This is a genomic window from Paenibacillus sp. FSL R7-0272 (assembly GCF_037969905.1).
Lineage (GTDB): Bacteria > Bacillota > Bacilli > Paenibacillales > Paenibacillaceae > Paenibacillus > Paenibacillus polysaccharolyticus.
Window position 1 is genome coordinate 3,458,047 of record NZ_CP150221.1, and the last position, 230,686, is coordinate 3,688,732.

207 protein-coding genes, 4 pseudogenes and 2 riboswitches (2 of these 213 running past the window's edge) are annotated in these 230,686 nt (G+C 43.8%); of the genes and pseudogenes, 79 read left to right on the plus strand and 132 right to left on the minus strand.

The genetic code is table 11. The features are described from left to right. The 3 genes in view from MKY23_RS15210 to MKY23_RS15220 are tightly spaced (at most 60 nt apart) and all read right to left on the minus strand, a layout consistent with a single transcriptional unit that may run on beyond the window. Positions 1–188, minus strand: partial view of a DinB family protein gene (locus MKY23_RS15210; RefSeq protein ID WP_339830571.1) — the 5' portion only. It extends 286 nt beyond the left edge of the window; the window shows 188 of its 474 coding nt (coding positions 1–188); its start codon is at positions 186–188; its stop codon lies off the left edge, out of view. 60 nt (positions 189–248) lie between these two features. After that, positions 249–830, minus strand: a complete 582-nt coding sequence (locus MKY23_RS15215) for a TetR/AcrR family transcriptional regulator (protein ID WP_154959223.1) — start codon at positions 828–830, stop codon at positions 249–251. Further along, a complete protein-coding gene (locus tag MKY23_RS15220) occupies positions 827–1,288 on the minus strand; it encodes a nuclear transport factor 2 family protein (RefSeq protein ID WP_154959224.1) in 462 nt (153 codons plus the stop codon). Before MKY23_RS15220 ends, MKY23_RS15215 begins: the two co-directional genes overlap by 4 nt. 288 nt (positions 1,289–1,576) lie before the next feature. Between MKY23_RS15220 and MKY23_RS15225 the strand changes: the two genes are divergently transcribed. Both MKY23_RS15225 and MKY23_RS15230 read left to right on the plus strand, forming a co-directional pair. Then, positions 1,577–1,918, plus strand: coding sequence for a GNAT family N-acetyltransferase (locus MKY23_RS15225; RefSeq protein WP_339830574.1), 342 nt, complete (start codon positions 1,577–1,579; stop codon positions 1,916–1,918). A 22-nt stretch (positions 1,919–1,940) separates the two neighbouring features. Beyond that, on the plus strand, positions 1,941–2,396 hold the full coding sequence (locus tag MKY23_RS15230; RefSeq protein ID WP_253494459.1) for a GNAT family N-acetyltransferase: 456 nt from the start codon (positions 1,941–1,943) through the stop codon (positions 2,394–2,396). Positions 2,397–2,474: 78 nt separating this feature from the next. Here the strand turns inward: MKY23_RS15230 and MKY23_RS15235 are convergent, their stop codons facing one another. After that, positions 2,475–3,071: a TetR/AcrR family transcriptional regulator gene (locus MKY23_RS15235; protein WP_261769257.1), complete on the minus strand. Its 597-nt coding sequence runs from the start codon at positions 3,069–3,071 to the stop codon at positions 2,475–2,477. Positions 3,072–3,266: 195 nt separating this feature from the next. Between MKY23_RS15235 and MKY23_RS15240 the strand changes: the two genes are divergently transcribed. The 5 genes from MKY23_RS15240 to ilvD all read left to right on the plus strand — a co-directional run bounded on the left by MKY23_RS15240 (position 3,267) and on the right by ilvD (position 7,980). Then, the gene (locus tag MKY23_RS15240; protein WP_339830580.1) at positions 3,267–3,926 is read left to right on the plus strand and encodes an SDR family oxidoreductase; all 660 of its coding nucleotides are present in this window, start codon (positions 3,267–3,269) and stop codon (positions 3,924–3,926) included. A 39-nt stretch (positions 3,927–3,965) separates the two neighbouring features. Then, positions 3,966–4,610, plus strand: coding sequence for an NAD(P)H-binding protein (locus tag MKY23_RS15245; protein WP_339830582.1), 645 nt, complete (start codon positions 3,966–3,968; stop codon positions 4,608–4,610). 51 nt (positions 4,611–4,661) lie between these two features. Then, entirely contained in the window at positions 4,662–5,306 is a 645-nt protein-coding gene (locus tag MKY23_RS15250) for a DsbA family oxidoreductase (RefSeq protein ID WP_339830584.1), read from the plus strand. 301 nt (positions 5,307–5,607) lie between these two features. Then, positions 5,608–6,273 carry a GntR family transcriptional regulator gene (locus MKY23_RS15255; protein WP_154985648.1) on the plus strand — a complete coding sequence of 222 codons (666 nt, stop codon included), beginning with the start codon at positions 5,608–5,610 and terminating at the stop codon, positions 6,271–6,273. A gap of 15 nt (positions 6,274–6,288) precedes the next feature. Further along, positions 6,289–7,980 carry a dihydroxy-acid dehydratase gene (gene ilvD, locus MKY23_RS15260; protein ID WP_090916349.1) on the plus strand — a complete coding sequence of 564 codons (1,692 nt, stop codon included), beginning with the start codon at positions 6,289–6,291 and terminating at the stop codon, positions 7,978–7,980. Between the two features lie 1,506 nt (positions 7,981–9,486). Here ilvD and MKY23_RS15265 read toward each other — a convergent pair. After that, positions 9,487–9,654 (minus strand): hypothetical protein, encoded by a 168-nt coding sequence (locus tag MKY23_RS15265; protein ID WP_186809640.1) that lies wholly within the window; start codon positions 9,652–9,654, stop codon positions 9,487–9,489. 241 nt (positions 9,655–9,895) lie between these two features. On the opposite strand from MKY23_RS15265, the gene MKY23_RS15270 reads away from it, so the two are divergent. From MKY23_RS15270 to MKY23_RS15295, 6 genes are all read left to right on the plus strand, one after another. Then, complete coding sequence (locus tag MKY23_RS15270) at positions 9,896–10,111, plus strand: hypothetical protein (protein WP_145414273.1); 216 nt, start codon at positions 9,896–9,898, stop codon at positions 10,109–10,111. A 103-nt stretch (positions 10,112–10,214) separates the two neighbouring features. After that, the gene (locus MKY23_RS15275) at positions 10,215–11,156 is read left to right on the plus strand and encodes a WYL domain-containing protein (RefSeq protein ID WP_145414274.1); all 942 of its coding nucleotides are present in this window, start codon (positions 10,215–10,217) and stop codon (positions 11,154–11,156) included. Further along, positions 11,140–12,531: a hypothetical protein gene (locus MKY23_RS15280; RefSeq protein ID WP_221789582.1), complete on the plus strand. Its 1,392-nt coding sequence runs from the start codon at positions 11,140–11,142 to the stop codon at positions 12,529–12,531. Before MKY23_RS15275 ends, MKY23_RS15280 begins: the two co-directional genes overlap by 17 nt. A gap of 16 nt (positions 12,532–12,547) precedes the next feature. Beyond that, on the plus strand, positions 12,548–13,357 hold the full coding sequence (locus MKY23_RS15285; RefSeq protein ID WP_090916359.1) for a hypothetical protein: 810 nt from the start codon (positions 12,548–12,550) through the stop codon (positions 13,355–13,357). A 17-nt stretch (positions 13,358–13,374) separates the two neighbouring features. Next, positions 13,375–15,093 carry a ferredoxin gene (locus tag MKY23_RS15290; protein ID WP_090916361.1) on the plus strand — a complete coding sequence of 573 codons (1,719 nt, stop codon included), beginning with the start codon at positions 13,375–13,377 and terminating at the stop codon, positions 15,091–15,093. 77 nt (positions 15,094–15,170) lie between these two features. After that, a complete protein-coding gene (locus MKY23_RS15295; protein ID WP_090916363.1) occupies positions 15,171–15,818 on the plus strand; it encodes a hypothetical protein in 648 nt (215 codons plus the stop codon). 329 nt (positions 15,819–16,147) lie between these two features. Here the strand turns inward: MKY23_RS15295 and MKY23_RS15300 are convergent, their stop codons facing one another. Together MKY23_RS15300 and MKY23_RS15305 are read right to left on the minus strand one after the other, a co-directional pair. Then, the gene (locus MKY23_RS15300) at positions 16,148–16,807 is read right to left on the minus strand and encodes a YitT family protein (RefSeq protein ID WP_261769645.1); all 660 of its coding nucleotides are present in this window, start codon (positions 16,805–16,807) and stop codon (positions 16,148–16,150) included. Beyond that, complete coding sequence (locus MKY23_RS15305; protein ID WP_154891879.1) at positions 16,804–17,244, minus strand: GNAT family N-acetyltransferase; 441 nt, start codon at positions 17,242–17,244, stop codon at positions 16,804–16,806. The genes MKY23_RS15300 and MKY23_RS15305 overlap by 4 nt, the downstream gene beginning before the upstream one ends. A gap of 353 nt (positions 17,245–17,597) precedes the next feature. Here MKY23_RS15305 and MKY23_RS15310 point away from each other — a divergent pair, with 353 nt between their 5' ends. Further along, positions 17,598–17,744 (plus strand): paeninodin family lasso peptide, encoded by a 147-nt coding sequence (locus MKY23_RS15310; protein WP_154891878.1) that lies wholly within the window; start codon positions 17,598–17,600, stop codon positions 17,742–17,744. 425 nt (positions 17,745–18,169) lie between these two features. Then, complete coding sequence (locus MKY23_RS15315; protein ID WP_154891877.1) at positions 18,170–19,006, plus strand: class I SAM-dependent methyltransferase; 837 nt, start codon at positions 18,170–18,172, stop codon at positions 19,004–19,006. 346 nt (positions 19,007–19,352) lie between these two features. Here the strand turns inward: MKY23_RS15315 and MKY23_RS15320 are convergent, their stop codons facing one another. Beyond that, positions 19,353–19,982, minus strand: a complete 630-nt coding sequence (locus tag MKY23_RS15320; RefSeq protein WP_336120017.1) for a hypothetical protein — start codon at positions 19,980–19,982, stop codon at positions 19,353–19,355. Positions 19,983–20,241: 259 nt separating this feature from the next. Between MKY23_RS15320 and nirB the strand changes: the two genes are divergently transcribed. From nirB to MKY23_RS15365, 9 genes and pseudogenes are all read left to right on the plus strand, one after another. Further along, complete coding sequence (nirB, locus tag MKY23_RS15325) at positions 20,242–22,683, plus strand: nitrite reductase large subunit NirB (RefSeq protein WP_154959233.1); 2,442 nt, start codon at positions 20,242–20,244, stop codon at positions 22,681–22,683. Positions 22,684–22,700: 17 nt separating this feature from the next. Beyond that, positions 22,701–23,069, plus strand: a complete 369-nt coding sequence (locus tag MKY23_RS15330) for a nitrite reductase (NAD(P)H) small subunit (protein WP_154959234.1) — start codon at positions 22,701–22,703, stop codon at positions 23,067–23,069. A gap of 562 nt (positions 23,070–23,631) precedes the next feature. Beyond that, positions 23,632–24,969: an extracellular solute-binding protein gene (locus tag MKY23_RS15335; RefSeq protein WP_336120018.1), complete on the plus strand. Its 1,338-nt coding sequence runs from the start codon at positions 23,632–23,634 to the stop codon at positions 24,967–24,969. A gap of 84 nt (positions 24,970–25,053) precedes the next feature. Next, a complete protein-coding gene (locus MKY23_RS15340; protein WP_336120019.1) occupies positions 25,054–25,950 on the plus strand; it encodes a sugar ABC transporter permease in 897 nt (298 codons plus the stop codon). A 46-nt stretch (positions 25,951–25,996) separates the two neighbouring features. Then, positions 25,997–26,800: a carbohydrate ABC transporter permease gene (locus MKY23_RS15345; RefSeq protein WP_251504672.1), complete on the plus strand. Its 804-nt coding sequence runs from the start codon at positions 25,997–25,999 to the stop codon at positions 26,798–26,800. Between the two features lie 51 nt (positions 26,801–26,851). Then, positions 26,852–27,028, plus strand: a pseudogene (locus MKY23_RS15350) (alpha-N-arabinofuranosidase); the annotation flags it as partial. A gap of 518 nt (positions 27,029–27,546) precedes the next feature. Continuing rightward, positions 27,547–28,743: a sensor histidine kinase gene (locus tag MKY23_RS15355; protein ID WP_154959239.1), complete on the plus strand. Its 1,197-nt coding sequence runs from the start codon at positions 27,547–27,549 to the stop codon at positions 28,741–28,743. 24 nt (positions 28,744–28,767) lie between these two features. Then, the gene (locus MKY23_RS15360; RefSeq protein WP_339830607.1) at positions 28,768–29,412 is read left to right on the plus strand and encodes a response regulator transcription factor; all 645 of its coding nucleotides are present in this window, start codon (positions 28,768–28,770) and stop codon (positions 29,410–29,412) included. A gap of 185 nt (positions 29,413–29,597) precedes the next feature. Further along, positions 29,598–31,817 (plus strand): MMPL family transporter, encoded by a 2,220-nt coding sequence (locus tag MKY23_RS15365; RefSeq protein WP_154959241.1) that lies wholly within the window; start codon positions 29,598–29,600, stop codon positions 31,815–31,817. A 15-nt stretch (positions 31,818–31,832) separates the two neighbouring features. Here MKY23_RS15365 and MKY23_RS15370 read toward each other — a convergent pair whose 3' ends face one another. Beyond that, positions 31,833–32,444 (minus strand): TetR/AcrR family transcriptional regulator, encoded by a 612-nt coding sequence (locus MKY23_RS15370; RefSeq protein WP_339830609.1) that lies wholly within the window; start codon positions 32,442–32,444, stop codon positions 31,833–31,835. Between the two features lie 539 nt (positions 32,445–32,983). Beyond that, positions 32,984–34,183, minus strand: a complete 1,200-nt coding sequence (locus tag MKY23_RS15375) for an AraC family transcriptional regulator (protein WP_154959244.1) — start codon at positions 34,181–34,183, stop codon at positions 32,984–32,986. A 298-nt stretch (positions 34,184–34,481) separates the two neighbouring features. Between MKY23_RS15375 and MKY23_RS15380 the strand changes: the two genes are divergently transcribed. The 5 genes from MKY23_RS15380 to MKY23_RS15400 all read left to right on the plus strand — a co-directional run bounded on the left by MKY23_RS15380 (position 34,482) and on the right by MKY23_RS15400 (position 40,523). Beyond that, positions 34,482–36,017: an NAD(P)-dependent oxidoreductase gene (locus tag MKY23_RS15380; RefSeq protein WP_339830610.1), complete on the plus strand. Its 1,536-nt coding sequence runs from the start codon at positions 34,482–34,484 to the stop codon at positions 36,015–36,017. Between the two features lie 27 nt (positions 36,018–36,044). Next, a complete protein-coding gene (locus MKY23_RS15385) occupies positions 36,045–36,425 on the plus strand; it encodes a hypothetical protein (protein WP_339830611.1) in 381 nt (126 codons plus the stop codon). 151 nt (positions 36,426–36,576) lie between these two features. Next, entirely contained in the window at positions 36,577–37,809 is a 1,233-nt protein-coding gene (locus MKY23_RS15390) for a cytochrome P450 (RefSeq protein WP_339830612.1), read from the plus strand. Between the two features lie 26 nt (positions 37,810–37,835). Further along, entirely contained in the window at positions 37,836–37,964 is a 129-nt protein-coding gene (locus MKY23_RS15395; RefSeq protein WP_339830614.1) for a hypothetical protein, read from the plus strand. Positions 37,965–38,276: 312 nt separating this feature from the next. After that, on the plus strand, positions 38,277–40,523 hold the full coding sequence (locus tag MKY23_RS15400; RefSeq protein WP_339830615.1) for a glycoside hydrolase family 3 C-terminal domain-containing protein: 2,247 nt from the start codon (positions 38,277–38,279) through the stop codon (positions 40,521–40,523). Positions 40,524–40,562: 39 nt separating this feature from the next. On the opposite strand, the gene MKY23_RS15405 is transcribed toward MKY23_RS15400, so the two are convergent. Then, positions 40,563–41,786 (minus strand): helix-turn-helix domain-containing protein, encoded by a 1,224-nt coding sequence (locus tag MKY23_RS15405; RefSeq protein WP_339830616.1) that lies wholly within the window; start codon positions 41,784–41,786, stop codon positions 40,563–40,565. 145 nt (positions 41,787–41,931) lie between these two features. Here MKY23_RS15405 and MKY23_RS15410 point away from each other — a divergent pair, with 145 nt between their 5' ends. The 5 genes from MKY23_RS15410 to MKY23_RS15430 all read left to right on the plus strand — a co-directional run bounded on the left by MKY23_RS15410 (position 41,932) and on the right by MKY23_RS15430 (position 47,913). Then, complete coding sequence (locus MKY23_RS15410; RefSeq protein WP_339830617.1) at positions 41,932–44,667, plus strand: glycoside hydrolase family 78 protein; 2,736 nt, start codon at positions 41,932–41,934, stop codon at positions 44,665–44,667. A gap of 11 nt (positions 44,668–44,678) precedes the next feature. Continuing rightward, positions 44,679–44,834, plus strand: coding sequence for a hypothetical protein (locus tag MKY23_RS15415; protein ID WP_339830618.1), 156 nt, complete (start codon positions 44,679–44,681; stop codon positions 44,832–44,834). Between the two features lie 52 nt (positions 44,835–44,886). Continuing rightward, positions 44,887–46,314: a glycoside-pentoside-hexuronide (GPH):cation symporter gene (locus tag MKY23_RS15420; RefSeq protein ID WP_339830620.1), complete on the plus strand. Its 1,428-nt coding sequence runs from the start codon at positions 44,887–44,889 to the stop codon at positions 46,312–46,314. A 250-nt stretch (positions 46,315–46,564) separates the two neighbouring features. Next, complete coding sequence (locus MKY23_RS15425; protein WP_253494363.1) at positions 46,565–47,263, plus strand: DUF421 domain-containing protein; 699 nt, start codon at positions 46,565–46,567, stop codon at positions 47,261–47,263. Positions 47,264–47,286: 23 nt separating this feature from the next. Next, positions 47,287–47,913, plus strand: coding sequence for a histidine phosphatase family protein (locus tag MKY23_RS15430; RefSeq protein WP_339830622.1), 627 nt, complete (start codon positions 47,287–47,289; stop codon positions 47,911–47,913). Between the two features lie 218 nt (positions 47,914–48,131). Here the strand turns inward: MKY23_RS15430 and MKY23_RS15435 are convergent, their stop codons facing one another. Next, the gene (locus tag MKY23_RS15435) at positions 48,132–49,118 is read right to left on the minus strand and encodes an aldo/keto reductase (RefSeq protein ID WP_339830624.1); all 987 of its coding nucleotides are present in this window, start codon (positions 49,116–49,118) and stop codon (positions 48,132–48,134) included. Between the two features lie 171 nt (positions 49,119–49,289). Here MKY23_RS15435 and MKY23_RS15440 point away from each other — a divergent pair, with 171 nt between their 5' ends. From MKY23_RS15440 to MKY23_RS15470, 7 genes and pseudogenes are all read left to right on the plus strand, one after another. Further along, on the plus strand, positions 49,290–49,952 hold the full coding sequence (locus MKY23_RS15440) for a TetR/AcrR family transcriptional regulator (protein ID WP_339830626.1): 663 nt from the start codon (positions 49,290–49,292) through the stop codon (positions 49,950–49,952). A gap of 462 nt (positions 49,953–50,414) precedes the next feature. After that, positions 50,415–51,314 carry an oxidoreductase gene (locus MKY23_RS15445; protein ID WP_339830628.1) on the plus strand — a complete coding sequence of 300 codons (900 nt, stop codon included), beginning with the start codon at positions 50,415–50,417 and terminating at the stop codon, positions 51,312–51,314. A gap of 24 nt (positions 51,315–51,338) precedes the next feature. Then, the gene (locus MKY23_RS15450) at positions 51,339–52,244 is read left to right on the plus strand and encodes a helix-turn-helix domain-containing protein (protein ID WP_339830630.1); all 906 of its coding nucleotides are present in this window, start codon (positions 51,339–51,341) and stop codon (positions 52,242–52,244) included. Positions 52,245–52,661: 417 nt separating this feature from the next. Continuing rightward, complete coding sequence (locus MKY23_RS15455) at positions 52,662–53,018, plus strand: DoxX family protein (protein WP_339830632.1); 357 nt, start codon at positions 52,662–52,664, stop codon at positions 53,016–53,018. A gap of 29 nt (positions 53,019–53,047) precedes the next feature. Next, on the plus strand, positions 53,048–53,815 hold the full coding sequence (locus MKY23_RS15460; protein ID WP_339830634.1) for a pirin family protein: 768 nt from the start codon (positions 53,048–53,050) through the stop codon (positions 53,813–53,815). A gap of 38 nt (positions 53,816–53,853) precedes the next feature. Further along, positions 53,854–54,306, plus strand: a complete 453-nt coding sequence (locus MKY23_RS15465; protein WP_253494350.1) for a MarR family transcriptional regulator — start codon at positions 53,854–53,856, stop codon at positions 54,304–54,306. A gap of 65 nt (positions 54,307–54,371) precedes the next feature. Then, positions 54,372–55,224 (plus strand): annotated as a pseudogene (locus tag MKY23_RS15470) (LLM class flavin-dependent oxidoreductase). A 312-nt stretch (positions 55,225–55,536) separates the two neighbouring features. Here MKY23_RS15470 and MKY23_RS15475 read toward each other — a convergent pair. Next, positions 55,537–56,463, minus strand: a complete 927-nt coding sequence (locus tag MKY23_RS15475; protein ID WP_253494349.1) for an NADP-dependent oxidoreductase — start codon at positions 56,461–56,463, stop codon at positions 55,537–55,539. Between the two features lie 297 nt (positions 56,464–56,760). Between MKY23_RS15475 and MKY23_RS15480 the strand changes: the two genes are divergently transcribed. The 6 genes and pseudogenes from MKY23_RS15480 to MKY23_RS15505 all read left to right on the plus strand — a co-directional run bounded on the left by MKY23_RS15480 (position 56,761) and on the right by MKY23_RS15505 (position 61,625). Continuing rightward, a complete protein-coding gene (locus tag MKY23_RS15480) occupies positions 56,761–57,081 on the plus strand; it encodes a helix-turn-helix domain-containing protein (protein WP_253494348.1) in 321 nt (106 codons plus the stop codon). A gap of 871 nt (positions 57,082–57,952) precedes the next feature. Then, positions 57,953–58,255 (plus strand): annotated as a pseudogene (locus MKY23_RS15485) (hypothetical protein); the annotation flags it as partial. A gap of 6 nt (positions 58,256–58,261) precedes the next feature. Then, on the plus strand, positions 58,262–58,465 hold the full coding sequence (locus MKY23_RS15490; protein ID WP_339830638.1) for a hypothetical protein: 204 nt from the start codon (positions 58,262–58,264) through the stop codon (positions 58,463–58,465). Between the two features lie 788 nt (positions 58,466–59,253). Continuing rightward, a pseudogene (locus MKY23_RS15495) lies at positions 59,254–59,449 on the plus strand (family 1 glycosylhydrolase); the annotation flags it as partial. Positions 59,450–59,929: 480 nt separating this feature from the next. Beyond that, positions 59,930–60,505 (plus strand): TetR/AcrR family transcriptional regulator, encoded by a 576-nt coding sequence (locus MKY23_RS15500; RefSeq protein ID WP_339830640.1) that lies wholly within the window; start codon positions 59,930–59,932, stop codon positions 60,503–60,505. Between the two features lie 436 nt (positions 60,506–60,941). Beyond that, entirely contained in the window at positions 60,942–61,625 is a 684-nt protein-coding gene (locus MKY23_RS15505; protein WP_339830642.1) for an SDR family oxidoreductase, read from the plus strand. A gap of 270 nt (positions 61,626–61,895) precedes the next feature. Here MKY23_RS15505 and MKY23_RS15510 read toward each other — a convergent pair whose 3' ends face one another. The 11 genes from MKY23_RS15510 to MKY23_RS15560 form a co-directional block, all read right to left on the minus strand. Continuing rightward, positions 61,896–62,300 carry an RDD family protein gene (locus tag MKY23_RS15510; RefSeq protein WP_339839463.1) on the minus strand — a complete coding sequence of 135 codons (405 nt, stop codon included), beginning with the start codon at positions 62,298–62,300 and terminating at the stop codon, positions 61,896–61,898. Between the two features lie 264 nt (positions 62,301–62,564). Further along, entirely contained in the window at positions 62,565–65,075 is a 2,511-nt protein-coding gene (locus MKY23_RS15515; protein WP_339830644.1) for a WG repeat-containing protein, read from the minus strand. A 97-nt stretch (positions 65,076–65,172) separates the two neighbouring features. Then, complete coding sequence (locus tag MKY23_RS15520) at positions 65,173–66,561, minus strand: hypothetical protein (protein WP_339830646.1); 1,389 nt, start codon at positions 66,559–66,561, stop codon at positions 65,173–65,175. Positions 66,562–66,576: 15 nt separating this feature from the next. Next, positions 66,577–67,119, minus strand: a complete 543-nt coding sequence (locus MKY23_RS15525; protein ID WP_339830648.1) for a sigma-70 family RNA polymerase sigma factor — start codon at positions 67,117–67,119, stop codon at positions 66,577–66,579. A gap of 208 nt (positions 67,120–67,327) precedes the next feature. Beyond that, complete coding sequence (locus tag MKY23_RS15530) at positions 67,328–67,606, minus strand: hypothetical protein (protein ID WP_339830650.1); 279 nt, start codon at positions 67,604–67,606, stop codon at positions 67,328–67,330. Next, entirely contained in the window at positions 67,593–69,455 is a 1,863-nt protein-coding gene (locus tag MKY23_RS15535) for a hypothetical protein (protein WP_339830652.1), read from the minus strand. Before MKY23_RS15535 ends, MKY23_RS15530 begins: the two co-directional genes overlap by 14 nt. Before the next feature lie 10 nt (positions 69,456–69,465). Next, on the minus strand, positions 69,466–73,026 hold the full coding sequence (locus tag MKY23_RS15540; RefSeq protein ID WP_339830654.1) for a DUF4132 domain-containing protein: 3,561 nt from the start codon (positions 73,024–73,026) through the stop codon (positions 69,466–69,468). A gap of 25 nt (positions 73,027–73,051) precedes the next feature. Then, the gene (locus MKY23_RS15545; protein ID WP_261771668.1) at positions 73,052–74,212 is read right to left on the minus strand and encodes a VWA domain-containing protein; all 1,161 of its coding nucleotides are present in this window, start codon (positions 74,210–74,212) and stop codon (positions 73,052–73,054) included. Between the two features lie 26 nt (positions 74,213–74,238). Then, positions 74,239–76,680, minus strand: coding sequence for a DUF5682 family protein (locus MKY23_RS15550; protein WP_222592232.1), 2,442 nt, complete (start codon positions 76,678–76,680; stop codon positions 74,239–74,241). After that, positions 76,668–77,768 carry an AAA family ATPase gene (locus MKY23_RS15555; RefSeq protein WP_208606751.1) on the minus strand — a complete coding sequence of 367 codons (1,101 nt, stop codon included), beginning with the start codon at positions 77,766–77,768 and terminating at the stop codon, positions 76,668–76,670. The genes MKY23_RS15550 and MKY23_RS15555 overlap by 13 nt, the downstream gene beginning before the upstream one ends. 493 nt (positions 77,769–78,261) lie before the next feature. Continuing rightward, positions 78,262–79,239, minus strand: coding sequence for an aldo/keto reductase (locus MKY23_RS15560; RefSeq protein ID WP_221789538.1), 978 nt, complete (start codon positions 79,237–79,239; stop codon positions 78,262–78,264). A gap of 190 nt (positions 79,240–79,429) precedes the next feature. Between MKY23_RS15560 and MKY23_RS15565 the strand changes: the two genes are divergently transcribed. Both MKY23_RS15565 and MKY23_RS15570 read left to right on the plus strand, forming a co-directional pair. Further along, positions 79,430–80,647, plus strand: a complete 1,218-nt coding sequence (locus tag MKY23_RS15565; protein ID WP_221789535.1) for a cytochrome P450 — start codon at positions 79,430–79,432, stop codon at positions 80,645–80,647. Continuing rightward, complete coding sequence (locus MKY23_RS15570; protein ID WP_339830659.1) at positions 80,644–81,009, plus strand: ribosomal protein L7/L12; 366 nt, start codon at positions 80,644–80,646, stop codon at positions 81,007–81,009. Before MKY23_RS15565 ends, MKY23_RS15570 begins: the two co-directional genes overlap by 4 nt. Positions 81,010–81,205: 196 nt before the next feature. On the opposite strand, the gene MKY23_RS15575 is transcribed toward MKY23_RS15570, so the two are convergent. The 9 genes from MKY23_RS15575 to MKY23_RS15615 form a co-directional block, all read right to left on the minus strand. Next, a complete protein-coding gene (locus MKY23_RS15575; RefSeq protein ID WP_339830661.1) occupies positions 81,206–81,961 on the minus strand; it encodes a glucose 1-dehydrogenase in 756 nt (251 codons plus the stop codon). 235 nt (positions 81,962–82,196) lie between these two features. After that, positions 82,197–83,924 carry a ubiquinone-dependent pyruvate dehydrogenase gene (gene poxB, locus MKY23_RS15580; RefSeq protein WP_339830663.1) on the minus strand — a complete coding sequence of 576 codons (1,728 nt, stop codon included), beginning with the start codon at positions 83,922–83,924 and terminating at the stop codon, positions 82,197–82,199. Positions 83,925–84,156: 232 nt separating this feature from the next. Further along, positions 84,157–84,918: an SDR family oxidoreductase gene (locus tag MKY23_RS15585; protein ID WP_339830665.1), complete on the minus strand. Its 762-nt coding sequence runs from the start codon at positions 84,916–84,918 to the stop codon at positions 84,157–84,159. A 149-nt stretch (positions 84,919–85,067) separates the two neighbouring features. Then, positions 85,068–85,376 (minus strand): Dabb family protein, encoded by a 309-nt coding sequence (locus MKY23_RS15590; protein WP_339830667.1) that lies wholly within the window; start codon positions 85,374–85,376, stop codon positions 85,068–85,070. Positions 85,377–85,557: 181 nt separating this feature from the next. Further along, the gene (locus tag MKY23_RS15595; protein ID WP_090916418.1) at positions 85,558–85,809 is read right to left on the minus strand and encodes a type B 50S ribosomal protein L31; all 252 of its coding nucleotides are present in this window, start codon (positions 85,807–85,809) and stop codon (positions 85,558–85,560) included. A gap of 144 nt (positions 85,810–85,953) precedes the next feature. Further along, positions 85,954–86,220 carry an HPr family phosphocarrier protein gene (locus tag MKY23_RS15600; RefSeq protein ID WP_244159217.1) on the minus strand — a complete coding sequence of 89 codons (267 nt, stop codon included), beginning with the start codon at positions 86,218–86,220 and terminating at the stop codon, positions 85,954–85,956. A 203-nt stretch (positions 86,221–86,423) separates the two neighbouring features. Next, entirely contained in the window at positions 86,424–87,497 is a 1,074-nt protein-coding gene (locus MKY23_RS15605) for an NAD(P)-dependent alcohol dehydrogenase (protein WP_339830672.1), read from the minus strand. Between the two features lie 86 nt (positions 87,498–87,583). Beyond that, positions 87,584–89,737, minus strand: a complete 2,154-nt coding sequence (locus tag MKY23_RS15610; RefSeq protein WP_339830674.1) for an alpha-glucuronidase family glycosyl hydrolase — start codon at positions 89,735–89,737, stop codon at positions 87,584–87,586. Next, positions 89,734–91,914, minus strand: a complete 2,181-nt coding sequence (locus MKY23_RS15615) for a glycoside hydrolase family 52 protein (RefSeq protein WP_221789520.1) — start codon at positions 91,912–91,914, stop codon at positions 89,734–89,736. Before MKY23_RS15615 ends, MKY23_RS15610 begins: the two co-directional genes overlap by 4 nt. Before the next feature lie 222 nt (positions 91,915–92,136). Between MKY23_RS15615 and MKY23_RS15620 the strand changes: the two genes are divergently transcribed. Continuing rightward, positions 92,137–93,048, plus strand: coding sequence for an AraC family transcriptional regulator (locus MKY23_RS15620; protein WP_221789519.1), 912 nt, complete (start codon positions 92,137–92,139; stop codon positions 93,046–93,048). A 45-nt stretch (positions 93,049–93,093) separates the two neighbouring features. Here MKY23_RS15620 and MKY23_RS15625 read toward each other — a convergent pair whose 3' ends face one another. Beyond that, positions 93,094–94,494 carry an aldehyde dehydrogenase gene (locus tag MKY23_RS15625; protein WP_221789516.1) on the minus strand — a complete coding sequence of 467 codons (1,401 nt, stop codon included), beginning with the start codon at positions 94,492–94,494 and terminating at the stop codon, positions 93,094–93,096. 147 nt (positions 94,495–94,641) lie between these two features. Beyond that, on the minus strand, positions 94,642–94,944 hold the full coding sequence (locus MKY23_RS15630) for a metalloregulator ArsR/SmtB family transcription factor (RefSeq protein WP_090916431.1): 303 nt from the start codon (positions 94,942–94,944) through the stop codon (positions 94,642–94,644). Between the two features lie 483 nt (positions 94,945–95,427). Between MKY23_RS15630 and MKY23_RS15635 the strand changes: the two genes are divergently transcribed. The 5 genes from MKY23_RS15635 (at position 95,428) to MKY23_RS15655 (ending at position 99,442) form a co-directional block, all read left to right on the plus strand. Beyond that, positions 95,428–96,093 carry a GntR family transcriptional regulator gene (locus MKY23_RS15635; protein ID WP_244159225.1) on the plus strand — a complete coding sequence of 222 codons (666 nt, stop codon included), beginning with the start codon at positions 95,428–95,430 and terminating at the stop codon, positions 96,091–96,093. 69 nt (positions 96,094–96,162) lie between these two features. Further along, entirely contained in the window at positions 96,163–97,230 is a 1,068-nt protein-coding gene (gene uxuA / locus MKY23_RS15640) for a mannonate dehydratase (protein ID WP_090916435.1), read from the plus strand. After that, on the plus strand, positions 97,227–98,102 hold the full coding sequence (locus MKY23_RS15645; protein WP_090916437.1) for an SDR family oxidoreductase: 876 nt from the start codon (positions 97,227–97,229) through the stop codon (positions 98,100–98,102). The genes uxuA and MKY23_RS15645 overlap by 4 nt, the downstream gene beginning before the upstream one ends. A gap of 170 nt (positions 98,103–98,272) precedes the next feature. Continuing rightward, positions 98,273–99,001: a DUF421 domain-containing protein gene (locus MKY23_RS15650; protein ID WP_251504117.1), complete on the plus strand. Its 729-nt coding sequence runs from the start codon at positions 98,273–98,275 to the stop codon at positions 98,999–99,001. 69 nt (positions 99,002–99,070) lie between these two features. Beyond that, a complete protein-coding gene (locus MKY23_RS15655; RefSeq protein WP_251504114.1) occupies positions 99,071–99,442 on the plus strand; it encodes a DUF4363 family protein in 372 nt (123 codons plus the stop codon). A gap of 151 nt (positions 99,443–99,593) precedes the next feature. Here MKY23_RS15655 and MKY23_RS15660 read toward each other — a convergent pair whose 3' ends face one another. From MKY23_RS15660 to MKY23_RS15690, 7 genes are all read right to left on the minus strand, one after another. Further along, positions 99,594–100,301, minus strand: coding sequence for a M50 family metallopeptidase (locus tag MKY23_RS15660; RefSeq protein WP_154985598.1), 708 nt, complete (start codon positions 100,299–100,301; stop codon positions 99,594–99,596). 41 nt (positions 100,302–100,342) lie between these two features. After that, on the minus strand, positions 100,343–100,837 hold the full coding sequence (locus tag MKY23_RS15665) for a hypothetical protein (protein WP_312027632.1): 495 nt from the start codon (positions 100,835–100,837) through the stop codon (positions 100,343–100,345). Between the two features lie 153 nt (positions 100,838–100,990). After that, entirely contained in the window at positions 100,991–102,064 is a 1,074-nt protein-coding gene (locus MKY23_RS15670) for a metal ABC transporter substrate-binding protein (RefSeq protein ID WP_339830686.1), read from the minus strand. Between the two features lie 23 nt (positions 102,065–102,087). Further along, the gene (locus MKY23_RS15675) at positions 102,088–102,963 is read right to left on the minus strand and encodes a metal ABC transporter permease (protein WP_154985595.1); all 876 of its coding nucleotides are present in this window, start codon (positions 102,961–102,963) and stop codon (positions 102,088–102,090) included. Beyond that, positions 102,909–103,616: a metal ABC transporter ATP-binding protein gene (locus tag MKY23_RS15680; protein ID WP_154959282.1), complete on the minus strand. Its 708-nt coding sequence runs from the start codon at positions 103,614–103,616 to the stop codon at positions 102,909–102,911. Before MKY23_RS15680 ends, MKY23_RS15675 begins: the two co-directional genes overlap by 55 nt. Positions 103,617–103,672: 56 nt before the next feature. Then, a complete protein-coding gene (gene rpmG / locus MKY23_RS15685; RefSeq protein ID WP_036613813.1) occupies positions 103,673–103,822 on the minus strand; it encodes a 50S ribosomal protein L33 in 150 nt (49 codons plus the stop codon). 82 nt (positions 103,823–103,904) lie between these two features. Then, positions 103,905–105,116, minus strand: a complete 1,212-nt coding sequence (locus MKY23_RS15690; protein ID WP_339830689.1) for a GTP-binding protein — start codon at positions 105,114–105,116, stop codon at positions 103,905–103,907. Between the two features lie 308 nt (positions 105,117–105,424). Between MKY23_RS15690 and MKY23_RS15695 the strand changes: the two genes are divergently transcribed. Further along, positions 105,425–106,474 carry a permease gene (locus MKY23_RS15695; protein WP_154985594.1) on the plus strand — a complete coding sequence of 350 codons (1,050 nt, stop codon included), beginning with the start codon at positions 105,425–105,427 and terminating at the stop codon, positions 106,472–106,474. Between the two features lie 146 nt (positions 106,475–106,620). After that, positions 106,621–107,619 carry a TIGR03943 family protein gene (locus tag MKY23_RS15700; protein ID WP_339830691.1) on the plus strand — a complete coding sequence of 333 codons (999 nt, stop codon included), beginning with the start codon at positions 106,621–106,623 and terminating at the stop codon, positions 107,617–107,619. Positions 107,620–108,305: 686 nt separating this feature from the next. On the opposite strand, the gene MKY23_RS15705 is transcribed toward MKY23_RS15700, so the two are convergent. The 7 genes from MKY23_RS15705 to MKY23_RS15735 form a co-directional block, all read right to left on the minus strand. Then, a complete protein-coding gene (locus MKY23_RS15705) occupies positions 108,306–109,607 on the minus strand; it encodes a pyrimidine-nucleoside phosphorylase (RefSeq protein ID WP_308721710.1) in 1,302 nt (433 codons plus the stop codon). 212 nt (positions 109,608–109,819) lie between these two features. After that, positions 109,820–110,527: a purine-nucleoside phosphorylase gene (deoD, locus tag MKY23_RS15710; RefSeq protein WP_056691414.1), complete on the minus strand. Its 708-nt coding sequence runs from the start codon at positions 110,525–110,527 to the stop codon at positions 109,820–109,822. A 106-nt stretch (positions 110,528–110,633) separates the two neighbouring features. Beyond that, positions 110,634–111,812 (minus strand): phosphopentomutase, encoded by a 1,179-nt coding sequence (gene deoB / locus MKY23_RS15715; protein WP_154890359.1) that lies wholly within the window; start codon positions 111,810–111,812, stop codon positions 110,634–110,636. A gap of 36 nt (positions 111,813–111,848) precedes the next feature. Then, a complete protein-coding gene (locus MKY23_RS15720; protein WP_090924846.1) occupies positions 111,849–113,039 on the minus strand; it encodes a NupC/NupG family nucleoside CNT transporter in 1,191 nt (396 codons plus the stop codon). A 209-nt stretch (positions 113,040–113,248) separates the two neighbouring features. Next, on the minus strand, positions 113,249–113,896 hold the full coding sequence (gene deoC / locus MKY23_RS15725; protein ID WP_154958012.1) for a deoxyribose-phosphate aldolase: 648 nt from the start codon (positions 113,894–113,896) through the stop codon (positions 113,249–113,251). 319 nt (positions 113,897–114,215) lie between these two features. Further along, the gene (locus tag MKY23_RS15730) at positions 114,216–115,154 is read right to left on the minus strand and encodes a sugar-binding transcriptional regulator (RefSeq protein WP_090924853.1); all 939 of its coding nucleotides are present in this window, start codon (positions 115,152–115,154) and stop codon (positions 114,216–114,218) included. Continuing rightward, positions 115,123–115,329, minus strand: coding sequence for a hypothetical protein (locus tag MKY23_RS15735; RefSeq protein ID WP_339830701.1), 207 nt, complete (start codon positions 115,327–115,329; stop codon positions 115,123–115,125). Before MKY23_RS15735 ends, MKY23_RS15730 begins: the two co-directional genes overlap by 32 nt. A gap of 173 nt (positions 115,330–115,502) precedes the next feature. Here MKY23_RS15735 and MKY23_RS15740 point away from each other — a divergent pair, with 173 nt between their 5' ends. After that, on the plus strand, positions 115,503–116,129 hold the full coding sequence (locus tag MKY23_RS15740; protein WP_154890361.1) for an FMN-dependent NADH-azoreductase: 627 nt from the start codon (positions 115,503–115,505) through the stop codon (positions 116,127–116,129). Positions 116,130–116,290: 161 nt separating this feature from the next. On the opposite strand, the gene MKY23_RS15745 is transcribed toward MKY23_RS15740, so the two are convergent. The 4 genes from MKY23_RS15745 to MKY23_RS15760 all read right to left on the minus strand — a co-directional run bounded on the left by MKY23_RS15745 (position 116,291) and on the right by MKY23_RS15760 (position 120,847). Then, positions 116,291–116,647, minus strand: a complete 357-nt coding sequence (locus MKY23_RS15745) for a hypothetical protein (protein WP_090924844.1) — start codon at positions 116,645–116,647, stop codon at positions 116,291–116,293. Between the two features lie 185 nt (positions 116,648–116,832). Further along, positions 116,833–117,495, minus strand: a complete 663-nt coding sequence (locus tag MKY23_RS15750) for a class II aldolase/adducin family protein (RefSeq protein ID WP_090924843.1) — start codon at positions 117,493–117,495, stop codon at positions 116,833–116,835. A gap of 15 nt (positions 117,496–117,510) precedes the next feature. Next, positions 117,511–119,031: a rhamnulokinase family protein gene (locus tag MKY23_RS15755; RefSeq protein WP_339830705.1), complete on the minus strand. Its 1,521-nt coding sequence runs from the start codon at positions 119,029–119,031 to the stop codon at positions 117,511–117,513. A gap of 25 nt (positions 119,032–119,056) precedes the next feature. Continuing rightward, the gene (locus MKY23_RS15760; protein ID WP_154890363.1) at positions 119,057–120,847 is read right to left on the minus strand and encodes an L-fucose isomerase; all 1,791 of its coding nucleotides are present in this window, start codon (positions 120,845–120,847) and stop codon (positions 119,057–119,059) included. A gap of 465 nt (positions 120,848–121,312) precedes the next feature. On the opposite strand from MKY23_RS15760, the gene MKY23_RS15765 reads away from it, so the two are divergent. Continuing rightward, positions 121,313–122,326 (plus strand): LacI family DNA-binding transcriptional regulator, encoded by a 1,014-nt coding sequence (locus tag MKY23_RS15765; RefSeq protein ID WP_154890364.1) that lies wholly within the window; start codon positions 121,313–121,315, stop codon positions 122,324–122,326. A 245-nt stretch (positions 122,327–122,571) separates the two neighbouring features. Here MKY23_RS15765 and MKY23_RS15770 read toward each other — a convergent pair whose 3' ends face one another. The 3 genes from MKY23_RS15770 to MKY23_RS15780 are packed head-to-tail and all read right to left on the minus strand — an operon-like array spanning position 122,572 to position 125,312. After that, positions 122,572–123,465 carry an NAD-dependent epimerase/dehydratase family protein gene (locus MKY23_RS15770; protein WP_154890365.1) on the minus strand — a complete coding sequence of 298 codons (894 nt, stop codon included), beginning with the start codon at positions 123,463–123,465 and terminating at the stop codon, positions 122,572–122,574. Positions 123,466–123,491: 26 nt separating this feature from the next. Beyond that, on the minus strand, positions 123,492–124,298 hold the full coding sequence (locus MKY23_RS15775; RefSeq protein WP_339830711.1) for an SAM-dependent methyltransferase: 807 nt from the start codon (positions 124,296–124,298) through the stop codon (positions 123,492–123,494). Positions 124,299–124,331: 33 nt separating this feature from the next. Further along, positions 124,332–125,312, minus strand: coding sequence for a Gfo/Idh/MocA family oxidoreductase (locus MKY23_RS15780; RefSeq protein ID WP_154957287.1), 981 nt, complete (start codon positions 125,310–125,312; stop codon positions 124,332–124,334). A 508-nt stretch (positions 125,313–125,820) separates the two neighbouring features. On the opposite strand from MKY23_RS15780, the gene MKY23_RS15785 reads away from it, so the two are divergent. Then, the gene (locus MKY23_RS15785) at positions 125,821–126,405 is read left to right on the plus strand and encodes a bifunctional transcriptional activator/DNA repair enzyme AdaA (RefSeq protein WP_339839473.1); all 585 of its coding nucleotides are present in this window, start codon (positions 125,821–125,823) and stop codon (positions 126,403–126,405) included. Next, positions 126,402–127,220, plus strand: coding sequence for a radical SAM protein (locus MKY23_RS15790; RefSeq protein ID WP_339830715.1), 819 nt, complete (start codon positions 126,402–126,404; stop codon positions 127,218–127,220). The genes MKY23_RS15785 and MKY23_RS15790 overlap by 4 nt, the downstream gene beginning before the upstream one ends. 173 nt (positions 127,221–127,393) lie before the next feature. Here MKY23_RS15790 and MKY23_RS15795 read toward each other — a convergent pair whose 3' ends face one another. From MKY23_RS15795 to MKY23_RS15895, 21 genes are all read right to left on the minus strand, one after another. Further along, positions 127,394–128,500, minus strand: coding sequence for a Gfo/Idh/MocA family oxidoreductase (locus tag MKY23_RS15795; RefSeq protein WP_154983453.1), 1,107 nt, complete (start codon positions 128,498–128,500; stop codon positions 127,394–127,396). 113 nt (positions 128,501–128,613) lie between these two features. Next, the gene (locus MKY23_RS15800) at positions 128,614–129,342 is read right to left on the minus strand and encodes a ThuA domain-containing protein (protein ID WP_154983454.1); all 729 of its coding nucleotides are present in this window, start codon (positions 129,340–129,342) and stop codon (positions 128,614–128,616) included. Positions 129,343–129,427: 85 nt separating this feature from the next. Continuing rightward, positions 129,428–130,600, minus strand: a complete 1,173-nt coding sequence (locus tag MKY23_RS15805) for a Gfo/Idh/MocA family oxidoreductase (RefSeq protein WP_154890369.1) — start codon at positions 130,598–130,600, stop codon at positions 129,428–129,430. Positions 130,601–130,689: 89 nt separating this feature from the next. After that, positions 130,690–131,757, minus strand: coding sequence for a LacI family DNA-binding transcriptional regulator (locus tag MKY23_RS15810; protein ID WP_154890370.1), 1,068 nt, complete (start codon positions 131,755–131,757; stop codon positions 130,690–130,692). Positions 131,758–132,007: 250 nt separating this feature from the next. Continuing rightward, the gene (glpX, locus tag MKY23_RS15815) at positions 132,008–133,093 is read right to left on the minus strand and encodes a class II fructose-bisphosphatase (RefSeq protein WP_154890371.1); all 1,086 of its coding nucleotides are present in this window, start codon (positions 133,091–133,093) and stop codon (positions 132,008–132,010) included. Between the two features lie 756 nt (positions 133,094–133,849). Then, positions 133,850–136,198, minus strand: coding sequence for a glycosyl hydrolase (locus tag MKY23_RS15820; protein ID WP_339830724.1), 2,349 nt, complete (start codon positions 136,196–136,198; stop codon positions 133,850–133,852). Positions 136,199–136,470: 272 nt separating this feature from the next. Then, positions 136,471–136,866 carry a hypothetical protein gene (locus MKY23_RS15825; RefSeq protein WP_154890372.1) on the minus strand — a complete coding sequence of 132 codons (396 nt, stop codon included), beginning with the start codon at positions 136,864–136,866 and terminating at the stop codon, positions 136,471–136,473. A 131-nt stretch (positions 136,867–136,997) separates the two neighbouring features. Continuing rightward, complete coding sequence (locus MKY23_RS15830; protein WP_339830728.1) at positions 136,998–137,570, minus strand: (2Fe-2S)-binding protein; 573 nt, start codon at positions 137,568–137,570, stop codon at positions 136,998–137,000. Further along, complete coding sequence (gene pucD, locus MKY23_RS15835; protein WP_339830730.1) at positions 137,567–139,882, minus strand: xanthine dehydrogenase subunit D; 2,316 nt, start codon at positions 139,880–139,882, stop codon at positions 137,567–137,569. Before pucD ends, MKY23_RS15830 begins: the two co-directional genes overlap by 4 nt. 65 nt (positions 139,883–139,947) lie before the next feature. Beyond that, positions 139,948–140,898 carry an FAD binding domain-containing protein gene (locus tag MKY23_RS15840; RefSeq protein ID WP_154890375.1) on the minus strand — a complete coding sequence of 317 codons (951 nt, stop codon included), beginning with the start codon at positions 140,896–140,898 and terminating at the stop codon, positions 139,948–139,950. A 77-nt stretch (positions 140,899–140,975) separates the two neighbouring features. Beyond that, positions 140,976–141,626: a nucleotidyltransferase family protein gene (locus MKY23_RS15845; protein WP_090924825.1), complete on the minus strand. Its 651-nt coding sequence runs from the start codon at positions 141,624–141,626 to the stop codon at positions 140,976–140,978. Continuing rightward, positions 141,568–142,710, minus strand: coding sequence for an XdhC family protein (locus tag MKY23_RS15850; protein ID WP_339830733.1), 1,143 nt, complete (start codon positions 142,708–142,710; stop codon positions 141,568–141,570). The genes MKY23_RS15845 and MKY23_RS15850 overlap by 59 nt, the downstream gene beginning before the upstream one ends. Positions 142,711–142,751: 41 nt before the next feature. Further along, positions 142,752–144,077, minus strand: a complete 1,326-nt coding sequence (locus MKY23_RS15855; RefSeq protein WP_090924823.1) for a 5'-deoxyadenosine deaminase — start codon at positions 144,075–144,077, stop codon at positions 142,752–142,754. Between the two features lie 32 nt (positions 144,078–144,109). Beyond that, positions 144,110–144,487, minus strand: a complete 378-nt coding sequence (gene uraH, locus MKY23_RS15860) for a hydroxyisourate hydrolase (protein WP_339830736.1) — start codon at positions 144,485–144,487, stop codon at positions 144,110–144,112. 42 nt (positions 144,488–144,529) lie between these two features. Further along, positions 144,530–145,039: a 2-oxo-4-hydroxy-4-carboxy-5-ureidoimidazoline decarboxylase gene (uraD, locus tag MKY23_RS15865; RefSeq protein WP_339830738.1), complete on the minus strand. Its 510-nt coding sequence runs from the start codon at positions 145,037–145,039 to the stop codon at positions 144,530–144,532. Between the two features lie 332 nt (positions 145,040–145,371). Then, positions 145,372–146,988, minus strand: coding sequence for a PucR family transcriptional regulator ligand-binding domain-containing protein (locus tag MKY23_RS15870; RefSeq protein ID WP_339830740.1), 1,617 nt, complete (start codon positions 146,986–146,988; stop codon positions 145,372–145,374). Positions 146,989–147,262: 274 nt separating this feature from the next. Then, positions 147,263–150,031, minus strand: coding sequence for a CHASE3 domain-containing protein (locus tag MKY23_RS15875; protein ID WP_339830742.1), 2,769 nt, complete (start codon positions 150,029–150,031; stop codon positions 147,263–147,265). 197 nt (positions 150,032–150,228) lie between these two features. Then, positions 150,229–151,617 (minus strand): class II fumarate hydratase, encoded by a 1,389-nt coding sequence (gene fumC / locus MKY23_RS15880; RefSeq protein ID WP_090924818.1) that lies wholly within the window; start codon positions 151,615–151,617, stop codon positions 150,229–150,231. A gap of 157 nt (positions 151,618–151,774) precedes the next feature. Beyond that, on the minus strand, positions 151,775–152,785 hold the full coding sequence (locus tag MKY23_RS15885; protein WP_154983465.1) for an aldose 1-epimerase: 1,011 nt from the start codon (positions 152,783–152,785) through the stop codon (positions 151,775–151,777). 205 nt (positions 152,786–152,990) lie between these two features. Continuing rightward, entirely contained in the window at positions 152,991–153,800 is an 810-nt protein-coding gene (locus tag MKY23_RS15890; RefSeq protein ID WP_154983466.1) for an MBL fold metallo-hydrolase, read from the minus strand. Positions 153,801–153,984: 184 nt separating this feature from the next. Further along, the gene (locus MKY23_RS15895; RefSeq protein ID WP_339830746.1) at positions 153,985–154,251 is read right to left on the minus strand and encodes a hypothetical protein; all 267 of its coding nucleotides are present in this window, start codon (positions 154,249–154,251) and stop codon (positions 153,985–153,987) included. Positions 154,252–154,517: 266 nt separating this feature from the next. On the opposite strand from MKY23_RS15895, the gene MKY23_RS15900 reads away from it, so the two are divergent. From MKY23_RS15900 to MKY23_RS15915, 4 genes are all read left to right on the plus strand, one after another. Beyond that, positions 154,518–155,750: an aminopeptidase gene (locus tag MKY23_RS15900; RefSeq protein WP_221789463.1), complete on the plus strand. Its 1,233-nt coding sequence runs from the start codon at positions 154,518–154,520 to the stop codon at positions 155,748–155,750. 87 nt (positions 155,751–155,837) lie between these two features. Next, entirely contained in the window at positions 155,838–157,070 is a 1,233-nt protein-coding gene (locus MKY23_RS15905) for an aminopeptidase (protein ID WP_339830749.1), read from the plus strand. 216 nt (positions 157,071–157,286) lie between these two features. Beyond that, positions 157,287–157,877, plus strand: coding sequence for an RNA polymerase sigma factor (locus tag MKY23_RS15910; RefSeq protein ID WP_221789459.1), 591 nt, complete (start codon positions 157,287–157,289; stop codon positions 157,875–157,877). Further along, a complete protein-coding gene (locus MKY23_RS15915) occupies positions 157,855–158,796 on the plus strand; it encodes a hypothetical protein (RefSeq protein ID WP_221789457.1) in 942 nt (313 codons plus the stop codon). Before MKY23_RS15910 ends, MKY23_RS15915 begins: the two co-directional genes overlap by 23 nt. A gap of 1 nt (position 158,797) precedes the next feature. Here MKY23_RS15915 and MKY23_RS15920 read toward each other — a convergent pair whose 3' ends face one another. From MKY23_RS15920 to MKY23_RS16030, 23 genes are all read right to left on the minus strand, one after another. Next, on the minus strand, positions 158,798–159,325 hold the full coding sequence (locus MKY23_RS15920) for a hypothetical protein (protein WP_221789456.1): 528 nt from the start codon (positions 159,323–159,325) through the stop codon (positions 158,798–158,800). A gap of 238 nt (positions 159,326–159,563) precedes the next feature. Beyond that, positions 159,564–161,027, minus strand: coding sequence for an ABC-F type ribosomal protection protein (gene abc-f, locus MKY23_RS15925; protein WP_339839478.1), 1,464 nt, complete (start codon positions 161,025–161,027; stop codon positions 159,564–159,566). Between the two features lie 498 nt (positions 161,028–161,525). Further along, positions 161,526–161,732 carry a hypothetical protein gene (locus MKY23_RS15930; protein WP_154957315.1) on the minus strand — a complete coding sequence of 69 codons (207 nt, stop codon included), beginning with the start codon at positions 161,730–161,732 and terminating at the stop codon, positions 161,526–161,528. An 81-nt stretch (positions 161,733–161,813) separates the two neighbouring features. Further along, a complete protein-coding gene (locus MKY23_RS15935; protein ID WP_221789454.1) occupies positions 161,814–162,503 on the minus strand; it encodes a type II CAAX endopeptidase family protein in 690 nt (229 codons plus the stop codon). Positions 162,504–162,959: 456 nt separating this feature from the next. After that, complete coding sequence (locus MKY23_RS15940; RefSeq protein WP_221789452.1) at positions 162,960–164,252, minus strand: hemolysin family protein; 1,293 nt, start codon at positions 164,250–164,252, stop codon at positions 162,960–162,962. Between the two features lie 490 nt (positions 164,253–164,742). Then, entirely contained in the window at positions 164,743–166,311 is a 1,569-nt protein-coding gene (locus tag MKY23_RS15945) for a sigma-70 family RNA polymerase sigma factor (RefSeq protein ID WP_339830755.1), read from the minus strand. A gap of 206 nt (positions 166,312–166,517) precedes the next feature. Beyond that, positions 166,518–166,925 (minus strand): spore coat protein GerQ, encoded by a 408-nt coding sequence (gene gerQ, locus MKY23_RS15950; protein WP_251504651.1) that lies wholly within the window; start codon positions 166,923–166,925, stop codon positions 166,518–166,520. A gap of 183 nt (positions 166,926–167,108) precedes the next feature. Next, a complete protein-coding gene (locus MKY23_RS15955) occupies positions 167,109–167,531 on the minus strand; it encodes a cell wall hydrolase (protein ID WP_251503986.1) in 423 nt (140 codons plus the stop codon). Between the two features lie 178 nt (positions 167,532–167,709). Beyond that, positions 167,710–169,470 (minus strand): hypothetical protein, encoded by a 1,761-nt coding sequence (locus MKY23_RS15960; protein WP_339830760.1) that lies wholly within the window; start codon positions 169,468–169,470, stop codon positions 167,710–167,712. Positions 169,471–169,616: 146 nt separating this feature from the next. Further along, positions 169,617–170,366 (minus strand): glucose 1-dehydrogenase, encoded by a 750-nt coding sequence (locus MKY23_RS15965; protein WP_339830762.1) that lies wholly within the window; start codon positions 170,364–170,366, stop codon positions 169,617–169,619. 192 nt (positions 170,367–170,558) lie between these two features. Continuing rightward, a complete protein-coding gene (locus MKY23_RS15970; RefSeq protein WP_090916558.1) occupies positions 170,559–170,957 on the minus strand; it encodes a DUF2500 domain-containing protein in 399 nt (132 codons plus the stop codon). Positions 170,958–171,143: 186 nt separating this feature from the next. Then, positions 171,144–171,755: a C39 family peptidase gene (locus MKY23_RS15975; RefSeq protein WP_339830766.1), complete on the minus strand. Its 612-nt coding sequence runs from the start codon at positions 171,753–171,755 to the stop codon at positions 171,144–171,146. After that, complete coding sequence (locus tag MKY23_RS15980) at positions 171,752–172,306, minus strand: GNAT family protein (RefSeq protein WP_154983478.1); 555 nt, start codon at positions 172,304–172,306, stop codon at positions 171,752–171,754. Before MKY23_RS15980 ends, MKY23_RS15975 begins: the two co-directional genes overlap by 4 nt. 67 nt (positions 172,307–172,373) lie before the next feature. Next, positions 172,374–172,634: a hypothetical protein gene (locus MKY23_RS15985; RefSeq protein ID WP_154983479.1), complete on the minus strand. Its 261-nt coding sequence runs from the start codon at positions 172,632–172,634 to the stop codon at positions 172,374–172,376. A gap of 33 nt (positions 172,635–172,667) precedes the next feature. Next, on the minus strand, positions 172,668–173,234 hold the full coding sequence (locus MKY23_RS15990; RefSeq protein WP_154983480.1) for a GNAT family protein: 567 nt from the start codon (positions 173,232–173,234) through the stop codon (positions 172,668–172,670). 63 nt (positions 173,235–173,297) lie between these two features. Continuing rightward, positions 173,298–174,407, minus strand: coding sequence for a CHAP domain-containing protein (locus MKY23_RS15995; protein WP_339830769.1), 1,110 nt, complete (start codon positions 174,405–174,407; stop codon positions 173,298–173,300). Positions 174,408–174,473: 66 nt separating this feature from the next. Continuing rightward, a complete protein-coding gene (locus MKY23_RS16000) occupies positions 174,474–174,950 on the minus strand; it encodes a GNAT family N-acetyltransferase (protein ID WP_154890398.1) in 477 nt (158 codons plus the stop codon). A gap of 31 nt (positions 174,951–174,981) precedes the next feature. Then, entirely contained in the window at positions 174,982–175,761 is a 780-nt protein-coding gene (locus MKY23_RS16005; RefSeq protein WP_339830773.1) for an HAD family hydrolase, read from the minus strand. 32 nt (positions 175,762–175,793) lie between these two features. Beyond that, complete coding sequence (locus MKY23_RS16010; protein ID WP_339830775.1) at positions 175,794–176,573, minus strand: phosphotransferase; 780 nt, start codon at positions 176,571–176,573, stop codon at positions 175,794–175,796. Positions 176,574–176,590: 17 nt separating this feature from the next. Next, positions 176,591–177,163, minus strand: coding sequence for a histidine phosphatase family protein (locus tag MKY23_RS16015; RefSeq protein ID WP_154957333.1), 573 nt, complete (start codon positions 177,161–177,163; stop codon positions 176,591–176,593). A 311-nt stretch (positions 177,164–177,474) separates the two neighbouring features. Continuing rightward, entirely contained in the window at positions 177,475–177,819 is a 345-nt protein-coding gene (locus MKY23_RS16020; protein ID WP_339830777.1) for a hypothetical protein, read from the minus strand. Positions 177,820–178,121: 302 nt separating this feature from the next. Then, complete coding sequence (locus MKY23_RS16025) at positions 178,122–178,331, minus strand: hypothetical protein (protein WP_090916580.1); 210 nt, start codon at positions 178,329–178,331, stop codon at positions 178,122–178,124. 217 nt (positions 178,332–178,548) lie between these two features. Then, on the minus strand, positions 178,549–179,820 hold the full coding sequence (locus MKY23_RS16030; protein ID WP_339830780.1) for a hypothetical protein: 1,272 nt from the start codon (positions 179,818–179,820) through the stop codon (positions 178,549–178,551). 353 nt (positions 179,821–180,173) lie between these two features. On the opposite strand from MKY23_RS16030, the gene MKY23_RS16035 reads away from it, so the two are divergent. After that, the gene (locus MKY23_RS16035; RefSeq protein ID WP_154983488.1) at positions 180,174–181,103 is read left to right on the plus strand and encodes an L-lactate dehydrogenase; all 930 of its coding nucleotides are present in this window, start codon (positions 180,174–180,176) and stop codon (positions 181,101–181,103) included. Positions 181,104–181,311: 208 nt separating this feature from the next. Here the strand turns inward: MKY23_RS16035 and MKY23_RS16040 are convergent, their stop codons facing one another. From MKY23_RS16040 to MKY23_RS16080, 9 genes are all read right to left on the minus strand, one after another. After that, positions 181,312–182,535: a chromate transporter gene (locus MKY23_RS16040; RefSeq protein WP_339830783.1), complete on the minus strand. Its 1,224-nt coding sequence runs from the start codon at positions 182,533–182,535 to the stop codon at positions 181,312–181,314. Positions 182,536–182,617: 82 nt separating this feature from the next. Then, positions 182,618–183,493 (minus strand): tyrosine-type recombinase/integrase, encoded by an 876-nt coding sequence (locus MKY23_RS16045; protein WP_339839484.1) that lies wholly within the window; start codon positions 183,491–183,493, stop codon positions 182,618–182,620. Positions 183,494–183,669: 176 nt separating this feature from the next. Continuing rightward, a complete protein-coding gene (locus MKY23_RS16050; protein ID WP_339830785.1) occupies positions 183,670–184,758 on the minus strand; it encodes a hypothetical protein in 1,089 nt (362 codons plus the stop codon). A gap of 275 nt (positions 184,759–185,033) precedes the next feature. Beyond that, complete coding sequence (locus MKY23_RS16055; RefSeq protein WP_339830787.1) at positions 185,034–186,443, minus strand: amino acid permease; 1,410 nt, start codon at positions 186,441–186,443, stop codon at positions 185,034–185,036. Positions 186,444–186,971: 528 nt separating this feature from the next. After that, complete coding sequence (locus MKY23_RS16060; RefSeq protein ID WP_154983495.1) at positions 186,972–188,426, minus strand: family 1 glycosylhydrolase; 1,455 nt, start codon at positions 188,424–188,426, stop codon at positions 186,972–186,974. A 24-nt stretch (positions 188,427–188,450) separates the two neighbouring features. Continuing rightward, positions 188,451–190,316: a beta-glucoside-specific PTS transporter subunit IIABC gene (locus MKY23_RS16065; protein ID WP_221789432.1), complete on the minus strand. Its 1,866-nt coding sequence runs from the start codon at positions 190,314–190,316 to the stop codon at positions 188,451–188,453. Between the two features lie 146 nt (positions 190,317–190,462). Beyond that, the gene (locus MKY23_RS16070; RefSeq protein WP_090916598.1) at positions 190,463–191,302 is read right to left on the minus strand and encodes a PRD domain-containing protein; all 840 of its coding nucleotides are present in this window, start codon (positions 191,300–191,302) and stop codon (positions 190,463–190,465) included. A 324-nt stretch (positions 191,303–191,626) separates the two neighbouring features. Then, entirely contained in the window at positions 191,627–193,000 is a 1,374-nt protein-coding gene (locus MKY23_RS16075; RefSeq protein ID WP_221789430.1) for an amidohydrolase family protein, read from the minus strand. 205 nt (positions 193,001–193,205) lie between these two features. Next, positions 193,206–193,778, minus strand: a complete 573-nt coding sequence (locus MKY23_RS16080; protein ID WP_221789428.1) for a CGNR zinc finger domain-containing protein — start codon at positions 193,776–193,778, stop codon at positions 193,206–193,208. A 162-nt stretch (positions 193,779–193,940) separates the two neighbouring features. Here MKY23_RS16080 and MKY23_RS16085 point away from each other — a divergent pair, with 162 nt between their 5' ends. The 4 genes from MKY23_RS16085 to MKY23_RS16100 all read left to right on the plus strand — a co-directional run bounded on the left by MKY23_RS16085 (position 193,941) and on the right by MKY23_RS16100 (position 198,326). After that, entirely contained in the window at positions 193,941–194,444 is a 504-nt protein-coding gene (locus tag MKY23_RS16085) for a DinB family protein (protein WP_154983503.1), read from the plus strand. Positions 194,445–194,527: 83 nt separating this feature from the next. Then, positions 194,528–194,678: riboswitch (FMN riboswitch) on the plus strand. A gap of 146 nt (positions 194,679–194,824) precedes the next feature. Beyond that, positions 194,825–195,805 carry a DMT family transporter gene (locus MKY23_RS16090; protein WP_090916606.1) on the plus strand — a complete coding sequence of 327 codons (981 nt, stop codon included), beginning with the start codon at positions 194,825–194,827 and terminating at the stop codon, positions 195,803–195,805. A 194-nt stretch (positions 195,806–195,999) separates the two neighbouring features. Continuing rightward, positions 196,000–197,508: an amidase gene (locus MKY23_RS16095; RefSeq protein ID WP_154983756.1), complete on the plus strand. Its 1,509-nt coding sequence runs from the start codon at positions 196,000–196,002 to the stop codon at positions 197,506–197,508. A 305-nt stretch (positions 197,509–197,813) separates the two neighbouring features. Then, entirely contained in the window at positions 197,814–198,326 is a 513-nt protein-coding gene (locus MKY23_RS16100; RefSeq protein ID WP_154983504.1) for a DUF3231 family protein, read from the plus strand. A 124-nt stretch (positions 198,327–198,450) separates the two neighbouring features. On the opposite strand, the gene MKY23_RS16105 is transcribed toward MKY23_RS16100, so the two are convergent. Then, entirely contained in the window at positions 198,451–200,016 is a 1,566-nt protein-coding gene (locus tag MKY23_RS16105; RefSeq protein ID WP_221789426.1) for a glycoside hydrolase 43 family protein, read from the minus strand. Positions 200,017–200,229: 213 nt separating this feature from the next. After that, positions 200,230–201,672: an amino acid permease gene (locus MKY23_RS16110; protein WP_221789424.1), complete on the minus strand. Its 1,443-nt coding sequence runs from the start codon at positions 201,670–201,672 to the stop codon at positions 200,230–200,232. Positions 201,673–201,808: 136 nt separating this feature from the next. On the opposite strand from MKY23_RS16110, the gene MKY23_RS16115 reads away from it, so the two are divergent. The 3 genes from MKY23_RS16115 (at position 201,809) to MKY23_RS16125 (ending at position 203,965) form a co-directional block, all read left to right on the plus strand. Next, a complete protein-coding gene (locus MKY23_RS16115; RefSeq protein ID WP_154890415.1) occupies positions 201,809–202,165 on the plus strand; it encodes an AMP-dependent synthetase and ligase in 357 nt (118 codons plus the stop codon). 216 nt (positions 202,166–202,381) lie between these two features. Then, positions 202,382–203,134, plus strand: coding sequence for a YqcI/YcgG family protein (locus tag MKY23_RS16120; protein ID WP_339830795.1), 753 nt, complete (start codon positions 202,382–202,384; stop codon positions 203,132–203,134). 186 nt (positions 203,135–203,320) lie between these two features. After that, positions 203,321–203,965: a LysE family transporter gene (locus MKY23_RS16125; protein ID WP_154983513.1), complete on the plus strand. Its 645-nt coding sequence runs from the start codon at positions 203,321–203,323 to the stop codon at positions 203,963–203,965. Positions 203,966–204,211: 246 nt separating this feature from the next. On the opposite strand, the gene MKY23_RS16130 is transcribed toward MKY23_RS16125, so the two are convergent. From MKY23_RS16130 to MKY23_RS16150, 5 genes are all read right to left on the minus strand, one after another. Then, complete coding sequence (locus MKY23_RS16130; RefSeq protein WP_221789423.1) at positions 204,212–204,496, minus strand: barstar family protein; 285 nt, start codon at positions 204,494–204,496, stop codon at positions 204,212–204,214. Further along, positions 204,471–204,902, minus strand: a complete 432-nt coding sequence (gene psiE, locus MKY23_RS16135) for a phosphate-starvation-inducible protein PsiE (RefSeq protein ID WP_339830799.1) — start codon at positions 204,900–204,902, stop codon at positions 204,471–204,473. The genes MKY23_RS16130 and psiE overlap by 26 nt, the downstream gene beginning before the upstream one ends. A gap of 29 nt (positions 204,903–204,931) precedes the next feature. Beyond that, positions 204,932–205,519, minus strand: coding sequence for an RNA polymerase sigma factor (locus tag MKY23_RS16140; RefSeq protein WP_339830801.1), 588 nt, complete (start codon positions 205,517–205,519; stop codon positions 204,932–204,934). A 76-nt stretch (positions 205,520–205,595) separates the two neighbouring features. Further along, on the minus strand, positions 205,596–206,903 hold the full coding sequence (locus MKY23_RS16145) for a HAMP domain-containing sensor histidine kinase (RefSeq protein WP_221789420.1): 1,308 nt from the start codon (positions 206,901–206,903) through the stop codon (positions 205,596–205,598). Next, a complete protein-coding gene (locus MKY23_RS16150; RefSeq protein ID WP_090916627.1) occupies positions 206,890–207,585 on the minus strand; it encodes a response regulator transcription factor in 696 nt (231 codons plus the stop codon). Before MKY23_RS16150 ends, MKY23_RS16145 begins: the two co-directional genes overlap by 14 nt. 273 nt (positions 207,586–207,858) lie before the next feature. On the opposite strand from MKY23_RS16150, the gene MKY23_RS16155 reads away from it, so the two are divergent. Next, positions 207,859–209,088: a DUF418 domain-containing protein gene (locus MKY23_RS16155; RefSeq protein ID WP_221789419.1), complete on the plus strand. Its 1,230-nt coding sequence runs from the start codon at positions 207,859–207,861 to the stop codon at positions 209,086–209,088. A gap of 285 nt (positions 209,089–209,373) precedes the next feature. Here the strand turns inward: MKY23_RS16155 and MKY23_RS16160 are convergent, their stop codons facing one another. The 3 genes from MKY23_RS16160 to MKY23_RS16170 form a co-directional block, all read right to left on the minus strand. After that, a complete protein-coding gene (locus MKY23_RS16160; protein ID WP_090916631.1) occupies positions 209,374–210,264 on the minus strand; it encodes an aldo/keto reductase in 891 nt (296 codons plus the stop codon). A 101-nt stretch (positions 210,265–210,365) separates the two neighbouring features. Continuing rightward, positions 210,366–211,139: a glucose 1-dehydrogenase gene (locus MKY23_RS16165; protein ID WP_154890423.1), complete on the minus strand. Its 774-nt coding sequence runs from the start codon at positions 211,137–211,139 to the stop codon at positions 210,366–210,368. Positions 211,140–211,196: 57 nt separating this feature from the next. Then, a complete protein-coding gene (locus MKY23_RS16170) occupies positions 211,197–211,685 on the minus strand; it encodes a GNAT family N-acetyltransferase (protein ID WP_090916635.1) in 489 nt (162 codons plus the stop codon). A gap of 200 nt (positions 211,686–211,885) precedes the next feature. Here MKY23_RS16170 and xerS point away from each other — a divergent pair, with 200 nt between their 5' ends. After that, complete coding sequence (gene xerS, locus MKY23_RS16175; RefSeq protein WP_260510965.1) at positions 211,886–212,977, plus strand: tyrosine recombinase XerS; 1,092 nt, start codon at positions 211,886–211,888, stop codon at positions 212,975–212,977. A gap of 238 nt (positions 212,978–213,215) precedes the next feature. Here the strand turns inward: xerS and mobB are convergent, their stop codons facing one another. Further along, entirely contained in the window at positions 213,216–213,788 is a 573-nt protein-coding gene (gene mobB, locus MKY23_RS16180) for a molybdopterin-guanine dinucleotide biosynthesis protein B (protein WP_339830808.1), read from the minus strand. A gap of 5 nt (positions 213,789–213,793) precedes the next feature. Continuing rightward, positions 213,794–215,062 carry a gephyrin-like molybdotransferase Glp gene (gene glp, locus MKY23_RS16185; RefSeq protein WP_221789602.1) on the minus strand — a complete coding sequence of 423 codons (1,269 nt, stop codon included), beginning with the start codon at positions 215,060–215,062 and terminating at the stop codon, positions 213,794–213,796. A gap of 238 nt (positions 215,063–215,300) precedes the next feature. Here glp and MKY23_RS16190 point away from each other — a divergent pair, with 238 nt between their 5' ends. Further along, entirely contained in the window at positions 215,301–215,645 is a 345-nt protein-coding gene (locus MKY23_RS16190) for an HNH endonuclease (RefSeq protein WP_260510964.1), read from the plus strand. A gap of 133 nt (positions 215,646–215,778) precedes the next feature. On the opposite strand, the gene MKY23_RS16195 is transcribed toward MKY23_RS16190, so the two are convergent. The 5 genes from MKY23_RS16195 to MKY23_RS16215 all read right to left on the minus strand — a co-directional run bounded on the left by MKY23_RS16195 (position 215,779) and on the right by MKY23_RS16215 (position 218,773). Then, positions 215,779–216,528, minus strand: a complete 750-nt coding sequence (locus MKY23_RS16195; protein WP_090916641.1) for a DUF4247 domain-containing protein — start codon at positions 216,526–216,528, stop codon at positions 215,779–215,781. A gap of 11 nt (positions 216,529–216,539) precedes the next feature. Further along, positions 216,540–217,046, minus strand: coding sequence for a DUF4178 domain-containing protein (locus MKY23_RS16200; protein ID WP_154890427.1), 507 nt, complete (start codon positions 217,044–217,046; stop codon positions 216,540–216,542). 31 nt (positions 217,047–217,077) lie between these two features. Then, complete coding sequence (locus MKY23_RS16205; protein WP_090916645.1) at positions 217,078–217,479, minus strand: DUF350 domain-containing protein; 402 nt, start codon at positions 217,477–217,479, stop codon at positions 217,078–217,080. 95 nt (positions 217,480–217,574) lie between these two features. Next, complete coding sequence (locus tag MKY23_RS16210; RefSeq protein WP_221789417.1) at positions 217,575–218,246, minus strand: PspA/IM30 family protein; 672 nt, start codon at positions 218,244–218,246, stop codon at positions 217,575–217,577. 191 nt (positions 218,247–218,437) lie between these two features. After that, entirely contained in the window at positions 218,438–218,773 is a 336-nt protein-coding gene (locus MKY23_RS16215; protein ID WP_090916649.1) for a hypothetical protein, read from the minus strand. A 154-nt stretch (positions 218,774–218,927) separates the two neighbouring features. Between MKY23_RS16215 and MKY23_RS16220 the strand changes: the two genes are divergently transcribed. Next, positions 218,928–219,746: a polysaccharide deacetylase family protein gene (locus MKY23_RS16220; RefSeq protein ID WP_090916651.1), complete on the plus strand. Its 819-nt coding sequence runs from the start codon at positions 218,928–218,930 to the stop codon at positions 219,744–219,746. A 131-nt stretch (positions 219,747–219,877) separates the two neighbouring features. Here MKY23_RS16220 and MKY23_RS16225 read toward each other — a convergent pair whose 3' ends face one another. The 3 genes from MKY23_RS16225 to MKY23_RS16235 form a co-directional block, all read right to left on the minus strand. Then, a complete protein-coding gene (locus MKY23_RS16225; protein ID WP_221789416.1) occupies positions 219,878–220,549 on the minus strand; it encodes a 3D domain-containing protein in 672 nt (223 codons plus the stop codon). Positions 220,550–220,551: 2 nt separating this feature from the next. Continuing rightward, positions 220,552–220,748: riboswitch (cyclic di-AMP (ydaO/yuaA leader) on the minus strand. A gap of 185 nt (positions 220,749–220,933) precedes the next feature. Beyond that, positions 220,934–221,656, minus strand: a complete 723-nt coding sequence (locus MKY23_RS16230; protein ID WP_123065699.1) for an amino acid ABC transporter ATP-binding protein — start codon at positions 221,654–221,656, stop codon at positions 220,934–220,936. After that, entirely contained in the window at positions 221,643–223,109 is a 1,467-nt protein-coding gene (locus tag MKY23_RS16235) for an ABC transporter substrate-binding protein/permease (RefSeq protein ID WP_154890429.1), read from the minus strand. Before MKY23_RS16235 ends, MKY23_RS16230 begins: the two co-directional genes overlap by 14 nt. Positions 223,110–223,307: 198 nt before the next feature. Here MKY23_RS16235 and MKY23_RS16240 point away from each other — a divergent pair, with 198 nt between their 5' ends. Then, a complete protein-coding gene (locus MKY23_RS16240; protein WP_339830815.1) occupies positions 223,308–224,483 on the plus strand; it encodes a M20 family metallopeptidase in 1,176 nt (391 codons plus the stop codon). Between the two features lie 83 nt (positions 224,484–224,566). Here MKY23_RS16240 and glgA read toward each other — a convergent pair whose 3' ends face one another. Then, on the minus strand, positions 224,567–225,997 hold the full coding sequence (glgA, locus tag MKY23_RS16245; RefSeq protein WP_339830817.1) for a glycogen synthase GlgA: 1,431 nt from the start codon (positions 225,995–225,997) through the stop codon (positions 224,567–224,569). Continuing rightward, the gene (gene glgB, locus MKY23_RS16250) at positions 225,994–228,015 is read right to left on the minus strand and encodes a 1,4-alpha-glucan branching protein GlgB (protein ID WP_154957381.1); all 2,022 of its coding nucleotides are present in this window, start codon (positions 228,013–228,015) and stop codon (positions 225,994–225,996) included. The genes glgA and glgB overlap by 4 nt, the downstream gene beginning before the upstream one ends. Positions 228,016–228,211: 196 nt before the next feature. Here glgB and MKY23_RS16255 point away from each other — a divergent pair, with 196 nt between their 5' ends. Continuing rightward, positions 228,212–229,438 (plus strand): glucose-1-phosphate adenylyltransferase, encoded by a 1,227-nt coding sequence (locus MKY23_RS16255; protein WP_339830821.1) that lies wholly within the window; start codon positions 228,212–228,214, stop codon positions 229,436–229,438. 113 nt (positions 229,439–229,551) lie between these two features. On the opposite strand, the gene MKY23_RS16260 is transcribed toward MKY23_RS16255, so the two are convergent. Beyond that, positions 229,552–230,686, minus strand: the 3' portion of a protein-coding gene (locus MKY23_RS16260) for a HAMP domain-containing sensor histidine kinase (RefSeq protein WP_336120145.1). It continues 419 nt past the right edge of the window; only the last 1,135 of its 1,554 coding nucleotides appear in the window; its start codon lies beyond the right edge, outside the window — the gene reads right to left on this strand; its stop codon occupies positions 229,552–229,554.

Here is a 230,686-nt window from a genome sequence, read left to right on the forward strand (position 1 = left end):
TTGGTTTCTTCACCAGTAAGCTGGAAAGCGAACTTCTCATGTATAACATACATGTGGCCGAGATTCCATTTTATATTGTTTTTCAAACCTGTTGGAATGATTTCGGATGCAGAGTCAGTTATATTCCTTACATAATCAACTGCCTGACGGCGAACAAATTTCAATTGATCTGCGACAAAATTGCTCATGATATTGACCTCCCATAAAATAAAGTCGCTAATGAAAACGTTAAAGAGAACACGTTTGTGTCAGTGACCAGAGTTACTTTTAGAAACATAAGTTGAGACTCGTTGTGAAAGATTTGCCAACGTACGTTCAAAAAAGGATTCATCATTAAGCGCTCTACTTAGAACCAATGCTCCTTGAATACTAGCAATTGTTTCCTCTGAAATTTGGTCAGCAGTCTCTTTAGAGATACCTGTTTGAACTAGCGCCGCGCTTAAGGCTTCAATCCATCTTATAAAATATTGCTGTATTACAGTAGCGAATCGATCTCTTGTTCCGTCCAAAGCGAATGCACCAATAAGGCATATACGCTGTCCCGATTGAAAATAAGTATCGACCTCTTGCCACATATGATCAATGGCTGCTCGAGGTTCATTCTTTTCGAGCGGTTCAAAAATATTCTTTACAAACCATTGATCAATATGAGTAAGAATTTCAGCAACCATCTCATCTTTTCCACCTGGGAAGAAATAATATAAGCTTCCTTTAGATAGACGCGTACGGGCTGTAATTTTACTTAACGATGCACCTTCATAACCTAATTCACGGAATACCTCCGTAACGAGAGGGACGACATCAGATTTTTCAAAAACAGTACGAGTCATAGGTTTAACTCACTTAGGCTCGGGTGTTCAGCAGGGCGTGTGCCGAGAGGCCAATGAAATTTTCGTTCCGATTCCTTAATCGGCATGTCATTAATCGAAGCGAATCTTCGCTTCATCAAGCCGTCATCAGCAAATTCCCAATTCTCGTTTCCATACGATCTGAACCAGTTACCGCTATCATCATGCCATTCATATGCGAATCTCACTGCAATACGGTTATCCGTAAATGACCAAAGCTCCTTAATAAGGCGGTATTCCAGTTCTTTGGCCCATTTTCTAGTTAGTAAAGAAACAATTTCTTGGCGGCCTGTTATAAACTCGCTCCGATTTCTCCAATAACAATCTTCAGTATACACAAGTGAGACACGCTCAGGGTCTCGGCTATTCCAGCTGTCTTCTGCCATACGAGTTTTTTGAATTGCTGTCTCAAGTGTGAATGGGGGAGTTAAATTATTCATTATTTTTTCCTCACTTTCTAAACTGTTTGTATCAGTATAAACCGATCGGTTTATAAAAGCAAGTTCATATCAAAATACTTTAGCAGACAAACGTGAAGATCTTGTGGTGGACCAAATAGCAGAATTGGTATGTTGTAAAAGAATAAAAACTGGTACTTACTTGATCCCAAATTAAAATGCTAACATATTTCTTAGATTACGATGAGTTTGACTCTGATGAAAAATACAAAGGCAAGCACTCGACTTCATGGTGAGTCTAAGCGTAGAAGAATTAGGGGGATTGATCTGATGCTAATCAGAGAAGCGAATATAAAAGACTATCCACAGTTGAGACAAATTTATCTGGATTCCCGTCGTGAGAGTTTTCATTGGGTTAACACAGATGAAATGACGCTCGATGATTTTGACCGGGATACATTGGAAGAACAAATCCTTCTTGCAGAGGAGAACGCCCATATTCTCGGATTTGCTTCATTGTATGTACCTAACCGATTTATTCATAATTTGTTTGTACACCCCACTGCTGCTGGCAAAGGTGTTGGCGATCTGTTACTCAAACGGGCAGCTGTTGTTGAGGAAGGAGAGCCTGGAGCGAAATATTGGGTTCTGATTTATGAGGTTCATACTTAACATTAACGCAGGAGTGGTTACAATGGATATTCGCGTAGATGATTTGACCGGGGCACAAGTGATTGGGTTAATTGCAGAACATTTGCAAGGAATGGCGGATGACTCTCCACCAGAGAGCATTCATGCCCTTAATCTGGACGGTTTGAAGAAACCCGAAATTACATTCTGGTGCGCATGGGAGAATGAGGAGCTTCTTGGCTGTGGGGCTATTAAGGAATTAGACAAAGAGCATGCAGAACTCAAATCGATGCGAACTGCTAAAAATCATAAGCGTAAAGGTGTAGCTAGAAATATTCTTGCCCACATTATTGAAGAAGCTATCAAACGTGGATACAAAAGGATCAGTCTAGAGACTGGCTCCACAGATTCATTTATTCCAGCTCGCAAGTTGTATGAAAATTTTAGCTTCACGTATTGTGAGGCATTTGCAGATTATATCCCAGATGGGAATAGTACATTTATGACGAAGGAACTGTAGATCTTGTAAAGAAGAGGAGCCCTCATTCGAAGGGCTTCTCTTCTGTTATGTCTCCCCGTTACGTAAGCATGGATCACTTTAATCATTGATTGGAATCCCCGCAGCTGTTAAATGTCCGTGAGTTAAAATTTTTCCAAATTGAGAGGCAAGTTCACTCGGAGTATACGAAAAATCATTTTTAACCCACCATATTACAATGCCCATAAAAGTAGATGCGATATATTGAAGTAATAATTCCTTTGAAATCTTCAGAGGGGTATGATCCAAGCCATCTTCCACAGTATTTTTTATAATCTCCTCCATTTTTGATTGAAAACCATAAATTCTGTTCTCATCCAGTAAGAATGCTTTGTAAAAGGGGATATTGTCCTTAATTTTCTCCAGTATGGTTTGCATCAGTTGTTCAAGCATAGAGCCACTTATACTAGATTTGCTACTCGAACAAAGCTTGAGTGTACTCTTTAACTCATCTAATAATTCGTCCATAGATACATTTAACAAATCGGGTTTGTTCTGATAATGAAGGTAAAATGTATTTCGGTTAATCATCGCCTTATCGGCTATATCTTGGATCGTAATCCCCTCGTATCCCTTCTCATTGAGAAGTTCTATAAATGCTTTTTTTATCGAATGTTTGGAGCGAATGATACGCAAATCGGTTTTTTTCTTCATCATGACCCGTTCCCTTAACTTTTTTTTGTTAGATATACGACATTTGAGTTGAAACTGTATTTTATCTCTCAAAATCAAAATTATTAAACATTGAATGCTGATCTTTCATTAATCATAATAAACAAAAGATAAATATACAACACGTTGACCATTATTTATCTTACTGATCATTAACTCTATTCGAAGGGAAGATATGAAATGAAAACGATAGCGATTGTTGGAGCAGGAGCAGGTTTAGGAATGTCCATTGCGAAGAAATTCGGACAAAATGGCTTCCGCGTAGCTCTTATTGCGCGAAATGAAGACAAGTTGAACCAACTGGTTATTGAATTAGAACAATTAGGAATCGAAGCTGCTTCATTTCAAGCGGACATATTGAATAAAGAAGAAATTGAGAAGGCATTTGCTGCTGTTAAAGAGAAATACGGATTCATTGATGTTCTTGAATACAGTCCAACGCCGAGCTTTGACACAGTAGCGCCAACATTAGATGTAACTGAAGAAAATGCGTTATACCAATTTCAATATAATGTTTTAGGTGCTTTATCGAGCATTAAACAAGTACTTCCGGATATGCTGGATAAGCAAAGCGGTGCTCTGTTATTTACAACTGGAGGTGCTTCAGTCCACCCAGTACCGATGATGGGTAATGTAGGAATTGCAATCTCAGGACTTCGTAATTATATCTTTAATTTGAACAGCGAATTAGCGGACAAAGGAGTATATGCAGGTCATCTTTCGATCGGAATCTGGATGCAACCGAATTCAGGCGTTCAGGATAAAATCACTGATATTTGGTACGACATGTACACCAAAAGAGATAGAGTAGAAGAGTTTATAACTGAAGATAAAGTGTGACTTGAATAATATATTTTAAAGGAGATATAAGAAAAGGATATGAATATCACTGTTTTTGGTGCAAGTGGTGCAATTGGACAGCTTGTAACACAACTAGCTTTGGATCACGGGGATTTCGTTACGGCATATGTTAGAAACCCCCAAAAAATCAGCCTCAAACATCCAAATTTGAGCCTTGTACAAGGGGATCTTTCGAATACTTCAACCATCGAGAAGGCCGTTGCCGAATCAGATGTCGTAATCAGCACATTGGGGCCAGCATCCGATATGTCACGAAAGCTTAAAGGCACGCCGATTGCTGACGGGCACGAACGGATCATTAAGGCTATGAAGAAACTTAACAAAAAAAGGCTCATTACACTTGCGACGCCGGCTTTGCAATCCGATGACGATAAGAAAAACATGTCCACGATACTTCCAGGTGTCTTAGCGAAAGTTTTCCTACCAAACGGTTATGCAGAAATGAAGAAACTGGAAGGAATGATTAAGGAATCCAAACTGAATTGGACAGTAGTTCGAATTATTAATCCCAATGTCAAATACAAAGGGCAATCTCATGATTATTCATTCGGTGATAAACCAGCTAAATTAGGTGTTTCCAGAGAAAATGTTGCTAAATTCATGTACTCTGCCGCTCGTGACAACGCATTGATTAGGAAAATGCCTATTATTTATAACAAATAAATTTAAATGTAGTATTCACCGATTAAGGTGGTTAGTGAGGGAGGATTCAAAATGAAAATCGAGATATGGTCGGATTATGTTTGTCCATTTTGTTATATTGGTAAACGACGATTAGAATCTGCACTGGAGCAATTCGCTACTCCGAATGAAGTGTTTATTGAATATAAAAGCTTCGAACTTAATCCGCAAACATCCATGTACTCAGGCAAAAGTATGCATCAAATACTTTCGGAGAAACATGGTATGAGTCTCGAACAAGCGAAAAAGGCACATGCTGAACTAGAACAACAAGCAGCAATGATGGGTCTCGTGTATAATATCGACCAAATAAAGCCCACCAATACGTTTGATGCGCATCGTTTAACCCAGTATGCCAAATCTGTGGGTAAAGATCAGGAATTAGCTGAGAAGCTGTTCTATTCTTATTACACGGACGCCAAGTTAATTAGTGATCATGATACTTTAGCCAGTATTGCAGAATCAGTTGGAATGAATAGGGACGAGTCAATCGCAGTTCTCCATGATTCCTCCAAATATGCTAGCGAAGTGCGTTCAGATGAAGCCACAGCAAAACAATTAGGCATAACAGGAGCGCCTTTCTTTGACATTGATAGAAAATACGCGATATCCGGTGCACAACCAACAGAGGTATTTTTAAAAGCTCTTAAACAAGCATCTCAGGAACCCTTCGTATGATTTAAATGATTATAAGCAAGTTTTAGTGAACATTTTAACACAACATTTTGGTTTAACTAACTAACTAACTAACTAACTAACTAACAGATTCAATGATGAATGTAAATCTAACCGTGCTTAATAAATCAAGGAGGCAACTGATCTATGATTGGTTGCTTTTTTCATGCATTCGAACGGGCAAAAAAAACAGGTAGTTATCAGAATAAACTTAAATAAGCGAGTTAAAATGAAATAATAATTGCTTCTCAATCCTGTATGCGATATATTGCATATAAGAATAATTGTAATGAGGATGAAAACCATGCCAATTCCTAAAGATTTTGCCTTACCCGTCCGTATGTCTGCAAAAGAAAGAGCGTTTTCTCAGATTCAGCGATGGATTATTGATGGAACACTGCAACCAGGTGAAAAGCTTATTGATGCGGAAATGGCTGAATCTCTTGGAGTCAGCCGAACACCGATTCGAGAGGCATTCCAGTTACTCGAAGTTCAAGGTCTCGTATCGATGCATCCAGGAAAAGAAACAAAAGTAACGAATGTTGAGAAAAACGATATTTTCAAGATGTATTCAACCATGGCTGCTCTTCAGGCCTTGGCTGCTGAAATCACCGCTCAAATTATTATTCCAGAACAGATCGAGAAACTAAGATCTATTAATTTGGAATTTGCAAATTCCATTAAAAATGGTCAAGTGTATCAGGCCATGGAGGTGGATGAGCTATTTCATAATTATATTGTGGAGCTCTCAGATAATCCTTATGTGGCCACATTCAATGCCTCACTCCAGATTCACATTAGACGATTTAAATATGTGTTTTTAAAACAACCTATCACGGCTACATTAGCTTCAGTTGAAGAGCATGATTTGATTATTAAAGCTTTTGAAGGCAAAAATAGTGAGGATGCTCACAGACTAATGAAACAAAATTTTATCAGGCCGATGCAGGAACTGAACGAAATACTTTGAAATGAGGGAAGAAACATGGAGAATAAAAAAGATCTTCGTATTCGAAGTAAGGTAATCAGTGAAGGAGCTAACCGGGTACCAAACAGAGCAATGCTGCGTGCGGTTGGTTTTCAGGATGAAGATTTTAAAAAGCCAATGATCGGCATAGCGAGTACCTGGAGTGAGGTAACACCATGTAATATGCACATTAATGATTTAGCGGTACAAGCTAAGCAGGGCGCACGCGATAACGGCGGTGCTCCACTAATTTTTAATACGATTACCGTTTCGGATGGGATTTCGATGGGGCATGGCGGGATGTTGTTCTCACTACCAAGTCGGGAAGCTATTGCCGATTCGATTGAAATTGTGACTGGAGCTGAGCGTTTTGACGGCGTTGTTGCAATCGGTGGTTGTGACAAGAATACACCTGCATGTCTGATGGCTATTGGACGTATGAACATTCCTTCCGTTTATGTATATGGAGGAACCATTCAACCAGGTAATCTCGATGGCAAAAAAGTAGATATTGTCTCCGCTTTTGAAGCCGTTGGTCAATATCAGGATGGCAAAATAACAGATGAACAGCTTCATAAGGTCGAATGTAGTGTTTGTCCAGGTCCAGGGGCTTGCGGAGGCATGTATACCGCTAATACGATGGCCGCTGCTGCAGAAGCCATGGGTATGTGTTTGCCTGGCTCTTCTTCGACATCAGCGATTTCAGCGGATAAAGCATTAGAATGCGAAGCAGCCGGTAAACAGGTCATCTCACTGCTTGAACAGGAAATCTATCCAAGAGACATTATGACGAAGAAAGCATTTGAGAATGCGATCACCGTTGTTATGGCTCTGGGAGGATCAACTAACGCATTTCTCCATCTGCTAGCGATTGCGCACTCGGTAGAAGTCGATTTAACCTTAGATGATTTTGAACGCATTCGTTTGCGTGTTCCTCATTTGGCGGATCTGAAGCCAAGCGGCCAATATGTGATGCAAGATTTAAACGATATCGGTGGCGTTTCAGGGGTGATGAAGCTATTGCTTGCTGAGGGATTACTTCACGGGGATTGCCTCACGGTAACAGGTAAAACGTTGGCGGAGAATTTAGCGGAAGCTGATCCACTTCCGAATGATCAAGAGATTATACGACCACTCGATAATCCGCTGAAACCTGATGGACCATTGGTTGTACTTCGAGGAAACCTCGCTCCCGAAGGTGCTGTTGCCAAAATGTCAGGCATGAAGATCCAGCAGTTCTCCGGCCCGACCAAGGTGTACGATAGCGAAGATGAAGCAACAATAGCGATTACGAATGATGAAATTAAAGAAGGCGATGTCGTGGTCATACGTTACTGTGGTCCGAAGGGCGGCCCAGGTATGCCAGAGATGCTTTCCGTTACAGCACTTATCGTAGGCAAAGGACTCGGCGGGAAAGTGGCTCTCATCACGGATGGTCGATTCTCGGGTGGCTCACACGGATTTGTAGTCGGACATGTATCACCTGAAGCACAAGTAGGCGGACCGATCGCGTTGCTCAAAAATGGGGATATTATCACCATTAACAGTGATATTCAGGAAATGAAGGTTGAAGTATCAGAAGAAGAATTAGCCGCTCGAGCGAAAGCGTGGGTACAACCTCCGCTGAAAGTAAAATCCGGTGTACTCGCCAAATATGCTAAATTAGTTTCTTCTGCTTCAAAAGGTGCAGTAACCGATTTGATGGAATAGACAACTTTCTATTGTTATGCTTATAGTAGGGTAGGAAGAAACTGCTACGACGAATACTTGAAGCGCAATAAACTAAAAAAGCACCAGCTTTAAAAATCAAGAATTCACCAGAAATGATGAAGAATACGTTTTGTAATGATTAAATTGTTAATCTCCCGTTATTTTCATGAACTGAAAATTAACGGGTTTTTATTTTATCTGGACAGATTCTTTTCTTGCGTCAAAATGACTTGATTCTCATTATTGATAATCTCGTTTAATTCACGCTATTATGTGAGATAAGAACAACCATTTTGTCGAATTGTAAACATATGAATAATACATAGATATGTGTTTCATTGAAAGTAACTGGTTAATTCCCAATTGAGATTACAGGAGGTTGTGCAGATGATGGGAGGGCTGTAATCCTGTTGACTGATAAATAAATTGGTATATAATAGATATTTAAAACAAAATAAGGATAGTGCATTCTTGGTATAAAATGTTGGTTGAACTTGGTATTAGAATTGGTGAACTGAAATAATTAGGTATGAATAAGAATGAAGTAGACAGAGTTATTCAATATTATGTTAATGAATATGAGAAGGGTACTAACTATTTTAACTTCTTATACAATTTATTTTCACGAATATCGAGTTAAGCCTTTGCCTTCCCTCTGTTTCCACTAAGTATTACAAAGATTCAATTAAATTGGATAAATCAAAATCCTCCTGAGTGGAGGTTTTTTTGATTGTGAAATTCAGATATCTATACTTATGTAAGGTTGGTTTTATCAACATATAAGAAGTTCTAGCCACCTTTCATCCAATCCATTTACATTACTACCAATAAGGCAGGAGACATATGATATAAGACCATCTGAAAAGTACGTTACGAATGATTATGAAGAGGAGAGCTGTGCAGAATGGAATTCAAATTTGGGAACGTTGCTATTGTTCTACCCCCTTTACAAATCACAATTATTGGGATCATCATTATACTCTTGTTAGTACGGTGGAGCAAACAATTAGAGACAAGACGTTTTACCGTATTCTTATACTTTTGGATCAGTACACTAGTTATACCAATCTATTCCTATGGTTCATCAGAAGGTGACTTTCAGCTATCGCTTCCCATTGGATTTTTATTGATTATATTATATCTATCAAACCGAGAGAGGTACCACCCGTCAAAAATGAAGGCGAGTCTTCTAGGGCTTTCCATAGCAATATACCAGCTAATTCTTCAATATGTTGGATAGCTACAATTGACGGGGGAGGAGGGATTACGAGTAGTAATTCGATGACTAATATGAAATACCCTAATAAAAAACGACGTATGCCTAGCTCTATCAAGGAGCGAAGTCATACGTCATTAGTCGGTAGAATGTGCAAGCTTTCATAATTTATTTTAAAACGTATTTTGTGATTGTTTTATCCATGTGAATATAAAATGTGTTTGCATCGTGAAAACGAATATCAGCTTGGTGAAAAAGAGCATCATCGATTTCAAGTGTGTTTTTTACTTTTAAGGTACGTGAATCGAAAATGTAGTAGATCGCCTTCTTCGGCTCTGGTTTAGTTGGATCATACCAAGCTTGTGATCGATCAGTGGTCCGAAGACAATACTCTGATCATTGAGTTGCTGTAGCAATCCTTGTGCAGGTAAATCATCAAACGTCTTGGTCGCAATCAATTGATTGTTAGCATTGTACAGACTAAGCTTATTTTATCTTGAATCAGATAGTTATTTTCTAAGGATATATAGAAAGAATCGTACATGTTATGCGCGTATGTTGTGATGTTTATGTATTAACATTAGATCACTGCAAGGAAATCATTACAGAAAGATGGAAGCGGTTTAGTAAGCGTGCCTTGAATGGTTCAGACACTTACATTTTTGTTGTTGCTTTATGCAAAATTCGATAACAATAGGAATGATCAAATATGGTGATACGAACGAAGATGTTACTAGCTATATCAAAGAGCTGAAAAAAATTATAGAGGGACTAAATCCCTTATTTATTTATGTTGAACAGAATGATCTTGAGCATTCCTTCAGAAAAGCGAGATATAAATGTGGATTAGCTAAACATTCAGCAGAAACAACAGCACTGCAAACTGTATCTCATTTATTACTTGCTGGTTTATAGAATATAAACTTGGAGATTTCTCATAGTTATTTTGAAGCACCCCAATATGTGTCCATTTAACCTGTTATAATGAAAATGAATTAGGCCTTTAGGTGGTGTACAAATGAATTACAAGAGTAATAAAGGATTTCGCTTATTAAATATTTACGAGCGTCTAAACAAGGGAGAAATGATCGATAAAGCTAACCTTGCTACAGACTTTGGAGTGACACAAAAGACAATACAGCGAGATATTGACGATTTACGAGCGTATTTGGCTGAGATGCACTATTCTGAAAGTGATGTATCTATCAGATATGATAGACGTAAAAATGTCTATTATTTAGTTCGTTTTGAGAGAGAATGGCTTGCAAATAGTGAAGTCATGGCGTTGTGTAAAATCTTACTTGAGAGCCGTGCATTCGCACGGGAAGAGCTAGATGCATTAATTGGAAAACTACTTAAACAAGTTGTACCAAACGACCGTAAACAAATTCAACAAGTAATTAGCAATGAGCAACACCATTATGTTCCTCTGAAGCACAACAAACCTTTGATAAAAACCATATGGAAACTATCATTGTTAATCAGTAAACGAAAGATTATAAAGTTTAACTATACCCGTCAAGATGGCAGTTCGAAAACTAGATTTGTCAAACCTTTGGCCATTATGTTTTCAGAATATTACTTTTATTTAATTGCTTATATGGAAGATGGCAATAATGAGTTTCCAAAAACATTTCGTGTAGACCGAATTTCAGGTTTAGCGGAAACAAAACGTCATTTTAATCTTCCTTACAGAGATAAATTTAATGAGGGAGAGTTTCGTAAGCGAGTACAATTTATGTATTCAGGTGAATTAATGAAAATTGTATTTAATTTCTCAGGTCCTTCATTAGAGGCCGTACTTGATAGACTCCCTACAGCAGAAATCATCTCAGAAAACAATGGTATTTACACCATTCAAGCTGAAGTTTACGGTACAGGAATCGATATGTGGCTCCGAAGCCAAGGCCAGTATATCCAAGTTTTAGAAGAGCGAAAGGGAGATGGAAATGGAAGATAAAACAGTTCGATTAATGTACAGTCTAACAGCTAATCCAATTTTGCAAGAAATGAAAATTCATAATCAGAAGCAGTATGGAGTTACTCAGGAGTATAACAGTGTAAATCGAAATAAATTATGGGATTCAGCATCTGCAAAAGGTAAATTTAAGCAATCTACTTTTAAGGATCGGAAAATCTACGATGACCCAATAAGCGGACAGCAATTGCATTTCTCACAAAAAGCAGCTCAACGTAGGTTTCGCATGAAAAATGAAGCAGGAGAGAATATTTCATCAGCTTGGGCGAGACATTCTGCTGAGGTTGATCATGTCGTTTCCTTAAAAGAAATACATAATCGTGTCAAATATAACCCATTCTTTAGCGATAAAGATATGAAGGAAATCGCAAATCAAAAGAGTAATTTCAGGGTCACTTCCAAGTCATTGAATACATCTAAAGGTAGTAAAAGTGATTTTGAATTGGCATTCGCGCCTGACAGTAAGAGTTCAACCCCAGGGAGAGTCAAGCTAATACAAGGTAAGGTCGTTGCGGAGGCCAAAGTCAATACGGATATTTTGTCTAGATCTATGAAAAATGCTGGAGCAGACTTTACAGAAGGAGCACTATTTTCACTGCAATCCTCTGCTGTCCCATTAGTAGTTGAAGGTGTGGGTAACTTGTACAAAGTTGCCTTAGGAGAGAAAAAGTTTGAAGATGCTGCCAAAGATATGGGGAATCTAACTCTATCTGTTGCAACTACAGGGGGCACAATACGAGTTGTTTCTACAGGAGTGACACATTTACTTGAAAATAGTGGAAAAGAAGCAATTCGTAAACTAGCAAATTCAAATCAAGTGATGCAGGTAATTACTATCTCTCTAATGCTAAAAGATTCAATTTTCAAATATGTAAAGGGAGAAATAGATGGAAAACAATTTTTCGAGGAAGTCGGAGAGAAGGGAGTAGGAATGCTTGCAGGAACTATCGGAGCAATAGCAGGTCAAGCACTTATTCCAATTCCGGTTGTTGGTGCGGCTCTTGGATCATTGATCATTTCAACGGTATGCATGGATCTTTATCACTCATACCGTAATGTGGATGAATATAAACAGCTTGAGCAGGCATCAGCTAAGATTGCATCTGAAGCTTTGCAGGAGATGGACAGACAACAAGCCGTATTAAAACAGCTAATTCAAGAAGAATATGCCGAGTGGAATGCACATTTTATTAAAGGATATAACATGATATTTAATGGATCTGTATCAGATTCACCAGAACAAATCAACGAAGGTTTAAGTACAATTCTCTCTGTTTTCTCAAAGAATGTCTCTTTTGAAAATCAAAAGGCATTTGATGATATGTTCTTTGATAACAATTCAGTATTCAAAATGTAGGCTAGGGGGCGTTTTTATGTTGTTAGAAAGTATTTTGCTCGGCGGGGCAGTCAGCAGTACCGTAGCGAGGATGATAAAGGCAGATAAGTTAAATGAAAAGGCTGAAAGTGTTAATGTCCGTTCGTTTGAACGAGTAGTGGAGGCAGAAGAAAAGGTCAAAATACAAAGTTCAAAAACGCAAGCCAGCATTCAAAAGCTTATCAATCGAAAACGGGGTATATATAAAACTTCAATTGTAAACTTTTTAGAGCTGTACAGAAATCTACAGAAAATTGAAATGGAGGAGGGAGCGGGATTAAAGGAATTGCGTTCTTCTTTTCTATCTCCAATTGCTGTTGAATCAATGAATAAGATGGTTGGAGTATCTAAAAGTGAACTATCTGATTCTCAAGTTTTTTCTACTTACATATTTTCAGGAATTGCCGGAGTGATAAAAAAAGAAGCAGAGATGAACTTGTCTGCAGCTAATGCCCGTAGCTCGCAATCATTCATGATTGAAAAACAAGCAGAGACAATTTGCATTGCTCTGGATGCTATATTCCAGCGTTCAGAACATATCTGTGATGTTCTACGGAATTTAAATGCATTATTTATCAGATCATTGCAACAATGTAGATCAATTATCCAACGTAACGATAACGAAAAAAATCAATATTCGCAAAAAGACAGGGAAGCTTTCATGATTTGTTTCAACTTTGCCAAAGGAATCAAAGATATATTGGATGTTCCTCTACTTGATGAGACTGGTGAAATTAACTTGAAATCACTTGAATTGATAGAAACAGGAGAGGCTTTTCTTAACAAAATGAAGAAAATAAATATTTGATATAAGGAGAAAATTGAATGCAACAGTTAATGAAAAGAATTGCCGTATCAGATAAATGTGTAGCTTGTGGATCATGTGTTGTAAATTCTGAATTTCTAACAGAAACCCCTGAGGGTTTTGCCATACCTGTTGATCCAGGATTAATTACCGAAGTGCAGTATCTTGATTTTAAAGAAGTAGAGGTAAGCTGTCCCGTTCAGGCCATATCTGTAGAAGATGAATATATCACAGGACATAGTGGGTCTGAGGCACTTGTAAAGCTCAAAGCTTTGATCTCCGAAAAACTGGATAACTTTTCAATTCCTTATCCCTCCCAATCAGATTATGATTTTGTTGAGAACAACTATGAAGCTCCTCCACTATTAACTAAAGACATGTCTGCCAAAGTGTATAACTCATACGATAAGGCAGATAGAGAAGGCTTTAATGCCTTTAAAGATACGATGTACTCCCAGCAAAAAGCACTTATTCAGGCAGTTTGTATTAATTACAAGACTAAACAACTCAAGAAGTTTTCCTATTATAATAAAACTGAAGGAAATTACTTTTATGATATCAATCGAGAAATAGCTAAAACGCTAGGAGAAGTAGTTGTATTAGGGCAAGCGATCTCTAACAATCAGCTAAATCTCCCTGCCGATTTTAGTGAGTTTGACGTTGGTCCTGATTTTGGCTTTGAAGGAGAATCTTATTGTTATCGGTTGAGGCATTTGGAGCGATACGATTGGAATACCGGAATGAAAGAGGCTGAATTTTTCAAAACTTACATCAACGTTGAAGATTACGGAGATGGCTACAAATATTCACTAGTCGAGGCCGAAAAGACATTCCGTGAATACATTGTATTTGGGCTCTCTATGCAAATGTATAAAGAGTTAGATCCGAAAATTGAAACATTGTATAAGAAATATTCAGAAGTATTCCAGGAGACATTAAATAAAAAGTTAAGCCTTTTAAAATCCGAACTGAAAAAACACATTAATTTAGAAAGTTCACCAAATGTCAATCAAGATGCAATTATTCAACAAATTAAATCTCTCGTGAATGAAACTAAGTCAATCCCATTAAAAAAGGAATCTGTCTTTCGCTCAATTGATACAGATTATGACAGCTCTTTTCGTTTTTCATCTCACAGTAAAGCGAGTGAGGCAGCACAAAATCGTGTTTGGCGGCTGTATAAAGAATGCTCAAATTATTTAGAAATTGGAAATGCAGATAGAATTAGTTTTGACTTAGCAAATAAGTATCAGACTCAACTGGAAAGTACGGTCAATACATTTAAGAAGAAGCTACAAGCGATTTATGATAAACATGGTATGGCTTATCCTAATTTCACATTGGAGCTTGATTGCGGAGCGTATATCATACTTGTAGATCTGTCAGATTATAATCAAGTAACTTCTCACATAAATGGGGGTATTCGCGAATTCATAGATGAAAATGTAATAGGCTGGGGCAGAGGGATAGATAAGGAAAACTACTTCTCTTATAGTGATCTAAGCTATGATGTAATAGAATCTATTACATGGAAGCAAGGCTTATTTGGAGAGAAAGAAGTTCCTGTCTTCTGCTATCATTACTTCAGTGGAGAATTTCTAAGTGGTTTTTATAGAGCTATTGAAGCTTGTTGTGATTATGTATTTGAGAGTGGTTATATGAGAACCTTGGTATTCAAGGTCTACGAATCTTTGCAACAAGAAGTGAAACAAAAAATTATACCTACATTAAAAAAATGATAATTTCTTTAGTGATGATCTACAAAGTAGATAACTTGAATTTTTTAATGTACATAGTTTGATGTGGGAGGGGAAGTATGGAGAAAGATAATGAATTGCTTTTACGTAAAGCTTATGAAAAACTGAAGATTGAATTATCTCAACCTGAAAACCAATATATTGAGCGCTCTGCTGTGCAGTTATTGGATGAGTTAAGCCAAGAAGTTCTTAACTGGAATATTAATGATACAATCTCCATATTCGATAAGTATTGGACAGCCACAAGAGCCAATGATATTTCAAAAGAGGGCACAGCTAAAATTTTCCGTTCAGAATTCAATAATATATTTCTTAAAGATCAAGATGTGCAGAATAAGATTCAAAGTTTAATTTTACTTCGCTTGCAAGAACCGCTTGACTACCGTCTTATTAGTAAAATTGCAAATGTTAAATTAATTGAGCAACTAAATAGAATCCCGTTTGAAAATGGTAGACCACTTTTCTACGTACATCGTTTAGAGATTATGATTTTTCCGCAGCTGTTTACTACTATAGCTGATAGAAATAAATTGGATAAAACAGCAAAACTACTTGGTATTAAAAGTGATAAAGTCGCTTTTGAACGTGTACAGTATCAAATCCGTGAAAAGGTAAACGACTTTATTCACAATGAGAGACTAAGTCAAGAAAGCGAATTTATAAAAAGTGCAATTGCCTGGTGGTTACTTGAAGTAGGAAATAATTAATTAAGTAACATGTATAATGTACGTGTATTATAAAAGTTATAAACGATGAACAAGAACATCTTCCTATTGAAGTCGCTATTATAAGCGGCTTTTTTATTTCGTCGTTACAAGTTCTTATCCTACGCCAAGGACAAAAAGCGTATTTAGGTAAGGATTTTTTGGGAGAAATACGCATTATAGATTAACAAACTGTGTTTTTGAAGGTAAACAAAGGCTGCTAAGCATTACAAAATTGAAATTTAGTAATAAAACTAGCCGCTGAGGGACACGAACCTGTTTCAATTCCTGATTAGCGACAATACTAAAAGTCTTTATATACGCGATATATTCTAAACGGAATGGTTTCCATCGACCTTATTACTTCCTGATTCTGTTAAACTCCATTTTTCTATCATTTCTCCAATACATGGCATAAAAATATTTAAAATGGCCCCACTGAAGCAGACAGCCAGTGCAGTTCCTATACCTATGGGTCCATTAAAAATGAATGCCATGACCAGGATTACAACATTAATCAGAGTTCTCGCAAAAAATATATTCGTTCGAGTTATTTTTTGTAGTGAGAGTGTTAATCGATCGATCGGAATCGGTGCAAAATTGGTCTGTAGATACATGGCCGTTCCTATTCCTGCAACAACCAAACCAGAGCCGAAACACAAAAATTTCAAAAACAATAGATCAGGTGCCACCCAAGTCCGTAACAATAACAGCCAGAAATCAATACAAATGCCTGTTATAAGTGCAGTTACTAAACCCAAATATTCAGGTTTCTGTTTTTCTAGCAACGAATTGAAAAATATCATAACTAAAGCAATAATAATCTCCCAGCTGCCAATAGTTAAACCTACGTTTAGGGACAATCCGACTAGAAGAGCGTCGAATGGAGAGCTTCCAAGCTCTGATTGTATGGTCAACGTAATGCCAAGAGTTAGAATTAAGATACCTATTGCATAAATTAAATATTGATTTACACGTGATAACAGCATCATTTCGATAATAATTCTTTTACCATTAGATAATGCGGAATTCCATCTTCCATAAATACATCGGAGGTCGTCTTGTATCCTAACTTGTGATAAAACCCCTCTGCATGTGTCTGTCCGTGTAATTTAATTTTGGATATTCCTTTATTTTCTGCAATTTCTTCCAGTGATCTAACGATTAATTTCCCAAGACCATATTGGCGATAAGGTTTTAAGATACATATTCGATCGAGTTTACCTACGCCATCTCGAATAATAATTCTGCCTGTTCCGGCGGGTAGTTCATTAAAATAAACCAGGATGTGCTCACACTGTCCATCTAAATTATCATAATTATCAAACTCATCTTCAAGTGGTACATTTTGTTCTTTTACAAACACTTCTTCTCTTATTTGCAAAGAGATCTTGAGTTCTTCAATGGAATCTATTTTTTTTGATTTCATTTCTAATAATCCTTTCAGAAATTCATTTTGTAATTATAAACAAATTAAACGTTCTTTTAGTTAATTATAAATGATGATATTTTTGTTGTAAATACAACAAAAATGGGGTAAGGGACTAGAATTACGAAAAGATGGTTCCGATCAAGGTAACCAATAGATGAATTAGCACCGTCTTTATGTGGGGTGTCGCACTTCATATAGAAAGGGATGAAATAGTTATTTACTTCGATACGTATTGTGTCTTATAATTCTCACAAAGATACATATAGTATCCCAAAAGATTTGTAGTGCGCAAGTAATGTAAGAGTGCTCGCGTCTTGGTTCTAGTTTTTGTTGAAAGGAGGGGACAACTGATGGAAACGAAAAAAGCGCCTTGGCGGGAACCGAAATTAGAGGTTCTGGATGTGCGGCAGCAAACGATGGCTGGCCGTGGATACAAACAAATTGATTGGATCTCCGAACATGATGCAGACCTCTATAATCCAGCGTCCTCAAGTTGAAAATCGTATTCTTGCTCAAAAGGTCGCCTGTGGGCGGCTTTTTCGATGCTATGATGAGGGACAAGAATATGTTGCGTAATTCATTACGCGGCTCGACAAACATTGTCTAATTGATGCTTCCACAAAAAAATTATTTCTCCAAAAAAGGCTTATACAGACAGTTCATAATATATAGCGGAGCTTGTTCCTTCAAATCCAATGGTTGAAACACCTGTGATACACCAAGGTGGATGACAAACAAGTCACCTTTGGAAAACAAAAATACATTGGCCCCAATCTAATGAAGGCCTTCTTCTTCGTATACATAAGCGATTTCAACAAAATCATGGTGATGCATCATCGTAAACGGCTCTTTTTTGAATTATTTGTTATGCTAGAACAGCTTCTACACCATTTATAGTGTTGTGAGAGGGGATTGGGTCATTTTGAATACATCTAAACAAACGATGCCTCAGAATTCCAATGATCTTTTTAGTAAACTTGGAATTTATAGCGTCCAAAGTGTTTTTATTATTTTGTTCTTGCTGTTAACCCCTGTCTACTATTTGAACAAATGGGACTTCAAACGTCACAAAAAACGGAAACCTTTCTACACTAGTAAATTGGTTCGATTGCAAGAGCGTTATCCGATTTTCTACGAATTGGCCATGTACGTTCAAAATTTCCCTATTCCTCGTAATGTCTACAAAGTTCTACCCCCTTTAAAGGGCGATGTTCTACAAGTGGGCTGTGGTACAGGTTTATTGAACAAGTATCTTCGCAAGCAGAAGGATGTTCGTTTTCTCAACATGGATCCGAATTTAAATGCTCTAAAACTTGGAAAGAAGTGGGGAAGGTTTGATTCTTATATCCATGCTTTCATTGATAAGCCGACTTCTTTACCTGACCATAGCTGCGATATGATTTTGTTTGCAAGAAGCTTTCATCACATTCGCTATCACAAAAAAGCCTTCTTAGAGAGCTGCAGACTGTTACGTGAAGGTGGATCTATTATTATTGCAGACCCGGTCGTTCTCAAGTCTCTTTCAGGTTCTGTAACGGACGGTGGATATATGGCGAACTCTTCGATTGATGGTGTAATTTGGAGATTTACCAAAGAAACATTAATTACTCACATAGAGCGCTGTCTTCCTCCTGAATTAAAGATTGAATCCGTAACCGAAACGAGACAAGTGCATGTAACGAATTATAATTTATTTGTACCTCAGACAGATATCGTAGTGGTCCTTCGAAAAAGAGAGGCTGTATACAATGACAACTAAATCTATTTATGGTGTTTGAAATCTGTAGCATTATTCAATGTTTATCCTTTGCTCAGTTAGAAACATATCTTGCGGATAAATTAGCTAAAGGTACCTCTCCATAGAGGTGCCTTTTTTTGTTTATGATAACGTTCAGCCACTAAATAATGATTTTGAAAAATAGAAAAAGAATTTTTGATACCAAGAGTAAAGTCTGCCAGGGCATGAAAAAAGTTCAACAACACAAATCTATACTCAACAATGCAGAGCAGTGTGTAAATAGTTTGAAGATAATGAAGCAGTTTTTATTTAGAATTCATTTTAATGCTCTTAGGACGACTAACAATTCTATGATTAATATTGCTCGTTAATCACAAAGGCCGCTGATCCACCTGTTTCTAATCACTCCAGGCTCATTGTAGTGACTATTATCAAGTTTTGGTTTTAACTTCCAAAAACCTTTTTCCCACTGTGAACAATCGGGTTCAATATATTGAAGTCCGCTAATTACAGAATCAATATCCGAAGGGGAGAGATCGATGAGTTCTTTTTTATGGAATAGGGCTGTAAAGCCGTGTTCAATAGAAATTCTGCAGTTTTTGTTAAAATTAAGGGAAAAGTATGAATGCCCATCTTTAGCATGTTCATGTAGAATCTGAAGTATAGGAAGACCTACATATGAATGGAGATCCTCTATTTTTTTAGGATAAATCGATTGAAACGAGTGATTTTGTTCATCATATATCTCATAAGCAATACCGTATAATTGCCATTCCAACAGACTTTCTAAGAAGATTGTATATATCTCGTGAAAATGCTTTTTAACAAAATGAATTGTACTTAGATCTTCCGTGGTTAGTGCATATTTAGTATCAATAAACGTATTAAGCGAATATATCTCCGTATTAAATAAATCTACCGAAGCTTTAACCTCCAATGACCCTTCCCAACTTTCATATTTTTCGATGTATCGCAATTGATCTAATGTTCTGTTCATTGTTCACCTCATAATTAATCTTTATTGAACATACAGCTTTCTCATAAGAACTAATATCCTCCATGACAAGTAGGCAGAGAGAATCAGTGTTTTCTTGTCACTCTGTATTTTAACAAAAAAAGAGTTGCCCTATATAACCTTCTTTGATATAAATACAATAAATACTGCCAAAAATGGTTCGATTGTATGTTTGTTGTTTAGTAGGTTACAAGTTTTCTTTGTCATGGATAGGAATATATAGGTAGTAGGAGGTTTTTGCATGGTAAAAGTACAAGATCGTCGGCATTTAGTCTTGATTGGTAACGGGATGGCTGGGATCAACACGGTGGAACAGATCTTAAAACTGGCGCCCAGCACCTACAGGATTACCGTATTTGGGAGTGAACCTTATCCCAACTACAATCGTATTCAGTTATCGTATGTGCTAGAGAAGAGTAAAGCAGTAGAAGACATTATTTTGAATGACAGGAACTGGTATTTAGAGAATGGAATAGAGCTATATACCGGAACGACTGTAACACATATTGATACGGAACAAAAAATTGTGAAGGCAGACAATGGTATGGAGGTTCCATATGACAAGCTCATTGTTGCAACCGGTTCCAATCCGTTTATGCTTCCGGTACCAGGAGCAGATAAAGAGGGGATTGTAGGTTTCAGAGATATCGCGGATTGCCAAAACATGCTGCATGCAGCAGATCAGTACAAGAAAGCTGCTGTTATTGGTGGGGGCCTGCTCGGATTGGAGGCTGCCAAGGGGCTACTCAAACTGGGGATGGATGTGACAGTGGTCCATCTATTCGAGGAGATAATGGAACGTCAGCTCGATCATACCGCCTCACTAATGCTTCAGGCAGAGCTGGAAAGCCAAGGATTGAAATTTGCTACCGGCAAACAGACTGAGGAGTTTCTCGGAGATGATCGGGTCAGCGGGATTCGTTTTACCGACGGAACGACGCTGGATGCAGAATTCGTAGTCATGGCGGTGGGAATTCGACCAAACACTGCATTAGCCAAGAAAAGCGGGATTGTAGTTAATAGAGGGATACTTGTGGATGATTATATGCGTACTTCAGCACCCGATGTTTATGCAGTAGGGGAGTGTAACGAGCATCGGGGCATTACATATGGGCTGGTAGCTCCACTATTTGAACAGGGAGCTGTCCTTGCGAAGCATCTGTGCGGAGTGGATACGAAGCCATATGAAGGATCTGTAGTATCTACTCAACTAAAAATATCTGGTGTAGACGTGTTCTCCGCTGGTGAGTTTATGGATGCAGAAGGACTGTCTATAGTGCGGATGCATGATGAGTGGTTACGTATTTACAAAAAAGTGCTCCTGCGCGGCGGACGGATCGTCGGCGGTGTTCTGATTGGTGACGGAAAGGAATCTTCCAGACTGCAGCAGTGGATTCGAACAGGCACGGTAATGACAGAAGCCATTCATAATGCGATTATGGGACAAGCCTCGGTCGAAACCGGGAATACAGCCGCAGAACTGGCGGATGAGGAAATCGTATGTGGTTGTAATGGTGTAACGAAAAAACACATTGTGGATGCCATTAACGAAAAAGGATTAACCACGGTAGAAGAGATCAAGGTGGCCACAAGTGCATCGCGTTCTTGTGGAGGTTGCCGACCGGTTGTAGAGCAGATTCTTCAATATGTGCTCGGAGACAAGTATGATTCAGCGGCGGCGAAACAGGAAGCAATCTGTTCCTGTACCACACTGAGCAGAGATGAAGTCGTGACGGCGATTAAAGAAAAGGGGCTGATCACATCTAAAGAAGTAAGATATGCGCTGGAATGGGATAACCCGGAGGGCTGCTCTAAATGTCGTCCTGCGCTGAACTACTATCTGGGTATGATCTGGCCAACTGAGCATGTGGACGAGAAGGATTCACGTTTTGTGAATGAAAGGATGCATGCGAACATTCAAAAGGATGGAACATTTGGCGTTGTGCCGCGAATGTACGGCGGGGTAACCACTCCGGACGATCTCAGACTTATAGCTGATATTGCGGTGAAATACAACGTCAAGCTGGTTAAAGTAACCGGTGGTCAGCGGCTGGACCTGCTTGGGGTCAAAAAAGAGGACCTACCAAAGATCTGGAAGGACCTTGGCATGCCGTCCGGTTATGCGTATGCGAAGGCGCTTCGCACGGTCAAGACATGCGTGGGATCACAGTTCTGCCGTTTTGGTACGAAAGATTCGATGGGGATGGGAATACTGCTTGAGAAGAAGTTCGAGCGGTTAGATATGCCGGCCAAGTTCAAGCTTGCCGTTAACGGCTGTCCGCGCAACTGCGCGGAGTCAACAACCAAGGATATTGGGATCGTCGGTAATGAGGGAGCTTGGGAAATTTACGTTGGCGGTAATGGCGGAATTAAAGCCCGACTTGCTGAACTGCTGTGTAAGGTGCGAACAGATGAAGAACTTCTGGAGATTGTCGCCGCGTTCATGCAGCATTACCGGGAGACAGGCAAATATCTGGAGCGGACCTCGGAATGGATTGAGAGGATGGGATTGGAATCCGTCACGGAAGCTGTAGTCAATGATCTGGATAACCGCCGGGTTTTGGCTGAGCGAATGGAGGTCGCTCTGGCGCAGGTGAAGGAACCATGGAGTGAAATCCTGAATAATTCGAATTTAAGGGAAAGGATGTTTGAAGAGATTAGTGTCTCTACGAAACAGGACTAGAAACAGGAAGGAGCTGCATGATTGAACCGATGATGAATAAAAATGAATACACGTATTATCTTGTTGGCAATGTAGATGATTTCACAGAGAGACTGGGACGAGTAGTGCGCTTAGGTAATGAAGAGATTGCGATATTTAAGACAACGGACGGACGTATCTATGCTCTTGAGAATAAAAGCCCTGGTCCGCGCGGAGGCACGATTGCAGAAGGAATTATATCCGGGGACGTCCTGTTCGACCCAATCTGTGACTGGAAGATTTCGTTGACGGATGGTCAGGTGCTTGATCCTGATACGGGACAGGTTCGGACTTATCCGGTTCAGGTTCACGTAGAAGAGGTACGAGTTGGATTACTGAAGAATGTGGGAGAGACTTTCCATGAGTAAAGACCTTCAGAACAAGAACGAATGGGTGCTTTAATTGTGGAGATTGCGAATTATTATGAAAGTCAGCGAAGTGGAGTAAGACAGATTAAAAGCTTAGAACACAATATCTAGATTAAAAGGTTCGAATATGTGGGCTGTAAAACATCTCTCATATCATGTCGAGGGACAAGAACATGATCCATTAAAGTCGCTATTTTTAGCGGCTTTTTTTTATTTTATCAGTATTAACAAGTTCTTGGTAAGTCATGATTTGTCAGTGGACAAGAACATTGTTTCATTTTGGTTAGAGGGCCAGCTTTTTCAAAGAGTAGCGTCTCGCCATAAACTTTATGATTTTATAATCAATTGGTTATATAAAGCTTATTTCATATATATATTAATACGGCATATGAAGCGCTTCCAGTACGGAGTCTAAGAAATTGTTGCGAAGGGGTCTTTTCTTTGAAAGGTTAGAATTATGTGAAGGATGGTGGTGAAAGATGGATTGTAACCGCTTAAATCAACAGACTAACTAGTCAGCGACTTTTAAAATGCATAACAAAAAAGAGAGGATGACGAACAAATGAAAAAACGTAGTGCTTTAATCAGCATCGTTACACTCCTTATTATGTCACTTGTTTTTACTGCATGTGGTAATTCTTCTGGTTCAAAAACGGAAACAAAGCAATTAGGGGCTAATGCCGGTGAGAATGCAACAGAATTGTCATTTTGGACATTCGTAGATTTGCACGGCAAGCATTTGGATAAAATGCTGGGGTTATGGAACGAGCAGAACCCAGACAAACAGATTAAGTTGAATGTAACGGTTATGCCTTACGATGATATGCACAACAAGCTCTTATTGGCAGTTACAAGCGGAAAAGGTGCTCCTGATATCGCGGATATCGAGCTTGGTAAATTCCCTAAATTCTTGGAAGGTGACAACGTTCCCCTGGAATCTTTGAATGATGTATATGCACCATACAAAGACGCTGTTGTTCCTTCACGTGTCGAGATTTACTCCAAAGCCGATCAGGTTTATGGCTTTGATTATCACGTAGGTGCTACGCTTGCTTTCTATAACACTGAAATTCTCGAACAAGCAGGTGTTGACTACAAGACCATCAAAACATGGGAAGATTACAAACAAGCAGGCATCCAGGTTTACGAAAAGACTGGCAAGTACTTAGGTACTGCTGATACGTCAGCTTCGTTCCAAGCATCGCTGCTACTAGCTCAGCAAAATGCTGATTTTACAGATGAAAATGGTAATCCAAAAGTGAATTCGCCTGAAATGATTAAAGCGCTTGAAATGTTAGTCGATCTGCAGAAGAACAATGTTATTCATACGATCCCTGGCGGACAACCCGACACAGAAGAAGCAAAAGGCGAATATAACAAAGGCAACTACGCAAGTGCATTAATGCCTGAGTGGTACATGTCCCGCTTTGTAAACGAAATGAAAGATCTTAAAGGGAAGTATGCAATAGCTCCATTGCCTGTATTCGAAGAAGGTAACCCTCGTTCCGTTGGCTTAGGCGGTACTGGCACAGTTGTTACTAAAAATGGTAAAGACGTTCAGTTAGCAAAAGAATTTGTAGCCTTTGCTAAGCTTTCGAAAGAAGCTACTACGGAAATCTGGAATACGCTTGGATTTGACCCAATCAACATGGAAGTATGGAAAGATGATGCAGTTACGAAAAACCCTGAAAATGAATACGTCCAATACTTTAAAACAAATGCATTTGATACGTTGAATGAAATCAAGGACGAAATTAGAGCGATTAAGTCCGTTAAAGCTTCACCCACCATTGGCAATATATTCAATACGGTTACTTTGAACGCGATCTTTGAAGATGGCCAAGACGTGAAGGAAGCGTTGGATGAAGCACAAGCAGCAATTGAACAAGAATTGAAATAAATATAATAAGTAAATGATTCGATTAAACCTGTTGGCAGGTATAGTGGTCGGCAGGTTTAAACATAGTTAAGGGAGATTGAGAATATGATAAAGAAATTTGTATACTCTCAAAAAGTTGCGCCTTATGTTTTTGTATTGCCATTTATACTCATATTTTTGATCTTCTGGTTATATCCGCTTGTAAATTCATTCGTAATGAGTTTTCAAGATCGGATGTTGGGGCAGGATCCTAAATGGATTGGTGAAGCAAATTATTCGAAATTGCTTACAGATAAAGTGTTTTTGATATCTATTAAAAATAGCATTGTGTACATGTTAGGAACCTTAGTGCTGTTAATTCCCTTTCCCATGTTATTCGCCGTTATGATCAACAGTAAGTTAATGGTGGGAAGAGAGTTTTTTAAATCTTCTTTCTTTCTCCCTGCATTGACATCTGTCGCAGTTGCGGGGACCATTTTCCGCCTGACATTCGGTGAGATGGAAGGTTCATTAATGAACAGTTTCCTGGGTCTATTTGGTGTAGAGCCTATTAAATTTTTGAAAGACGGAAATTGGAGTATGGCAGCACTGTTAATCCTCGCATGTTGGAGATGGACAGGCGTTAATATGCTGTACTATCTATCGGGTTTGAAAAGCATTGACAATGAATATTATGAGGCTGCTTCAATTGACGGTGCATCTGCTTGGCAGAAGTTTAGAATGATCACAATGCCATTATTGAAGCCGACCACGGTATATGTTACCACAATTAGCGTTTATGCAGGTTTAGCCATGTTTACTGAGAGCCTGATGATGTTCAACGGTAACAAATCACCCCAAAATATTGGCTTAACCATTGTTGGATATCTGTATAGACAAGGGATTGAGCAGAATAAGCTGGGTTACGCAGCTGCAGTTGGTATCGTTCTGTTAGTCATTGCTATGGTTATCAATTTAACACAGTTGAAATTTAGTGGAATGTTCAAAAAGGAGGAGGATTAAAGTGGGCAGAAGTCAGACAAGGAGTGATTTCATCTCTAGAATAGTAATGATTTGTTTCTTTATTATACTATTCGTTATAATTATGATCCCATTCTACGCAGTGGCCCTATCTTCCTTTAAACCAGGTGAATCATTAGTTAGATATGGTCTTAACCTAAGTTTGGATTTTGAAATCATGAGTTTTGATAATTTTATCTTTCTGTTTACTGGAGAACATGATTATTTTGTGTGGTTTTGGAATAGTATGATTCTAACAATTGTTCAAGTGGTTTTAACACTTTTTGTAAGCGCATTTGTTGGATATGGTTTTGCAGCATATCATTTTAAAGGTAAGAACTTCCTCTTTATATGTGTTTTGCTCATTATGATGGTTCCTTTCGAAATACTGCTGGTTCCTTTGTACAGCCTAATTAATGATTTGGGAATGGTGAATAGCTATTCGGCAATCATTCTGCCTGGAATAGCGAATGCCGCAACCATATTTTTCTTCAGGCAATATCTACGAAGCATACCCAAAGAGATTATTCAATCTGGGCGGGTTGATGGCGCAAACGAGTATGCGATTTATTTCAGACTAATTATGCCGATTATGAAGCCATCCTTTGCGGCAATGGCTATTTTGAATGGGATGAATAGCTGGAATAATCTGTTGTGGCCATTCATGGTGCTCGGAGATCAGAGTAAATATACACTTCCAATCGGTTTGAAAACGTTGTTAACTCCTTATGGCAATAACTATGACCTATTGATCGTGGGCTCCTTCTTCTCCATCATTCCAATTTTCATACTGTTTATTGCCTTCCAGAAATATTTCATAGACGGTATGACTGCTGGCGCTGTTAAAGGATAATATATATATTATGATGAAACAGGTGATAAGTTACATCAACTACTGTAGTGATCGCACACGACGGAAACGAACGAAGGCTTGTTCGACCATCGGATGTACGTGCTAGAGAATGAAAATGACAATCCACTCGAAGGTAGTTGGATGTAAAGGGGACAGGTTCATACCAGATGGGAGAGCTTCGCCCTCGATGACACTACCTTTGAGCATAATGGCAGCCGTTATTACGTATAGGCACGAGAAAATCCCTTTTTTATGTTACTGAAAGTAGGTCTTACAAATGTATGCTAATGATTTCAAGGGAGAAATTGTAATAAATACAGAATCGCAGGTAGTTGAGTTTATTCGAAATCGTCCAGCATTTAATGCCCCTTTTACGAGAATGTTCATGGCGCAGAAGTAGTTTTAGCAAGTACAATGGTTATTACTGTTAAACAAATGACTGATGCGTGCACAGAATTTTTCAAGACGAAAACTCGTCCAACATGTATTACATGGATGGAATTGTAGTTCGGATCAAGTGCAGGAACACGAGAGATTATTAATGTGAGTAGATGCCGAAGGACAAGAACATGTTCCCATTGAGAGTCGCTATTTTAGCGGCTTTTTTATTTTATCCGTACAAGTTCTTGTCTCAAGCTATGGACAAGAACTTGTACCGATTGCCTATTCGTATGTCCGAAAGGGCATGTACTAAAGTACTATTATCCCTGGGGAAATGAGGTATACTGGATACCGAGGTGAATCGAATGTGGTTTAAGAAAAGACTGAATGCCGCTTCAGATACAGAAGAACATATTGACCCTTTATCCGCTTCGCGGCTTCCTGTGTTAATTTGGCTATGCCTTGTTACCACCGCAACTCTTATATTACAGATCATGTCAACACCCCTTATTATTCCGAGTGTTTTTTTTGTCATAGTGATGCTCGTCCATACTTACTTTTACTGGATAACAGGTTCAGTCGTTGCTTATTCCAAGCCGTTATATATTATTATTCAAGCAAGTTTAATATACGGTAGTGCTATTCTTATGCCGGATGGCATGCCGGCGATTCTGATTGGTCTTATACCTGTATTGATTGGGCAAACCGTTGCGATCTATTTCGAAACAGCAAAAGTGGTTTTCATTGCATTTGTGCTCTATGTCATGTTTTGTTCTCTAACTTTGTTTAATCGAACTGGCCCTGAGGCGGCACTGCTTGTTTTATTACTTTTACTCATGATGGTTGTAGTCATATCTTACGCGTCCTTGTTTTACAAACAAGTTAATGCACGTGTCAGAACCCAAAATTTCTTGCGGGAACTAGAGCTGGCTCACCAAAAAGTAGAGGAACTTACACTCACTGGTGAGAGACAGCGGATGGCTAGGGACTTACATGACACATTGGCCCAAGGTCTTGCCGGAATTATTATGCAGCTAGAAGCTGCAAGTATTTATCAAGAAAAGGGGAACCAGCTCAAAGCACAGGAAATTATACGTAATGCTATGGTACAGGCCAGACAATCATTAGCGGATGCACGACGAGCAATAGATGATTTACGCACAAAATCAAACCCTTCCATCACGCTGAGCGAGGCGTTTCAGGAACAACTGGAACGATTCCGGCAGGCGACTGGGATTACTACTGAATTTCAGGGAGAGCTTTCTTCACAGTTATCGAAAGTGCAGATGGAGCATATCTTGCATATTTTGAGCGAATCCCTTATGAATATCGCTCGTCACGCACAAGCGAGTCTTGTCACAGTAACTACCAGCCAAAGCAACAATAAGTTCAACTTGAACATCGTTGATAACGGCCAAGGATTTAACACGGGTCACATCGGAAAATTACATGGCCACTACGGTTTGATTGGTATACAGGAGCGCGCCAGACTCATTGGCGGAAGTATTGAGATTGAGAGTAATGAAGAAGGAACAACTGTACATTTAAGTGTTCCATTATAATCGGAGTAGGAGAGGGGTAACCGCATGAAGCACAAAGTCCTAATTGTGGATGACCATTGGGTTGTAAGAGAAGGTCTGAAGCTTATTCTTGAAACAGACGACAATTACTGCATTGTAGGAGAAGCAAACGAAGGTGTTGAGGCATTAAAACTGATGGAAAGTTCAGAACCGGATGTCATCCTGATGGACCTTAACATGCCAGGGGGGCTTGGGGGACTGGACACCATGAAACGGGTGCAAGAACAAGGCCTGCTTATTCCCGTTATCATTCTTACCACATATAACGAGGACGAACTCATGATTGAAGGTTTATCCTTGGGTGCCAAAGGATACCTTTTGAAAGATACCAGCCGTGAAAATCTGTTCCGTACATTGGATTCTGCACTCCGTGGAGAGACTTTGCTTCAGCCTGAGATTACTGCCAGAGTATTCGCTCACCAAACCCGATCGCTAGCGAAAAAAACGGAGTCCACCTTGCTTAGTGATAAAGAGACGATTGTTCTGCAAGCCATTGCAAGAGGGATGCGTAGTAAAGAGATTGCTTTCGACATGGGCATTGCCGAGCGAACGGTAAAAGCTCATCTTACGAATATTTACAACAAACTAGGGGTAGATTCACGGACCGAAGCGGTTGCTGTCGCTGTCGAAAAGGGACTCCTGCATCTGTAAGTTGAAATCTGTCTCGCAAACGTCTTGATTCAACTAACGTACATGCCCAATTTTGCCCGATCGTACATTTGGGGAATGCCCTTATGTACGATTTTTTTTCGTCTATTTTTCAATACAATACAGACATAGGGTGGTAATAACACACTTCTTAATTGAAGCAAGTTGAAAGGGGCATGACATTTATTATGGCAAAATGGTTATATCGTCTCGGAGCCTGGTCTTCGAGGAAAAGAAAAACAGTAATTGCAGCAACACTTACACTTCTCATTGTAATGGCATCGCTCGGCCTAGGCATGGGGACTGCGTTTACAGGTGAGATGACCATACCTGGAACAAAATCCGACCAGGCCGCCGAGGTTTTAAAATCCGAATTTCCTGCGCCGGATGGTGGTGGTCAGATTCGCCTGATTTTCAAAGCGGATCAGGGATTGCTTACATCAGAGACTAATCAATTGAAAATAAAAAAGGCGTTGAAGGATGTTAAGACGGATCTGTCCGTCGTCTCTGTTTCCAATCCATACGAAACGATGACACTAAGTGCAGATAAAAAAATCGGATATGCTGATATAACCTATAAACAGTCTGCAAGTGAAGTCGAAGAACATTCAAAAGATAACGTACTAAATATAGCAGAAATGTTAACCAAAAATGGAGTGCAGACAGAACTCGGAGGCAGTGTGGCTTTCTCTGAAATAGAAGTAGGAGGCGTCTCTGAAGTCATCGGAATTCTGATTGCGTTTATGATTCTGGCTTTTACCTTCACATCATTTCTTGCAGCCGGATTACCTATCCTGACAGCAGTAATCGGTTTGGGAATTGGCTTGATGACCGTAGTTGTTGGATCAAACTTTGTATCTATGTCTTCATTCTCAATTACGCTCGCTGTCATGCTTGCTTTAGCTGTAGGTATTGACTACGCCCTGTTCATTATATCCCGCTACCGTCAACAGCTAGCCGAAGGTTATGACCGTGATACAGCTATTGCGCAAGCAAACGCTACTGCCGGAGGATCGGTCGTTTTTGCGGGACTGACCGTTATTATCGCCCTTGTAGGGCTCTCCGTTGTTCAAATTCCGTTTATTACCATGATGGGCTTGGCCGCAGCAATCAGTGTATTCGTCGCAGTGCTTATTGCCATCATCTTTGTTCCTGCTCTTCTGGCTGTTGCTGGAGATCGGATCAGTCCGGCACGGGAAAATCGCTGGTTGCGCAAATGGTCAGGTCAAAAGAAAACTAAAACAAAAGATAACGCTTGGGGAGGAATAATCACCCGAAAACCGTGGTTAACCTCGATTGTATCCATAGTCATTCTTGCGGTATGTACATTGCCATTCCTGCACATGGAGTTAGGCTTGCCAGATAGCGGGCTTAAATCAACTGAAACCACGGAACGAAGAGGTTATGACTTATTAGCAGAGGGTTTTGGAGCCGGCTTTAATGGTCCGCTTGTCATTGTAGCCAAGACCAGTGACAGCAAAGATGGCCAGAAGAAGATTGCGGAGGCAGCCACTTACATCAAAGATATTCCAGGTGTTGCAAGTGTATCGCCTGCGATTCCTAGTCCTTCAGGACAAGCAGCAATCATTACCGTATTGCCTGAGACAGGACCACATGATATTCGCACGACTGAATTAGTACAAACGATTCGAGATCAATCGGAGAACGTGCTGAAAAAAGACAATGTAAAGATTATGGTAACCGGTGGAACGGCAGTCAACATTGATATTTCCGAAAAATTACAGGAGGCACTGCCTAAGTTTGCATTGCTTATTGTTGGACTCGCCTTTGTACTGCTAATGCTTGTCTTCCGTTCAATCCTGGTTCCTATTAAAGCAGTTGTTGGCTTCTTGTTCACGTTAGGTTCAACACTTGGCTTTATCGTATGGGTCATACAGGATGGATACCTGGGCAGCTTGTTCGGCATTCCAGAACCTGGCCCGGTATTAAGCTTCCTACCTATTTTGGTGACAGGAATTTTGTTTGGACTAGCAATGGATTACGAAGTATTTCTGGTCAGCAGAATGCGTGAGGATTATACCCACACGGGTGACGCCCACCGTTCAGTAAGAAGTGGATTAACTCACAGCGGGCCTGTGGTTACAGCCGCTGGCCTCATCATGATTGCGGTGTTTGCCAGCTTTATTTTTGCCGAGGATACGATCATCAAATCGATGGGACTTGCCCTTGCCTTTGGTATCCTGGTAGATGCCTTTATCGTACGAATGACTCTTGTACCTGCTGTCATGACAATACTGGGTAAACACGCTTGGTATCTTCCTAAGTGGTTGGATCGAATCCTACCTAATATTGACATTGAAGGCGAATCCATTATGCAAGAGAACAAGAAAGAGAACAAATTGACACCAAGTACCAAAGCCAAAGTTCAAACGAAAACCAACATTTAAATAACAAAAATGTGATTAAGCCTTAAGCGCTGAAAGAAAAGTTGTTTTAAGAATGTTAAATTGTTGATTCAAGTCTACCCGGGTATCGAATGCATCCGTATCATGTAGCATGGACATTTTTTTGGAGAAATTACCGAATACATTTATCATCGTAATTAGTGTATCTACTGTATTCATGTCGGTACGCACAGATCCATCCAGTTCGCCTAGATGGGCCAGCTCCGTAAACAGATGGATCAGCTGATCATATTTGTCCTGATAAATCTGTATATTCTCCAAAGGTGCTTTAGACAAGGCGACATAACATTCAAATGCTTCTATAAGTTTGGAATTCTGCTGATAATGAGCCTGATGATAGAAGACCAAAGCGTCAAAAACACGCTCCATTTTCTCATAACACGTACCTTCGGCATGTAATATGTCTTGAAGTATCTCAATTTCTGAGTGCACAATGTTAGCAGCAACTTCCACAATAAGATGTTCTTTCTTAGGAAAGTAACGGAAAATTGTCGCAACGCCGAGAACCGCTTCATTGGCAATTTCCTGCATCGTCGTCTGCTCAAAACCCTGTCGTGCAAATACAGCTGTAGCCGCTTCAATGATTGCAGTCCGGCGTTTCTGCCGCAAGCTTGTGCGCTCCTGTTCTAACCTTTGCTTGGGTTGAATGAGAATGACCTCCTTAAGTTCAATTAAATTATGCTATCAACTTAAGTATGGTTTGTCAACGAAAGGCGACCTTATATACCATCAACATATAAAGACCATGTTCTTATAAAAACAGCTTCAACAAATTGCATAATAACAAGAAGAACCTTCCACCCATAATCGTTAATGGTGTAGAAGGTTCTTTTTTGTTTTTCCAATATTCAATGATCTTATTTGGAAAAATTAACGGTTCCGATATTCCTGAGGGGTACAGCCATATTGTTTTTTGAAAATTTTTATAAAATGAGGGGGAGCCATAAGCTTTTTACTCACATCAGCAACTTTAAGTTCGGTGTGGATGCCCGTTACAAAGGCGGGGGAAGTTCACACATTAATACAACGAAAGTTGACATCCCTTATGAAAAAATCGAGGGGAAAGCTTCTTTTGTTATTGACCGTTTTCAATATATTCAATTAAAAGTTAAACTCTACTGGCTCAAGGCACTTGATGCAATATTTGGTCATTTATTCCGACGCACACCCCGGCTACTCTGTTGCCTGAAAAGAGAAGGTGTAATATTTAATGATTTTTTGAAGACGGTCTGAAAGTGACTTTGACTGGAAAAACAAAGATAATTGCTAATTTCGTTAATCGGTTTATTCGTATAGGTAAGCAAATTTTGAGCTTCTTTTAACTTGCATTCCATAATAAATTGTTGCAAGGTTTTGCCGATTTTTTTTTTGAAAGTAGTTGAGAGATAGGTACGACTGTAACCAAAATGTTTTGCCACGTGATCAACCGTCAAATTCCGATGCACATTATTAAAAATATATTGAATCAGGCTTCGCATACTTACGTCATCTGCTATATTGTATCTTGCGGCTTGGACCCTCCTGGCCAAATTAAACAATGCTTCTTTCATAAAATTTTGAATGGATTCAGGAGACGATAATTGTTCAATCTCTTGAAGATAGAGATCGGATAACTGAAAAGCAACTTCTGAATCTAATTGACCTCGAATGGCCGCTCGTGTAGCAAGTGCAATTGCGACAATTGATGTATTTTTCGTCTGACGAATGGTATTCCCTGCGGTCATACCCTCATGAACCATAAAAGGCTTTTCCAAAAACTGTTTAAGGCCAACCTCATTACCGTTCTCAATGTAATAACACATCTGATTTTCAATCTCGTAGGAATTGTTAAAATACATGTTTTCTTTATTCTCGTAAATTCGTTTTGTCTGTTCGTTGTTAATATCATTCATTAAATTCATTTGAAGCAAATCCAAATAACTCATCTCTTGTCCGTTCACAAAATAATGAATGGTTACAAGGTGATTTAGAAACTGCTGCAGTGGCATTGGCATGATCTGCTTTAGAAAATTTTCGAAGTTCGCTTCCTCTTGACCGGAAACGACAAAGGCTCTTTTAGCGATACGCAGTGTGTCCTTCAAATAAGGTGTTTGACTAACGGGCCCGACAAGAATGACATGGCCTGGAAGGGAACTAACTTTGATCGCACCATAATACGCAAAAAAGGAAGTAGACAAGTATGCGACCTCTTCCTGTGAAAGCAAAAGCTCAGAGAGATACTCAAATGGCGGATGAGTTAATTGGCTCTGAGCAGGATGACTAAATGTATGGTGTTGATGGTTATACAAATACGTTGGAATCAACGTAGATTGGTAGAGAAATTTCAATTTCTTTTGTAAGGTGTTCAACAAAATCTCCTCCAATATAAACGAATGGTTGGAGTACCAGCTTTCTAACTATTAATTTCAAAAATATCAAACTCGTTCTAGGTGGTCAATATAATTTAAAGACAAATCTGAAATTTAAAGTACATATATGAAAGATAGTGCTTCCATTATGGAATACAATAAGTCTTTACTAATACATCTTAATCGATCACACAGATCCAGAACATCAAACGTATGCTTCAGCAAGAACGACTAGCCCCTCTACCCAAGGATCAGAAATAGTTATCTTAAGGACGACGAACATACAGGAGGAATCGACATGAGTCAGAGCATAATCAGCAAAAAACGTGTGTTTATTACGGGTGCATCCGGTGGGATGGGACAGGAAAGCTTGAAAAGAATGATCAAAGACAGCCATCTGTATGACATTGTTACGTTGTGTCTGGATACGGAAAAGGATCGCAAGGCCCTGGAGCCTTACCAAGAGTTGAACGAAGTAACGATAAAGTATGGAGACATATTGGACTATGAAAAAGTGCTTGAATGCGTCAAAAACGTAGATTTGATTCTTCACATTGCCGCATTTGTGTCACCTGCTGCAGATTATTTCCCCAAGAAAGCGATGGAAATTAATTACGGTGCCGTCAAAAATCTGGTGAGTGCGATATACGAACATGGCCAAGAGGAACATACCAAGCTGGTGTTTATCGGAACCATCGCAGAAACCGGCGATCGTATGCCACCTATTCATTGGGGGCGCGTAGGTGATCCCCTTAAACCAAGTATGTTTGACTATTATGCCGTTTCTAAAATTGCAGCCGAGCGTCTTGTGATTGAATCTGGACTCAAATACTGGGTAAGCCTGCGTCAAACCGGAATTATGGGACCCGCCATGAGTAAAATTATGGATGCGATTATGTTTCACAACTGTCTGGACAACGTTCTGGAGTATGTATCCGACCGTGACTCTGGCAGAATGATGGAGAATTTGTGCAATTATGAGTTTACAGGCAAGCTACCAGAGGATTTCTGGTGTCATGTTTACAATATAGGAGGCGGAGAATCCTGCCGTGTCAGTACCTATGAGATGTACCAGAAGCTCTACGGAGCCATTGGTTTCAAAAATCTTGACCATGTGATTAATCCGAAGTGGTATGCCACCCGTAATTTTCACGGACAGTATTATCTCGATTCGGACAAGCTAAATGATTATTTGCATTTCCGTCAGGACGGGATGGATTATTTCTATCGTTGTTACCTTGAAAATCTGGGTTCACAGGCAACGGCAGCAAAAATTCTGTGTAAACTGCCGTTCGGCGAACGAATCATGGGAAATGTCATGAAAAAAATGTTTGAAAAACCGGCCAGAACGGAACATGGCACATTGCGGTTTATTGAAGAAAATGTGGAAGACCACATTGATGCATATTGGGGCAGCAAAGAGGCATGGAACAACATCCCTGATAAATTAAGCGAGTTCCAGCATTTCGAAGACTGGAACACTGTAGTTCATATTGATCATGGATACAATGACACTAAACCTGAGCAGGATCTCGAAATTGATGATGTGAAGTCGGCCGCTGCATTTCGGGGAGGACAATGTTTGTCTTCCGAGATGGAAAAAGGAAATTGGGGAACTAAATTGAGTTTTACGTGTGCATTTGGACATACGTTCCAAGCCAGTCCGAAGCTTGTGCTACATGCGGGTCATTGGTGCCCTGAATGTGAACGTGAGAGTTGGAATTACGCTGAACGCGCAAAAGTAGATCCATTTTTTGCACAAGTATGGACTCCGTTACATTCTCCGACTGAGACGAGAGTTTACAAAAAAATAGTTTCTGAGCTGGATGTATAATATTTTGACAAGGCAGGAGAGGCCTCAATGTCAATGCTATCTTCCATAAAGATCAACGGATTGGAATCCGGTTGCATTACAGATCAAGCCCTTATGTTTTTGTTTGCATTTTTCTTCGGATCGAGCTGGGGAAAAGGTGAGAAAGATTATTTTACTCCAGGGTTCACTTCATATGATCATCAGATGGCAGAATGGTATGCCGGTGAACATTTTAGTGCCATCATTGATTTAAAGTATATACAATGGAAAACTGTTGATATGGAAATGCCAGAATCCGTATCCGGTTTTGCTTTTAACTTTGGGGGCTTCTTTATAAATACCATTTTCAACTATCCTTCTTTCAATGTAGTTTATGAGACGGGTGTGAATAACGTAGATGTAATAAACATCGATGTCTATTGTGGATAGCATAAAAACTCTCTTTGCAGCTTTGGGTACTTTCTCTTTTAACTAATATCGTATTACTGAAATTAAAAGAACTAATTTGAAATTAAATTCTTAATTATGATAGTATTTATATTGTATTGATATTATAACTATCATTTTGGGAGGCGTTACGATGTTTACCAATACAAATCAAGATCGTTCCAAGTCCAAAGTTGATTTTATGGATCATTCATTCATTCAGCAGCCCTTCCCAGTCTACGAAAAGCTGCGTGCCGAAGAGCCTGTCCATCGACTTTTATTGCCGAGTGGGCATGCTGCCTGGATGGTTACCCGATATGAGGATGCCGTCAACATTTTGCAGGATGGCCGCTTTGTAACCGGAGTTCTCGATAACTATAACAATGAAAACGAGGAGACACTTCCTCCGCATCAGGCGATTATTTCACGAAATCTGATCAGTGTTGGTCCTGAAGATCATCGTCGACTGCGGCGTTTGATTCAGAAGGCATTTACTCCACGTATGATTGAAAGGCTACGAGGACGAATTGTGGAAATAAGCGATCAATTGTTAGATACGATTCAGGCAAGAAATACTCGAGAGTTTGATTTAATCGAGGATTATGCTTTCCCGCTGCCTATTATCGTTATTTGTGAAATGCTAGGCGTTCCACTAGAGGATCAAGATAAATTCAGAGCTTGGTCCAACACCATTATGGAGAGCGTCAGTAATCCGCAGATGAACCAGGAAAGCGATGAGGTAATGAAGGCTTTTGTCGAATACTTACAAGTACTGATCACGGAGCGGCGCAAACATATTCAACAGGACCTCATCAGCGATCTCATCAGCATAGAAGAAGAAGGTGACAAACTAACGGAGCAGGAGTTATATGCACTTGTGTTCGTACTCATCATTGCAGGGCATGAAACCACAGTGAATCTGATTGGGAATGGCATGTTGACATTGCTTGAACATCCACAGCAAAAGCAACTGCTTATGGATAATCCGGATCTGATTCAAGCAGCGATTGAGGAAGTACTACGATTCAATGGGCCAGCTGAAATAAGCAATGTACGGTGGGCTGCGGAGGATGTAGAGTTTCAGGAAATACAAATTCGCCAAGGAGACATGATGCTTGTTGCGTTATCCTCAGCGAATCGGGATTCTAGTCAATTCGTAGAACCCGATACGTTTGACATTACTCGCAAAGTAAATGACCACATTGCTTTTGGTAAAGGGATTCATTATTGTCTTGGCGCTCCGCTTGCGAGACTTGAAGGCGAGATTGCGATCAACGCTTTACTTCAACGGATGCCGGAAATTCGGTTAAATACAGATCTGAATCTACTGGAGTGGAGGCCAGGTATGATCATTCGAGGACTCAAAACGTTTCCGGTCGCATACTAAACAACATAAGGTGGAGGGATTGAATCATGGGAAAACTGAAGGATAAGGTGGCCATTGTATCGGGTGCAGGAGGAGGTCTGGGTAGTTACATCGCGCTACCTCTGGCAGAAGAGGGGGCATCACTAATACTTACTGATATCAATGGCTCCTATTAGAGGAAACCACTGCACATTGTGAACGTGCAGGGTTTTCGGTTCTTGCCAAGACTGCTGATTTGTCTTAGCTTAAGCAGGTCATTATCGTAAAGTCGCTTATAGCGGCTTTTTTTTAGTGATTTTATTTTTAGGGGGTATCAGGATCATTTTTTGAGGGTTGTGTGCTTGTATTCACCAATCAATAAGATAAGTTGGAGAAAAATACGATTCATATGATTAATTCTAAAAAAACAATTATATTACCATATTCGATAAACGGATTCATTTATTCTTATATAAGAAAGCGATATCATTAAGTTTGGAGGAATGCAAATGGAACGAAACTTACAAGAAATAATTAAACAAATGACATTGGAAGAAAAAGCAGCACTTTGCTCGGGTAAAGATTTCTGGAATACTGAGTCGATTGATCGTCTAGGGATTCCTTCTATTATGATGACAGATGGCCCTCACGGACTTAGAAAACAAGAGGGGAGCGCGGACCATTTAGGTATTAACAAAAGTATACCGGCTACCTGCTTCCCCTCCGGAAGTGGACTTGCCTCATCGTGGAATCGTGAACTTGCCCATACAATGGGAGAAGCCATCGGACAAGAAGCACAAGCCGCGGATATTTCGATTGTTTTGGGGCCTGGTGTGAATATCAAACGTTCCCCGCTGTGTGGCCGAAATTTTGAATATTTTTCTGAAGACCCTTATTTATCGGGAACTATAGGAGCTAGCTATATTGCAGGCGTACAAAGCCAAGGCGTGGGTACTTCCATTAAACATTTTGCTGTAAACAACCAGGAATATAAGCGAATGTCGGTCGATGCGGTGGTCGATGAACGGACTCTACGGGAAATTTATCTTGCGAGCTTTGAATATGCAGTGAAAGAGAGCGAGCCGTGGACCGTCATGGCAGCATACAACAAAGTAAATGGTGATTATTGTTCCGAAAACAGCCGGTTGCTGACTGAAATTCTTCGGGACGAATGGGGATATGCAGGGGTAGTGGTGTCAGACTGGGGAGCGGTCAATGAACGAGATGAAGGAATCGCTGCCGGCATGGATCTGGAGATGCCTTCCAGTAACGGTGTGGGATGCAAGAAAATTATTGAAGCTGTTCAATCGGGAAAACTGAGCGAAGATTTGCTGGATCAGTCTGTTGAGAGATTGTTGTCACTTGTATTCAAAGCTGTAGATAGCCAGCGGAAGTCAGCATCGGTTGATGTAGAAGCTCAACACCAGTTGGCCAGAAAAATTGCAAGTGAAAGCATGGTACTACTTAAGAATGAGGAGAGCATTCTACCTCTAAACACCGAAGATTCCATTGCGGTTATTGGAGCATTCGCGCAGCAACCACGCTACCAGGGCGGCGGGAGTTCACACATTATGCCGACAAAGCTGGATAACATCTATGAGGAAATCCTTAAAACAGCCACTAACAGCGCAAGCATCTCGTATTCGGCCGGTTATGCAGTAGACGAAGATGTTGTAAACGAAGAGCTGATTAATGAAGCAGTTGCTGCCGCAAAGAATGCACAAGTTGCAGTGATTTTTGCCGGACTACCTGAACGTTATGAGTCCGAAGGGTTCGACCGGAGACACCTTCAATTGCCGGAAAGTCACAGAACTTTAATTGAAGCAGTCGCTGAGGTTCAAGAGAATATTATTGTTGTATTGAGCAACGGAGGTCCCATTGAAATGCCTTGGCTGGGTAAAGTTAAAGCTGTATTGGAGGCATACCTTGGAGGACAGGCTTTGGGCGGTGCGATCGTTGATATTCTTTTTGGAAGTGTAAATCCAAGCGGGAAACTGGCTGAGACATTTCCTAAAAAACTGATCCACAATCCGTCGTACCTGAATTTCCCTGGAGACGGCGACACTGCCGAATATCGAGAAGGAATTTTCACGGGCTACCGTCATTACGATACAAGAGATGTCGAACCTTTGTTTCCATTTGGCTTCGGTCTGAGCTACACCCAATTTGAATATAGTGATCTTCAGGTCAGTCATAAACAGATCAAAGATACCGACGGTGTAACGGTTACTGCAAAAGTTAAAAACACGGGTAAAAGAGCGGGCAAAGAGGCTGTTCAGCTATATGTACGTGATGTAGAATCAACGATCCCACGTCCTCTTCAAGAACTGAAGGGGTACACCAAAGTTTCACTTCAGCCTGGTGAAGAGACCACCGTACATTTTGAACTGGATAAAAGAGCCTTCGCTTACTACGATGTTAAGCTGAAAGATTGGCATGTGGAGACGGGTAAATTCGACATAATGGTCGGAAAATCTTCAAGAGAGATTGAACTTTCTGAAACGATTGAGGTAGAATCGAGCGTAATTGTTACTAAACCAATTACCAGATATTCCACATTCGGTGAATTACTGCAACATCCCGTTGGTGCTGAAATTATGGCAGCGATGGGGCAATATGATGGAAATGATGCAGGACTGGGTGAGGGAATGCAGGAATTAATTATGGGTACTACATTGCACAATGCATCACTAATGAGCAACGGTCAGTTCACAGAAGAAACATTACAGAGCATCTTGTCCGCTGTTAACCAGTAAAAGAATGCATCGTTAACACAAGCCCGGCATAGCCCGGGCTTATTCCTCTATTATATGATACGTTTGTTGATACTGCTTAGGGGTTATACCTGAGTGTTTTTTGAAAATTTTGGTAAAATAACTCTGGTCCGTAAAACTCAAAAGAGACCCGATTTCAGAAAGTGGAGTGCTCATAAATTGAATCATATGTTTAGCTTCCTCAATTTTGATCTGTTGAATATATTCATTAACGGGAACCCCAACTTCTTTTTTGAATAATACAGACAGGTAGTTTGGGCTAATACCGGCGTGTTCAGCAATTTCTTCGTGTGTAATTTTGGAATACCGGTGGTTATAAATATAATTTTTACAAAGTGTTACAGTTTTAGAATGCTGCGATTCTTTAACCTGAGAGACTTTCTCGGTTAACGAAAAAAATGCTTCCAAGCAACATTGATCAATTTCTTTATCGGTTCGTAGCTCCTCAAGGCGCTGTATATAAAGATCACTTATTGAAAACGCAAGCTCCGAATAGAGCCCCCCGTCAATTGCTGCTCTGGTTGCAAGAGCTATACCGATGATGCCAAGATTCTTTTTAGAGCGGATATGACTGGATTTGGACAGCACTCCTGTATTTTCATGACCAAGTTGTGTAAAGTGTTTGAGCATATCCAATTTACCTTCCTTGACGAACGTTAACAATTGCTTTTCATTCAACGGGTTGTGATGAAGCATCTCATCATAGGCCACTGAAGTATTGATGGAACCTTGTATTTCTTTTTCCTCGATATGTATACCGCGCAGATAGTCCTGTATTACATCCTCAGCTTCGATCAATTCATGATTAAATATTTGATTAACCAGGATCGCGATGTCGATTAGCTTCTCATGGGGGATCACAGGAACAGATTGATAATAATGATATACTTGTTCCCGGTGAGCAAAGAGATGTGTGTCATTGATAAGTCCATTGATCTTATGTTCAATCAAGCTAAATGGAAGGGAAGGTCCTAAGATGATGGTTCCTTCCTCGTTCTGATCGTTACCAATACGAATTAAAATGTAGTTCTCAAAAAAACTTGTTCTTACAACAGATGGAGTTTCTTTAGACACGGATGGGTCAAACCCCAACACTGAAAAAAAGAAATGTTTATCATTTTTATAAAGCGGATTAAGCATCCGATTACCCAACAATTCAAATTCAACTTCTCCGGTGGAGCTTACGAAGAAGATGGACATATCAAAAAGGTCCGCAATAAGTTTACATTGGGGTTTTAGATTCATATTGTATTTGCCTCCTTTATTAATCATCATATCAAAATTATAAAATTAAAATTATCTTACCATATTGGATGAGCAAAATTCATTATACTATTCCAGTAAGCGTTAACATATTGGTGCAAGATCTAGGATGAAAGGCGGTTATCTCATGGAATTAAAAGATTTTCGTATTGAATACATGCAAAATCCGATGGGGCTGGACACAATAAATCCAAGATTCTCATGGAAATTAGGTTCTACTGAACAGGACGTTATGCAATCCGCTTACCGAATAATAGTTACACAAGATTTACAGAACATCTGGGATTCTGGAAAAAGGGACGAAGACAACTCCGTTTTAGTGGAATATGCTGGCCCTCGTTTAGAGTCCTCGACTATGTATCGAGTTCAAGTCGAAGTTTGGGATAACAAAGGTAATCACGCAGTAACGGAAGGTCATTTTGAGACCGGATTGCTAAAAGGCAGCAACTTTCAGGCAGAGTGGATCACACATCCATTCCCAAGCGAAGAAAGCGCTCCACCCGTGTTCTACAAAGAATTCTCCGTCGAAAAGGAAATTCAACAAGCGCGAATCTATACGAGTGCCCTCGGAGTTTATGAAATTGCGATTAATGGGACAAGAGTAGGAGAGGACTACTTTGCACCTGGATGGACGAATTACAACGAGCGATTGCAGTATCAAACGTACAGTTTGGACGGGATGCTGGAGAGTCAGAATAAAATAGAGATTACGGTGGGGAATGGCTGGTATAAAGGCATATTTGGTTTCACGTGCACGCCAAACCATTACGGGGATCGAGTAGCTGCACTTGCGGAAATTCATATTGTCTATAAAGATGGGTCAAAAGAAATCATTATTACCGACAAAAGTTGGCAGGTGACTACCGGCCCCATCCGTTCAAGCGAAATTTACATGGGCGAGACTTATGATTTTGATTTTTATGAAAGTCAATTCTTCCATGTGGAGACGACCTCTTTCGATAAAAATCGTCTTGTTGCTCAGGAAAGTGAGCCAGTAAAAATCACAAAAAGACTTCCTGCACTTCAATTGATTACTACTCCCAAAGGTGAATGCGTCATTGATTTCGGGCAAATCCTTACGGGGTTTGTAGAGCTTAGAACTAAAGGACAGAAAGGTCAAACGATAACCATACGGCATGCTGAAGTCCTTGATAAGGAAGGAAATTTCTATCCGGATACGTTAAGGCAGGCGGTATCTATTGATCGATTGATCTGCAACGGTAAAAATCAAATTTTCAGCCCTCACTTCACTTTCCATGGATTCCGCTATATCGCCATTGAAGGAATGGATGAGATTCAGCTTGATCAATTCACTGCTTGCGTGCTGCATTCGAGTTTGGAGGAAACAGGTTCTTTCGTAACCTCCAATGCGATGGTGAACCAGTTGCAAAGCAACATCCAGTGGAGCCAAAGAGGTAACTTTCTTGATATACCGACGGACTGCCCACAAAGAGATGAGCGTCTAGGCTGGACAGGAGATGCACAAGTATTTGCTTGGACAGCTGCGTTCAATATGAATGTTGCTTCCTTCTTCAAAAAATGGCTGCGTGACCTTGCCTCTGAACAGACGGAAGAATATGGGGTTCCACATGTCGTCCCTAATATTCTTGGGAATCAGGAAGGGGCTGCCGCCTGGAGTGATGCTGCTGTTATTGTTCCTTGGGTCATGTATCAAACCTATGGAGATCTTCGATTGCTGCGAGAACAATACAACAGCATGAAGGGTTGGATTGATTATATTACTGCACGTTGTGGAGCCAACGGACTATGGCAGACGGGTCAACAATATGGGGACTGGCTCGGTTTAGACAAAGAGGAGATAAGTAATGAAAGGACAGGAGCTACAGATATATATCTGGTAGCAAACGCTTATTATGCGTATTCGACCGAGCTAGTTGCAAAAACAGCTAAGCTTCTGGACAATACCGAAGATGCGGTCCGTTACGAAGCATTGCATAGCCAGATCAAACAGGCATTCAATGCAGAATATATCTCTTCTACCGGCAGACTCGTAAGTGAAACTCAAACGGCCTGCGTGTTAGCGCTACACTTCGATCTTGCCGAGGAAAAATACAAGGATCGAATCCGCAAGACGCTTGAAATCAATATAGCGAAACATAAAAACCATCTCACAACAGGATTTGTTGGTACTCCATATCTTTGTCATGCTTTATCCGACAATGACCTGCATGACCTTGCTGGTACCTTGTTTTTAAAAGAGGATTTCCCTTCTTGGTTGTACGCTGTAAAAAAAGGGGCTACCACGATATGGGAACGGTGGAATTCCATTCTTCCTAATGGTGATTTCGATACTTCAGGTATGAACTCCTTGAATCATTACGCCTACGGTTCCATTGGTGAATGGATGTATAGAAAACTCGCGGGAATTAATCCAATTGAAGCAGGTTATAAGAAGATTCTAATAAAACCTCAATTCATCCGAGGAATCAGTTCAGTAGATGCTGCTTTTGAATCGGTCTACGGAGAGATAAAAAGTTCTTGGTCATGCAAGGGGGGTAAAATAATTGTAAATGTAACGATACCAGCAAATACAACAGCAATTATCGTACTGCCTGAGAAACCAGTGCCACTGGAGGTTGGTTCCGGATCATACCGTTTCGAATATGAGACGGAAACTAGTCTCGAAAGAGAAAGGTTTACGATGGATTCCACACTCAAAGAGATTGTGGAAGAGCCCGTAGCAGTTCAAATGTTAAACGAACACGCTCCCGGTATGCTGGATCACCCGATGATCCAATATGCTTATGATTTTTCTGTAAGCGAAATGCTGGCCAATACTCCGCCGGAGACTGAACAGTTATTTAGAAGTGTCATTCAAATGCTCAATGCCTCCAAGGAGTGAAAGGGAAAGGGTTGAATTTAGAAGGCGCTGCAGAAAACAAGCAGCGCCTTTTGCATTACAGAATTCGTTTTGAAGAACGAAATGATAGCGAAAAAAATGTAGAGTCCCATCATGAAATCACAAAAAAAACAATGATGTTACCATATTTATACTTCGAAGAGAATTAAAATTATGTTTGAAAGCGATATCATGAGGCGAATGAAATAAGGGGGAACAGCCATGAAAACGGAGCGAGAAATCCTTAATCCACCAGTTGTAAAGGGAAGTAAAAAGTCCAAGGCATTAGGTCTTGATGCCCAAGGAATACAGAAAACCATGCGTCCTCACCATTACTTAGGCGACGGAGTAGCACAAGTTGCTTTAAACTCCATCAGCGGACTAATCGGGATGTTAACTTATTTTTATACAGACAAGGTAGGTATTGCAGCTGCCACGGTAGGTACGATTATGCTCATCACCAAACTTATTAATGCCGTAGCTGACTTGTTGATGGGTAGACTCGTTGATGCGACAAAATCCAAATATGGAAAAGCTAGACCTTGGATTCTATGGATGGCTCTACCCGCAATGGCATCGATCATCTTACTGTTTACAGTGCCCGCCGAGGCATCATCAACTGTAAAAACCTTCTATGCTTTGGCTACAGTTGCCTTTGCTTCAGCCATTGTGTATACGGGAATTGCGATCCCGTTCGGAAGCTTGATGGCGATTCGTACCAGAAGTGTAGAGGAACGCAGTAAAATGGGTCTTACCCGAACCATCTTTGGATATATTATCGGGATGATTGTCTCAATCGCATTAATTCCAATAACCAATATGCTTGGCGGGAATCAAAGAGCATGGATCATCGTTGCGGTTGTACTTGGTTTCGTGTCCTTTATTTCCTTAATTCTGACCTTCTTAGCTTCTGAAGAAAAGAATGCTGGCGTAAGTATTGTTGAAAGCGATAACATCCCTTTCTGGGAAAGCATCAAGCTCCTATTCCAGAACAAATATTGGGTTATCATGTTGTTTGCTCAGTTATTGATCAACATGATGTATACACTTAACGGCTCAACTGGAATTTATTATACCAAGTATATTCTTGGGAATGAGGACCTGATAGGAATCATGGGGGCAGTTGGGTTGATTCCGGTTTTTTTGGGATTTGTTATAGTGGGGCCCATGATCAAGAAATTCGGACTTTCCAGAACTGCACGGATAGGTGTGATTCTTGGCATCGTTTCATCACTTATTCGTTGCTTCATGCCATATAACTTTATTGCAGCTTTAGTACTTGGCGGTATCGCTACACTGGCAACCATTCCAATGATGGCTGTGGGCGGGGTGTTGGTGAACAACACCGTAGAATACGGTGAATGGAAGACAGGTAAACGGTTAGTTGGGATGGTCAATAGTGCAAACAGCTTTGGCATTAAAATTGGTACAGGTCTGGCCGCCGCGATGATCGGCTGGATTCTTGCCATGGGAAACTATGACGGAGCGTTAGTAAAGCAGGCGGATTCAGCTATTACCAGCATTCTGGTTCTGACGGTATATCTTCCTTTGGTGATATTCGTTCTTACGTATATCTGCTTGCGCAAGTACGATTTGGATGAGAAGTATCCTCAAATTGTGAAGGAACTGGAAGAACGCTCGAATTCTTAGGAAGAATAAATAGCAGTTGAAAGCGGTAGCATATTTTCGAAGCAGGATGTTACTTTAAAGAGACTGTCTCACATAGGTGAACATGGCTTCGAAAACCGCTTTCATCCGCTCGGAACGAAAGCGATTGATGAATGATAGGGCTAGGATAGCGTTTGGAAATCATTACAATGTATCAAAAAATGGTGTTGGAGAATCATTGTATTAATAGCGTTTTACGATTGAAGGAGTGCTTAGCTTGCTAGATCATTTCATGATTTTAATTAGAAGTATCTCTGCCTTTTTACTTCTATTGGTTATCGCACGGATATTGGGTAAACAAACCTTGTCAAACATGAATTTTCATGAATTTGTCACTGCAGTAATAATGGGCGCGATTGCAGCTAATTTAGCTTTTAATGAGAAAATGGAGGTCATGCATCTAATCATATCGTTAATTGTATTTACTTGTACCTCCTATCTGTTGTCTAAGATGAATCTAAAAAGCAGGAAATTACGTTTATTGGCTGAAGGTTCTCCAACGGTATTAATTGAAGGAGGAAAAATTATGGAGAATAATCTCGCAAAGAATAAACTAACATTAGATTCCTTAAACCAGATGTTAAGACAAAAAGATATATTTAATATCGAAGAAGTAGAATATGCATTGTTGGAAGTAAATGGACAAGTTTCGGTGATGAAAAAAGCCGGTTACAGAGTAGCCACAGTTCAGGATGTACATAAAAAATCTGAACAGAAACAGGAACGTATGCCTGTGGAGCTAGTTATGGATGGAGTGGTATTAGTGATGAACTTGAAGTTAAATGGTATTTCCGATGAAGAGTTACTCATGCAGCTTGAATCAAACAATAAGAACGTTAGTGATGTCTTCTACGCAGTAAAAGGAAGCGATGGTAGATTATATATTGATTATTATAAAGATCAATTAAAACATCCGGTTGATATAGAATAAAAAGAAAATGAGGTGGAGCAACAATGTACCGTTTGTTCATAGTAGTACTTTGTGTTTTTCTGATGCTTGGAACTACCAATACTGCCGGGGCATCAGAGCTCTCTGATAGTTCTCTAATACATGATCTTCAAAATGGTGGGTACATACTTTATATCCGACATGGAGATGCAACTGTAGGGGAAGATCAACCTGATCTTAGTTTGACAGATTGTACGACACAAAGAAATTTAAACGCTCTCGGAAAGGAACAGGCTAAGAAGTATGGCAGTGCTATTCGAAAACTAAATATTCCTGTTTATATGCCCGTGGAAAGTAGCCCCTTATGTAGAACCATACAAACCGCTCAAACTGCTTTTGGTATACAAAATGTAAAAGTTAATGATTTCTGGCTGAATATATATAAACTCAGTCAAAATCCGAGCACTGAAACCATGAACAGTACACTACAAGTTTTCAACAAAGAAGTTGAACAAACACCTCCAATTCATTTCAACAGGGTAATTGTAGCTCATTCTTTCCCTACAGGGTTAGGACTGGGAGAGCTCTCAAGTATGGAGACGGTTATTATACAACCTCTGGGAGATCAAAAAGGGTATAAGGTCATTGGGAAACTAAAATTAGAAGACGTTTTGCGGCTAGCAGGAATGTAACTATATTAAGAACCTGGTTCTTTTGCCGAAATCGCTCTCTATCTGATCCAGTAAATCAACAAACAGGTTAACAATAGATACGAGAATTAATCATGAGAAAAACCGTTGAGCTCCATTGCTCAACGGTTTTTTTGACGGCTCCGAAAGGCGATATATGTGGACTGCAAAGCAGAGCCCAGCACAACGTTTTTTTCAAGCTATACAAGATATATTACCTCTTAATCAGTTGTGAAAACACCTAGCATGCTCTCCGGATAGCGGCTACCGGCTGATCCATTCGGAATGATCTCTGCGATAGTTTGTAAATCAGATGTGGTCAGATCTACATCCGCAGCACCGGCATTTTCAGCAACACGCTTAGGACTGCGTGAGCCGGGTATCGGTACAATTTGCTCATCCTGCGCCAAGATCCAGGCCAAGGCAAGCTGGGCAACGGTTATATTTTTGCTTGCAGCAAGAATCTTTAATTGTTCTACTGCACGCTTGTTGTATATGAAATTCTCGCCCTTCCAGCGCTCATCAATGCGGCGATAATCGTCCTCGGCATACTCTTCCGCTGGTTTGACTTCATCTGTCAGGAAGCCTCTGCCTAGTGGAGAGTAAGGTACAAGACCGATCCCAAGCTCTTGAAGTGTAGTTGTAATTTTTCGTTCATCCAGTTCCCGCTCGAAAACGGAATATTCACTCTGCAATACGGATACAGGAGTGATAGCATGCGCACGACGAATAGTCGTAGAACCGACATTGCTGAGCCCAAAGTATTTAACTTTCCCTTCCTTAATCAGGTCACCCACGGCTCCTGCTACCTCTTCAATAGGAACATTGGGATCTGGAACATGCTGATAAAATACATCGATATAGTCCGTCTGGAGATATTTCAGGCTTTTTTCGGCTACTTTTTTGATGTTCTCGGGTCTACTGTTAAATCCAGAGCCGAAGGGCTCAGCCTCCATGTCTACTCCAAACTTTGTAGCCAGCACAACCTTATCACGGAAGCTCTTGACTGCCTTACCCAGAACCTGCTCATTGTGCCCTGCACCGTAGACCTCGGCTGAGTCGAAAAAGTTAATTCCTACATCAAAGGCTTTGTGGATAGTCTTAATGCCATCTTCATCCGTAGTAGGGCCGTAAGCCGTGGAAATCCCCATGCATCCAAAGCCAATTGCTACTTCCAAACCTTGTCCACCTAATTTGCGATACTTCATAAAAAGACTCCTCCTTTATTGTTTATGATTAGTGTTGCTGCGATGAGAATATCACGTAATGATTACAAAGTAAACAAAAAAGTTCTATTTTGTTTACTTTGTAATCATTCATGTGTATTTTTCATGTATTGTGCAGTATAATAGCGATGATGAGGGAGGTCCTGAACTGAAATGAGTGAAAAAGAGATAAGTGAACGTCGTAATGAGAATCGAAACAAAATTATTGAAAAGTTGCTATCCTATGTACGTAAGAATGGGTTTCTATCGTTGACGATGGATGAAATATCCAAAATTTCTGGTGTCAGTCGTGCCACTTTATATAAATATTTTTCTACGAAGGATGATATTATTGAGTTTTTGGTCCACGCATTTGTGCAAAATATTGAAGAAGTAATTGAAGAAGAAGGGGCGACAAGACTGGGTATCCGTTTTCAGGAGATCTTCGAAAAGTCGGTTATGTTAAGAGAGTTTTTGACCCGAATCTTCTTGCATGATCTGGAACAAGGCTATCCTGAGCAATATGAGCTGCTGAAGCAGACGATGAAACGTAGAGATGAACAGCAGCTTCGCTTTTATGAAGCAGGGCAGAGTCAAGGTATTTTCAATCCTGTTAATGGCAAGCTCATTGCACTGCAGGATGAAATATTGTTATATATGCTAGATGCTCAATTTCTGCTGGAAAATAATTTGACTGTTTATCAAGCGCTATACGATTATTATCAACTTCGAAAATTTCAGTTGTTCCGAACGGAAAAACTTCACCTTGTTGATGATCAAATATTCCTGCCCAAACTGGAGTACATGGCTCAAAAAATTACGAGAAACCTGTTCTGAGACTTTGGAGGGAGAAACAAGTTGCCTCGCAGTGCGAGGCAGTATCAGTTGATGCTGCTAGTGAAGGCAGGTATATCGTACGATGCGGATTAATCGTTGGGAACGATTGGATCAGGAAGACTAAACTTTGGTATTTTATCTCGTCCCATAAATGGGCCAGTCTGAGGTAAGTTTTGATAACGATTAATAGAACTCTATTTTTATAACATAGTGAAAGTTATCTCAAATTATTATTTAGTTGCAAAAGAAGGTGTCGACTGCATTCTGTCGGGACCTTCTTTTATTGTATTAACTCTTTAAGTAAATCTCTGAAATTAAGCAAAATAGTACAGTGATTTGGATAATTCCACAGTGGATGCGTATATGTACCAAGCTATAGCTCAGTAGTATCCTAATCTTAAGAAACAAATGAAGTCCATGTGAGTTGAAGTCATTGGATACAGAGAAGGGTAGGAGAATAATATGAGTAAACAGCATTGGGACGCAACCAAAATACCTGATCAACAAGGAAAAGTGATCATCGTAACCGGCTCAACAAGCGGTCTTGGTAAAGAAGCCGTAAAAACCATTGCAGGTAAGAACGCAAAGGTGATTATGGCGGTAAGGAATGTAGATAAAGGTAAAGAAGTTGTCAACGAACTCAAAAAGGAATTTAAACATGCGGATATTAACGTTCGGAAATTAGACTTATCCAATCTGAGTTCTATTCGAGCTTTTGCCAATGTAATGGTGGAAAACTATGATCGGTTGGATATACTGATTAATAATGCAGGAATTATGTTTCCTCCTTACTCTAAAACGGTTGATGGGTTCGAGAATCAGTTCGGAACCAATCATTTAGGTCACTTTGCGTTAACTGGCTTACTTATGCCCCTCTTGAAAAAGACAGAAGGATCAAGAATTGTCGTACTATCCAGTTTAGGCCATACGATGGGAAAACTCGATTTTGAAGATTTGAACTGGGAAGCGAGAAAATATGATACACAGAAAGCTTACGGTGATAGTAAATTAGCCAACCTTTACTTCACGTATGAGCTTGCAAGAAGGCTCAAAAGAGAAGGTGATCATCCCAGAATTACGGCTGCACATCCAGGCTGGACAGCAACAGACTTACAGAGAAACTCAGCTTTTATGAGCGGAATGAATAGGTTTTTTGCTCAGCGTGTGCATATGGGGGTTTTACCTACCCTTCGAGCTGCTTTTGATGAAGAGGCAAAAGCCGGAGATTTTTTTGGACCATCGAAATTAATGAATATGAGAGGATATCCCGTTGTCCACTCATCGAACAAGCTATCCTATGATGAAACCATTGCCAGAGAATTATGGCAACGTTCAGAGGAAATGACGGGAATTAAATTCTAAAGGTGATAACAAGAGGGTGATACGATGAACGAAATGATCCGGATTGATTCAATCTCTTCATTACATGAGCTTTTGGGGTATGATAAACCAAAACATCCTCTGATCACATGTATAGAGCTAGACAAATTTAATCCGAACATGGTATATCAGAACACACAGTTTATTAACGGATTTTATACGATCTCATTAAAGAACGGTGAGGATTTTGATATCAAATATGGACGTCGCTACTATGATTTTAGTGAAGGCAGTATGATCTTCGTGGCGCCGGAACAGCGATTAACGGTTGACTATGATCCGGGTGATCACGGTTCGGAAGGATGGATGCTGTGTTTTCATCCGGATTTAATTAGAACAAGTTCATTAGGAAACAAAATGGATGAGTATACTTTCTTTTCTTATGCAGCGAATGAGGCGCTTCATGTATCAGAGAAGGAGAAGGATATTGTAACCAAAATCGTGCATATCCTCATCGAGGAATTCAGCCAGAATATAGATATATACTCGACGGACTTAATTGTTTCCAATCTTGAAGTATTACTTAATTATGCACAGCGATTCTATGGAAGACAATTTATTACTCGAAAAACGATTCATCATGATGTGGTGGATCGATTCGAGCAATTATTAAAAGAAAGCTTTACCTTGCAGCAACTTGGGGAGAACGGTATACCCAGTGTGAAAGAGCTTGCCAAAGAAATGGGGTACTCCACCAATTATTTAAGCGATCTGTTGAAGAAAGAAACAGGAAAAAATACACAAGAACATATTCATTATCAGATCATCCATCATGCCAAAAACCTGCTGTCCGGTACTTCAGAACCGATCTCTAATATTGCTTACAAGCTTGGCTTCGAATATCCAGCCAATTTCTCGAAATTTTTTAAATTACAGACGGGAATGTCGCCCAATCAATTTAGAAAACATTAGATCTGACCAATTACCGGAATGGGGACAAAAGAACATATGACCAAGGACAAGAACTTGTTTTCTTTGCCGAAAAGGACAGAATAATGTGTCATTGCAGATTAAATTGTTCAGATAACATAATTTCAGAGCTAATGTGTTGAGATCAAAGAACATCGCTCTCTGAAGGCATAATCTCCATTCCACTGCTTTAAGATAGTGGGTCCGTCGCTTTAAGTTACACTTACAATTTATACGGAAACGTACCGGACATGAATTCTACCATTGATTTATCTTAATTAACCTAAAAGCCTTCTTTCCTTAGGAGAGAAGGTTTTTAGGTTCAATAGAATTTTGTTGACACACTTATAGCCTAATGTTAGGATACATTTATCCTAACATTAGGATGAATAGTAATAGGATAAAGAGGAGATTGAATTTATGAGTGTTCTATCCATTGTTTTGCAAGTGATTTTAGGGTTGGGTTTTCTTATGTTTGGGTTGATGAAGTTTGGGTCCAAGCAGATGGTGGAAGGATTTAAGGGCTATGGATATCCTGGAGCGTTCAGAGTATTTACAGGGTTGATCGAAGTCATTGCAGCAGGTTTAGTTATTGCAGGTTTATGGATTGATGGTTTGGCTGCATGGGGTGGTTTACTCATCGTGGTAACGATGATCGGTGCGATCTTGACCCACATTAAAATAAAGGATCAATTGAAACAAATGCTCATGCCGATCATTTTATTAATTCTGGGATTGGTCGTATTTCTAATCAATTACGGATCTTTGTTTGTGTGAATTGTCCGTTAAACGGAGGAGTGAGTATAGTGGGAATCCAAATTATTAAACCTAAAGATCAAGCGAGTGGTCAGTTTGATGGTGGTAAAATCAAAGAACAAAAACCAATCGGTTTTTCTGGAGAAGGCTCCATCATTACTCGACTAGGCCCTCTGTTTTACTGGGCTTGGGCTCATTCACAGGAACCGGCAGAAATCGGATTCCATCCACATCAAGGCTTCGAAATCATCACTTATGTGATCCATGGTAAGGGATATCATCGGGATACATTGGGTACAGAAAGTGTTGTACAAGAAGGAGGAGCCCAGCTCATGCAAACAGGCTCTGGTGTGCAACATGCTGAGGCGTTAAAGGAGCCGACTGAAGCCTTTCAAATTTGGTTTGAACCACATCTAAGCCAAGCCGTTAAACGTACGCCTATTTATTCGCAATTCGATTCTAATCAGTTTCCATTAGTGGATATAGATGACGTCAAAATTAAAACACTCTTAGGAAACAATTCTCCTATGCAAACCGTGACTGATGCTCAGATGTGGGATGTACTTATTCCTAAGGGAACAGTATACCATCATAGCCTTTCCTTGGGCCGTACATTGGCTAGTTTAACCATTAGAGGAGATGGCACTCTTTTTTCAGACACCATTAAAGTAACTCATTTCTCACAAAAGGATTTTATTATCGTTCAATCAGAGCAAGAAGAGAGAGTAGCCCTACAAGCTGTTGATCAAGACCTTAGAATGTTGATTATTGAAGTTCCGACTGAAGTTGATTATCCTTTATACAGAAAACCAAGATAACTGTTACGAATTGAAGGTATCAATAGGAGGTCCTGTACATGTTTCAAGGAGATGAACAAAGTCAGATCGATTTACGGCTTTTCCGTGTGTGGGCAAAGGCTAGTAAAACTGTTTTTGATGACGTTGTAAAAGATATAGAACGATATGGCATTAGCAATGAGAACTTTATGGTTCTGGAACTCCTCTACAATAAAGGACCACACACGGTCCAAAGTATAAGTGAGAAATTTTCGATCCCTAGCGGGAGTATCACATATGTAGTTGATAAGCTTGAAAAGAAAGAATTAGTAAAGCGAGAACCAAGTCCAACAGACCGTCGATCTTCAATTGTAGTCATTACGGATCAAGGACAGAATGTATTTAAAGAGATCTTTCCTCAACACGTTGAGGTGATATCCAAAAATCTGTCTTCGATTACCAATGAAGAAAAAATACAGTTAACCGAGCTTCTCAAGAAGCTCGGACTAGGTGCTAGTAAGATCAACGAATGAATTGAGATGAAACCAACTTTTGGTTTCTAAGCCTCCATCGAACTCATAAGGAAGGACAGACAAAGATGGAACAATATCGTATTCACCAAGAAAAAGGTATGGAGATCGGTCTCTATTCGCAGTAGGGGAGAGCCATCAGCCGTTATTTGCAACCCAGGCACATACCGTGATCCTTGGAGCAATTGCTTAGCAACCAAAACTATAAAAATCGCCAGTTCGGCAACAGTCCTGAGTACATCCAATCCGGTTCGGGTATATGAAGATTTTGCAACGTTGGATCTGATTTCAAATGGACGTGCGAAAATTGTAGCAGGACGTGGTTCACGTCTAGGTGCATATGAGTTATTAGGTTTTGATGTAAGTAACTATGAAGAACTGTTTGAAGAGAAATTGGCTTTACTGCTGAAGATTAACGAAGAAGAGCGTGTTACATGGCAAGGGGAATTCCGGGCACCACTACATCATGCTGAAATCATCCCCCAACCATTAGATGGGAAAATGCCAATATGGCGTGCAGTAGGAGGACCACCAGCAAGTGCGATTAAAGCAGGTTTAGCAGGGGTACCCATGATGCTAACGACACTTGGTGGACCGTCAACAGCATTTAAAATTGCTGTAGATCGTTACCGTGAAGCTGCACGAAGTGCAGGCTTTGATCCTGCAGGATTACCCATCTCCACAACTACGGTTCAATTAAGAGGCAGTGGTTATCCTGAGCAACAATTCTTGGCTGCTACCGATTATCGAGATGCACTCATGGTGGGCTCTCCTCAGCAAATTATTGAAAAAATGTTGTATCAATACGAGTTGTATGGTCAACAACGATTCTTAGCCGAGATCGATGCAGGTAGCGTCAGTATGGATCAGATTAAAAAGAACATTGAACTACTTGTTCTTTCACAAACACTTCTTCTCTAATTTGAAAAGCGATCTTGAGCTCCTCAATAGAGTCTATTTTTTTTGATTTCATTTCTTATAATCCTTTCAGAAATTCATTTTATAATGATAAACAAACTAAACATTTTTATAGATGATTATAAACGATAATATTTTTGTTGTGAATACAACAAAAATGAGAAACTGAAGGGTTACGAAAGACGATCCCAATCCATATAACCAATAGATGGACTGGGATCGTCTTTACGTGGGATGTAGCGGTACAAGAACACTGCACCATTGCCAAAATGGAATAGATTATTGTCACTACGGGCTTTCCTGCGCCACTATCGACTACTTACTGAAATCAAGTACGAGACGACCCCGAACGCCCTTGCTTTCAAAGCGAAGGTGTGCATTGTAAGCTTGCTCTGCTGGAAAGATGTCTGCCACTCGGGGAGTCAAAATTCCCTTTTCAACTTCTTCACTAATATAACGTAACGAATAGTAACTGGTTAAAGACACATATTCTCCAAAAATTCCTCGACCCGGTTGCCCTGGCCAAGGTCTTAGAAACGCAATCCGTCCATTATCCCGGACGGCTGGAACGACCGCTCCCATCTGTGCAGCGGAGTCTGCGAGACCATCTACACCATCAGGAACCAGTTTACGAATATTATAACCGATCTCTTCGCCGCGACGAACAACCTCATCGGCTCCAAGGTCACGAACAAGTTGTTCGTCTTCAGCGGAAGCATCAGCGATAACACGTAAACCCCGTTTTTTGGCAAGTTGAATGATATACCCACCCACGATTCCAGCCGCACCGGTCACTGCCAAAGTCTGTCCTGGTGCAAGATTAAGTTGATCCAATGTCGTATGAGCAGTAACACCATTCATTGGTAATGTGCTTGCCGCTGCAAAATCTAAACCTTCAGGTATGCGGGATATATGCTCAGCAGGAACCACAACCTCATCAGCATAGGCACCACCATAGGGGCTGAATGGAGATGCAATTGCCATCACACGATCACCAACCTGCCATTTGACTCCACTTCCCACTTCACTGATAACACCTGCTGCCTCTTTTCCAGGAATTAAAGGACGTGATCTTCCAGCGAATCCTCCCATTTGTCCAGATCGAAAAGCAATGTCTACAGGGTTAACAGACGCAGCATGTACTCGAATTCGTACTTCTCCGGGACCAGGATGTACCTCTTTTATATCAAAGACTTTTAATTTGTCAGGTCCTCCAAAATCATTCATTCCCACTACACGCATCGACTTACACTCCCTTTATATCGTTTTAAGTACAGAATCATTCTATTGTGGCATTTCAGTTTAGTAAAGTACGCAATTTTTTTAAACTAGGTTTACTTTTCTAAACCTATATACGATCAATTGGTTCTAATTTAAGGGTATCTACACATGTCTATTTCTATAAATTTTTGAACTAAAACTCTACATTGACAAGCTTTTAATAGAATGTTAGTTTAAATACTATACCTACAAACATTTTGTTACTAAATGTGGATTGTAAACTTATAAAACTATACTATCTTTGTGAGGTAAAACAAGATGAACCATAATCCAGATGATATCTGTCTTATATCTATAAAAACAATTACAGATATCTTTAGTAGCAAGTGGTCATTTGTGATCATGGGAGAGTTAAACTCAAAGCCTAAACGTTTTAATGAATTAAGAAGAAATACAGAGATAAGCACAAAATCTCTCACTGATGCCCTGAAAAGTTTAGAAGCAAACGGAATTGTGACACGCACTGTATTGACAGCCTCACCCGTTACAGTGGAGTACTCATTAACTGAAAAAGGTCGTGACTTTGAAGGTGTATTTGTCTCAATGAACAAATGGGGAGATAAGTGGCTGAAAGACTAACTATGATGATCTATTTGTATACATACAGCAAGGTTTTCTTTTTTTAATCTCTGATTCTCTGGTTCATCTAAGAATTGAATTCTAACTTTTGAAACTGATTGACTTTGAATAACGAATATGGTTCCTTAATTCCCGATTTTATAGATTTCGACTGAAAAAGGAGGGTGATAACATTCATGTTGATCATAACTTTTAAGCAGGGTATCAATCATAAGAGATCACTTAGAATATTTTGCAGACCAAAACGTTAATCGCCAAATGAGAAGGAAAAGGCGGGATTGATAAAAACGAATTATTCTCTTCATCAAGCTCAATTGATGTCAAAGGACAGGAACATATTCCCATTGAAGTCGCTATTTTAGCGGCTTCTTTATTTTATCGGTACAAGTTCTTGTCCCATGCTAAGGACAAGAACTTGTACCGATTGCCGGAATTGACAAGAACATAGTCCGATTCCCGATTAGGTGTATATCTAAATGTACTGACAGCAAAGGAAATAAATTAAGCCAAGTAAAAGAATAATTTTACATTAATAAAATCCAAATCCCTGAGTTAGCTGTCTATATAACATGAGGTGAACGACAATGATCGATGCACAGCAACAAATTAACGCCGCACAAAACGGAGATCACGATGCCTTCGTTTCTCTTATAAAGGATCGAACGGATAAGCTGCACCGAGTGGCTCGCCATTATGTACGGGAGTCCACCAATTTCAGTTAGTACAAGACGACAATATTGACTCGAACACCAAGTTGATGGTATGGAAGCAACAGAATGAAGAACGTCCAGCCAAGAATGACCGGTCTTGGAAGGCCTCCTGGGCTGATCAGATGAAGGGAGCGGTCAAGGCGTGAGTAGACAGCCAAACTGGACAACTGATTGACTTTGTTTCACATGGTAAGCCAGATCAACTAGCTCCATTAACCTGGGATCGAGACGCATGTACAGAAGTAGCTATGGACTATGTCCGAGGAATAGCAGCCGAAATGTTGCCGTATCTCAAGCTTCTAACTGAAGAGACCGATGACGAAGATCGTTTGGAAATCATTCGCTTTGGTGCATATGTTCAAGACGTATCTGTCAGGGATGAATGCTACCAACTAGCTGTTGACCGCTCTAATGGGAGGGTCAAAAGTTTGATGTCCCCCTCCATAAGGCCAGAACAGTTATAGAAAGTGGTGACCGTACCTTCATTTGATTCCCAGACAGCCATCCTCCGCTGGACGGCACAGACCAAGTTGCGTCTGCAATGGGAACGGATGCACAATGTTAGGGCGGAAGAGGCCTCGTACGAACTAGTGTATCGAATGATTGGTAGCGAGCACGAGCGGACGCCCGAAGTGCTTGATGCGCATACGGGGAAGTTATACGAAAATAAGTGATAGTGGTTGGAGGTGTTCCAGAGAGTAATCTATAACCTATACAGCAGTTTACCTCAATAAATTGCGTACCTGGAGGAACGAAATGTCCCCATTCAACAATTGGAAACGTAAATGGATATGTTACTAAAATAGTTAGGAAATTTAAATTGCTAAGAATACCACGAGTGTAATTTAAGACGGTTTCTCTGTAACGGAGAACAACTCATCTCTTCCGATAGGTCGAGGTCAGCAAACTCAGAATACGATTGATGAAAGAGGACTCATAAATTTAAAGTTTATTATAGATAGTCCTGAAACTGGAGTTCACAATTTTTATAGACTAAATCCTGAAGTTGCATTAGGAGCAGCGTATGATATTATTGGACCTGTAACAGTTGATACAATATCATATGGTATTCCTACTTGATATGATATAAGTTTGTCCAGTCGTTGCGTTGACTTAGATTTCGGCTGGATTTCTTTTTTCAAAACAAAAACGAATCAATCATCCCAAAGTCGGAATTGAGGTCGAGAATTGTAGACCTTGATTACTTATCAGAATTAGAGAACTGGCTACGTAGAGACCTAGGCTCTATAAGAGAAAGAGTTGACCAAGAGAATGAATTACTATCACTGCATGATGATGTTCCTTATGACAACAAAGAATTTCATGAGCTAAAAATCAGTGTATTACTGTATAGACTTCAAAGACATCAAACTGTTTGGAGCAACGTTCTTGCCGAATCTAAAAAACGTACAAGAACATCGTACATAAAGAGGGTAAAGTCTGTTAAGTTACTCATACGCCCGCCAATCAGGCGGAGAGGACTTACCAGCAAGATGGTAGAGACTGGTCTATTCAGGATGTAATGCCAAATGGAATCAAAGGCACGCCAAACGGATAAACCTACCGAAGATAACATGAAATTGATTGGAATCGAATTCTACCATCGTTATAAGGATGACATCAAGCTATTTGCCGAAATGGGGTTTAAAGTATTCCGTCCGCTGTCGCAGGACAAGGGCATTGTTCCATTCAAAATCGCAATTATAGCGGCTTTTTTTATTTTAAGGAACCAAATTCTTGTCCCAAGCTCTAGAAGCCAAAGAAACAGAAAACTGGATTTAGCTTAAATCAGTTGAAAGGTAAGATTACAAATGGTACGTGTATTTCGCTGCCGGAATATGACTGGGGTGTCAGTGGACAACGAAGAGACGCTATTTGTGTTTCACGCAAGAACGTACAAGAACATTATAGGAGATCCGCTGTACGATCCGAATCGCCATACATTGTGACAGAGCTTTTGTGGACGGCTGACAGCAGACCCGATTTCCGCATCTCTGTTGCAGCACTTGCACATTCTTTACAATGAACGAGTGTCCCAACAAGGTTGGTTGATGGATTTGAGTTCGTTTATCCAACTTGAAATGGATGTAAAACGATCAGTTATTGACTACACGGTCAATAACTGATATATTAATCCCATGAGCAGACCAAGAGAATTTGATGTCGATCGTGTATTACACCAGTCTATGGAAGTGTTCTGGAATCAAGGCTTCAAAGCAACTTCTTATGAGGACCTTACGCGTACTACAGGAGTCAAAAAGCAAAGTTTGTACTGTGTTTTTAAAGACAAGCGATCGTTGTTCCTGAAGGCGATGGCACTTTACCGTGAACAGGTTGTAGCGAAACTGAAGGATATTGAAGCCCTGGATTCGTCTCCCGGTGATAAACTGGATGCCTTACAACATTCCCTTTTAGACGATGATACTGGCTACAAAGGGTGTCTAATTGTGAATGCATCACTCGAATTCGGAACAGATGACGAGCAGGTCACACGCGAAGCTAAACTCATGGTAGAAGAGATTCAACTGGTATTAGAGAAGATCATAAGTAGTGGCCAGAAACAACAGTTAATATCCAACCGGTATAAGAGTAAAGAGCTTGCATCTTATCTAAATAACACCATCTTGGGTGTGAGAGTTATGCAAAAATCAGGTTTATCCCGTGAACAGATCGAGACGGTTCTGCGTACTTCATTTGGCATGATCATGTCTTGATCTTTTTTTGTGTAATTCTTGACTTCGAAGTCAAGAATAATTGAATTTTCGGTTTAATACACCACGAAACCTTGAAGGAGGTGGGGCTTTTCGTTAAAAAATCATGGATTGATTCATTTGGAAGTAACGTCTAGCTGTTAACCAGGCTGGTTGCTGTTTAACATCTCCTAGGTCAATTATATAAAACTAAATTCAGGTACACATGATTAACTGCAGCCAGAGAGTGCCACTGAACACCATATCGATTAGTGGCCGGGAACATGGACAAATGGATAAACTGCCCTTGTGTGATGAAATATATGTTTGCTTCGAAGAATTTTATAAACGATATTCAAAGGCACTGGAAAAAAGCTACAGCAATCAATTAATTCATTTACTTATTTGTAGCAAGTGAACAGATGGATAAATTAAAAAACAAAATCTAGGAGGAATATCAATGAAATTATTAACGAATCGAGTTGCCTTGGTGACTGGTGCAGGAACGGGTTTAGGCAGAGCGACAGCAATACAATTGGCAGCCGAAGGAGCAAAGCTTGTATTGGTAGGAAGACGCGAGAACAAATTAAAAGAAGTCGCTACTATAATATCTGAAAACAATGGTGCTTCATCTGTAATCATTAGTGCTGATGTTACAAATTTGGAAGATGTCAACAGAATCCGTGAACAAGTCATTGCAGAACTTGGGAAGCTAGATATTATTATTAACAATGCTGGAGGAACTGGCGAATTCAGTCCAATACATGATATGACTTACGATGCCTGGGATCATACAATTAAACTTAACTTGTATAGTCAATTTTTGATGACTAATGCTTTTCTTCCATTGATGAGAAATCAACAATATGGACGAATAGTATCGATATCTTCAGTAGCGGCTAATGCTGTACTTGAAGGATTAGGAGCATATTCTGCTGCAAAAGCAGGATTAGAAGGGTTAATGAGAACCGTTGCCTTGGAAGAAGAAAAACACAATATATTAGTTAACATGTATGATCCAGGCGTTCTAAAGACAGAACAACACCCTCTTGGAGAAACAGACCCCGCAACAGTAGTAGATAAAATTATCAAGTTGGCATCGTTGCCGGAAAATAGTGAAAGTGGAAAAGTCATTAGAGCTTGAATTATAAAATAGAATGTTTTAACAGCACCTTTTTTGAAGTTATAAAAAAAGGACATCTTACCATTTTGGAGCTGAATTTGTTGGATACCACACACAAAATTGCTGGAAAGGGGGATGTCCCAATTTTATATCTGCACTGCAGCAAGATTGCCGGTTGATTGGCCGGGAGATACATATGTACAAAATACGAGTTTTGTGAAATAGTACTTAAGAATTAAAAAGAACCGCTATGAATTTATATATTCCATTACGGTTCTGCTCATTTTTAACTTAATCCCATACAACTTCTGTTCCTGCAATAAAGTCATGTATTGCACGACGATCCTCTCGCATTCCAACCATAAACGCGCTCACAATAATTCCAATACCTAGCGTCAATACGTACACAAGTCCAGCAACTAAAACTCGCATCAACATTGTAGTAATTTTAGGTGGTTCTTGTGTGTCATATATTTGAATTCGAATCCCGCAAATTCGTTTACCAACCGTTCGGCCATACCAATAAACAGGTAAAAAAATCGCATATAAAGAACTTAATATCTGCGCAATTGGTTCATCTGAATCATAATTACCAGTGAGTAAACCTGCGATGATTACTGTTGGTATCCCAATAATAAGTCCATCCAAGAAGCTTGCTGCAAGCCTAATCCAAAAACCTGATTTGTACAAAATTATTTCCTCCAAACTATTTTGTATACCTTGATGCATGGTTATTTATATTATACAAGAAATATATACCATTTGGTTCATATTATTCATTTTTATCTCCCAAATATCTTTCTTCCCACTTTGTGAAATTATTAACTATTATATAGATGCGTTTAATACGTTTAGACTTCACCTTTTCGCGTAACCCCTCTCTTCTATAACTTCCAAAATAAAGAAAAAGCCATATTAGACATATGGCCTGGAAGTATATTTACCCTGCTCTCACAATTATCAATGAAATGCTTTCCAGAATGATCCTTCTGTATTAATGATGCTCATGATCTGACTAAACGGAATCTTAAATGTCGGGAATCCCGCAGCGTATGGCGCAATATCATAAGGGTTGAAGTACAGATGTAGTGCATCTGCTGTCACAAAAAAAGGCTGGTCCGCACTTATTCCGGTGTACGTATCTGGAAAAACATACGAATACTGCGGATCATTTTTGATCTGGTCCCCTACAATTTGGCTTAATACCTTCACATAATCACTGTCCGGCTTAAACAGATCCTTCAATTCATAGAGCTGACCGTCGGATAGATTAATAATGGCATATACCATCGTTGGCATCCCATGTGCGGCTCCTGCTGGATAGTTATAACCCGTCAACTGGAGTTGGAGCAATTGCTTCTGATAGAAAGTTATATCAAAATCACCGGTATAGGTATAGTCCAGTTGCTGATCTGCTGGAATCGGTTTTACTTGGGAAAGTTCTTTCAGCTTAGCATTAAGTTTACCCTGCTCTATCTGATTAGCTAATCCGTCAACCTGCGGATAATAAACGAGATAATCCCGGTTGGGTTTATACTTCTCTTCACGCACCTGATACGGCGGATGTAGCGGTACGATCGTATTCTGTTGCCAAATCATACGTCCAGCCCGGTCCACATAGGATAAACGTTGATCCACAAACACTTTAATCAGATCCGGCGCCACAACTTCCATCGATCCTGCCCCTGTTACACGAGGATATCCTGGAGCCGGTCTACCGCTCAAATCCAGAAGATACGTCTGATTTCCGTCTGATGCGGATGCAAGACCGTGTTTGTAATTTTCCACATTACGATAGATAAACTCCGTTAGTATTCTTCCATTCAATTCAGTGATTGCATACAACGAGCCGATGTAAGGTTGTTCTGAATCAATGGCTTTCCCGAGTGCGTACCTGTTCTCCCCAAGCTCCCGAATATCGTTATAGGCCGGTTGAATCACAAATGATCCCTGCATATTAATGACACCATAGTTCGATTTGTAATTCTCTGCCGAATTAACAATAGCCTGCCCATCGTTAAAAGCAAATGCAGATGTAAACTTAGGCTGAATACGAATGTTACCCCGTTCATCGATGTACCCATATTTGCCAGAGGATTCTTTTTGAAAAGCAAGCAATCCATCCCCTAGCGGCCCTACATAGGCATATGGGTAAGTCGCTAATCGATTTCCGTTCCGATCAATAAGGGCATATTCCTGATCCTTAATCTGTACAACGGCTTTACCCTGCTGAAAATCATTTGCTGAAGCAAATTGCGCTCGGATTACTTCATTTCCTGAAGCATCCAGGTATCCATACAAGCTAGGTGAGCCGTTCGTCTGATTTGGGTTTTCATCATAAAACATGGCTCTGCCTTCATGCATATCTGCGATAAACGGATAAGCTCGTTTGGTCAACACGGTACCTTGCTCATTGATCATTTTAAACCCTTGAGAATCAATGGCCATGGCCCGCTCTTCGGAAAAAGAATTAATCGAATCATACACAGGCTGAATTACATACTGCCCTTGAAGATTGATGACACCGGCACGACCGTTCTTTACGACGACTGCCAATCCGTTAGGCTGAAACGCCTGAGCTTCTTCTAGCACCGGCTCTAGACGGATATGTCCCTGTGCATCCATATACCCCCAGCGCGTCCCGCTTGTTGTTCGAACAGAGACGGGATATAACCATGTTGTCACTCTGGCATGTGTGCCTGCCGTTGCAGTCATCGCCTGCTTTATTTTATTCTCTAGTTCAAGCAAGTTCTCTCTTGAAGGATACGCTTCCGGAAAACGCAGCGCTTTCTGCACCGAAGTGAGTGCGGCGGGATAGGAGCCGGCATGAAACTGAGCATCCGCAAGATAATACCAATAGAATACATAATCGGGATACTGCTTCGTTAACTGCTCATAATATTTCACGACTTTAGGAAAATAGGCTCGGTATACATCTGTTGCTGGAACCCACTGATTCTGCTGCCACCGAATAATCTCCACTCGATAAGCTTCACCAGTGTCATGAATCCAGAGCGCTATTTCTACCTTTCCATCTCGCCCATGCACGCCAGGTATATCCACAATCTCAGCGTAGCTGTAATACAAATCGTCTGGGGCAATGTCCGTAAGACCGGATTCGGTCCACTCATATACAGCGAGTTTTGACCAAATGGCTCCAATTTGCCAGCCTACGATCAGATTATTTCTTGCCGTTGAAGTTACAGGCGCTGCTGTCAGCAACGTAACGCCATAACCTAGTCCTTTTGTCAAAGCCATTTTAATCCAATGCCCTTGAACGAATTTTAATATAAGCAGATACAATTCACTATTCAACTGGTACACTGTAGAAATCTCAGGCATTCCATCACCTGTAAGATCAGCCGCATACACTGCCGGATGTTGAATTGGCTTATCTATGGTAATGACCGTTGCCCCCGCCGGAATATGTTGATTTACAATTTGCAGTAATAGCGGTTCACTCATCGACATCTCCGCTTCCTCCCTTATGACCGCATTCGCCTAATGGTATGCAACATAACTCGGGATATGACATGAAAATGTATTGTGATACCTCTACTTCATCCTATTACTCTTCTAAATTCACCTTCTGTCCATTGATTAAAAGATTGCTTACATCTTCTACGCGAATGGTTTTAGAAGATATCCATTTGACTAGATCATTGTCCAATTGAATAAAACCGGTTAAAGCAGACATTCTTGTGCCGTCCTTCAGCTGTAATTCGATTTTTAAGTCCTCCATACGAATCATGCCTAAAGCCTCGCCTGTTAACGTAATACCGATTGGTGAAAGAGTTGCTTCCACTTGTGTGCCTGCATTCTTACCCAGGTTTACATGTCCACGTTTACTTCTGTTAAGCTGGTTCAGGTTAAAGCTCGTTTCCCACTTGCCTTGAATAACTTCAGCGATATTTGTAAAACTGCCCTGTATCCTAAGCTTATTTAGCGCTTTAAATGAAGAAAGATCGTATATATACTCAATATAATCTCCACCATAACCTACGCCATCTTTCATATAATAACCGTAGCTGATGGAGTTTTCGGGAATATCGAGCCTATGACCTTGTTCATCTATGAAATAGAAAAATCCATGATTATATCCACCCACCTCATTATCCGGGTTAATCTGCACATGCAGCTTTCCATTAACGAAGGCGATATTAGATATATACATCCAGTTCACACCCTGAACGGCAATGTTCGTTTGATCCTTTCGCAGTACTTGGAACGAATCTGTATCCATTCCATTCGCAATTTTACCACCAAGTCCGCTGATTTGATCTGAATTCAACATTTCGTAACTGTTTTTCTCTTTTTGTTGTAACAATAAATTCCAGTCCACAGGGACGGAATAGCCATCCTTCCTAGCCGCTCCCGACATCAAAGTATTTATGCGGACAGTCATCCGATTGGTACTAATTTCACCCTGGGTTACAAATCGAACAATTGCTGTTTTGGCGGCTCTATCATAATAAATAATTTGAGCATTACTTGCTTTTCCTCCAGTTAATCTGTAATCATACACATCGAGATTTTCGTCAATACGCTCACTTATCAGATCGGATACAGAAACATACACTTCGGTTGTATCCCCATCTCTAACTGCTCCAATAACCTCCACGCGTATTCCTTGATCTTCACTCTCCTGATGCACTGGCTGAAGAATAGCAATTCGATCTACACCCAAAAAATGAAGAACAGAGCTCAGGTCAAGAATCCCGATCGCGGCAGCTGCGCCAGTAAATATACATAGAGATAACGCTGCTGTCACAGGAATATAAATGAATTTACGATATCTTCTCCGATTGATTATGCTTTTTTGTGTTTGTTTAAGTCCGCTAAATGATGATTCGGATAGAACATTCGGCTCTAATTCAGTCTTCGTTATTTTCTCATAAAACCGCCTCTTAATATTGGATAGGTGTTGCTCGGTGAATTGATTGTTGGTTTTCCCCATAGGATCACCTCCTTTTTACTTCCTATTGTTCCACCATGTTTTCAAATGTTGTCTGGAGCGATACAGCTTGTTATGGACTTGCCTGACATGCAACGATAGGTCTTCTGAAATTTCATGTGGCTTTTGACCATTATAGAAACGACGTTTCATGATCTCGCGTTCAGGCTCCGGGAAAGAATGAATCATTTGTTCAAGCTCTATATCATTCTCTTTGCGAATAAGCTGTAGTAAAACATCCTCCGTTTCCATTGAATGAGTGCGTTCTTCATATGTAATCTCGGATCTTCGATTTATTTTTCGGTAACGATCAATCGCTTTGTGTTTTACAATTGTCGCAAGATAATTTTTTAGGCTACTTCGCTCTGGTTGAAACGCCTCTGGTTGCTGCCAGAATGCGAAGAAGGTATCTGCTACACATTCTTCGATCTCTTCATTGGAAACATGTTGGAGAATAGAATGTGCAATCGTCCACAGCAAACCTGCGTATTGGTTCATAACCCATTCCATAGCCTCAGGATTACGATTCACTATGGCCTTCCTGACCTGTTCATCCTTCACAATTACATCTGCCTCCTTTCCATGTTCATCCACTGTTACTACATCGTTACTTCGTTAGCATGAGCTTCCTACATATATTCGCTCATCAAATCACTTTTACTCACATGCAACAACAAAAAATCGCAGGGGCTCAGCCACCTGCAATTTTTTTGATTATTTCTATCTACTTAGGACTAAAACCAGCCCAAGAATTACTTCATACCATACCTTAGTTTTGTGATTGTACACTAAGTTGAACATATTGACTCAGACGACAATATTGATCCAAGAGCCGTTCATCTTGTGCTTCGCCTAGTGCCACTTTGCGCCCTGCCTCTAGAACACCACTGATCAATTCATGCAGGAAGTGCATCTGCAATCGCTGCGCGTTGGCATCCAGTTGCTCAAGCAGTTGCGTATCTCGAATCGAAAATTGAGATAACCCCCGAAGAAGTAGTTCTTCAGACCAATCGGATAACTGCTGTATCAATCCACTATCTTCTTCCAAAACGTCCCATCCTTCCACTACTGGAATCCAGCTTCAAGCTTAGCAACGTCTGGCCCTTTAGAAAACTGATTGGACTAATACGTCTCGTTTCTATTCGAACAAATGCATAAAAATGTTCAAGTTTTTGAGAACCAAATCCTGATTCGAGTCTGTTAATCATAGATTGCCAATCCGATGAGTATGGAAGTGTGAGAGGCAAGCGCGCCCCCTCAGTATTCTCGACCATAAGGATCAGATCCTGCGTTTGTTTGTTAAAGCTATGCTCTGTAATACGGGCAACCTCAATTAGTGCCAACCGTTCTTTTGGTTCAGTGAATAGATCAATAGAATCGGGCTCCCGTTGAAGTGCAGCAGATATGTCTATCAGGTACTCTCCAAAATCAACCTCTGTCACTCCGGTTCGTGGTAAAATAGTCAGTTTCGCTCCATCACCTGAAGAAATTCGTCGTTCTTCATTCACTTTAACCGACTGAAACTGAACTTCTTCTCCCGTAAATTGACTAAATGTCAAACTTGGCAACCAAGGGGTAAACGCTGCATAATGCTCGGCAAACGAGAATTGTTGATCCTCATAGTACACCGCACGTACATCACTGTACGTATAGATCTGCCCATCATCAAAGCAATAGAAATAATACGTAATGCCGCGAAATCCTGACCGTGTCTCCCAAGAGTCTGCTCCTAGCCCATAGAGATGCAGTGAAGGTACGGTAAAGTACTTACTTCGGAAACTGCCAACCAGCTGACTTTGTTGCCTAACAGGGATTTCGCCTTGTTCAAGCACTTCTAGCGCGAGATACAGCTTACTTATACGATCCAGCATCGTCTGCATGGAGAAACGTACATGACGCTTGAAAAAAAGCTGGAGTTCTCCCTGAATGCCGCGTAAACTACGTTCAATCTCTGGAAGGTTACCACTATGTGCAGCAATGGCCAGCGTCTCCAGCTGCGCATTATATGACTGAGGTAGTCTGGCAAGCCCTGTCCTAAGCATGCCTGCCAACATGCCCCGGCACTCCTGAATGGTTTGAAGCAAGAACTTGGGCTCATATGCGCGGACACTCAAAGCATCCGTATCATCCACCCCATGATACATACGATATCTCAGCAAAGCTTCAAGCTTGGCCATTTTTCCCGCGGTCTGCTTTAACTTGCATAAAGCTTTGGTCAGCTGAGGTTCTTCTGTGAAGGAAACCTCTATATTCTGAATTTTTAAAAGTACAGTGAGCAGTGTGTCTTCCATGATTTGAATGTCTTCGGGATAACGTAAACGAAAAACGACCTCTTCAACCATCGTCGAAGTATATGATTTCAGGATGGGAGTCAGATCGGCTTCGAGCATCCAGCGAAAACGGACATGTCCCTCCGGCGCATGAGACTGCAAACCGTAATCCAGCCTTTCTGACTCGTTAACCTGATGAAACTTATCCTGTGTCTGAAGCTCGTATTCTTTAATAGTGTCAGGATCTGCATAATCAGGGGAAGATGCATGAATGTCTGCTGAAGGCTTGGCAACTTGTGCAACTTCCACAATATCCTCGCCCATGTTTTCAGTTATCTGCTGACGCTGATCATATAGAATCGCAATCAATACATGCTTGCAGATATTCTCCGAGGGACAGGAGCACTGCCATTCATCCAGCGTAGCATAGAGGGTACACTTGATACCCTCACTTAGCTGACAGCTCACTGAAGCTGTATTCCAGGTGTATTGTACTTGTACCCCTTGATCCAGCTCTTTAAGCGCCCTTTTATATAGCCCCTTGTTCGCATAACGAATGAGATAATCCTCTGTGCACAATTTTGAAAAGTGCCTGAATTTCTGCTTGAATTCACTGAAATCGTTCATAACCACCAAATCAACGCCCCGTTGCTCTCAAAATATCATAGAGAGTCTCACTGAATACTCGGCCTGAAATTTGGCCCAAAGGAATGGATTTGTTATCTGCATAATAATAGTGCTGTCTCTTGCCATTCGGTTTGAAGAAATGTAACGATTCCAGCGTCACGTCGTCCATCCCTTCATAATACGTGATACTTGTACCGCTGAACCGAAGTTCAGCAACAATCTCTCCGTACTCTTTGTAAAACTCGTTGAACCAGCCGCCATCTTGCGCAGGACCTTTAATCCATCCGTATTTCTCCAATGCTTTCGGGAGAGCTGTTGGTGAAAATTCCTCTTCTGGGAGACCATCATATTCAGTCTTGGCCCGATCTTCATCCTCAATTAAATGGATTTGACGTTTCAATTGTTCGAACGGTTGCTTGACCTCATAATCCTCAAGCTGAGTAGTCCAGCCTTCTAGCGTATCCTGGTCCAGTTCAAGCGGATGTACAAGACCCACCTGAGCTCCTGATGGCAAATCCGTTTCATCCTCGTCCACCGTATTAAATGTACCGTCCTCCATATAACGGAATGTACGGATTAACTCACCCTGCTCATAAATGCCCCAGATTAATCCAACGGCAAATTTCTGCATGATGACATTGTCTACAAATAGGGAAGTCCATTCCTCAGCTGTCCATAAACGCTGTTTGGATAAAGACTCTTCCAAGCGTGCAGTCTGGATTGTAACCATCGTTTTCAGATCCTTCTTCAACTGGGTAAAACGTGCCTTGGATTCTGCCGCGAGCTCAGGATCATCCTTTTGTGCCGGAGCAGGCAAACTTTTAACGGCTTTACCTGTTTCTTCGTTTACGACCACAACCTGTAGATCGGCATTAACTTTGACCTGGAAGGACCGTTCACCGTAACTAAGTTGTAACGTGCCTTTTTCATCAAAACCAAGGGAAGTGACTAGACGGTCTTCAAGCTGTTCTGCAGTCAATCCCATATTCTCTGCTGCAAGCTGCAATGCTTCTTCGGCTGCGCCTTTTACCTGACGGTTCTTGACACTGCGTTTAACCTTGTCAATTGCCATCAGTGCGGCAGGTTCTTTTAGAAATGCGAGTACTTTCACTGCCTCGGCTGCTATAGCCCCGCGGCTATTCTCTGTCCATTCCTTAATCTGTGGGGTCAATATATGAACAATCTGAAGATCACCGAACAGTGCGGAAACATACATGATCCACTTTTCTTTCGCAGGTGCACCATCCTGAATCCATAGCTGTAACAATTCCTTTGAAAAACGAATAAGTGAAGCTTCGCTTACATATTCTCGCAATTCATTTAACCGCTCATTCGGGCCAGACCCATGATCAATCGATTGCAGTAATACATACTGTTTGATCCGATCATCTAATGGCAAACCATCTGTGGATCGAATCAAGGCAGGCAGTTCCTTTAGAGGTAACCAGCTGATCCGAGACATCTTTTTCGCATCGGCCAGGTCAGCTAACGCTGCATGTGAATATTCAGGGCTTAGGTCAGCCGTATCAAGCAGAATTTGAATCAGGTTTTTCCATTCGGTGGCTTTCTCATTTTGCAAGAGTTCAGTGTATAATTCCTTACTATTATCCAGACTACGGATCGCTGTTAGCGCCATTTCTTTAATCGAAGCCTTTTTCTCCGCACGGTAAATCATCATATACAGTTCTTGATCCGGAACCCGGTTGAACTCAGCCAAAGCAATACTGCTCGCCCGTTTAGAAGCATCCTGTAAACCTACCTGAATAGCTGCTACCAATTGTTGCTTAGGCAGGGTATCTCGCTGCTCAAATGCAACCTCAAGCGTTAAAAGACGTGTATCCGTTGGCAGTTTTTTATACTGTTTCAATGCATACTCCAGGTTTTGCTGTAAAATACGGCGATACTCATCCTGCGGCATCGATTGATACGTATAATCTGTCATACCATTCAGCGAGATCAGACTAGTCAGCAGTTGTTCTCGTTTCACCTGAGGGTCGTCACCATACGTATTTAAAATCTGCTCACCACTAAAAGCATAAGAATGATACATGTCCGAGACAATGTCCAGCGTCCATTCCGGATGAGTTAGCAAAATCGCAAAGCGGTGCATTGGCTCCGAATCAATTGGCAGGAAGCTGATACTAATGAGATTGTTAATCCGCTTCCGATCCCGGTTGACATGATTAAACAATCCACGGCTGTCCTTGTCTTCCCAATACTCTTCAAGCGTGTACTCGCCACTTAAATATCTCGCAATGGCAAGACCTTGTCTCCCACCTTCGAGCGGTTGACGCAACACTTGGAATACAGCATCTTCAATTGTGCTTTCCGGTTGAATTCCATTGATAGCTTGATCCAACATCATTTTATGAAGACACAACTTCAGGAATGGTGCTCTGACAATCTCATATGCTCGTTTGGCTTGCTCAGGTTGATTAGCAATTGCCGCTTTGATTATAATCCAAGACACGCGGTACGAATTCAATTCGAGTTGCATCATTTCAATCAATTGATAGGGCTCGTTCAGAGGGATTAGCCCGGACAGCAGATCATCTTCACTTCTTGAACGAGGGTTCATGCTAAGTAAATACTTACGAACCTCCATCGGATACAGTTCATGCAGGTGATGAATGACTTCGAGTAGTACCTTTCCAACGTCACTAACGTTATCCAGAAAGCGTTGCTTTCCTCCATTGATATTCGTCAGATACAAGACTGCACTGCTCAATAAAACCATCGTCTGATGGAATTCCGCATGTGAAACATGATGTTTCGCGGAGTAAGTGATTTCAGGATAATGCTTGGCAATCAATTCGCTACGTTTCTGTTTCAGGAATTCCTCTTCCAGCAACTGTGACGAACCGTTTTGTTTGCCTTGAACGTTGCCTGCAACCAAAGGTTCAATCAAGCGGTACAGCTCTTTATGAAGATTTGCCGCATCGTTCGCCATAACATGCTGAAACAACTCGGGCAGGACGGAACTCATATCCTCGATCTCTTGCTTATTCGCAAATTCCACATCCGGTTGCACACACAAATGAACAAGCATCATGGCATCAATCACATCTCTGAAATTACCCTGACTATCTGCTTTTTTGGAATCGAATAGCCATTGTGCTCGCTTCACGCGCCTCTTAAGCTCAGAGAGAATTTCTTCTTCACCCGCATATTGCTTCATTTTCTTCAAACGAGATAACAAGGTTCCCATCCGATCCGAAATCTTGCTTTTCCCATTTAATCCGTAAGCCTCCGAATCATCACCGAGACAAGCTGTGAATGCGTTAACCCCCCAAGGGCTTCTACGGAAATAATTCGATTCCAAATGCATGGCAATAGCTCCGGCACGAAAAAAGATATCTCCATCATCTTTTTTGCCAAGCTTGGACAGAGCTTCTACCGTTCGATAGACATAATGACTCGTTTTACCCATCATCTCAGGGAACTTTTCGGTTGCACCCATGACGTAATCGATAATTTCGGAGCTACGATCTGTTTTGAGCGAGTAGTCATCTGAACAAATGGAAGCGAACTTTTCTACCAAACTCTCTACTGCACGGTCTGCGGTAAGCATGATTATATTCCTCCTAAAAGTATGTTTAAGTGATCATTTCGCCGATCCATTCGGCAAGTTCATTAGGTGTAATCGCTGCTACATGTGCCCCCATATTGGCTAAAGTCTGTGCAGCATGTTTGTTGTACACCGAATCTCCGTTGAAATCGAGAGCGGTAAGCACAAGCAACTTGCATCCCGCATCGATAATATCCTTACAGGCTTGATACATTTGATTAATCGGGTAACCTTCCTCCAGATCACTCACCAAAATGTAGATCGTTTTTCCAGGATTCTCAATCAGCGTCTCCCCATAACGTAGCGCTTTGGCGATATGGGTTCCTCCACCGAGTTGCACATTCATCAATACATCTACGGGGTCCTCAAGACGGTCGCTCAGGTCCACAACTTTGGTATCAAAGATGAACAGCTTTGTGCGTAATGCGTTCAAACGATAAAAAATACTCGCCATGACCGAACTGTAAATCACCGAATCCATCATACTACCGCTTTCATCTACACCGATAATGATGTTCCACTTATTGTGTTGTTCTAAATTCCCGTCAAAATAAAGTCGATCGATCACAAACCTTCGTTTGTGTTTATCATAATTTTTAAGATTACGAGTAATCGTTCGTTTAAAGTTCAGGTTGCGCAGGGATCGCACCGAACTGGATGCGTACCGACTGCGTTTCCCCATAATACTGGCCCGAGTATGAGACTCCAGCTTCCTACGCAGATCCTCAACCACTGTGCGTACAATATCTTTTGCACTCCGCAGTACATCACCTTTCATTCGCCCTTTGAACTGCATGATGTTTTTGAGCAGGTTCATATTCGGTTCAAGGGACTCCAGCAGTTTTTTATCGGTTAAGAGCTCCGTCAGTCCATAACGATCAAGTGCCTGCTTCTCCAAAATTTCAACCGTTGATTTGGGAAAAAGATCTCTGACCTTGTGTAACCAATTGGGTACAGTAAGCTCGGATGAACCACGTCCACCCTCTTTTCGGTAACCTTGTTCTTCACCGTATTCACGGTTATAGAGGTACCCCAGGATCTCGTCCAATTCAACATACTGAAATTCACCCGTTTTATATTGATCCGATTCACAAAGACCTTCCTCTGCAGATTCCCCCAAAATCAGGCGCCAACGGTTCAAAGTTTCAACAGCACTTCGTTCTTCCGAGGAAGACAACTCTGGCAACATTTCGTCCTGGCCGCGACGGGCATCATTCAGATTAACTTCCATGCAGCAAACTCCTTTCGAAGCGCTTCGTCCTGTGTTCTGTAACGAATAAGCAGTTGCTCGTCCAGCGCAGGCATCAACACTTCATCCGACTTCACTTGGTGCAGATTGGCCACACGCTCTGCAATCAGATTTGTTTCCATTGGCGTAAAATAAGTGAAAGCCAGACGTAGTTCTGGAATCATAGCAATAAAATCATCATAGGATAACTGCTCAATTAACCCGTTTAGCTCTTGTAACAGCTGGTCCTCATATAGAAATGCATCTCGAGCCACGGTAAACACACCTTGTAAAAATAAAGCCGTTTGACGCGTCTGTTCCGGCGTTCCCCGGATATACCCGCGGGCACGCTCCACGATCTCTTCTCTAGATCGATCACCAAGTCCCGAAGCAATAGCGATACAGACCCCTTCGAGCTGAGCTGGAAGCTTCGAATCCGACAAGAGCTCGTGCAAATGGTTTCGAAATGCCGTATCCTGGAATTGCTCTTCGGCAGACTCGGCCAGCATTGCAAGTAGCTTTATTCCCTGAATAATACCTTCATGCTCGTCCGCATTCGTTCGCGAAAGCTGTTGCAGCTTGTCCACCGCGTTACGGTAAGCTTCAGATACTAACTCAGGAAGATGAGGGTCATCCGATAATCCTAGTAGCCGTCGATGCTGATGAATCCGATTCAAAATCGTTAAGCTGTTACATAGTGACAGAAAATGTCCATCTCTCCGCAGAGCATCACGAACCTTGGTGTACAGCTGCATTGCTGTCTCCTGAAGTCCCATTAACAGTGCCTGAAGCATTTTTTGAGCAAGTTCACCGCTGTGATGATCAGGTATATCTCGCATCTGCTCTTCCATCTTTCGAGTAGCTGCTGTGGCAAGTGTTCCGCCATATAAAGAATTTTCAATAAGCCGCGCTTCAATTCGTGAGGAATACATGTATTCCCACGTTTCACGAACCAGATTCATATCACGCTGCGCGATCCAATCCGGTCCCGCCTGTCGCTTCGCGAACTCGGGAACAAGATAAGAGATGCATTGAAACAACTGGCTAATCAAACGATGTTCCGGCTTGGCATACAGATCAAGTACCTTTTTGTGTTGACCCGTTGTTCGAATCTGAAGTTTGAATTCTGTGCATCGCGCTTTAAAATCCTCAATGATTGGAATATGAAAAGCATTAGGTGCAACGCTCCCGATGGCGTCTCCGGTCAACAGAAGTTGCAGTTCCTGAAGCGGCTTGTCGGTGGCAAGTGTAAGCTCTCCTTTGACAAATGAAGAGAGGGCCGCGTCCATCAGCTCGTACACTCCGCCTTCCTGCTTGCCTCGAAGCTCCGCCAGACCTTGAATCATACTATATGCCTCAATGGCATCACTCGTGGAAACATGTTCTTCCCGTTCTCGCAGCTTGCGCATCAATCTGGATAACACGTTCAGTGTAGTTACACGGTAAGGAGAACGTGAAGTATGGAGCAGTTGATCCCAGATTTGATCGTAAAAATACACATAAGGCATACCGCTGGCATAGCCATTCAATCGATCAGCTTCGGCAAATGTATACACCATCGGATACACCTGTTCTTGAACATTTCCTGAATCAGATGTATCGTGCTGAGTCGAATTGCCCTTGGTTTCCTTTTCCTGAAAAGTAGAATTCACTAACCCAAAAGTATGAAAACCTCCCGTAATTACAAGCACACGCTGATACTGCTCTTCAGCTTCCTTGATTCGTTTCGCCATATGGGCTTCTCTCACCAGGTCACCACTCGTCATCAGCCTCTCCGGGGTGTAACACATTCGGGATAATGTACAATACGTGAAAACATCCTGCACAAAGGCAGAGGTGGGTTTCTGTAGTCCCCCGATCTCAAACACCTTTTCCCATAGTTCATCAAAACTGCGGCAGTTTGTTTTCTCACATAAACGGTTAATAAAATCTGAACTGGCTAGCAGTGTTTCGTCCTGAACGGAGATTTCTTTCTGTTTTGTTTGCGAAGGACTCTCCGTGTTTCTGGATACATGCCGATAATCCAAATCTATAAATTGTGCCGAAATGCCAAGCCGGCGGGCTTCCTTCAACGCAACATATTCGGGTGAATACCGGAGCATCGGATAATAACAGGCTTCTCTTCCATATTCATCTTCGTAAGTATAATAGAGACTGACCGGAGGCAAGGTCGCTTCATCCGTTAGTACAGGTATCAGGGGATTACCGCTTTCTGGCCCTTCAATCAAAATGATATCGGGTTTGTAATCTCCGATGACATGCAACAGATGATGAGAACAAGCTGGACTATGATGTCGTATTGGAAAATAAACCGTTCGATTATTTAAGTTATATACACTCGTATTGAATAAGGATTGAAGCTGATTGAAATCCGTAACATCCGATAAACCAACAACGTCGGCGGGCTCTACTTGGTCTAACCGATCCATTTTCTTTCCTCATAATAATTTTTCCAAATCTCCTCTTCGGCAGAGCGAGCTTTGACAATTTTGGAAAAATAGTTTTTGAGAATGCCTAGGTCCTTGTCGCTTTCCTTTGCAATGGTTCCCAGCATGTTTTGTACCAACCGATCCAGCGCAATAGATTTCCCCTCATAATAGTACGATGTCATTGCGCTCTGCACATATACCGACACGGCTTCTGCAGTACTCATGGACGCTTGAGGTGTATCGAGCTTGTACCCTTCACGTGACATGCCTGTTCGCAGCTCCATAAATGTAGTTGCCAGCAACTCCACCACGTCGGTTTGAATTTCGGTATCAATTCCACTATGTAATAACAGGTTTCTCGCCTGAGATTCAATGATTTTGGCTTCCATCTTCACATTCTGGATCGGTCTGATCGTTTCAAAATTAAAACGTCGCTTGAGTGCGCCGCTCATCTCATTTACACCTTTATCCCGAATGTTCGCCGTAGCAATGACGTTGAATCCCGGTTTGGCAAAAAGCACACCCCCGTCAAGTTCTGGAATGCTCATGACTTTATCGCTCAAAATACTAATTAAGCTGTCCTGTGCTTCAGCCGGACAACGTGTAATTTCCTCAAAGCGCGTTAAAATTCCTTTTTTCATGCCGTTATATAACGGGGAAGGCACGAGAGCTGCTTCAGAAGGCCCTTTGTCCAAAAGCATCGCATAATTCCAGGAATACTTGATCATATCCTCCGTTGTTCCAGCTGTACCTTGTATGGTATTCAGACTGGTCCCCGAGATCGCTGCCGTAAGCAACTCACTGAGCATTGTTTTTGCTGTACCGGGCTCACCGACAAGCATCAACCCGCGATTTCCTGCAAGGGTAACAACTGCACGTTCAATCAACACATCATTCCCGTAAAATTTACGTGTAATGGTGATCTTCTCTCCATCCAGCATCGCTGGCTTATCTCGACCAATAATAAAATCCCGCACATTAGCTGGAGATAATAACCAGTTGGGCGGACGATGACCCTGATCCTCCTGTTGTAACGCCCTTAACTCAGCCTCGTATAATGTCTCCGCAGGCGGTTTAAGCATCTCTATCATCAAGATGTCTCCTCTCAAATAAACAGATCGTATGTTCCTATTCACATCATTTTATCACAGCCGTAAGTTATTAAGTCTGAAAACGGGCAAAAATGGTTGAAACGTCCTTCTTACCTGCACTTTTGACTAAGTCCAAGGACTTACATCACCGCACAAATGTGAATCCTCTCTCCCGGTCTATCTCTAGAATAGAGCAATTTCTCATTCTATCCTTTGGAATATCGCTTAGGCATATAGTTCTACCTATCAACACTAACGACCGGACTTCAGAGATAGGGCACTACAATCTTATAAACAATCTAACATCTCTTCTAATCACTGCATAAAAAGAAAAGAATGCAAAACACAGAACTGTGCTTCCTGTGTTTCATCCACCCGCATAATTGGCGGCATATTGTCGCTCACTTCACGCACTCAACTGGCTACAGCCATAAACAAAAAGCCGCTAGATTAGCGACTATATGAAAACATATATCCTGTTCTGTAGACACTACATTCTCCGTCCGCACGAAGACGAGTACAGCTCGTACCATTCATACCGTGTGAGTTCAACCTGAGCCGCATCACGACAAGCGAGAATCCGCTCTGGACGAATCGAACCAATCACCGGCTGAATTCCGGCTGGATGTTTCATTAACCAAGCTAGTACAATGGCTTCACTCGTGACACCACGCTCTTTAGCAATACGAGCCACCAGTTCTGCCGTTGCTTCAATCTCGGGTCGTTGTCCTTCAAACGCTCTGCCTGTAAATCTTCCCTGTGCGAGAGGACCCCAAGCTTGTAACTGAATGCGCTCTGCCTGGCAGTACTCCATCGTACCGTATGGGAAAACATTTTCTTTCGCCTGCGCACGGTTCACGGTTACGCCAGCCTCTACAAAACCGATTTTATCAAGGCTCATCTCCAGTTGATTCACGATGAATGGCATACGACTGTGCATCTGAAGCAAACGGATCTGTTCAGAGCCCATATTAGACACGCCAAAGTTTCTTACTTTTCCAGCCTGATGAAGTTTAGCCAGCGCTTCTCCGATCTCCTGCGGATGGGCAAGTGGGTCGGGACGATGCAGCAGCAAAATATCCAGATACTCCGTGCCGAGCCGGGATAAAATCCCGTCAACACTCTTTATAATATGTGCCCCTGATGTGTCATAACGCTGTGGTCCCTCATCATCCCCTACCAGCCGAATTCCGCATTTAGATTGAATAATGATCTGTTCCCGAAGTCCGTTCCTTTCAGATAAGATCCGCCCAAATACATGCTCCGCTTTCCCGCGTGTATAGATGTCCGCCAGGTCAAAATGATTAATGCCAATCTCCAGTGCGACTTCTACCGCTTGACGGCCTTCGACCACCAAATCCTCAGTAATGGGGGCTCCATCCCAATCTCCTCCAAAGCGCATACACCCCAGAACGATAGGACTCGCGGGAATCTGATGATCATGTAAAGGCAACTGTCTATATGACATTTCCGTACTCCCTCTCATTTTTTTATTTTTGAAAACGTATTATTGACTTCCTAATCTTGTCTTCTTGAGTCCAACACGATATTCCTGCATCGCTCGCATTTTTATCATGGCAAAACAAGGTTTCGAACCTTTACATATGGAATAATTACAAAGTGACATATCTTATTGCTAAGGAGAGGAGATTACACATTTGAATCCAAATGAATCTAATGAGACGAATGAGAGCAACGAGACCTCTAGCCCAGATTTTTTCACAGCATCATTTACTCAAAATCCTTATCCGGTATATGAAAAATTAAGAAAAGATGACCCCGTCTTCAAAGTTATGTTTCCGAGTGGAGAGTTTGGCTGGATCATTTCTCGATATGAAGACGCTGTTCAGATTTTAAAAGATTCCCGCTTCAGCAAAGACATAGTCAAACGATACGGGACAGAGGGCAAGAGTATTTTTTCAAAAAATATGCTGTTCTCCGATCCACCTGATCACCGTCGTTTGCGGGGGTTGGTACAAAAAGCTTTCACTCCCAAACTTGTCGCAGATATGAGAAGTCATATCCAGAGCATTGCCGATGATCTGCTTGACAAGTTGCCTTCGCAAGCAACGATGAATCTCATCGATGACTTTGCTTTTCCGCTGCCTATTATTGTGATTAGTGAAATTCTCGGCGTGCCGCTTGAGGATCGTGATCAATTCCGCATGTGGTCCAACACCGTTATTGAGGCTTCCACCGGCAAGAATGAAGAACTATTCCAACAACATGAACGGGAGTTCATCGAATATTTGACCGATTGGTTCGCCAAAGTACGTAAAGACCCCGGTCAGGATCTGATCAGCCAGCTAGTCATTGCCGAAGAATCCGGGGAGCAATTGACCGAAAAAGAATTGCTTGGTGTGGTCTCACTACTTATTATTGCTGGACATGAAACCACTGTAAATCTTATTGGAAACGGTATTCTGGCCCTGCTTGAGCATCCGGAACAACGAGATTTGTTAATTCGGGAGCCTGAACTGATCCATCAAGCCATTGAAGAGATGCTGAGATATAACGGACCAGTTGAGTTCAGCACCTCACGCTGGGCTTCAGAGGATATGGAGTTTCGTGGGCAGCAGATTACCAAAGGTGAACTTGTGGTTGTGGCGCTGGATTCAGCGAATCGTGATGAAGAGCAATTCAAAGATCCGGATGTATTCGATATCACACGTGAGAAAAGTGCGCATCTCGCTTTTGGCAAAGGTATTCATCTCTGTCTCGGTGCACCGCTGGCCCGACTTGAAGGTGAAATTGCCGTGAGTACGCTGATCAATCGCTTTCCTAACATGAAGTTACAAAAAGATGTGGATACACTGGAATGGAGACCGGGCATGGTCGTTCGCGGCGTCAAGGAAATTCCGGTTCTACTGAAATGAGCAGTTTCTTATTCGTGGTATTCCTGTTGATTATTCCGATTTTGTGGTCCAAACTCGGTGGTCTACAACGTCAGGTAGATGAACTGAAATCAGAGGTAGAGCGACTTCAAAACGGTTCGTCTGTCGATGCAAATCGTTTTGCTATCAACGCTTCTTCTGTCCAAAATGCTTCATCCTTTTCTTCATCTACAAGCACAGACTTTTTTCCTCAAAGCGGATTCGATATGAATACGGATTTGGATCAGGAATTGCTTGCGATGGTACGTCGCGGAAACAAAATTCAGGCCATTAAAAAACTGCGTGAAGCCCGAAGTCTTTCTTTAAAAGAAGCGAAAGATTATGTTGAAGCATTAGATCGATAGGGGCACATTTGACCAAAGCGATCTTTTATATGAGGGTAAGATTATACTAAACATCGTGAACTAAAAGGGCTGAATTGTATCACCTCAAAATGAAAGAGGAACTGAGCGGATTAACGCATACAGTTCCTCTTTTTCGTACTCTTTTTTATAAACTTGCGAATTCATAAACATGAGAAATAACAGTGCTCCTGAGTTCTTACTGAGCAGTTACCGCACCATCGATTGGATATACAGCTCCGTTGATGTACGGTGCATCGTTTCCGAGCAGGAAAGAAACCAGATTAGCGATTTCTTCCGGCTTGCCGAGACGTCCGGATGGAATGCTATCTACTGTAGCTTGGAAAACCTCCGGATTATCTTTACCGAATTGAACAACCATAGGTGTCTCAATCGTCCCTGGAGCAATCGCGTTCACGCGAATGTTCTCCTTGCCATATTCAATTGCTGCTGTGCGCGTCAAACCAACAACACCGTGTTTGGTCGCCGCATACGGAGCAACTGCCGGAACACCCACAATTCCAGCGGTAGAAGCTGTATTCACAATGGAACCTCCACCCGTTTTGAGCATTTCCGTAATAACATATTTTAGTCCGTAAAATACACTTCTTAAATTAATATCAATAATCTGGTCAAACTGCTCAATGGTATGTTCGATTAATTTGATCCCTGGGCCGGCAATACCCGCATTGTTGAAAAACATATCAATCCGGCCGAACTCTTCGATCGTCCTTTTCACATAATTCTCTACCTCAGCAGCTTTACTTACATCGGCCTGAACAAAAATTGCCTTGCTTCCCAGCTGTTCAATCTGCTTCACCGTTTCAAGACCTGTCTTTTCCACCAAATCTACGACAACGATGGAAGCTCCCTGCTCCGCTAGTTTCAGTGCTGCGGCTTGACCTAATCCACTTCCTGCTCCCGTAATGATGGCTACTTTTCCTGCGTGACTCATGATGATCTCCTCCGATTATGTGTCATTTGTGATCGTACCTATTCATTCCTCGGCCTTATATGGATGAGCTATGTAGGTCAGCAAGGACATGACTCCTTCCTGACTTTACCTATTTTAATCAACAATTGATTTAAAAACAAACTAAATCATAACTACCCATATTATTTCGAGAAAATTCAGCTGCGCTACAGTCTTCAAGTTTAACTCGCTCCTGCACATGCAATCTACCTATTGCTTACCGAAGCAAGTTCGTTTTCGCAAGCTCAATTAATTCATCGCCACGGCCATTCAGAACGGCTTTCATCATCCATAACGTGAATCCTTCCGCTTGTTTTATATTAATTTTCGGTGGCAGGGACAGCTCCTGGCGATTCACAACAGCGTCGATCAATACCGGGCCATTGTGTTGCAACGCGCGATCTATGGCTCCCTGAAGCTCGGCAGGATCTTCTACACGTATACCTTCAATGCCCATTGCTTGTGCCACCATCGCGAAGTTTGGATTCACAAGCTCTGTCCCCGATTCGAGGAAACCGGCAGCTTTCATCTCCAGCTCTACAAAGCTGAGTGCACCATTGTTAAACACAACCACTTTGACTGGAAGGTTATGCTGCTTCAGCGTGAGCAGATCTCCCATAAGCATCGCTAATCCCCCATCTCCGGACATTGAGATGACCTGCCTTCCAGGATCAGCGACCTGAGCACCAATGGCCTGAGGCAGTGCATTGGCCATCGTTCCGTGATTGAATGAACCGAGCAATCTGCGGTTACGGCTCATCTGAATATAACGTGCTGCCCACACCGTGGGTGTACCCACATCACAAGTGAAGATTGCATTTTCCGCAGCCGCATCACTGATCACTTTGGTCAAATATTGCGGATGAATAGGCTTTTTGCCTGGTTTGCCCACCGCAAGCTCGTCCAAATCCTCCCGTACTTTCGTATAATGCTTTACACTTTTACGCAGATGTTTGTCACTATGTTCAGCCGTGAGGTATGGAAGCAACGCTTCAATCGTCGCCTTGATATCACCGCACAATCCGTAATCCAGCTTGGTTCGCCGCCCCAAATGCGAGGTTTGAATATCCACTTGTAGCACCGTAGCATCTTCCGGGAAAAACTGACGGTACGGGAAATCCGTTCCAAGCATAAGGAGCACGTCACAGTCCATCATGGCATGGTATCCCGATGAATATCCGATTAAGCCTGTCAGCCCTACTGAATAAGGATTGTCGTATTCTAAGTACTCTTTCCCTCGAAGCGCAATAACCATAGGGGATTTCAATCGATCACAAAGCTCCAGCAGTGGTTCACGAGCCCCCGCACATCCTGCCCCGCATAGAAGTGTAATTTTTTTGTCCTGATTCAAGTACTCCGCCAGCTTGGCGAGTTCGGGTTCAGAAGGATGTACAACCGGATGCGGTGCGTGGTATACATGCTCGGGAACAGGCAAATCAGCCGCTTCAAGTCCGGCAACATCGCCTGGAAGCACAATGACAGACACACCGGAACGTGCTACTGCTGTCTGCATCGCCATTGTGAGCGAACGAGGCATCTGCTTGGCTGTCGTGATCACTTCACAATAATGACTGCATTCCTGGAACAAATACTCCGGATGAGTCGCCTGAAAATATTCACTGCCAATCTCGTCACTTGGAATGTGAGCAGCAATGGCCAGAACCGGTACACGGTTTCGATGGCAATCATAAAGTCCGTTAATCAGATGCATATTCCCCGGGCCGCTGCTACCTGCACATACGGCAATGCTCCCACTTACTTGGGCATCTGCACCCGCTGCAAAAGCCGCCACTTCTTCATGTCTTACATGAATCCATTCAATTTTGCCCGACTTGCGGATGGAGTCGAGGACCGCATTCAACGAGTCTCCAACAATGCCGTATATCCGGTGAATTCCCGCATTTAATAAGGCTTCGACAAGGACGTCTGCTATCGTTTTTTTCATGATGCTTGGTCACTCCTTTATAACAATACTTTAATTAGGTTTCCATCCCTTGAATATACCTATTCTTATACCCCAATATTTTGAAAAACGAATCAAAAGCATATGTCATTCCAAGTATATAAACACAATCTGCGTTAACATCTGGAGAAAACTCAAAAAATCCGTTTACCTTGAAAGGCAAACGGATCACTCTTGTTTTTCACACGATATCTACTCCTAAGAGCATAGTTAATCAAATGGCTGGCATAACATTTCCACCGCTTACAGGGATATACGCTCCAGTGATATATGAGGACAAATCGGATGCCAGGAAAGCAACGACGTTTGCAATCTCCTGATCTTCTCCTCTGCGTCTCAATGGTACAGATCGAGTATAAGCCTCGTCATGTCCTGGTTCGCTTGTTCGATCGCGTTCACTAATTGTCCACCCCGGAGCTACTTGGTTAACCGTAATCTGATATTCGCCAACTTCCTTCGCTAACACACGATATACACCGTCCATTCCGCGTTTTCCTGCGGTATAGGCCGATTGATGGGCAAAATTTTGCATCGCACATTCAGTGTTAATCCCAATGAAGCGACCGGACCTCATTTCCTGCATCTGCGGAATGAAAGCTTTGGCAAGATATACACTCTGCATGACACATGATTCGAACTGGCTCAAGTAATCCTCGGGTGCTTGCTCCAGAACGGAAGTCCATTCGTATTGAATGACTGCATTCGCAACGACAATATCTACATTACCCAGCTTTTTTTGGATCGCATCTCGCATCTGAAATGCGGTATCCTGTTTAGTCATGTCACCTTGTACGATAACGGCCTGACGACCCATTGCTTCGATCTCGTCCTGCAGTTCTTTGGCCTTCATTTCGTTGTTTATGTAATGCAATGCCAGATCCGCGCCGCAAGCTGCGAGTGTACGAGCAATCACTCTTCCCAATTGCCCCGTTGCACCCGTAACTAATGCCGTTTTCCCGGTTAAATCCAATTTCATGACCTGAGTCACCTCCTTATCCGTTCTACTCTAAAACGATTTCGAAAAGTGAATTTCGAATACTCGTGCCGCCTGCATTTTCGGATATCAAGACTTCCTTTGGGGATTTTCTTGACTCTCAGTCCATTTCCAACGTTACTTTTGGATCTCTACTCGCCATTGTGTTTCATAAAATCAATTTCCTGAAAACGGCTGACTTCCTTCTCCCAGCGCTCTGCAACATACTGTCGGTGTACGGGATTGTCATTATAGGCGTCATAAGAAGCCTGATCTGCAAACTCCATGGAAAAACCGTAATCAAACTCATTTTTTGCACTCACTTGGCGTAGGACTTGGAAATGTTCAACACCTGGAATTTCCGCAAGCGCTTCCTTACTTTCGTTCAAAAAAACTTCGGACTCCGCTGTATCTTTACCTGCATAAAGTGTAAATGTCACCATATGTGTAATTCTGCTCATCTCTGTTTCCTCCTCCACTATGTTCAGACTCTGTACTCTAGTTTACAACTGAATGCGCTGAAAGCGCAATATTTGGTTGAATTGAACCGATAAGCACTCATACAAGAAACTAAGAAAACACAACCAAAAACAAAAACCCCCGGAATAACATTCCAGGGGTTGCTCCTCATCTATAAGAGAACTAATTTTTGAGGTTGTATTTGCGGTTGAACTTGTCAACACGTCCACCGATATCCACGTTTCTTTGTTTACCAGTGAAGAACGGGTGGGATGCAGAGCTAGTATCTACACGGATAACAGGGTAAGTGTTACCGTCTTCCCATTCCATTGTTTCGTTCGAGAACTTCGTGGAAGAAGCCAGGAATTTGAAGTCAGCACTTGCATCGTAGAAAATAACGAGCTGTGTTTTAGGATGGATGTCAACTTTTGGCATAATCTATTTACACTCCTTTAATATGGGTACTTCCTAGAATCAAACTAAATTTTATTATACTCTTTTTTTGCACGAAGTACCAGCAAGAATTGACGAAAAGACAAAAAAATTATAATCCATGCGAGTGGGTATCTAAATCCATCATTACGCCGGGCCTTTTTCCAGTACATGCAATATGTACTCGAGCGCCTCGAGTTCATCCCTTCCTCTGGTCTGTAATCGAACCATACTGCCGTTTCGAAGCGGAAGTAATGCCATGCCTAGCAGGCTCTTTACATCTACACGATGTTCATGATCAGCCTCCGTATAAGACAATGATATGTCCGAAGCAAAACGTGACGCTTGAGAGGATACCGACAGTAACTCATCCCGATGGAAATCCGCGTGAATCATAAATTCATGTGTTCTCACAACTTTCAATTCCTTTCGCCAAAATATGAGTACCTGTAATCATGTGTTTTCATTTATATATTAAAATCAACATGAATTATACCATGTGCTGGCAGGTTGTCCATGCCTTTCATGCGGAAAAAACAAAAAAATTACGACTACTCCCGTTACAATTAAAAAAAGGTCCTGTACACATATGTGTACAGAACCCACACTCTTTCTTATTACATACCGTTCGGGTAAACCATCACTTTAAGACTACCGCTTTTGTTATGCAGCGCCCTCTCCATTGCCTGTTGCGTCTCTTCAAGGGGGTATCGATCCGTGATCAAAGACATCACATCATGCTGTCCCGAACTTAAAAAGGCGACCCCCGCAGGATACGTATTGGCATAACGGAATATGCCATAGATATCTACTTCATTATCGGCGATAAACGGGACATTGATTGCAATCTCATCCTGGGCGGGCAATCCAACAATGGCCAGCTTACCACCTCTGCGAAGAGAATATAGCGCCGACTGCAGTGCTTTGGGATTACCTGCCGTCTCCCAGGCTGTATCCACTCCGATGCCCTCGGTAATTTCCCGAATCACAGCAAGCGCATCCTCATGACGCACATTGATGGTGTGCGTTGCTCCCATCCGGCGCGCGGCCTCAAGCCGGACTTCTTCTAGATCCGTGACAATTATGCTCTCTACTCCGAAGGATTTCGCTGCCGCAACAGCCATCAGTCCAACGGGGCCCATGCCCATAATAGCCAGTGTCGTTCCTGGAGCCAGTTTACTCCTGCGAGCCGCATGAATACCAACGGAAAACGGTTCATTCATGGCTGCTTCCTCAAAGGTTAGGTGATCCGGGATAGGAAATACCATATCTTCTCGTATGACCATGTATTGCACAAATGCTCCATCGACCGGAGGGGTTGCCAGGAATTGAACTTCAGGACACAGATTGTAACGTCCTTCCTTACAAGCTGTACAGCGGCCGCAAGTCACTCCAGGTTCAATGGCAACTCGCTCCCCCACCTTCACTCGGGCAACGTCCGTACCAACCGCAACGATAATCCCGGCACATTCATGGCCAAGAATAATCGGTTTCTCCACAACAAATCTGCCAATGCGACCATGCTCAAAATAGTGTACATCAGATCCACAAACGCCTACGGCCATTACCTTAATAAGCACTTCATGAGCTGAAGGTCTGGGAACAGGTTGATCCTCAATGATAATATGTCCAGGCTTCGTCATGACTGCAGCCTTCATCGTTACGGGCAGTTCGTGTTCACTCATACGCATTCTCCTCCTTATGCATGTCAGTGCTGTCTCTCGTTTCAAAGAAAACATTGCGTACTTTCGTACATGTTTATTTCATGCATGATTAATTAGTAGATTTTTCGAGCTTGCTCATCCTGAATTCCGCTCTTGCGATAAAAATACGTGTTAATCATATCGCGCCATTCCTTCGCGTGATCTGCCTGTTCCTCCTGTAGCGCAGCTACCTTGTTAAAGATGACTGGATCCACTTTACCTTCCAGCTCTCTCCATGTTTCGAGTAAAGCTTCAGCCTGAGCAGCACCTTCGAAATGAGTATCGTAGATGTGTTGGATAACCGTTTTACCGGAATGTAACACATGCGTGTACGGGACGTGATGGAAAAAGAGAATTAACTCATCGGGACAAGTCTCCAGTGATTCATACCGAGCTTCATTTTCAGCATGATATTGGGAAGTATAACCTGTACCACTCTTCACCGTCCGATCGACCCCAATTCCATGACAGTCGGCAAAGTGATACGTTCCCCATTTGGAATACTCGTAACCATCCACATTAGGTCCATAATGATGATCTGGATTTACCATCCAGCCTACACCTAGAGGTGCAGTATAATTTTCATAGATGTCGAGTGAAGACAGCAACATGCCCGTAATCCGCTGCACCACTTGCTCATCATGTCCAAACGTTAATCTCACCCATTCATCTGCGATAGCTTCTGCCGAGAGCTCAGGGTTCCACCCCAGTCTGCCATATCCGTACAAATTCGCTTGAGCCAGCGGATGTCCTGTCCAACTTGCATCCGCACCGATGTTGGATACAGCCGCAAATCCACTGTACTGGCGCTGATAGAGCGAACCGTCTGCAATGCGCTTGATCTCTGAGCCTTTGCCCTTGGCATACGTGTCAAAATCCAGAATTTCCTTCCACTGTGGCACAAGATAAGCCAGATGACGCTGTTGTCCTGTATATTCTTGCGTAATCTGGAATTCGATCACTTGATTCGTATTCTCCATCGCCCCGAATAAAGGGGATACTGCTTCTCTAACCTGAAAATCCATAGGTCCATTTTTAATCTGCAAAATGACATTGTCTGCAAACCGTCCGTCTAGCGGTTTAAAGTGATCATAAGCCGCGCGAGCCCGATCTGTAGTACGATCGCGCCAGTCCTGCTTGCAGTCGTATACGAAGCACCGCCAGATGACAAGTCCGCCAAACGGACGAAGGGCTTCTGCAAGCATGTTTGCACCGTCTGCATGGTCACGATTGTATGTGAACGGCCCCGGACGATTTTCAGAATCGGCCTTGATCACATATCCGCCAAAATCCGGAATCGCAGCGTACACCTTCCCCGTTTGAATGTTCCACCACTCACGTACCTGTTCATCCAGTGGATCAGCCGTCCGCAAGCCACCAACTTCGATTGGACTGGCGTAATTGGCACAAAGAAACAAGCGAATACCATACGCTCTGAATTCAGCCGCTACCTTCGCAACATCACCAAGGTATCGCTCTGTCAGAAACAGACTCTCTTGCTTATGCACATTCACGTTATTAATCGATATCGCATTGATTCCGGTTGAAGCCAGTAATCGGGCGTAGTCTCGAATCCGCCCTAAATCCTGCGTGAACTCACCGTTTTCGTAAAAAATAGAACGCCCGGCATATCCCCGCTCAATACTGCCGTCCACATTATCCCACTGATTAATCATGCGGAGTTGATTCACGGGTTGCTCTGTAATAAATAAAGGCTTCTCCCCGTCAAGAGCCGAACCGGCCTCTTCTGACTTACCTTGCTTTAGTGTCAGCTCACGCAACAAATGAAAAACAGCGTATAAAACACCTTGCGGCGTCTCTGAACCAATAACCAGTTCCTGGAGAGACTCATCTTCACGAATGATAAAACCCTCACCCTGTACAGTAGCACGTTCCGCCTGCGTAAACGCACTTGTCACCTGATTGTTCCCTGCCCAGGTGCCCAATCGGATTGAAGGTTTACGTTGTCCGTCTGAATCCGTGCTTTGGGTCTGAGAATGGCGAATGACAGGCTGTTCACCGTATAACTTACCGAGCCCTTGCTTGAGCTCGGTAAGAGCGGTGTCGATGACCAGATGCTGTTCCTGTACATCAATATGCCGGCTCCAGAGAGGAGCTGCCGTTCTCGTTCTCGTAGACCCTTTCGCTTCTGGTAGTGCAACATGATAACCTAGCCATGCTTCATATTGCGGGCCGGACAGTCCAGATTGTACGGTAGTTTGACTCATTGTACAGCCTCCTTGCTTGCATAGATCTGTGCAAGACGATTATTTTTGCCTTCAAGCAACCACAGTATAGAAGTTACGCCACGTGGATAATATTTGCTGCCGACAGCAACACCGGATAAGATCTGGTCACTCCAGCACCAGTAGGATTCCTTCGGATGAAGCAACCATTTCACATGAGTTGCATCCGCTGCTTTCCCAGTCTCATCCCACTCCACACCCAGAATCTCACGTGTGATAAATTGGGACAAATAGATTTTGCTCAACCAGGAGTTGTTGCTTGTCGAAGATAGCTTCCAGCCACCATCTTCAAACAGGCATATTCCTGGAACTAGCACCGTTTTTAGATGCGTGTGTAGTGCCTTGATATAGGGTCCGAACCGGCCGTTAACATCGAGTGCCGCTTCACAACCTGTAAAATACGGGAATACCAGACCTTCAATCGCCGGAATGATACGCGAATCGTTATTTTCCGCAATAACCGCCGGGATGTAACCTCCATCAGTCAATTGAGCAGCGACGCTTGCCGCGCAGCGATCTGCTTGTTTTCCTGCCTGATGAGACAGCTCTGCGAGCTTCTCGGCTGCAAACAACTTTTCGAGTGCAACATAGACAGCCCAGCATTTACCCGCAAGATAGATATTGTTCCGCGATTGTCCAAGGGATACGTCCAAACTGTCGTACGTGGTAATCTCTGCCCCTCCTTGTGTACGGCTGCTATCCAGTCCCATTAAGCCATTACGTTGATCTTCTTCTGGATGGTCACGGTTAAGCATACTTTGGAAGCATTCCTGAATAACCGGCAACATCTCAGTCACAAACTCCCGATCTTGCGTCTGCTCAATATATACCGTTGCGCAGCAAAGCCAGTTGACAAGCTCTTCATGGCTCATCTGTGAGAAACAATCATCGATGCCAACGAGTTCATACGCCGAATGACCCGGACGGGAAAATACATTGGCGATTCCGATATCATGTGTAAACGTAATGCCGCCCGGATGAAGTGTCTCTTCTCCAGGGAAGCGAACCTGATCCGTATAACTATAACGCTTCACAAACCACTCCAGCTCATTACGAACAGTCCATGGATTAAGAGCAAGCTCGAAGTACAGCTGATCTGCGGTCAGATCCAGCGTATTCATCATCCGATATTCGCCTTCATTCACAATCCAGAGCGGCTCGCCATCTGCATCGAGCAGTTGGGTGCTCGCATAGTAGCTGTGGATGGAATGGGCAAGCATATAGGACTGATCTTCGCTAAGCGCTGCCGTTCCAAGTCGCCGATCTACTTCGGCACAGGATGCAGTCAATGCATCAAAACGATCGAGTGCATACTCACCTGCTTGCAGAATGTCAGCAAAGTAACGTGTGTACCAATATGTGGTGTCCATACCGGTAGTTACAATTCCTCCCCGATAGAAACATACCGCGAATTGGAACGTGCGTTTCTGGCCTGCCGGAACTTCCATCAGCAATACGGAGGTAGATCCTAAGCCAAATGCCAGATTGTCACGATGTTTTTCCTCTAAAATTTTCTCCAGCGTAAATCCGCGTGCAGGCCACAGACCTTCATTTTTCGACACAATAGCTGTCAGACGCCCTTGTCCAACCCCTGTCAATGGTCCTCCCTCTGGTCCACCAATTAAACGCATCGCAGAATACGGATCACTACCTTGATAACCGAAGTACCCTTTACGGGTTTTCTCGCCTTGGCTGTTGTCAATGGTCATCTCGACCAACACTGCGGGTACGAGTGCATCCATCAGCGCTTCACGATCTGCACTCTTCGGATGCGGAACGGGACGTACAGGCGAATAAATACGGAATTCAAGATCTCCTGCATTCCATGTATCTGTCCCCGAAGTGAACTCCCGAGTAATGTCTTCATCCCGAAACGCAGAGATCAACGGTTTTGCCCCCGCACCGTCAGACTGACTTCCACTGTCCAGCTTCTCCACATCATAACGGCTGCTCTCATCTTCACTCGCTTCATAAAAAGGCAATGCCTGATAATGCTCTCCATCACAAGCTTGTAATCCTATATATACGTTTTGGTCAGCCGGCTTCCCAAGTTCAAGCCCCAGCCCACCTTTAGCCCCTTTGTAACCTAGCGTGAAACTGGCAAATGCACCGATTGGTGCGTGATGAGCATTGTAAAAAATAGAATTGGATGTACTCATTCTTCATAACCTCTCTCGGAATAAGATATGCATGCGTTTTCATTAGCCCCATCCTATCACGCAGTGTCCGTCCAGACCATGAACAAATCAATCGGATATTTACCCAAATCAAGCTGAAATATGATAAAATATAAAGCGGTTACACTTTTAAAATTTTAATAAATTCGTTTTAAATATGTACATAACCTAGTGTAACATGACCCAACATAAGGAGGAATTCAAATGTCTTCCACGTATTTACCTCCCGATCTGGGAGAAAGTGTGCATGAAGTGTTTTTCCCAGATGTGCAAACCACCGTTAACTTGTTCGCCATTCATCTGCGCAGTGTCGGACCCGATTGGGACTATCCGGCGCACGAGCATCCTCAATATGAGCTCAATTATGTAACAGAGGGTGTGCAGTATATGACCATAAACGGTAATTTATATGTACAAAACGCTGGCGAGCTCCTGCTGATCCCTCCGGGAAGCATTCATTCCAGCCAGAGCCGAAGCGGACAAGGCTTCACCTACTTCTGTATGCATTTTGATATTGATGATCAGCTGTTTCTCTCTCTTCTGGCACGAATCAAGCAAGTATTATTCGGAGCAGACAGCCCGGTTACCCAGCAGATTGAACCTGTGCTGCACAAGCTCATGTCCTCTGCCCACGATCAATCCCCCAGTGCTATGGTACAGCGCATGCAACTGCAATCCGCGGTATTTGAGCTGTTTGGTCACCTCTGGGAGACTGTGTCTCAGGAAGCAGTCCAGACGTTTGCGGGTGGGTACGAACGGATTGAACTGGCGCATCAGATTCGTACTCGGCTCCAAGGACTAATGAGCCAGCAATTCAAACAAGGCGATGAATCCGACAGCCACTATGGGATCGATGATATCGCCGCAGAACTCGGCATCAGTACTTCGCATTGCAATCGTGTGTTCAAACAAATATTCGGGCAGTCCCCCCGTACCGTTCTATCCCAAATGGTGCTGCACGAGGCCAAAGTTTTACTAGGTAATCCGCAGCTCTCTGTACAAAATATCGCAGTGATGCTTGGATATAAGGATATCGCCCATTTTAGCCGTCAATTCAAACGGTGGTCGGGGAAGTCCCCTTCACAATATAGACAGGAACAGCCTGCTCTGGAGTAATGTCCAGCAGCAGGCTGTTTTATCTGATGGTTATGTTACATATCGTTATTTCAGCAAACGTTTGATCAGATTCAATTTGTTATTGTAAGGCGGGTACAGCATATGCGGATTAAGCTTGGTACTCTTTTTCAAAACACTTTTCATATGTGAAAAGGTCTCGAAGCTGTACCCTCCATGGTAGGAGCCAATACCAGAATGACCTACTCCTCCAAACGGTAGCCGTGGATTGGCCACATGTGTAATCGTATCGTTAATGCATCCTCCGCCAAAAGAAACCTCGTTTAACACTTTATCCTGAACAGCTGAATCGGATGTGAACAGGTACAAGGCTAACGGCTTTGGGCGTTTAACAATATTACTAATAGCTTCATCTAAATGACTATAACTGATAATTGGCAAAATCGGCCCAAAAATCTCGTCTTCCATCGTAGCTGCATTCCACGATTCCGCGTCAATTAAGGTCGGTTCAATAAAGCGATCCTCTTCATCGGAAGTCCCTCCATAGATAACTTGATCCCGATCTCGTTCAATCAGAGCAGTCAAACGTTTAAAGTGTGACTTGTTCACGATGCGCCCATAGTCCTTGTTGCGCTGAATGTCCGTTCCAAAGAAGTTTACAATCGCAGCTTTCATCGCATCAATTAAAGGCTGTTTTACACGCTCATGTACGAGCAGGTAATCCGGGGCGATACAGGTCTGTCCCGTGTTGAGCAATTTGCCCCAAATAATCCGCTCGGCTGCTACTTGAATGTCTGCCTTCTCATCCACGATAACAGGGCTTTTCCCGCCTAGTTCGAGCGTGACGGGAACAAGGTTTTTCGCTGCGGCCTCCATCACGATTTTACCAACGGGTACACTGCCTGTAAAAAAGATATAGTCGAACGACGCATGGATAAGCGCTGTTGTTGTGTCTTTGGCTCCTTCGACCACTTGCACATATTCCGGCTCAAATACTTCAGCGATCAATTCCTTAATAACAGCTGATACAGCCGGCGTGTTCTCAGAAGCTTTGAGCACCGCCGTGTTGCCCGCGGCAATCGCACCAACCAGAGGTTCGATAAGGAGCTGAAAAGGATAATTGAACGGCCCAATAATGAGCACCGCACCATACGGTTCAGGAAGGATAAAACTTTTGGAGCCAAGGAGAGCCACTTGTGTCCTAACCTTAACAGGCTTCACCCACTTTTTGATTTTACGCATCGTGTGTGTAATGCTGTCGAGCATAAATCCAATCTCTGTCGTATACGACTCAAATTCACTTTTCCCCAAGTCTTGATAGAGTGCCTCGGTCAATCCGGATTCATGTTTCTGAATGGCCTGTTTTAAACGTCTTAAACGCTCTATTCGAACTTCCGCTGGTCTCGTGGCACCGGAACGGAAAAATGTACGTTGTTTCTCCAGAATGACGTGTACATCTTCGTGTGTTAATTCTTGAAACGTAGTCATAACAGTCATCCTCCTTCGTTGAATGAATTTATTGATGAAAGGTTTAAACTGACGAACATATAGGTTACATGCCGTAGCATGTTAAGCCTTTTCTTGTTGTTGTGCAATCTAACTGTAGATTAATCGAGCGCTGAATCAGCTACTCATTTATAGGCATTCCTCTTCAAGCGCAGCTACAAGCTGTTTAAGCAGATCGACGGACGCATGCAGCGAAGCTGAATAATAACGCTGTGTTCCCTTCTGTTCCACGGAAATGAGCCCTTTCTCCAGCAGCAACTTCAAATGGTGGGATATCGCTGGACGGGACAGGCTGGAATGTTCCGTAATCTCATTCACTGTCATATGGCCTTTTTCACTCAGCATGAGCAAAATCGATTGGCGATGGTTGTCACTCAGAACTTGAAACAGCGGGATACATGTTTGGAAAATGGTTATGGCCTTCTGACCCATATTTACACCTCGATTATCTTTCTGCATTCTATCTATATAAGTTGAACTAAAGATTTTACACGGCCCACTCCGATGACAGAATAACCTTCCAATCGCTGTTATCCCCAGATTTTTTGGATTCCCTTCTCCAAAGGGGAAAATCCGGTGATAAAGGCGAACGCTCCGCTTTTTCAGTTTTTTTCTGTCCTCTCCGTTATTGTGTAAAAGAATAGTTCAACTTATCTATTAACTATCATTCTACGAACTTTATTACTTTCATTCGTTTAAACATTTAAACATTTAAACCTATAAATTGAATTGTACTTCCTTATATCTCAAATTTCAAGAAAAACAGCTCAGAACATCAAACTTTTATAAATAAAACGCTTCCATCCTGCCATACTTGTATGGTAGTATGGCAATGAAGGAGTTGAAGTTGTGGAATATACCCCCAGATTATCATCCAAAGCCGGTTTATCGCCCTTGTCAGGCCACCTCTCGGCGTTGAACAAGCAATCCTACTCGACGCGAGATTTGGTCTATGACACGCTGAAACAACAGATTTTGAGTCTGCAGTTGCCTCCGGGTACGGCCATTTCGGAGAAAGAAATCGCCCTGGACTTTCAGGTTAGCCGGACTCCTGTGCGAGAAAGTTTTGTCCGACTCGCTCAGGAAGGTCTGCTGGAAGTGTATCCCCAGCGTGGAACCTATGTCTCTCTGATTCAACTGGATCTCGTCGAAGAAGCCCGATTTATGCGCGAGCAGCTGGAGCGAGCTGTCATCCGTCTAGCTTGTGCACAATTTCCAGAAGAGCAGATGTTGGCCCTTGAACACAATCTTGCAGAGCAGCAGCAATGCCTGAGCGAACCGGATGATGAACGCATGTTTCAACTGGATGAGGAGTTCCATAGCACTCTTTTTGCTGGCTGTAACAAAAGCAACACCTGGACGGTGATTCAGCAGATGAATGTGCATTTGAATCGAAGCCGGATGCTCCGTCTGTCTTCCGATCATCATTGGGATCACTTAATCGAGCAGCACCGATCCATGGTTCAGGCGATTCAGCAGCATGATGCAGAGAAAGCAGAACGTCTGATGCAGGAACATTTGTATCTAACAGTGACGGATCTGGCTGTTCTGCGGAGTACATATCCTTCCTATTTCCAATAAGTACAGAATTCCTGCTTGCACATCGTAATACATGTTGTTTCTTCCACTAATGAGGATGAGGTGAATGAGATGAAGATGGTTTTTCGCTGGTTTGGCGAAGGCAATGATACGGTATCGCTGGATCAGATCCGGCAAATTCCGGGCGTCGAAGGCATTGTATGGGCACTGCATGATGTTCCTGCAGGCGAAGAATGGCCGATGGACAAAATACTTGCTGTCAAGACAGCTGCGGACCAAGCCGGACTACATCTGGATGTCGTAGAAAGTGTTAATATTCATGAAGATATCAAGCTTGGACTGCCTTCACGGGATAAATATATTAGCAACTACATTAAAACCATGGAGAAACTTGCCCAAGTGGGTGTCAAAGTGATCTGTTATAATTTTATGCCGATCTTCGATTGGTTGCGTACGGATCTGCACAAAGAAATGGAGGACGGATCAACAGCCCTCTTCTATGAAGCTAGCAAAATTGAAAACATTGAACCACTGGAACTGGTTCGCAAAATCAATGAAAACTCCACCCTCACGATGCCAGGATGGGAACCGGAAAGACTACAGTATCTGACTGGTTTGTTTGAAGCCTATAAAGATGTGACCGAGGACGATATGTGGGAGAACGCACGTTACTTCCTGCAAGAGATCATTCCTACCGCCGAGCGGCTTGGCATTCGAATGGCGATTCATCCCGATGACCCGCCATGGCCGATCTTTGGTCTGCCTAAAATTATAATCAATCAGGACAATGTTCGCAGATACCTGAATCTATATGATAGTCCGTCGAATAGTGTAACGCTGTGTAGCGGATCTCTCGGTGCCAATCCAGACAATGATATCATCGGTATGATTCATGAGTTCAGTGATCGGATTCCGTTTGCTCACATCCGGAATGTGAAGGTCTATGAGAATGGTGACTTTATCGAAACCTCTCACCGCAGTCAGGACGGAAGCGTAGATATCGCGGGTGTTGTAGAAGCCTATCACGATATTGGTTTTGAAGGATACGCCAGACCGGACCACGGTCGACATCTGTGGGGAGAAGAATGTAGACCAGGCTATGGACTATATGATCGTGCACTCGGAATTATGTATCTCTGGGGTGTCTGGGATTCACTACAAAGGAGGGCAAACGCATGAGCGAACACCATTCGAACCTGAATCTGGAGCGTACTTCTCGCCTTCAAGGTAAAACAGCCGTGATTACCGGAGGGGCAGGCGTATTATGCCGCTCCATGGCTGAAGAACTCGCAAGACACGGCGCCAAGGTGGCCATCCTGAACCGGACGGTATCCAAAGGTCAAGACGTTGCATCCGCAATTGAAAAAGCAGGTGGCCGTGCCATTGCCGTTGCATGTGATGTCACCCAAGCCGAAAGTGTACAGGCGGCGGCAGATATTGTTCGTGAGCAACTCGGCCCTTGTGACATATTGATTAATGGTGCTGGTGGCAATAACGCCAGTGCCAACACAACAAATGAAATTTTTAAACCGGAGGATTTGGGTAATCCTGATGTGACCACCTTTTTTGATGTAAGTGTAGAGGGGTTTCGGCAGGTCATGGATCTGAACTTTGTCGGCTCCCTCATCCCTACTCAAATTTTTGCCAAACACATGATTGAGCGCGATGTACCGGCTACGGTCATTAATATATCGTCCATGAGCGCCCCATCTCCTATGACCAAAGTACCTGCGTATAGCGCTGCCAAGGCGGCTATTAACAATTTTACACAATGGCTCGCTGTGCATCTGGCAGAGTCGGGGATTCGAGTCAATGCGATTGCTCCAGGCTTCTTCCTGACCGAGCAGAACCGCAACTTGCTCTTACAGCCAGACGGCTCACCTACGGAGCGTTCCAGCAAAATTATTGCGCATACCCCAATGCGCCGTTTTGGTAAACCGGAGGATCTGCTCGGTACGTTAATGTGGCTGGCAGATGAGCATCAGTCCGGCTTTGTAACGGGTATTGTTGTGCCTGTAGACGGCGGATTCATGGCTTATTCCGGGGTGTAGTCTTCTTTTTGGATACATCGATTGTCTGAAACAGATTCACAATCCAACCGAACCTCGTGATATGCTCACGGGCTTCGGTTTTTTTGACGTTGATTTGATCCTCAAGTGATAAGGAATAAATTGCATCGTTGTGGGCAAGGATTGAGGGTGTAAAGGGTGGTGATGCATATATGATGGAGGAAACTACGGTCGTTGCTGTGCGAGCGATTATCGCTTTTCTCACCTTAATTGTCTATACGAGGGTTCTGGGAAAACAACAAATGGGCAACCTGACCTATTTTGATTATATTAACGGCATTACGATTGGCTCCATTGCCGGTACGTTTGCCACGGATTTGTCATCCAAAGCGTGGATTCATTTTGTAGCGTTAACCATCTTCACCTTGATCACCATCATTTTTCAATACATTACGCTGAAAAGCCGAGCCTTCTCCCAAATTATGGACTCCGATCCCACCCTGGTCATTCAGAATGGAAAAATTCTGGAACAAAATCTGAATCAAATGCGCGTGAAGTTCGACGAACTCACCATGATGCTACGGCAAAAGGATGTATTTGACCTGACCACGGTCGATTATGGCATTTTAGAGCCGGATGGCACCTTATCCATTGCTTTGAAACCGGAGAATCAGCCCGTAACCGCAAAGGATATGCACATGCACCCACCATCCCAGAAACTCATGACCGAGCTTATTATCGACGGTGTATTAATGAAAGAAAAACTGGCGGAACGGAATAAGGACAGCAGCTGGTTAACCGAACAATTGAAAAAACAAAACCTGACGATTCAGGACATTGCATTTGCTGCCATTTTACCGAATGACAAGTTATATATCGATTTGTATAAGGATCGGTTATCAGACATGACCAGCACGGATGAGGAAAAAAAACGTAACTGATCTGAATGAATCTAGTATATCTGAACTCATAAAAACAATCTGACCAAACTTGTCCCGGGAGGTTCGGAAATGAAAAAGCATAAATGGCTGCTCTATACGATCCCCATTATCATGCTTTTGCTGTTCATCGTGATCATGATTAGCGGCCCTTGGCTCAAAAAACCTTTTGGCACGCAAGATCGCTTACTGGAATCCATCCAGAAGCTGGAGAAGCAGGTTCTGGACAAGCAGTGGACTCAAGCCAAAGATCAGGTCGAGTATGCCATGCAAGCTTGGCATCGGATCGTCAACCGCATTCAATTCAGCGTGGAGCGTGAGAGCATTTATGATATTCTGGGCGCACTCGCACGAATCCAGGGCGGTATTGCGGCGCAGGATGATCAAGCGATTATGGAGGAAATTTATTATTTTTATGCCTTATGGGATAACCTCGGGGACTAACACTACGCACGATCCAAAGGGAGCTGCTACTAACTCGCAAATTATGCTGAGTGATACAAAACAAAAAAACAATATAAAAACACCTCCTTTTCAGAAAAAGGAAGTGTTCTTTGTTTCATCCTTCAGACCGTCGCCCTATCTACATTACGTTCTATGCTCTGTTTAATCCACGGGATTTCGACTTCGAGGGACTTACCGTTCCTTCTTTTCGGAAGAAAAGTGCAAGAGCTCCCTTTGCACACCATAGCGCAAACAATGCAAACAGCGTACCCCAGAACAGAGCTGGCATGAACGTCTGTTGCGCCAGATTGGCCGCATCTCCGGCCTGAGATGGACGGGTCCAAGATGCCCAACCGATATACATCGCACTGACGACAGACTCTTCGAGCGTAATAAAGGCCAGTAGCAGATAGTAGTACTTCGCGATTTTCACACCAAAAATCATAATAACTACATTCAACGCGATAAACCCGGTCAACCACAACATTCCGAATTCACCTCTGACATATAACACCAGCGACACAAGTGCCACAGCCGTCATAACTCCCAAGCCCCACATGTGCCGCCCTTTGCGGTACAAGTAAAACAGAAGCCATGCAAAAAGCGATGCACCAATGTATCCTGCCAGCGAAACAAATATCGCTCTCCCCGATGTCAACATAGATGAATACGTGACACCGCTATGATCCGCGTATAATTCAATGCGTAACACTTTACCGGACAAAACCAGTGTCATCAGCGCATGAGCGAATTCATGAATCATCGTATCGAGATTACGGAACAAGGATGAGAACGGGATGAATCGGGTCAGAAATACAGAGGCCATTAGAAAAAGGATCGTTTTGAGCCACTTGTTCAATCTGTTCATACCTCCTTGCCTTCAACTAGCGAGCCTATCCATTATAGTACGTCAGGCTTCCCTGCTTCGTTTCGTCTTTTGAAGTCAAGCGCGCATTGCTCCATCCACCAGCAAAAGCTGCGATTGTGCCCAATGAAAAAAGAAGATAGATCATATCGACCACGCCCTTTCTCAAAAGTCACCAAAAGTCGATTTCGCATCCGCAAAATGGCATCGTTCACGAACTGTTCGGCGGCTTTGCTCTGGATAAGCGTTACATACGCATATAGTGAATGATCGACAGGCTCATCCAGCGGACTAACCCCGGCACATGAAAACTCGGTCTGCACCCCTGCTTCATGGAGCAGGCTCAGGGAGCGAACCAGCTCTGCGTCGACCTCTACCCCGTTCCATATCACCGTCCGTTTGGGAGACACGGTTCGTTTGTCCCGTTCGGTCCAGTGCAACAGTTCCTGTTTCCGTCTTCTCCACAGATGTACAGGCTGTTCACTGAGCAGCACTTCCTGTTCCTCAAATTCTTCATGTACGTTCATCATGTTCCTCCTGGTCTGCATATCCAATCGTCTCAAACGAAAGAGAGCACATCACTGTGCTCTCTGCTTCGCAAAAGGCAAAGGAATAGGTCACGTTCATTCCTCAGCATGTTGTTATATTGTACCTTTTTCGGTGTAAAGCATCAAATGAAGTTCCTATTCGTTCAATGCCAGCTTCAGCGCTTCCAGATTCTCTCTCATCACACTGATGTAGTCTTTGCCTGCCTTGACCTCATCCTCGGTTAGACCTTCAATAGGATTTAACACGGCTGTTTTGGCTCCAATCTCCTGAGCAATGGTTTCCGATACTTTAGATGAAACGAGTGTTTCGAAAAAGATCGTTTTTACTTTGTGTTCCTTGGCAAAATCAATGACAGATGCCATCTGTGCTGCGGATGGTTCCTGTTCAGGAGACAACCCGGCAATGGGAACCTGCTGCAATCCATATTCAGCTGCCAGATATGCAAAAGCCGCGTGCTGTGTAATAAAGTCCTTCCGTTTGCTGCCCTTCACAGCCGCTCTGAAGTCCCGATCCAGTGCTTCCAGCTTGGCGATATATTCATCGGCGTTTTGCTTGAACTGATCTGTATGTTGAGGTGCGGCTTTGGCAAGTCCAGCTTCAATGTTTCGTACTTCCTTTATAGCGAGCGCTGGTGACAGCCACACGTGAGGATCAAGCCCGCCATGGTCGTGGTCATGCTCTTCACCTGTTGCGGCGTCATGCTCGTGACCTTCCTTCGCAGAGGCGTCATCTGCGTGATCATGTTCTTCAGTGGTTGTTGCTTTGTCCGCATGGTCGTGGTCATGTTCCTCTTCTTCTCCACCTTCACGAATGCTAATCCCTTGACTGGCTTCCACCTGTACAAGTTTGCTATTGCTTAGGCTGTCTTTGACCTGATCCATCCAGGACTCCATGCCTGCCCCGTTGTAGACGAGAACATCTGCTTTTTCAATGCTCGCGATGTCCTGAGGCGTTGGTTCCCAATCATGCGGCTCCATGGCTGGCGGAATAAGCGTATGTACATCAGCCAGATCGCCCGCTACATTTTTCGTAAAATCATACATCGGATAAAAGCTGACCTCTACATTTAATTTTTGCTCCGAAGCCGCTGTAGTACTAGCTGCAGCAGCTTGATCCGGATTGGAGGTTGTTGTTTTTTGGCCGCAACCTGTTGCAACAATTGCCAAACTGAAGATAATTCCCAGCGCTGAAGTTTTGCCCAATTTCATAGTCTGAATTCCCCATTTCATCTTTATGTGTTGCTTTTTGAATGAATATATAATGTTGCTGTCTGCTGCTTAACGGCGCGATGACGTTTACGATTGTATAGTGAAATCAGCTTTTGGGCTGATATTCCAGTCAACAGGAAAAGTAACAGGATGAGTGCAATGGTTCCTCCCGGAGGTGTATTCCATTGATACGAAGCGGTGAGCCCGCTAAAAATGCCCATCAATCCTGTAACGATAGAAATAACAATGGCTGCGGCAAAACTGCGTGCAACCCTCAAAGCTAATGCTGCCGGCAATACAATAAGTGCAGATACGAGCAGTACACCGACAATCGGCATCGCAGAGGCCACGGTCATTCCGGTTAGTATCGCAAAGGCAAATGATAAACCTTTCACCTGTACGCCTCCAATGGAGGCGGTCTCTTCATCAAATGTCAAATTGTACAACGGTCTTCGCAAAACGAAAAAAAAGGTCAATCCAATCAAACTTACCGCTGCCATCATCCACAGCTGGATATTACTCACCGCGACGATGGAACCAAACAGATAAGAACTGAAGGTTTTGGACAGATTCATTTTCAGACTCATTAACACCACAGCCAGAGCCAGGCCAGAGGTCATAATGATCGCAACCGGCACCTCACTGTACGTCCGATAGCTTCTTCGCAGCTGTTCAACCAGGAGAGCACCAATGATCGCCACAGCGAAACCGCTTAGAACCGGATTCAGGTTCATAACGGAACCCAAGGCAACCCCTGCGAGCGAAACGTGAGAAAGTGTATCCGCCATAAGTACCTGCCTTCTAAGCATCAGATATACACCCAGAATAGGTGCAATGATTCCAATTAGTCCTCCAGCCCAGAAAGCACGTTGCATGAATTCGTACTCAAACACTGCCATTCCTCACTTTCTTGTCTCTCCAAGGTGATCGTTCGATCCAGCCGGTTACCCACTTCTTCGAGACCGTGTGTGACCATAATGATGGTGAGACCATGAACATCTGCATAGTGACGCATCAATTCATAGAACCCTTCTCTACTTCGCCGATCCATCCCGGTGGTGGGCTCATCCAGCACAAGCACTTGCGGCTGTCCAGCCAGGGCTCGTGCGATACAGATTCGCTGCTTCTGTCCGCCCGAAAGCTCTCCTACACGTGCGTTGCGGTATTCCCACATGCCGACCTCACGCAGGCTTCGTTCGACAATCGCTTCTTTGTCCGAAGTGAATCGCCGAAAAAGACCTAATTTGTGATAACAACCGGATCGCACCAGTTCGATGACTGTACTGGGAAAACCACTATTAAACGAGGCTACTTGCTGAGGTACGTAACCGATCTCCAGCTTTTTGCCTCGAAGCTGCTGTGTATTCATATGTACCGAACCGCTCCAGGGCTTCAAGAGCCCCAGCAACAGTTTCAGCATGGTTGTCTTCGCAGAGCCATTCGGCCCCGTGATGCCGACAAATTCGCCCACATGAATATCCAGCGACAGATGATCAATGACGGGCTCTTTACCATATCCAAATACGACATCACGCATGGAAGATAAAATCATGGGTTAACCTCTTTCTTTTTTTCGTAAATATTACGATTTGAAAAAATCAAAATTTTTTAGCGGGTTTCCCGGTGAATTGTCATCTTCTTCAAACGAGGCGAATACTTCTTCATTTCCAGACGTTCCGGATGGTTACGCTTGTTCTTCGTTGTTGTATAGTTGCGATCTCCGCACTCCGTGCAGGCTAAAGTTACAATGACTCTCATGATGTTGCCTCCCTTTGTCTATTCGTAATTATTACTATTTAATGATAGTAGCCTATGCCTTTTCTTTTGTCAACTTCTTCTCTTAGCTCCACTGTGGAAAAGGGTCTTTCAGCTCGCGCCAGTTCATCTGCATCTCTTCATCTGTAAGTAATGTCTCATCCAATGTTCGTTCAATGGCTGCACGATCCATATCAATCCCGATAAACACCAGCTTGGTTACCCGATCACCCCACTCTTCATCCCAATCCGGAATAGCTGGAAGCGTGTCGCCAAAATGAAGATGCCGCTCTTCCTCACTCATCGCCCCTACCCATATTCCTGCCGGTGCAAGCTGTTTGGACGTACCCGCATGGCTAAATGAAATGGCCATATGGTTGCGAGTAGCCATCCACATTAACCCTTTGGAACGAACGATACTGTCTGGCCATTTGGCAATCCAGCGCAGCAGGCGCTTGGGATGGAATGGGCGTTTGCGGTGATATACAAACGAATGAATACCGTATTGCTCGGTCTCAGGCGTATGCTCCTCTTTCATCAATTCGCGGATCCAGCCCGCGGACTGGCTTGCTTTTTCAAAATCAAACCGACCGGTATTCAAAATTTCTCTCGGATCAATCTGCCCATGCGTCGTGCGAACCAACTTGGCCTCTGGCTGCATCGCATGCAGTGCTTTTTCCAGCTTCGATAGCTCTTCTTCGGATACCAGATCACATTTGTTCAGCACAAGAACGTCGCAAAATTCAACCTGGTCGGTCAGCAAATGCACAATGCCCCGCACGTCATCTTCTCCGGCTTCCTGTCCGCGATCCTTAAGCGTCTCTTTCGAATAAAAGTCACGCCAAAACTGAGCGGCATCCACCACCGTTACCATCGTGTCTAGACGAGTGAATCGAGTCAGATCAATGCCAAGTTCCTCGTCAATGTACGTAAATGTCTGAGCCACAGGGACGGGTTCGCCAATGCCCGTAGATTCAATCAATATGTAGTCGAACGACCCATCCAGCGCAAGCCGCTCCACCTCTTTCAGCAAATCTTCACGAAGTGTGCAGCAGATGCACCCGTTCGACATCTCCACCAGCTTCTCATCAATCCTCGATAAACCGCCTCCGTCCCGAATCAACCCTGCATCAATATTGACTTCACTCAGATCGTTTACGATGACGGCGACACGCATGCCCTCCCGATTATGTAACACGTGGTTTAGCAATGTCGTCTTACCCGCTCCAAGATAACCGCTAAGAACCGTAACTGGCACTCGATTTTGAATATGTTGTTGTTTTTCTGATACTGACATTATTGCTTCCTCCACTTCTTATGGGTGAATTTAAGTGATCCATGAAACCTTTCGGGATATCTAGATGGTGAACTAAGATGATGGATGATGTACTTATGCTGATTTAGTTATATGGGCAATGTATTTAATCGTAATCATTACGATTAAATACATCGAGGATTATACCTTATTCCACCTTTGCTTGTCAACTGAGTCCCTTTGAGCGAACTTTTTAATCGTAAAATAACTGATTAACTGACTGCATCGATGTATGTTACAGCGAGTACAAGCATATATTCTAGCAAAGTTCTAGTAACGGAGGTCTTTTCATGAGAATCGCAGCTAGTTTGAAACTTCTCACCTTCCTTGTTCCTTGTGCCTTTCTGGTTCCGGTTGTTATTGCGTTCGCCCCGGATCTGAATAAAATCTGGAATAGCGAAACGTTGCAAAATATAAAAACAGTATTTGTGAGTATTTTTCTGGAAGCGGCCCCCTTTCTGCTCATGGGCGTGTTCCTGTCCTCTCTGATGCAATGGTTCGTATCGGAAGAGATGGTGCGAAGACTGACCCCCAAACATCCGGTTGGCGGGGTGCTTGTGGCGGGCCTGCTCGGTATTATTTTTCCCATCTGCGAATGCGGAATGATTCCGGTTGTACGGCGGCTTATGCATAAAGGCATGCCTGCATATATCGCGGTGACGTTTATTTTAAGCGGTCCTGTCGTCAATCCGATTGTGTTTACAGCAACTCTCATGGCATTTCCTAGTCATCCAGAGATCACCATCGCTCGAATGGGACTGGCTTTTACGGTGGCTGCTGCCGTTGGTGGGCTTGTGTATGTTTTTGTGAAACGCAATCCTCTGCGCATGCCCAAAACGGTCGTGACGGAAGTAAAGACACATCCTGGGTTCAAAATGGCTTCTTCAGCTCATTCTCACTCGCACGGTGGCAACCATGACCATCATCACTCTCATAAGAAGGACTGGCGCAGCTTTTTCATCCATGCAGGTGAAGAGTTCGTCGATATGAGCAAATATTTGGTGATTGGAGCATTGATTACTGCGTGTATTCAGACATTTGTGAGTCGCAGTGATCTTGTTGCGCTGGGAAATGGCCCGGTTGCCTCGTATGTATTTATGATGGGCTTTGCATATGTTCTGTCCTTATGTTCTACATCGGATGCTTTTGTTGCGTCAGCCTTCTCACATACGTTTGCTTTGGGTCCGCTGATTTCCTTCCTTGTGCTCGGCCCGATGCTGGATTTCAAAAGCACGCTTATGTTACTCTCCACCTTCCGCACCCATTTTGTCATTGGCTTAAGTCTGGCGATTATCCTTCTGGTTTTTGCCGGGTCTTGGCTCGTGAACTTCTTAGGGTGATTGAGATGAAACTGCTTTTAGCTGAAGAGTACTTGTTATGTTATTAACAACATTAATCATTAATGCTGTTAATTAGTTTACCGGGTGGTATCTCCTCATTTGAAATGATCCATAGATGAGATTCATACAAGAAAGGAGTGCAAGTCATGGCTCACGCTAATCATGCGATGAACAAGAACTTTTTTTCAAAAAGGATCGTCATTCAGTGGCATACGCTCATTCGAGCAGGCTGGATTGGCAGTCTGGCTGTGTATATTATGCACCTCAAATCGAGCAACTCTCTACATTACTATCTGGCTCCTATGATGCAAAATCTGCTTCTCGGTTGTGCTGTTCCTCTCCTGTTTATTGCTGTTATTATGGCATGGCATGCTTTTTGGGGTCGAAATGAATTCGATTGCGATTGTGAACATGCTCCACCTTCCGGCCTGATTCGCAGTTTTATGGTCTACGGTCTAATTGCTTTGCCGCTATTGCTCGGTTTTCTACTACCGGATCAAGCTTTAGGCAGTTCGATGGCAAGTCAGAAAGGAATGTCTCTGACGTATACTCCACCTGAAATAAGGCGTAAAGACCCACTGCCAGACGCGTCTGCTAAGTTGAACGTGCAGGATTATACGGTCACGCAAGGTATAAAGCAGCAAAATGACAAGTTATCCGAATTACCTGCCAGTGTGCAGTTTGTACCACCGGATGAATACAGCCGGGAATTCGCGGAGCTGGCAGAAAAGTTATACGTACAACCTGTCATCCAGGTGTATCCAGAGATATTCTCGGAAACCCTCGGCACCATCGATATGTTCCAGCGCCAATTCACAGGCAAAGAGATTATGCTGACCGGCTTTGTTTACCGGGACGATAACATGGAGCATACATCTCATTTTGCATTAGGACGTTTTCTCGTGATGTGTTGCCCGGCAGATGCGGCTCCTTTCGGCGTGATGATTCATATTCCGGATGCCAACAAGTTTGAGAAGGACAGTTGGGTACAGATCCGTGGTACCATTGGCTCCGCGCAAGTCAACGGTAAAGATACGATGGAAATTCAGGCAACGTCCGTAACACCGATTAATCAGCCAGCTTCTCCTTATATTTACACCAATGCCGATTCCGTTAAGGCATATGATAAGATCGTAAGTGAGTGAGTGAGTGAGAGAAAGTAGAGCATCATTGAGTTGAAGTGGAGCACTTTACGAAAAGATCGCCAGCACACTTCTATTTCTAACGATCTCAGACGAGCTTATTTAGGTGAAAATAGGCTTTTTGAAATTCTAACGATCACCAGAGAGCTTATTTTGCTAAAAACACAAGAAAAAGCCCTTTTTCACATCAAAATTCTAAAATAAGGTTTCCTGTGATCGTTAGAATATTTAAACGCGGGAAATGGCTCAAATAGCGTTCCTTGTGATCGTTAGAAAATTAATCTCATTGGATCGTTTTAGACGCTCCATTTACACAAAAGTTAGTAGCCGAGCTGATGATAATCATGATGATCATGACAATTTAAACTAACGAAGAGCGGTTAAGCAACATTTTCAAGGTTCATAGAGAACCAGAACATCGGACTGAGGATTGTCGTATTATGTACTCAGCCGTGTTTCGAGTTTACGTGCACGTCGTCTCCGAACAAAAAAAGACGGGCAGATTATATCTGCTCCGTCTTCTTTCTAATATTATGTTCACCTGTTTACAAGTGTGTATCTACAACTGTGTGCCAGTAAGGGATCTCACGACAGTTTTGTGGTAGTCTAGCGGACTGCCATCAGCAGGTAAGTCATGAGTGCATCGTTACCCTGCTTATCTATCCCGTTAGTCTACCTTATTTATCCTTTTACTCCGTTACGATATCATGAACCAACACAGGTGCATCGGCATGATCTGCAATAGTGATGTTTTCCTTGATTTTTGCAATCACGGCATCGACATCTTCACGATTCGCATGAATGGTTACCAGAGATTCACCGGCTTTCACTGAATCACCAACTTTTTTGTTCAGCATCAAACCAACCGCCAGATCGATCTCGGACTCTTTTGTTGCACGACCTGCACCAAGCAACATCGCAGCCGTTCCGATCTCATCTGCAACGATTCCAGCTACATACCCGTCACGATCTGCTGGAACTTCGATTAGATATTGTGCTTGTGGCAAGCGCTCTGGGTGATCGACCACAGAAGCATCGCCGCCTTGATTGGCCAAGAAATGTTTGAATTTCTCCAGCGCTTTACCGTTCTGAATCACTTCTTTGAGTTTCTCTTCCGCCTGCTCCAGTGAATCTGCTTTACCTGCAAGATATACCATCTGACGTCCCAGTGCAAGGCACAGTTCTTCCAGATCTTTCGGACCTTTACCTTGTAGTGTAAGAATCGCTTCTTTCACTTCCAGAGCGTTCCCGATGGCAAGACCCAGTGGCTGGGACATATCGGAGATAACCGCCATTGTTTTACGTCCTACATTGTTACCAATGCTAACCATGGCGTGTGCCAACTCTTTAGCCTCTTCTGTTGTTTTCATAAACGCACCTGCGCCTGTTTTTACGTCCAGTACGATCGCATCTGCACCTGCTGCGATTTTTTTGCTCATGATAGAGCTAGCAATCAATGGAATCGAGTTTACCGTTGCCGTTACGTCACGAAGTGCGTACAGCTTTTTGTCCGCAGGTGTCAGGTTGCCACTTTGACCGATAACCGCTACTTTGTGTTCGTTGACGAGACGAATAAACTCTTCTTTTTCCAGCTCAACGTGGAACCCAGCAACGGATTCCAGCTTGTCCGTAGTACCGCCCGTGTGTCCCAGACCACGACCAGACATCTTCGCAACAGGTACATCCAGTGCAGCAACGAGTGGCGCAAGTACCAGTGTCGTCGTGTCTCCCACGCCTCCAGTGGAGTGCTTGTCAACTTTAATACCTTCAATAGCCGAAAGATCGATCGTTTCGCCGGAGTTTACCATCGACATCGTTAGATCGGCACGTTCCTTATCCGTCATATCCTTGAAAAATACAGCCATCGCCCATGCGCTGACCTGATAATCCGGGATTTCTCCTTGCGTATATCCTTGAACGACGAAATCGATCTCTTCTGTGGTCAGTTCTTTTCCGTCACGTTTTTTAGCAATAATGTCTACCATTCTCATGATGATCTCTCCTTTTGTAAAATGGATTGTCTAGAACACGTGTTGAGCGGGGCCGTTCCGGATCCGGATCGTTCTTACGAGCGCTGTTGTCTTCACATTTTTTTGAATCACCTTTACTAAGGTTAAAATGTGAAAACAAAGGCGAACGCTTCGCTTCTCCAGAATCGATTCCAGTTCCTCCACTCCATGCTTCAACACCAGTTTCGATATGTTTACAGTGTAATTGCTGTATCCAACGCCACAACCATCATGTCGTTAAATGTTTTTTGACGCTCTTCAGCTGATGTTTCTTCGCCTGTCAGCAAGTGATCACTTACGGTCAGGATTGTCAAAGCGTTCACGCCAAATTTCGCGGCAATCGTGTAAAGCGCTGTTGTTTCCATCTCCACGCCAAGCACGCCGTGTTTCATCAATTTCTCTGTCACGGAACGGTCATCGCGATAGAAGGAATCGGAGCTAAATACGTTACCTACGTGGATTTTCATGCCTTTTGCAGTGGCACGGTCATAGGCTTCTTTCAACAACGAGAACGTTGCAATTGGTGAGAAGTCGTATCCACCGAAAACATGTTTGTTCATGCTGGAATCGGTACAAGCTGCTTGAGCAAGGATCACATCACGTACACGTACATGTTCCTGCATTCCTCCGCAAGTACCTACACGAATCAAGTTTTTTACGCCATATTCGCTAATAAGCTCGTTCGCATAGATTGCAAAGGATGGAATCCCCATACCTGAACCTTGCACCGAAATCCGGTGACCTTGATATGTACCTGTGAAACCGAGCATGCCACGAACTTCGTTGTAACAAACAACGTCTTCCAGATACGTGTCAGCAATGTATTTGGCGCGTAGCGGATCTCCTGGCAAAAGGATCGTTTCTGCGATATCTCCTGGTTTTGCTCCGATATGTGTACTCATGTGTAATCTCCTCCGATATAGATGATCTTTGTTACGATAGATAACCTTGAGTTCTTGATGTGAGTCTTGTTGGTTTCAAGTTATTACATCCGCGTCTGAACGCAATTTACTTCAACTCATTCAAGAAGCTTTTTCCATACTCCGGTAATTTCACACCAAAGTTATCTGCCACGGTTGCACCAAGATCGGCAAACGTGCTACGCAGTTCAAGCTTTTTACCCTCGCTGAAACGCGGGGAGTAAGCCAGCAGTGGTACATATTCACGCGTATGATCTGTGCCGCGGTAGGTTGGATCGTTACCATGGTCAGCTGTAATCAACAGCAGATCATCGTTTGTCATTTTCGCAAAAATCTCAGGTAAACGTGCATCATAATCTTCAAGGGCTTGCGCATAACCTTGTGGATCACGGCGGTGACCGTATAATGCATCAAAATCAACCAGGTTCAGGAAGCTGAGTCCAGTGAACTCTTCGTCCAGCGTCTCAGACAACTTGTCCATCCCATCCATATTGGACACAGTACGAACAGCTTTCGTTACGCCTTCACCGTCATAAATGTCAGAGATTTTACCCAAAGCAATCACATCCAGACCGCCATCTTTCAATTCATTCATCACCGTGCGTCCAAATGGTTTGAGCGCGTAGTCATGACGGTTCGCCGTACGTTTCCAATTCCCCGCTTCACCAACGAATGGACGGGCAATAATACGACCGAGCATGTACGGATCTTCAAGCGTGATTTCACGACAGAACTCACAGATCTCATACAGTTCTTTCAAAGGTACAACGTCTTCATGCGCTGCAATTTGCAGGACAGAGTCAGCTGAGGTGTATACGATCAGCGCGCCTGTTTCCACATGTTCCGCACCCAGTTCATCCAAAATCTCCGTGCCGCTGGCTGGTTTATTACCAATGACCTTACGGCCCGTTTTCTCTTCAATGCGCTGAATTAACTCATCCGGGAAGCCATTCTCGAACACACGGAAAGGTGTATCAATGTATAACCCCATGATCTCCCAGTGACCTGTCATCGTGTCTTTGCCTCGGGAAGCTTCCTGCATTTTGGTGTAATACGCTTTAGGTTTATCCGCGACAGGGATACCTTGGATTGGTTCAATGTTGGAAAGTCCAAGACTTGCCATATTCGGCATATTCAGACCACCACGTTCACGTGCAATGTGACCCAACGTATCGACGTTAAAGTCATCGAATTCTGCTGCATCCGGCGCTTCGCCGATTCCTACAGAATCCATAACGATCAGATGTACTCTTTTGAATGTTGACATAAGTTAAGCACTCCTTCCAGCTTCCAATAATCCGAATTACAAAAACAGTCCAGTGATGATCGCAGACAGCACGCTGACCAGCGATGCACCGTAAAGCAGCTTCAGACCGAAGCGGGCCACCACATTGCCCTGTTTCTCATGAAGTCCCTTCACCGCGCCGGCAATAATACCGATGGAGGAGAAGTTGGCGAAGGATACGAGGAAGACGGATACGATTCCTGTTGTTCTGGCAGACAATGCCGTTTGCTCGCTCAAACTCAGCATCGCAACAAATTCGTTGGACACCATTTTGGTAGCCATGATACTGCCTGCCTGAATCGCTTCTTTCCAAGGGACACCCATAACAAAGGCAAAAGGTGCAAACACATACCCAAGCAGTTCCTGGAACGAAATACCGATTACAGCGCTAAATATTCCGTTAATCAAGGCAATCAGGGCGACAAAACCGATCAGCATCGCCGCTACGACAATTGCTACTTTGAATCCGTCCAGAATGTATTCTCCCAGCATCTCGAAGAACGATTGTTTCTCTTCTTCCCGCACTTCCAATATATCTTCTTCCGCCGTAACCCGATACGGATTGACGATGGAAGCAATGATAAAACCGCCGAAAAGGTTAAGCACAAGCGCTGTCACTACATATTTCGGTTCAATCATTGTCATATAGGCGCCGACAATGGACATCGATACCGTGGACATTGCTGATGCACAGAGGGTGTACAGCCGATGTTTCGGCAGTAGCCCGATTTGTTTTTTCACCGAGATAAAAACTTCAGATTGCCCCAAAATGGCAGAAGCAACCGCGTTATATGATTCCAGTTTGCCCATTCCGTTGACTTTGCTTAATACCAGACCAATATATTTTATAACAAAAGGTAAGATTCGGATATACTGCAGGATACCAATTAAGGCAGAGATGACCACAATCGGCATTAGCACAGTCAGGAAAAACGGACCGCTCCCGCCTTCTGCTCCAATGTTGATCAAACCGCCGAAAACAAAGGTGATCCCTTCGGCTGCATAATCAAGCAAGTTCTTAAATACGGTGGAAAATCCGCCAATCAGCCATGTTCCCACTTCCGTATTCAGCAAAGCGTAAGCCAGTATAATCTGTAAAACAATCATTACCGCAAGCGGTCGGTATCGAATCTGTTTCTTTCCGTTACTGGCGATATAAGCCAGTCCAAAAACAACGAGTAAGCCAAGGATGGCAATAAGGTATTTCATGTGATCTCTCCTTTGAAGGTCGTTAATCCCGTTGTATAAACTGCTCAAAGGGTTACTGAATCTTATTTTGTGTCATTTCATAACATATGATTTCAGAAATTTTATAAAGCGCTTACAAACAACAGGATATATTACGTTTCATGTTCAAGTGAAAAATGGCCCTGAACCCTGTCATGTATCTCAGGCAGAGTTCAGGAGAATAACTCATTTTAGTAAGAAGAAGTGGACTGGCCGCCTTGCATGATTTTCACGCCAGAGCTTGCTCCGATTCGAGTTGCCCCTGCTTCAATCATTTTCTGCATATCTTCCAGACTGCGCACGCCGCCGGATGCTTTAACACCTACGTCAGGACCAACGGTACGACGCATCAGAGCGATATCTTCCGGAGTTGCCCCACCTGTGGAGAAACCAGTTGATGTTTTCACAAAATCTGCTCCGGCTCTGACAGCCGCTTGACACGCACGTACTTTTTCATCATCTGTCAACAGACAAGTTTCAATAATTACTTTCACCAATGTACCTGCTGCAGCTTCGACAACAGCACGAATGTCCTGCTCTACAACATCATCTTTGCCGTCTTTCAGTGCGCTAATATTGATGACCATATCAACTTCTGTTGCCCCTTTAGCAATAGCATCTTTCGTTTCAAATGCCTTTGTTTCCGAAGTTGACGCCCCCAGAGGGAAACCAATAACTGTACAGATATCTACGCCAGTGCCTTGAAGTTGCTCTGCAGCGTAAGATACCCAGCCCGGATTCACACATACCGATGCAAATTGGTACTGCTTCGCTTCTTCTGTCAGCTTGGTAAGCTCGTTACGAGTTGCGTCTGCACGAAGCAGCGTGTGGTCGATCATTTTGGCTAATTGTGGTGTAGTCAATTGAAATCTCTCCCTTATCTGAACTGGTGAACTTATATCCTTACACTATCATGAACATATGTAAAAATCAACTTGAACATTCGTTCATTTATCATTTGTGGATCGAAAAGTGAACTTTGTGTTACGCCATGAGGAAATTTTACTTGTTCCGTGTTTATTTTCCGCCTTACATAGTAAAACATCCGCCCGGATGTCATGGCAGATGTTGTCACTGTTGAACTTAATATGAAGTTGAAGTTGTGCAGGTGACAAGAATAGCAGCCATATGGGTTGGGTAACCCATCTATTAGCTTTCCTATAAACGAAGCAATGCCTGCGCTGTGTATTGATCCGTAACCAAAATGTTGGCATACTGGCCTTTCAGAGCCGCATGAATCGCTTCAATTTTGCGCCCGCCCCCAGCCACGAGAATGGATTTCTCCTTGTTTCTTAATTCAGCCAAATCAATCCCGACCGTTCTGCTGTTAATCTCCTCACTGATCAAGTGCCCTTCCGCATCAAAAAAACGTGAACAAATATCACCTGCACCAGACTTCATCAGAAGCTCCTGTTCTTGTTCGTTAAAATATCCCAGCTTGAACAGAAGTGCGTCCTCTTTCACGGTTCCTACCGTAAATATGGCGATGTTCGCCTGTCTTCCCAGCTCAACAATGCGTCCAATGTGACGGTCTGCCTCGACCATTTTTTTCACTTCAATATTATCGAAGATCACCGGAAGCGGCAGATACCTGGGAACCGTATGAAACGCTTCGGCAAACAGATGAACAATATCCGCGGCATAGGTGTTTATATGGGAGTGACTTACGCCCCCTTTGAGCTGTACCACTTCTACGCCTTTCACCTGCTTGGGTCTGAGTTGACGTGCGACCGCATGCATTGTTGTTCCCCATGTCACACCGATAATGTCCGCATCCTGCACGGTGTCCTGCAAATAGTCCGCAGCTCTCTTGCTTATATGCTTCTGAATCTCCTCATCACTCTTCAAGGGTGCAAAACATACCAGTGCCGTCTCCAGGTTGTATTTGGCTTTCAGTTCCCCGCCGATAATATCAATATCCTCCAGCGGGTCCATGATTTCAATGCGCACGTACCCTCGGTCTTTGGCATATTGAAGAAGCCTCGACACGGTAGGGCGTGATACGCCCAGTCTTGAGGCAATATCCTGCTGGCTGTAATCGGACTGATAATACAATTTTGCCGCTTCAATGCTTAATCGCTGTTTCTCCAAGTCCATTCCCATGTGCATTCATCTCACTCATCTTATTATCGTTGGAAAATAAAATAAAACGTTTGGCCTCAACTTCTGGTATATAGCTGGCTGAACTTGTACGCATAAAGCTCATTTCGCTACAATACTTGTTCTTATATATTATACATATATTAAAGTTTCCATCACTATATTTTGCCAAAAGTCAGAATACATGCTACCTTCACTTCCTCAATGACCAACTTACCCGTCTTTTACCCGAACGGACGAATAAAAAATAACATCGCAGCCCATACTACTCCAGTCACTGGAGCTGTTTCTTGAGAAATATGGAGCCAAAAATCAACCTACATTGGAAAGTGAGGATACCAAGTTATGTCTACTTTATTGTATATTACTGCCCATCCGCATGATCATCAAACTTCATTCAGTATGGCTGCCGGCAAAGCGTTTATTGATGCGTACAAAGAAAGTCATGCCTCAGACGAAATCATTCATCTCGATCTGTACCGTTCCAATATCCCACATATCGATGCGGACGTATTCAGTGGATGGGGCAAGCTGCAAACTGGAGGCGACCTGAGCTCTGAAGAACAGTCCAAGGTACAACGGCTGAATGAACTATCTGACCAGTTCGCGAATGCTGACAAATATGTATTCGTTTCACCGCTGTGGAACTTCTCCTTCCCGCCAGTACTTAAAGCATATATTGATTCCATATGTGTAGCAGGCAAAACGTTTCGTTATACAGAGCAAGGTCCGGTAGGACTTCTGACGGATAAAAAAGCATTACACATTCAAGCCCGTGGCGGTGTCTACTCCGAAGGACCAGCGGCTCAGATGGAGTCGGGACATCGTTATTTGGGCATCATCATGTCATTTCTAGGTGTACCGAAGCTGGATGGCATCTTTGTTGAAGGTCATAACCAGTTCAAGGATCGTGCCGAGGAGATCAAACAGAAAGGGATTGAAGAAGCGCAGCGTTTTGCCAAGCAGTTCTAAGTAAGATAGAACGAGCCAAACAGCCGAAACCAGTACCAACGATCATCCGGCCATGATAAATAAAACCCGCATCACAGCCCTAGAACATAATTCTAGGGTTGATGCGGGTTTTTCATGTAAATCTGCACTGTATAACAGTGTTGTATAACTTATATTAATGCTCAGCCCTTGTGCGCCCCGGCACTGGCACGGCTCATCGTTTCAAGCTTGCGAGTAATCGCATGGCGGTCTATTTTCAATCCCCAGATTAACTCGATAATCTGTTCTTTTTCTTCCGGATGTTCGGCTTGTTTTAATTGTAGCAACAATTCATGCATCTGTTCGTTGATGTCTTCAAACTGGTTCCAGAGATCCTGCCGTACTTCGGTAGAATCCACGTGATGGTTCGCATCGACTTCTTCCTTCAATGCTTGCAGAATAGCGTCTTTCCATTCCTCATCACCAAGTTGTTTTGCAATGTTCAGGAGATCCAGATAATCGTCAACAAGAAGAGAGTTCAATTCAGCATATGTTTTCATCGTTTATTGCATCCCCTTTTCGTTCTATTTACCCAGTATTATACTCGGTATTTCAGGTAATGCAATAGTTGTCGAGAAAAAGGGAATCATTTGCTTATCTTCATGTCATATTTTGACGAATCTCATATCTTTGAAGTTCTTCCCTTACGACTGCAGAAACTATCTTGTTTTAATATCAAACCAGATCAAGATTTAAGTTGCTGTAGTAGCTGAACTCGATAAGCTTCACTCTCAAGGGATTGAATCTCTTTATATTCTGCGTCAGTCAAAATTTTAGGTTCGCCTGCGGCCTTGGCAATCATATACACCTTGGCACTTTCCTCTACCACTTGTGTACGGTAATAGGCTTCGCGCAGATTTTTACCTGTCGTAACCAGACCGTGATTGACGAGAATAAGCGCAGAATGTTCGGTCACCTTAGCAGCAACGGCATCGGCGAGAAGTTTGGTCGTTGGCAGTACGTAAGGCACAAATCCGATATCTCCAACCAATGCGGACTGATCCGGAAACAGGTGCGGAAGATGGTCAAAAACAAGACTTAGGGCTATCGTATAAGCCGGGTGCGTATGCACAATAGCCTGAATATCCGGGTTAGCACGGTAGCTGAACAGATGCATGAGGACTTCAGACGAAGGACGGCTGGCTCCTGCTTGTGTCTCTCCTGTCTCCATATCAATGGCGATCCATTCATCCGGCTCCAGTTCCTCTAGCGCGAACCCGCTTGGAGATAAAAGCATCGTATTGCCTGAGCGTGCACTAATGTTACCTCCCGGCCCGACAACAAGTCCTTGAGTTACTGCCTTACGGGCATATTTGGTTAGTTCTTCTCTGATCTGCTGTTCAGACATGTTTCTCTCACTCCTTTATTGCTGGTTTTGTTTCCGTTGGTTGAATTGCTGGTACTTTCCATATGCTTCCTGCCAGCACTCTGAATCTTGAGGTGTATACATCTCCGTATCGAAGGAGGCCGATACAATGTCACGGATCTCGGACAAACCACCTACTTCACCAAGAGCCACATATTGGAGCAGGCAATTGCCCGCAGAAGATGCCTCAACGGGTCCAGCAATTACCGGAACACCCGTAGCGTTCGCCGTAAACTGGCATAGCAGGCGATTATGCACACCACCGCCAACCATATGAATCACAGGAGGTCGTACGCCTGTAATCTGTTCAAGCTCATCCAGCGTCTGCTTGAACTCCAGCGCCAGACTTTCCAATATACATCTAACGATGGCTCCTACGGTTTCGGGGACCGTTTGAAAAGTGAGTTCGCAATATTGCCTGATTCGTTTAGGCATATCACCTGGGCTCATAAAAACATCATCTCCTGGCGATACCACCGATTGATGTGCACCTGCTGATACAGCAAGCTGGACTAACTCTTCGTGGGAGTAGAATCGATTTTCCCGTTCCCACTGGCGTTTACACTCCTGAAGCAACCACAGACCTGAACGATTTTTCAGCGTTCTCACCTTACCATACACGGTTCCTTCATTCGTAAATCCAAGCTCCAGAGCCTGCACACTTAACACAGGTGAATCACGTTCCACCCCCATAAGGGACCAAGTTCCACAGCTAATAAATGCATAGTTCGATTCAGTCGCAGGGATCGCCGCCAGTGCTGAAGCCGTATCATGTGATCCCACGGAAACAACTTTCATGGGACCGGTGTGTAGCTCTCTAACCAGATCGTCTGATAAATGGCCTAGTACAGTCCCTGAGTGAACCAATCGTGGAAATAACGAAACAGGTAAGCCGAGGCGGCTCATTAATGGTTCATTCCATTTCACTTCCCCGCTATGCAACAACCCACTGGTGCTTGCTATCGTATACTCGCATGCTTGCTCGCCAGATAGATAATAGTTAAACAAGTCCGGCAGGAATAATAGACGTGTATCAGCATCGGGATTCATTGTACTATCTTTAGAATTGATCCCACTGTCCTGAAGTTCACCGTATAACTGAAATATCGTATTAATCTGCTGAGGTAGTACACCTGACATCGCATATAGCTCTTGCTCATTGACCATCTGTAGCACATCGTTCATCGATTTCTCATGACGTGCATCACGATAATGACTGGGATTGCAGCGCAATCTTCCCGCACCATCAATCAGTCCGTAATCCACGCCCCAGGTATCCACAGCAATGGATTGTATCCGTCCCGGCATACCTTCAGCGCCTTTGCGTATCCCTTGTCTCAGCTCGTAAAATAAACGCAGGAAATCCCAGTACAATTCATCCCGAAGCTGAACCGGCTCATTAGGAAACCGATGCATCTCATGTAGCGTCAGTCTGCGTCCATCTAGAGCGCCCCGTACGACTCGACCGCTGCCAGCACCGAAATCAGCAGCAAGCACATATGCAGCCTGATTGCTCATATGAAAGCCTCCTTTACTCAGCGTCTCAACGATACAACGGTCCAAATACATGACAAGCGCGATAATCTGCTCCCTCCGGCTCACTTGTGCCAAACAATCCCCATGCACGCGGACGGAAAATTTCTGCCTCAGGTACATTGTGCATATTTACGGGGATGCGTAACATCGATGCTAACGTAATCAAATCGGCACCGATATGTCCGTACGAGATGGAACCGTGGTTGGCTCCCCACTGATTCATCACCTCATAGACCGAAGTGAATGCTCCAGAACCCGTCAGAGTTGGGGCAAACCAGGTCGAAGGCCATGTGGGATCGGTACGCTGATCCAGCGTGTCATGAACATGCTCCGGCAGATCCACCGTGTAACCTTGGGCAATCTGTAGCACGGGTCCTAATCCCTTAACAAGATTCAGACGAGTCATAGTCACAGGCATACCGCCTTTGGTCAAAAAGTCAGCCGAGTATCCTCCACCACGGAAATACTCAACGGAAGCCGGTCTCCATGAGGTCGCTTTCAGGCAATGCTGCACCTCTTCATCCGTGATATCCCAAAAAGGTTTGAGAACAGGCTTGCCATCTTTCGATTGTTCCCCCGTTCCATCAAGGGCAGCAGATCCGGAGTTGATCAGATGAAGAATTCCCGCTTTCCCGTGCCCTCCCAGTTGATGACCAGTCACACGCTTCACCGAATCAGGGCTCCAATACGTCCGTACGTCTGCGAAAATTTGAGCCGTATGTGTGAGTAAAGACCCAAACAACATCGACACACCGTTTAAACTGTCATTCTCCGTTGCCACAAGATAGGGTGCACGTTTACCATTCCAATCGAACGTGGAGTTCAGTATAGATTCCAGGAAATCTCCATTAGGGGCATGATCCGTCCATTGCCTCTGGCCTTGGAACCCCGAAACAATGGCATGATGGCCCATGGCCTCTTCTTCATATCCAAGTGCAGCAAGCTTCGGATTACCAGCCATCAGATCACGTACGATTTGCGTCATTTTAACCACGGTCTCCCACTCATCGTCTTTACGTTTTCGATCAGACTGAAGATGCTCCGGGTTGTTATCCGGACCTTCACTACAGTTCTCCTTTACCCACGCCAGAGCCAGCTTGTATTCCTCTGGATCATAGATTTCTTCTTCTATACGCCGTGTCAATTCGCTCATATCCACATATTCGTTTCGCATGCCCAGATATTCCTGGAAAAAAGAATCATTCACGATGGAACCTGCAATCCCCATCGACACCGAGCCAATAGACAAATACGCCTGTCCCTTCATTGTGGCCGCCGCAAGTCCAGCACGGCTGAACCGGAGCAGCTTGTCACGCACATCATCTGGAATGGTCGTATCACCGCCGTCCTGCACATCTTCACCATAGATGCCGAACGCAGGAATCCCCTTCTGTGCATGTGCAGATAGCACGGCAGCCAAATATACGGCTCCCGGCCGCTCTGTGCCGTTAAAACCCCAAATTGCCGTTGGAGTAGATGGTGACATATCCATCGTTTCCGTACCATAACACCAGCAAGGCGTTACGGTAATCGTTACACCCACATTCGAACGGCTGAACAATGTCGCTGCGGCCGCTGCTTCGGCTACACCGCCGATACAGGTCTCCGCGACCACGCATTCGACTGGAGAACCGTCGGCATAACGAAGCTCGGATGAGATCAGCTCAGCTACAGACGTTGCCATACGCATCGTTTGCTCTTCCAACGACTCACGCACACCCTTGCGTCTGCCATCTATTGTGGGACGAATACCAATCTTGGGAAAAGGCTGTTGATAACGATAATCCTGATGAGTCATGCGAGAACGTCCTCCTTTTAGTGCATTTCATTAAATGCATGTGGAATTGAGAATATTCTGACTGAACGATGAGCGACAAAAGAAAAAGAAATCAGATCACACTACCTGGTGGACATTTGCCGATAACCACACGCATTGACTTTCTGAATGCGTTTACATAACTCTAAAAAAATAAACCACTCTCATTAATTATCATGAAAAATAACGAGAACGGTTGCTGTGTTGACTCAAAAAATGAATTTATAAAGATCATTTTCAGAAATAACCTATAGAACGATTTTTCTTAACTGTACTTCTTAAATCAGATTAAAATAGTGCTTAATCCAGCAATTTAAAAACGAGTTAAGATCGTAGAATGTCTTTCTGGGTTATCGGTAACCCTAACTTACCACGCTCCTATGTTGCTGTCAATTACCATTATCCTTTAAAATGAAAGGACTATGCTGTGGAAAGGTTCGATTCCATTTGATTACAATCTATGATATTGCCAAAAAAGCAAATGTCTCTGCGATGACTGTCTCCAAAGTCATTAATCGCACAGGACGCATCAGCACGGCTACACGTGAGCGTGTGCAGCAGGTCATCAATGAACTGGGCTACATCCCTAACTCCAATGCACGAAGTCTGGTGTTGCAGCGAACTCATATGTTGTCTTTGCTAATTACGGACATTACCAACCCTTTCTATACAACGCTGGCCCGTGGAGCCGAGGATGCTGCGCATCTTCGGGGTTATCGTGTTTTATTTGGTAACAGTGACGAGGATTATCGAAAAGAAAAAGAGTATGTGGAGGCGATCCTGTCGACACGGGTAGATGGCGTGCTCTTTGCACCTGCAGGAGATCGCTCTCTCCCCCATCTGCAACAGTTGCAGGCTCGAAACATTCCATTTGTATTTCTGGATCGAACCGTGCCCGGTATCACTTCGGATGTGATTGCCGGAGACAGCCGTGAAGGCGCAATAGAGCTCATACGTTACCTTATTCAACTTGGACACGAGCACATTGCACTGGTCAACGGGTCTTCCGAAGTTTCGACTGCCAGACTGCGTGAGGATGGTTATATCGAAGGACTGCAGGAAGCAGGGATTACACCTGATCCTTCCCTTATACTCCGTACAAGCTATCGTGATTTTAGTGATAATGAAGGATTGGAACGTTTGCTCTCCAGGTCACAGCAGCCTACAGCTATTTTTGCAGCCAATAATATGCTGGCGATTGGAGTGATCCGTCTGCTCCGCAAACGAGGACTTAAAGTACCCGAGGATATCTCTGTCGTTTGTTTCGATGACCTTGATCTGGCTTCCGCCTTTGATCCTTTTCTGACCGTCATTGCACAACCTGCTTATGAATTCGGATACCAAGGGATGCAGATGCTGATTGACCGGATTGAAGGAAAGCTGTCATCTGCCGCTGAAACGATGATCTTACCTTCCGAGCTCCGAATACGTACATCCGCTTCTGTTCCGCCTACTAATTAATGTTATACAAATTTAACTAGAGTTTACGCAGTCTACTCCGATGACCAAGTTCGAGAAAAAAGACAAAAAAACAGGACGTTCCCGAGATGAACTGCACCCCAATTGTTAGTCATTATCAACAATTGGAGGTGCAGTTCACTCTGGTCATCCTGTTTTTTAATATGATCAATTTAAACTTTTAGTTGAATACAAGCGTATCTCTCTATTGGCTCTCTTATAACGGATAAGTGCATCTCTTGGCGTGATTATCGTTCAGACTGTAGCGCAAGAGCGATCTCACGCACAAGACCCGGAAACCAGTCCATAAGCGCTTCAAACGTATACCCTGCATGCTCTGCTTTGGATGTGTCCATCGTCCATGACTGCTGCACTCCGAAAGGCGACATATCTTCGTCCACGGTTTGCTTCAGAATCTGAGCCTGCATTCCCGTCACCGTTTCGATTAACTGCATCATCGATGCGAGTGTAATCGCCCCCTTGGACGCGGCATTCACAGGTCCAGTTAACGACACATTACCAAGCCAGGCAAGGAACCTTGCCGCTTCCGTTGAATTAATAAACCCAATCTCGGCAGCGGGATTCGGCATGCCTATCGGTTTTCCTTGTTGTACATGTTTGATATGAAAATGAAGCCGTCTCGTATAATCATCCATACCAAGTACAATAGGGATACGCATGGCCGCTACCGGGAAGGACGCCGTTTGGAAAAAGACAGCTTCGGCAAGCCGTTTGCCTTCACCGTATGCAAAGTCCTCCTTGTTACCATACTGCAGTGGATACGTATATGGATCAAAATCCGTTTCCACAAATCCTTCTCTTGGTTCCCCATACACCGAAAGTGTAGAGGTTAACACATATCTTTTAGTACGTCCGGCAAATGCTTCACATGCAGCCTTGGCTTCATTCGGAGAATAACAGATATTATCGTAGACGATATCCCACTCATCCGACTGTGCAACCTCTGCTACAGACTGAGGGTTTTCCCGATCCATCCGAATTCGCTTCACTTCCGCTCCAAAATCGACCTCCGTCTGTCCACGAGTCGCAATCGTGATCTCGGACTTCCCTTCCCAGATCAGATGATCCACAAGTCGTTTACCGAAGAAACGTGTACCTCCAAGAATAAGAACCTTTTTCATCTCGTTTCCCTCCCATCTTAATCTGTCTAAAGTGAAGGCTTTCTTATCCGAAGCATCGTATGAGCATTACGCTGAAATTCATATGACGTTCTAACTTCAGATAGAAGATAACCCTTTTTTTCTAAAAACACCTTCAGTTCATCCATATGTTCGTAACGCTTGCCTGTCAGATCTACTGTCGGAAAAATACGTACTTCATGCCTTGTCACACGTAACATCTCCAGCAACGTTCGAACATGAAAATCAAAATTCAACCGATCTGCATAGGTAAACAAGAAATGTGCGGATAGGATCAAATCAAACTGTTCATCATTGAAAGGCAGCTCAGGCAATACCGTGGCTACGTAACATTCAGGATGCTCTCTCATATCTTTCACACAATCCGTAATCGCGCGCAGTCGTTCTTGCCTCAACCCTTCAATCGTGCCGAAATGATCCCAGACATACATCCCTTGAACAGCTTGGATCTGTTTCATCGTATGTTCAATATCCTGAAACCCCTTCGTTCCTAGTTCATTCATGCCGTACTGGTAAACGATATCTGACGCTACAGCATGAGCCCCAAGCTTCCGAGCCTGACCACTGAAGGAACATGCGCCTCCAGGGCAATCCAGGATGTTCTGGCCTGCAAGCTCCTCCCTGGTCAGATCAAACATAAGCATGTATTCCTCAAACGTTCTTCCTATAAAAACAATCTGGGACAGTTCCAGACCGCTCTCTTCATGCTGATGCATCTGTTTGCTGCGTTTCCTGTCTCTGATGATGTCTTCCGAATGTTGCCACTCTTCGCCGCTCTGCTGATCGTTCACGATCCTCTGCTCTTCTCGGCTCATCTCGTTCGCTTCCTCTCTTCTAAACTCTCTCGTTTAATCATTGGGGAAAACAAGACCAATCTGTTGCCTGATCTGATCCATGACCTTCATCGTTTGATAGGAGCGTTCGTACGTATTCATAGTGGATTCTATTTTCCCTTGTTGCACCAGATTCACGAACTCCTCCACTTCATAATACATCGCGGGATGTGGCTGTTCCACCGTCAGTACCTCAATCGTACCGTCATTATAACGAATTTCTGCATGTTCCGGCGATCCAATCTTGTCGATGATGATACTTCCGCGCTCACCCATAATTTCGCTAGGTACGTGTGAATTGGCGATTTTGGAGTACGTTACGACCGCATCCATTCCATCATAATTCAGCAACACACTGCCTTGCCCGTCAACGCCGGATTCCAGCATCATGGCTTGAGATTGAACCTGGTTTGGTGCTCCGAATAACGTAATGAGTGGATATAAACAATATACACCCAGATCCATTAATGCCCCATTAGCGAGCTCAGGCTTAAAGGCATTTAACACAATACCTTCCTTGTACTTGTCATAACGTGAAGAATACTGCGAATAACCCGCTATGTACTTGCGAACAGGGCCGATTTTAGGCAAATGTTGCTCTACACTTTTAAAAACCGGAACGAGAGTGGACTTCATCGCTTCCATCAGCAGCACGTCATGCTTGCGAGCTGTCTCAATCATACTGTGTACTTCTGCCGCATTCGCCGCAAGAGGTTTCTCACACAGTACATGCTTGCCATTTTTCAAAAAAATCTCTGCTTGTTGTGCATGGAGTGTATTCGGCGTGGCAATATACACTGCATCCAGCGCATCACTAGCTGCCATTTCTTCCAAATCCGTAAAACTATAGGCTGCTTCATACCGATCTGCAAATGCGTTAGCCTTATCTTCTGTCCGCGAATATACCGCCGTTAGCTGAAAGCCTTGCACTTGAACTGCAGATTCCAGCAGCCTTTCCGTAATCCAGTTGGTACCTACTACACCGAATCGAACCATATTTATCTACCTCTTTCGTCTATGACTGATGTTTGTTATTTGTTGTTGGATATTTGTTCAATGGTTAGATAATAAGATGATCTCTGCTTCATAACCTATCCTGTACATTGTAGCGTATATTTCAGCAGGAATGAAGAAAGAGCTAATCTCATTCCTTCCGTAGAAAGATTCAATACCATGTGTTTTCATTATATCAGTTGAACTTTTCATTTACACAGACACGGAGAGGACAGAGAAAACCTGGAAAAGCGAAGCGCTCGCCTAAAAGCTTTCTGCAAGAAAGCTGCATCGGAAGCATACGCTTATCACCGGATTTTCCCTTTGTAAAAGGGAATTCAAGAAATCTGGGGATAACCGCTACTCTTCAGGTTGTTCTGTCATCGCAGTGTTCCGGGTAAATATCTGTTATTCAACTTATATAGTTACAATATTGATATCTTGCGATTTCAATCCGAAACTTCGTCATTTCTCGATCATGCAGGGTATAATTAAAGCAGAGGTGAATCTGATGAAACCCACAGAGCAACATGATACCCTGCCTTCATGGATTCCCCATGAGTACTGGGAAGCGATAATCCAGAATGATCACACGTACGATGGTACGTTTTTCTACGCGGTACAAACAACCGGTATTTTCTGTCGTCCCTCGTGCAGATCAAGAGCACCCAAATCGGACAATGTCCTGATTTTTCAAAATGCCGAACAAGCGCTAGCTCACAAATTCAGACCGTGCAAACGCTGTAAACCTACAGGAGAACGGGTGCCAGATCAAGAGTGGATTTACGGGGTTACGGAATATATAGCGAAGCACTACACGGAACCATTGACGCTGGATGTACTTGCTGTTGCTAGCCATGGGAGTCCGTACCATCTGCACCGGGTGTTCAAACGCATTACAGGTCAAACCCCGGTTCAATATATCCAAGCGAAACGTATCAGCGAAGCTCAAGCTCTTCTTGAACATACACATTTAACCGTTAACGAAATCGCACGCCAAGTAGGGATATCTAATCCGGCTTATTTCATTTCCGTTTTTCGTAAGCACACCGGATGTACTCCTGCACATTACAGAGAAAGGCATGACAGCTCATGAAGGCTCAATTGGCTTACAAGGTGCCCAAGACATTATTAAACAAAGGCACGGGCTTCCTGAATGGTTACACCCATACCTTGAATCCTTATACCGGTTGCACCTTCGGATGTTCGTACTGCTACGTTAGACAGATGCCTGTCAACTTATTTCGTAAGGAAGACTGGGGAAGCTGGGTGGATGTGAAAAAAGAAGCCTCCGGCATTCTCGCCAAAGAATTGCAGCGAGCCCGTAAGAAAGGAAAAATAACAATATTCATGTCGTCCAGCACCGACCCGTATCAACCCGTCGAAGCTCAGGAACAAATCACACGTTCATTGCTGGAAACGATGCTGATCGAACCGCCGGATTTTGTTTTGGTGCAGACCCGAAGTCCGCTGGTTACTCGTGATATTGATGTCCTGCAGAAACTTGGTGAACGTGTGCGAGTGAGCATGACCGTGGAGACAGATCAAGACGATATCAGGAAGCACTTTACCCCCTCTGCGCCATCTATTGCAGGTCGCTTACACGCACTTAAACTACTACGGGATGCTGGCATCCCGACTCAAGCAGCTATTGCACCTGTATTGCCGAGCAGTGAACAGTTTGCGTCTACACTGAGGCCGCTTGTTCAGCGCGTGTGCATTGATGACTATTTTATGGGTGACGGTAGCGAAGGCAAGCGCACACGGAGACTGGGGATGGAGGCTCTATATCAGGAGATCGGAATGCAGCACTGGTATCAGCCGGATGCTTACCAAACGGTTGTGGAGCGAATGCAGACGCATTTTGCAGAACAGGATATCTATATAAGTCAGGCCGGATTTGAGCCTTGATTATAAATACATTTTGCTAAATGTCAGATAAAATAACGGTAATCTTGCATTGTACATTTGATACACAATACTTTTGGTACACGATACTCTTCGTACACAAAACGGCCTCTTTCCCATTTTCTTGGAAAGAGGCCGTTTATTTCTGTTTACACGTGAAAGAAGTTATACACTTCTTACTGATCCAACGTATATAGTGGCAGGTTCACTGGCAACGCCGCTGGACGTTGACATGTGCTCTGCATTTTGTAAAAAGTCTGCTCATCCGAAGAGTCATGGAAAGCCCACATGGCTTCAAGCACGTGGTAGGCCAGCTCGCCGCTCGCTCGGTGCGCGCGACCACTTTGAACAGCATACGCCATATCCGCCACGCCGATGCCACGCGTATTTTGCTGGTATCCTGGAAGAAGCGGAGCCTCTGTCCATTCATGTTCCCCCATCAAACGATAACGGACTGGGCCGCCAAAAGTGTTCGGGTCAGGGACTTGCAACGTGCCATGCGTTCCGTAAATCTCAATCGGAGGCAATGCACTTCCGCCAAATACATCAAAGCTTGTAATCAGCGTACCGATGGCTCCCTGCTCAAATTGGAGCAGACCGGTGACATGGGTTGGAATGTCAACGGGGATGATCTGGCCTCTCTTTTTCTCACTCGTAATCGTTCGCTCTGTCATCGCTTTACCCGTCATTCCCGCAATGGACTTAATCGGCCCCAGCAATTGAACAAGCGCGGTCAGATAATAAGGCCCCATATCAAACATCGGCCCTCCACCGCTTGCATAATAGAATTCCGGATCAGGATGCCAGAACTCATGTCCCCGGCTCATCATAAAGGCTGTTGCAGCTACCGGCTTCCCGATGATACCATCCTCTACGAGCTGTAGTGCTGTCTGGATGCCTGAACCGAAGAAGGTTTCAGGTGCACAGCCTACAAGAAGGCCTTTGCGTTTGGCTGTTTCTAGTACAGCCTGCCCTTCTTCACGGGTAACCGCGAGTGGTTTTTCGACATATACGTGTTTGCCCGATTCCAGCGCACGTATGCATACTTCGGCATGCACGGCAGGAATCGTCAGATTGATGATCAACTCGATCTCGGGACTCGCAAACATTTCGTCCACCGTGTATACGTTAGGAACGTTGTATGCAGCAGCCTGCTCCTCTGCCCGATTCCGATCCAGGTCGGCGACCGCAACCAGCTCAAGCACCTCGAAACGATGGCAGTTCTCCATATAGATGCCGCTGATCTTACCACAGCCGATAATACCTACTTTCATTGTTTTCATGCCCTTGCTCCCTTCGCCGTGGATCTGATATGTGTTTAAAGTTCTCTTATGGATGTCATGTGAGTACGAAATTGCGAACTTACAGATTGACTGGAATAATTAACTATAGAAGATTAGGTTTGGTTGTCTGCCATACCTGTGTATACCTCTGTTGTTGCATCCGTTTTGCGACTCTTCGCCAGCTCCTTACCTGCGGCTGTCCAGAGGAAACCACTGCGCATCATCTCGGTTACGGGTTTCATATCTACGATGTCTGCATGGTGTCCTAGTGAATTGTAAAATACCCGTCCTGCACCCCAGCGCTTCGTCCATGCTACTGGCATATCGACAGGCCCATTGGCAGCGTGAGGCCCGGATACAATCGGGAAACGGGTGGTTGCCAGCACTTCTACAGCCGGGTCAACGTGCAAGTAGTACTGCTCACTTTTCACCTGAAAATCTTCAATATGTTCGAAAAGCGGGCTGGAGCCTCGCTTCATATTCACCATATATTCGACCCCGTCGTTACCTGGATGAGCTACCCACTGTCCGCCTGTCATAAACTGCCAGTCTACGTTGTTACGGAACGCGTCACACATCCCTCCATGCAGACCCGCAAGACCCACACCGCTCTGTACAGCCGCCGAAACGTTATTCACCAGCTCCTGTTCAATCTGCCCCATCGTCCATAGAGGCACAATCAGATCCAGACCGAGCAATTTCTCTGCGTCCGCATACGACTCCAAGGTGTCAGATACTTCGACCTCGAACTGCTCTTCTTTTAAGATACGCTCAAAAATGGCTGCTACTTGCTCCGGCTCATGTCCATCCCAGCCGCCCCATACAATCAGTGCTTTTTTCATTGCTAGATCCTCGCTTTCGATACATTTTTTTGATGCTTCCTTGGATCTGAAAATCGGAATCGGACTAAAGCTCGTTATCACATCGTTACATCTCTTCAAGAGTTACCCAGCGACGCTCCGTTACCGAACGTTCTACGGCTTCAAGTACTGCTTGGCAGGCAACTCCATCATGGAAGTTTGGCGACGGCTGACGGCCTTCCGAAATAGCGGTTACAAGTTCCAACATTTCATGTGTGAATGTGTGTTCAAAACCAATCGTATGTCCCGCAGGCCACCAAGCCTCGGCATATTTATGTGCAGGATCGGTAGCCAGCACGCGGCGGAAGCCCTGCACATCTTCATCATCCTTCGTGAAGTAGACTTCCAGTTCGTTCATACGTTCAAAGTCAAAACGCACACTGCCCAAGCTACCGTTAATCTCAAAAGAGTTCGTGCTACGATGTCCGGCAGCGAATCGAGTCGCTTCGAAACTGCCAAGCGCCCCACCTGCGAATCTCGCCAGGAACAACGTGGCGTCATCCACTGTTACTTCACCTTTAGGTGCATCTGCACTTGAACTGCCTTTGGCACTAAGACCCGTCATCTCGGAAGCGAGCGGACGTTCTTTGATGAACGTTTCACTCATGCCAATAACCTCCTGGAATTCACCAACGAGGAAACGAGCGAGGTCAATTAAGTGAGCACCGAGATCACCGTGTGAACCGGAACCTGCGACTTCTTTTTGCAGACGCCAAACGAGTGGGAAGTTCGGGTCCAGAATCCAGTCCTGAAGGAAAAACGCACGGAAATGATAGATTTTGCCCAGCCGTCCACTTTCGATCAGATCCTTCGCAAGCTGCACGGCTGGGGAGAAACGATAGTTAAACCCGACCATATGGGTTATACCTGCATCTTCTGCAGCCTGAAGCATCTCGCGGGAGTCAGCTAGCGAAAGCGCGAGTGGCTTTTCGCAGAACAAGTGCTTGCCTTGACGTGCTGCCTCCAGCGCAATTTCCTTATGAGCATCACTTGGAGCATTGATGTCAATGAGGTCGATGTCATCCCGTTTGACCAGTTCACGCCAATCCGTGACGCTCTCAGCCCAACCAAACTGGTTTGCCGCCGCCTGAACTCCCTGCTCATTTCGACCGCATATGACTGACATTTCAGGCTGTAGCGGTGCAGATGGGAAAAACATGGGCAGACTGCGATAGGCATTACTATGGGCCTTCCCCATAAATTTGTATCCAACCATTCCTACACGAAGACGTTTTGACATAATCATTTCCTCCCTTAATAGAATGAAAAAACATGGGTATAGAATGAAAGTACCATTTCATAGAAGGTAACTAACGGATCTGCTTGGCTCTACTCTTCAACATGACGGTTGGAAGAAGCACGAATAATCAATTCTGTGGGTAAAAGGGTTCGTAACGAGTCAAAAGATACTGTAGAATGATACCCTTTCGAATCTCTTGCATCAGCTATGCCACTCGTACCTTGCATCAGCTTGGACACAGCAAGCTCCCCCATCTCGAAAAAGGGAACCCTGACGCTGCTCAGCGCGGGAACAGCCATCTCGGCCGCATCCGAGTCATCATAACCAACAAATGCCGGGAAATCCTGAGTACGTACTCCTCGTTCCCGCAAGCCATGCATTACACCAATGGCCATCCGATCATTCGCTGCGAACACGGCATCAATCTCATGCAAACGATCAGCTATAGAGGCTGACGCCTCAATGCCACTCCGCCTGCTGTAGTTGCCTTCAAATAACAGACTAGAATCCAGCTCCATGCCCGCTTCATGCAGCCCCAATCGCACGCCCTCCAATCGATCCTGACTGTTCGAATAGCTGTCGGGTCCATTCAAAAAGGCGATTCTACGATGTCCCTGATCGGTAAGATGACGTATAGCAAGCCTGCTTCCCTCTACATGATCAGCATCCACTTCCATGAATGACTCATTCGCAAAATGCTGATTCATAACGCAGAACGGATGCCCTTCCCGATCCAGTTGCTGCATGGCCGCCAGCTCATCCTGATCATGTCTCGCACCAAGAATGATACAGGCATCAATTTTCTGTCTACGGAACAAATCGGTATAATTCATAACCTCACCTGCGGTTTGAAACATGACCAGCAGATCAAGGCCGTTATCTCTCGCTTTGCTTCCGATACCACTTAACATTTCCGAGAAAAAATAGGCTGAAAACAGATGTGCCTTAGGAACATATGGCAACACAACGCCCAAATTGCCGCTCTTACTTCTGGCGAAGCTACGAGCAAGTGCACTCGGTACATAGCCTAGCCGCTCGGATGCTTCAAGTACCCTGCGGCGAGTCTCTTCCCTGATGGGTCCAACACCATTTAAAACTCTGGACACCGTCGCTTCGGAAACCCCCGCAAGCTCAGCGACTTCTCTGCGAGAAGCCATGTCCGTCACCTCCTTCAGATGAAATGTGCACGTAAAAATCAAAAAATGATCGAGAACATTCATTTATGTACGCGCGTACATTTTCTCATGCTATGTAATCGTTGTCAATGCAAAAACAACAAAAAGAATGAGGAATTCAGGATTCACCTTTTTTCCTCATTCTTACTTGTCAATAATGTAGCGCACAGATTTGTTCTATGAACTTAATATATACGTACTATGATTTTAATATATAGATGAAGTAAACATTTTAACCATTTGTACTTACGCTTGCTTCTTTGGCAGACTGACTGAATTCAGCCTGTTCCATCTCTTTAGTCAATTTCCGGATCATGCGATCTGATGGCTCGGAGGAAGCCTGAAGCTTACGAACCTTATGCAATACCTCTTTGTTCGGCAGGAAATGCAGAGAACGAATAAAACGAATGGTTTTCGTTTTGGCACGCATGACAATCGAATCTGTCTCCGCCCGGTCATCTGCAAGATAACGCACGCCGCCAAGAATCTCACCAGGCGTTACTCCCGTTGCGGCAAAAATAACGTCCTCTGTACCGATCATGTCTTCCATCGTCAACACTTTGTAAGGGTTATCAATGCCCATCTGCAAGCAACGCTGGAATTCATCTGCATTGGCTGGCATCAAACGGCCTTGAATCTCGCCTCCGAGGCAGGACAAGGCTGCTGCAGCCAGCACGCCTTCAGGGGCACCACCTGATCCAACATACAGGTCAATACCCGCTTCAGGGAAAGCTGGAGCCATCGCTCCCGCAACGTCGCCGTCACTAAGGAATTTGATCCGCACGCCAACTTTGCGAAGCGTTTTAATCGTGCTCTCATGCCTTACTCGATCAAGGATCATGACCGTGAGATCGGAGATATTTTTATTTAGAGCAACAGCCGCTTTTTCCAAGGTCACCTCAATCGGATCTTCAATGCATACTTTGCCTACCAGGGCAGGACCAACGGCCAGCTTCTCCATATACATGTCCGGAGCGTGAAGCAGATTTCCTTTTCCCGCCACCGCAATGACCGATAGTGCATTGTTCAGCCCTTTAGCAACAATGTCTGTACCTTCCAAAGGATCAACAGCGACGTCAACCTCCGGTCCCTCCGCATTCCCGACTTCTTCACCGATGTACAACATTGGGGCTTCATCCATCTCCCCTTCCCCAATCACGACCGTGCCTCGAATGGACACGGAATCGAACATGGCACGCATGGCCAAAGTAGCCGCTTCGTCTGCACTATTCTTGTCGCCTCTTCCCATCCAAGGAGCTGAAGCTAAAGCCGCCAATTCTGTTACTCGGACAATTTCCAACGCCAGTTCGCGTTCCATGGTTGCCACTTCCTTTCTGATTTCCCACAGCATAACGTGAAGGTCATCTGAAAATCTATCGCAAATCCATATCAAATCAATCTATAAATAGCGTAGCATCAGCTTTTCTCTGGCATTTCCCTTATTTTTCTATTTATTAGACAGGTTAATTTAACTTGATTTAGGGGTAGGCTTATAGCGCGTATAGCTTCCTTTTTTTGTATTAAAACATTAATATTTTTCCCAATTTTAATTATCGTTTTCTTCTCTCCTGTATCCTTAGGAGATTAGTGTTGCTATTCTACACTTATGGAGTGTTGTAACCCTAGCTCTGACTGTCATTTGAGCCAATAGGTCAGATGATTGACCTGCTCATTTTCAGTAGAATCGAAAACGATTTTCGGGAAACAATCTGGTGTATAAAAGTTTCAAATAAAATGGAATTTGTTCACTGCAATGGAGGGTCTCTTCTGTGTCTGAATCCAGTTCATAAAAGAGTGAATTTTAGTATTAATCAGGACTTTAGCATTCCCTAATACCATAGATGTCATCTATAAAGGATATCGAAAAATATAAGTTTACATAATAATTATTATGATTACAAATCTATCCTTACACCCTTACAAATTACATTTACTACCATAAGTATTGCTTCCTAAAATAAAAACATAACTCCCTTCAGCTTCTGGTTTTATCCATACGCCTCCTTCCCTACACATAATAAAACAAGACCGGATCAGTTCAACAAGAAACTGACCCGGTCTTGCTTGTTTTCGATTAAGGTTCCACACCCCATACCAACTGATCACTTACGTACCCGGTTACTTTGCTGTGATTAGCATATTGATTCCCCGTTGCCATGAAGGAATAATCATCGGACTGATTGTAATTAGACCAGTTATTTTTAGAAAACCGAGCCTGTATCTCTGCACTTTCACCCGGATTCAGCACTCCGGCGTTACTAGTGAACCCCAGTTCAACATAATAGTCAGCACCAGTTACTGGTGTGTCCAGCTTGACGAAGGTACTGGTAACGTTGGCACTTCCTACACTTGCCCAATCGGACCAGAAGGTCTGTGCTTGCTCACCATCAATCGTATAATAGTACCGCACCTTTACATCACTGAGATGAATAGCCGTATTCCCGGAATTAATCAGCTTGAACTTGGGAGCGATCCCGTTCGTTGAAGCACTCGTATTGCCGTTATACGCCTGAATCGTTAGCTTGCTGTCGGGTGTTACAACAACAACGGAACTGTCGACTACATTCAATTTAAGAACGGCATCTTTACCCTGATCGAAATGAAAAGTCAGACTCGTTTGCCCGAGAGGTAGTGTTGTAAGATAGGCTTGCTTCAGTACCACTGTTGATTCAGACGCCGTATAATGCTGGCCGGAAGCCAGATTCACCCCTCCCCTAGAAATGCCCGTAAGCTGATGTCCGTTCAAGGTGAGTGAAATCGTAATATCCTGCGCATGACTTGTTTCCTTATCAAAGGTCGCACTTTCGGGTGAGATGACCGCACTCGGATTGGGCTGGTTCGCCTTCAGATCCGGCAACTCATCCAGAGTAATGACATAATCGCTTTGATAGAGCGTTTTTAATGTGGCAGCATAGTTGAACGCTTCGCTCATCAGATGCTCGCCGTACCACGGAAGGAAATAAAGCCAGCCCGCTTTTTCCTCTGTCAGATTTTTCACGCTTGGAACAGTATCGTTCTCTGTCATTGCCACCATTTTTTTGCCATTGGTCAAGTTCACCAGCTGATAAAATGTGGACGTGATGGCATCCTCGTTAGGCACACCGGATAATCCATCGTAACGATTGTAGATCGTATTGTATTTGTCAAAGCCCACAAGATCTACCTGATCATCCCCCGGATACCAAGCTGGTGAAGTACTGTAAACGTAGCTGTTGTAAGTCCAGATCAGGTTATGCAGGTCATACGTTTCGGTCAGCTCGGTGTAGATCATATCCCACAGTTTTTTATACACATCTGCTCCAGCAGAAGCCCACCAGAACCAAGCTCCCTCTCCGTTCAATCCGCCGTTTCCTTCTGCTTCATGGTAAGGACGGAAAATAACCGGCACATCATTATCCTGTAATATCTGCAGTTGCTCCGCCAGGTCTTCAATCGTCATCATCACATACTGATACTCCTTCGTACCTGGAATGACAGCTTTTGCGGTATCAAAATTCGTTTCGGTTGGTTTGTAGGTCGCCTCTTTCCAATCGACAAAATCGCCAAGCTGATACGTAGTAAAGTTACGCGGCACATTGATATGCCAAGATGCGGTTGCAATGCCTCCGCGGTTATTCACCCAATCGATCAATCGATCAGTTGTACCATCTTCCCAGCCATACAGCGGGTTGTAGTTCATAAAATCAAATCCCCGGATAGCCGGATATTTACCCGTCAGATCATGTATCCACTCAAACTCCAGCTCAGAATTCCCGTCATTCCCTCCTCCATAGATCTCCTGTTGTCCCGATATGATCTTGTGTCCGTATACCTCCGTTAAATAATTCATTAAAAGCTGCGTTTCTGGTGTAGCCTGAGAATCCGTGAGCACAGGCTGCACATTCAATGGATCAAGATCGGCATAGTCCACCGTGAACGTATCAAAATATGCATAACCCCAACCAGCCTTCAGTTGAATTGTGTTGCTTCCCTTGTTTAATTTGTGAAAACCAAAATCATAATCCGACCATGTTGTCGTATAGGGAAGCATGTAAGAACCTTTCGTTACCCCGTTCACTGCCAAGTATTGAAGTCTGCCGTCCATACTAAGCTCCTGCATATAACGGGTGGAAATACTGTACATCCCCGTTTCGGGAACAGTTACATCTAATGTGATCGTTCCCGATCCCTGCATCCAGACAAATCCGCTTCCCGAGTAACCTGGCTTCGGCTGTCCGTAAATCTGAGTTACCACTTGCAAATCCGAGGTTAATTGTGCATCTTCACCTTCAATCGTAAGTAGCGGGGCATCCGCTTGCGCAGGTGCAGGCAATGCCAGCATACCCAACAACAAGGTACTGACCAGCATGATTGCCAATGCTTTTTGAATCCTCTCCCTCCATCCATTCTTCGTTCCCATCTCCATTCGGACCTTCATTGCCATCTCCCTTTCCATCTGAAATGTGAGAGCGAAATGTGCATAACCCCAATCATGATGGCGCTTTCATATGTAAACATATCATGAGTGGATAAAATTGTAAATATATGGTTATATAGATCAGTCATCACTATATGTATCAAGAAAAAATAATTATTCTATCCCAATAAAACTTTACAAACTCACATTCCGAAAACGCTTAAATTTACATTTAAAAACACTATGTTTTTCACAATCTAGTCATGCTTATGTAACTAAGCTCTTCATTCATCTTTCATTCATCTGACACTTGAAGAAACATAGCTTATTCTTTTTTTATCCCCTGATATCCAAGTAATCAGGAATTCGGGTGATGTGCCTTTACTTTTGTCCAAGGCGAACTCTTCCACGTTTTTCGTTATGTCCAAAAGGTAGTGACCATCAGGTGACGACACATCATGATATTCGATCGTATCGTTAGGGTATACAACCATAACTTTTACGTTGCTTGCTTTTTTCGCTGGAAACATATCAAACGTTACGGTTGCTTTGTACGTTTCGCGATCTTCCCCATAACTTTCGACCACCTGGCTCGTATTTACGACGGCCTCATTATTCTCAATGTAATTTGCAAGCAACATGATCACAAGCAGACTTAACACGGTTCCCAGAAACAAATGCTTTTTCTTCATCATAATCCCCCCACACAAAAAAATAAGAACTTTCCACGGGCAGCACTTGATCTCCACTCGCAGGAAATTCTCTATTATTCTTAATATTACCATAATTTTGTACAAAAATTAAATCTTGCTCCTGCTTCAGATCATCAGGTTTCAGCACCATCTGTTTGTACAAAGTTAACCGCTGATCTGTTTACATTTTCATTTACCACTGTTCCAACCGTTCCTTTAACTGCGCAACGCTCACTTGCCTTGTTTACCGCGCGTATAATCCCGCCATAGCCTGTACAGCGACAGAGATTACCACATAATCCGGTTTCAATCTGCTCCAGAGAAGGATTTGGACATGCGTCCAGCAAAGCCTTGGTTGAAATAATCATCCCTGGAGTGCAGTATCCACACTGAAACCCGCCTTCTTCCACGAAGGCTTGTTGAATGGGATGCAGCTCTCCCTCTTTCTCACCATGAAGTCCTTCAATGGTTGTAATGTCGCTTCCCTCACTTTGATACGCCATCACGAGACAGGCATTAACCGGCTCTCCATTCATGAGAATCATACATGCACCGCATCGTCCGACCTCACAAGAAACCTTCGTTCCCGTCAGCTCTAAGCGATTCCGAAGGATATCGACAAGTCGTGTTTCAGGAGAAACGGACAGTTCTTTTAATTGCCCATTCACTCTAGCACTCCATGTCTGTTCAAGAGGCTGATTCTTCATGATGGCTTCACTCCTTCTGGCAAAAGAACATTTATCCCCTGACTGAGTTGCTCGCGCGGCACGGGGAGCTGAGTTACCCATACGCCTGTTGCCTGATGAATAGCTGCAGTAATCGCAGGTGCAAGTGCAACGGAACCAATCTCGCCAATGCCTCTGGGTCCGAATTCATCTCCTTCCGGTAAATCTTCAATTGCCTCTACTTCCAAATTCGAGTGAATATCCTTGATCGTCGGAATTAAATACGTGTCCAGATTCGCCGTAACGTAGCGGCTCTGCTCCATGACGGCATCCTCGGTTAACGTAAATCCAAGTGCCATTACACTGCCACCTTCAATCTGCCCTATATAACCCATCGGATTGATAACTGGTCCTGCGGCTACAATATGCCTTGTATCCAAAAGTTTGGTTTCGCCCGTCAGCGTATTGACCTCCACCTCTGCAGCAACTGCGGCATACGTGTAAAGGTAATGACCGCCCATCACATTGTCAGGCGTCGTGGGGTAATGAAAAGTGGTGTCAAAAATCCATTCCTGCGCTCCACCCTGCTTTACAAGATCCGTATAAGCGACGACTAAGCGGGGGGCAGAGGTTGAAGAGGAATCCTGTGATTTTATCCATATTCCCTCACGTCCTGTCATGAGTTGCTCTGCCGAAATCCCAGAAAACTGTGATGCAACTTTAAGTAGCTTTGCACGGAACGGGTGCTGCAAGCGTTGCAAAGCCATCCAGGCCATCGTGGTGGAACGAGAAGCCGTACTCGATCCACTATGGGGCACACGGTCTGTATCCCCAATAACAATACTCAGGTCCGATGGTTGGCACTGGAACAGATCACAGAGCATGATCTCCAGCGTGGCCACAAGACCTTGCCCGAATTCCTCGTAGCTGAAGGCCACTTCAATCTTGCCCTCCGCATTCAGCGACAAGCGTCCACCAGCCGGATCCGGAATGCCGTAACCAAGCCCGGCGCCATGCATCGCGATGGCCGCACCTACTCCTCGTTTGATCCATGGAGGAAGTGACGCATCCACCCGAGGATAAAGATGCTTCTGCCATAGTTCCGAGCGGTCCAGGGCCTCCCATACTTGATATAGTCCATCCGTGGGCAGAATACGCTGGTTCAAGGGACCGGGATCATGCTTCTGCCTCAGATTACGCCGCCGAAACTCCCAGGGGTCCATATCTATGAGCTGTGCCAAACGATCCATCTGACCTTCCATTGCAAAGATCGCCTGATTGCCTCCGAATCCGCGAAACTCCCCCGATAATCCATTGTTTGTATACACAGATACCCCTTCTACATCCACATGCGGAATCATATACGGCCCCATACAATGCTCGGTACAGAAGTTTAATACGGGTGCTCCAAGCGTTGCATATGCACCGGTATCTGCCGTAATACGAACCCAATGTGCCTGCAAAATCCCCTCACGGCTTATCCCCGTTTGCATCTCGATCTTCATCGGATGACGCTTCAAACCAACCCGAACGGATTCTTTACGCGAGTTATGCATTTTAACAGGGCGGCCACATTTTAACGCGAGCAGTGCACCATAAGGTTGCACGTTCAATTCATCCTTTCCGCCAAACGAACCGCCAATAGGTGAAGATACCACCCGAATGTCTTCTTCCGGGCAGCCAATAATACGTGCGAGTTGCATACGATCCTTATACCCATGCTGTGTTGCCGCATAGACATGAAGACGACCCATCTCGTCAGGTGCAAACAGCCCTCCCTCTGTCTCCATATATGCATGCATTTGTCGTGGCGTATAATAAGTCTCAGTTACGATATGTGCACAAGAATCAAAAGCTTGCTGGGCATCTCCGCGTTTGATCTCTGTACGATGCAGCACATTGCCTGGACCATGTGGATGCAGTTCAGGCGCCCCAGGAGCCAGTGCGGCAGCCATGCTATCCAGTGGCTCAATCTCCTCATACTTTACACGAATAGCTTCTATGGCGAGCAAGGCTCGTTCAGGTGAGTCAGCCGCAACCGCGGCAATCGCATCGCCTACATAACGAACAACATCTTCACAGAAGACGGGCTGATCCGGGGTCGCAATACCAAAACGGTTGAGTCCAGGTACGTCTTTGGCCGTTAACACCGCATATACACCCTCCATGGCTTCCGCTTCCGATGTATCAACCGACAGCAACCGTGCATAAGGATAAGCACTTCGCAGTACTTTCCCATAGACCATGTTAGGCAAGGACATATCCGTTAGATACTGCAATTGTCCCGTGACCTTAGGAGGGCCATCCGGCCGCAGATGCCAGCGATTTCCACTCTGTTTCCGGTTAAGCAACATGGTGTTCCTCCCCTTTCGTAGCTCCTTTTTTAAGTCCAGTTCTGAATTGTAGATGGCTTAGTTGCCTATGGATGAAAAGCCTGCCAAAGTCCGGCCCCAAGCATATTTCCGGCTGACTGTCTCCTGTAGAGTTCAGTGGCGAAAGCATCCGTATAGGATACAAATTCAGCAACAGCCTGGGTGGCAAGCCCGGCGGCTTGAGAAGCATCTGCTTTTCCCGATCGAAGCCAGTGCTCCGTTTCGGTTAACCTCACCGCTATACCCGAGCCGCCACCAGTAGCTATCGCAACCTGTGTCCATCGTCCGTCCTCCGGATTAATCTCCCCGTGAAAAGCTACCGTGACAAGCGAGGCAGTAAATGCCTCTCTTCGGCCTAATTTACGATAGAAGGAGATTTGATGATTTCGTTCAGGCATGGATTGCTCGGTCTCGTATACGTATTGCTCTGGATCAGAGGACGATAGATTTACTGTAGCGTTCCTGAACGGAATATGAATGGAGATTAATACATCATCTGCGTTCAGCTTGTTATCACGTCCATTTTCAAGCCATAATGCCACGTGCTGTGTCTTCATACCACGACAGGTCAGGAAGTGAAGCTCAGCATCATACACAAGTAGCGCCGGTAATGTATCCCCTATCCCGGAAGCAATATTCCCGCCAATCGTCGCCAGATTTCGAACAGAAGGGGCAGCTATAGCCAAGATAGCCTGATGCAAAATAGGAAACCGGCTTAGCAAAGAATCTGTTGCACATTCCCTCAATCGGGTCATGGCTCCAATCACAATCTCATCTCCTTGCATCGAGATTCCACTGATCTCGGGAATGCAAGCCAAACTAACCAAATGTTCTGGTAAAACCTTTGATGAAGCCTCCCATTGTGTTCGCAATAACGTGCCTCCAGCAACGTAACACCGTGTTCCTTCAATCTGTTCCCTAATATTTTGTAGTTCTTGTAACGTATCTGGCTGCCACACCGAGGGCTGTGCACCTGAGCCGTATCCCGGCAGTACCATGGCTCTCCCTCCTTTATTTCTCCGTTTCCTCTACCTTCCCAATCGTCTTGCTGTGTTCGTACAGAGTCGCGTTGATTTCAGGCTTCCCTCCACAACCGTTCTTCTGCATATTTCAGAATCTGTTGCACTTGCAACTCCGTATCAGCGTCCCAGAAACTCTCTCGCCCTAAAGACACCTGTACACCTTGGTATTTAGGGTTTCGGAGCATTTTGCGTGCCCCTTCATCTCCGTGTAGGGACAGAAGCGGGCCGAACATATGTGAGCGAAAAGCAACCGGGGGTTTACTCCCCTCATTGTCCGTACCCGCAACATAATCAGACAGCGGATTAGAATCCAGTACTGCGGTGACATGATTAATATTCTCTGTCGTTATAAGGGGCTGGTCTGCCATCAGCATCAGGACCCCCTTCGGCTTGTATTCCATCGCCGTCAATATACCGCAACGAATGGAGTTTGCCATACCACCAGCAAAATCGTTACATAATACCATACGCAATCTTTTGTCGGGATTATATGTGTAAGAGAATGCCTTGTGCCATTTGGAAGGTAACCATTCAAGACTATCCTCTGGTTTGACCACACAGATGATGTGATCCAACCGGGAATTCAGAGCGGCTTCCAGTGTCCATGCCGCCAGTGCTCTTCCATCCGGCATCATAACCGATAGTTTATCTCGCCCAAGTCTGCTGCTCTTGCCAGCCGCCAGAACGATACCTGTCGTTTGCATAAGCACCGCTCCTTTTTTCGGTTACTAACGCAGATTTAACAGCCGTTCCCTTACGTCTTACCGTAATCAACTCTGCAACAATACTGATCGCGATCTCCTCTGGCCCATCTGCACCAATGGACAATCCAACTGGACTATGCACGTGATGTAATGGTGGCATCCCGTCGAACAAACGAGCTGTTCGGGTACGTGAACCCATAATGCCGAGATATGCATAGTTGGTGTTGTCTAATAACGCTATCCATTCTCGTTCACGGGGGAATTGATGACTCATTAGGATGAGATAGTCATGTTCATTGATGCTCAATTGTGGAAAAACTTCCTGAGGAAAACCGTGCACGAGTTCCGCATCTGGAAATCGTTCTGGCGTACACAAGGATTCTCTCCAATCTGTGATAACGGTACGGAAGCCAGCGGATTGAGATAGTCTGGCAACCGGTACAACATCATTTCCGGCGCCAATGATAATCAAACGTGGTTTGGGCGTATATATCGAAGTGAAGTGTTGAGGAAGATTCCAAGAATTATTCCAAGAGCTATTCCTAACCTCCAGATCAGGAGGACAGGACAACGACAAATCATTTTCGGAACAATCAGGTTGTTCATTGGCAGTTAAATATCGCTCTTGTCCTAGCTCGGCTGACTTGACTGACTCGATCTTCGAGCAACGATACGTAACATTAGTGTAATCCTCATCAAAAGACCGGAGAAGAGAAACCGCTAAAGCCGCATCCAAACATTGTTGCATCTGCATTATCATGTCATGTAGCTGGCCACAGATCGGCTCAAGCAGAACAACTACAAGGCCTCCGCAGCCAATCGTTTCGCCCCAGGACAAGTCGTCTTCAGGCCTCATATCGTAGGAAGCCAGCTCAAGTTGTTGCGTCTCCAGCACGCGCCTCACCCTGGCTTGCAGGTCACTCTCCAGACAACCCGGACTGATACTGCCGTACATCCTGCCGTCCTCCGTTATTAGCATAGAAACCCCTTGTTTGCGATAGGCATGCCCCTCCACTTTAATCGCAGTAGCAAGTACACTCCGGGTTTCACGAAGGGCAATGGCACACAGATCATGCATCTCCATAGGGCCGCCCCCTCTTTACTATTTGCCTTTCAACGTTTCTGTTATAACCGTTTCATTAGCCGTGCAATGCATTTATCTGACTCTCGTAATACGATGCTGCGGTCAATAGTTTGTATTTTACGATTGTTCAGCACGATACTTCCATCAATGATGACCGTTTCCACACAGCTACGAGTAGCCGAATAAACGATACGGGAGTAAATGTCGGTCTCATAGGACGGGTACGTATGAAAATCATCAAGGTCCAGCAGGATCATATCTGCCTTTTTGCCGACTTCAAGACTGCCAATCTCTCTGGATAGCCCCAACACTTCCGCCCCGCCCATCGTTGCCATGTGTAACACGGTTCTGGCATCCATCACCGTCGGCCCGTGCGGCACCTTCTGGATCAGTGCTGTCATACGCATCTCCTGAAACATATCCAGATTGTTATTACATGGCGCACCGTCTGCACCGATCCCCACTGCAATTTGTCTGTTCAAAAGGTCGGGGATGTCGGCAATTCCGGAGGAAAGTTTCATATTAGATCCGGGACAATGGGTTACTTTGACACCACGTTTACGAATAATCTCCTTCTCTTCTTCACTCAGCCACACACAATGCGCAAGAACCAATCTGGGAGTAGCCAGGCCAATGTGATCAAGATAGACGATGTTCCGCATACCTCTCTCGTGTTCAACCAGTTCAATCTCTCCACGATTCTCGGAAGCATGGGTGTGCACTTTGACGTGATATTTATTCGAGAGGTCACGTACTTCCGTAAGCAATTGTTCTGTGCAGGATACAACAAACCTTGGACAAAACGCATATTGAATGCGGCCTCCACCGAATCCGTTCCATTTTTCTAACAAATCAACACTCTGCTGCAGCGAATCCGCCGTATTCTCACGCAGAGGCTCAGGAACCTCATCACCATGATCCATCATCACCTTACCTGAGATGACCCGGATTCCACTCTGGGCCATCGCTTGAAAAGCCGATTCCGTATGATTCACCGTCTCCATATCCAGAATGGTCGTTGTGCCGCTAGAGATCAATTCGCCCAGTCCGAGCATTGCAGAGTAATACACCGATTCTTCATCATGTGCCGCTTCTAACGGCCAGATTCGCTTGCGAAGCCAATCCATCAGTTCCATATCGTCTGCACGTCCACGAAACAACGTCTGGCAGAGATGGATGTGGGTCTGGATAAACCCCGGCAGCAACACCTTCCCTCGCGCATCAATGACTTGATCTGCCAAGTTCTCATCGATATGCACCGCCATGTCTTTGATTTTGTTATCTTCGATGAGAAGATCTCCCGTAAATACTTCCTCTTCTGTATTCATCGTGACCAATTGCGCGCCTTTGAGTAGAATCGTTCCCATCCCCATCTCCCCTATCCCGTCCTGTCTTATCTTCAGCTTCCCCGGTACGTGCTGTATCCCCCCGGTGCTATCAACAAAGGGATATGATAATGGCCCCCGGTATCTCTTACGGCAAAACGAATAGGGACTTCGGTCCACAACACATGTGTCATATCCGTTTGAGCATCTTGTGCAAAATAGGGTTTCACATCAAAACGCAGTTCATATTCGCCCACTTCCAGCTTTCCTTCGTGAAGCAGAGGTTCATTCAAACGTCCATCCGAATTGGTCAATGATTCTGCCATCTTCAGGGCATTCCACTCGTTTCCTGACCATTTTATAAAATAGAGTTCAATTCTCACTCCTACAGCAGGAGCACCCTTAGATGTATCCAGTACATGTGTAGTAATCCGGCCAGCATTCGGCTGCATCAGGCATTCACCTTCGATCTATGTTTATCCTTTTTCTTCAGATCACTTTGCACGCTCGGTCATCCATTGTTGCAAACGGATTGTCGCAATTTTAAATACCTCATTTAATGCCGTTACGAATTCTTCTTGCTCGTTTCTCTCTAGCCGTTGTCTTATGGAATCAAAAATAGATCCCTTCGTATGGCCCTTCACCGCTAAAATGAACGGAAAGCCAAATTGCTTTGTATACCTCTCATTCAACTGCTTTAGCTCGTTATATTGTTCCGGTGTTAATGAATCCAGGCCAGCACCAGCCTGCTCCTGAACCGAGCTGGTACTCATGCTGATGCGAGCACCCAAATCCGGATGCTTTCGGAGCAGTTTCAGCTTCTCTTTATACTCCGAGTCAAGAACTTGTTTCGTCATAACCTGCATCATCTCTTCCCATGAACAAAAAGGCCGAAGTCCGGCAGCACGCTCTGCAATCCAAGCAGACTCTTCAAATAACGAGCCAAATTCTTTCATAAACTGTTGATCAGACCAGCCGTTAACGAGATGTATAAGATCATCCATGTGATAACCCCCGGTCTCTATTTAATTATTGTTCCTCATTCTATTCACTGCCTCAGAATACAGCAACATTATTTACGTGATTTTGTAAAATAACATAACATCAAACGAATGAATTGTTATCTGCGCACGGAAAACCGCTCTTACACTTGCTATGTATGTCAAAAAACCGCACTCACCAATGAAGGGAGTGCGGTTTAATCATTTTAATATAACTTTTGATCAACACTTTAAGCATCACTCATATCACGAGCATTATAAACACATTAACACGTGAACATATGAGTATATGGGTATATGAGTATATGAGTATCCAACTATACGAGCATTAGTTATTACGTACGAAGTCTTGCAGGCGCTTTATCTCGCACGAATTTACGGAAGGTAAAGACCAGCTTTAATTTGAGCAGATCATTCGTCTTTTTGAAATCCATTTGCAACAGACTGCCGATCTTCTCCATACGATAAGTTACCGTATTGCGATGCACATACAACTGTTTGGCGGCTTCATTAATTAATCCGTCATTTTCAATAAAAGACTCTAGCGTGCTCATCAGTACCTGATTGGGATCACCGTCTCTGGCAAGCAAAGGTTCGAGCACTTTATGACAATAATTCTCCATCATTTGTTCCGGCACATGCTGAAATACATACGCAAATTCCAACATTTCAAATTGTAGTGCCCGATCCTTCATGCCGAGCCTTCGGGCTAACTGACGTGTATCCAGACACTCTTGGTATGCTTCACGTAGTGAAGTTGGCTCATGTTTCATTTTGCTTATCCAGAAACGAGGACCTGGCGCACCTTTGGCTTCTTGAGCCATAAGCACATCGCCAAATCGATTTAAGAGAAAGGCGGACAACTCCTCACCATAATCACGCCCGGTCGGACAACTGTAGATGGATAGGATTCCTTCTTTCATCTGAAAATGCTGAGAAGCTGTGAATTGCATAAGGGGATTGTACTGCAACTCACGATGAATCTGCTTGAGCAACTTCCCCTCAGCAAAAGCATTGGGTTCGAGCGTGGTTAACACACACTGATACGTCTCTTGAAATAGGTGTACTCCCTTATTTTCGCTCAAAGTCATGAGCTCCTGTATGGTCAATTTCTGCTCCATATATTGGGTCAGCAAGGTCCGCATTTCATCCTGAACCGTTGGGTTGATATGTTCGCGGTAGGTCATATCCATGTAAAAGGCGAGCACATCCGCAGCTTGCTGAAACAGCTCCTCCTCCGCTCGTAGAGACAAGGCAGAATCCGTGTACACCAATAGGAAACCCAGTTCCTCGTCTTTTTGTTGAATCGGGACACGGTGACAGCTTCCCTGATTCCATTTTACCCGGTGCATCACTGATTTCCAGGGCCAGCCTTGCGTGACTGCATTGTCCGACATCACGTCATCGTTCGCATAGAGCACATGTCCGCGTGAGCCGATGACGGCAATCGAATAGTTGAGGATCGTGGACATTTCGGCAAACACATTGCGATGATGTTGTTGCTGTAAAGCGAACTGCATTAGTTTCTTTTGTTTTTGCACAACTTCGTGCAGGAGCCGATGGCTACGTTCATGTTCCGCTTTAAACAAGGCGTTCATCTGGTCAGAGAAAGTGAATTGGAACGGAAGCTCCAAAAGCGGTAGCCGAAGTCGATTCGCTTCCTCTACTATGCCTTGGGGGATCGATTCCCAGAATCGTCCAAGCTTAATGCCAATTCCCGCACATCCACGTTCATTCAGCCGTTGCATTAATCGAAGCGTATCTGTTTCACTATCTTTGATCATAAAAGCGGTCGTAAACAACATTTCTCCAGATTTGATCCAATCTGCAATATCAGGAGCGTCCATGACGTTGACTGACTTCATCATCCGTGAAGTCCCTTCCCGGCCCGCAATCAATTTGGCTTCAGACAGCGGGTATACCTGCAAAGCTTCTTTAACGGTAAGCTGCATGGACATGACCTCCCATATATTTAACACAATTGTGTAAACAAATCGTTTACAATGACCTTTAGGCTTCGTAATTCCACCGATTTCGAAATGAAAAATAGAGAACCTTTGATTGTTTGTTAAGTATTATAACATCAATTTCCATAAAGAAACTTACATGAGAAAAAAATAAACCTATGTCCTCAAGGCAGCATCATCATGCTGTGATGGGCATAGGTTTGAAACATTTTAAATAAATATTTTATGCTTAACATTAAACCCGGCAATGCGGATTCGTTCAAATCTCCATTTTTTCGTGACTCATCCATAATTTCATACGGGATAATACATCTTTGATATTCAACGGTTTACTGAGATAGTCCGTAGCTCCGGCAGCGATACATTTCTCCCGATCTTCTTTCATCGCTTTTGCTGTGAGCGCAATGATGGGAATCTGGGTCAGGCCAAGTTGCTCTCGAATCCGACGGGTGGTTTCATATCCATCCAGTTCTGGCATCATGATATCCATAAGAATAACATCCGGTCTGAGACCTCCCTGCTCTAACAGCTCCAGACATTCCGTTCCATTCTGAGCAGAGGTCACTTGCATACCGTATTGCTCCAATGCATTTGCAAGCGCATATACGTTACGAATGTCATCATCCACGACAAGAATCTGTCGATCCCTGAATAACGATTCTTCCAAAGGCGTTAGCAAAATCTCCATATTCTTCAGTTCCGGCTCCACATGAGGTGATGAAGGGACGATACTTTCTTTTACTTTAGCATCAACTGCCTCATAAACAAACAGTCTAGAACTTTGCTCCTCCTGCGAAACCTCGTGACCTTTTCGATACAACGGGAGAAACAGCGTGAACACACTGCCTTGGCCCAAACGGCTCGTTGCCGAAATTGAACCGCCAAGTAATGAAGCCAGCGATTGAGAGATGGACAGCCCTAGTCCCGTACCGCCATATTTACGAGCCGTTGCTCCATCAGCCTGTTTGAATGCCTCAAAGATCTGGAGAAGTTTATCCTCCGCAATACCGATCCCCGTATCACTAACGGAAAAAGCAATGACTTCGGTTTCTTGACCGGCGTGTTCAGGGTCAGTCAGACGCACCTGAGAAATGGTTAGTGCCACTTCCCCTGTGCTGGTGAACTTAAACGCATTCGAGAGCAGATTTCTAAGAATCTGGTGCATCCGCATTTCATCGGTTTCAATCGTAGCCGGAAGAGGACCTTGTAGCTGAATACGAAAATCTATTTTTTTCTGTTCAGCCGTTTTCAAGAAATACTGATTCATCACTTCAGGCAACGTGTCGAGGTAAACATCATCAAATTCCACTTCCATCTGTCCAGCCTCAACCTTCGACAGATCGAGAATATCGTTAATCAAGTTAAGTAAGTCTTTGCCCGATCTGTGAATAACGGCTGCATAGTTCTGCTCCTCACCGCTCAAATGATGATGTTTGTTTTCCGCCAATATCTCGGACAGAATCAACATGCTGTTCAGAGGTGTGCGCAGCTCATGCGACATATTAGCCAGAAATTCGGATTTGTATCCCGAACTGATTCGCAGCTGATGCGCAGTTGCTGCAAGTTCTTGGACCGCATTCTCAGCCGTGCCCTTCTGACTCTCCAAGCGTTCATTTAACATATATAACTCTTCCGTTTGCATCTGCAATTCTTCTGTCTGAGATTGCATCTCCTCGGTTTGAAGTTGCAACTTCTCGGATTGTGCCTGTAACTCTTCGTTCAGTACTTGTGATTCATCGTAAAGGTGCTGTAGTTCCATTCGCGTAACTGTAGAATGAAGCGAAACTCCGAAAATGACCGTTAATTCCTTGATCAATTCCATGGCCTTCTCGGTTAATGGCTTCATGGAAGCGAGTTCTACGACAGCAACGGTCTTTCCTTCAAACAGGATGGGTACAACGGTAAGCGAACTCGCTGAGGCATGGCCCAGACCTGACGAGATGCGAATGTAATTCTGCGGTAAATCATTCATTCGTAACACCCGCTGCTCAATCGCACTTTGACCGACTAACCCTTCACCAGGGGCAAGTGATATTTTCCCGAGCGAGCGTTCCTTCTCCCCATCTCCTGCATAGGCTGCCACCTGAAACAACCGATTGTCCTTCCAGTAATACAACACGCTGTACGGAATCTCCAACATCGTTGCAAGTTCACTCAGGAACAAACGTGATAAACCTTCTAATGTGGTAGGGTTTTGGAAAAGAGTAGCAACACCTGTAAGTTGATCCTTCACCCGGTTTTGCTCCTGCACTTCATCCAGTAGTTGATTCGCTTCATGTGCGAGATCAGCGACTTCATCCCGTGTTCTTACACGTATCCGCTGTTTGAGGTTACCGCCTCTGGAAATATCGCTAATCGTGTGCTTTACCTCTTGAAGCGTTCTAACAATGTTGCCTGATACAATGAAAGCCGCGGCGATGGATAGTGCTGCAATCAGACCCCACAAGGTGTACATGATTGTCAGCAAAGTTGAACTCCGGTTCGCCAAATCCGTCACCCTAGCTTCTGTAAGCAAAATTTCGGTGTTGCGGAAGGTAGCCAGCTGGGAGCGAAGCAGATCGATTTCCGTTTTCCCCGGATCGGACTGAAAAAAAGCGAGAACCTTATCTTGATCGCCTTCCTTCTTGAGCTGTACGGATCGTTCACCAGCAATTTCAATCCAACGGTTGATATGGGATTTAATATTTTGCAAGTTTTGCTGTTGTGCCGGATTATCGCTAATCAAGGCGTATAACTGATCGTAATTCGTATTCCACTCGGAAAGACCTTGATCATAAGGTTGCAGATAACTTTCCTTTCCGGTAAGCATGAACCCGCGCTGTCCCGTTTCCATATCGAGTACGTTTTTCTCAATCGCGTTGGTCAGATTATGTACGTCCAGATCATGATGACTAATAAAATCATTTTCCTTCTGCAACACATCGATTTGGGCCGAAAGGATCAGTAGTACTACACCAAATAAGAGCACAACCACAAGATAGCCCAATACAATTTTGGAGCGTATCGTAAATCTTCTCGTTTTAGACAACGTGAAACCCTCCAAATATAGACGAATGCTGAATCGTTGCATGAAATCTGTTGCATTAGTATTTTATATGTATAGATATCAGCTGACAAGAAAAATATGTGATTACATAAGAAAAACGACCTGCTTTGCAGGCCGCTTTTCCGGGACTTTATTCATAGATATTTATAATTGACACAATATAGGAGTTTAAAATCAGTTTAAGCCTTTGGTGCAATCATTTTAGCCGGGTCTACATATTGATCGAATTGTTCCTCTGTAAGAAGTCCGGTTTGTAACGCAGCTTCCTTCAGGGACAAACCTTCTTTATGTGCAAGCTTAGCAATTTTAGCTGCATTCTCATATCCAATATGAGGATTGAGTGCAGTGACCAGCATAAGCGAGTTATCCAGATTGTGTTTGATCTGATCCAGGTTCGGCTCAATACCCACAGCACATTTGTCATTAAATGCAACGATGGAGTCAGCGAGCAACTGTACAGACTGCAGGAAGTTATAAATGATGACAGGTTTGAATACGTTCAGTTCAAAATTACCTTGGCTTGCCGCGAATCCAATCGCCGCATCGTTACCCATCACTTGTGTCACAACCATCGTGATCGCTTCGCTCTGTGTCGGATTCACTTTACCTGGCATAATCGAGCTGCCCGGCTCGTTCTCAGGGATACGAATCTCACCGAGACCGCTACGTGGACCGCTTGCGAGCCAGCGTACGTCATTGGCAATTTTCATCATATCCGCTGCAAGCGCTTTTACTGCACCGTGAGCATACACCACTTCATCATGGCTGGTCAGAGCGTGGAATTTGTTTGGCGCAGATACGAAATCTTTACCTGTATGCTTACCAATCTCCTTGGCTGTAAGATCACCGAAGTCAGGATGCGCGTTAATTCCGGTTCCTACAGCCGTCCCCCCAATCGCAAGCTCCTTCATGTACTCTACGCTTTCGCGGATCATACGTTCACTCTTACCGAGCATAGCTTCCCAGCCGCTAATCTCTTGGCCAAGCGTAATCGGCGTTGCATCCTGAAGGTGAGTACGTCCAATTTTGATGATATCCTTAAACGCTTCCACTTTTTCCGCAAAAGTCGCTTTCAACACCGCAATTGCTGGCAGCAACTGATCCTCCACCGCAAGAACGCCCGCTACATGCAGCGCTGTTGGGAAGGTGTCATTGGAGCTTTGCGACATATTAACATCATCATTCGGATGCAGGCGCTCTTCTTTACCTTTTTGCTCCAGCAGCTGGTTACCCAGGTTAGCAATGACTTCATTCACGTTCATGTTGGATTGAGTACCGCTACCCGTCTGCCATACAACCAGTGGGAAGTGATCATCAATACGTCCTGCAATAATTTCGTCAGCAGCATAAGCAATCGCATCTGCTTTCGCCGCTGATAATTTGCCTAATTTATGATTACTGGCCGCAGCACTTTTCTTCAAAATGGCGAGAGCTCGCACCAATTCCATCGGCATATGCTCGCGTCCAATAGGGAAATTTTCCTTACTGCGCTGCGTCTGAGCGCCCCACAGCCTGTCGGCTGGTACTTTCATTTCGCCTAACGTATCTCTCTCAATGCGGTATTCCACTTGCTTGTCCTCCTCCAAAATGTTGGTCTGGGTCTCTACAAAGCTTGTGTATCTCGTCATATTATACATGATTTACGAACAGGTTTTCACCTTTTCGACAAAATTGTAAGCGTAGCGCAAAACAAACAGGTCAGAAGCAAGTTCAATCTATCCCGTTTTATTTTTGAGCAGCAATCGGATACAAACGGCTGGTTTGTTCATAGAGTTCACCTGGTTGTAATCCAACGAGACCACTCTCTTCTGCGGAAATCCCTTCCACATTCGGAGCATTAACCAGATTCATCTGTGGTTCCGGACAGAAAAATTCATTGCAGGCATTGTTGTTCCAGATCATCCAATGTTTATAGGACGTGCCTACATCGTACACCAGTTTGTCTCCTGTGCGATGATCTGTCAGTTCCATGTAATTGCGGCCATTTTGCGGCTCGGCGGTATAGTGGTTATCCATCGCTGCAAAAAACGGACTAACTCCGCCCTGTTTAAGCTGCTCTTCCTCCGGTGTAAGCGGTTGAAATTGTCCCGTCGGTAGCGAACGCTCGTTTAATTCACGGCGCTGGCCAATCGTCACTTTGGCTGTATAATCCGAGGACTGACTGTCCGGAGCAAAAGGAACTTTAATTGCTGTATGGAAAGCAAACAGGTTCGGCATATATTCTGTGCCCGTATTGTTCACAATTAACTGCTGCTGCAGACCATGACTGCTCAGAGAGTAACGAAGCGTTACACTGAAGGTGAACGGCAAATATTTGTAAAAAGCATGGCCTTCTCCAATGTTTTGGCTAAGTGTGACATAACTCTCCAGATCATTGGAACCGAATCCCTCAACCGTCCACGCCACATCATGCAAAAATCCGTGCAAATGGTTGCCTGTCGCGGGTTCATTAATCGGTAATTGATAGACTTTTCCATTCCAAGGGAAACGACCGTCTTCATATCGATTAGGAGGAGACAGAATCGGAATACCGTACACGGCAGGAGCCGCCATGAATTCATCCATCTGATCCTGATCCGGTTCGCGCAGGTAGCTGTATCCTTTTTCCGTATCCCGAAAAGCTACCAGGTTCGCGCCAACGCTTGGAATCACCGCCGCTTCAAATGAACCAAAGCGTAGCCATACCGCGGGAATGCCGCCAAATTGCTCTTCAAACGCTGTATTCTGTTGTGTCATCGTTATATGTACCTCCTGCATACTAAGGTTATATTATACGGCTCGACTATATCATGATTGCGCCTAAAAGAACAATCTGAGATCGAGAACAAATTAAACAGGCAAGCGCAAAACAAAAAGACAGCTGCACGATCAGCTGCCTTGATCACTCTTTGTTGGTCTTCATCGCTCTTCAACTCACTCACGAGTAACGGTCTATGTTTTCTCATTCTACATACTTACCCTGCTTGGGTACCGTATCTTCTTCAAAATGCATGTCGAGATGCCGGAGTGATTCATGTAACATCTCCCCGCTTAACACATGTCCATGCCCTGTCACAACCGTTCTCGGCTCCAGTTGCCTGATACGCTGAACTGATTCATGCGCTTCCTCCCAATCCGTTGTAAAATACGCCGGAGGGCCGTGTAACTGTTTGTCCTGAAGCAGAACACTCCAGAGCGACTCCTGTTTGACCGAGACAATCGCATCACCCGCAATCAGTAATCGATCTGCTTCGCGGAACAAGGATATATGTCCCGGTGTATGACCTGGCGTATGAATCCAGTTCCAACCCTTTGTGCCGGGCACCGTATGATTTTGGGGTAGACTGAATATCCGATCATCCAGATTAATGGCTTCGTTCGGATACGTAAATGACAACTGCGCCATGAGGCCTCCACCCACAGAAGGGTCTGCCGGAGGATAATTTTTCAAACCTGTGAGATAAGGTATTTCAAGTGGATGCGCGTACACCGGCACTCCCCAGAATTGCTCCAGTTCAATTACCGTTCCCACATGATCAAAATGACCATGCGTTAAAATAATGGCAGACGGCGGACCTTGAAAACGCTCGGTTGCCACATCAACAATGTGATTCGTGAATTTTGACATTCCTGTGTCCACAAGGACCCAGCTCCTGCTTCCCGGTTTTCCAATGAACACGACATTCACAAAAAGGGTACGCAAGCTCAAAATATCAGGAGCAACTTCCTCTACGCTGGTCATTCCTGATGTAATCAGATTGTCAAATGCCATTCACGGTTACCTCCCATCAGGCGAATTGTCTCTCTGGTTTAGTTCATCTCGTAGACTTCCCTTTTCTGGAATATCTATTCGGAATCTCGGAAATAAAAATAGACGGCGGACACCCTTCCCAGGGCACACACCGTCTAGTATAGTCAGGTAACTCGGACAATAGAACAAGAATATTTACTTTACATTAAGCCGGGTAAGCATCCAAGGCTGCATCCAGCAATTGATTGTACAAATCATCATCATTTTCGAGCAACTCGTCCATTTTCAGCAACTCTTCTTCGTCACCCGATTGTTCCGTGAAGTGCAGGCTGTAGTCCCAATCCTTGCCGTTCTTGCTCATAAACGTAATTTCATATACGGATTTATCACCATCTGTCTTGAACACCGTACTTCCTACGAAACTTTTTTCGTCCTCACGACGCATTTCTGCGCGAATAATTTCAATATTCACCTGTATACTCTCCTTTTAATCTTTCGTTTAAAGCCTCACTGTAATAAATTTTCGATTAAAACGTCCAAAAATCTCTCTTTTGGCGCTTTTCTCCAACTTTCTGGCAAAGCTGTTTGGTAATTATTATTGGTTAATTGTACAATATATATCGTAGCAACGTATACATTATTCAATGAAGGCCCTATGCTGATTCCTCATAAACTTCAAAGAGGACTATAATAGACCGCCAGCTACGATATTCATATCACATTGGAGGAAAAAATAGCATGAACAATTTTGAATCGAATCTGCAACAATATGCTGAACTGGCTGTCAAAGTAGGTGTCAATGTCCACCCTGGACAAACATTAGTTGTAAATGCGCCAATCACGGCAGCTCATTTTGTACGATTGATCGTTAAGGCTGCGTACAACACGGGTGCAAAACTGGTCAAAGTCAACTGGAGTGACGAAACGGTTACTCGACTTCACTATGATCTGGCGCCGGATGAGGCATTCTCGATCGAACCAAAATGGTTCGCAGCTGAAATGACAGAGCTTGTTGAAGAAGGCGCGGCAATCTTGCATGTCATCGCGGAAAATCCGGATCTGCTGAACGGAGTGGCACAGGAGCGCATCGTAACCAGTCAGAAAGTGCGCGGCAAAGCCCTGGAGAAATATCGTGCCTATCAAATGGCTGATAAATTCAGCTGGTCCATCGTAGCTGTCCCTTCTCCTGAATGGGCTGCTAAAGTATTCCCGGATCTGCCTGAAGCGCAGCAAGTGGACCGCCTGTGGGATGTTATTTTCAAAACGGTACGGATTGGTGAAAAAGATGCTGTCGCTGAATGGAAAACTCACCTGCAGAACCTTGACTCCCGCGCAGATCTGCTGAACAGCAAAAAATATAAAAAACTTCACTATACCGCGCCAGGTACAGACTTAACCATCGAACTTCCAGAAGGTCACATCTGGGTATCCGGAGGCAGTGTAAACGAGCAAGGACATGTGTTTATTGCCAATATGCCTACAGAGGAAGTATTTACTGCACCGCTGAAAACCGGTGTGAATGGTACTGTTCGCAGCACAAAACCGCTTAGTTACGGTGGCAATCTAATTGACGGCTTCTCCCTCACATTTGAGAATGGACGCATTGTTGATTACACTGCTGAGCAAGGGCTTGATGCACTGAAGAACCTCGTCGAAATGGATGAAGGTGCACATTATCTGGGTGAAGTTGCCCTTGTTCCACATCAATCTCCAATTTCGGATACGAACATTCTGTTCTACAATACCTTGTTTGATGAGAATGCATCCAATCACTTGGCGATCGGAAATGCGTATGCTTTCTGTCTGGAAGGCGGCAAGACGATGTCTAAGGAAGAGTTGATCGAACATGGCATGAACTCCAGTCTGACTCACGTTGATTTCATGATTGGTTCCGGTGAGATGAACATCAATGGTGTCACTTCGGAAGGTGCGGAAGAACCGATCTTCGTGAATGGAAACTGGGCATTCTAATATGCTCCATGCATAGAGAGGAGATTTCTCCTCTCTTTTCCTGTGTCTGAATTGTACTCATATTTAAAGATTATGGAGGGACATTCGATGTTGAGTTTTGAACAAAAGCTGGATCGATACGCTGCACTCGCTGTCAAAGTTGGGGCAAACGTGCAACCGGGGCAGATTTTTGTCATCAATGCCATGATTGATGCAGCACCACTTGTGCAACTACTGGTACGTAAAGGATATGAAGCCGGGGCCAAACAAGTTATCGTGAAATACTCCGATGAAACGGTCAACCGTCTTCGCTTTGAAATGGCTCCTGAGGAGTCCTTCGATGAACTTCCCAAATGGCATGCGGCAGAGATGGAGGAACTCGCAGAGAATAATGCCGTTTTTCTGACGATTTTATCTTCCAGCCCGGATCTGATGAAAGGCATTGATCCGGCTAGAATCTCGGCGAACCAGCGCTCCTTTGGTCAGGCGATGGCTAAGTATCGTCAGTATCTGCAAGCTGATAAGATGAGCTGGACTGGCATTGCTTGCCCTTCACCGGATTGGGCGGCCAAGGTGTTCCCTGATCTCCCACAAGCAGAACAGATGAATCAGCTCTGGGATGCGATCTTTGCCGCTGTACGCGCGGACGTTGAAGATCCAATCGCTGCATGGGCACAACATATCGAACGTCTGGAGTCACGAGCCGTGGCGCTCAATAACAAGAAGTACCATGCACTGCATTACACCTCCCCGGGCACAGATCTCACGATTGAGCTCCCTGAAGGACATATTTGGGCGCAGGCTGGTAGCGTAAACGCACAAGGAACCCCTTTTGTAGCCAATATTCCTACGGAAGAAGTGTACACCGCTCCAGCGAAATACGGTGTGAACGGCACAGTGGCGAGTACCAAACCGCTAAGTTACGGCGGTAGCATTATCGATCGGTTTACCCTCAAATTTGAGAAGGGGCGGATTGTGGACTTTCATGCAGAGGAAGGTCAAGAAACGTTGGAACGCCTCATCTCCATGGATGAAGGTTCTCATTATCTTGGCGAAGTTGCGCTTGTACCGTTCCACTCTCCAATCTCGGAAAGCGGCATTCTGTATTATACAACGCTGTATGATGAGAACGCATCTTGCCATCTGGCGATTGGCAGTTCGTACGCTTCCAATATCGAAGGAGGCAAAACGATGTCTCCCGAAGAGCTTGCGGAACGCGGTATGAACTCCAGCATCACTCACGTTGATTTTATGATGGGTTCTCCTGAGACAGATATCTATGGCATTACAGCGAGTGGAGACCGTGAACCGATTTTCCTGAAAGGAAACTGGGCGTTTTAAAAAAACTTTTATATTGAACAGGCAATTTTGCTGCCATGGATTCCATGGTTTGCAAGATCGTCTGTTTTTTCTTTTTCGGCAAACATCAAACAGGGTCGGAACTCCCTCTTTTCAGGACTGTAAACAGGTCTATCGGACATTGTAACGTTTCCATAATCTGTTGTAAAATGTAATGATACCAATGTTTGTGGACTGTTGACCAGAAAGGAGAACACCATGGCCAATCGGCTCCAGCTTTTACTCGCATCCGATTTTCATCAATTAGGACCTGTACTTCAGGAAGAGGTCTATTATGAATACTACAATATGGTGTATGGATTAATCGTATATATCATTAAGGAACGTACAGCGGCAGAAGATATTATTCAGGAAGCATTTATTAAAATCATTAAAAACAAACCCCTCTTCGAAGACGAGGTTAAACTTAAAGCCTGGCTCAAAGTAGTCACCCGGAATACCGCAATAAATTATTTGAGAAAAAATAAAAATAACCGTAACCAACTGGACACGGACAGTGTTTTTATAGATATAGAGACGATGAATCAAACCGCTGTTTCGGTGGAAAACATAGTTGAGACTCAGATGATGCAAGAATCCATCGAGCGTTACCTTTCTCAGCTGAAGCCGGAATACCGCGTTCTGGTTGAGTTACGGTGGAAAGAAGGCTTTTCTTATCGGGAAATTGCTGAATTGTTAAGCACCACAGAAGACATTGTGAAACAGCGTTTATTCCGGGCACGTGGCAGTATCAAGAAGAAATTACATAAGGAATGGGGTGGAAGCATTGAGCAAAGGCAAGCTAAATAAGCTTGAACATCAATTCGATTCAGGTCTTGAAAATGAATACTTTGATGCAGCGTTTGAGCAGGCATTTGATGAAGCTTTCCAGCAAGCTGCCTCTACCCCTTCCGCCTCCCGTACAGAATCCATGCAGCAATCCTGGCAAAAGATACATAAGGAGATCGAAAGAATTGGCGCACGTAAACGTAAAATACGCACCTTCAAGCTATCGGGCATCGTGGCAGCTTCTGTGACCATTGGAGCCGTTATTTTCAGTCTGCCCTCGGGAACACAAGCCGTATCTCCTATTGTTCAATCGATCAAAGATTGGAGTAATGGCATGAAATCGATCATGGTTGAGGATAAGTCTGTAAATCTGAGTCCCGATCCCTCAACCGCCAAAACACCGCCACCACCTGACCTTGAATCGAGCACAATTATCCATGATGAAGCGGAAGACATTCCTGCCTTTGAACTCAACAAACATGTTTTCCGCCCCGTTGCGGTTACGGAAAAGATCGCTCGTGATGGATTTATCGGTGAATTTATTATATCCAAAGCCATTCCTGCCCGTTTTGACAAGATAAAATATGAACTCGTACTGGATACAGAGAATCCCGTCAATCCTGACAACTATTACGAGTCCGATATGATGAGGGTGAAATACTCCATTCAGGGTAAAAGTGATACAGACGAGCTTATCCAGTTCGATTATGAATACGTTAAGCCAGGGCAGTCTCTTGAGAAAACATCACTGCAGAAAAGCACTGTTGTGAAGCTTGCAGATGATAGTGAAGCACTCATGTATGTGGGACCCCCCTTCAATTCTATTCAGTGGATGACAGGTTCTCTAAGTATGAGTCTGTTTGGAACCGTGACTGAAGAGGAGATGATTGCAATCGCCAACGATTTTCTGGAGCAAAATTCTCCTGCCAAATCAAAATAAATTAAAACAATACACTAGGTGATGTATGTGTAGACTGATCCGATGTCATCCCATCATGAGCAGTATGAACACTAGTGACACGATAATAATAACCGGATGTGATCTCCCAATCCGAATTGGATCGAAGAAGATTCGTTTGGGTCTGTGTTGAGGAGCTGCCTGCGAACGTTACCCAAGCTGTTCCTGTCCAGCGCTCCAATCGATAATTCACAGACAAGGTTTTCATGTCTTTAAATGTTCTAGTCGCTGTTTTTACGATGGCATGAAGTCCGTCTCCGCGTGTTAATGTACAAGTCGCCTGATAGATATGTACAGGTTTGGCAGCCCTTGATTGGAGGAAATACTCCTGAGGTTCGAGTGGCGGCGGAGCAGTTCGCGCTCCCGACGACACGCTGATGATCGGACTTGCAACTGCGGACGATTCTGTAGGCAGAACAAGAATAACTGGCGCAGTCAAAGCCAGAATCAGACCTACTTTCAAGATTGGCGTACGGCATATTTGTCTGCCTCGTCTTAGGATATTATGCATCTTCATTCCTCCCCAGCCTTGTTTTAATTTTTGGTGTAATCTATTAAACGGACGGAATGGATAACTGGTTTCAAAAAAATAAGGACGCCCGATGGTTCAATCGGCAGCGTCCTTTCATCATTTTCCGGATTAACAAAAACGATGAAACCTAAATTAATCCATCTCGTATGATAAAGAATAGGCTTCATTTGGACGGAATCTAGATCTACTTTATACAAACAGCAACATCATCTTCTGATTACCTGATTCGAACGATTTGTTTATTCTCTATAGCATATACCTGATCGGCGACGTTCTCGATTAAACGTTCATCATGTGAGATGAAAATAATTGTGCCTGCATAACTTTTCATTAAATGCTCCAACGCTTCCATTGCAGGAAGATCAAGAAAATTATTCGGCTCATCCATAAGCAAAATATTGTATCGGCCAAGAAACATTTTCGCCAGCTGCAACTTCATCATCTCGCCGCCACTTAATACCGCCAACCGCTTACGCACATCATGCGGAGAAAACCCTAGAGATGCTAATACAGCTCGAATCTCCGGCACTTCATAGTCACAGTTCTCCTGTATGAATTCGATGACGGCCTGGTGGTGATCAAGTGTGTATGCTTGTTGTGCAATATAACCGATCTCTGCCTTAGGCGATATGATGATGCCCTGTTCACGGTTCAAGATCATGTTAAGAAACGTTGTTTTCCCTGCACCGTTCGCACCGGTCAGCGCGATCTTATCCCCGAGCGGGAACTGAAAAGATGCGTTTTCCAAAATGACAGTATCACCAAAGGCTTTGTTCATCTCATTTCCTATAATCGGAAATGGATTGTGAAGTTCTAACGCATGACTCTGACGAAAGTGAATCGTACGATTCATCTCCGGTGCTTGGACTTCGCCTAACGCTTCAATCCGTTGTTCCATATTTTTGGCGGCTTGATGAAGTTTCTTCTGTTTACTCCCCACAGATTTCTGATGAGCAAGCCGTCCGCCCTGATCAGAGTTGTTTTTCCTTGCAGCCCCTTTCTCTTTCTGATCGACTTTCCGAGCCTGATTCCTTTTTTCAGTTATCGCTTTTTCCAGTCGTTCTCGTTCATTCACATATTGCTGATACTGGATTTCCTGCTTTTTCTGGTTTTCATTCTTCTGAGCCAAATAATCGGAATATCCACCCCAATACTCCGTAATCTTCCCATCCTTCAGTTCCCAAATTTTATCAACCACTTGATCAAGAAATTCCCGATCATGACTGATAACCAGCAACGCTCCCGTATAAAAAGAGAGCTGATGGATCAAGAAATGGATTCCTTCCGAATCGAGATGGCTCGTGGGTTCATCTGCAAAAATGCCGTGCACTGAACTGGACAAAGCCTGAGCAATTTTCAGCCTTGTTTCCTGTCCGCCACTCATCTGCTCAGCATCTAAGCGGTCTATTCCAAGCTTACCCGCTAATGCATAATCCACATCGCTCTGAGCCCCGCCCTGCTCCATCTGCGGGATATAAGAAAAACTGCCATTCCTCACAACTTTCCCGTAAGATTCGGGAATCTCACCCAGTAACACTTTTAACAATGTGCTCTTGCCCGCCCCATTGGCGCCAACCAAGCCGATCCGGTCATATTCATAAAGCTCCAAATGTTCAATATTGAATACCTCACGGCCCGCATATTCCACAACAATCTCTTTTGCTTTAATTAATATACTCATCATGAGTTCCTCCTTCAAAAATCGCAGTTTTCACGTTCGCAGGATGACCTGCGATTTAAGAAGGGGGATTATATAAAGAAATACCAATGCATATATCTCATGAGGTCTTCCCTCCTTTCTATGTCAAGCATTTTGGATGTAATAAAAAATGCAGATCCAAGTCCACTGTGGACTCAAATCTGCATTACTCACGTATAGAAGACACTTCGAATCAGCATAGCACAAATAAACTACCCCATTCGAAACCTATGTCTCTCCATACGTAAAATAAGCAAATCAAAAAAGCCCACGATTGTGGTAAAATCCGCTTTTTTTGACCTGCTTATCGAAGCCGTATGGAATGAATCATAGGAACGAGCCTCCTCTTCTTTTATTGAATTGAATAATACCATGAGGTTCTTACAGCGTCAACCTGAAGCAGCATTTGGTTCCAGTAATCTGTTGCGACTTCAATGGAATATGTTTTTTTTCTCACAACTGCGGTTTGAACATGACCATTTAATCCAATTGTCCATTGAGTTTTGCTTTAAAAACGATAATTGCTAAGCCAATAATTAAAAATAACCACCCTAAAGCAGATAATGCTTTGTTGGTAGTTCGATAAGGATACCCCCAATTCGGCCCTCCTGTATATTTGGTTGTTACGATTAATAATAACAAGCCAATCGCCGCAACCACAATGCCGGCTAGAATAATGTAATCCATATTTGATCTCCTCATTCAATGAAAATAAAAGAACCCTAAGAAAAAAATAGTACCGATGTCATCTTTGCTTGGCAGGAACATTCAAACGGCTCCTATTAGCTTCATGACAACTATAGTTATAGCTGGAACAATAGAGTTTATTGAATTAAAAATCCAGTGTACGATTATATTTGACCATATATTTTTATATACGAGGTATATCACAGCAAAGTATGCCCCTATGATCATATAAGGAATCGTTTGTATCCAGTCGCCATTAAAATTATTGATATGAATTAGCCCGAATAAAATCGAAGACACAAAAAACATCAACAATTTTAACAGGGTTGAATTGAATTTTCCGAATAATAAATAACGAAAGGTCAACTCCTCAGCGAATGGAGCAATAAAAGGCTGAATTGAACCAATTAACATCATACTAACCATCGCGTTAGATAAACTATATGTATCATTAACAGACAAAGGTTTATCCATAAGAGAACGAGTTAAACTTAAAATTCCAAAAGCGCCGAGCACAAGTAAAGCGTTGAAAAACAATTTTATCCATAGTTTATTTTGTTTGTAGTGTTTCCATTGGGAACTTAAGAAATCTTTATACAGCCATATCATAACTAGAAAGCCTGTAAGAAAGATACCCAAACTTAGAGTTATGCCTAATAGTTGATTTTTCTCTAAGGAGAATTGTCCTAATACTGTGCCAAGTAATATCTCTATAGGTATGATAGATACCCCTATAAAGTCCTTTTTGTTCCATCCAATCCTATTACTCACGTTTATCAGTCCTCGTATAAAATTCATCGTGCCCACTATTGTTTATTCATATAGAATATAAATTCGATATTCTATATAATTCCACAAAATTTTAAAAAATAATCTTGTTAGAGAACTTGAATTGATGCTATTCTTCTCCAGAGAGCACTATTTCTCAGGGAAGTTAAATTTTGCTATATACATGCTATAGCATGTAAAGGATATTATAATGAACATGGGATGTCAATAACACCCCTTTGACAGACCTAATTTTAGATATCTTAAACGATTCTAAAGTACGCGTTAACTCACGAGAAGATGTTATAACTGACTAGGCTACGGCTCTAGGACACGCACTCAACTGTCTAAAACCATACACAAAAAAGCCGCTAAACAAGCGGCCTTCTTGTGTAGAACCCAAATTATAGACTTCGAAACCTTTGTATCTTAAAGGATAAATATAATACATTTGAGAAGCTATGCCCCTGCATCTTCAACGAGCATTTCAAGCTTCATCACATGTACACGCGAGATTCGTTTGTGTTCCGTCTCCTCAATAATAAACAGATATCCATCATACTCCACGGATTGGCCAATTTCAGGAGGAATCGCATCCACTCTGGAATATAACCAGCCGCCAATCGTATCGTAATCCGTTCGATCCATCTCGATACCGAATCGTTCACTAACTTCTTCAATCAGCATTAATCCGTCAATCGAGTATTCCATCTCATTCACTTGTTCAATGGTCGGACGTTCCTGATCGAATTCATCCTGAATCTCACCAACAATCTCTTCCATGATATCTTCAAGCGTGACCATGCCGGAGGTTCCCCCGTATTCATCGATCAGAACAGCAATTTGTGTTTTGCTACGCTGCATACGCTTGAGCAGATCACTAATTAACGTCGTATCAGGCACAGCCAGAATCGGACGAATCACGGATATGGTTTCTGTTAACTGTGAACGCATCAGATCCTTAATGTGAATAAAGCCGATAATATGGTCCTTGTCTCCGTTATATACCGGATACCGGGTACGCATGCTTTCGCTCGCAATCTCCATATTTTCCAGCATGGACTGATTGGCGTTGAGACAGATCATTTCCGTCCGCGGAATCATGATTTCACGGGCGGTTGTATCCGTAAAATCAAATATATTATCAACAAGTGCTAATTCAGTGTTATCAATTAAACCGCTCTTATTGCTTTCTTTCATGAGAATACGTATTTCATCTTCACTATGCGCTTCATCCAGTTCTGAAGCAGGTGCCATCCGAAACAATCTGAGCAAGGCATTAGCCATGCCGTTCAGCACCCAGATAAAAGGATACATCAATTTGTAAAAGAAGGTCAGCAGTGCCGCAGACCACAGTGTAATGGCCTCTGACTTGCGGATTGCCATCGTTTTGGGAGCCAGTTCACCCAGGACAATATGCAAAATCGTAATAATGACAAACGCAATGACAATCGAGATGCCATGCACATATACCGGACCCAGTCCAAATGCCGTAAATACAGGCTCCAGCAGTCGTGCAATGACGGGCTCTCCCAGCCATCCAAGTCCTAGTGAAGCTAACGTAATGCCTAGCTGACAAGCTGACAAATACGCGTCCATATTACGAATAATGTTTGACGCATATTTCGCATTTCGATTACCCGCTTCTACTAAAGCCTCAATTCGGCTACTCCGCACCTTGACCATTGCAAATTCTGCCGAGACAAAGAAACCATTCATTAATACCAGTAAACCAATTAAAAACAAGCTCATAATACTCGGTAAGGGGTCACTCAAATGTTCTTCCTATTCGCCGTTATCGTTCGGCAAATAGGTCCACCTCCTTCGAAAATGTAGGATATTAGCCATTCTGCCGTTCATATGCAATTTCAACTTCCCAATGCTTCCACCTCCTGCTGTTTGCGCCATAATAACATGGATATACTTCTTTTATTATATAATTCTACACTACACAGTCAATCCGTGTCCTATGACACCTAAAAGGCCAAATCGACAAAATTCGTTTACAAAAGTAGTGATTTCGCTGTTTTATTCACATTTTATGAATTCAGGAAGTCATCTTTATTTTTCGCGAAACATCTCCTTGGCTACGTTAAGAAAAGCCTGTACCCCTGGATAAACATATTCCGTTGCCGGGAAAGCAAGCGTGTTAGAAAGAAGAAAGCCGCCCCAAGTAGAATTATTCTACACTCGGGACAGCTTTATCATGCTTCCTTGTTTTTAATTGAGACTCGAACGATTCTTACTTCTCGCATAGCATCTTTTCAGCCGGGTTCCAGCGCCAAGTCAAATGATGGCTCTCAACATGTAGGCCACCGACCCAATATTCATCCTCTCTGAAGGTAGTCCAGTCGACTTCACCATTCATTACCTGAACCCCGAGTTCCGTCAGAGACAATACAGCATCACGAAATGCTTGATCATACTGGTTATACTTCGGAAAACTTGCCGCTCCTGTCATGCGGATAAGTGCAGCTGGCCCTTCCGACATCCGCTTCAGATGTGCCCAGTATTCCAGATCACCCATGCCGAGCACATGCAACTTGTCTCCTACCTTACGAAACAGGTCGTACGGACGATGAATACCTGCTCTGATGGTTTCCAATGTGGTCTGTTCAATACAACCTAAGCCATTGGTTACGGAAGGCAACCTGGACAGATGCGCCTCGAATGCTGCTTTTGCAAATGGGAGTTCATTCATTCCGGACTTTAAGTATTCTTGATGCAACCAAATGTCAGATGAACTGTACGCTTCCCAGAACTGTTTTCCAGCCTGAAGTTCCTGTTTTTCAATGACATGCCAGTTGCCTGACAAACTTCCGATCTGCTTGGGAGTAAGCTGTCCCAGTCCTCTGAAATGCTCTACCTCGGGGTACGAATCGATGCAAAGGAGATTCAGACGTATGTTCTGTAGATCTTGTCCGCTAAAATAATGTAACAAATAGGATAACATCGTTTGATCATAAAGGTCATACTCGAACCATAACACAATCTCTTTATACTGCTGTAACGAACGAAGCTTCTCATCTAATGACTCAATCTGCAAATATACTTTCTGCGGTATGCCCAGTTCCTCTTCCAGTACAACAGCACGATGCTGACGTGCGCTCCTGTCCGCCATAGCTGTAGTTACAGGACCATACGTGTACAATTCCCTCCAAACGAGAATGTCTCCTTGTATACCGCTTTCGCGTAAGCGATTGGCCGCATGATCCCCATTCATAATATGCAACATGCCTTTTCCTCCTTCATGAAGTTCATTGAACACGGATGCCAGATTTCGTATAGGCAGTGAACGCTTGAGTTTTGTTCGGGCATCAAACAGCCTTTTCTTTAATGCAGATACATTCACATCAAGAAAGTCCGATATTTCTTTGAGCGTGTAGCCTTGAAAATAAAACAGCTCCACCACAACTTGCATCGATGATGGCAACTGGGCAATTGAACGACGTAGCGTTTCCTGCAACTCCTTCTGGATCGCTTGAGCTTCTGGATTACGGGTCTGATCTTCTTCAAGGAATACAGTCTCTACTTCTTGCATAGGAACCACCGAATGCCGCTTGCGTCTGAGCCAGCGATAACATTGCCTTTCAACAATGATTTTGAACCATCCCGGAAAAGCTTCCGGCTTCTCCAATTTGAACAGATTGGCAAATGCTTCGGTAAACGCCTCCTGAACAACATCCTCCGCGCCATATGCATCCTGTAACTGCTGATAGGCCACGGCAAGTGCCATTCCTCGAAAATGCGTCACCAGTTGCTCATAAGCTTCCGTTTCTCCCTGTATTGCTCCTTCAATCCATGATTTCAATACCGCGGACTCCCTTCATCTGTCGTTCATTACTGTCTGAACTTGTATATCTATTGCTTCACTTTTGTGTTCTCATATGTAAGTGCCTTGAACTCTTGATTAGGTTACTTTATTTTCGACTACAAATGCAAAAGCCGTCCTGTTTGCAGATGTGAACTGCATTCAGGACAGCATGGATAGACTTATGTGTTGGTATTAACGGAGAATTAACGTCTGCTTGGCGCTTGCGGATAGTTGCCAACAACGCCCGGATATTGATACAGCAATGGCTCATCAAACGTTGCATAGTCGAAGTTAACCATCAGCAACATGATTCTTCTGCCTGTTTTAGGATCACTGATAATGATGTGGTCACGTCCAGCTGCTTCGATAATCCCTTGGAAAATACGAGCATTCCACTCTTTGTTTCCTTCGTATGTCATGTAGAATGTGCCGAATTTACCCAGGTTCAAACGCAAAATATTTTCAATGTATGATTGCTCAAACTGTGGAGCTGTAGTGGAAACGACCGTTCCTGACGGTGTCATTGGGCTTCCGCTGGATACGAGTGGCGGTACGCTGGTGGAGCTAGGAGATACCATGCCAGGTGATACCATGCCGGGTGTTGGTGCCATCGACGGCATGCCATTACCGACTTTATAAGATGTTCCCTGAACTTGAGAATTCGCTTGTGTCCCTAATACTGAATTGGCTTGTGCGCCCAATACGGAGTTGGCTTGTTGCCCCATAGTTTGAGTTGGTTGATAAGGTGTGTTAATCACAATAATTCCTCCCTGAATATGAAAATTGGTAATGGATTAATAGACGTCCGGACAGTCTTCCCCGGTTGGACTAAAGAAACAATGCGCCTTGAAACGTCCCGTGTTGGGCTGGTTATACCACGTCGCCGGACAATCTCCAACTGGTCTGAAAAACCATAGCGAGTTGCTCGCCGGCCAGAAACGCTCGCCGTTAATGACCCGTTGTGCCAACCGAATCTCGGATTGTCTCGCCCGCTGATAGAAGTATCCCTTCTGCGTCGACTCAAAGCCCCCCGGATTCTGAAAGACCATGCGGTTCATATCACGGATGTTGCCAAAATCCAAGCAGTCCGCCAGCACACGATTCACGCCAACATTGCCTACCAGCAACATGCCTTGTTCCCCGTCACCCTCGGCTTCTGCACGCATTAGTCTAGCCAGGAGCTTGACGTCTTCCGAGTTGGTCTTAATTACTGCCATCGTCTGTTCCCTCCCTTGTAGCAGCTGTTCATCACCGTACATCGTATTGTGCAGGAGCCTATTCGGTGACACAATTCCAGATTTTTTCCATAAAAAAAGCCCGGAACCTCACGCAAGGTGAAGTCCCAAAGCCTTTTCCAACTAACACAAATTAATTTTGCTATGCTCTTGAATCCCGTTAAGGTTTGGCTTCAATCCAGTAATCATAAGCATGGACCAGATTGCCTTTGTAAGCCTTGTATTTAGAGAGCAGGTCTGGCAGTTTGATGAGCTGACTCTCCATCTCATCGGCTCCTTTTTCGTGAAATGAAATATGTGTACCTTCAAAATTTTCTTTCATTTCGACGGAAATAAGCAATGATTTACCCAGACGATCTGCAATCTCCATTTCCTGACTTACGACTGCAGCAATCCCGTTAGAACCTTCTGCAGTGTTACGGAATGCCATCAAGGATACATGATCAAGCGTATCAATCATGAACTCGGTAACAGAGATATCCTTTCCTGGTAGCGGGTAGGTATCCAGCCACACCGCAAGATCCGCACTGGTTTCAAGGCTGCTGTCTTTCTTCGTTTCTTCTTGGAAATAGGCGATATTCGATGCCCACTCGGTCAGCAACGTATTCCGGTTAGCCTCCCATTCGGGCAACGTATACGGCTCGATATCCAGATGGATGCCCTCGAACCGCTCATCCGGTTCCACTTCGGCATTGTAGTTTTTCACATAATCGATCAGTCGTTTGATCCGAGGACGATTCTCCTTTTTGCCCCAGATCGGATGTCCACCCATCGCATGAACTTCGATCCCCTGAGCTTTCGCTCTTTTTACAAAACTGCGATAACTGGAGTAGCGCTGATCCAGATCAAGCCGTACGTATAACCAGTTAATCTTTTGCTGCTTGGCAAAAGCCAGAATGTGATCGCCGCCATCATCCGTCACTTGTGAAGCCTCCCAGATATAGGTGCCGCGAATTTCAGGTGCACTGGCAGGAGGGTTCACTGGTTTCTCTGGCGGTGTCTGTTCTCCTGGCTCCAGTTCCCCCCAATACGTCAAATCATGGACAGCTGAACCGGCATAGGACTTATGTTCCCGAAATGCAGTTGCGACCTCTTGGAGCGCATTCTCCAGCTGCGCTGAGCCTTTGCCCGCAAAACTGGTAAACTCTTCACCTGGCATCGGCTTGGTGTTTACTCCCACGGTAACACTTGTCCCGCTCGCGTCTGCCCACTGCATCTCCTGTTCAATTATACGAATAATTCCGTTACTTCCTTGTGCATTATCCCGGTAAGCAAGCAGGGTCACATGGTCTACATTTTGAATAAACCAGTGTGACAATGCTTCGTTATCTGCATCATCTGCTGTACGATCACCCTTGACCGTGTATGAATCGAGCCAGAAAGGCAGATCTACATGCACGGCTATTCCGCCATCCTGTTTGGCCTGATTTAAAACCATTTTCATATTGCTGATCCAGGATTGCACCAATGGTTTGGCGTCTTCCTTCCATGCAGGCAACACGTATGGTTTAACATCCAGATGGATTGCATCAAAACGTTCACTTGCTTCCACAGCCTGATTGTAATCCTGCACCCATGAAGTTAATCGAAGCATCGGACCCTCGCGGCCTTGAACACCCCAGGAAGGATCACCGCCCAGTGCCTCAATGGCAATACCTTTACGATCCGCTTTGGCAATAAATGCTCGATACACCTCATTGGATATGGTCGTGTCTACGTTTACATACAGCCGATTAATCTTATGTTTAGCCGCATTTTCCAGCAGCTCATCTCCTGCACTCTTAACAGACTGTGCCTGCCATACCCAGGCTGCCCGTATATCCACATCTTCAGCTGTAGCAGGTGACTTGATCCCGATCATTATCATTCCTCCGATCAGTAATAACAGCCAAAATACTTTCCGGGACGTTTTCCCGAACATACACTCCCTCCATTCCTGTTCTGTTGTAAAATCACATTCATTATAGCAACCGAGTTATCAAAAACAAATAAGCCCAAGTGCTTAACTTGGGCTTATTCCAGCTTCGAGGGATATCGAAAGACCGGCTTCGGGGCGACGTCCCGGTTCTAGTCCTCATATATCATTTTTCGGGTCATGCCTCCATCAACTACGAGATTAGTCCCTGTGACAAAGGTATTAGCAGGGTCGGACAAATACAGACAGGCCCTTGAAATATCCGATGGCACCCCCACCCGACCGGATGGATGCTGCTCGTGGTCTTCCGCTTTGAGTTTGGACACATCTCCAGTCTCAATCCAGCCGGGACTGATACAATTGACCCGAATTTGGTCCTTACCAAGTGAGACTGCCATCGCATGTGTCAGCGCTGTAATTGCACCTTTTGATGCGGCATATGCCTCGCTATTCGGCTCAGACATTAGTGAACGGGTCGAAGCCATATTTACGATGGCACCGCCATGTTCATTTTTTTTCATATGCCGGGCCGCCTCCCGACTTGCCAGAAAACAGCTCCTTACATTCGTATTGAGCACATCGTCCCATTCATCCACCGTTAGCTCATAGGGCGATTCCCCCCTGGACACTCCAGCATTATTCACCAATACATCAACCTGTTTGAACTCTTTCACTGTGGTATCGAATAGCTGCTGAATATCTTGCTCTTTCCGCACATCACACTGCACAAAGATCGCTTCGCCGCCCTCATTGCGGATCGAAGCCGCTGCCGCTGCTCCCTCGGCTTCCTGAACATCGGCAAGCACGACTCTAGCCCCGGCAACCGCATAAGCTTCTGCCACACTTCGTCCAATTCCCTGAGCCGCTCCCGTGACAACAACAACTTGATCTGTAAATGACATGACCATATTCCTCCTCTGGTAAGACTCTCTTTTTAATTTGATATACTTATTACCTCGTTCTTTTCTTATCGATTTCCACTAACTCTATACTAATATACAAACACGTTCGCCCCTTTAAGAAACGCTTGTCCCCTAATCCGTCAAAAAAAGCTTACGCCATTCGAGCGCAAGCTACTCCATTTTCAACTTCTTTTAACCTCGTAAACGTTCAGTGTACAGACGATTCGTGCGTTCAAATCCAATATACCGGGTTCCCTTGAAGGAGAGCCGTCCTTCATCCCCTTCGGCACACATACCATACTCTTCGCCATTCACTTTGAATTCCAAGCGGTCACCGCTCTCTACTTCAAAAGTGACGTAATACAACGTTCGTGCGGCATTTGTGGTGCCGGATTCGGAAGGCGACTGGCTCATCTTAACCCGTCTGCTAGTGATGCGAGAGTGTACAGTCAGCAGAGGCTCTGCATTGTTGCGCCCCCACCTCCATACTTCTTTGCCCATTGATAACAGCACGATACCCAGAATCAGGACAAATGCCACCGGAAAGACGGTTCCAAACAAATCAAACATCCAGGATGATTCAATGCCCATGTCTCTCCCCTCCGTTCATACTTGGGACAGCCGGAGTCTTGACCCGTCTTCTGTAATGTATATGCGGACGAACACAGAACTTGTTAACCTGATGAAATATTTACATCGTATATCTTAGGTGTAGCACGATCGATTAGATCTTGAACATAACTCAGCCACGCTTCAACCGTTCTATAGCACAATTTTTTACGCAGATTTATCTAAAGAATCAGGTTTGGGCTCAATCACGATATAGGAGTTGCGAGTGAAAGGAAGCCATGTGTTCCATAACGACTCCAGTTCATTTACGCTTATCTTTCGATTGTAATGCACTTCATCACAATTTCGCTTGAAATCCAGAGACTCTGCCAGATAAAAATGAGTTTCATCATACCCGACAACAGGCACAAAGTGCAAAAATCGCCGGTCCGAATGAACCCTGATGAACAGAATGACAGGCACGCCGCGGCTGATCTGCTTTCTTAACGTAGTGACATTACCACGCAAATACGTTGCAGAGTAGCCGAGTTTTTTGAAAAACACAATTATCGCTTTTGGATAAAAGGTGCCATCCAGTAATTTGCGCGGATACCTCCGATAAAGCTCATCTCCTTCGGATTCGATACCAAAATGTCTTAACACATACGCACTGGAAAATGCAGCACATTCGACGTTCTTCTGTACCTCCGTCCTATTGGGGGACGAAATGAAGTATGTAGAGGGTATTTTTACGCTGTACATATGATCTTTCTTTGGAAGACTATAATAGCGATAAATTAACCAGAAGATTGCCAGCCATAAGATCATGTTGAATATCATTTCGAACCTTCCTCCTGCCAATCACTGGACAATAAACTGTACGTCACAATGTTCTCATAATGATCATATAACCACTGAGCCTGTCTGGATATGCCCTCGTTTATAAATCCCATCTTCTCAGGTATGGCTCTGCTTTTGATGTTGTTCTCTGAACATTGAATAATAATTCGATTTAATCTCAGATCATTAAACAGATATGTACTCAATTTTTGAATGGATATTGTGATAATGCCTTTCCCTTGAGCCGATTCCGATAGGAAATATCCAATGCTCGTCACTTTATTTTTCCAATCGATATAATGCAAACCTATCATACCCACCAACTCTTCGTTAAACCATACTCCTGCATCGAAACCATTTCTTTCTTCGTAGTTACGTGTCCACATTTCAATGACAGTATCCAAATCCTCAGGAGATTGTCGTTTATCAACCCACAACAGCCACTTTCTTAGAATCACTCGGTTCTCATCAATTAAGGAGTATAGTTCATCTCGATCTTGTGATTGTATAAGCTTTAACTGAATAGAATCATTGACTTGAAAAGGGAGCATGCGAACCCTCCGATCATCCATATATGTTACGTTCTAAACATTTTCGTCATCGAGACATCCAACTTTTCTACCAGTTCGCTCTGACCCACTCTTCAATCTGTTTTGCCGCTTCCTCAGAAGACAAATCGGTTGTATCCACCGTTGGCATCGCCGGGTCAAAGGCTTTATCCGCGTTCTGCAACAACCAGTTCGCAAAATTACGATGATCTTCAATCGCATTTTCGTCCCAGCCCCGTGCCTGCAACCGCATTTCACGCGTGGCCGATGACACCGTTGTTTTGCCCGTACCGCTCGCGCCTGTGATTACAAATAAAGGTAGTTTACTCATTAGAATATTCCTCCTGTTGTCGTCTTATAAGCTCTAATCTCGCTGTGAATCGATAGAATGCCATTCCTCAGTCCTTAGGCCGTACATCACTCGATGTAGAAATCTCCCATTCAAAAACTCATAATCTCGTAGCTCACCTTCACGTTGAAAACCCAGCTTCTCGGGTATAGCACGACTTCTCCGATTGTCCGTTGCCGCACCAATCTCCACTTTATTTAATCCAAGCTGCTCAAAAGCGTGCTCAATCAGTACGTTGACTGCTTTCGTGATGAGTCCATTCCCCTCATATTCCTGACCAAGCCAATAACCAATCTCAGCCTTCCTGTTTTCAAGGTCAATATCACAATATCCAATCGAACCCGCCAGTTCACCTTGGAACCAGATCCCTAACCAGTATCCTTCCTCTCGTGCGTAACGCAGACGAGTTCGTTCAATAAAACCGGCTGAATCCTCTTCAGTCAAAGTCATGTCAGGAATTCTGAGCCAAGCTCCGAGATGTTCCCGGTTACGATCAATCAACTGAAATAACGCTGCTGCGTCATTGGATGTAAACAGCGATAGATACGCTGTATCCGTAACATCTAAGGTGTGCTTAAACATGTTGAACCCTCCCAAACGTTTATTCTAAAGCCTCCTTAATCTGCTACCAGCCAGCTTCAAATCTTAAATCGGTCGATATTCCCCTTCGAAATGAAATTGGTAGTCATTACTGATCCGAATGTATCCAAGAATACAGTCACCTCTGGATCTGTTCACGATGTCCGAGTAGTTGTGATTATCCACGTTTCCTTCTGCGACGAGTAAATAATCGCCCTCACAAGACAAAACGATACCAATGTGATCATGCGAGTCATCGGACAGCAGTTTTTCATATACGACCAAGTCACCACGCTCTGGCTTGAAACCATCTTCCTGATCAAGATAGAAAAATCCAGTTTCAGGTAATCTCGACCAGTCCAGCCATGCTCCAACTCCAGCTAAACGATACGTCCGGTTGGGATAACGAATAGGCAGCTTAATGTCAACCTGCATACAGCAATGATACACAAAAGCCGCGCACCAATTATCCTTAAGTATCGTGTGAATATCGGGGTCCGGCCAATACTGGCAAATCTGCCGAAAGTGTTCATTCTCTGGAACTCCGATAATCTTTTGCTCGGCCAACTTTTCTGCAACATCAGCAAGGGCTGAGCGTCTTTGTTCACAGTAATCCTGTTTTTCTACCGTTGAGCCTGTGGAATGCATTTCATCCACCTCAACCGTCATTCCAAGCTCATGCAATATATGATGTAATCTGACCTTCTCCATCCTTGCCTTCGTTAAACTCTGTCTTACAGGAGAGAAGTTCATATGTAAATGGATCGCATCTTTTAAAATCTCTTCGTACGACCCCTGAACCTGCTGACATGCCTCTTGAACAAAAATCGAATTCAGTATGATATACAATTCTTCCTCACTGAATAGCTGTAAACCCCGGAGTAGCTGCCTTGCAGTATCTGCGCTATTAGGACCCGGGAAAACATTGATCCCGGTTCTGTAAAGGTAACATCCGTGAAGCAAACCTGTGATCGCGGCCAGTTCCTGGTTTACTCCTCTTCGAGTCGCAAGCAAGGAAGCGAAACTGGACACACCAACAAGTTGGATCCACACCTCTTCTTGACCCGGGAACCCTTCGTGAGACATTGTGCGAATAACACGTGACACTTCGTCTATTCTATTATTTCGGGTTCCTATAGTACCACCTGTGTTCATCTCATCGCAACCCTTCAACATTCTTGTGCGTCATCCGGCTACTCGCAAAAGCAAAGTAACAACTTCGCAGAGCCAAGCAAACCAACTCTACAGCAGCTGCTTTTTCAAATCCATCCGTATGTACGTTTTCTCGTAACTTGAACCATCTTCATTGTAGTAAACAGCCTGTTTGGAGTAAGGTTCAGAGATGGCATGATAACCGTGCTTCGAGATCAGCTTGATCATTCTGGGATTTTCGACAGGATCAACGCTCACAAACATTTCGCTATAACCCAATTCTTTCGCACGTTCTTCTCTATACCGAATCAATGCTGACCCGGCACCCTGACCGCGATATATTTCCTTAACGTACAGATCACTTAATTTAGGAACCAGCTTTCCTTGTAATTTAAGAACTCCAAACCCCATGATGACGCTATCCTCATCCTCGGTTTCAGCAAGGACTACAATGACTTCTTTATTTTCCTGCTGTTTCATGTAGGACATGAATAAGGTCTCGTTGTTTCGAACAGAACAGAGTCCTACGATGTCCCTGGCGACAGCTGTTCTTACGCTATATTTCATGAATCTGTACCTCCACAATCCGTTCACGACATTACTGACAAAGTCTCTCCAAAATAACAGCCACCCCGTCATTTTCATTCGTTTCTGTTATCTCTTTCGCTCTGCATTTTAAATCCTGAGTGGCATTCCCCATCGCCACAGGCCAACCACATTGATCAAACAGACCGATATCGTTTACATCATCCCCAAACACCATCACATCTTGCATTGCAACACCCATGGCGTCACAGATCACAGAGACGGCATGTTCCTTGGATGCATTCAACGCCGAGACTTGTGTTAATTCACCTTGATCCGTGATCAATATGTTTAATTTTCCTTCAAAGCATTCTTGAAAAGCCACCCGGTCCAGATTGCCTGTGAAAAGGATCTTGGATGCTTCTTGCTGTTTAAGCTCCATTAAAGACCTGACCATATGTTGCCCTTTTACTTTCATGATGGTCTCTGCATCATAAGGCTTCAAACTCATCCATACATCTCTCACTTCTAAACTAATGTCCAGATTCGGATTACATGCCAGACAATAGTCTAGAACCTCTGCAGTTAACGCAGGTGTGATTCCAATGTGATTTTGTTTTCCAGTATGTCTGCAATTTGTATACGCGCCGTTATAATACACAAATGAACCAAGCTCCAGCAATTTTTCCGGCAAAAAAGCTTTCACTGCCCTCGGCGGACGCGCCGTTGCAAATATGAATTTCATTCCACGATGGGCACAGTTCAAGATCGCCTTTACGTTTCGCTCGGAAACTTCTTTGTTAGCCATCAAAAGTGTTCCGTCCAAATCTACAATAATTACCGGGAATTCCATGGCACAGCCCCTGTCTCACTTTTGTGCACTTTTTAGAAAAAGTTATATATTCCATCTTCGAAATACCGATACTCTTCCTCCGTCAATCTCCGCTTGCCATACGCATCGTAAAAAATATCTTTATCCCGCTCATCCTCGAAGGCATTCGTTTTTGGACGAATGGCCAAAGCCACGTCATACCGGGGATCACCATGAGCCGCCCCCGACCAATCGATTATTCCCATGACTTCGCCGTTATGGACGAGTACATTATCGATAGTGAAGTCTCCATGTATTAAGGTGGGCGCCATATCGCCTGGTCGGTTTATTTTTAAATGAGCAAGTAGTTCTTCGGTTCCGTCTACTGAATAATGAGCCAGATTATACTCTGCTTTCGTTAATATATGATCAAGCCAAGCGTGCTCCACCTGTTGCCATTCGATCGGACATGGACATTCATGCAGTTGTTTCAAACAACGTCCGAAGCTGACAATCGCCTTTTCTTTATCTTTCTCAGGCGGATAACCGGCAAGAAATTGTCTCAACGATATTCCATCCACATAATCCATCAATAGCCATCTAGATTGATGCTCTGCATAAAATGAATGCGTTTTCGGAATAGGTAATCCCTTTCCATGAAGAAGCTGCATTGCGATATATTCGTCAGATAACCATTCGTTGTAGAGTTCATGCTCTGTTTTCTTGATAACATATCTCTGATCTGCTGTCTCCAGAACGGCAACGGTAGACGTGTGACCTTGCCGTGGAAACGTAATTCGCTGTACGGTTCCAATCTGCCCCAATATCTTCGATGGAATATCTGCGAGTTGCATGGGATTCCCTCCTCCACCTAAGTGAGATGTTTAGTACAGTTATAGAGCGAGCAATCCCACCGAGGAGTTCCACTATGCAAGTGAGTTACTGATGTGTTTAATAGATTTTCTCTGATATCAATATGTGAAAGAAGTCTTTTCATGGTTAGGCTGAGAAATGCCCCGTGGCTTACAACTAATATGTTCTCCCCTGAATGCCGGTTAGCTAAGTCGGCAAGACACTGCCTTCCCCTTTTTAGGATCGATTCTTGAGATTCAATCCCCAAATCCAGCTTGGACCAGCCATACCCCCACCGATCTACACGTTCTTGTTCCGTCGTACCTTCAATCTGGCCACAGTCCATCTCGCGTAACCGCTCATCTACACGTATTTCAATCGAAATAGCTTTGCTAAGTATAGATGCCGTTTCCAATGCTCTCGATAAATCACTTGAATAGATGTAATGCCATTGTTCCGATCGAATTCGGTCAGCAAGCAAATGTGCCTGTCTTCTCCCCTCTGCATTGAGCGGGATATCGGTATGCCCTTGTGTCCGGTATTCATCATTCCAGTCCGTTGCACCGTGGCGGATAACGCCGATCATAGCCATATGTATTCCTCTTTTCTAGATACACTCATGCATCACTGCATCTTCCATGTAAAACGAAGCTAACACATACATCTAGTATTCGTCAATGATTGGTAGCGTGCACTTATTAATTCGCACAACATAGAATCCTCGTATATGTATTTTCTCTATCAATCTCAACTTCAATTTGTATATTCACAACTGATGTATTATCATCAGCAAGGTATTTCTGTAATTTGTCGCTCATTTCATTATTCGCTATATTTCATTTTTCATAAAAAATAGCCTGAAGAACTGCTCCCCAGAGCAGTCTTCAGGCTATTTCAGTCTATCTATTTTACGGTGATGTAATACATAATGGTATCTCCACCAGGAAGATCTGCCACAACTGCAACACTACCTGGCTTCAAGCCTATGACTAATCCTTGTCTATTTAGATAAATAGCGTCGTATGGTGGAGCACTGGAAATAAAAAATCCAGAACCTGTGAGATTAATCGACTCACCAACTTTAATAGTAATCTCAGTGTAATAGTTGTCTTTGGCCGGTACAGCTTGGTTAACCACATTCATAGCCGGATTTTCATTAACTGCTGTACTACTGTTAGCAAAAGAAGTTGACCCTAAGGAGAAACAAGCAGTTAGCGATAACAAACCTAATAATAATTTCTTTTTCAAAATTATCACTCCTTATTATGGAATATATATCCATTATATAGGAATAGATAAATAAATCAATCAATATATTCTATTTTTATATAATAATTTGAAATTAATAGTAAAATCCATACCTCTACACTATGTCTTCAGGGAATTACTCTATAACTCGAAGTCCGTAACCGGAATAAGGACAATAATATTTTCTTTATATACAAAGTGTTGCAGGATATGTGATTTTCTCTGTGATTTTTTCAAAAGAAAAACCCCCTTTCGGGGGTCAATCGTTGATACAGCGCTATTTTCATCTCCACTTTCTTTCACTATGCGTACATCATGTCCATGAATCCGCGTGTTACATCCACGCCTTCCGCTTGTTCCGGCTGATCTGTCTCTGCATGTGCAGCCATGCAAGCTTTCACGGCTTCTTCCGTAGTACAACGATTAGCATCGTCACATGTATAGCATAAGTGAAGCATGTATCTTGTTAATTCATCCGCCTGCGTGAATTGAGTTTGACCGTTGGTTCTCATCTTCATCACTCCTTTTCTTCTTGAGTTAAATATAACATCATCTTCATGATTTATTTGTGATTAATTTCACAATGTATCAAAAAAATAAAATAAAAATAAAGGGAAAACCTCATTCGAGATCTCCCCCTTACATTTTCCGCTCATATGCTACTTACGTCCCCCTAGATTTAATTCAGATTAATGCTCGATCTCATTCGTTAAACGGAGCAGCGGCATATTAAAGTACTTTCCAATGTTCTCCGCCATCTACAGTTTGCAATAGTAGCGATCGTTTGGCATCGGTATTCTCCACCAAGATCCAGCCGAGCTTCGGCGATACCATCTGCATTTTCACAATCTCAGGGTAGTCTTTGAAAATCTTTTCTAACACACTGCTCGTAGGGTAGGCTGTCCATGTTTTGCCTGTATCCTTCGAATAATACATAATGCCCTTCTGCATCGCCCAACCTTCCGATGGACTCAGAAATACAGGCGCCAGGTTGCGGTTAATCCCTGTTTGCTTATCCAGATTAAATGAATACGGCTTCCAACTTACGCCACCATCAGCTGTGAAGAAACCGCTGAACGTTATGCTCTCTCCGCTGGCACATGACATGGACATCCAGGCCGACTTCGCTTCACGTCCAAAAAATTGAGGTGCACTGATCGTGAAATTACCGCAGGCTTTGAATTTATCCCGGTCAAAAAAGGAAGAACCCGTTCGCCACTGTTCGCCACCATCTGATGTCACGTACAGCTTCGGTGTACCGAACTCTATGGCACTCAGGAATCCATGCTTGGAGTCCGAAAACGTCATGCCCGTGGTGTAGCCACGTCTTGAAATTTCACCCGTTTGGGATTTATCCTTGTCATCACTGGAAGTCATTCGCTCCCAAGTTGTACCTCCATCCTGAGTACGATACAGGTTTTTGTCCTGTTTACCAATTCCCGTATCGAGCGTCGTCAGAACCCAGCCTTTCTCGGGAGAGACAAAGGATATCGCTGTTACCTTATCCGTCTTCGACAAGGAAGACAAACTCCAGCTCACGCCTCCATTATTGGTACGTAGCACAATCGTATCTGTGCCTCCCATCCCCTCTCGAACAATCCAGCCATGCATACGATCTACAAAATAAATACTTTCTCCATATTTCGGATTAGCCGGGAATTGCACATTCTCTGAGGGCGAAATGTTGGTCCACGTTTTTCCCTGATCCTGAGTGTAATAGAGCCGGAGCGCATTACGCGTAACTCCCCAGGCCAAGCCCCCGTTATCATTAATGAGTTGAAAATCGGTCAAACGTGTCTGAATCTGATATTTGGCCATCTCCGCTGCTTCGGTGTTATTGTTTGCCGGGGGTACAACAGTAAGAGTCTGACCAACGTTACCGCTGTCATCCTGTTCCTGAGGTTCTGCAACTGGCGGCTGTTCCGTTTTGGTACAAGCAACCAGTAACATCATGATACCTATAGACAGCATTGCTGTCTGCGCGATTTTTTTCCATTGCAAGCGCAAGTGGGTTCCACCTCTCTCATTCATCAGACAGACGCGCATGTCTCTGTGACGAAGTTATATTTACGATTCATCAGAATCCACTGCTCCTATTCTACCACAAACTTCGACCTAAAGGCTCACACCGCCGGGGAACCTGCCGAATGTTGAATATTTTTGCCGATCATTGTCCTTGAATACCAATATGTAGACCTTTTTTGAATCATTTGAAGTCTATTTATCCACCTTTTTAGCGGATTTTCCCTGGTAATTAGTGCATGTTGTGAAAAAAGTTATAGACAAAACTCGCTTTATCTCCACATATCCCTTAATATGGAGGGTAGTATACCCAAAAAGGAGAGGATAAGATTATGACAACAAGTTCAGCATTGAAGCCCAGTCGTGTCGTTATTATCGGCATGGGTGCGGTAGGAACAACAACGGGATACACGCTTATGCTTAGACAGCGTTCGTCCGAGTTGGTATTTGTGGATGTGAATCATGACAAGGCAACCGGTGAAATGCTGGATATGAACCACGGTTTACCATTTACCGGGGGCGTTAAAGTGTGGGCAGGTGACTATTCCGACTGCAAAGATGCCGATATCATCATCATTACTGCGGGTGCTTCACAAAAGCCGGGCGAGACTAGAATTGATCTGCTGAAGAAAAATGCAAGCATTTTCAAAGACATCATTGATCGAATTACCGAAGTCAACTCGCACGGTATTTTGTTAATTGCTACGAACCCTGTCGATATCTTATCCTATACGTCCTGGAAACAAAGCGGCTGGCCGGCTTCCCGGGTCATTGGCTCAGGTACATTGCTGGACAGCGCACGATTCCGTTATCTGATCGGTAAAAATAAAGGCATCGACCCCCGCAGCATTCACGCTCACATCATCGGTGAACATGGGGATTCCGAGGTGCCTGTATGGAGTCTGGCAAACGTTGCGGGAACAGACCTTGAACTGGACGAAGAAACACAACAGGACATTTTCAACAGCACCAAAAATGCAGCTTACGAGATCATTAATGCCAAAGGAGCCACTTCCTACGCTATCGCTTTGGCACTCGATCGTATTGTGGCTGCCATTCTGGGTAACGAAGGCTCCGTTCTGAATGTTTCCACATTGCTTGAAGATTATAACGGCGTTTCTGATGTATATCTGGGTGTTCCTTGTGTCGTAGATCGCCATGGCGTGCGTGAAATTCTGCCGCTTCCGTTGAATGAAACCGAGAAATTGGCCTTTCAGGCATCTGCAAGCAAATTAAAAGAACAGATTGCCGGACTGGAATAACATATACACTTATCCATTAAAATAAGACCATTCAACAACTCTGCATAGAGTTCCGGATGGTCTTTTGATATGACGTGACAGGACGTTCCACTTCCTTACAAGAATATCGTTTAATCGATTAAAATAATTAATGATAATCATGAATGAGCTGAGCCTTTAACTTTTTATTATCTTCGGTTTACATAATAATAATGACGGAAACTAAAATTCAAATTTGATTGACAATCATACCTCCAACGATACCTAACAGAACAATGATCCATGGTGGGCATTTCCAGAAGTTCAGCAGTACAAACAAAATACATACCACCGCAAAATCAGCAGGCGACAATACAGCTGTTGTCCATAGCGGCTGGTAGAGTGCGGCTAACAGAAGACCTACTACTCCTGCATTGATTCCAGCTAACGCTCCTTGCATATGCGAATTACCGCGAAGCACATTCCAGAAGGGCAACGCACCGATAATGAGCAAAAATGCAGGTAAAAATATAGCGATTGTAGCAATAAACGCTCCTGCTCCGCCCATCGAAACTGCCCCAAGATACGCGGCAAATGTAAACAAGGGGCCAGGGACCGCTTGTGTTGCTCCATATCCAGCTAAAAAGTCATCTTTGCTCACTACACCGTGAGGTACGAGTTCCTGCTCAAGCAATGGCAATACGACATGTCCCCCGCCAAATACCATGGAACCTGCTCGGTACATCGAATCGAAAAGAGCGATCCACTCCATATTTATGGCCTGCCGCAGGATCGGCAACAGGATAAGCAGACCTGCAAAAGTGATTAAACACAGCACAGCCAAGCTACGGCGGATGGGCACATTCATTTTGATAACTGGAGTGACCGGAACATTGCGGTACATCCACCAGCCAATGAAACCTGAGAACAGGATTAATATGATCTGACTATATGGAACTGTCCATAGTAAAGCCGCTGTGGCCAATAACACAGCAATGGTAATCCTCACTTTGTCCGGGGTAAGCTTCTGAGCCATGCCAAGAATGGCATGAGCAACAATTACCACTGCTACGATTTTCAAACCGCTAATCCAACCCGCATGGCCCACATCGTAACCTTTTAAAATAAGCGCAAACGCCACTAATATGAGCACGGACGGAAGAGTGAATCCAATCCAAGCCATCAATCCACCAAGCAGACCTGCACGTATGACACCGATCCCAATCCCCACCTGACTACTGGCTGGTCCAGGGAGAAATTGACACAACGCCACTAGATCAGCATAACTCTGCTCGTCCATCCATTTTCGTTTGCGTATATACTCATTATGAAAATAGCCTAAATGCGCTGTCGGACCTCCGAAGGATGTCAGTCCCAGCTTAGCAGCAACGATAAGCACTTCCCACAGCGCCCGCCATCGGTTTGGTGTAACAGCCTGATCTTGATCATCCGAAGCAGGATTTCCCGTCTTCATGCTCGCCCATCTCTCCTAGCATGTCATGTGTTGTTGTCCAGATTTTTTTGGATTCTCTCCAACTTATATCGTTCGTTTTGTACTAATTCATCACTTCGTTAACCGGAAGTTTGACATCCAGCAAAGCCATCGCCTCTTCTTTTTCCCGGCTGGTAACATGGGTGTATACCGTTGTCGTTTGAATGGAGGCATGTCCGAGCAGTTCCTGTACGGTGCGCAGATCAGCTCCGCGCCGCAACATCATAGTGGCGAACGAGTGACGCAGCTTGTGGCTGGAATAGCTTTGACGCTGATGAACAGGAGCTTCCTGCTGGAAGCGTTCGAAGGTTTCAGTTGAGATGAGTTGAATGCTACGAATGGACAGACGCTTGCCTTTTTGCGATACAAACAGGGCCTCTTCCTTCTCGCCCCGCCACGGATTCAACCGTTCTTCAAGAGCCTGAGATAACACTTCTGCAACCGTTTCAGGAACCGGGATTGTTCTCCATTTTCTCCCCTTTCCGAACACATCGAGTGTGCGTCGCTCGGGGTTGTAGTCTTTACAATTAAGGGCATGCACTTCTCCCACCCGAAGTCCCATATAACCCATTAGCAGGAACAATGCCAGGTTGCGGGTGCGATATTTCCCTTCGACGGATGCCAAAAAGCGTGTCAAACCTCCTTCGTCCAGGAAGACTGGAGCACGATTTTTCTCGGTTTTGGACTTTTTGATGCCAGAAGCCGGATTGATCGCCAGCACTTCGAGTTCAATGAGTGACTTGTAGAAGCAGTTGACTGCCGCGTGTTTACGGTTCCGGGTAGCATCACTCACGCCACGCTCCCGTGCACGGGACAGAAAAGCAAGCACATGCAACTTCTTCACTTGCTCCAGCGATTTTCCTTGGATAGAAGTAAGGAATTCCGTTACGTCCCCCGTGTAAGATTTGACCGTATATCCGGTGTACCCGGCATCCTTCATCCAGATATGAAAGGCCTGCAACTCATCCCCATATTGCTCCTGAACCTCTTCATTGATCACCTGCTCTTGTCACCTCCACTGACTTCAAATGTACTGATTGACCTGCTATACTGACTGACGTGAATGCAATGTATTTCTATTTCAAAATCGGTTTACTATTTGCAGAACACAGACGCCTAACTTAGTGGAAAATCAACCTCTTCGACGATCACAACATCAGCCATCAGCGAAATCATCTCCGGTTTGCCCTCACGGCGTGTAAGTACAAAGGATGGGATCGGATTTTCATGAAGCTCATTAACCGATTCCGCCACCTGAACATACAGATCCAGAAGAACTGTCTCTCCTTCGCCTGGAATATCAATAACTGGCCAATCTTTGCGAATGCAATCCGCCCAAAAAGCAAGTTCATTCGCTGGAACAATGCTTAGCTGCTGCACTTTGGGATCAATCGGATATATTGCTTGCCGCTCAGGTTCATCCCCAAGCTTGTCCCATGGTAATGCATAATCACCTTGCTCGCTTGGTGGGGAATACAGGGAGTAACACCACGGAGTCATGCCCCATACAACCAGCATCAGTCCCTCTTCAAGCAATACATCCAGTCGGCCTTCCGTGAAATGTTCAATTAAATTATGATTACCTGGCCCGAGTAGTTCTTCTACTCGCTTCGCGAGACGACCCAGATCCGCCAGAATGAATCCTCTTCGGCCATAGGAGTCGAACACATGATGATTCCGAGTCCATGTTGCAGAAGGTGAATCGAGTATAGAGGCATCTGACGGGAACAGTGTGATATGTACGGTATTCACTTGTGCGTATTTCACCATCGCTAGCTGTTCCGGTTCTAACGGACCTTCTGCGATTCGGGGTGTTTTGCGGTGTAAAGCAACGCGAACCTCATATTCACCCTCTTTATAAGGTGCGAGATCAAGTTCAATCGGATAACTTATACCTTGAATCGAAGCTATTGAAATCTTGCTGTTCTCGGTTAGACGAACCGCGTATTGTACGTAGGATATTTCGGCTCCATACAGAACATTAGCATCCTCACGGTGCACAGGTGTCTGCAATAGCTGGGCGATCACGGAAACTTTGCGACCATCCTTCAGATGTCGTTGTGGATCGATGTCCAACTGCAGATTATCTGTTTCATCCTCTTGTGATAGGATCAGTTTCGCCTCAGCGAGAACGGTTGAATCCGCAAGTGCAAACCCAAAATGCGACGAGTGTTCATTAAAATTGTTATGTAATGGTTCTTTCATACGTTAACCCCTCTCTTCGGTTCTGGTTGCAGATCACACCCCCAAATATATTTCATATTTGGTTCATCCGCAACCCCGACTTGCTGATACACTCAGCAGGCTTCCTTTATCCTTTACCCAGGTGAGTGACAAATTTAACGCAGCAAACTTCTTTTAATCGTTAGTTTTAAACATCTCTTTTAAACCAACGACTCCTATATTGTTGCACAAAAAAATCCCTGCTCCTTCGCTTGGCGATTGGGGAGCAGGGAAAGATTCAAAGCTTATTTTTCAATTCACTTCCGCCGAAGTGGATTCAGATGACTATGATGACGACCATAGGCAAAATAAATGATTAATCCGACAATCAGCCAGCCAAAAAACGTAATCCATGTCAGAGCTGCAAGGCGAGTCATCAAATAGAAACAGCCGAGAGCACTCAGAATCGGAATCAATGGCACGAGCGGAACACGGAAACCCCGTTTGAGATCAGGGTTATTTTTACGCAATACGATAATCCCGATACTCACTACAGCAAAAGCAAACAACGTACCGATGTTCGTAAGTTCTGCCAGGTGGCCAAGAGAGATGAAGCCGGAGAACAGTGCAACAATGATACCTGCGAGCCAGCTACCCACTGCCGGTGTCTGACTTTTACCACTTACCTTGGAGAAAACGGGAGATAATAGACCATCACGTGACATGGAATACAGCAGACGGGTCTGACCATACATCATGACGAGCAATACCGTTGTAATTCCGGTAATGGCTCCGAGGGATACAATCCATGACAACCCGTTTAATTGAACGAATTCAAAAGCAAACGCAACCGGATCACTAACATTTAACATGTTGAATGGCACAATGCCCGTGAGAATCAGAGATACTACAATATATAGGACGGTACATACGGCAAGGGATGCAATAATACCTATTGGCAAATCCCGCTGCGGGCGTTTCACTTCTTCAGCTGCGGTTGATACAGCATCAAATCCGATATACGCAAAAAATACTGTAGCTGCACCCGCCGTTACACCGGAGAAGCCAAACGGCAAGAAAGGATGCCAGTTCGCTGGTTGAACATAAAACACACCCACACCGATGAAGATTAGCACCACGATAATTTTAATGCCTACCATGATTCCATTCGCTCTCGCCGCTTCTTTTACTCCTCGAGTCAACAGGAAAGTAATCATTAACGTAATCAGAGCCGCTGTAATGTCAAAATACGTACCTTTCTCCGGATTAAACGCACTGGTTAATGCATGAGGCAATTCCAATCCAAATCCGGATAATAAAGTCTGGAAGTACCCTGACCAACCGCTGGCTACCGCCGCACTCGCAAAGCCATATTCCAGAATGAGATCCCAACCTAGAATCCACGCAATCACTTCACCAAATGCAGTGTAGCTGTACGTATAAGCACTTCCCGATGCCGGGATGGTGGAAGCAAATTCAGAGTAACAAAGGGCAGCAAACGCACAGATGATACCAGCCAGTAAAAAGGATAATACCAGACCCGGGCCTGCATACTTGGCAGCTGCGACACCTGTCAGTACAAATATGCCTGTACCAATGATCGCTCCTACGCCAAGCGTTGTTAAGTCGAAGGCTCCAAGTGCTCTCTTTAACGCACCACTTTCATTCGATTGGCTGGCAATCGGCTTTTTACGGAATAACACACTGATTTTCTCATTTCTACTCATACGTATTTTCCTTTCATGGTGAATCTCGAATGTGTTGCCGCGTAACTACGACGAAATAACATTACTCATCTGTTCTATGAAAAACTCATTTGTTCTATCTTATCCATCACCTATAAAAACCTATTGAATTCTACACGTTATCGCGTTGAATGATTAAATTTATTTTTGAAGATGGCTTATTTTGACCTTTATGCACGAAAAATATCACGTTCTGTTACCCATGCTGAAGGATGAAAATGGATTTAAATAAAAACTGCGTATAATTTATATTATGCGCAGTTTTTTGAATGCTTTTTATAGATCAAAATTTAACTTTTATCGTTGTTAAATGAATTTATGAAAATGAACTGCTTTTTCGTCTTTTTTCGCTGTCATATCTTATCCTGATTCGGATTGTGTCCCTACTGTTCGTAATAAAAAAGCCGCTAGCAATTAGCGGCTTTTTTCAACACATTTTCATATAGACCATATCCAGGCCAGTGACCAATGATCATATCCGAAGGCTATTTCACTACGATACTTTTTATCCTAACCCAGATCTTCCCCGTTGGATTCAATCACTTTTTGATACCAGTAGAAACTGTTCTTTTTACTTCTTTTCAGTGTGCCTTTGCCCTCGTTATCTTTATCCACGTAAATGAAACCATAGCGCTTGGCCATTTCACCCGTGGAGGCACTCACAATATCGATGCAACCCCAGGCTGTATAACCGATCAGGTTAACGCCGTCACGGACAGCTTCTCTCATCTGTTCAATGTGAGCGCGCAAAAACTCAATCCGGTACGTATCGTTAATGGTGCCATCCTCTTCAACGACATCCACTGCTCCCAGGCCATTCTCTACAATCATCATCGGAATGCGATACCGATCATAGACATGGTTCAGCACGTACCGGAGTCCAACCGGATCAATCTGCCAGCCCCAGTCCGTCGCTTCTAGATACGGATTTTTGTATCCACCAAAAACGTTACCTTGGGTTTCATCCCCTTCTGGTCGCGTACCTACTACATGAGATTTGTAGTAGCTAAAGCTATAGAAATCTACACAACCTTGTTTAAGAACTTCTTGATCGTCTTCAGCCATTTGAATGTGGATATTTTTCTCTGCAAAATACCTCTTCGCAAAGTCAGGATATTCGCCTCTAACTTGCACGTCACTGCTCATCATATTGTTGATTTGATCCATTCTTAGCGCTTGCAACATATCTTCCGGTTTACATGTGCTTCCATACCCGTGGCTGTAATTGATCATACAGCCGAGTTTGAAGTCTGGATTGATCTCATGTGCAAGCTTGACCGCTTTGGCACTCGCCACGAATTGATGGTGCAGCGCTTGAAATCTCATCTGCGTGCTGTCTACGGATGTATTGTTAAATACGCCGCCTTTTTTATCAACCAGCAGAGCTCCTGCCAGGTATGCACCTGCCGGAACAATCAGGCTATTAATTTCGTTAAAAGTAATCCAATACTTCACCACGTCTTTGTAACGATTAAAGATGGCGTCGCAATACTTTACATAACAATCGATCATTTCTCTGGAAGCCCAAGCATTAAATTTCTCAGTTAGAGCAAACGGTGCTTCATAATGGGAAATTGTAACGATGGGTTCAATATTATACTTTTTCAATTCATTGAACACATTGTCGTAAAATTGAAGCCCTGCTTCATTCGGCGCTACATCGTCCCCGTTGGGGAAAATTCTGGACCATGCGATGGACATTCTGTAACAACGGAAACCCATCTCCGCAAACAGACGGATATCTTCCTTGTAATGATGGTAAAAATCTACCGCTTCATGAGAAGGATAATGTACCCCTTCTTCAGTCGTTATCGTTATCCGACGGGGAACCGTATGGGTTCCACCTGTCATCATATCGGCTGTACTCGCTTTTTTTCCGTCAAGGTTCCAGGCACCTTCGTATTGATTCGCCGCTGTTGCACCACCCCACATAAAAGATTCGGGGAAACCATTTTTGTTATTCATGAACCATTCCTCCTTAAATTACCTTTAAATAATCTTGATGAGATTCTCACCGATTGTAATTGATTCTTTATCCGTGTTGATCACATCTACAAAATCATGTGAATTCGTAACGATAATGGGTGTAGTCAGGTCAAAGCCTTTGGAAGCAATCGCATCTGTATCAAACTCAATGAGCAAATCTCCAGCTTTTACAGTATCGCCTTCTTTGACGTGAACCTTAAAATGCTCACCTTTCAACTTCACCGTGTTCATTCCGATGTGAATGAGAAGCTCCGCACCATCATTTGAACTAATACCGATGGCATGGGACGTAGGGAAAATCGCAGATACCACACCATCTGCTGGTGATGCCAGTTTTCCAACCGTAGGTTCAATAGCGACCCCTTTTCCCATAGCTCCCGTTGCAAAAGCTTCGTCCTTAATCGTGGATAACTCCAGAACTTTACCAGTCAATGGTGCAACGAGAATATGTTCAGAAACACCGGCAACAGCTACACGATCGTTTGTAGACGTTTTTTCTTGTGTTTCTTGAATCTTTCCATCCTCGGGTACATCTTCAAATCCCAAGATAAGAGTCATGATGAAAGTAACTACAAATGCAATCACACAACCAATTGCCGCATGAACCAAGTTCCATGGATGATCCGTGATAAATGCGGGTAGCGTAGCTATACCTGCAATACCTAGAGCGGATCGAGCTACACCGAACAATCCGACATAAACACCAGCTACCATGCCACCAACAATTACAGCAATCAGTGGTTTTTTCAACCGTAAATTTACACCAAACAAGGCAGGCTCGGTAATTCCGAGCAAAGCAGTGATGCTTGTAGAATATGCAACTTGTTTAAATGCTTTATTTTTAGTTCTCATAGCAACTGCAAGCGCAGCAGCACCTTGAGAAATATTGTGTACAAGCATACCTGGACCAACAATGCTATCCGTCTTCGTCTGTGCATACGCAGTGAGCACTACAGGCCCTAAACTATAATGCATACCTGTCATAATCAAGAACGGGAATGCCCCGCCGATAATACCAGATACTAACCATCCTGCATGTGTATTCACAAAAGAAACGCCTGACGCAAGGTAGTTACCCGCGATAGCACCGATTGGACCCAGTACAATCAGCGTTAATGGAGCCATGATAAGGATTACGATCAACGGTTTAAGAATAGATTTAATAACCGATGGAGAATACTTCTCCGCAAAGCGTTCAACATATGACAAGATCCAAACCGCTAAAATAATCGGAATAACCGACGAAGTGTACGTCGCTGGCGTGACAGGCAGTCCTAAAAACGAAACAGGCTCACCTGCAGACATCAACGCCCCTAAGGAAGGATGCAACAGAACACCAGCAATCGTTAATGCAAAGCCCACGTTAGCTTTAAGCTTAACAGCCGCACTCCAGGCAAGCAGCATCGGCAAGAAGTAATACGCCGCATCACCGATAAACGTCATAATCGTATTGAACTGCCCATCCAGATCAACGAGATCAAATGTTTTCAAAATAAGAAGAACGGCTTTAATCATCGCACAACCAATCATGGCTGGCAGGATCGGTGTAAAGATTCCGGAGATCGTGTCCAGAAGCGTAGTCAGTTTTCCTTTTTTCACAGTAGGGGCATCATTATTGGTTGCAAAGTTCCCCAGCTGCGTCAAAGCTTTATACACATTGTTTACCTCGTTACCGATAATGACCTGATACTGCCCACCACTGCTGGCAACACCTACAACCCCTTGGACATTTTTTAAAGCTTCATCATTCGCGACCTTCTCGTCTTTCAGATTAAATCGCAACCTTGTAGCACAGTGTGTTACACTATCTACGTTTTTTTCTCCACCAACCAGTTTTAAAATCTCGGCGGCTGTTCTTTCATGTTTCATGTACTGCTCCCCCTCAAACGTTTTTAGGTATAAAAAAAGACCTAGAATTCTATCGAATATAGATAAGCTCTATACACGATGGAACTCTAGGTCTTGCCTGCCTCACCAGTAACAATCCTAGTATACTCATTATAGTGGCCGATGAATTATTCCTTCTCTTCATCAATGACCCTTTTGATATGAACCGTTAAATATACCAATTCGTCTTCTGTTAATTCTTTTCCATAATCGACCCGAATCAGCTGTGCAATTCGGAGACTGCATTGATATTCATTCGCATACTTTTCCTTAATGATATGGAGAAAATCACTGTCACCACTTTTCACAACCGTATGATTAAACAAGCGGTAGGCGAAAAATTTCAAATGAGTTACAAGTCTGGAATAATGAAGCGAGCTTTCATTGAAATGAATATTAAACTGATATCGAATTATATTCAAGACTTTATGAATCAACTGTGTAATCTTCATGGTTTCTTCCATTTCAGATCCCAATTCTGCATTGACAATATGAAGCGCAATGAACCCAGCCTCATCTTCAGGCAGTGTAATGTTGAATTCCTCATTAATCATATCCCGGGCTTTCATAGCCACGCGAAATTCATTGGAGTAAAACGCTTTAATCTCAGACAACAACGCATTATTGAAATTCATACCCTGCTTGTAACGTGCCACTGCAAAATTAATATGGTCCGTTAACGTTAGGTATATATTTTCATTCAATTCCTTGTTTAAAGACTGCTTGGCGTACTGAATAATGCTATCGGATACACGAATATATTCCATCGGGATTTGTGCCAGCAGGGCATATAATTTACCTGTTACATTTTTGGATTTCAGAAAAAATTCTTTTTCGATTTTGACTGTGTCCACATCGTCTCCCTTTTTCTTCTGAAAACCGATGCCACTGCCTAAAAGCATCATCTCCTGGCGCCGTTCATTCACTGCACAGACGACATTATTGTTAATAATTCGTGTGATCTTCATCGGAATCTCCTTTTAAAATGAAACGTTAACAGAATTTAGCAACAAAAAAAAGACCATTAATTATGCACACATGAAAGAATACAGTTCTGCATGTTTGCATTATCAATCGGTCTTGCCTGCTGATCAGTAACAATCCTGATTATATTCATTATTAACTTATATCGCTATCTTAGTGGAAAGCGTTCTATTTGTCAACATACCTTACTCCAACCCTAATTTCATCTGAAAACAACTTATGAAAAACGGATTAGAGAAGAAAGACAAGAAAAGAGCCGTATTCTGGATGAACGGCCCTTTGACTTTAATTATTTTATGACAGCTCTATTATGAAAAAACAACCCGATCTGCATCGGACATCCGATATTGCGTCAACAGATATTCCGTACTCTGCATGGCTTTGCGCCGAACTTCATCCAGATTGACATGCAACAGCTTGCCCTCTCGCTTCACAGGTTTCCCAGCAACAAAGACCGTATCCACATTGGATGGATTGGCAAATTGCACAACAGCACCAATCGGATCGTGCACGGGGAACAAGTTCAGGTCCGTCGTGCGAATCATGATCACATCTGCTTCTTTTCCCGGCGTAAGCGAGCCTGTTTTTTGCTCCAGTCCTAAGGCCCGCGAACCCGCGGAGGTCGCAAATCGCAACACCTGGCTTGCCTTCAAACTGAGTTCACCCGGCATTTCACCTTGTTGCAAAAGGTACTCATTCGTTCTTGAACGCTCAGCTTGCAACGCAAATTTCATCTGTGAAAACATATCTCCGCCCGTCGAAGTCACGACATCTACACCAAGCGTTGGCGTACCTCCATGCTCAAGAAAGTATCCTGTAGCCGGATAACCATGTCCCATCATCATCTCAACTTCAGGTGTGACAGACAAAGAAGCTCCGCTGTCTGCGAGCATTTTGAATTCATCCATGCCCATCGTATTGCCATGGACAACATTGATTCGTGGACCAAGCAGTCCTGCCTCATACATTCGGCTGATCGAACGATCCGCTGATCCCCAGCTGCCGAAACCGACATGCATCGAACAAATGGCGTCCAGTTCTTCCGCAAGCTGAATATCCTGCACCGTTGTATCCCAGTGGCTAAACTCTGGTCCACGAATAGCAAGTCCATAGGTGAGTAGTTGATCGTTCGAAGAGAAATATTGCTCCTTAACACCTCTCACATTCTCTGGATACGACAGCTTACTCTCACGATTCCAATATATCGTTTCCCCTGGCACACCATGGGCAAAAACAGCACGAATTCCTGCATCCTGTAATCCTCGAATCAGTTCATCTGTGTGCTCAGCCGAGTATGGCATACTCCAATCCAGTACCGTGGTGACGCCTGCATTAAGCGCTTCCAGCGATCCCAGCAGATTGGCGATATAGCTGTCCTGTGGGCGAAGCTTGCTTCCCATAGCGCCATAGTACAAATTTTGCAGATACACGGGCAGCGACCAGTTTGTTCCGGCTGTTTTGACAAGCGATTCCCACATATGCCGGTGTGTATCCACCAGTCCAGGCATAATAATCATGTCTGAAGCATCGATGACCTCAATATCTGCATCGGACACCTCAATATTTGGTTGAATGGCCGTAATCAAAGAATCCTGAATAAGTACGTCTGCCCGTTTATACTGACCAATACGAGCATCCATCGATAATACGCAACCGTTCTTCAAAAGATAACCTTTCCTCATAAGACATCTCTCCAATCGTAATGGTTTGTAAAATGATCTGATCCGCATTGCTTGTTCTTACATATACTTTATGACTATATTTTCGCTAGTATATATACATTATATATCACACCTTAATATTTATCAAATTATGGAAGAGCTAACTGAGACCTATATGGTGATTCACGGATTGGAAAAGGTAGAACTTCGTTGGTAAACTTGATAATTATGTTTTAGTCTTTTCCTCATTAGAGTGCATTTTTCGTTTCGCTCGAAAACGTCTCACCTTCATTAGATTACCGCACATCTTATCATCGCAATATTTCTGTGTTCTGCTCCGGGTATCATCATAGAAGATCCAGCGGCAGTCCGGATTGTCACAGGAGCGAATTCTCTTCCCTTCGCCCTCAACGAGTGTCACGGCAAAATCAGCAGCAACCTCTGCCATCACCTGAGCCCAATGTCTATGAATAGGAACAAGCGCAACACCCAGTTGTTGATCTTGTGTAATTATTTGTCTAATGACTTCGCCAGCCATCATAAAATCATTCAACCAGGCCTCATCCTTCTCAGTAAAGAGCTTTCCGTTAGACAAACGAATAGCCAGTGCCTGCAAATCATCTCTAAAACTTCTCATTGCGGATTCCTCTTCATTCGACGCCGGTACTGGCGCTTCTAATTGCCAACGATTCAAAAAATCTTGTTGCCAGCTTACGTTCCCCAGTCTGTCTTCTGATCGCTCCCCACCACGCCAATCATGATAATCGCTGTTTACAAAATCAGTCCATAATCTATCCATGAGAGCCTCCGATTAATGTAACTATCTAAATTATAAAAAGATGGTTACACTCTTTGAAATTGTGTTATATTAATTGTAACCATTTCAACCCATATTAGCTAGTTACCATCATGAAGATGCAAGGGCGAGATGAATCTGACAAGAGAGGAATGAAATTAAAAAATGAAAACAGTCACCACAGCATTAGATGTATTGGTTATTCAGAATGAAGATACCTGGGATCAATGTAACTGGATCGTCCCATTGTCAAAAGCGCTTGAGGGACTGAACGCCGAACAGGCTGCCTGGGTTCCTCCTTCAGGTGGACTGAGCATATGGCAACTAGCCAATCATATGTTTTATTACAATCAACGGATTTTAGAACGTCTTCAGGAAAAAGAACCGTCTGTACCCGCTGCAGATTCCAACGTAGCTACGTTTGGTATTTCGGGTGATCCTTTGAACGAAGCTGGCTGGAGCAAGCTGATGGAACAAACCACTAAACTGGCTGAGCAGTTGCGCGATACCCTTGCTACATTACAGGACTCGAAGCTTGAGGAAGCTTATATGGATTCCGACGACAACTGGGCTCAGACGCTTGCCCGCTGGGTTTTACACGATGCCTATCATGCAGGTCAGATTGTGCAGTTGCGGAGGCAACAGGGATGCTGGAGTATTGTTTTCTAAAAAAACACTTGAACTGATAGCGTTTACAGGAATAAGATGAACTTCATAAGGTTACAACTTGTTCAATACACTAATTAATTGAATAGGATCTTCGGGGTAGGGTGCAATTCCCAACCGGCGGTGATGTTCTTATAGAACCAGCCCGCGACTCGCTGTTTAAGGTTCCGACCTGGCAGCGACTGACTTGGTGCGATTCCAAGGCCGACGGTACAGTCCGGATGAGAGAAGATCAACACAACGGCAAGCCGTATTTGGGAAGTCTTTTTCCCTGACGCCTTGTCTTTGAATGGTCCCCCGTTTATTTGGCGTACGCCAAGGACGGGGGATTTTGTCGATTTTGCCAACTGAAGATTCCGTGTTCTGACGAAGGAGTCCTGAATATGGAAAACACATCAACAGCATCAACGATTTATCGCAAGGAACGAAGCAACACCGGATTTTGGCTAGTTGTGCTAGGCGCAGCCCTCTGGGGTGTAGACCCCTTATTCCGCATCCTTTTGCTAAAAACGATGACTTCTACACAGATTGTTCTAATCGAACACATCATCGTCAGCCTTGTCGCGATACCGGTATTATGGAAGTTCCGGGATGATCTGAAGAAACTGCGTGCACGTCACTGGATCGCTGTTATCTTCATTTCCTGGGGCGGATCAGCGCTGGCAACGGTATTATTCACTTTGGCGCTTACTCATAACGATCCCAATACGGTATTGTTGTTGCAAAAAATGCAACCACTTTTCGCAATTGTACTTGCGAAATTGTTATTAAAAGAAACATTGCCGCGTCACTTCGGCGGATTGTTCATCATTGCGCTGGCAGGAACATATCTGCTTACGTTTGGCTTCTCACTTCCGCTCGGCAACTGGAATAACTGGATTCATGCAGGTAGCCTGCTGTCTCTTGGTGCCGCAGCTTTGTGGGGTGGATCTACCGTTATGGGCCGGTTAATGCTTGGTCAAGCTCGTTATGAGACGGTCACCTCCCTTCGCTTCGTCGTTGCGCTTCCACTCCTGATCTTCATGACCTGGAATGAAGGTGCACCTTGGACACTCCCGGCTGGAACAGGGGCACAGGCTGCTGTCATTCTGAATATTTTGGGGCAGGCACTTTTACCAGGCTTGCTAAGTCTACTCTTGTATTACAAAGGGTTGTCTTCCACCAAAGCTTCTGTTGCAACCCTCGCAGAACTCAGTTTCCCGATGGCTGGCGTGCTTGTAAACTGGATTGCATTCCGTACGCTGATAACCTGGGAGCAATTGCTTGGCTTTATCCTGATCTGGATCGCACTATTCCTGATCTCCAAACAGCAGGAACGCTCTACACCGATCGCCGAGGCCGCACCCAAACTTCGCACGGAGTAATACATTTTCATCTGGTTCAAATAATATAAGCACTGTTTCACCTTAATGAGGTGAACAGTGCTTTTCTTCTGCCGTATTTCTTCTATTATGATGGATTGATGTTTTGTTTTTTGTCTGCCTAGGTGGTACGATGGCTTATGGAACTTGGAACAAGATATCCAACAGGAACTATTCTTAGAGAGGAACGATTACTAATGTCTTCATTCTCATATACCTCCTATGACGCTATAGGGCTCGCCGAACTGATTCGCTCCCGGGAAGTATCCCCGGTTGAACTGCTTGAAGCTGCCTATGCACGTCTGGAAGAAGTCAATCCACATCTCAATGCAGTCATTCGTACATATGAAACACGTGCTCGGCAGGAAGCCAGCATGGTTAGGCCTGGAGAACAGCCATTTGCAGGTGTGCCGTTGCTCCTCAAAGATATTTCTCAATCTTTGGAAGGTGAACTTCTTACCTCTGGCTCACGTCTGTTCAGCGAACATCGTGCTCTTCGCAACTCCAATTTCGTAACTCGTTTGCTCGAAGCAGGTTTTATTGTGATCGGACATACGAATACACCAGAATTCGGGTTGAAAAATATAACCGAGCCACGTCTACACGGGCCAACGCGCAATCCGTGGAATGTGAATCATTCCCCAGGCGGCTCAAGCGGCGGTGCCGCTGCCGCTGTAGCATCAGGCATCGTGCCGCTTGCCGGCGCAAGTGATGGCGGTGGTTCCATTCGAATTCCCGCTTCTTTCAGCGGTTTGTTTGGGCTGAAACCAACCCGCGGACGCACTCCCGTTGGTCCAGGTGTGGGAAGACAATGGCAAGGAGCCTCGATAGATTTTGCAGTATCTCGCTCCGTCAGAGACAGTGCTGCACTGCTGGATACGCTCCAGATTATCCAACCGGAAGCCGCATTCCATGCACCTTTATTCCCGGGAAGTTACCTGACTGATATGAACTATCCGCATCAACGCAAATGGCGAATCGCTTATACAACGGACTCACCTGTCGGCACACCTGTCAGTGAAGATGCCAAAGAGGCTGTGATGAAATTAGTCCATTTCTTGGAATCTCAAGGGCATCATGTTGAAGAAAAGTTAAGTCCAGTCAATGGTGTACGCCTGATGGAAAACTATTATATGATGAACAGCGGCGAGATGGCCGCCATGATTTCATCCATGGAACATGGCATGGGTCGTTCTCTTACTGCAGATGATATGGAGATTGAGTCCTGGGTACTGGCTGAAGCGGGCAAAAAAGTATCTGCTGCTGAATTTGTTCATAGCTTGGCCGAATGGGACGTGGCGGCTGCGCAGATGTCTACGCTGTTTGAACGGTATGATTTTTACATCACACCTGTTAACGCTTTTCCCGCACCCCGGATTGGCGAACTGACGCCACATGCGGAGCAGATTCAACATCTGATGTCCGTCAGTGATCTGGATAAAACGGCGCAACAAGAGCTAATCTATGAGATGTTCAAGCCGAGCCTTACGTACACCCCGTTTACACAACTTGCGAATCTGACAGGTCAGCCAGCCATTAGTCTTCCTCTGCATTTGACTGCGGAAGGCCTGCCAATGGGTGTTCAGGTTATGGCAACCAAAGGCCGTGAAGATTGGTTATTGCATCTGGCTGGTCAACTCGAATCAACCGAGTTGTGGGTTGGCATGGAGGCGAAACCCATGTTCCCAACCTCGACAAAAGCTTAGAGTATTTATAAAAGTGGAAAGAAGCCAGCAGAACATAACCTGTATGGCTTTTTTTCAGTGGAACAGGAATCGCATCAGAGCAAAGAACCTGATGCGATTTGAATGATTCTTTAATTTAGTCCATGTGACTATCTTGGATGATAATTACAGTTGTTCATGTGACCATCTTTCTGAAAATAAACTTCAGTTAACATAATAATAATGATGTGAATTCAAACCTCGAACTACTTCTCAATCGGATAAAATTTGCTCGCCATGTAAACCCTACTGTAGTGAAAAAAATAACTTAGCGGGAGGGAGCAGCGATGGGAATTTTAAGTGGAAATCCTAAAAACGAGCCCATGCATTATGGAGAAATCTATAGTGTATGGGAGTGCTCAATGGTAGCTAAAGGAGCTGTCTCTTGTTATCAGGCTTATATGAATCACGCAGGAGACAAAGATTTGAAGAAAATTTTAGAAGACTTGCTGGATCAAGCCAGACTGGAAATTAAAGAATGTGACGCCTTACTCACCGAGAACGGTATCACGCCCGCTCCGACTCTTCCTGAGAGACCCGTTGTGGCATTAGAGGACATTCCTCCTGGCGCAAGGTTTACTGATCCAGAGATAGGTGCCAAAATTGCAGCTGATACTGCTCTTGGATTAGTCGCCGCGAGTCAGACTATTGGCCAATCCATCCGCGAGGACATTGGTGCACTATTTGCGAAATACCATGTTACCAAAACAGCACTGGGTGTGCGCATTCTTCGTTTGAGCAAAGAAAAAGGATGGCTTATTCCCCCGCCGCTGCAAGTGAAAAGACCGGATGGCGAATAGTTTTGTGATATTAAACGAATTAAATAAAGACATTTAATAATGAAATAAACACACAACATTAAAGAAGCCGAGAAGAGGAAATAACATATTCCTCTTCTCAGCCTCTTTCGTATTCAGAAAAGGATTAGACTTTCTTATCTCCCGACTCGTAATTGAAGTATTCTACATCCACATACCCTTGTTCTCTTTCATGGTTCAGATTGTACACCCCTACCCGGTCTCCCCGGTAGGGTCCCCAACCCAATGGATAGACTTCACCAAAGGAGATAAAATTCTCTCCATCCAGGCTGTATTCATACCTGTTTTCACCATGCAAGTTCCAAATCGATCTCAACCATAAGTCAGTGGTATCAACAGTTGGTCCCCATTCGATTGTATTTGAATGATTGAACTTCAATACCCGAGTTCCTTCCTGCTGATGAATACCAATCGTACAATAGGTTTGTCCAAAATGGCATAGACCCGCTTCCTGGTCATCCACCATCCCACTTAGATCATACTTGGCAGTCACAACGTTATGAGGCACACGATACGCCCGTTGGGAAAGAATGTTCGAGATTTTAAAAAAATCATTCTTCTCGGAAGGCACACAAGCATGCAAACGCAAATATCCTGGTCTCTCTGTTAAAGACCACGTATCCAGTTTGGGTTGGTGGTTCCATCCCCACTGAGACTGCAGTACCGGGCTACTGAAATCATCATTCACGGTTAAGATCGTTTTGGGATAACCTTGAATTGGTTTTTTGCCTCCCCATACCATTTCTCCGACACCGTCCCCATCTGTATCCTCACCAATGATTGGCCAACCGTCAACCCACGTAACGGGAAGCAGGTGAAGAGTTCTGCCTTCAAAGTAACCACCGGCTCCTTGGTGACTAATGAAATACCACTCCCCAGACGCTGTTTGCACAAGTCCGCCTTGATTCGGTTCGCGGTCCACTTCCACACCATGCGTATGAATTAACTCTTTTTCTTCGTAAGGACCGTATAAACGCTCTGAACGGAGCATCATAACAACCCTTACCTCCTCACCATTTCTCGGTCGAACTTCACTATGGAAAATGTAATAAAGTCCGTTTATTTTGTAAAGCTTACTCGCTTCGCTACCTTTATATTGATGGATCACGACACCACTGTCATGCAAAATTTGTTTTCCATCGTCGCTCAGTTTGAACAGATAAATATTATAATTGTCAGCAAAATTCGTAGCCACCAGATATCCTTGACCGTCATCATCCCAAAAAGGACAACAATCGTCCCAGCCAGCAATCTCCCAACTATGATAAAGAGGCTCCCATGGGCCAGCAGGATCTGTAGCTGTGCTTACGAATAAACCCTCATCCGGTGTGAAAAAATACACCCAAAATTGATGGTCATGAAAACGGATCGCTCCCGCCCAGACACCTCTTGCATAACGATTCATTCGATCATATCGATATTCAGGCCCGATAACTGTCAAATCTTCTACGACATGACTAATTACATTCCAATTGACCAAATCTTTAGAGTGCAGAACAGCCATACCTGGTGAGCAATGTAAGGTGGAAGAGATCGCATAGTAATCTTCCCCAACGCTTATCACATCTGGATCGCAGTAATCTCCAGGCAAGACCGGATTGACATAAGTACCGTCCCCTTGATCGCCCCATTTTCCTTCATTGGAAAGCAAAACGTAATCTTTGTTCATCATTGTTTTCCTCTTTTCTGGGATGCAGTTGACCTAACTTTGTGATGATCTGATACATTACACTACGAATCTTGTAATCATCATATTACTTGAAAATTAATATATAAGATAGATAAAACATGATCCCGATTTTTCAGAGATCATGTTTTATGACGAAACCTTAGGCAACGTAGATTCAGAAGTAACCACCTGTTTAGCTTTAGAAGTTTCTGCTCTTCACTTGATTTTGTTCCTTTGCTTACGAATACCTGTAATATGAAAGGCGGCTCCCTTCAACGGATTCTTCTCATCAGCTTGTTCATTCTGTGCGTATTGCTCCGTATCTGCAGCAGATGATGTTTTTTTGCGCTTACGTTGCACGATGATATCACTTAGAGCAATCAGAGAAATCAACAGTAAACTAATAAAGAAACCAGGCCGGCTTAGGCCATGAAAAAGAGTTCCAGTTATCGCCGTGCTGATCAGCACCAATCCAGTCCAGCGTTTTATCACATCTATGGTGCGAGATTTCAGCAACCGACCTGAGGAGAGCAAGATAAACAGCCAGTTATACATCAGCATTAACCCGGCGGCAGTAGTTACATATTCGTAGACTTTTCCAGGAAGCAGTAGCGACATGATAATCGTACCAATCAAACCACAACCAATCAGACACAAGGCAAATAGAGGATATTTCTTCTTCCATTTCTGTGAGAATAACTTTGGGGCATCCCCCTCTTGTGCCAGCGTAATCATCATGGAGGTCACTGCATAGAGCGATGCGGTCATCGTAGAGAAACCGGCCACAATCAGAACACCGTTGAACAAATGTGGTACAAAAGCAAGGTGATCACTGCTCAGTGCAAGTACAAACGGACTTTCTTTCGGATTAAAAGCAGACAGCGGAACCATGGTTAGTGCAAGGCCAATGGAAACGACATAAACTGCAGACAGTGAAATAAGCATGACTTTGCCCGCTTTGGGTGCATCCTCCGGTTTTTCCAATCGATATGACATAATGCCGAGCACTTCAATACCTCCATACGCATAGAACGCAAACAAGAACGCAGACCACAATCCTACTGCCCCTTTCGGGAAAATGGAAGCCATGTCCATCGGTACCTTATGTGCATATTTGGTGCCTCCAATCCAGCCGGCAAGTAGAGCGACCGCCAGAACCAGAAACATGATTATAGCCGCAATTTTAATGACTGCGAGTACATTTTCAACCCGGTCGAATCCCTTGTTTCCAAAAAACACAATACATAAACCGACGATTCCATACCCCGCGGCAAAGATCCAGAGTGGAACGCTGGGAAACCAGAAACGCGAAAAGATAGAAAGTGCGGTCAGCTGGCTCCCCATAATGAGAAGCTCCGAAAACCAATAGACCCATCCACTCGCAAAACCTGCCCATGCGCCAAACGCCTTCTTCGCATAAGAACGAAACGACCCTTGCTCCGGATGGTCCGAAGTCATACGTGCCAAAGCATCAAAAACAACATATGTACCTAACGCAGCAAGTGCATAAGCAATTACTACAGCGGGTCCCCCGATGGTAATCGCTAGACTTGAACCGAGAAAATAACCTGTTCCTATGGTGCCCGCAACGCCCAACAAACTGAGTTGCCACCATTTCAATTTCTTTTCATCCGATGATTTTCCTGAAGCCTGACTCATTTCGTCAATCCTTTCCCTCTTGATAATCGTCGCAACAGGTAGCCTTCCCCAATTGGAGCAAAACATCTCCCTGAATATTTCTTCGAACCTCTCAGCATAATACACAGGTAAATTCAAACAAATAGGAGGCACCATCATGAACCAATATTCACAATCGCAACAGATTACGCAACTCGCTCAACAACTGACGCAACAAACACAACAAGCTTCCATGCAATATCAACAATTGCTGAGACAAGAACAAAGCAATGCTCAACAATTGGAACAATTGGCCCAGCGCGAGCAACAAGCTGCGCATATTATTCAAACGGCATTGCAAGGACATCAGACAGCCATTCAACAATTGCAACAGATTTCCAACCTAGCTCAGCAGCTTGCAAATACTTCTTCCCAGCATGTATCCTACATCGATCAACCGTATAATACGCCTAACACGACAATCCAAGGACAAGGTCAGTCATTTGGCAATTTCTCCAACCAACATCGCCAATAGATTAAGATTTGGCAGGAAATTGCAAATAACAAGGAGCTCAATACTGAGCTCCTTGTTTGCGTTTCAGCTAGTTGCTTTCTTCTGAAATTACTGCTTGGCACAAACTACATCATGATACGCATTTCACTGAACAGTCTACCCACTGTTTACTTTCATAAATGGACAGTCACCATTTTGCTTGCAGGCGATATCCTATAAGTAAAAGGAGGCTTACTGATGTCGCTATTGTTTTCTTCTACTGATATGGAAAATGGTGAGCTCCCGCTGGATCTGTGGCAAAGGGATGCTTATCGTTTGTTCTCTGCCAAGATGAGTGACCGGGAGACCAGGTTCCCCTGCATTCCTGCAACCCAGGCATATGCACTGGGTCATCTTCGATATGGATTTGTCTTTCAGTCCAAACATCTTTCTCTTGCGGAGCAATTATCAGCAATTGTAACGGAATATGGAGCTTCTTCACGTTCCTTCGGAGATTTTTCATCTCTAGTCATTTTTTTTGAAAAAGAAAAGGAAACAAAAAACGTGCTCACTTACGAACAATCATTCTGGAACCTGTTAAGTGAGATGCGAACTCTCGATACCCAATCATGGCCAGCAGATATCCCGGAAGACCCCGAGAATCCATTATGGGAGTACTGTTATAACGATGAACGGTATTTCGTTTATTGCGGTACACCAGCTCACATTTCAAGACAAAGTCGCCATTTTCCTTATCTCATGTTAGCTATGACGCCTCGCTGGGTCCTTGATTTATGGAATGAGCAGCCACAGCGGGCTGCAGCCATTGGGCCGAGAATTCGAGCGAGGCTTGCTGCCTATGACACGATTCCCGCACATCCTGAATTGAAGCAATACGGGGCAGAAGGAAATCTGGAGTATAAACAGTATTTTCTACGAGATGATGACACTGCCCCATCCAAATGCCCTTTTCTACGCTCTTTGTTACAACAACCACAAGCAAAAGAATAACATCATCCGTATTCTAAACAAGCTCTCCTTCGAATAAGCTGTTATACGAGCCGAGGTGTGAGGAGAGCACTTCTTTTTATATCTCTTCCATGTGAAAGAGTTACATAGACTACTAGAGCAAACGTCTTTTTTAAGTGGACAAGCTTCTTTTCTTCCATCAACCCATCACTCAGAAAGGAAATGATTATGGAGATTTATGTGAAATTTATCCTGATCGGGCTTGCTATTGCCATGCCGGTAGGCGCAATCACGGTAGAGATGACCAAGCAGGGACTGCGAAATGGATTCCTTCATGGCTGGGCGGTTGGTCTAGGTGGTATGACATTGGATATCGCTTTAATTATTGCTATGTATTTTGGATTTGCTACACTGTTATCCGTTCCATTCGTTCAGATTCCACTATGGTTGGTGGGTGCAGGATTTTTAGCTTATTTGGGATATGAGTCCATCCGTAATTCGGATGTGAGCCTCATGACAACAGACGGAAAGACGTTTCCGACCAAACCCTCTTTTTGGCGGACTTATCGTAATGGTTTATTGGTTGCGATCTCCCCAGGTAATCTGATGTTTTGGGTTTCTGTCTTTGGTGTTGTCTTATCCGACTCTTATCAATCGGCAGGCAAGCTCAGTTTTGTCATTGCGGCAATCGGGATATTATGTGGCATTCTGCTACATGATCTTGGTCTGCTCACCATCGTATCCATCACACGTAAAATGATGAGTGCCAGGATGGTACAGCTCGTTTCGAGCCTGGCCGGAGTTCTTCTAATTGGCTTTGCGTTCTACTTTTTTTATAAGTTTGTTAGCGCATTGTGGCAAGTGCTTTTTTAAGAATAAGGCTCTTGAACCCTTCGTCACCTCATCCGACTCGTTACATATATTACTTACAGTGTGATTAAAAAAAGCTGCCCTTTCATTGAGAAAGGAGCAGCTTTTTCTATTGACGTTCTCCTCAGAATGTGGAGGTTCGTTAATACGATACTTGTAGTTGTCTGGAGTACGATTGGTTGATCTATTGTGATGTAACAATGGAGCATATTTGATTTTACTATTGTGAATTTTTCATATGTTGAAATTTTATAATTTTACTGTAAATCTAAATAATTCCTCCAGCTGTTCATCGACCTCGTACAGTAAGTTCATCAATTGATCTGCGTAAGGTCCAATCGAGGCTCTGCTGTCATTAAAATGGTTCCATTCTAGCGTAATCGGGACTGGCACATGCCATACTAACGCTTCCCAGAGGGTGTCCATACTTTCAAAATGAGCTGGTTGCAACGAAAATTCGGCCTGAAGTATACGTTGCAGATCCTCCACGCTTCCTATTGCTTTCCCATCAATGATCACTTTCACTTTTTTCATGTTTCTGAACTCCTGAATTCCGTCGATTTGATATAAACAGAGCACCTACCATGATTAAAATAGCCAACGACCACCAGAACGTCGACATTGCGTTATCATGATCTATAATAATTAAGCGAATCACCGCTGTGATTCCAATATAAATAAAGTAACGAAGAGGGAAATGAAAATTAGACTTGAAGTACTTCACAATTAAAGCGATAAATTCAAAGTACAAGAAGAAAACGAGCAATTCGGATAACATTTCATAGTAGCTATCCTGACGAGTTACAAAAGACTGGTACACAATTTGTACGATATACCATGTCTCACTGATTAGAAGTGCACTTAAAGCTAAGGCCAGAAAGAACAGGCAGATATTCAAAAGCGCTTGTAGAATGTGTGGTGTTTTTTGGAATTTAGTCATTAAATCTTTCATTTGTCATGTCCCCTATTTCAATTCGTGATGTCAACTAACTGTTGTTTCATATGTTTTCTTCCTCGAAAGAGATACGTTTTGGCCGTATTTTCCGGTATATCGTTCAATACACTGATATCTTTGACGGTCATTTCCAAATAGTACCGCTGATAGACGTAATGTCTCCATTTACCTGGAATCTGATGAAATGCATCATTGATCCGGCGTTTGCGTTCGGAAGAAGTCTCGTTCTGAATCAACCTTTCTTCAGGGCCAGGTTCATAGGACATTAGATCAGATATGGCATCCACAGATCTATACGAATCCTCTACATATAACGAAGTTGTGGCAACACTCTGTCTCTTTTTCTTGCGCAACACATCCAGGCATACATTTCTCCCAATGGTATAAATCCAGTTTACGACATTCTTTTGGCTGTTCATTTGTTCGATATGTGTATACACCCGCAGGAATGTCTCCTGCACGATATCATCTCGATCTTGCGGGTCCCGGAAATAGCGCGAAGCCAATCTCCATACCATCGATTGATAAGTGGCCATAAGTGACGTAAATGTCGATTGAGTTGGCAATACGGTACCTCTCATAGGTTTGTCTATCGGGCTCATTCTGATTCCTCCACAGATGTAATTAAACCCCTTGTGTTTTTTATCTGAATTTGAATATTTCATTCTAGTACTGCGGTTAGATTTTGGATTTCCTAAACCTCAACACAACACTATAATGTACTCCATCTTGATTCCTGAGAAACTGCCCTTGCATGCGGCTCATCATCCGGCTTATGATCCTTTCGCCCAGTCCGGTACTTTCCGGAGAAACCTCAGCAATTTTAATCGTATTGTCCAGTTGAATGTCAAACATCTCCGGACTAGAGTTGAATGTAATGCAGATTTCATCTTTGGGTTCTGCATACTTCAACAGATTAGACAAAATATTATCAAAGACCCTCCCGAGTTCCTCCAAATTCACTGTGATATAGACTTGCGGCAGTTCACCAATAATGCGGACTTTGAATTCCTCCTGCCGCAAAATGGCCACCTGATCAGATATCAGATCATAAATAGCCTCCTGCACAGCTATGCTCTCAAGGTCAGCTTCTTGCTCTTTATCCAAAAGGAAATAATCAAATAAATTATCGGACAACTTTTTAAGTTGAATGGCTTTTCCATAGGCATTCGTGATGTAATGGCTATGTTCCGTCCCTTGGTCTCCGCGTTCTTTCTTGGCAAACTCCAAATACATGATCAAAGAGGTAAGCGGGGTCCGCATATCATGTGACATTTCAGTAACAAGGCTTCGGCTCTCCGCCTGCAAAGCTTCAATCGCATCCAATTTATCGAGAAAGGCTTTACGAAGTTCCTCAATACTCTCAGCGATCATCGCTATTTCATCATGGCCCCGAATCGTCATCTCATATTCCAGTTCTCCACCTTCAAGAATGTGGATCTCCTCATGAATCTTTCTCAGGTAAGCGAGGCTTCGACGAATGCCCAGCAGGACAATCAACAGAAAAATCATCGTGGCGCTGAGTAGTTCCAGAGTAAAGGCAATATCGTAATATCGGGATGAGAAAAACCCGTCTACTGTTACTCTCCCCTCTCCATCACTAAACATGACAGGAAATGAGTGTTTCTGAGCATATAGCGTTTCCTGCTCTATCCCATATCCAGACTCATCTTCCGCTGCGTAATTCGAATCATATTGCAGTAGCTGGTCTTTGTAGATGGTGAGCATGATGTAGTTCTCTTTTTTCACCCATTCTCCAAATGCCTTTCGATCGGTTGAAGACAGATCATTCGTCTCCACATATTTACTAAACTTTGCAATAGATTTAGACGATTCACTCTCATAGTACGCATCAGAATTAAGGTATCTGTCAATCAGCCCATTACTAACCTTCTGCATCGTCAAAAAAAACAGACCACTTACCGTAGCTGCCATCAAGATGATTAAGGCCAATTTTTTGGTCAGCGTAAATTTACGGTGTGCCAAAACGGTATCCTCTCCCCCATTCGGTAAGGATATAAACCGGGTGTGCCGGGTCATCCTCAATCTTTGCACGCAGTTTGCGAATATGCACCATTACGGTGTTGTTTGAACAATAAAAATACGGCTGTTCCCATACACTCTCGTAAATATTTTGAGCGGAAAATATTTTGCTTCGTTTGCTCATCAAGAGCTTCAGGATGCGATACTCCAGATCAGATAGCTTGAGCTGCTGTCCTTCTTTCGAGACCTCATTAAAATGTTCATTGACTTTTAACTTGCCTCCAACCAGAAACGTATCTCCACTTTCCTTTTTCTCCTTATAAATCTTATATCTTCGCAATTGAGCGATAACACGGGCATGAAGCTCTTCTTCTGAAAATGGCTTTGTCATATAATCATCGCCACCTGCCAGGAGACCTTCTGTTTTGTCCAATGTGCTCGATTTGGCCGTTAGAAACAAAATGGGAACGTTGGAATACGTTCTAATCTGCTCACATGTTTCAATCCCCGACATCCCCGGCATCATGATGTCCAAAATGACCAAGTCTAGCCCGTCATCTACAAGCTGCAGCGCACGCTGTCCGTCTCTGGCTCTTAACACCTCATTGCCCGCTCTCGTAAGGGATTCTTCTAACAAATCACCAATATCCTGATCATCCTCGACAACTAATATCCGATGGGTCATGCCCTTCTCACCTCATGATTCCTGATGTTATTTACGGTGCCCTCAATATATATCGTCCTTCGGTAACACTTAAGTAATACGATAAATCATAAATCTTAACCATTTATGAATGCAATCATTTGTCATACATTTGTCACAAATCAAAAAAATGAAACGAACTTTCAGAAACTGTTAAGAATCGATAAGTATAGTTATCCAAGGTTAGGAAAGCATTTATACACACCAAGATTAGACTCGCTCAAGTTAAATATAAAAATGAATAGGAGAAATGTTATGAATGAAAAAAAAGAGAACTTTGCACAACCCCTAAGTCTGAAGGAACGTGTCCATTTTCTAGATATCGTTCGCGGGTTTGCTATGCTCGGCATTATTATTGTGAATTACTTTTTGATCGTAGACTCAGTGAAGGGATTTGATATGAATTCAAGCGATCTAGTCCACAACCTCGTTTCCACATTTGCCGAAGGAAAGTTCATCACGTTATTTTCTTTTCTGTTTGGTGTTGGATTTATGATTTTTATGGACCGGGCCGTGGAACGAGTGGAACATCCTAGAATGCTTTTTGCCCGCAGGTTATTAATTTTATTCTGTATTGGCTTATTGCATATCACCTTTATATGGGTTGGCGACATATTGACTTTTTACGCTGTAGCGGGATTTCTACTACTCGCGTTCTATGCTCGGACTCCTAAAACGATATTGCGATGGATTATTGCACTTATATTGATTCAATTTCTGACTCCTGTATTTATGATGGTCTATAATGCGATGAACACTGCATCCTCAAACATGCCAACTTATTTTGATTTCACATTAAACAGTCATACCAGCCTAACCTATTGGGACTCCTTGATAGCAAGATGGGCAGACATGGGCGTAATGGCGGCTAGTTCATTTTCTACAGTTTATTCTATGTTCCTGATGTTCCTGATCGGTATGTATTTTGTGAAGATGGACTTCTTCACGAACATGGAAGCAAAGCAATCAATCTGGAAGCGAATCTGGTTCATCAGCTTGGCTGCATTTATACTCACTCAGTTCAGCTCCATGGTAAATACACTTATTTCAGCCGAAAATACATTTTGGATGGAGCTATTCATGATTTTGGGTCAACAGGGGAACTTAACCGGGAGCATGTTTTATATGAGTAGCCTCGCGATGCTGTTTTTGTATGTTCCTGCACTTCGTAAAGCGTTGATGGTATTTACCAAAGTTGGACGTATGTCGCTGACCTGTTACCTCCTTCATTCCATCATGGGAACCGTAATTCTGCTTCCTTATGCATTTGGATTGGCTAGTTCTATAAAACCTATTGGTACACTTATGCTTAGCATTGCTGTGTATGTTGTACTCGTCATTTTTGCCTCGCTGTGGTTAAAACGTTTCAAGATCGGACCAATGGAGTCGATATGGCGCAAACTTACGTATGGTAAGATTAACCGTGCTTCCAAAACAACTCCCGCTAACCTTGCCCAGCCATTGAACAGCAATTTGCGTCAGTAAACGCTATTGAATTTAACAATTTCGGATAAGTTCTACCCAACATCCCAAGCCCCCTATGGGGCTTTTTTCTATTTTTTCGAAGAATTTTTTCTACTATTGTGAATTTTTCATATGATGAAAATGAAAAACAATTATAGAGATTAGACAGATTATTTTCTCTGCTGTCCCTTCAAGTACTCTCCTTTAAACACAAAAAAACTGCCCAACAAAGGCAGTTTTTTAGAAATTCAAATCGTTCACAACCAATTTTATATGATTAATGGAATTTGTTAAAATTAACTCGAATTAGATACGACCTGTCCAGTCGGATCCCGCTACTTCCTTCCAGCGTTCACGAATGGCATCATATAGGCCCTGCTCAAGCGGCCCCTTCGCCACCAGTTCGGCGTTTTGTAGCCAACGATCAGGTTTGACGGTTCCCACAATGGCGGTATCCACACCTTCAGTGCTCAGCGTAAAACGCAATGCAATCTCTACGACTCGCTCTGCATCCTCAGCCAAAAAGTCATATTTCAGTTCTTTTAACCGCTTCCAATAGTGATAAGCATAATCCTCTTCTGTCACCTTATCATACATCCAGGCTACATTGGCAATCGGCCTTTTGGCGATGATCCCCATATTTCTTTTTCGCGCCTCAGGCAAAGTCAGTTCAATCGCTTCCTGATCGGCAATATTCAATGATGTCTCCAAGCTATCAAATGCACCTGTCTGAATGGCGTATAGCGCATCTGTCGTATCTCCACTATATCCGATAAAACGAGTTTTACCAGCTTCTTTTGCTCGTTGCAATACCTCGATTACCTCACCTTGCCGAAGTACTTCTTCCGAACAGCTGTGCAGATGCACGACATCCACATAATCTGTTCTCAAGCGCTTGAGGCTACGATCAATGGTCTGTGCGAGCACCTTGGCATCCCAGTCGGGTCCATTCACACCAGCTGCATGTCCACATTTGGTGAACAGAAAATACTCCTGCCGGCGATGTCCCAGCACATCACCGATTTTCTCCTCACTGTCTCCATAACATTCCGCCGTATCAATCATATTCAAACCCGCATCCAAAGCACGATTCAGCAACAATTCTACGTCTGCTTTGGACGCATCCCGTATCTCAGATCCGCCAAAACCGAGTGTACTGACTTTCATTCCGGTATTTCCGTAATTACGAAGTTCCATCATGATCCTCCTCCAAATCAGGTTTGTCTCTTACGGCCTTTTCATGTCGTATCATATGTTATTACCCGTTTAGTCACGGGGCGGCACATTTTTTTAAACTTTTAAAAACCATAGATAGACATGCCGCCATCCACCAATAAAGTCTGACCTGTGATATATCCGGCTGCCTCCGAAGCAAGAAAAACAACAGGCCCAACAACCTCTTGTAATTCACCTACACGTCCAAGCGGTGTGCGGTTAATAATTTCTTGCAAATACTGCGGATCATCAAGTAGTTTCTCAGTCAGTGGAGTGCGGAAATACCAGGGTCCGACCGAGTTCACGCGAATACCGTATTTCCCCCACTCCAGCGCCAGCACCTTAGTCATATGGATTAAAGCCGCTTTGGTAGAACCATATACGACACCTGTTCGCAAGGCAGTATGTCCACCTACCGATGAGATGTTAATGATTGTCCCATCCCCATACTGCTTCATATGCTGACCTGCCAATTGTGAAGCGAAAAAAGCGGATTTAAGGTTTGTTTGCATAATCGTTTCCCATTGTTCCTCCGTTACTTCCAGCGCTGGCGTCCGAATGTTCATACCCGCATTGTTTACGAGAATATGAATTCGTCCCATCTCCGAAATGGCTTGCTGAAAAGTCTTTTCCAACTGCTCTTTAGAAGTGACATCTGCGCAGAGCGCCAAAGCTTTCCGGCCTGTCTGTTCATTAATCATTGTTGCTGTCTCTTCGATCTCCTTCATCGTTCGAGATACAAGCACGACATTACTCCCCGATTCCGCTAAACCGATGGCAAGCGCTTTTCCGATACCTCTGCCTGCCCCTGTGACTAGTGCTGTTTGTCCTTCCAGATGAAATGCTGGTACGATCATGTTAGACCTCCTTTGTTGTACTATGGGGTTCCAGTTTACAGACATGTTTTTACGACATCAGGTAACAAAATACTGACTGGGATTGCCCAGTTCAGGATGGAATTTTTCTCGAAAACGCCCTCCGGTATAATCTCCAATGATTTTACGCCAGAATGCCTGTGCGATCACATTGTTCCGAACCTGTGTCACTTTCCACCGCCCAGGGAAACGTCTAAATAGTTCGTACGCCGCATTTGTTCCAACGCCGCTACGTCTATATTTTTGCATCACAAAAAATTCAGTCAAATAGTAGTCATTATCCTTACTCCCGGGATCTAACTTCTCCACAAGTGCAAACCCCGCTGGTGAACCATCACTTGTGATCAAAAAAGGAAACTTGCGTCCTTTCTCCGTCCAGAACGCATCCAATCCCGGATATTCTGGAAAAATACCATCCTGATCTACATCAATATTCAGATATTTCGTAAAATCATAGAGATAAAATTGCATGAGATGCCGAATCACCTGACTGCGTTCGCGGGGAACCAGCTCAATCTGCATATTCATTTGGTTCGCCTCCTCTAGTCTGTATGTATACATACTGTAAACCTTTATAAGATGAAGGGCAACAACGTGACAAATCGAAGCCTGTGTAGCACAACGCTTGATCATACCTATCAGCATAATCAAACAAGATGATGCATGTAAATTATGGTACACTTAATATACTTTGTAGATAAATAATCGTTCACATGGAGGTGCCGAACTTGACCAACGTGCAAAAAGAGATTGACCGACGCAAACTAGATGAAAAACTACCATCCATGCCCTGGTTTGTTCAGCAATTCATTGACTATAAACTGCCTGATCTGTCTCCGTCCACGCTGCTGGAGTATTTGAGAGATTATGATACCTTTTTCAGCTGGCTACGTGCAGAAGGGCTGTCCCAAGCTGAGTCCAACCAAGGGGTAACATTGACCGAACTGGAAGTGCTACGTATGGATTCGGTTACTGCGTACCGACTGTTCCTGACTACGAAGCGTGAGGGAACCAATTCAAGAATCACGGTTTCACGCAAGCTTTCTTCCCTGCGGTCGTTATTTCATTATTTAAGCCAAATTGCTGAAGATGAGGACTTCTATCCGCTGCTTAAACGTAATATCATGGCCAAGATTGAGATCAAACGTACCCATAAACCCAAAGATACTGCCGCGAAACTCAAAGGCAAGATATTGGAAGAGAATGAATTACTCGAATTTATCGGTTACATTCTCGAGGGCTACGCTACAGATATGCAGAAGAACAAACAGGCCCTGTACTCACATGAGTTGAACAAAGAACGAGATGCCTGTATCGCCAGCCTCATCCTCAACTCCGGTCTACGGGTATCTGAAGTGGTTAACTTGAATGTGGATGACCTCGATCTAGGTAACAAACTGCTCTATGTTTACCGCAAAGGTAACAATGATGAAACATACAAAACACCCGTATATTTCAGAGAACAGGCCAAAGATGAGCTGGCAGCATACATGAATCTGCGGCAATCCCGTTACCGCACACCTAAACGAGAAAAAGCACTTTTCATTGCACTCCGTAACGGGGAATCTGAAGGAAGTCGAATGACTAAACGTGCGATTCAGGCGATGATTATGAAATACGCTAAATGTTTTGGCAAACCGTATCTTACCGTGCACAAATTACGCCATTCTTTTGCCACCGACTATTATTTGCAAAATGATATTTACAAAACCAAAGAGCAACTAGGTCATGCTTCTACCGAAACAACCGAAATTTATGCGCATCTCACCGACAAAACGATGTCCGAAGCCATCGAACGCCGCATGGATGATAATGCTTAGAGTTATCACAAGAGTCTCGTAGACAATTGCACATGTGGCTGTCCTCTATTGTGATGAAACAGTACACCGCGTGCCAAACACGCGGTGTGAAATAAGCACCAAAATGAAATATCAGGTCATTCGAAGATAGGTTAAATGGCGCATTTTAGCAGTTATATATTAAAATCATTTATTTAGTTTACATAATAATAGTTACGTTAAAAATAGCCCTCCACAGACCTTGATCATTCTAACGATCTCAGGTATTAAGTGATTTTAGTTGGAGCAGAGCCTCTACAATAACTTCCCGTTCATGGAACAGAAAACCGGCCATAGCTCCTTTGCTTATATCCTGTTTCTTATCCATCTGAGCACTTAACTTTTCCGCCTCTGCTTCCTTCATTAATTCAGGCGTCCAAAAAACAATGCCAACCACCTGCTGAAGCTTGCGTATCAGAGTCAGGTCATTGGCTTCGCGCACCATCACCAATTTGGGATACGGGGCGTCTTTGAAACCTTCAATCACAATCCAGTCATAGTCTGAGAACTGGTTCAACATATCATCAAGCCGGGTGTTGTGTTGCTTAATAATCGCCGTCCTTTTCTGAGACATCACCACAACAGCTGCAGCACCTGCCTTGCCAAACTGATACGAGTCCGTCCCTTCCTGATCCATCTCAAAATGGTCATGTCCGTCATGTTTGAATGCAGCCACTTTTAAACCTTTGGAAGAAAGTCCGGCGATTAGTGAAGCTGTCATTGTTGTCTTGCCTGTATTTTTATATCCAACGACTTGCATGATCTTTGGCTCTGAAGAAGTCCTTTTATCCATTCTAATTACCTTGCTTGCCCGGTTGGAAGTTTAAGAATTGTGACCTGTTCCCCTGCAGCTATGCCCTTTTTCTCAGGCGGAATCACAATGAGGCAGTCACTGTCTTTAATGGTGATCATGACACTTGACTCATCCACACGAGATGCAGCTGGAGCCGCAAATACTTTTCCGTCTCGAATGATCGTACGTCCTCGTACAAAACGAGTGAAGTTGTTCACCTTTGCATAGCCGTCTTCCAAAATCACATTCCATTCTTCCAAATAAGGATGGACATCTGCTTGCATCGCACGAAGTGTGGGACGAACAAACAGATTAAATCCAACAAAACAAGCGCCTGGATTACCTGATAAAGCAAATAACAGCTTGTCCTTATATACAGCAGCCGTAGTTACACTGCCTGGGCGCATCGTGACTTTGTTAAAGAGAAGTTGCATCTGTTCTTCGAGCACAAGTTCGCCCATGATATCGTAGTCCCCAACAGAAACGCCACCTGTCGTCACAACGATATCATTGTCCCGAATCGCTTCCTCCAGTTTTGCCCTTGCGGTATTCACATCGTCTGCGATGGCTCCGTACATGACCGGCTCTCCTCCAGCTTCCACAACCAGAGAACGTAACATATAGCTGTTGCTGTTGCGAATCCGACCAGGTTGCAACGGCTCATGAACCTCAAGTAACTCCGTTCCTGTAGCAAAAATAGCCACCCTCGGCCGTTCAAAGACCGGCACTTCTGCCACGCCAAACGTCGCCAGCACAGATTGTTCACCCGCCCCGATTACGGTACCGGCTTCGATCAATTGCTGGCCCTCCTGCACTTCAAGCCCAATTGGCGTAATATTAGCTCCAGCCTGAATGTGACGTTTCAGTGCAATCCAGTGCTGCCCTTCTTCTTGCTTGCTTTCCGTCATCTCCATCATGACGACAGCATCTGCACCATCCGGAACTTGAGCACCCGTCATGATTCTTGCAGCCGTTCCAGGTGTAATAGGATGTTCTGGTGTATATCCGCACGGGATTTCATCAATAACGCGAAACCACACTTGATGATCACTTGTGGCCTCAGCCGTATCTGCACTTTGAATCGCAAAACCATCCATACCTGATCTGCGGAAAAAAGGATACGCATGCGGCGCTTCAATCGACGTTGCAAGTGTGCGGCCGTGTGAGTCGGCAAGAGGAACATGTTCCATCCGGCCTGCCGATACCTGAGCAGCAATTCTGCTCTGTGCTTCCGATACTTGTACAGCCGTACGATGAAATTTAGCGGTGGTCATATCATATGAATGGGAATTATGTTTCACAGTAACTTACCTCCTGAGGTCTTTTTCTCATTTAAGAAAGTGTAGCCCGAATATACGCCGATGACAAGTCGATTACTCACTGAATCCGAACAGGAAAACTGCATAGGTACCTAAACAGACACATTCTAAATGTGTTCACTCTTGAGATTTAACAGGAAGAACATCATTGCTATGAATCCCCGCTAATATGAACAGGGGCCTAACAGGTAACATGAAATACTCTTTCTTTGCACATAATAGCATTCGAAATCGGGAGGTGATCACCACGAATCATCATTGTGAGTTATGCGGGAGAGAACCCGTCGAGACAACAGTTCATCATTTAACACCAAAGGAGATGGGCGGTAGCTTCATGCCCACCGCTAACCTGTGCATTCCCTGTCATAAACAAATCCACTCGTTATATACGAATCGGGATCTGGTTACGCTGGGATTGACCGATCTACAATCGCTGCGTGCAGATGAACGGATCATTCCTTACCTGCGCTGGATACGTAAACAGCCAGCTTCTTCGATTCCTCGTGTTCGCAAGTCCCATCATGTCCGCAAATCATAAAAAAATAACAGTAACAAGGTGCTCACTGTCATTCGCCAGTGTCTCACCATGCTACTGTTATTGTCCTGTATATAATCATCATCCTGTAAATCATAATCATTCCAAGAATCATATATTTCAGGCTTGCGAGGTGTTATCTTCGCCTCATAATCCTGCCACCACCGATTCGAGTCTTTGGCTTTTTGTAGGATTTTTTTGGTGAATCAAACAAACCACCCAAGCCACCACTGCTCTTGTTGCGATCGATACTTCCTCGGCTTTGATCCTTTTTGCGGTCGAATAAACCGCCGCCAGAACCAACACTTGTGTCCTTATCACTGCCACGCCGCGTAATGGAGCCTTTTCGCTCAACGGTAATAGGCGGAGCCAGCTTTTTATCATTGCTCGTTGGAGCCCGATACGATCCCGCACTCGGTTTGTACGTATCCCGTTCCGTGTATCCCCGATAGTTGCCTGAACCGCGTCCACCAAAAGTATCAAACAAATTCCCGATTAACGTTGCCGTTAGATACCCTTGTAAAAAGGAAGAGCTATAGTTCTGACGAACATATTCCTTGGAATCGACTTCGACGAGCGTATCCTCTGGTTTCTTGGGATCTTGTTGCAGATGATAATACTGGTCTTGATACACCAGGAACATCCGCTCTGTATTTTCTGCCGAGATCTGGTCGGGTGTTCGTTGATCGGACAGCTCTTTTGCTACTTCAGGAACTGTGCGATCTGCAGCCCGATACACATAAGACGTGGATTGACCGCTGCCACTTACCGATTCAAGAGGATATGTATCCTGTACGGAAGGAGCTGCACCACACGCAGACAGCAGAGACATCACAAGGCTGAGGACCAGCATTAATTTTAATCCATGTGCCAAGCGTTTTTTCATTGGAACCTCTCCTAGTTCGAACGAATCACTTTGATATCCGCAGGAAGAATGGACTCACCCTCGTAGAGGTTAAACCTTCTATCTTGCCATTCCACACGAAGAAGTTTGTTATCATCCGATTGATACTGCCACACAAGCTGCTCACCAGCCTGACCATAAGGCGTTCTACCCACAGTCTGAACCATACCTCCATATTCTTCCTCCAAATGATACACGTGATCATCCAGTTCAAGAATGGTCGGCACCTCGTCAGGGGCATCAAGTCTCCCATCAATAGGTGTATACAGGGCGTAACGCGTGATCTCACGCTCCTCCACATGTAAATATCGGAATGAACTACCATCCTGGAGCGTTAATACAACTGCGTTACGAGCCCGATTCTGCACCCTGCCAACGACTTCATAAGTGACCAGAGACACTTCACAGATATCCCCAGGAGCAAGCTGAAGCATCGTTTTTTCCACTTTAGGTGGCTCGGGCTTTGTTAGTATTCCTTTAATACGTTTCCATACACTCATGCCAATTACTCCTGTTCCTTATCTTATCGGCTTACAAGCACGCTGCAATAATCAATGCGCCTACAATATGCAAAGCGCCTGAGAACAAGCCATACCCTGTCTTACCTTGCTGTATTCCCGTATCCAGATCCAATGTGGCCCATTTGCGAATCATAAAGTGAACAACACTTTCCAGAATTAATAAAATTACAAATGATACAACAGAAACGAGCAAAGCTTCTCCAAGATGTCCTGCTGTCGAGATGGATGTTGCAAGCACGTAACCTTGCGCAAATAACTTCATTACCATCCGGGTAGTGACCGCCATATTGCCAGCCTTGACTTCAGCAAAATCCTTGTATTTCGTAAAAAGTGAATCTACATACATCAGTACAAACAGCAAAACCGAACCTGAAACCGTCCAGACCAGCATCGCCAAAATGTTCAAATCCATTTACACAGCCTCCACTTATCAACATGATCCGCATTTAAAAGCGAAGGAGAAACGCTGTTCCCCTCCGCTGGTTAACCCTGCTGAACGCCAAGGTGTTAGTTTTTATTTTCGTACTGTTTCATAAGTGCAGCAAGTTCGTCCTCAACAGCCGTATCCTTACCAAGTTTCTCAAATTCCTCGTCAAGTGATTTGCCTTTGGAAGACATTTCGTTGCTTGCTTCAGCCTGAGCTTCCATCTGCATCATTTTCTCTTCCATACGTTTCAAGCCCGCACTCGCCGTATCTGAGCTAAATCCGTTCAGCGCTTTGTTGATTTCGGTTTGTGCTTTGGCTGCGTTATAACGAGCAACCAGCGTTTCGCGCTTGTTTTTCATCTGTGTCAATTGTTTGCGCATCTCATCGAGTTTGCCACGAAGATTGTCTGCGGACGCTTTGTTTTGATCGTAGCTGGCTTTGTATTCCACCATTTTCTCTTCCGCTGCTTTCTTCTCTTCCAAAGCGCGACGAGCAAGGTCCATGTTCTGTGCACGAGCTGCCGTGTGAGCCTGCTCTTCACGTTTCTTCACAAGTGCTTCCTGTTCCTCGAACAATTGCTTGAACTTCTTCTCGATTGCGATTTGTGCGGCTACTGCTTTCTCAGCATCTTCCAGATCCTCTTGCATGTCACGGATATATTGATCCGTCATCTTGATTGGATCTTCAGCTTTGTCGATAATTGCATTGATGTTAGACATTGTCAGGTCACGTAATCTTTTAAAAATAGACATTAGGTTATTCCTCCCAGTGGATTGTGCATTGTATATAAAGATACATACGTTACAATCTGCAACTCGTTTCAATTTTACAAAAAAAAATTAAAACTTGATGACAACCTCTAATATAAGGAGGATTACCTCTGAAGGTTATGCTTATCCAGGCACGTGTCGTTTATCCTATAAGGTGACCGATTACCAAAACATTACTCTGACTTCTTATTCAAATGTTCATCCACAAGTCTCTCTGCAGTCATTACGATCTCGTCGATCTGCACTCGTGTAATGCTGTCAAAATGTATGCCCATAATAACGGTTACCGTAACTTTCAGTTGCAGGGCCGCCTTGCGGGCTAGCCGCTCACATAACTCTTGTTCCTTGTGTCCCGGGATATGTACCGTTGTTCCACTAACCCGATCATGGTCAACATAGAATGTAGCTACAGCCCCGATATGAGCTTTACCACCCGTAACCAGAAATACCTTGTCCTGTCCTGCCTCAAAAACCTCTAAACGAATGGATTTCAAATCATATGTACTCATCGTCTCTCCACCTATCCTTCTCTATATGTTATATATGGTGGAATTATGCCTTTCATGACCTGATGATGCAATGAAACTTCTCACACACGCATAAAAGAAACAGGCAACGGGCATACCATAGAGAACGCAATTTTGGAAAAAGGAGGCCGTTAACATGCGAATACGCCTCGTCATGCTCGCACTCGTTACTATTATATGCTCTGGGGTTTATACAGCTCCTTTAGCCCCTGCGCCTGTGTCTGCTGCTTCATCTGAGGAACCTTCTTCAACCCTCAGTGATACACCGGCGTCTGGGTCAGATGTTAAAGAAGAACAGTTGACTCTAGGTCAACTTCGTCAAAAATACGCGGATACGTTCAAAACCAATGGCCCTTCCACCAAACAAGTTGCGCTGACTTTTGATGATGTACCTGATCCAAGATTTACACCGCAGGTACTTGATGTATTAAAAAAATATAAGGTTCGTGCTACTTTTTTTGTTGTTGGCAGCCGTGCGGAGAAACACCCGGACTTGGTGAAACGGATGGTGAAAGAAGGACATATCGTTGGCAATCACAGCTACAATCATCCTGAATTCAGCAAATTATCAATGACTGCCTTTCGCAAACAAATACTACATACCGGCGATATCATTCACCGCCTGACGGGGTATACGCCCAAAATGATTCGTCCTCCGTATGGGGACATTAACGAAGAACAGTTGAGATGGGCTGCAAAACAGCATTACAGCATCGTGAATTGGAATGTGGATTCTCTCGATTGGAAGGGACTAGACAAGGAAAAGGTAAAACATAATATTCTCACCGCGGTGAAACCTGGTTCCATCGTATTACAACATGCTGGCGGCGGTACAGGTTCGAACCTGAAAGGTACAGTAGAGGCTTTGCCTGAGGTTATTGAGGAATTGCGAAACCGAGGATATGAATTAGTTACATTGGACGAGATGCTTAAACTGCCAAAAGAGAAACAATAATTGAAAGAACAGGGTGTCCCTCTACGTCGTCATGAATTATGCCTATCATGATTACGCAAGAAAGAACACCCTGTTTATTAATGCTCAATTCAACTTATGACCTCACATCCATAAATGAGAGGGTTTAAGCCTTATTTTAAAATGTACAACTCAATATCCTGAAAACCAAACGAACTAACGAACTGTTTGCTTCCAGGGATAAAGATGTCAATACGATTTCCCTTGATCGCGCTACCTGCATCCAAAGCCGTTGCTACGAAAGCCTGTTTCGGCAATCCAGGGTGTGTATGCCCTGTCACTAATACCTTGGTTCCAAAAGGGATAACCTTGGGATCCACTGCGATTGTGCCGAGTTCGAGCGGGTTGCCAAAATAATCAACGGGGCCCCATCCACCATTCTCGGAAGCATCTGCGGAATACGCTGTTGCTTTAACACTAAGCGTTTTGCTATAGTCGAATGTTTTCCCCCAAGCCTGTACCACTTTATTATCTGTATTCACGTCCAGGCTTGCAGCAGTCACCGTTTTTTCCTGCGACTTCGCTTGAACTGGTGCCGCTTCTACTTTGTTTTCGTTACCTGGGATTGTAATTTTCAAACCACCATAGATGTTATAAGGTGAGATGTCTTTATTCGTTTTAATTAATGTGTTCATATCAACGCCGTATTGCTTGGATAAGGTGAAGAAGGTATCCCCTTCTTTGGCCACATGAACGGAATCCGCGTGAGCCGGAACGGCTTGAATGAATAGAATGGATGTCAGTAGTGCGATGGCTGTTTTGGCTAAACGTTTCTTGTTATGCATGGTCTTCCTCCCTCATGATGCCTGCGAAGTTAGTTGTCGGATTCGGATGGAGGAACCCACCCTATAGGCTGTACGTGACATGCTGAAGCATTATGTATTCCTAATTCACCCCAAGCAGCATATTTCTCAAATCATTAACTATGTCTGCATTGTTACGTCCCCCGCACTTCCGCTTCGGAAGTTTCGGCAGTCTTGAATATATCACAAATTTGTAACCTTAAGCTGTAGTAAATGTTTCCATTTGGCGTTTTAATTCATTTTACAGGTAACAGAAAAGTTACTTTTTCAGCTCTACCTTTTCTGCAAACAACAAAAAAGCGTCACCGGATCTTTCGATCCGATAACGCCGTTATTCATTTGATTCTATATACGGAATGGCATGAATTAAAGTACTTTTGCAAGAAAGTCTCGCGTACGCGGATGTTTTGGCGCACCAAACACTTCATCCGGGGTACCTTCCTCAACGATGACGCCGCCGTCCATGAACAGAATGCGGTCTCCCACCTCACGCGCAAAACCCATCTCATGCGTTACAATGACCATCGTCATTCCGCCTTCAGCAAGCCGTTTCATGACTTCCAATACCTCTCCGACCATCTCCGGATCAAGGGCCGATGTTGGCTCGTCAAACAGCATCACATGCGGCTGCATCGCGAGTGCTCTTGCAATGGCAATCCGTTGCTTTTGACCACCGGACAGCTGGTTAGGATATACATCTTTTTTGTCCGCCAAACCGACTGTCTTCAGGAGATCCTCGGCAATTTTGTTAGCCTCATCCGTGGATTGTTTCTTCACCTTGATTGGAGCAATCGTAATATTTTGCTGAACCGTTTTATGAGGGAACAGATTAAAATGCTGGAACACCATGCCCATCTTCTCACGTGTAGCATTAATGTTATGCTTCGGATCGGTTATCGAAACACCTTCGAAATCGATCTGTCCCGATGATGGCTGTTCCAACAGGTTCAGACAACGCAGAAATGTACTTTTACCCGAACCGGAAGGACCAATAACTACAACAACCTCACCTTTGCCGATCGTTACGTCGATGCCTTTCAGGACATCATTTTTACCATATGATTTGTGTAATTGCCTAACGTCTATCACTTGCACCCAACTTCCTTTCCAATCGTCCGAGCAGCTTGGACAGAATAAATGTCATCACAAAGTAAATGGCTGCCGCAATAATGAACGGGTTCAGACCCTGGAATGTGAGATTTTTGACTACACTTGCTTGATACATAATATCCACCATACCGATGACCGAAATAATGGATGATTCTTTAATGATCGTTACGAACTCGTTACCGATGGCTGGCAAAACGGCCTTGAAGGCCTGTGGCAGAATAATGTAACGCATCGCTGCGCCTCTGCCCATACCTAATGAACGGGCTGCTTCCAGTTGACCACGATCAACGCCTTGAATACCGGCACGGAAAATCTCGGCGAGATACGCACCGCTGTTAATGGAAAGCGTCATAATCCCTGCTTGAAGTGCTGAGAAGTTAATGCCAAAAGTTAGCGACACCCCGTAATAGATAATCATAAGTTGTACCAGCATTGGCGTCCCGCGGATCACCTCTACATAAGTTGTACCAATCCAGCGAAGAATCGCCATATTATGAAGACGGAACAGGCAAATAATCAGACCGATGATGACCCCGAATATTACGCCTAGCGCCGACAACAGGAGCGTGTAACCGATACCTGTTGCATATAAGCCTTTGTATTCCCAGAACAATTGAAAAATGTTTTGAGATTTATTGACTTTGTCAGCCATCAGGAGACTTGCTTCTGTAACCATCTGGTTGATCTTATCTTCGCTTTTCAAGCGGTCCAAGGTTTTGTTTACAGAGGCTAATAACTCCGTATTGCCCTTACGAATCCCGACAGCGGCTTCAGCCTGTTCTTCGTCAGGAACTGCTGCCGCAAGACCGATAATGTCATCCAGGTAACCAGCGGCTACGGTATCTTCTACAATAGCTGCGTCAACGCGTTTCGTTTGCAGTTGTAGCACGATGTCGGAGATTTTATCCAGTGAAGTCAGCTTTGCACCAGGAATCTTCTGTCCGATGGTTTCTTGAATGGATCCTTTTTGCACGCCAATCTTGACATTTTCCAGTGATTTCATGTCCGGATATTTGTCTTTGTCGACATTACGAACCATAATCACTTGTTTGGATTTGTAATACGTATCTGAAAAATCAATGCTTTTCTTACGCTCATCTGTCGGCGTCATGCCGGAGACGACCAAGTCTACACGACCACTCTGAAGTGCGGGCAAAAGTCCGTCGAAGCCCATATCCTCGATAACGAGTTCAGCTCCAAGATCCGCCGCAATTTCTTTGGCAATCGCAATATCAAATCCGACGATTTCGTCTTTACCATTGATGACTTTGTGGAACTCATACGGTGCAAAATCGGCACTTGTACCGAGCACCAGTTTTTTACCGCCTGAGCTGTTATCTGTCGTTCCACTGGCCAGTGCCGCAGGTGCAGCCGCCGTCAGAAAAAGAAGGAACGTTAACAACATTACGGTATAACGACTTATTAATTTCAACCTTGTTCTCCCCTTACAATGCTATAATTACGATTACATACTGATTCGTCAGTCATGTTGATGACTGAGTCATTATAAAGTACAATGCATGATTATGCAATGCATTTTCAAGATCAAATCTTGACTTGTTTCTGAAAAAATACTACAAACATGTTATACTCATGGAGTTATTTTCATTTTTGCCTAAGGAGTTTAGCCATGACAACAAATAAAACCCAAATTTTTAACGTTATTGATCAATATGCTTCCCGTTTCAAAGACATTTCATCATATATCGGGGCTCATCCTGAACTTGGGAATGAGGAATATCTTGCTTCTGCCCGTTTGAAGGAAGAATTGTCTTATCATGGCTTCGAAGTACAAGCTCCGATTCTCGGACTGGAAACGGCTTTCATCGGTACTTATGCTTCGAGCAAGTCAGGCCCGAGCATTGCCCTACTATGTGAATATGATGCTTTGCCCGAAATTGGTCATGCTTGCGGACACCACCTGATCTGCATGATGAGCCTTGGCGCAGCCGTTGGGCTGAAAGCCATAGTGGACGAAGTCGGCGGAACGATCAAGGTGTTTGGTACACCTGCAGAGGAGACACGCGGGGCTAAAGTTCCGATGGCGGAAGCGGGGTTATTCGACGACTGTGATGTCGCACTGATGGCCCATCCATTCTATGCTTATGAAAAATCAGGCAGCTCCCTTGCAATCGATGCCGTACAATTCGAGTTCCATGGTAAATCCTCACATGCGGCAGCCAGCCCACATGAAGGTATTAATGCCCTCGATGCGGTTATCCAAACGTTCACCGGAATTAATGCCTTTAGACAGCAGGTGAAAAGCAACGTCCGTATTCACGGCATCATAAATAGCGGTGGACAAGCTGCTAACATTATCCCGGACTATGCTTCTGCTCAGTTTTACGTGCGTGCCGCCACACGCAAAGAACTGAACGTGCTAACCGAACGTGTCATTCAGATTGCACAAGGCGCTGCACTTCAGACCGGATGTAAACTCGTGACATCCAACTACGAAACATCCTATGATGAGATGGTCACGAATGAGACCTTCTCTGACGCGTTCAGTCAGAATTTAATGGAACTTGGCATTCCGCAGCAAGAAATCGTCAGTGGAAACGACCATGGTTCGATGGATATCGGTAATGTTTCCTTGAGATGCCCAGCGATTCACCCTTATATCCGTGTCGTTGATGAAGTTCATACCCTGCATTCTATTGAATTCCGTGATTTGGCGTTGCAGGAACGCGCTCTGGATGGCATGATTTTAGGAGCCAAAGCGCTCGCTGCTACAGCTTATGATGTTCTAAGCAAGCCAGAACTGATGCAAGCCATCCGTAAGGAATTTGACCAAATTACTCGCTAAGTGATTCCGGAGTAACAACAAAAGCCGCAGTTATTAAACTGCGGCACTCCATACGAAAATCGAAATAAAACCTTACTCTTAGATCACACCTGAATTCGACGATAAATATCCATATATTCTTCAGCCGATACATCCCAGCTGTATTCCCCGCTCATTGCATTTTTCACAATTTTTTTCCACTCAGCCGATTTACGATAGAACTCTTCTGCACGGCGAATGGTATTCATCATGTCATGTGCGTTAAAACTTGTAAACGAGAAGCCGTTACCTTCTCCTGTGAACTCATTGTAAGCTTGAACCGTATCGTTTAATCCCCCTGTTTCCCTTACGAGTGGTACACTGCCATAACGCAATGCCAGCAACTGGCTAATTCCGCACGGCTCAAATTTGGATGGCATCAGGAAGATGTCACTGCCCGCATAGAAACGACGAGATAATCCGTCATTGAATGTAATCTGTGCAGACATTTTTAGTGGATACCGGTTAGCCGCCTCTCTGAACCAATGTTCATAAGCTGAATCTCCAGTCCCCAGCACGGCGAATTGAATGTCATCGTAGTAGAGCAGTTCATCCAGAACCCGACATACCAGATCAAGTCCTTTGGAATCAACGAGCCTGGTCACCATGACCATCAGGGGTGCATCTGGACGCACCGGAAGTCCCAGTTCTTTTTGCAATTCAATTTTATTTTCGATTTTTTTGGACAAACTTGATCTGAATTTGACTGCAATTTTATTGTCCGTTGCCGGGTTATAACTTTTGGTATCAATGCCGTTCACAATACCGCTGAAGCGATCACCAAGCGAACTTAGTAATCCGTCCAGCCCATACCCATAATAAGATGTCTGCACTTCTCGAGCATAGGTTGGGCTCACCGTTGTCACATGATCAGAATACACAATACCTGATTTTAAGAAATTGACATTCCCATAATATTCGGCGCCTTCCATCGTAAAATACCGATCATCAAGCTCCAAAATTTCGCTGAACAACTGGTGTGGAAATACACCTTGATACAACAAATTATGTATGGTGAATACCGTTCGGATTTCACTATAGAACGCATCATGGGCATAGTGAGCCTTGAGCAACAACGGAATCATACCTGCATGCCAGTCATGTGTGTGTAGAACGTCTGGTTTAAAATCCAGCTGTGGAAGCACCTCGAGTACAGCGCGGTTGAAAAATGCAAATCGCTCGCCATCATCCATGTACCCATAAACGCCATCCCGTGCAAAATAATACTCATTGTCAATAAAATAAACTGGAATTCCTTCATACTCCAGCATCTCAATGCCACAATAGGCTCTACGCCAACCAAGCGGAACATCCGTCACGAGCACGGGTTTCATAGCTTCTTTGTATTCTTCAGGTATCCCTTTATATTTCGGCAAAATCACGCGTACATCTGCTCCGTTATTTTTCAACGCTTGCGGCAGAGCACCGATAACGTCAGCCAGACCTCCCGTTTTGATAAACGGATGGGCCTCTGCTGCTGCAAATAAAATATTCATGCTTTTGTCCCCCTATTCGGTTTAAGCGTGCTGTTCCCTTTTTTTTCTGTATTTTTTTCAGTCTTTTTTCTTGATTTCACGGAAGCGCTACCTTCAGCGATGGGCTCCGTTTTCCGGCGTGTATTCTTTTTTAAAATAACGATACTTAGCGGTGGTAAGTCCAGTTCCAGGCTGTTTGCATGCCCGTGAAATGGAATCTTTTCCGTAGGGATCAGCATATCATTAATTATCCCTGAACCACCGTAATCCGAATGATCACTATTTAATATTTCGGTATACATACCGGGACGCATGACGCCAATCCGGTAACGCTCCCTTTTGACAGGCTGAAAGTTAATGAGCACAAGGAGTGTATCCGCAGGTTTTTTTCCTTTGCGTACATATGAAATGACACTTTGGCCCTGGTCATCCGGAGTGATCCACTCATAACCGTCAAAGGAATGATCAAGCTCCCACAAAGCTTTTTCACGGACGTACAACTCAGATAGCTCGCGCTCGAACTTGTGCAGGTTGCGGTGACTATCATAGTCCAGCAAAAACCAGTCCAACTGATCTTCATCTTTCCATTCGATGAACTGTCCAAACTCTCCACCCATGAACAACAGCTTTTTGCCTGGAAATGTCATGAAATAACCGAGAAACGCGCGCATACCCGCAAATTTTTGCTCATAACTTCCTGGCATTTTGTTCAAAAGGGACTTTTTACCATGCACTACCTCGTCATGAGACAGAGGAAGCACATAATTTTCAGAAAAGGAGTATACCACCGGAAATGTCAGCAAATGATGTTTGGAAGCACGTTCATGAAAATCAGATTCCATGTAATCTAACGTATCATTCATCCAGCCCATGTTCCACTTATAGTTAAAACCCAGACCACCTTTGTCCACTGGCATGGTAACCATTGGCCATGCACTGGATTCTTCAGCCATCATTAAAGCATAAGGATAATATTCGAAAACAGTTGTGTTCAACTGTTGTAAAAAAGCGACAGCTTCTTTATTCTCCAGGCCACCTTCATCGTTCGTACGATATTGACCTGGCTGCTTTTCGAAATCAAGACGAAGCATACTCGTCACCGCATCAACACGAAGTCCATCAAAATGATACATTTCCATCCAGTACAGTGCGTTCGAAATAAGGAATGAGCGAACCTCAGGTTTGGAATAATCAAAACTAAGCGTTCCCCAGCCCGGCTTCTCGGCTAACATTGGATCTGCGTACTCGAACAAAGGTGTACCATCAAACAAACGTAGGCCATGCGCATCTTTGGCAAAATGAGCTGGCACCCAATCCAGTAATACACCAATACCCGCCTGATGTAGTGTATCCACCAGATACATCAGATCTTTGGGTTGCCCGTAGCGGCTTGTAGGAGCGTAAAAACCCGTATTTTGGTATCCCCATGACAGGTCATATGGATGCTCACTAAGGGGCATCATTTCAACGTGGGTATAATTCATCTCAAGCAAATAAGGAACGAGCAAATCCGCCATCTCACGATAACTATACTGGCTCCCATCGCCCTTGCGCTTCCAGGTACCCAGATGCATTTCATAAATATGTAAAGGTTTGTTGTACATTGAGCGTTGTTTACGCCTCCATGCACCGTCATTCCATTTGTAACCTTCAATGGAACTTGTGATTGACGCCGTTCGAGGACGAACTTCTGCCTCAAATGCATACGGATCCGCTTTGAGAATTTCAGTCCCATCTTCCGTTAAAATGCGAAATTTGTATAAAGTACCTTCTTCGATTCCCGGAATAAAACGACTCCAAAATCCAGATTCGGGTATCTTATATAAAGGTTCCTTTTCCCCTTGCCATCCATTACGGTCCAGAGCCAGTCCCACCTCTACGGCATTGGGTGCCCATACGGTAAAACGGAATCCTTGACGGTGATCGCGAGTCTCAGGATGCGCGCCCAACATTCGATAACTGTGATGAAGATTACCTTCATGAAATAAATAAATAAGATCAGATAACTTATCCGGTTGTGCCAACGGTTCAATAGCCAAGGAATCACCTTCTTTTCTCCAGAAAATAGATATAACGTTAACCATTACCCCATTCTAGCCAAGTTGAAAAGAAAAATGCGTTGTTTTAAAAAATGATGTATTTTTTCAGAATTTTTACAATAGCTATCGTTTCAGAGGCTTCGCTTTCGTTTACTAATGTACTACACTGCACAAATATTTTGGGAGGGAAACGATCATGTTTAATAAAGATTGCATCGCTATGCTGTTGGCGGGAGGAGAAGGAAAGCGATTAGCTCCTTTAACCTCGAGGATTGCAAAACCCGCTGTACCGTTTGGCGGGCATTACCGGATTATCGATTTTCCTCTCAGTAACTGCGTCAACTCAGGGATCGACACTGTAGGTGTTCTGACGCAGTACCAGGCGGAATCATTGCACGAACATATTGGTCAAGGAGAGCCATGGACACCTGGCAATTCGAATGAGACCGGAATCTCCTTGCTTCCATCTTATCATACAGGAAATGACGAATACTTGGGAACTGCGGATGCCATATATAAAAATATGGACTATATTGACCAGCAAAACCCCGAAAATGTTCTAATTTTGTCGGGTGACCATATTTATCATATGAATTATCGCGAGATGCTCGAGGAACACAAGGCTAACAGTGCCCTCGCTACGATTTCTGTCATGGAAGTGCCTTGGGACGAAGCTCACCGCTTCGGAATTATGGCTGCTGATGAAAACATGAGAGTAACCGAATTTGCCGAAAAACCGGCTGAACCTAAAAGTAACTTGGCCTCGATGGGCATTTACATGTTCAATTGGCAATATCTGAAACGTCATTTGCTTGAAGATGCTGCGAATCCAAACTCCAGTCATGACTTCGGAAAAGACGTTATTCCACAGATGTTAAACGAAACTAATTCGCTTTACGTATATAATTTCAATGGTTACTGGAAAGATGTCGGTACGGTGAAAAGTCTTTGGGATGCGCATATGGATTTGTTATATAACGAAGAAAACTGGAGCTTGCAACGAGAAGATTGGCCTATGTTCACCCGCGAATGGCGCTCCAAACCAAGCGCGATCAAAGCGAGACAAAATCAGATGCAACATCTGGCTTCCATGGTTCACGACTCTTGCGCTATTGAAGGCCGGGCTGAACGCTCCGTGATTTTCTGCGGTGCCGAAGTTGGCAAAGGCTCTGAAGTGCTTGACAGTGTCATTATGCCTAATGCACGTGTAGGCCGCGGTGTTCATATCGAACGCGCAATTATCGGCGAGGGAGCCATTATCAAAGACGGTGCCATTGTTAAAGGTACAGCCGATGAAATTGTGGTCGTTGGCCCAAATGAGATTGTCGCACCTAAACCAGCTGTACGCACGCAACCTGTACGTATGCTCAAAGAAGTGTATGAAAAAAGTGGTCGTCTCCGTGCTGGTGAATTATCCTCATAAATTCTTTAAGATGTACCTTAGATATAAAAAGGCGAGCCATTATGGCTCGCCTTTCTGGTTTCGCTGTATAAGATTTCATCGTCTGCTACCACCGTACGTGTGATAATGACGAACTAGCGCTTCTCGCCCTCAGTTGATGAGTCATGAGCCTGTATCTGCTCCTTCTGGTCTGGCTCCGAAGTTGTATTTGCCGGTTTCTCCGGTGTACCAGCTTCGATCAGTGCTACCTCATCCGTTATATCTTGTTCAACTGAAGCTATCTCCTGATTAAGCATAGGTAAGGATACGGTCACCGTTGTCCCTGAACCAAGCTCACTTTGCATCGTAATGGTGCCCTCATGCAGTTCCACAAGCTCCTGAGTAATGGCAAGACCAAGTCCCGTGCCTCCATTTTGGTGGTTTACCTGGAAGAAACGATCCCTTACCTTAATCAAATGTTCCTCACTGATCCCAATTCCTGTATCCTGCACAACAGCCACAATCTGACCATTCTCTTCTTTGACCGTAAGGAATATCCACGAGTTCTCATGTGAGAACTTGATCGCGTTGTCCACAATGTTTAAGAACACCTGCTTCAAACGATTCCCATCGCCATATACATTGTAGGCGCGTGTTTCGTCCGTCTCTAACTTCAGATGTACCTGCTTTTGTTCAGCTTTGGCCCATACGTTCAGCATGGTCTCTTGCACAACCTCACGAATATTAACTGTGCCTTTCACAAGCTTCATCTGGTTCTGTTGCAGTTTGGAGAAATCAAGCATCTCCTCTACCAACCCGATTAGCCGCTCTGTTTCCTTCGCGATAATCCCCATACCAATACGTGTTTCTTCCGGATCGTATCCACCTGAATCAAGCGTTTCACTCCAACCCTTAATACTGGTCAGCGGTGTACGCAGTTCATGGGAAATGGATGAAATAAAATCGTCTTTAATCTGGTTACTACGTACAATTTCGTGGGCCATGAAGTTAAGCGTTGACGCGAGTTCGCCCAGTTCATGTTTATAATTCCCTTTGACTCTGACATCCAGCCGTCCTTTCGCCATCTGAGCAGATACCGCTGTGATACTGTTAATAGGCCTTACAATGGAGTTGGCCATTCCAATACTGATAATTAACACGATGGCAAGTACACCAACGCCTACGGCAATAGCCAGTAACCCCATGACAAGTAGTTTAGAGTTTACGGATTCGAGCGAAGTCAGATAACGTACAATGTACGTATTTTCACCACCAAGGTCGAATTTGTTG

What these genes read in the sequence shown, in the direction of transcription:
- MKY23_RS15850 (WP_339830733.1), bottom strand. Translation starts at nt 142,710, where the DNA reads ATGGAGATGCATGATCTGTGTGCCATTGCCCTTCGTGAAACCCGGAGT.
- MKY23_RS15255 (WP_154985648.1), top strand. Translation starts at nt 5,608, where the DNA reads ATGCCAATTCCTAAAGATTTTGCCTTACCCGTCCGTATGTCTGCAAAA.
- MKY23_RS15440 (WP_339830626.1), top strand. Translation starts at nt 49,290, where the DNA reads ATGAGTGAAAAAGAGATAAGTGAACGTCGTAATGAGAATCGAAACAAA.
- MKY23_RS16150 (WP_090916627.1), bottom strand. Translation starts at nt 207,585, where the DNA reads ATGACCCATCGGATATTAGTTGTCGAGGATGATCAGGATATTGGTGAT.
- MKY23_RS16195 (WP_090916641.1), bottom strand. Translation starts at nt 216,528, where the DNA reads ATGAAAAAACGCTTGGCACATGGATTAAAATTAATGCTGGTCCTCAGC.
- MKY23_RS15690 (WP_339830689.1), bottom strand. Translation starts at nt 105,116, where the DNA reads ATGTCAGTATCAGAAAAACAACAACATATTCAAAATCGAGTGCCAGTT.
- MKY23_RS16165 (WP_154890423.1), bottom strand. Translation starts at nt 211,139, where the DNA reads ATGATCGTACCAGCATTTCATCTGGAAGGACAAACAGCACTAGTCACA.
- MKY23_RS15465 (WP_253494350.1), top strand. Translation starts at nt 53,854, where the DNA reads ATGTTTCAAGGAGATGAACAAAGTCAGATCGATTTACGGCTTTTCCGT.
- MKY23_RS15540 (WP_339830654.1), bottom strand. Translation starts at nt 73,026, where the DNA reads ATGCTTACCGCAGACCGTGCAGTAGAGAGTTTGGTAGAAAAGTTCGCT.
- MKY23_RS15305 (WP_154891879.1), bottom strand. Translation starts at nt 17,244, where the DNA reads ATGAAATCAAAAAAAATAGATTCCATTGAAGAACTCAAGATCTCTTTG.
- MKY23_RS15250 (WP_339830584.1), top strand. Translation starts at nt 4,662, where the DNA reads ATGAAAATCGAGATATGGTCGGATTATGTTTGTCCATTTTGTTATATT.
- MKY23_RS16000 (WP_154890398.1), bottom strand. Translation starts at nt 174,950, where the DNA reads ATGAAATATAGCGTAAGAACAGCTGTCGCCAGGGACATCGTAGGACTC.
- MKY23_RS15965 (WP_339830762.1), bottom strand. Translation starts at nt 170,366, where the DNA reads ATGTCATTTACAGATCAAGTTGTTGTTGTCACGGGAGCGGCTCAGGGA.
- MKY23_RS15330 (WP_154959234.1), top strand. Translation starts at nt 22,701, where the DNA reads ATGATTGAACCGATGATGAATAAAAATGAATACACGTATTATCTTGTT.
- MKY23_RS15365 (WP_154959241.1), top strand. Translation starts at nt 29,598, where the DNA reads ATGGCAAAATGGTTATATCGTCTCGGAGCCTGGTCTTCGAGGAAAAGA.
- MKY23_RS15730 (WP_090924853.1), bottom strand. Translation starts at nt 115,154, where the DNA reads ATGGACTTGGAGAAACAGCGATTAAGCATTGAAGCGGCAAAATTGTAT.
- deoD (WP_056691414.1), bottom strand. Translation starts at nt 110,527, where the DNA reads ATGAGTACACATATCGGAGCAAAACCAGGAGATATCGCAGAAACGATC.
- MKY23_RS15395 (WP_339830614.1), top strand. Translation starts at nt 37,836, where the DNA reads ATGGGAAAACTGAAGGATAAGGTGGCCATTGTATCGGGTGCAGGAGGA.
- MKY23_RS15420 (WP_339830620.1), top strand. Translation starts at nt 44,887, where the DNA reads ATGAAAACGGAGCGAGAAATCCTTAATCCACCAGTTGTAAAGGGAAGT.
- MKY23_RS16140 (WP_339830801.1), bottom strand. Translation starts at nt 205,519, where the DNA reads ATGAGCCCGATAGACAAACCTATGAGAGGTACCGTATTGCCAACTCAA.
- psiE (WP_339830799.1), bottom strand. Translation starts at nt 204,902, where the DNA reads ATGACTAAATTCCAAAAAACACCACACATTCTACAAGCGCTTTTGAAT.
- MKY23_RS16100 (WP_154983504.1), top strand. Translation starts at nt 197,814, where the DNA reads ATGGGAATTTTAAGTGGAAATCCTAAAAACGAGCCCATGCATTATGGA.
- MKY23_RS15450 (WP_339830630.1), top strand. Translation starts at nt 51,339, where the DNA reads ATGAACGAAATGATCCGGATTGATTCAATCTCTTCATTACATGAGCTT.
- MKY23_RS15220 (WP_154959224.1), bottom strand. Translation starts at nt 1,288, where the DNA reads ATGAATAATTTAACTCCCCCATTCACACTTGAGACAGCAATTCAAAAA.
- MKY23_RS15285 (WP_090916359.1), top strand. Translation starts at nt 12,548, where the DNA reads ATGTTGTTAGAAAGTATTTTGCTCGGCGGGGCAGTCAGCAGTACCGTA.
- MKY23_RS15995 (WP_339830769.1), bottom strand. Translation starts at nt 174,407, where the DNA reads ATGTTGAAGGGTTGCGATGAGATGAACACAGGTGGTACTATAGGAACC.
- MKY23_RS15720 (WP_090924846.1), bottom strand. Translation starts at nt 113,039, where the DNA reads ATGAAATACCTTATTGCCATCCTTGGCTTACTCGTTGTTTTTGGACTG.
- MKY23_RS15680 (WP_154959282.1), bottom strand. Translation starts at nt 103,616, where the DNA reads ATGATTTTATCTTCCATGCGTGATGTCGTATTTGGATATGGTAAAGAG.
- MKY23_RS15360 (WP_339830607.1), top strand. Translation starts at nt 28,768, where the DNA reads ATGAAGCACAAAGTCCTAATTGTGGATGACCATTGGGTTGTAAGAGAA.
- mobB (WP_339830808.1), bottom strand. Translation starts at nt 213,788, where the DNA reads ATGGATAAAAGGACTTCTTCAGAGCCAAAGATCATGCAAGTCGTTGGA.
- MKY23_RS15560 (WP_221789538.1), bottom strand. Translation starts at nt 79,239, where the DNA reads ATGTCATATAGACAGTTGCCTTTACATGATCATCAGATTCCCGCGAGT.
- MKY23_RS15910 (WP_221789459.1), top strand. Translation starts at nt 157,287, where the DNA reads ATGGCCAATCGGCTCCAGCTTTTACTCGCATCCGATTTTCATCAATTA.
- MKY23_RS15700 (WP_339830691.1), top strand. Translation starts at nt 106,621, where the DNA reads ATGGCTCACGCTAATCATGCGATGAACAAGAACTTTTTTTCAAAAAGG.
- MKY23_RS16205 (WP_090916645.1), bottom strand. Translation starts at nt 217,479, where the DNA reads ATGGATTTGAACATTTTGGCGATGCTGGTCTGGACGGTTTCAGGTTCG.
- MKY23_RS15870 (WP_339830740.1), bottom strand. Translation starts at nt 146,988, where the DNA reads ATGCAGCTTACCGTTAAAGAAGCTTTGCAGGTATACCCGCTGTCTGAA.
- glgA (WP_339830817.1), bottom strand. Translation starts at nt 225,997, where the DNA reads ATGAATATTTTATTTGCAGCAGCAGAGGCCCATCCGTTTATCAAAACG.
- MKY23_RS15275 (WP_145414274.1), top strand. Translation starts at nt 10,215, where the DNA reads ATGAATTACAAGAGTAATAAAGGATTTCGCTTATTAAATATTTACGAG.
- MKY23_RS15615 (WP_221789520.1), bottom strand. Translation starts at nt 91,914, where the DNA reads ATGAGTACATCCAATTCTATTTTTTACAATGCTCATCACGCACCAATC.
- MKY23_RS15750 (WP_090924843.1), bottom strand. Translation starts at nt 117,495, where the DNA reads ATGTCTGAACAGCAGATCAGAGAAGAACTAACCAAATATGCCCGTAAG.
- abc-f (WP_339839478.1), bottom strand. Translation starts at nt 161,027, where the DNA reads ATGAGTATATTAATTAAAGCAAAAGAGATTGTTGTGGAATATGCGGGC.
- MKY23_RS16090 (WP_090916606.1), top strand. Translation starts at nt 194,825, where the DNA reads ATGGAAAACACATCAACAGCATCAACGATTTATCGCAAGGAACGAAGC.
- MKY23_RS15215 (WP_154959223.1), bottom strand. Translation starts at nt 830, where the DNA reads ATGACTCGTACTGTTTTTGAAAAATCTGATGTCGTCCCTCTCGTTACG.
- MKY23_RS15355 (WP_154959239.1), top strand. Translation starts at nt 27,547, where the DNA reads ATGTGGTTTAAGAAAAGACTGAATGCCGCTTCAGATACAGAAGAACAT.
- MKY23_RS16015 (WP_154957333.1), bottom strand. Translation starts at nt 177,163, where the DNA reads ATGGCTATGATCGGCGTTATCCGCCACGGTGCAACGGACTGGAATGAT.
- MKY23_RS15290 (WP_090916361.1), top strand. Translation starts at nt 13,375, where the DNA reads ATGCAACAGTTAATGAAAAGAATTGCCGTATCAGATAAATGTGTAGCT.
- MKY23_RS15760 (WP_154890363.1), bottom strand. Translation starts at nt 120,847, where the DNA reads ATGACTCATCAGGATTATCGTTATCAACAGCCTTTTCCCAAGATTGGT.
- MKY23_RS16010 (WP_339830775.1), bottom strand. Translation starts at nt 176,573, where the DNA reads ATGCAACTCGCAGATATTCCATCGAAGATATTGGGGCAGATTGGAACC.
- MKY23_RS15930 (WP_154957315.1), bottom strand. Translation starts at nt 161,732, where the DNA reads ATGGATTACATTATTCTAGCCGGCATTGTGGTTGCGGCGATTGGCTTG.
- MKY23_RS15785 (WP_339839473.1), top strand. Translation starts at nt 125,821, where the DNA reads ATGAAACCCACAGAGCAACATGATACCCTGCCTTCATGGATTCCCCAT.
- MKY23_RS15675 (WP_154985595.1), bottom strand. Translation starts at nt 102,963, where the DNA reads ATGGCAGTGTTTGAGTACGAATTCATGCAACGTGCTTTCTGGGCTGGA.
- MKY23_RS15625 (WP_221789516.1), bottom strand. Translation starts at nt 94,494, where the DNA reads ATGACTACGTTTCAAGAATTAACACACGAAGATGTACACGTCATTCTG.
- MKY23_RS16045 (WP_339839484.1), bottom strand. Translation starts at nt 183,493, where the DNA reads ATGAAGGATGCCGGGTACACCGGATATACGGTCAAATCTTACACGGGG.
- MKY23_RS15620 (WP_221789519.1), top strand. Translation starts at nt 92,137, where the DNA reads ATGTCTTCCACGTATTTACCTCCCGATCTGGGAGAAAGTGTGCATGAA.
- MKY23_RS15235 (WP_261769257.1), bottom strand. Translation starts at nt 3,071, where the DNA reads ATGATGAAGAAAAAAACCGATTTGCGTATCATTCGCTCCAAACATTCG.
- MKY23_RS16255 (WP_339830821.1), top strand. Translation starts at nt 228,212, where the DNA reads ATGTTTAATAAAGATTGCATCGCTATGCTGTTGGCGGGAGGAGAAGGA.
- MKY23_RS15405 (WP_339830616.1), bottom strand. Translation starts at nt 41,786, where the DNA reads ATGAATCTAAAACCCCAATGTAAACTTATTGCGGACCTTTTTGATATG.
- MKY23_RS15800 (WP_154983454.1), bottom strand. Translation starts at nt 129,342, where the DNA reads ATGAAAAAAGCACTGATTGTATGGGGCGGCTGGGATGGACATGAGCCG.
- MKY23_RS15585 (WP_339830665.1), bottom strand. Translation starts at nt 84,918, where the DNA reads ATGAAATTGGATTTAACCGGGAAAACGGCATTAGTTACGGGTGCAACG.
- glp (WP_221789602.1), bottom strand. Translation starts at nt 215,062, where the DNA reads ATGACCACCGCTAAATTTCATCGTACGGCTGTACAAGTATCGGAAGCA.
- pucD (WP_339830730.1), bottom strand. Translation starts at nt 139,882, where the DNA reads ATGTTGCTTAACCGGAAACAGAGTGGAAATCGCTGGCATCTGCGGCCG.
- MKY23_RS15605 (WP_339830672.1), bottom strand. Translation starts at nt 87,497, where the DNA reads ATGCGTATGAGTGAACACGAACTGCCCGTAACGATGAAGGCTGCAGTC.
- MKY23_RS15885 (WP_154983465.1), bottom strand. Translation starts at nt 152,785, where the DNA reads ATGACACAACAGAATACAGCGTTTGAAGAGCAATTTGGCGGCATTCCC.
- MKY23_RS16160 (WP_090916631.1), bottom strand. Translation starts at nt 210,264, where the DNA reads ATGGAACTTCGTAATTACGGAAATACCGGAATGAAAGTCAGTACACTC.
- MKY23_RS16060 (WP_154983495.1), bottom strand. Translation starts at nt 188,426, where the DNA reads ATGAATAACAAAAATGGTTTCCCCGAATCTTTTATGTGGGGTGGTGCA.
- uraD (WP_339830738.1), bottom strand. Translation starts at nt 145,039, where the DNA reads ATGGATGATCTTATACATCTCGTTAACGGCTGGTCTGATCAACAGTTT.
- MKY23_RS15855 (WP_090924823.1), bottom strand. Translation starts at nt 144,077, where the DNA reads ATGGGAACGATTCTACTCAAAGGCGCGCAATTGGTCACGATGAATACA.
- MKY23_RS15595 (WP_090916418.1), bottom strand. Translation starts at nt 85,809, where the DNA reads ATGCCAAAAGTTGACATCCATCCTAAAACACAGCTCGTTATTTTCTAC.
- MKY23_RS15820 (WP_339830724.1), bottom strand. Translation starts at nt 136,198, where the DNA reads ATGGCAATGAAGGTCCGAATGGAGATGGGAACGAAGAATGGATGGAGG.
- MKY23_RS15940 (WP_221789452.1), bottom strand. Translation starts at nt 164,252, where the DNA reads ATGAGCTTGTTTTTAATTGGTTTACTGGTATTAATGAATGGTTTCTTT.
- MKY23_RS15920 (WP_221789456.1), bottom strand. Translation starts at nt 159,325, where the DNA reads ATGCATAATATCCTAAGACGAGGCAGACAAATATGCCGTACGCCAATC.
- MKY23_RS15645 (WP_090916437.1), top strand. Translation starts at nt 97,227, where the DNA reads ATGAGCGAACACCATTCGAACCTGAATCTGGAGCGTACTTCTCGCCTT.
- deoC (WP_154958012.1), bottom strand. Translation starts at nt 113,896, where the DNA reads ATGATCGACCACACGCTGCTTCGTGCAGACGCAACTCGTAACGAGCTT.
- MKY23_RS16125 (WP_154983513.1), top strand. Translation starts at nt 203,321, where the DNA reads ATGGAGATTTATGTGAAATTTATCCTGATCGGGCTTGCTATTGCCATG.
- MKY23_RS15480 (WP_253494348.1), top strand. Translation starts at nt 56,761, where the DNA reads ATGAACCATAATCCAGATGATATCTGTCTTATATCTATAAAAACAATT.
- MKY23_RS15975 (WP_339830766.1), bottom strand. Translation starts at nt 171,755, where the DNA reads ATGATATTCAACATGATCTTATGGCTGGCAATCTTCTGGTTAATTTAT.
- MKY23_RS15810 (WP_154890370.1), bottom strand. Translation starts at nt 131,757, where the DNA reads ATGGCTTCTCGCAGAGAAGTCGCTGAGCTTGCGGGGGTTTCCGAAGCG.
- MKY23_RS15385 (WP_339830611.1), top strand. Translation starts at nt 36,045, where the DNA reads ATGTCAATGCTATCTTCCATAAAGATCAACGGATTGGAATCCGGTTGC.
- MKY23_RS16040 (WP_339830783.1), bottom strand. Translation starts at nt 182,535, where the DNA reads ATGAAGACGGGAAATCCTGCTTCGGATGATCAAGATCAGGCTGTTACA.
- MKY23_RS16050 (WP_339830785.1), bottom strand. Translation starts at nt 184,758, where the DNA reads ATGAAAGAACCATTACATAACAATTTTAATGAACACTCGTCGCATTTT.
- MKY23_RS16105 (WP_221789426.1), bottom strand. Translation starts at nt 200,016, where the DNA reads ATGATGAACAAAGATTACGTTTTGCTTTCCAATGAAGGAAAATGGGGC.
- MKY23_RS15960 (WP_339830760.1), bottom strand. Translation starts at nt 169,470, where the DNA reads ATGTTCGGGAAAACGTCCCGGAAAGTATTTTGGCTGTTATTACTGATC.
- MKY23_RS15775 (WP_339830711.1), bottom strand. Translation starts at nt 124,298, where the DNA reads ATGAGCCGAGAAGAGCAGAGGATCGTGAACGATCAGCAGAGCGGCGAA.
- MKY23_RS16155 (WP_221789419.1), top strand. Translation starts at nt 207,859, where the DNA reads ATGAATGAAAAAAAAGAGAACTTTGCACAACCCCTAAGTCTGAAGGAA.
- MKY23_RS16095 (WP_154983756.1), top strand. Translation starts at nt 196,000, where the DNA reads ATGTCTTCATTCTCATATACCTCCTATGACGCTATAGGGCTCGCCGAA.
- MKY23_RS15340 (WP_336120019.1), top strand. Translation starts at nt 25,054, where the DNA reads ATGATAAAGAAATTTGTATACTCTCAAAAAGTTGCGCCTTATGTTTTT.
- MKY23_RS15590 (WP_339830667.1), bottom strand. Translation starts at nt 85,376, where the DNA reads ATGAGCAGAATTACACATATGGTGACATTTACACTTTATGCAGGTAAA.
- MKY23_RS15515 (WP_339830644.1), bottom strand. Translation starts at nt 65,075, where the DNA reads ATGTCGATGAGTGAACCGCTATTACTGCAAATTGTAAATCAACATATT.
- MKY23_RS16005 (WP_339830773.1), bottom strand. Translation starts at nt 175,761, where the DNA reads ATGGAATTCCCGGTAATTATTGTAGATTTGGACGGAACACTTTTGATG.
- MKY23_RS15900 (WP_221789463.1), top strand. Translation starts at nt 154,518, where the DNA reads ATGAACAATTTTGAATCGAATCTGCAACAATATGCTGAACTGGCTGTC.
- MKY23_RS16220 (WP_090916651.1), top strand. Translation starts at nt 218,928, where the DNA reads ATGCGAATACGCCTCGTCATGCTCGCACTCGTTACTATTATATGCTCT.
- MKY23_RS15830 (WP_339830728.1), bottom strand. Translation starts at nt 137,570, where the DNA reads ATGAAGAATCAGCCTCTTGAACAGACATGGAGTGCTAGAGTGAATGGG.
- MKY23_RS15985 (WP_154983479.1), bottom strand. Translation starts at nt 172,634, where the DNA reads ATGAGTAAACTACCTTTATTTGTAATCACAGGCGCGAGCGGTACGGGC.
- MKY23_RS15575 (WP_339830661.1), bottom strand. Translation starts at nt 81,961, where the DNA reads ATGAGTCACGCAGGAAAAGTAGCCATCATTACGGGAGCAGGAAGTGGA.
- MKY23_RS15740 (WP_154890361.1), top strand. Translation starts at nt 115,503, where the DNA reads ATGTCTACTTTATTGTATATTACTGCCCATCCGCATGATCATCAAACT.
- MKY23_RS15410 (WP_339830617.1), top strand. Translation starts at nt 41,932, where the DNA reads ATGGAATTAAAAGATTTTCGTATTGAATACATGCAAAATCCGATGGGG.
- MKY23_RS15550 (WP_222592232.1), bottom strand. Translation starts at nt 76,680, where the DNA reads ATGGATCGGTTAGACCAAGTAGAGCCCGCCGACGTTGTTGGTTTATCG.
- MKY23_RS16075 (WP_221789430.1), bottom strand. Translation starts at nt 193,000, where the DNA reads ATGAGGAAAGGTTATCTTTTGAAGAACGGTTGCGTATTATCGATGGAT.
- MKY23_RS15500 (WP_339830640.1), top strand. Translation starts at nt 59,930, where the DNA reads ATGAGCAGACCAAGAGAATTTGATGTCGATCGTGTATTACACCAGTCT.
- MKY23_RS16130 (WP_221789423.1), bottom strand. Translation starts at nt 204,496, where the DNA reads ATGAAAAAAGTGAAAGTGATCATTGATGGGAAAGCAATAGGAAGCGTG.
- rpmG (WP_036613813.1), bottom strand. Translation starts at nt 103,822, where the DNA reads ATGAGAGTCATTGTAACTTTAGCCTGCACGGAGTGCGGAGATCGCAAC.
- deoB (WP_154890359.1), bottom strand. Translation starts at nt 111,812, where the DNA reads ATGTCAACATTCAAAAGAGTACATCTGATCGTTATGGATTCTGTAGGA.
- uraH (WP_339830736.1), bottom strand. Translation starts at nt 144,487, where the DNA reads ATGCAGCCGAATGCTGGCCGGATTACTACACATGTACTGGATACATCT.
- MKY23_RS16200 (WP_154890427.1), bottom strand. Translation starts at nt 217,046, where the DNA reads ATGAGTGTATGGAAACGTATTAAAGGAATACTAACAAAGCCCGAGCCA.
- uxuA (WP_090916435.1), top strand. Translation starts at nt 96,163, where the DNA reads ATGAAGATGGTTTTTCGCTGGTTTGGCGAAGGCAATGATACGGTATCG.
- MKY23_RS16085 (WP_154983503.1), top strand. Translation starts at nt 193,941, where the DNA reads ATGAAAACAGTCACCACAGCATTAGATGTATTGGTTATTCAGAATGAA.
- MKY23_RS15520 (WP_339830646.1), bottom strand. Translation starts at nt 66,561, where the DNA reads ATGGGGAAAACCAACAATCAATTCACCGAGCAACACCTATCCAATATT.
- MKY23_RS15245 (WP_339830582.1), top strand. Translation starts at nt 3,966, where the DNA reads ATGAATATCACTGTTTTTGGTGCAAGTGGTGCAATTGGACAGCTTGTA.
- MKY23_RS15780 (WP_154957287.1), bottom strand. Translation starts at nt 125,312, where the DNA reads ATGGTTCGATTCGGTGTAGTAGGTACCAACTGGATTACGGAAAGGCTG.
- MKY23_RS15650 (WP_251504117.1), top strand. Translation starts at nt 98,273, where the DNA reads ATGATGGAGGAAACTACGGTCGTTGCTGTGCGAGCGATTATCGCTTTT.
- MKY23_RS15755 (WP_339830705.1), bottom strand. Translation starts at nt 119,031, where the DNA reads ATGAGCAATCAGGCTGCATATGTGCTTGCTGCTGATTTCGGTGCTGGC.
- MKY23_RS15990 (WP_154983480.1), bottom strand. Translation starts at nt 173,234, where the DNA reads ATGTTTAAGCACACCTTAGATGTTACGGATACAGCGTATCTATCGCTG.
- MKY23_RS15545 (WP_261771668.1), bottom strand. Translation starts at nt 74,212, where the DNA reads ATGTTGCCAGAGTTGTCTTCCTCGGAAGAACGAAGTGCTGTTGAAACT.
- MKY23_RS15630 (WP_090916431.1), bottom strand. Translation starts at nt 94,944, where the DNA reads ATGGGTCAGAAGGCCATAACCATTTTCCAAACATGTATCCCGCTGTTT.
- MKY23_RS15455 (WP_339830632.1), top strand. Translation starts at nt 52,662, where the DNA reads ATGAGTGTTCTATCCATTGTTTTGCAAGTGATTTTAGGGTTGGGTTTT.
- MKY23_RS15435 (WP_339830624.1), bottom strand. Translation starts at nt 49,118, where the DNA reads ATGAAGTATCGCAAATTAGGTGGACAAGGTTTGGAAGTAGCAATTGGC.
- MKY23_RS15320 (WP_336120017.1), bottom strand. Translation starts at nt 19,982, where the DNA reads ATGAACAGAACATTAGATCAATTGCGATACATCGAAAAATATGAAAGT.
- MKY23_RS16240 (WP_339830815.1), top strand. Translation starts at nt 223,308, where the DNA reads ATGACAACAAATAAAACCCAAATTTTTAACGTTATTGATCAATATGCT.
- poxB (WP_339830663.1), bottom strand. Translation starts at nt 83,924, where the DNA reads ATGAAAAAAACGATAGCAGACGTCCTTGTCGAAGCCTTATTAAATGCG.
- MKY23_RS15475 (WP_253494349.1), bottom strand. Translation starts at nt 56,463, where the DNA reads ATGCGTGTAGTGGGAATGAATGATTTTGGAGGACCTGACAAATTAAAA.
- MKY23_RS15805 (WP_154890369.1), bottom strand. Translation starts at nt 130,600, where the DNA reads ATGTCAAAACGTCTTCGTGTAGGAATGGTTGGATACAAATTTATGGGG.
- MKY23_RS15570 (WP_339830659.1), top strand. Translation starts at nt 80,644, where the DNA reads ATGAGCAGTTTCTTATTCGTGGTATTCCTGTTGATTATTCCGATTTTG.
- MKY23_RS15610 (WP_339830674.1), bottom strand. Translation starts at nt 89,737, where the DNA reads ATGAGTCAAACTACCGTACAATCTGGACTGTCCGGCCCGCAATATGAA.
- MKY23_RS15225 (WP_339830574.1), top strand. Translation starts at nt 1,577, where the DNA reads ATGCTAATCAGAGAAGCGAATATAAAAGACTATCCACAGTTGAGACAA.
- MKY23_RS16115 (WP_154890415.1), top strand. Translation starts at nt 201,809, where the DNA reads ATGAACCAATATTCACAATCGCAACAGATTACGCAACTCGCTCAACAA.
- MKY23_RS15310 (WP_154891878.1), top strand. Translation starts at nt 17,598, where the DNA reads ATGGAAACGAAAAAAGCGCCTTGGCGGGAACCGAAATTAGAGGTTCTG.
- MKY23_RS16190 (WP_260510964.1), top strand. Translation starts at nt 215,301, where the DNA reads ATGAAATACTCTTTCTTTGCACATAATAGCATTCGAAATCGGGAGGTG.
- MKY23_RS15970 (WP_090916558.1), bottom strand. Translation starts at nt 170,957, where the DNA reads ATGGGCATTGAATCATCCTGGATGTTTGATTTGTTTGGAACCGTCTTT.
- MKY23_RS16025 (WP_090916580.1), bottom strand. Translation starts at nt 178,331, where the DNA reads ATGAGAACCAACGGTCAAACTCAATTCACGCAGGCGGATGAATTAACA.
- MKY23_RS16070 (WP_090916598.1), bottom strand. Translation starts at nt 191,302, where the DNA reads ATGAAGATCACACGAATTATTAACAATAATGTCGTCTGTGCAGTGAAT.
- MKY23_RS15430 (WP_339830622.1), top strand. Translation starts at nt 47,287, where the DNA reads ATGTACCGTTTGTTCATAGTAGTACTTTGTGTTTTTCTGATGCTTGGA.
- gerQ (WP_251504651.1), bottom strand. Translation starts at nt 166,925, where the DNA reads ATGGCACCAACACCCGGCATGGTATCACCTGGCATGGTATCTCCTAGC.
- MKY23_RS15825 (WP_154890372.1), bottom strand. Translation starts at nt 136,866, where the DNA reads ATGATGAAGAAAAAGCATTTGTTTCTGGGAACCGTGTTAAGTCTGCTT.
- MKY23_RS15770 (WP_154890365.1), bottom strand. Translation starts at nt 123,465, where the DNA reads ATGAAAAAGGTTCTTATTCTTGGAGGTACACGTTTCTTCGGTAAACGA.
- MKY23_RS16215 (WP_090916649.1), bottom strand. Translation starts at nt 218,773, where the DNA reads ATGAGTACATATGATTTGAAATCCATTCGTTTAGAGGTTTTTGAGGCA.
- MKY23_RS15505 (WP_339830642.1), top strand. Translation starts at nt 60,942, where the DNA reads ATGAAATTATTAACGAATCGAGTTGCCTTGGTGACTGGTGCAGGAACG.
- MKY23_RS15745 (WP_090924844.1), bottom strand. Translation starts at nt 116,647, where the DNA reads ATGAAAACATATGCTGAATTGAACTCTCTTCTTGTTGACGATTATCTG.
- MKY23_RS16210 (WP_221789417.1), bottom strand. Translation starts at nt 218,246, where the DNA reads ATGTCTATTTTTAAAAGATTACGTGACCTGACAATGTCTAACATCAAT.
- MKY23_RS16065 (WP_221789432.1), bottom strand. Translation starts at nt 190,316, where the DNA reads ATGAAACATGAAAGAACAGCCGCCGAGATTTTAAAACTGGTTGGTGGA.
- MKY23_RS15345 (WP_251504672.1), top strand. Translation starts at nt 25,997, where the DNA reads ATGATTTGTTTCTTTATTATACTATTCGTTATAATTATGATCCCATTC.
- MKY23_RS15270 (WP_145414273.1), top strand. Translation starts at nt 9,896, where the DNA reads ATGATCAAATATGGTGATACGAACGAAGATGTTACTAGCTATATCAAA.
- MKY23_RS15795 (WP_154983453.1), bottom strand. Translation starts at nt 128,500, where the DNA reads ATGAAAACAATGAAAGTAGGTATTATCGGCTGTGGTAAGATCAGCGGC.
- nirB (WP_154959233.1), top strand. Translation starts at nt 20,242, where the DNA reads ATGGTAAAAGTACAAGATCGTCGGCATTTAGTCTTGATTGGTAACGGG.
- MKY23_RS15230 (WP_253494459.1), top strand. Translation starts at nt 1,941, where the DNA reads ATGGATATTCGCGTAGATGATTTGACCGGGGCACAAGTGATTGGGTTA.
- ilvD (WP_090916349.1), top strand. Translation starts at nt 6,289, where the DNA reads ATGGAGAATAAAAAAGATCTTCGTATTCGAAGTAAGGTAATCAGTGAA.
- MKY23_RS15705 (WP_308721710.1), bottom strand. Translation starts at nt 109,607, where the DNA reads ATGAGAATGGTAGACATTATTGCTAAAAAACGTGACGGAAAAGAACTG.
- MKY23_RS16225 (WP_221789416.1), bottom strand. Translation starts at nt 220,549, where the DNA reads ATGCATAACAAGAAACGTTTAGCCAAAACAGCCATCGCACTACTGACA.
- MKY23_RS15665 (WP_312027632.1), bottom strand. Translation starts at nt 100,837, where the DNA reads ATGATGAACGTACATGAAGAATTTGAGGAACAGGAAGTGCTGCTCAGT.
- MKY23_RS15670 (WP_339830686.1), bottom strand. Translation starts at nt 102,064, where the DNA reads ATGAAATTGGGCAAAACTTCAGCGCTGGGAATTATCTTCAGTTTGGCA.
- MKY23_RS16120 (WP_339830795.1), top strand. Translation starts at nt 202,382, where the DNA reads ATGTCGCTATTGTTTTCTTCTACTGATATGGAAAATGGTGAGCTCCCG.
- glpX (WP_154890371.1), bottom strand. Translation starts at nt 133,093, where the DNA reads ATGGAACGCGAACTGGCGTTGGAAATTGTCCGAGTAACAGAATTGGCG.
- MKY23_RS15840 (WP_154890375.1), bottom strand. Translation starts at nt 140,898, where the DNA reads ATGGTACTGCCGGGATACGGCTCAGGTGCACAGCCCTCGGTGTGGCAG.
- MKY23_RS15535 (WP_339830652.1), bottom strand. Translation starts at nt 69,455, where the DNA reads ATGAACGATTTCAGTGAATTCAAGCAGAAATTCAGGCACTTTTCAAAA.
- MKY23_RS15425 (WP_253494363.1), top strand. Translation starts at nt 46,565, where the DNA reads ATGATTTTAATTAGAAGTATCTCTGCCTTTTTACTTCTATTGGTTATC.
- MKY23_RS15300 (WP_261769645.1), bottom strand. Translation starts at nt 16,807, where the DNA reads ATGATGCTGTTATCACGTGTAAATCAATATTTAATTTATGCAATAGGT.
- MKY23_RS15280 (WP_221789582.1), top strand. Translation starts at nt 11,140, where the DNA reads ATGGAAATGGAAGATAAAACAGTTCGATTAATGTACAGTCTAACAGCT.
- MKY23_RS15695 (WP_154985594.1), top strand. Translation starts at nt 105,425, where the DNA reads ATGAGAATCGCAGCTAGTTTGAAACTTCTCACCTTCCTTGTTCCTTGT.
- MKY23_RS16080 (WP_221789428.1), bottom strand. Translation starts at nt 193,778, where the DNA reads ATGGATAGATTATGGACTGATTTTGTAAACAGCGATTATCATGATTGG.
- MKY23_RS16110 (WP_221789424.1), bottom strand. Translation starts at nt 201,672, where the DNA reads ATGAGTCAGGCTTCAGGAAAATCATCGGATGAAAAGAAATTGAAATGG.
- MKY23_RS16055 (WP_339830787.1), bottom strand. Translation starts at nt 186,443, where the DNA reads ATGAGTAGAAATGAGAAAATCAGTGTGTTATTCCGTAAAAAGCCGATT.
- MKY23_RS15240 (WP_339830580.1), top strand. Translation starts at nt 3,267, where the DNA reads ATGAAAACGATAGCGATTGTTGGAGCAGGAGCAGGTTTAGGAATGTCC.
- MKY23_RS15655 (WP_251504114.1), top strand. Translation starts at nt 99,071, where the DNA reads ATGAAAAAGCATAAATGGCTGCTCTATACGATCCCCATTATCATGCTT.
- MKY23_RS15980 (WP_154983478.1), bottom strand. Translation starts at nt 172,306, where the DNA reads ATGCTCCCTTTTCAAGTCAATGATTCTATTCAGTTAAAGCTTATACAA.
- MKY23_RS15400 (WP_339830615.1), top strand. Translation starts at nt 38,277, where the DNA reads ATGGAACGAAACTTACAAGAAATAATTAAACAAATGACATTGGAAGAA.
- MKY23_RS15890 (WP_154983466.1), bottom strand. Translation starts at nt 153,800, where the DNA reads ATGGCATTTGACAATCTGATTACATCAGGAATGACCAGCGTAGAGGAA.
- MKY23_RS15295 (WP_090916363.1), top strand. Translation starts at nt 15,171, where the DNA reads ATGGAGAAAGATAATGAATTGCTTTTACGTAAAGCTTATGAAAAACTG.
- MKY23_RS15380 (WP_339830610.1), top strand. Translation starts at nt 34,482, where the DNA reads ATGAGTCAGAGCATAATCAGCAAAAAACGTGTGTTTATTACGGGTGCA.
- MKY23_RS16170 (WP_090916635.1), bottom strand. Translation starts at nt 211,685, where the DNA reads ATGAATATGCAGATTGAGCTGGTTCCCCGCGAACGCAGTCAGGTGATT.
- MKY23_RS15955 (WP_251503986.1), bottom strand. Translation starts at nt 167,531, where the DNA reads ATGGCAGTAATTAAGACCAACTCGGAAGACGTCAAGCTCCTGGCTAGA.
- MKY23_RS16035 (WP_154983488.1), top strand. Translation starts at nt 180,174, where the DNA reads ATGACAACAAGTTCAGCATTGAAGCCCAGTCGTGTCGTTATTATCGGC.
- MKY23_RS15335 (WP_336120018.1), top strand. Translation starts at nt 23,632, where the DNA reads ATGAAAAAACGTAGTGCTTTAATCAGCATCGTTACACTCCTTATTATG.
- MKY23_RS15790 (WP_339830715.1), top strand. Translation starts at nt 126,402, where the DNA reads ATGAAGGCTCAATTGGCTTACAAGGTGCCCAAGACATTATTAAACAAA.
- MKY23_RS15390 (WP_339830612.1), top strand. Translation starts at nt 36,577, where the DNA reads ATGTTTACCAATACAAATCAAGATCGTTCCAAGTCCAAAGTTGATTTT.
- MKY23_RS15445 (WP_339830628.1), top strand. Translation starts at nt 50,415, where the DNA reads ATGAGTAAACAGCATTGGGACGCAACCAAAATACCTGATCAACAAGGA.
- MKY23_RS15845 (WP_090924825.1), bottom strand. Translation starts at nt 141,626, where the DNA reads ATGCAAACGACAGGTATCGTTCTGGCGGCTGGCAAGAGCAGCAGACTT.
- MKY23_RS15905 (WP_339830749.1), top strand. Translation starts at nt 155,838, where the DNA reads ATGTTGAGTTTTGAACAAAAGCTGGATCGATACGCTGCACTCGCTGTC.